The sequence below is a fragment of the Nocardia sp. NPDC056100 genome, assembly GCF_042266325.1.
Lineage (GTDB): Bacteria > Actinomycetota > Actinomycetes > Mycobacteriales > Mycobacteriaceae > Nocardia.
Window position 1 is genome coordinate 454,134 of sequence record NZ_JBHJVY010000004.1, and the last position, 226,489, is coordinate 680,622.

A 226,489-nucleotide genomic window follows, 5' to 3' on the forward strand; every position below is an offset into this window, starting at 1 on the left:
CCATCGCCGAGGCACTCGCCGACGATCCCAGTCGCAGCGCCTGGCATCTCGCCGCCGCCAGCACCGGGCCCGACGAAAACGTCGCCGCCGCACTGGAATCCGCCGCCGAACGCGCCCGCGAACGCACCGGGCACGCCTCGGCCGCCGTCGCCCTCGAACGCGCCGCCAACCTCACCCCCGACCCGGCCACCCGGGCCCGGCGACTGGTGCTGGCCGTGGAAACCGCCGCCGACGCCGGGCATACCGAACGCGCCCGGCAACTCGCCGACGACGCCGAACAACTGCCGCTCGACGCCGTCGAACGCGCCCGCGTCGGAAGTACCAGGGCGCTACTGGAATTCGAGCACGGCTCACTGCACCGGGCGCATCAGCTGATGATCGCCGCCGCCGTCGAAGTCGCCGACATCGAACCCGAACGGGCCGCCTGGCTACTGGTCGAAGCTGGTCGAATCGCCTGGACCGCAGGCGATATCGACGGCGTGTACGCCGGACACAAACGACTCACCGCGCTGCCGGAGGAAGTGAGCGCACCGCTGCAAGCCGCCCTGCGCGGCGGGCTCGCCATCCTGGAAGGTGAACTGGCGGAGGGCATTTCCCTGATCCGCGCCAATGTCGCGTTCAGTCGCAGTGTGCCGCTCGAAATGACCTCGCTGCGACTGGCTTTCGCATTGCAGGCCGCCCTCATCGGCGATATGCAGGTCGCGCGCGAACAATTGACCGAACTCGCCGACCTGGCCCGCGCGCGCGGCATGATCGGCTGGTTCCCGGCCATCGGCACCACCCTGGCCACGTCCGAACTCATTCTCGGGCGACTGCGCGAAGCCGAGCTCATGGCCACCGCCACCGCCCGCATCGCCGCCGATATCGGCCAGCCCTCCCGGGTCGCGGGCGCCGAATCGGTGCTGGCCATGATCGCCGCCATCCAGGGCGACGCCGACCGCTGCCGCGAACTCGCCGACCGCAATCTGCGCAACGCGCCCGGTGATCACAATGCCGTCGACGCCACGCACTGCGAATGGGCGCTCGCCCTGCTGGATCTGGGCCAGGGACGGTACGAACAGGCGCTCGGTCGACTGGATGCCCTGCACCGCGCACCCGCGCAGGCCCGCGGCCACTGGACCGACCTGCTGCGGGATCTGATCGAGGCCGCCGTGCGACTGCGCAGACCCGAACGCGGCGCGGCCGCCATGGCCGAAATCGAAGCCTGGGCAGCGGCATTGGACACCCCGTGGGCATCCGGGATCATGCTCAGCTGCCAGGGCATGCTGCGCGGCGACGGTGAATTACTCGCACAGGCATTGGAATTGCATCTGGCCGCCGACCGGCGCTATGACCACGCGCGCACCGCCCTGGTCTACGGCGAATGGCTGCGCCGCGAGCGACGCATGAACGAGGCCCGCATCCACCTGCGGCAGGCCCTGGAAACCTTCGACCGGCTCGGCGCGGCACCGTGGGCCGAGCACGCGCGCATCGAATTGCGCGCCGCCGGAGAGGGTTCGGTGCCCGAACCGGAGAACGATATGGCCGCCCGGCTCACCCCGCAGGAACTTCAGGTGGTCCGGCTCGCCGCGGGCGGCGCCACCAACAAGGAGATCGCCGCCCAACTGTTCCTCAGCCCCAAAACCGTTGGCCACCACCTCTACCGAGCTTTCCCCAAGCTCGGCGTCAGCAACCGGGTGGAGTTGGCCCGCCTGCCCATCGGCTAGGCGCGGCGCTCGCGGTACCAGCGGATCAACGCGTCGGTGGATGAATCGGACTGCGGTGCGGGATCTTCGGCGGAGGTGAGCAGCGGCTCCAACGCGAGGGCCTGCTGCTTGCCGAGTTCGACGCCCCACTGATCGAAGCTGTCGATACCCCAGATCGCGCCCTCCACGAACACCTGGTGCTCGTAAAGTGCGATGAGCTGACCCAGCACCGACGGCGTCAGCTTGGGCGCGAGAATCGCGGTGGACGGGCGGTTGCCCGGCATCACCTTGTGCGGCACCAGATTCGGATCGGTGCCCTCGGCGGTGATCTCCTCGGCGGTCTTGCCGAACGCCAGCACCTTGGTCTGCGCGAACAGATTGCTCATCAGGATGTCGTGCATGCTGCCGGTGCCGTCGAGGGTCGGCAGATCGTCGGTGGGACGGGCGAATCCGATGAAATCAGCCGGTACCAGCCGCGTACCCTGGTGCAGCAGTTGATAGAACGCGTGCTGGCCATTGGTTCCCGGTTCGCCCCAGAAGATCTCACCGGTCGAGGTGGTCACCGGCGTGCCGTCCGAGCGCACCGATTTACCGTTCGACTCCATGGTCAACTGCTGCAGATACGCCGGGAAACGCGCCAGATCATTCGAATACGGCAGCACCGCACGCGATTGCGCGCCGAAGAAGTTCGAGTACCAGACCCCGAGCAGGCCCAACAGCACCGGCGCGTTCTCGCTCAGCGGCGCGGTGCGGAAATGCTCGTCCACCCGGTGCATGCCATCGAGGAATTCGGCGAACCCCTCCTTACCGATGACCGTCATCACCGACAGGCCGATGGCCGAATCCACCGAATAGCGGCCGCCCACCCAATCCCAGAAGCCGAACATATTCGCGGTGTCGATACCGAAATCGGCGACCCGCTGCGCATGCGTGGACACCGCGACGAAATGCTTGGCCACCGCGTCCTCGCCGAGCGCGGCCACCAGCCAGCGCCGGGCGGCGGTGGCATTGGTGAGCGTCTCCAGCGTGGAGAAGGTCTTGGACGCCACGATGAACAGCGTCGTCGCCGGATCGAGGCCGTCCAGCTTCGAAATCAGGTCCGCCGGATCGACATTCGAGACGAATCGCGCCGAAATGCCCGCATCGGCGTAGTGCCGCAGCGCCAGATACACCATGGCCGGACCCAGATCCGAACCGCCGATACCGATGTTCACTACCGCGGTGATGCGTTCCCCGGTCGCGCCGCGCCACTCGCCCGAACGCACCGCATCGGTGAAATCGCCCATGCGGCGCAGCACTTCGTGCACCTGCTCGCCCGCGTCGACCCCGTCGACCATGACGACCTGCCCGGCCGGAACCCGCAGCGCCACATGCTCTACCGCGCGATCCTCCGAGGTATTGATGTGCTCACCCGCGAACATGGCGTCACGATGCGCCGCGACCCCCGCGGTTTCCGCCAATTCGACCAGCAGATCCAGGGTTTCGCGGGTCACGCGATGCTTGGAGTAGTCGATGTGCAGGTCCGCGACACCCACGGTCAACTCACGCCCGCGGCCCGGATCCTCCGCGAAGAACTCGCGCAGGTGACGTCCGGCCAGGGACGCATGATGGTCGTGCAGTTTCCGCCAGGCCGCCGATGCGGTGATGTCGCTGCTCACGCTCGCCGAGGTTACAACCACCCTTCGCTACGCGCAGGTAACACCGGCAACAAGTGGCCAAACCTGGCGAAGAGTACGAGCCTGACAGGGCCGCGAACCCACCGAAGCGCAGCGTAGGCAAAATCGCACAGCTTAGGGTGGATCGCATGGCTTCGGAACGCGAACTACTGGAATCCGTACCTACGAAGTTGTGGATCGGCGGACCCGTCGATGCCACCGGGGGAGGCACCTTCCCGGTGCGCAATCCGGCGACGGGGGAGACCCTGGTCGAAATCGCCGACGCCACTCCGGAAGACGCCGTCCGCGCGCTCGACGCGGCCGTCGCGGTGCAGGCCGAATGGGCCGCCACCCCGGCCCGGCAGCGCGGGGAGATCCTGCGCGCGGTGTTCGAGGCGATCACCGCGCGGTCCGAGGAATTCGCCCTCCTTATGACCCTGGAAATGGGCAAGGCGCTGCCCGAGAGCCGCAATGAGGTCCGCTACGGGGCGGAGTTCTTCCGGTGGTTCAGCGAGGAAGCTGTCCGGGTGCACGGCCGGTATCAGCCCGCGCCCGCCGGTGTCGGCCGCATTCTCGTGCACAAACAGCCGGTCGGGCCGTGTCTGGCCATCACCCCGTGGAATTTCCCGCTGGCCATGGGCACCCGCAAGATCGGCCCCGCGCTGGCCGCCGGTTGCACCATGATCGTCAAGCCCGCCAGCGAGACACCGCTGACCATGCTGCTGCTCGCTCAGCTCTGCCGTGACGCCGGCCTGCCGGACGGCGTGCTGTCGGTGATCACCACCAGTCATTCCGGTGCCGTCACGGCCCCGCTGCTGAACGATCCGCGCCTGCGCAAGCTCACCTTCACCGGATCCACCCCGGTCGGTAAGAAGCTCGTCGAGGCGTCCGCGCACGGTCTGCTGCGCACCTCCATGGAACTCGGCGGCAACGCGCCCTTCGTGGTCTTCGACGATGCCGATATCGACGCGGCGGTACAGGGCGCGGTGCTCGCGAAACTTCGCAATGGCGGCGAAGCGTGCACGGCCGCCAATCGTTTCCACGTCCAGAACTCGGTCCGGGAGGAGTTCACCCGGAAACTGGTGTCCGCCATGGCCGAATACAAGCTCGGCCCGGGTACCGATCCCGAGTCCACGCTCGGCCCGCTCATCAACGAGGACCAGCTGGACACCGTCACCGAACTGGTGGAGGACGCCGTATCCGCCGGTGCCCGAGTCGAATTGGGCGGTAAAGCGCCCGGCGGACCCGGCTGGTTCTATCCGGCCACCGTGCTCACCGATCTGCCCCCGCAGTCCCGCATCCTGCGCGAGGAGGTCTTCGGCCCGGTTGCCCCGATTGTCGGTTTCGAGACCGAGAAGGAGGGCCTGGCCGCCGCCAACAACACCGAATTCGGCCTGGTCGCATACGTTTACACGCAGAATCTGGACCGCGCGCTACGTATCGCCGAAGGCTTGGAAACCGGCATGGTCGGCGTCAATCGCGGCGTCATCTCCGATCCCGCCGCGCCCTTCGGTGGCGTCAAGGAATCCGGCTTCGGCCGCGAGGGCGGTTTCGAGGGCATCGAGGAATACCTCAACACCAAGTACATCGCCCTGCCCTGATCCGGCTCGGCTCATCCGGAAAATGAAGAACCGCCCCGGGGTAAGACACCCGGGGCGGCCTCTGGAAAGCGCTACTCGCTCGCACGAGTGTCGCGTGGTCTGTGTGGCAGCCTCTCGGCACACCGCACGTTGTATCGGCGGGAACGGTCTCCCGCGTTATCAACTTTCCTCAAAGAGGTGGATGACCGGCGAACACTCGGTGCCGATGAATCGATCTGCGGTACTGCTCGTGCCCGATTAGTCCTTTATCAGTGGCCGAGGCGGCCACGGCCCAGGCGCAGCAACAGCATGGCGAGGGTGTGACCCTCCTGGCCCAGCTCGCTGAAACGCTCCAGCACCTTCATCTCGCGCGAGTGCACGAGCTTGGTGCCGCCATTGGCCATTCGGGTGCGGCCGATAATGCGCGATACTTCGGTCCGGCGCTTGATGGCCGCCAGAATCTCGGCGTCGAGCTTGTCGATTTCCTTGCGCAGCTTGTCGATCTCCGCCTCCGAGGGCAGCGGCGCCGCCTCGGCGGGCATGGCGGAGTCCGCTCCGGTAGCAGGCTCGGATTGCCCCGTCGTCGAGATGCTCATACTTTCAACTCCTCGTGGTCCCAGAACGTCGATCGGCAGGCGGTCCCGACCCGTTACCGATCGGTTCTTCACCAAGAATCAGACCTCTTGCGCCCTACATTGTCCCCCGTACGGAGCGCTCAGGTGTATTCAGTAGCCAAAGCGCCGGTCATGGGGCCAAGTGTGCCATGCGGGGTAGGCAAACCAAAACGTCTTCGTTTGTGAATCTGCTGAGTTTTTCGTGCCGCGGCGTTCACTCCCGGTTCGCGAGACCGGCACTTATCGGACACCTTCTGCCGCCGGACTGCACACCTGTCGGTGGCCGCCGGTAGCGTGGATGGGCGATGAAGACGACGGTGGCACAGGATGAGCACAAGGCCGGGCAGACACTGCTCGAGGGGTTGAATCCGCAACAGCGCGCGGCGGTGGTGCACACCGGGAGTCCGCTGCTGATCGTGGCGGGCGCGGGGTCGGGAAAGACCGCCGTGCTCACCCGGCGCATCGCCTATCTATTGGACGCGCGCGGGGTCCGCCCCGGCGAGATCCTGGCCATCACCTTCACCAATAAGGCCGCCGCCGAAATGCGCGAGCGGGTGGCCGGACTGGTCGGGCCGCGCGCGGCGGGCATGTGGGTCTCCACCTTCCACTCCAGCTGTGTTCGCATTCTTCGCACCCAGGCCAATCTGGTGGCCGGGCTCAACTCCAACTTCTCCATCTACGACGCCGACGACTCACGCCGCCTGCTCGCCATGGTGAGCCGCGATTTCGACATCGACGCCAAGAAGTACACGCCGCGCCTGCTCGCCACCGCCATCTCCAACCTCAAGAACGAACTCATCGATCCGGCCCAGGCCGCCGCCGACGCCGAGACCGAAGAGGCCGAACTGCCGCGCCTGGTCGCCAAGGTCTACGACGAGTACCAGCGGCGGCTGCGCGCGGCCAACGCCATGGACTTCGACGACCTCATCGGCGAGACGGTCAGCATGCTGCAGCGGCATCCGCAGGTGGCCGAGTACTACCGGCGGCGCTTCCGGCACGTGCTGGTCGACGAATACCAGGACACCAACCACGCGCAGTACACGCTGGTGCGTGAGTTGGTCGGGCATCATCGGAGTTCCTGGGGTGATGACGACACCCTGGAACCGGCCTCCGATGATCGGGTACCGCCCAGCGAACTCTGCGTCGTCGGTGACGCGGATCAGTCCATCTACGCCTTCCGCGGCGCGACCATCCGCAATATCGAGGAGTTCGAGCGCGACTTCCCCGATGCGGAAACCATTCTGCTGGAACAGAATTACCGTTCCACCCAGCACATCCTGGCCGCCGCCAACGCCGTCATCGCGCGCAATGAGAACCGGCGCGAGAAGAAGCTGTGGACCGACTCCGGCGACGGTGAACTGATCGTCGGCTACGTCGCGGACAACGAGCACGACGAAGCCTCCTTCGTGGCGAAGGAGATCGACAAACTGGTCGATCAGGGCGATGCCAACTACAACGACGTCGCGGTCTTCTACCGCACCAACAACAATTCGCGCGCCCTCGAAGAGATCTTCATTCGAATGGGATTGCCGTACAAGGTCGTCGGCGGCGTGCGCTTCTACGAGCGCAAGGAGGTCCGCGATATCGTCGCGTACCTGCGCGTGCTGGAGAACCCGGATGACGCGGTGAGCCTGCGCCGGATTCTCAACACCCCGCGCCGCGGTATCGGCGATCGCGCCGAGGCGTGCGTGGCCGTGCACGCCGAACAGCGCAATATCGGCTTCGCACAGGCGCTCCGGGATGCCGCCGACGGCAAGGTGGCGCTGCTGAACACCCGTGCCGTGCGCGCCATCGCCGGATTCGTGGAACTGCTCGGCGAGATTCGCGCGGCGGGCGTACAGGAGGATCAGGACTTCCCGGATGTCGGCAATGTGGTCGAGGCGGTGCTCGATCGCACCGGCTACCGCCGCGAACTCGAGGCGTCGGACGATCCGCAGGACGGCGCGCGGCTGGACAACCTCAACGAATTGGTCAGCGTCGCCCGCGAATTCAGCTCCGAGGCGCGCAACAATGTCGAGGCCGCCCGCGCCGAGGGCCTGCTGCCCGAACAGGCCGAGGGCGAACCCGAACCCGGATCGCTCGCCGCGTTCCTGGAACGCGTGTCGCTGGTGGCGGACAGCGATCAGATTCCCGATGAGGGCACCGGCGTGGTCACCATGATGACCCTGCACACCGCCAAGGGCCTGGAATTCCCGGTCGTCTTCGTCACCGGCTGGGAGGACGGGCAGTTCCCGCATATGCGCGCCCTCGGCGATCCCACCGAACTGGCCGAGGAACGCCGCCTCGCCTACGTCGGCATCACCCGTGCCCGCCAGCGCCTCTACCTCACCCGCGCGGTGGTGCGCTCCGGCTGGGGTCAGCCCGTCTCCAACCCCGAATCCCGCTTCCTGCAGGAAATCCCGGGCCACCTGATGGACTGGCGCCGACTCGAACCCACCGTCTCGCAAACCGGCCGGAGCATGCGCCGCCGCGGCGAAGACGATGGCTTCGAACGCGATTGGACCCGCGGCGACGGCTGGTCCGAAACCCGGCCGGGCCTGCGCGGCGGTGGTGAGCGCCGTCCCTCCCCGTCCGCCTCCTCCGGCAGCGGTGCGGGCAAACGCAACAACACCGGCCTGGTCCTCGCCGTGGGCGACCGCGTCAGCGATGACAAATACGGCCTCGGCCGCGTGGTCGCCGCCGAGGGCTTCGGCACCCTCGCCACGGTCACCATCGACTTCGGCACCGCGGGCAAGATCCGCCTCATCCCGTCCTACAGCCGCACCCTCGTCAAACTCTGACCTGAAAAGCGAAGTGCCCACCCGATTGTCGATCGGGTGGGCACTTCGAAGGTATTCGCTTATCGCTCAGTCGCGCTGGATGCCGAGCGAGATGCCTCGGGAGGCGAGCCAGGGCAGCGGGTCGATCTTGTCGACGCCGTTGAGCCAGACTTCGAAGTGGCAGTGCGGGCCGGTGGAGAAGCCGCGGTTGCCGACGGTGGCGATCTGATCGCCCGCGAGGACGCGCTGGCCCGCGGAGACGGTCGCGGTGTCGATGTGGCCGTAGATGGTGACGGTGCCGTCATCGTGCAGCAGACGGACCCACATACCGAAACCCGAAGCGGGACCGGCCTCGAGGACCGTTGCGTCGGCTACGGCGTAAATGGGGGTGCCGATGGGGGCTGCCACGTCCACGCCGAGATGCTGGACACCCCAGCGGATGCCGAAACCCGAGGTGAAGTTTCCGGCGGCGAACTTGGTGAAGAGCGGGCGCAGTTTGGCGGCCTCGGCGGCGGCCAGATCCGACGCGTACTTCTGGCCCTTCTGCAGGATGTCGTTGAACTGGGTCAGATCAACGGGGGCACCGGAATTCAATACCTGCGGAGAGCCGGAGGTATCGCCGATGGTCTCGTTGGCGGACACCTCGCGCACCTGGGCGGCGGCCTGGTACTCGACGTTATCGGTATGCGTACTGGTTTCCATACCGGTCTGCCCGGCGGCGACCACCGCACCCGCGGCCACGGCCACCACGGCGGCGCGGCCCTTGAGCGAGTTCGGCGGGGTCGGAATGCGGTGCGTGCCACCGGCGCGGCGGCGTCCGCCGGCACGCGTGGGACGGTCCGCGGCCGAATCCGCGTCGTCCGCATGCTGATCCACGCGGGCGCCGTCACCGGAGAACTGGAGACTCGCGCCGGAGGCGGTGCGGAAGCTGTAGACCGGGCGGTACTCGCCCGAGGGTTCGGGATCGGCGGGCGCGTCCCAATCGGCGCGCGACTGCCCGGCCCATTCGTCGGAGCTCGGTGCGGCCCAGCCGTCGGCGGCGGGTGCGACCTGCGTCGCGGGAGAGTTCCACGCGCCCTGGTCATTCCAGTTCGCGGTGTTCTCCCACTGCGGCTGCGCTTCCCAGCGGGGTTCGGGCTGCCATTCCGTGGCGGACGCCGGCCAGCTGTCGGCCGGGGCGCTCTGCCAGTTCTCGGCCGGAGCCTCCCACTGCTGTGTGGGGGCGGCCACCCAGTTGGGCGCGGCGGGTGCCGGTGCGTCCCAGTTCTGCGAACCGGACCAATCACCGTGCGACACCTGCGAACGCGGCGCGTGGGCATCGAAGTGAGTTGCGCCGCCACCGTTTCCGGCCTCATCGCGATAGCGATGGCCGTGTTTGGCGCGACTGCGAGCTGGGAACGGACCTTCGCTCATCGGAGCTGGTCCGGAGACTGCCGCGGTGCTGACGGAGTGCCTGCGGAGCGGAGCTCTACCTGCGGAGCGCTGTGCTGCGTCAAGCCTGCCGTCCTCCTGTCGTGACCGGGTTGTGACATCGACCGCATCGACGGTAACGAAACGATTGCGGGTCAGCAAGCGATGGGAGTGGTTCGACGCGCACGTGTGACATTCATCACGTTGCGAGCCAACATTTCCTCACTGTGCTTTGGGTAACCGAGTGAGCATTGTCAACGACGACACGTAGTACCCCGTGTCACTCTCCGGGATTCGTGTGTCCCACCTGGCGCGCCGTCAACAAGCTACTCGCGAGTAGCATTGACCATGCGTTTTGCAAGCGTAGAGACAGTACCGTGACCTGCGCCACTTAGGCTGTATGCGGCTGATTTCGGCTCCATGTGACTGATTAGAGTCCGACCCGACCCGCTGGCTTTCGAGCGATCTGCACGCAGTCGCTACGGGGCCGACAACGGGCCGCCAACCCAGACGTTGTCACAACAACGCAGACGAGACGGTGAGTACATGGATCTCTTCGAATATCAGGCGAAGGAACTCTTCGTGAAGCACGGAGTGCCTTCGTCGGAGGGTCGCGTCACCGACACGGCCGAGGACGCGCGGGCGATCGCCGAAGAAATCGGCAAGCCGGTAATGATCAAGTCGCAGGTCAAGGTCGGTGGCCGCGGCAAGGCCGGTGGCGTGAAGTACGCCGCCACCCCGGACGACGCCTTCACCCACGCCCAGAACATCCTGGGCCTGGACATCAAGGGCCACATCACCAAGAAGATCCTGGTCGCCGAGGCGAAGGACATCGCCGAGGAGTACTACATCTCCTTCCTGCTGGACCGCTCCAACCGCACCTACCTGGCCATGTGCTCGGTCGAGGGCGGTATGGAGATCGAGGAAGTCGCGGTCAAGTCCCCCGAGCGTCTGGCCAAGGTTCCGGTCGACGCGGTCAAGGGTGTCGACCTGGCCTTCGCCCGTTCCATCGCCGAGCAGGGCCACCTGCCCGCCGAGGTGCTCGACGCCGCGGCCGTGACCATCCAGAAGCTGTGGGAGGTGTTCGTCAAGGAGGACGCCACCCTGGTCGAGGTCAACCCGCTGGTTCGCACCCCCAATGACGAAATCCTCGCCCTCGACGGCAAGGTCACCCTGGACGCGAACGCCGAGTTCCGCCACCCCGACCACGCGGAGTTCGCGGATATCGACGCGACCGATCCGCTGGAGCTCAAGGCCAAGGAGAACGACCTCAACTACGTCAAGCTCGACGGTGAGGTCGGCATCATCGGCAACGGCGCCGGTCTGGTCATGTCGACCCTGGACGTGGTCGCGTACGCCGGTGAGAACCACAACGGCGTGAAGCCGGCCAACTTCCTCGACATCGGTGGCGGCGCCTCGGCGGCCGTCATGGCCGCGGGCCTGGATGTCATCCTGGGTGATGCCCAGGTCAAGAGTGTGTTCGTGAACGTCTTCGGCGGCATCACCGCCTGTGACGCGGTCGCGAACGGCATTGTCGGCGCGCTGGAGACCCTGGGCGCCGAGGCCAACAAGCCGCTGGTCGTGCGCCTCGACGGCAACAAGGTCGAGGAGGGTCGCAAGATCCTCGCCGACTTCAACCACCCGCTGGTGACTCTCGCCCAGACCATGGACGAAGGCGCCGACAAGGCCGCCGAGCTGGCTGCGGCCAAGTAAGGACACGAACCAATATGTCTATCTTCCTGAACAAGGACAACAAGGTCATCGTCCAGGGCATCACCGGCGGCGAGGGCACCAAGCACACCGCGCTGATGCTGAAGGCGGGCACCAATGTGGTCGGCGGTGTGAACGCTCGCAAGGCGGGCACCACCGTGACCCACACCGACAAGGACGGCAACACCGTCGAGCTGCCGGTGTTCGCTTCGGTCGCCGAGGCCATCGAGAAGACCGGGGCCGACACCTCGATCGCGTTCGTGCCGCCGGCTTTCTCCAAGGACGCCATCATCGAGGCCATCGACGCGGAGATCCCGCTGCTCGTGGTCATCACCGAGGGCATCCCGGTGCAGGACACCGCGTACGCGTGGGCCTACAACGTGGAGAAGGGCAACAAGACCCGGATCATCGGCCCGAACTGCCCCGGCATCATCACCCCGGGTGAGTCGCTGGTCGGCATCACCCCGGCCACCATCGCGGGCAAGGGTCCGATCGGCCTGGTCTCCAAGTCGGGCACCCTGACCTACCAGATGATGTTCGAGCTGCGCGACTTCGGTTTCTCGACCGCCATCGGCATCGGCGGCGACCCGGTCATCGGCACCACCCACATCGACGCCATCGAGGCGTTCGAGAAGGATCCCGAGACCAAGCTCATCGTCATGATCGGCGAGATCGGCGGCGACGCCGAGGAGCGGGCCGCGGCCTACATCAAGGCCAACGTCACCAAGCCGGTCGTCGGCTACGTCGCGGGCTTCACCGCTCCCGAGGGCAAGACCATGGGCCACGCCGGCGCCATCGTCTCCGACGGTGCGGGCACCGCGCAGGGCAAGAAGGAGGCCCTCGAGGCCGCGGGCGTGAAGGTCGGCAAGACCCCGTCCGAGACCGCCGCTCTGGCGCGCGAAATCCTCGAAAAGGCCAGCATCACCGCCTGATACGCGAGAACACGCAGGGCCGCCTCCCACTCGTGGGAGGCGGCCCTCGTCGTTTCGGGGGGTTGATTTGGGCTGGCGGCGTGGCGAATTGGCCCTATTGCGGAATGGGCACGGCGGGTGGTAGGTGGTGCCGCTGGGGGTTTCGTGCAGTAGCGTCGGTGGGAGTTCGTGAACGACTCGATAGGAGACGACGACATGTCATACCCGACCGGGGGCTCGGGATACAACGGGCCCGCGCCGACGCCTTCCAACGCACCTGGCTATGGCTCGCAGCCCGCGGGTGCTCCCGCAGCAGGGTCGAGTACGACGGGCGTGGCGGGCAAGGGCCTTCCGTTCCTTCTCACCGTGGGCGTCGCCGCGCTCGGTGTGATCAACTTCCTGCTGGGTTTCGCGCCGTACAAGGGCAGCAAGGAACTCAGCCTCACGTACAACCTCTTCGAGTCGAATCCGTCGCTGGTCGGCATTCTGCTCTTCTCGGGTCTGCTCGCCGGACTTTCGTTGCTGCCCAAGCAGAATTGGACCGGGGTCGCGGCGGCCGCCGCGGTGACGGGTTTCCTGTCGATCCTGTTCAACTCGTTCACCGGTGACCTCGCCACCAAGTGGGGCGGCTGGGTGCTGGTGTTCCTGTCGCTGGTGCAGGCCGCGGTCGCGGTGATCGCGGTGCTGTTCGAGGTGGGCATCGTCAAGCCGCCCGCTCCGAAACCGGCCGCGCCGCAGGGCTTCGGGCAGCAGCAGCCGTTCGGTCAGAGCAGCGGCGGTTACCAGCAGCCGGGCTTCGGTCAGCAGGGTGGTTTCGGTCAGCAGCAGCCGTCCTTCGGGCAGCCGCCGCAGCAGCAGGGCCAGCCGTCCGGGTACGGCACCGGTGGTCAGTACCCGCAGCAGCCGTCCTACGGTCAGCAGCCCGCGGGATACGGCACCGGGTCGCAGCCGCAGCCGAGTTACGGTCAGCAGTCGTACGGTCAGCCGCAGCCGGGTGGATACAGCCAGCAGCAGCCGTCCTACGGCCAGCCCGCCGGTAATGAGAACGCCACCCAGCACTTCGGCGCGCAGCCGCCGCGCCCGGCCCAGCCGTTCGGTGGCGAACAGGCCGCCGATCCGGCCGCCGACGCGACTCGCGCGTTCCGTCCGGGCCAGGACGACAAGCAGTAGCGACACCCAGTTCGAAGGAACGGCCCCCGGTATTCACCGGGGGCCGTTCGCTATTCGGGCCCACTCCCGCCATCCCGGCCGGCAGCGCGCCGGGGTTGACGAGGGCTCTACCTGGCACAACGCCGGGAATTGTCCGGCGCGCCTGTCCCTTCCGGCCGGAGCGAACTGACAGGCTGGTTTTCCATGAGTGCGCCGAGAACTACCCTGGCTCGGGTGACCGATGAGGATGTGCGGAAAATGCCGCGGGGTCCGGTCTCGGTGGGCGGGGGCGGATTCGGGTCGCTCACACCGGAGCGGGCCCGGGTGTTGTTCATGGTGGCGGCGCGCGCGTCCGGCATCACACTGCTGATTATTTTCGCGCTGGTGTTCGGGACGCTGCTGGCCGCGGGGAGCGGGCTGTCGGGGGCTTCGGGGGCGATTTCGGCGAGCTGGCTTGCGGTGCATCAGGTTCCGCTGACCATCGGCCGCACCACGATCGGATTGTGGCCGCTGCTGCCGACCGGGCTGATCCTGTGGCTGGTGGCCCGCGATTGCGCGAAGGCGGCCGATCACTGTGCGGCCGAGGGGGATTGCACGCCGGTGGATCTGGCCTGGATCGCGGGCGCGGCGGTGGGCGGGCCGCTGCTGGTGACCGCGGTCTGCCTGGCGGTCGCCGATGACGCGTCCGCGGTGGTGGCATTGCAGCCGCCGCATACGCTGGTCGCGTTCGCCTGGGTGATCGCCCTGCACCTGCTGGCCGCGGTCGCCGGTGTGGGCGCGCGGCACTGGCGTGATTTCGCCGAACTGCTGCCGATTCCCCTGCCGCAGTGGCTGGTTCCGGGCGTGCGGGCCGGAATGCGCGCGGTCTGGCGGCTGCTGCTGGTGGCCGCCGCGCTCACGGTGCTGTCGTTCCTGCTGCACTGGTCGCGGATCGGCGATACCTATCACACGGCCGGAAATATCGCGGGCGCACTGGGTTTGACGCTGGTATCGCTGGCGTATCTGCCGAACGCGCTGGTGGACGCGGTGAGCGTGCTGCTCGGCGGTGAGGTGCACATCGGTGCGGGTTCGCTGAGCCTGTTCGGCATCGAGGGCGCGCCGGTTCCGGCGGTGCCGCTCATGGCGGCCGTGCCGTCGGGTCCGGTGGCGGCCTGGTGGCTGGTCTTCCTCATCGCTCCGGCCGCCGTCGGCGTGCTCGGTGGCCTGGATTGCGGCCGCACCACCGGTGATCGCCCCACCGCGCCCTGGGCGACCCTCACCTCCGCGGGTGTGGCGGCGCTGCTGCTCACGCTGCTCGGCGGTATCGCGGGCGGTGAGCTGGGCACCTTCGGCTGGATCGGCCCCAATGTGTGGATCGCGGCGATCCTGGCCTTCGTCTGGTTCGCCCTCGCCGGGTATATCGGCATGCTCGCGGCGCGCTGGTTCGCGCCCGCCCCGGCGGTCGAATACGACTACGACGATACGGAATACGACGTCCGATACGAGGACGCGGACTACGACTACGCCGACGACTACTACGCGGACGACGAGTACGAGGACGACTACTACGACGATGACGATCCGGGTCACGTGGTCGAGGTCGACGGCGAACTGCTCGACGAACCCTTCGCGCTCGACGAGGAATCGCCGCGCGAATCGGACGAGAACTCCGACATCGTCGACGCCGAAGTGGTAGAGGGAGACCTGCCGGACCACCCGGGAGTGGACGGTCGTTAGGCTCTAAGGCGGCGGAGCGCATTCCGCCTTTCCCTTTCCGCCCGATACCCCAGGGAGTAGTGCGCTGAGTTCCACGCCCGCCCAGCTGCTACCGCCGACCGCGCCCGCGACCGTCGTCGTGCTCGCCTCCGGCACCGGTTCACTGCTGCGTTCGCTGCTCGAAGCCACTCGGGAGCCGGGCTATCCGGCCCGGGTCGTGGCCGTCGGTGTGGATCGCGATTGCGCCGCCACCGACCACGCCGAGGAGTTCGACATCTCGGCCTTCGCGGTGGAGCTCGCCGATTTTCCCGATCGTGCCGCCTGGGATTTCGCGCTGACCCAGATCGTCGACGCGTTCCAGCCGGATCTGGTGGTCTCCGCGGGGTTCATGAAGATCCTGGGCCCGCAGTTCATGGCGCGCTTCGCCGGCCGGATCATCAATACCCATCCCGCGCTGCTGCCCGCTTTCCCGGGCGCGCACGGGGTGCGGGACGCGCTGGCCTACGGGGTCAAGGTCACCGGTTCGACCGTGCACCTGGTCGATTCGGGTGTGGACACCGGGCCGATTCTCGCGCAGGAGGCGGTCGCGGTGCTGCCGGATGACGATGAGGCGACCCTGCACGAGCGCATCAAGGTTGTGGAGCGACGGCTGCTGGCGGAGACCGTCGCCGCCGTCGCGATCCGAGGCATTGTCTCCGATGGACGAAAGGCAGTTATCCCAGATGAGGTTCTCCGGTGAGTGAACGTAAGCCGATTCAGCGGGCCCTGGTCAGCGTCTACGACAAGACCGGCCTGATCGAACTGGCCACCGGCCTGCACGCCGCGGGCGTGGAGCTGGTGTCGACCGGTTCGACCGCGAGCAAGATCGCCGACGCGGGCATCCCGGTCACCAAAGTCGAAGACCTGACCGGTTTTCCGGAGACCCTGGACGGTCGCGTCAAGACCCTGCACCCGCGCGTGCACGCGGGCATCCTGGCCGACACCCGCAAGGATGAGCACCTCGATCAGCTGGTCGAACTCGGTGTCGAGGCGTTCCAGCTGGTCGTGGTGAACCTGTACCCGTTCACCCAGACCGTGGCCAGTGGCGCGAGCATCGACGAATCGGTCGAGCAGATCGATATCGGCGGGCCGTCCATGGTGCGCGCCGCCGCCAAGAACCATCCGTCCGTCGCGGTGGTCGTGGACACCGGTGAGTACGACAGCGTGCTCAAGGCCGTGCAGGGCGGCGGTTTCACCTTCGCCGAGCGAACCGCGCTGGCCGCCAAGGCTTTCCAGCACACCGCCACCTACGATGTGGCTGTGGCCAGCTGGATGACCAGCGTCGCGGTTCCGGCCGCCGAGGCCGCCGACGGCGTGGAAACCGATGCGTCGCAGCGTTTCCCGGCCTGGGTAGGCGCGACCTGGACTCGTGATTCGGTGCTGCGTTACGGCGAGAACCCGCATCAGGGTGCCGCGCTGTACACCAGCGAAGCCGGTGCGCGGGGGCTGGCGCAGGCGACGCAGTTGCACGGCAAGGAGATGTCGTACAACAACTACACCGATGCCGATGCCGCCTGGCGGGCCGCGTACGACTTCGAACTGCCCGCGGTCGCGGTCATCAAGCACGCCAATCCCTGTGGCGTTGCGGTGGCTTCGGATATCGCCGAGGCGCATCGCAAGGCGCACGCCACCGATCCGGTCAGCGCGTACGGCGGCGTCATCGCGGCCAATCGCGAGGTGAGTGTGGAGATGGCCGAGCAGGTCGCGGAGATCTTCACCGAGGTCATCGTCGCGCCCGGGTACGCCAACGGCGCGGTGGAAGTGTTGCAGCGCAAGAAGAATGTGCGCGTGCTCGTCGCCACCCCCGCCCAGCGCAAGGGTGTGGAATTGCGTCCGGTCAGCGGCGGACTGCTGCTGCAGGACCGCGATATCCTCGACGCCGAGGGCGACAGCGCGGCCAACTGGACGCTCGCCGCCGGTGAGGCCGCCGATGCCGCGACCCTCGCCGATCTCGAATTCGCTTGGCGGGCTTGCCGTTCGGTGAAGTCGAACGCGATCCTGCTGGCGCACGACGGTGCGGCCGTCGGTGTGGGCATGGGTCAGGTCAACCGGGTCGACTCCTGCAAGCTGGCCGTTGACCGTGCCGGTGAGCGCGCGCAGGGTGCGGTGGCCGCGTCCGACGCGTTCTTCCCGTTCTCGGACGGTCCGCAGATCCTGGTGGAGGCGGGCGTGCGCGCCATCGTGCACCCGGGTGGGTCCATCCGCGACAAGGACACCATCGAGCTGTGCCGCGAGGCCGGTGTCACGCTGTACCTCACGGGTTCGCGTCACTTCGCGCACTGAGTGAAAGCCCAGCGGGCGTAAGGAATTTCGGAGCCGGTTGCGGATCGTGAGAGCGATTCGCAACCGGCTCCGTACTTTCGGCGGTATCGGTGTGTAACTACTTGGCGCTGACCACGTTTCGATCACCGATCGGGGACTTCAACGGAAGTTCCAGGCTGCCGAAAACGGCGATCATGGTGCACATGCGGCCCACCGCGTCGGGCCGGGTGCCCGAACGCAGCGCGATGCTCACCGTCTTATCCGTCTCGGTGACGGTGGCGTCGACGCCGTAGCATTCGGGGGAGCCGGTGGTGAAGTTGACCGCGATCCGGTCGGGGGCGACGCGGGTCCAGCTGTCGAAGGACAGCGGATGCGGGTTCACGATGCCGGGATCGGCGGTGAAGGCACGGCCTAGTTGACCCTGCGGCGCTTCGGTGGGGGCGGGATCCGCACTGGTGGTGGTGCTGCTGACTTGCGTTCGGTCGCCGGTCTTTTCGGTATCGCCGCAGGCGGCGACGGCCAGGCTGAGCAGCGCGGCGAGAGCGGTGGCGGTGAGGCGGCGGCCTCGGGTCCCGTACATGCGGACCACCCTAACGGTCCGACCGGTCGGGGCGGATATGACGCCATAGCGAACTCCTAGCGACAGTGAGCCAAATTATCCGGGGACTCGGCGCGTAATCCGCACCCGGACCGGGGCGGGAGCAGTAACCTCGGTAGGAGATGTGCGAATGCACTTACGCGCCATCGAATTATCTGTAGCTCTCCCCCTCCGGAAAGGACGCACCGTGGGCGACGCATTGAAGGTTGGCGAAGAACTTGGTCTCGGAGACTCGCTCAAGGGCGGCGCATATTCTCTGACTCTGCAGAATGACGGCAACCTCGTGTTGACCGATCCGAGCGGCAAGGTCGAATGGGCCTCCGCCACCAATGGCCAGGACGTCACGCGCGCGGCGCTGCAGGCGGACGGCAATTTCGTGCTCTACAAGGGTGACGGCAGCGCCGCCTGGTCCACCGAGACCAACGGCAAGTCCGTGGACCGTCTCGTGGTTCAGCCGGACCGCAACGTGGTCATCTACGGCGACGGCGGCCCCGTGTGGTCCACCGAGACCAACACCGACAACCCGATCGCCGCTCCGGTCGAAGAGGTCGTCACCCAGGCCGCGGCCGTCGAAGAGGTGCCCCCGCCGCCGCCGGCCGCCCAGACCTACACGGTCGAGTCCGGTGACACCCTGTGGGCGATCGCCGAGCGCTTCTACGGCGACGGCAACCGCTACCAGCAGATCGCCGACGCCAACGGCATCCCCAACCCCGACGCCATCAACGTCGGCCAGGTCCTGACCATCCCGTAAATCCCGGGATACCCAGAACTGAAAGAGGCCCCCGAGTGCAAGCACTCGGGGGCCTCGCCGTAATGAGGGGGAGAACTCCCAGAGTCACCGCCCCCGGGGCAGCGCACGCCTCGTGCACGCCTTGGTGCGTGGGACCTCCACCCCGCCCCACAATGCGCTGTGCCCCCGATGCGTAAGCATCGGGGGCACAAGGGTTTTCAACACCGGGGCGCGAGCTGCGTCAGCGGCTCGTGAAAGGCAGCAGGGCCATTTCGCGGGCGTTCTTCACGGCGATGGCGACCTGGCGCTGCTGTTGCGGGGTCAGGCCGGTTACGCGGCGGCTGCGGATCTTGCCGCGGTCAGAGATGAAGGTGCGGAGCAGGTTCACGTCCTTGTAGTCGACGTATTCGACGCCGGCTGCGATGAGTGGGTTCTTCTTGGGCTTGCGGCCCTGCTCGGCGCGGACCTTCTTCGACGGTGCTCGCTTCACTGCCATGTCAGCGGTTCCTTCTCACGAGATCTGTGGGTGCCTACCAGCTCGATTTGTGTACACCGGGTAATTCTCCGCGGTGAGCCATCTCGCGGACACGTATTCGCGAGAGGCCGAACTTTCGAAGATGACCACGCGGGCGTCCGTCCGCGGCGTCCCGATTGCGCAATCGTACCGGACTGGCATCGCGGGGCAGCCGCGCGAGGGCGGTCTGCGCGGCGGCCCGATTCTCCGCTGACGTGGTGGGTTTGCGGATGAGCTCCTTGAGTTCCGCGCGCCGTTCCGCGTAGCGCGCGACAATCCGTTTGCGCTCTTCGTTTTTCATGATTTTCGACTTCTTGGCCATATCAGCGGCCTTCCTTGAAGTCGACGTGCCTGCGTACGACGGGATCGTATTTGCGCAGGGTCATGCGGTCCGGGTTATTGCGCCGGTTCTTGCGGGTGACGTAGGTGTACCCGGTTCCGGCGGTGGATACGAGTTTGATGATCGGCCGGAGTTCGGTCGATTTCGATGCCATCTGCTGCTCCTCAGATCTTCTGGCCGCCGGCGCGCAGCCGGGCGACGACCGCTTCGATGCCGTCGCGGTCGATGGTCTTGATGCCCTTGGCGGAGACGTTCAGCGTGATGCGCCGGTCCTCGCTGGGCAGGTAGTAGGTCTTGCGCTGGATATTGGGGTTCCAGCGCCGGTTGGTCCGGGTGTGCGAGTGCGATACGGACTTGCCGAATCCGGGCTTGCGTCCGGTGACCTGGCAGATTGCCGACATGAGCACCCCTTCCTGCAGATGACAATCGTTTTCGACAACGGGTTTATTCCAATGTACGCTGAGGCATCTGTAAATGAAAATCGTTGTCGAAAGGGGTTCCGGTGGACGACCGAACACCCGTGCTGGTCATTGCGGGCCTGCCCGGCCGCGCGGCCGAGGGCGTACAGCGCGCCGCGCGGCGGCTGGGCGCCGAACCCGGCACCGTCGTGGTCCGGCACGACCTGTCCGAACTCCACGAGGGCGTGGTGCGCCGCACCGCGTATCTGAACGGCCGCGTGGACGCGACCGTGCTCGAACTCGCGCACGGCTGTGTCTCCTGCACGCTGCGCGCGGATCTGCTGCCGTATCTGTGCCTACTGGCACAACGGGATTCGGTGCGCCGCATCGTGCTCGCACTGGATCCGGCCTTCGAGGCGGAGGCGGTCTGTCAGGCCATTCGCGATGTGGTGGTGAGCGGAGTGCCGGGCCGGGTGGACGGTCCGGCCGGGCGCAGCGTGCGCATCGAGACGGTGCTCACCTGCCTCGATGCCCGCGACTGGCTGACCGATGCCACCGGTGACGACACGCTCGCCGATCGCGGTCACGCCACCGCCGAGGACGACCGCACCATGGCGCAGCTGGCCGTCGGCCAGGTCGAATTCGCCGACGCCCTATTGGGTTTCGACGGCGGCGCGGATCCGGATGAGCGCATGCGCACCGCCGCGGTGCTGGCCCGGCTGGCCCCGCGAGCGCCGATCGCCTGGCTGGACGAACCCGCCTCGCTCGGACAGCACGCGCCCTCCGAAATGCTGCGCGCCGACGCGCTTTTCGGTCTGCTGGACCGGGTCCCGTCCGATGCCCGGCGCGGTGCGGCCTTCGATCCGCATGCGAGCCTGCTGCGCGGTGAACCTCCGCTGGAGCCGGATTGCGGTGTGGCACTGCTGGAATTCGACACCGACCGCCCCTTCCATCCGGACCGCCTGCATTCGGCGATCGACGCACTGCTCGAGGGAGTGGTGAGCGCGCGCGGCCGGGTATGGCTCGCCACCCAGCCCGACGAGGTGGTGTGGCTGGAGTCCGCCGGTGGCGGCCTGCGCATCGGCGGGGCCGGAAAATGGCTGGCCGCAATGACTTCCGCGGAGCTGGACGAGCTCGCGCGGGCCGATCCGGAGCGGCACATGATGGCCTCGCTGCGCTGGGACGAGCATTTCGGCGATCGGCATTCGTCGCTGGTGATCCTGGTGCACGACGCCGATGCCGAGGAGATCCGGCACGCACTGCACTGGGCGCTGGTCGACGAGGACGAACTGCGGCAGGTGCGTTTCGCTCCCGAGCGGGTGGCGCTGTGGCACGACCCGTTCGGTGATCAGCACGAGGATCCGTGCGACACAACCGTATCCACGCCGGGCACCGGTGACGCCGGTTCCCGCACGAACGAAAGGTGAGGCGATGAAAGCGGGAATCCATCCCGATTACCATCCGGTGGTCTTCGAGGACGCCGGTACCGGAAAGCGTTTCCTGACCCGCTCGACCGCGACGTCGGCGCGCACCATCGAATGGGAGGACGGCAATTCCTATCCGCTCATGGTGGTCGACGTGACCTCGGATTCGCATCCGTTCTGGACGGGTTCACATCGAGTCCTCGATACCGCGGGTCGCGTGGAGAAGTTCGAACGCCGCTATGGCAAACGCGTGCGCGGCAATTCCATCGTGCAAGAGGAGAATTGACATGGCGGTTCCGAAGCGGCGGATGTCGCGATCGAATACCCGCAGTCGGCGTTCGCAGTGGAAAGCGACCGCGCCGGATCTGATTCCGGTCACGGTGGGCGGTGTGGAGTATCGGATTCCGCGCAGGCTGGCGCGTGCGGTGCAGCTCGGCCTGCTGGATCCGGCCGACCTCTGATCGAGGATGCGGATCGGGGCGGTGTCGCCGACGCCGGACCTTATCGGCGTGTTCCAAAAAGTCTTCTCAAAGTTGTGAATCCGTGGCCTGGCGACGGTATTCTCGGGGCCGAGGGCGGGTTCTTCTGACTACAGAAGAACCCGCTCATCGCCACTTTCGGGGGTGTTTACCCGCATTGCGCACCGGATAAATTCCGACAAATCAGCCAATTCACTTGTCCACTGCGGCAATGGGACTCGCCGATTCGGTGGATTGTCCGTTCTTGGGCGAATCGCCCCATCCGGGTAGCGGCAGATCCGGCAGTAACTGCTCGAGCCGCCCCAGTCCGTCGGCCAGTACCGTCGCGGGTCCTTCGATGAGCGAGAACGGGAACGGCCAGTGATGTCCGGAGAGCCGGGCCACCTCGGCGGCCAGCTCCGCGGTGGTGGCCTCCAGATCGCTGACCTCCGTGCGCAGTTCGTCGATCTTCGTCAGCGCGGCGGCGAGCCCGTCCACCACGGTGCGATGGTTGCCCGCGGCATCGTCGCCGAGCTGCGGCCAGCCCGCGAGACCCGGACCGCGCAGCTGGGTCTGGATGTCCCGGAGTATTTCGTCCTGTTCGGGAGTCAAGTCCTGTTCCTCCGATTCGAAATCCCATTGGCCGAAATCCGCGTAGTCGGTTTCGTTCACATCGCATTCGACGCCGTCCACCACGACCTGCCTGCCGGTCTGGAACAGCTGGGCGCGCGGCTCGCGGTTGCTTCCGGACCAGGCGATGGTCTGCCAGGCCCAGGTCGCGATGCCCGCGTCCAGCGCCCGGCTCACCGGCCAATAGCCGCCGTAGATACCGACATTCGCGCGCCCGAGCACCGAGGCCGCGCCATCGAGATAGGCGTTGATCGGCTCCTGCTGCGGCGGCGTGGCGTCGAAATCTGCGGAGAAGTAGATGGGCCGGTCCGGCCGCCCGCCGCAGCGCAGCACCCGCGCCAGCGCCGCGCGCGCGTCGGTGACGCCCGCGCCGTAGCCGTCCAGCATGCGGGCCGCCGTGGTCTCCCAGTTGGACACGATCGAAACACCGTGCGCGCGTAGATCGTCCGCTTCGGCGGGGGTGAGGATCTTGCCGGGCAGGGATGGCCCGCCCTCGGAGAGGTAGCGGACCACGAAGTCGAAACCGGCCGCCCGGATCGCGCTCGCGGCGGGGCGGCCTGCGGCGTAATCCAGCCCGAAACGCATGACACCCACTGTAATTCGCCGTGCGCGCGGACCGCGCGGCATTCCCGAAGTCGATCTGTCCGACCTGGTGAACTCCGTGAATTTGTCGCCCTGCGGTGGTTGACTGGACCCGGCTGTGTGATCGGCGTCACTACAACCGCTATTGATTACTTTGCAGTACTTCAGAAACGGAGATGACCGATGCCTGTACGCGAGGAGGCGTGGCCCCCGGGCACGCCGTGCTGGGTCGACTGCCAGGTCGACGATCCGGCCAAGGCCGGTGAGTTCTACGCGGCGCTGTTCGACTGGGACGTTCAGGGCGGCGGGGAGGACACCGGGGGATATCTGATGGCATTCCGCGACGGGCAGCCCGTCGCGGGCATCGGACCCAAACCCGAAGCGGGCGTGCCCTCGGTGTGGACCACCTATTTCGCGGTACTGGACGCCGATGCCAGTGCCGAGGCGGTCACCGCGGCGGGCGGGCGCATGCTGGTGCCGCCCTTCGATGTGATGGAGTTCGGCCGCATGTTCGTCGCCGCGGATAACGCGGGCGCACCGTTCGCGGTGTGGGAGGCGCGGGCGCACAACGGCGCGGCCGTGCACAGCGAACACGGTGCGTACACCTGGAACGATCTGCACACCGGCGACTACGACGCGGCGAAGACGTTCTACGCCAGCGTCTTCGGATTCACCTGCGCCGAATTCGACGATGCCACCATGCGTTACGCGACGCTGGTGCCGCCGGGCCGCACCGATCCGGTGGGCGGCATCAACGACGACACCGCCAACGGCGCCGCGCCCGAACAGCCCTACTGGCTCACCTGGTTCCAGTTCGACGGCCTGGACGACGGCCTGCGGCGTGCTGCGGAATTGGGCGCGACGGTGCTGATGCCCGCCCAGGACGGCCCGTTCGGCCGCATGGCGGTGCTGGCCGCCCCGCAGGGCGAGCTGTTCGCCCTGCTCGATCCGAGCCGGATGACGGGGGAACCGCCCGCGATCAAGAACTGAGCCGAACCGGCCGATAGCCGAGCCGAATCGGCAACGGCCCGAAAGACATCGGGGCCGGTACCGCGACTGCGGTACCGGCCCCGAGACGTTTTCGGTGAATCAGCGCACGGATGTCTTGACGCGCCCGGACTTCCGCGACGACACCGCCAGCGACGCGCTGTGCGTGAGGTCGGGTTCGGCCGGTGCGGGCGCCTGCCGGGCCTCGCGGCGATCGGGCGCGACCAGGATCGCGGTGATCGGAATCGCCAGGGACAGTGAGCCGATGATGAAGAACGGCACGAAGAAGTTGAACAGCTCGTCACCCTCGGGAATCGCCGCCGTGGGGTCCACGTGCACCTGGAGTCCGGTGAGCCCGGCGTAGTGCATACCGGTCACCATGACCGCGTAGGCCAGCGATCCGGCCATCAGCACCGGAACCGTGCGGGCCCACAGGCTGAACCACATCATCAGCGCGGACAGCACCCCGGCGATCACGTACACCGCGACGACCGATACCAGGCTGCGCTCGGTGGTGCCCTGCACCCGGATGGCCGAGAGCAGCAGCAGGTGCACGGTGCCGAGCCCGCCCGCCATGATCAGCGCGCCGGCCACCAGCCGCAGCCAGTTCAGGTTCTTACCGGCGACCACCAGTCCGACGAAGACGGTCAGCCCGGACAGCGCCGAGAACAGCGTGGTCATGGTGGTGTCGTAGCGCAGCGTGGTGCCCTTGACCCCGAAACCGAGCATCGAGACGAATACCGAAAGGGCAACGCCGACACCGCCGATGGAGCTGGCGGCCACGAACAGCCAGAGCAGCCGGAAGCGGGTCGTCACCGATTTGGTGGATTGCCGGATGCACGCGAGCCCGCATGACACCCCGGCAAGAGACACGATCAGCGCCAGGCCGATCACCCAGTAGCCCATCGAGAAGTAGATCACCCAGAAACCCCTGCCTGCCTTCGTATCTCCCGTGCGTGCGGCGAATGTCTAGCCGCGCCGGGCGGTTTCGCGCTGTGCGTTCATGAGTCGTTCGATGGCGTACTCGGTGACCGCCGCCAGCGACCGCCGCACCTCGCCCGGATCGCGGGCGTCGATATCGACGATCGGCACGCCCTCGCGCACGCTGAGCGCCTCGCGCAATTCGGCGACCGGGAAGCGCGGTGCGTCCGGGAAGCGGTTGACGGCGATCAGGAAGGGCAGTTTCTTGGCCTCGAAGAAGTCGACGGCGGCGAAGCTGTCCTCGATGCGGCGGGTGTCGACCAGCACCACCGCGCCGATGGCGCCCTTGATGAGGTCGTCCCACATGAACCAGAAGCGGCGCTGGCCGGGCGTACCGAACAGGTACAGCACCAGATTGCCGGGCAGGATGATGCGCCCGAAATCCATGGCCACCGTGGTGGTTTCCTTACCGGGCGTGGCGGCGAGGTCGTCGACCCCGTCGGACATGCCGGTCACCATCGCCTCGGTGCGGAGCGGAACGATTTCCGAGACCGCGCCGACGAAGGTGGTCTTGCCCGCGCCGAAGCCGCCGGCCACCACGATCTTGGTGGAGGCCACGGTCCGGTACTCCTCGCCCGGGCGAGGCGGGTACTGCTGCGCTACAGCCGGATTCGCGTACTGCTGACCCGGATACTGGGGCCCACCGCTGGGGTACTGCGGTGCGCCCCCGTTGTAGCTCCCGCCGTCAAAGGGCGCGGAGTCCATGCAGTGTCCTCTCCATCAAAGAACGGCGCTCGTCGTAGGTCGCCTGGTCGCTCAGGGTCGAATGCACGCGCAGGGTCCCGGCGACGACGAGATCACCGATCACGACCCGGATCATGCCCAGTGGCCGCTGCAGGTGCGCCGCGATCTCGGCGACCGACAGGCGTGCGGTACCCATACGCAGGATCTCGGTGCGGATGTCACCGGCGGGCCAGTCGAAATGGGCGGTGTAGGAAAGTGTTTCGACGACCGCCTCGAGCGGCAGGTCCACTGCCGGTTCGGTGCGGCCGGAGGTCAGCGCGTACGGGCGGACCCTGCTGGTCGGACGAGACCCGCCCACGCCCCCGTTTGAAGTTGTCATCGGCGGCTCATCAGGCAGTTCGGGCAGTGGCCTGCACCACCGACCCGACCCGGTCGACCAGCAGCGCCATCTCGTAGCCGATGCGGCCGATGTCGTGCTGCTTATTGGCCAGCACCGCCAGGTGCGAACCGTTGCCGACGCTCATCACGAGTAGATAGCCGCGTTGCATCTCCACGATGGACTGCATCACCTTGCCGCCGTCGAAAAGCTGTGCGGCACCGGCCGACAGGCTCGCCAGACCGGCGGTGACCGCGGCCAGCTGTTCGCCCCGATCGCTCGGCAGGTGCGGGCTGGTCGCCTGCAGCAGGCCGTCGGCGGAGACCAGGACGGCGTGCGAGACGCCCGGCACCTCCCGGGTGAAACGGGTGACCAACCAGTTCAGGTTCTCATCGGTGGTGGTGCGCTGGGAGTCGGTCATACATGCCCTCCGTCTGTGTACTGCGAGTCTGCGCGTCCCGAACGGACGCCGCTGAGGTGCCGGGTCAAGCTGGAACGGATCTCCTCCGGATTGCGCGCGCCCGCCTCGTCCTCCTGCGCCACCGCACCGGGCACCAGTTGTGCGCCGGGCCGGCGGATGGGCAGTCCACCCTGGGTGCGGGAGCTGCTGGTCGGATTGGCGGCCTCCTCGGCCGCGGCCCAGCCTGCGTCCGAACTGGAGGACCATTCCGCGGCCGCATCCTGGCCGCCGCCCGCCGGTTCCACCAGCCACTCGGACACCATGCGCTGGTAGATCGGGCTACCGGACATGGCGTTCTCGCGCTGCTGGGGTGCGGGCGCGGGCGCCGGACCGCGCTGCGGCAGCGAAGCGGGAGCGGCGCCGTTGCCGCTGCCGAATCCGCCGTCGAAGCCGGTATCGCCGGTGCCGAAACCGTTGTCGCCCGGGCCGTTACCGTCGCCGTCGGCGGGTGCTCCGCCATTGCCGTTGGCGGCGTTGCCGTTGCCGTTACCGCCATTACCGCCGTTACCGCGAGCATCGTCGCCGGTCAGGCCGTTGGCGCCGACCGGATTCGGGAAGCCGTTCGCGGGTGTGTTCGGCGCGTTGTCACCGGATGCGCCCTCGTCGTTCCCGAAGGCGCTGTAACCGTTCGCGAAGAAGCTCCCGGTATCACCGCTGTTGTCCGCGCCGTACCCGTACCCGTTGCCCGCGCTGACCGGCGGGAGCGGTTCGGGTGACCGCTGTTCCTGCGGCCGCTGTATCTCGTGCTGTCCGGTATCGCCCCAGAAGTCCACCGGCGGCGGGGTGTTCGGCCCCACGACGCTGTAGGCGGCGGTCGGCGCACCGGCGGCATCGGCGAACGCGTCCACGAAGTTATCGGTGAACGGCTGGTCGCCGGTGTAAACGGGCTGTTCACCGGTATCGGAACCCGGTGTCTTGCGTTGCGGCAGACCGGAACTGGTGACCCCGAAGCGGCCGGTGGTGACGACCTCCGGCGGATTGGGCACCGGCATCAGCCGCGGCGGGGTGACCACCGGTTGCGGTGCGGACGCGGGTGCGTGCGCCAGCGGGGGCACCGCGGCGATCGCGGCCGGAGCCACCGGCATCGCGCCGGTCGCCGGGAACTGCCCGGTGCTGTTGTCATTGCGTTCCGGCGCGGGCGAGACCAGCGTGCCCGGCAGGTGCACGCTGGCGGTGATGCCCGGCTGCTGCACCATGGCCGAGGTGCGGCGCAGGCTCACGGTGATGTTGTGCCGCTTGGCCAGTCGGCCGACGACGAACAGGCCCATGCGGCGCGCGGTCTCGACATTGACCTCACCACCGGAGGCGAGCCGGTCGTTGATGGACTGCAGGTCCTCGGCGTTCATGCCCAGGCCCCGGTCGGTGATCTCGATGAGGTAGCCCCCGTCCACGGCGCGCGCCACCGACACCGCCACCGGAGTGGACGGCGGTGAATAGCGCAGCGCGTTGTCGATCAACTCGGCCAGCAGATGCTCGATATCGACCGCGGGCTCACCGGCGACGATGCCGTCGGGCACGGTGCCGATCTCGGCGCGCTGGTAATCCTCCACCTGCGAGACCGAGGACCACAGCATGTCGGACAGCGGCACCGGCGCGAGATGGCCACGGCGCAGCGCGGTTCCGGCCAGCACCAGCAGGTTGTCGCCGTTACGGCGCATGCGGGTGGCGAGGTGATCGAGGCGGAACAGCGATTGCAGGCGTTCGGAGTCGTCCTCGTCGCGTTCCAATTCCTCGATCAGCGTGAGCTGCTGTTCCACGAGGGATTGGCTACGGCGGGACAGGGTCTCGAACATATTGCCGATCTGCAGGCGCAAACGCGCCTGTTCGGCGGCCAGGTGCAGCGCCTGGGTGTGGATATCGTCGACGGCTCGGGCGAGCTGTCCGATCTCCTCGGTGGTGTTGACATCGACCGGGGTGATCTCGGGGGTGACGCCACCGGCGCGCACCACCTCGAGTTCCTGCGGCAGGTCGATGTGCGCCACCTGCAACGCGTCTCGCCGCAGGCGGCGGACCGGCACGACCAGCGAGCGCGCCACGATCAGCGCGAGCGCGAGGCCCGCCAGCAGCATGCCGATAACGATCGAGGTATCGCGGAGCACGGTATTGCGCGCGTCGGTGGTGAGCTGGCCCAGTTTGGCGTCCAGCTTCGCGCCGATGCCCTGGCCCTCACGGGTGTACAGGTCCTGGCTGGTCTTGATGGAGTCGACCATGGCCGGGATGGCGGCCGGATCGGGCGCCCCGGAGGACAGGATGCCGATACGCATACCGGCGGCGTCCTTGAGCCCGTTGTAGTTCTCCGCCGCGTCCGGGACCAGGCCCTTGTAGACCTCGACCATGGTGATCTCGGCGCCGATCGCGGTGAGCAGCCGGACCTTCATGGCCTCATTGGTGCCGATACCCGGCGTGGCCAGCATGAGGCGTTCCTGGGTGAGCAGGCGGCTGGCGGTCATGACCGTGCCCTGCATCAGGAAGAGTTGCTGCACACGCAGATCCGAGAGCGTCTGCGAGGTGGTGAGCGCGGCCTGCACCTTGTTGGAGACGGCCTGCGACTGATCCGCCACCGACTGCGGCGAGCTGGTGTGCAGGCTGTTGCGCATATTCTTGGCGGCGCTGATCGAATCGGTCAGCCCCTGGGTGACATTGGCCTCCACCTTCGAGGAGCGGAGCAGTGTCTCCAGATCGGCGACCGCCTGATCGAACCGGCCGATGGCATTGTCCAGCACCGGGTTCGCGTCGGGGTTGCCCCAGCCCGCGATGGCCTGGACGGCGAGTTCCTGTGTGGCGGACTCGAATTTGGTTGATGGGCCCATTACGGCGGCCTGTTCCGTACCGGCGCTGAGGTTGTTGATCGTTTGCAGCTCGGAGTTGATGCGCAGGACCGCGAAGGTCGACGCGAGCAACACCGGGAGCACCAGAACGATGCCGACCTTGCGTGTGACGGGCCAGTTGGACAGGCTCAATTGCCAGGACCGGGGTGTCGCTTCCATCCCGCTTCCGTCGCCTCCGCTTTCACGAGTGACCCCCAGGTCGTATGCGGTTGTATGGCGTAGGGGTCGAACCCCGCGCGGAACCAACTAGAGGTCTTCTTTTCCGGCCTGCAACATACCGCGCGGGCTGTGTAACGGCAATTCGAGGAACTCGCCATACACGACTCCGAATACAGCCGCGCGCAACGCCTTTCGAATACCTTTACCCCGAGGCAATTAAAACGCGCTGGTCACCAGGCGATCCCGCCCGGCGTGTCGAAGTGGCCCTTCTCAGTCGCCTCTCAGTCGCTGTGGGCAGACTGGTGTTCATGCGCATTCTGGTAGTCGACGACGACCGCGCGGTCCGGGAATCGCTGCGCCGCTCGCTGACCTTCAACGGGTATACCGTCGACCTCGCCGTCGACGGTCTCGACGCACTGGAGAAGACCACCAGCCAGCGGCCGGACGCCCTGGTCCTGGACGTGATGATGCCCCGCATGGACGGGCTCGAGGTCTGCCGCCGACTGCGCAGCACCGGCGACGATCTGCCCATTCTGGTACTCACGGCACGGGATTCGGTCTCCGAGCGGGTGGCCGGACTGGACGCGGGCGCCGACGACTATCTGCCCAAACCGTTCGCGCTGGAAGAGTTGCTGGCGCGACTACGCGCACTGCTGCGGCGCACCACGGTCGATCAGGGCGAGGTCTCCGAGACCATGACCTTCGCCGATCTGTCGCTGGATCCGGTCACCCGCGAAGTACTGCGCGGAGAACGCCCTATCAGCCTGACCCGCACCGAATTCTCACTGCTGGAAATGTTGATGGCGAATCCGCGCCGGGTGCTCACCCGCAGTCGCATTCTCGAAGAGGTATGGGGTTACGACTTTCCCACCTCTGGGAACGCGCTCGAGGTGTACATCGGATATCTGCGCCGTAAAACCGAGGCCGAAGGTGAGCCGCGACTCATCCACACCGTGCGTGGCGTCGGCTACGTACTGCGCGAGACCCCGCCGTAGGGGATCGGGTCGTGGGTAGAACTGTTCCCAGGCGGCCGGTGGTCGCCGGGCTCGCGAAATCGCCGGAACCCGATATGCGTCCGCCGATGCCGCTCACGCGTTCGGTGTCACTGCGCTGGCGGGTGACGCTGCTGGCCGCCTCGGTGGTGGCGGTCGCGGTGGCCTTCACCTCCATCGCGGCCTACGCCATGGTGGCCCGTTCGCTGTACGCGGATGTGGATTCGCAGCTCAAGGCGCGCGCCTCGCTGATGATCGACAACAACTTCGATTCGCTCGGATTCCAGTCGATCGTGCTGGCCGGGCTGTACTCCAATGACGTCGGGGTGGCGCTGATCTTCCCGGATCTGTCGCCGTACGTGCCGCCGCAGACCACCAATCCGCCTGTGGGCAAACAGGAATTGGCGGTGGCGCGCGGGGAGATCGCCTTCTCGCTGCGCACCGTCGACAATCAGCGGGTGCTGGCGCGGCGCACACATTCCGGTTCCACGCTGGTGGTTTCGCAGCGCCTGCAACCGACCCGCGAGGTGCTCGATCGACTGGCCTGGCTGCTGTTCGTGGTCGGCGGCTGCGGCGTCATGCTGGCCGCGGCGGCCGGAACCGCGGTGGGGCGCACCGGTTTGCGACCCATCGCGCGTTTGACCGCGGCCACCGAACGCGTCGCCAGAACCGACGATCTCACGCCGATTCCGGTAACCGGTGATGATGAACTCGCCAGGCTCACCGAGAGTTTCAACACAATGCTGCGCGCACTCACCGAATCCCGGGAACGGCAGCGCAGATTGGTAGCCGACGCCGGACATGAGCTGAAAACGCCACTGACGTCTTTGCGCACCAATATGGAATTGCTGATCGCCTCCTCGCGTCCGGGCGCACCGCGCATTCCGGATGAGGACATGGCCGAGTTGCGCTCGGATGTGATGGCGCAGATCGAGGAATTGTCCACGCTGGTCGGCGATCTGGTCGATCTCGCCCGCGAGGACGCCCCGGAAACGGTCTACGAACAGGTCGATATCGGCGATGTGGTGGGCCGCGCGCTGGAACGGGTGCGCCGCCGCCGCAGCGGTATCGAATTCGAGGCGTCGCTGCGCCCGTGGTTCGTCTACGGCTATGAGGCCGGACTCGAACGCGCCATTCTCAATGTGCTCGACAATGCGGCCAAATGGAGTCCGGCGGGCGGTGCGGTGCGGGTGTCCATGCACGAGAACGGGCGCGGACTGCTCGAACTCACCGTGGACGACGCCGGACCGGGCATTCCGCCCAATGAACGCGATCTGGTGTTCGAGCGCTTCTACCGCACCACCGCCTCGCGGTCGATGCCCGGCTCCGGCCTGGGCCTGGCCATCGTGAAACAGGTGGTGACCAAGCACGGCGGCACCATCACGATCGACAGTTCCGACCGCGGCGGCGCGTTGATCCGTATCGTTCTACCCGGTGAGGGCACGCCCTTCGCGGGCACCTGACCGTCTCGAGCTACTTCGCACCGAAAGCTCCGGAAAAAGCCAGCGCGATCTCAGTCCGCTCTCAGTCGTCACCGCCACGCTTGGCTACGAGACTCGAGGAGAAACGAGAAACATGACCGAGGATTCGAAGCGGGAGCCCGAAGCCACTTCCGGCCCCGCAGCCGCGCAGCCCGATACCGGCGCTGCCGCGCAGTCGCCCGCCACCTCCGGCGTCCCCGCGACCCCGGCTCATGGTGCAACACCCGGCGCCGCTCCCGGCGCCCATCCCGACTTCGGTGTCGATTCGACGCCCGCGGGCGGTAGCGCGCCCGCCGCGGGGACCGATCGTCCCGCACAACCCGCGCCCGGCTATTCGAGTCCGTGGAGCCAATCCGCCGGTGCCGCAGCGACTCCCGCGTCCGGCGGCACGCCGCCGCAGGGCCCGCGCACCGAGGCGTTCGACGGCTTCGGCGGCGGTGGTCCGACCGGGCAGATCCTGGAAGGCAATGCGGCACAGCAGGGTTCGTGGCAGCACGGCCAGGGCCAGGGCAATCCGTACGGTGCTCCCGCGGGCTACGGTCCTGCGGGACAGCAGGGTTCGGCTCCCGGACAGTCCGGCGCGCATTCGTACGGCGCGACGGAACAGCTTCCGGCCGCCGGGACCGAGCAGTTGCCGGTCGGGCCGTACGGCCGGGCGTACGCGGCGTCGGGGGCCGGGTACGCCCAGGGCATGGGCGGCGCGCCGCAGCACACCGAGCCGATGTTCGGTGGCCCCGGCGGTCCGGGCCAGCCGCCGCACGGCCCGGGCTACCCGGGTGATCCGGGCGCGCCCGCGCCCAAGCGGTCCGGTCGCGCCGGACTGGTGGCGGGCGCGGTGGTGCTCGCACTGGTGAGCGGCGGTATCGGCGGTACGGTCGGCGCGCTGGCCACCCGCGACAACAACGGCGGTACCTCGCTCACCAACGCGCTGGACGCACCCAAGCCGAATGTGAGCACGGTGGCCAACGCCCCGGCCGGTTCGGTGCAGGCGGTGGCGCAGAAGGTGCTGCCGAGCGTGGTCATGATCCGGGTCGCGGGCGCCAAGGCCGAGGGCGAGGGCTCCGGCGTGGTGCTATCCACCGACGGTCTGATCCTCACCAACAATCACGTGGTCAGCGGTGCGGGCCCGAACGCCAAGATGGATGTGGCGTTCAGCGACGGCAGCACCGCCCCGGCGCAGTTGGTGGGCGCGGATCCGGTCTCGGATCTCGCGGTCGTCCGGGTGCCGAACAAACAGGGGCTCAAGCCGATCGAACTCGGCGCCTCGGGCAATCTGCAGGTCGGTGAGTCGGTGGTGGCGATCGGTTCACCGCTCGGGCTGGCGGGCACGGTGACCACGGGCATCGTCTCCTCGCTGAACCGTCCGGTGTCGACCAGCGGTGAGGCCAATTCGCAGGGCACCGTCATCGACGCCATTCAGACCGATGCGGCCATCAACCCGGGCAATTCCGGTGGTGCGCTGGTGGATATGAACGGCAAGCTGATCGGCATCAACACCGCCATCGCCACGCTCGGGGTGTCCGAGGCCGCGGGCGGGCAGAGCGGTTCCATCGGGCTCGGTTTCGCGATTCCGGTGGATCAGGCCCGCCGAGTCGCCGATGAGCTGATCAAGAACGGCAAGGCCACCTACGCCCAGATCGGCGTGAAGGTGCGCGCACAGGACGACGTCAACGGGGCGCGCGTACTGGAGGTGACCCCGGACGGCCCGGCCGCCAAGGCGGGACTGCCGAACAACGCGGTCGTCACCAAACTCGATGACCAGGTGATCGATTCGGGCAACGCCCTCATCGCCGCGGTGCGCTCGCACCGTCCGGGCGACAAGGTCAAGGTGACCTTCACCGATGACCAGGGCAACAATGCGAAAACCGTCGAGGTGACCCTCGGCGAGGCGGCGGCGGAAGGCGGTCGATGATGCGACAGGACAGTAGCGGAACTCCGATGCCGGAGATCCGGGTGACCGCGGACGGCGGCTGGGAGCTGTTGTCGGACAACGGCACTGTGTTCCCGGGCGCAGCCGCCGGGCTGTCGGGTCCAGGCGCTACGGTTAGCACCATGGAAATCGATGCCGCTGTGGCGGGCCGTGCTCTTGTCGTGGTCGTCGACGACCGAACCGCTCATGGCGGCGTGGACTCCTTCGGGCCGCTGGTCACCGAACTGCTCACCGAGGCGGGCTTCCTGGTGGACGCCTCGATCTCGGTGCAGGCCGATGAGGTCGAGATCCGCAATGCGCTCAATACCGCGGTCATCGGCGGCGTCGATCTGGTGATCTCGGTCGGCGGCACCGGTATGTCCCCGCGCGATGTCACCCCCGAGGCCACCGAGGAGGTGCTGGACCGGGTGCTCCCCGGTATCAGCGAGGCGCTGCGCGCGTCCGGTCTGGCCTCGGGATCGCTGGACGCGGGCCTGTCCCGCGGGCTGGCGGGCGTTTCGGGGTCGACCCTGGTGGTGAATCTGCCGGGTTCGCGGGCCGCGATTCGCGACGGTATGGCCACGCTCGGTCCGCTCGCGAGCCGGGTTATCGATGAATTGTCCGGTCTGTCGGAATGATTTCCGAATCCCCGGATTCCACCCCTTCGGATTCCACACAGGATTCCTCGGACGAACCCCGCCCGGCCGCGCGCCGGGCGGGGTCTCGCCGTTTATCGGCCGCGGACGCGGCCAAACTCGCGGCCATCTTCGGCGAGACATTGCCCGCCACCACCTCCGATGAGCGCACCCCCGAACCGGATTCGAATCGATCCGGCGATGACTGGTTGCGTTCCCAGGTGCCCCCGCATCACGGCTGAATTCCCGGCCGAATTCACTGAGCGCGCTCACTCTCGAGTGTGGTCACCATCGCAGCCGCGTGTCAGGTTCGCGGCATTCCCCCCGCTCGGCGGCGGATCTCACATTCATGCCTATTCATCGCTGTATTCGCATGTTCATCACACTGTTGCCAAATAGTTGCAGATGTGGCTATCGTCTCGCTCGGGTCGATATCGATACGTGTCCAAAGGGTTTGAGCAGACTGCTTGAAATTTGCTCACTGGGAGTTGGATGCGGCGGCGACCATATCGGCTCCGGTGGTCGGAGCTGAACGCGAGACAACCTGATGAGGGAACGAATGAGCGAGAACCGCACCAGCGGTATCCGTCGCGCCGTCCGCTTCGCGGGCATCGGCGCAGCCGCCTCGGTGGCGCTCGGTCTGATGTCGACCGGCGCCGCCAATGCCGATACCTTCGTACCGTTGCCGGACGGTCAGAAGGTCGCTCCCGGTGGAGCAGTCACCATCACCCGCACGGGTGAGCATGCCGTCATCTCACCGTCGCTGGCCGCCAATGGCGCGGGCCGCGTGGTCTGGGTGTCGGGCAATGCCGTCGCCGATGTGGCCGAGACGCCGGAAGGCACCGTCGGCCCGAACAACGGCGCGGCCAATCTGCCGGGCTCGAACAACTCCTCCACCCATGGCGCCTCGCACCTGGCCACCGGCTACATCGTCGGCTGCCAGGTCGATATCGCGAGCAATGCGATCTCCGCGGGCGTTTCGGGCGGGGTCAACCTCAGCGGTGGCAGCCTCGGCGCCTCGGTCGGCCTGAACCTCGGCCCCGGCGAGGTCAAGTTCGTCGAGATCGACAGCAAGGACATCCTGAAGGCCGGCCACTACTCGGTCGAGTACCAGGACGCCCAGATCCAGGTCAACGGCTGCGCGGGCTATGCCCAGGCGCGGGCGTACACCGTGGTCGAGGTCATCGGTGACCACTACTCCAAGACCACCCTCTACGGGCAGCCGTTCAGCCTCGGCTGAGCCGCCCGGACATCCAATTCATTACTCGCGTAAGCGAATTCGACCCTAGAGGGATAATGCGATGAACATCCGCAAGACTTTGGCACGGGCGGCCGGTATCGGCGCCGTCGCCACCGCCGCGCTCGGCCTGTTCTCCACCGGCGCGGCCAATGCCGACACCTTCGTTCCGCTGCCGGGTGGCGAACTCACCAAGACCCTGTCCGATGGCACTGTCGTGACCGTGCGCATGGTCGGCGAATCGGCCAACATCAGCCCGTCCATGGGCAGCACCCCGGTGCACCGCAACGCCTGGGTTTCGGGCAGCGCGCAGGTGCAGCTGTCGGGTGGCACCACCGCCGTCGGCGGCAAGATCTTCCCCGGTTACGTGGTGGGTTGCCAGGTCGACATCTCCGGTGGCGGTGCCACCGGTGGCGCGACCGGCGGCGCCGACTTCTCCGGCAATATCGACCAGGGCGGCACCGGCGTCACCAGCGGCGGCAACCTGACCCTCGGCCCCGGCCAGACCCGGTCGTTCTACGTGCTGGACCTGGAGCAGGCCGATGATTTCGGCAGCGAACAGCACAAGGTTCGCAATGCGTTCAAGGGTTCCAACGGTTCGGTCACCTGGGCCGACGAGACCATCGGCCTGACCGGTTGCGGCGGTTACGCCCAGGCCCGCTCCTTCGTGAGCGTCGAGGTCGAGACCGACAATGTGATCACCTGGGTGACCCTGTGGGGTCAGCCCTTCAGCCTCGGCTGATTCGTTCCGCCCTGCGGAAACCTAAGGGGCCCGGCGCTTTTAGCGCCGGGCCCCTTTTGCTATCCATAGCATTCTCGACATACATCGGGGGATAGATCCGGGACTTGTGCGGGTGCACTGGATTCGGTTCTCTCACACCTCACGGATCACAACGGTGATGTAAAGTGCCCTGCGTCGCTACACATTAAGAATTTGTTAGCAGTAACACAGTGGCAACAATGTGGCGACAAACTTACCCGGGGTTCCCCAAGAGCCCCATTTCAACCTCGGTGGTCGAGGTTGACCGCAAGAAACCTGATGAGGGGAAGTATGAGCGAGAACCGCACCCACGGTCTGCGTCGTGGTGCCCGCATTGCGGGTATCGGCGCTGCCGCGGCCGTGGCCATCGGCCTTTTTTCGACTGGTGCCGCTAATGCCGATACCTTCGTACCGTTGCCGGACGGTCAGAAGGCTGCGCCCAGTGGAACTGTGACGATCACCCGTACGGGTGAGCACGCCATCATTTCACCGTCGTTGTCCTCCAATGGCGCTGGCCGCGTCGTGTGGGTCACCGGCAATGCCGTCGCCGAGGTCACCGAGACCCCCGATGGCACGATCGGACCCAACAACGGACCTGCCAATGGCAACGGCTCCAACAATTCCTCCACCCATGGCGCCTCTCAGCTGAGCACCGGCTACATCGTCGGCTGCCAGGTGAACATCGCCGATAACGCCATCACCGCGGGACTTTCCGGCGGCATCAGCCTCAGCGATGCCTCGGTCGGCGGCTCCATCGGCGTCAACCTCGGCCCGGGTGAAGTCAAGTTCGTCCAGATCGATTACAAGGACATCCTGAAGCCGGGTACCTACGCGGTCGAGTACCAGGATGCCGAAATCCAGCTCCAGGGTTGCGCGGGTTACGCCCAGGCGCGGTCGTACACCACCGTCGAGGTCATCGGCGATCACTACTCCAAGACCACCCTGTACGGCCAGCCGTTCAGCATCGGCTGATAGTGGTCACCCCCGCCAAATCACTTCTCGCGCAAGCGAATTCAACCCTCGAGGGAAAACTGTAATGAACATCCGTAAGACTGTGGCGCGGGTGGCCGGTGTCGGCGCCGTCGCAACCGCCGCTCTTGGCCTGTTCTCCACCGGCGCTGCCAACGCCGATACGTTCGTCGGCCTGCCGGGCGGCGAACTCACCAAGACCCTGTCCGATGGCACCGTCGTCAACGTCAAGCTCGTCGGCGAATCCGCCAACATCAACCCGTCCATGGGCGCCACCCCGCTGCACCGCAACGCGTGGGTGTCGGCCTCGGCGCAGGTCAACATCTCCGGTGACACCACCGCGACCGGCGGCAAGATCTTCCCCGGTTACGTGGTCGGCTGCCAGGTGAACATCGCCGGTGGTGACACCAGCGCCGGAGCCACCGGTGGCGCTTCCTGGGACAGCTCGGGCAATGTCACCCCGTCGGCCGGCGCCACCGGCGGCGGCAACCTGAATCTCGGCCCCGGCCAGGCGAAGTCGTTCTACGTGCTCGACCTGGAGCAGGCCGACGACTTCGGCTCGGAGACCCACAAGGTCCGCAATGCCTTCAAGGGCAACAGCGGCTCGGTCACCTGGGCGGACGAGACCATCGGCCTGAACGGCTGCGCGGGCTACGCCCAGGCGCGTGCCTTCGTCAGCGTCGAGGTCGAGACCGACAATGTGATCACCTGGGTCACCCTGTGGGGCCAGCCGTTCTCGATCGGCTGATCTCGATCACGTAAGACGAACGGGCCCGGCGCATTTCGCGCCGGGCCCGTTCGTGTTCGCGTTTCTTTTGCGTAAATTCGCGCCCGGCTTCGGCTTTCGCGCCGACCAGGGGTTTCAGCTCTCGTGCCTGCCCCCGGCGGTGCTGTTCCGGCCCTCGGCGAGCAGATCCCGAATCTGCACCAGCACTTCATTATCCGAGAGCGGGGTCTCGGTACTGCCCCAGCGCGCCTTGGCCTTGGTGGCCGGAACCACCAGAATGAAGTACAGCAGCGCCGCGATGATGAGGAAGTCCAGCGCCGCGGTGATGATCGGCCCGATGGCGACGAAGGTCGCGGGTTTGTCCGCCACCAATTGGAACCCGAGCCCGAGTTCATTGCTGCCGCCGAATACCGCGAGCAGCGGATTGATGACCCCATTGCTGAAAGCGGTCACAACGGCCACGAACGCCGTGCCGATGACGACCGCGACGGCCAGATCGACGACATTGCCACGAAGCAGGAAATCCTTGAAACCCTTGAGCATTGCCGGAAACTCCTCTGCGTAAGCGGGGTGGAGCCTGGATGCCGGTGGGGGCTATGCCCCCACACCCCCATGAGGAGGTCGGGAGCAAGCCCCCGGACCCCCGGAAAACGGGGCGGAATTCGTAAAACGGGTATTGGCGATGCTAGTTCACTCGGCGGCCGGGTCAGTGGAACACGACGGTGAGCGCGGTGCGCAGGGATGCCGCGGCGACGGCCGTGGCGCGGCGGGAGTCCAGGGCCACCAGGACCACGCGTTCGTCTTTGCCGGGGGAGCGGTCCGCGCCCGGAGCGAGGACGACTGCGGCGTCGGTGGCGAGTAGGCGGGCGGGGCGGCCGCCGCTGCCGGGCTCCTCGGCGGCGACCACGTCGACGCGGTCACCGGCGCGCAGGATATCGGCAACGGCGTTGTCGGCCAGGCGAATCGGGACGATGCGGGCATCGGGGGAGTGGGCGGCCACGGCTGCCAGGCGGGGGCCGATGACGCGCAGTTCGGTGAGGATCTCCCCGGGTGCGACCGCGCCGGTCAGGGTCGCGCCGCGCAGTGCGCCGGGCTCGCGAATCGCACCGTCGGGGAGGGCGCTCGTCTCCCTGGGCGCGGGCCGCAGATCGCCATCGGCCAGGACGTGACCGGGCGGCAGTTCGCGGGCGGCGACCAGCACCTCGGTATGTCCGCCCGCCGGATCGCCGCGCACCGCGAGGACGGCGGCGAGCAGCAGTAGCGCGAGGGCCGAAATGCGCCGCAGCAGTACGCCATCGGCCCACGGCGGGAGCGCGGACGTGATGGATTCGAGGCGGGAACCGCGGCCGAGATCGGCATCGTGGCCGGGTGTGCGCAAGCGGATCATGCTCGGAAGCCTAGGCCCGGACGCAGATCAGCCGACCCTCGAAAAGGGTCGGCTGTGGATAACTTCGACGCTGTGGATATCGGTCGGAACGAACCGAATTCGCCCCGGTCGGAGCTACGGTCCGGGCGCGCGGATCAGGCCGCGGAGGTGCTGTTCGAGCTCGGGGCCGAGGTGGTCGCGGCCGGGGTGGAGCTACCGCCGCTCGAACCGTTGGAACCGCCGCTCGAACCGTTGGAACCGCCGCTCGAACCGTTGGAACCGCCGCTCGAACCGTTGGAGCTGCCGCTGTCCGAGGTGGACGCGGGCTTGGCGGCCTCGCTGGAGGTGGTGCCGTTGCGGCTGTCGGTGCGGTAGAAACCGCTGCCCTTGAATACGATGCCGACCGAGTTGAAAAGCTTGCGCAGCTTTCCATTGCAGCGATCGCACGTGGTGAGCGCGTCATCGGAGAAGGACTGCACGATGTCGAACTTGTTGTCGCACTCGGTGCAGGCGTACGAGTAAGTAGGCATCGGGAAACCTCTCCACGGTCTTCGTCGATCTAGCACTCTACAGATGACAGTGCCAACACTGCCAATCGGGTGTCAATTCCCGGGTTATTCGTCCAGCTCGCGTAGTCCGCCGAACGGTGTCAGCGCCCATCCCATTCGATGGTCGTGCGATTCGCGCGGCAAATGCGCGACAACCTCATCGTCCCGCACCACCGCGATCAATCGGGCATCGGCTCGGCTGGCGTTCAGACTTCGATCGTAATAACCCGCGCCGCGACCCAGCCGAGTCCCACTCCGATCCACCGCCAGCGCCGGAATCAGAATCACCTCCGCCAGCCGCAGGGCATCGGCGATGGGTGCGCCCTCGGGCTCGCGCAGCCCGAATCGCCCGCGCCGCAACCGCTCCGGACCTTCGTACTCGGCCCACTCCAGCGGACCCGGCTCACCGGTCACCGGCAGCAGCACCCGCGCGCCCGCGGCCCGCAGCGCGTCCAGCATCGCGAGCGATCCCGGTTCGCCCCCGACCGGCACATACGCGCAGATCCAGGTGACCTCGCCCGCCGTCCCGGGCCGACCGTCCGCGCCCTGTCGTTCACGCGCGCCGGGTGTTTCGATCAGCGCCGTGGCGTGCCGAGCCAGGGCCTCGGCCTCGCGTTCCCGTTGTCTGGGAGTGATCGCCTTGCGCCGCGCCAGGATCTCGCCGCGCCAGGCCGCCTTGTCCCGCACTTCGCTCACGCCCCAACGATATGCGCCCGCGCCGCGTGTCCCGATCACCGACTATGTGGCGCTCAGCACTGTTCGCGGTGGCGGGAGTGGGTATGAAGTGGTGGAAGGGGTGCGCACATGCCCGATGGGTATGGCTTCGCGCGCCCGCGGTCCCGCGTTCGGTGCGCTCGGTGCGCGCCGGACGCTTAGGCTCTCGGGGACGTCGGGGCGTTGCTTCGGCCGCGACGACGCTCCAGACGGATGGATAGGGTGAGCTCATGACAGCTAATGGCGGCGGAGCCGAGTCGTGCTTCCGCACCGCGGTGGTGCCCGCGGCGGGGCTCGGCACGAGGTTCCTGCCCGCGACCAAGACGGTGCCCAAGGAGCTGCTACCGGTGGTCGACACCCCGGGCATCGAATTGGTCGCCGCGGAGGCCGCGGATTCCGGCGCCTCCCGGCTGGTGATCGTGACCTCGCCCGGAAAAGACGGCGTGGTAGCGCATTTCGTCGAGGATCTGGTGCTGGAGAGCACCCTCGAGGAGCGCGGTAAGCATCACCTGCTGGAGAAGGTGCGCAAGGCCCCGGCGCTGTTGGACGTCACCTCGGTGGTGCAGGAGGAGCCGCTCGGCCTGGGTCATGCGGTGGCACAGGCGGAATCGGTGCTGGACGCCGATGAGAGCGCCATCGCGGTGCTGCTGCCCGATGATCTGGTGCTGCCCAGCGGTGTGCTGTGCGCGATGGCCGAAGTGCGCGCCACCTACGGCGGCTCAGTGCTGTGCGCCATCGACGTGCCGAAGGAGGAGGTCAGCGCGTACGGCGTCTTCGACGTCGAGGTGCTGCCCGGTGCGGACGCCGATGTGCTCAAGGTCAACGGCATGGTGGAGAAGCCGCCGATGGAGCAGGCGCCGTCCACTTTCGCCGCCGCGGGCCGATACCTGTTGGACCGCGCCATCTTCGACGCGCTGCGCCGGATCACCCCGGGCGCGGGCGGCGAGTTGCAGTTGACCGACGCGATCGCCCTGCTCATCTCCGAGGGACATCCCGTTCACGTTGTGGTGCACCGTGGGTCGCGACACGATCTGGGTAACCCGGGCGGCTATCTTCGTGCTGCGGTCGATTTCGCTTTGGAACGTGAGGAATACGGTCCCGCCCTGCGCGAGTGGCTGGAGCAGCGGCTCACCTCGCACGAATGAGCGATGCCGCCGACGGGGTGTGGTTAGTGCGCGAGACCAGGGAAGGGCGGCATGCGCTCGGTTGAGGATCAGCAGATCAAGGTGACCGCGGCGGCTGTGGCGCCGCGGCCCGTTCGGGTCGCTATCTCGGAGGCCCAGGGACTGCTGTGCGCCGAGGATGTGGTCACCGAGCGTCCGCTACCGGGTTTCGATCAGGCCGCCATCGACGGTTATGCCGTGCGCAGCGTGGATGTTTCCGGCGCGGGCGCCGATATTCGCGGTGAGGACGGCGAACCGGTCGAGCTGACGCTGCCGGTGGTCGGCGAGGTCGCGGCCGGTTCGCGCCAGCCCATTCGCCTGCAACCGCGCCAGACCGTGCGCGTGGATACCGGCGCTCCGCTGCCGACGCTCGCGGATGCCGTTCTGCCGCTTGATTTCACCGATGGCGGGCGTGCCCGGGTGAAGGTGTACGAGCCGGTGCGCTCGGGCGATTACGTGCGCCGCATCGGCGATGACGTGCAGCCGGGCGATCTGGCGGTGCGTGCGGGCACCATCATCGGCCCGGCCCAGGTGGGCCTGCTCGCGGCGGTGGGCCGGGACAAGGTGCTGGTGCATCCGCGCCCGCGCCTGTCGGTGCTCTCGGTGGGCGGTGAGCTGGTCGATATCGATCGCACGCCCGGACCGGGCCAGGTCTACGACGTGAACTCCTATGCCCTGGCGGCGGCCGCGCGCGATGCGGGCGCGGATGTGAACCGCGTGGGCATTGTCAGCGCCGATCCCAAACGCCTGCGGGATGTGGTGGAGGGTCAGCTGGTTCGCTCCGAGGTCGTGGTGATCGCGGGCGCGGTGGGTGGCTGGGCGTCCGAGCAGATCCGCGAGGCCCTGGAGGGCCTGGGCGAATTGGAGATCACCCGCGTCGCCATGCATCCGGGTTCGGTGCAGGGTTTCGGCCTGCTGGGCCGCGATGAGGTGCCGACCTTCCTGCTGCCGTCGAATCCCGTTGGCGCGCTGGTGGTTTTCGAGGTGATGGTGCGGCCGCTGATTCGAATCGCGCTGGGGCGCAGACATCCCATGCGCCGGGTGGTGCGGGCGCGCACGATTCTGCCGATCGCCTCCATTCCCGGCAGGCGGGGTTATCTGCGCGCGCAACTGATGCGCGATGAGCAGACCGGCGATTATCTGGTGCAGCCGCTGGGCGGGCCGAACGGCGCGTCCTCGCATCTGCTGGCCACCATGGCCGAGGCCAACAGCCTGATCGTGATCGATCCCGATGTCACCGAGGTGCGTACCGGTGACGAGGTGCGGGTCGCCTTCCTCGCGCAGCGAGGCTGAGGCCTTGGACATGAACGTCTTCCGGGCCGCCCAGCATCCGGGCTGGCCCGCACATCTGGGACCGGTGCGCGTGGCTGCCGGTCAGGTCACGTTGCGGCCCATCCGGTTACGGGACGCGTCGGCGTGGAGCCGGATTCGCACCCGCGATCGCGAGTATCTGGAGAAGTGGGAGCCGACCGGGCGGGGTTCCTGGGAGGCGCGCAATCACGCCGGGAATTGGCCGTCGCTGTGGTCGAGCCTGAAGGCCGAAGCCCGTCGCGGCGCGATGATTCCGCTGGTGATCGAGGTGGACGGCACCTTCAGCGGGCAGATGACGGTCGGCAATATCGTGCGCGGCGCATTGCGTTCGGCGTGGATCGGCTACTGGGTCTCCAAGGAGGTCAGCGGTCAGGGCGTGGCGACGGCCGCGCTGGCGCTGGGCCTGGATCACTGCTTCGGTGAGGTGGGCCTGCATCGGGTGGAGGCCACGGTGCGCCCGGAAAACCTTGCCAGCCAGGCGGTATTGCGCAATGTCGGTTTCCGCGAGGAGGGGCTGCTGCGCCGCTATCTGGATGTGGACGGTGCGTGGCGGGACCATCTGCTGGTCGCGATGACGGTCGAAGAGGTGTCGGGGACCGTGGTGGACAAGCTGATTCGCTCGGGGCGCGCCGCACAGCCGTGACGTGCGGTGTACCCGTCGTTACCCGCGTGTCGCATGCCGCCGCACCGGTTGATCTGGACATCCGTACCGAGTCCGAGTCGTGTGACTACTGTGGCAGATGTTGACGGCGCGCCTGCGGGTTATTCCTGGGACGCCGAACTAGCCTACGGACGTCGGTGGTGCGTCCTCGTATGACCGGCAGGTGCTGTGGTGCACGTCGATGGACGATGTACGAAGGGATGCGAGCCAGGCGGGGACGGAGGTGTTGGGCGCGATGCCGAATTCGATCTTGTGGATCGGACTGGTCGTGCTCTGGGTGTTCGTGCTGTTTCCCATGTTGGCCGGCCGCCACCCCCGCATTCGCCAGCACACCGACGCGGCGCTGGCCACCCGGGTGTTGCATCGCGGGGATACCGAGCGACGCATCAGAAAAGGTCCGGCATCCGGACATGACACCGACCCGGACTACGTGCCGGTTCGCAGGAAGCATCACCACGATGATCCGGAGGATCGGATGACCAGATCGGACGACAGCACTCGAGCTGAATCGGACGACGAGGATTTCGACACCGCCCGCGAACGCGATACCGAGAGCGCGGTTTCCGCGCCGGAAGCCGTGGTGGCCGACGCCGCCGATCCGGTGACCGAAGCGGCAGGTGATGAATCCGAGTCCGGGACAGCGGAATTCGACAGTGATACGCGAGCGGCCGGGGAGACCGACGATATTCCCGGCGATATGAACGATGAGCGTCCCACGCGCACAGCGCATGCGGACGATGCGGAACCGGCCGAGGATGTGCGCGCGCCCCGCGACGGTGACGGCGAACCGCGCAGGCGAGTGCGGATGGACGCCCCGCCGCGCAGCCGGGTACCCGCGCTGCGTGAACCGGAGCCGGAGTTCGACGAGGACGAATTCGACGCGGACGACCCGGATTTCGTGCCGTCCCGGCGCGGCCGCGGTGGCTACGATCCGGAGGCCGATGCCATCGCGCGTGCGGCCCGCTACACCTTCCGCCAGCGCGCGGTGCTGGGCCTGGTGCTGAGCACCCTGCTCTTCGCCGGTGCGGGACTGGCGATTTCGGCCACCCTGTGGTGGCTGGCCGCGTTCTCCGGGACGGTGCTGGTGGGCTATCTGGCCTATCTACGCAAGCAGGTGCGGCTGGAGGAGGATATTCGCCGCCGCCGTGCCGCACGCCTATCCCGTTCCCGCCGTGAGGATGCCGAAGCCGAGGCGGCGGCCGAGACCGATCGCCCGCTGCCGGATCGGGAGGAGACGCGCACGCAATTGCGACGCGCGGTGCTGGTCGAACCCGATGACGAGGATCCGCTATTCGAGCATCTGGAATTGTTCGATGCCGCTACCGCACGGGCCGTCCGGGAACGGGCCGCCGGTCGCGTTCGCCGGGCGGTCGGCGAATAGCTCCGCAGCCCACGTAGTTAGGCACTGAAACTTCAATGGGTGCCCGGCCATTGGCCGGGCACCCATTGTCTTGTGGTATCCGCTAGCGGGTTCCGGGCATTCGGGTGGTTACCGGGATCTGCTGTTCGATGAGTTCGGCGAGGGTGCGCAGTTTGGCCGCGAATTCGCGGGCCGCCACCGGATCCTCGGTGGAGCCCTTGACCACTTTGGAGGAGAGCGCGGCCAGCCGGGTTTCGGCGGCGCTGAATACATCGGGTGCGGACGGTGCGTCCTCGGCGAGATCGCCGCGCAGCCAGGACTGCAACCGCCGCACCACCTCACCCTGTTCGTAGTCGCCGGGCAGCACCGCGATCGCTTCCCGGAGTTTGCCCGCGGTGACCTTCGCATCGGCCGCGAGGGTGGTGTAGACGGTCACCGCCGCGTCCTCGCCGTGCGCGGCCATGATCGGCAGCAGTTCACGAATCTGACCCTCGTTGATGGAGGGCGCGACCGGATGCAGCCGCGCCGCCAGCGGCCACGCGCGAATCAGCTTGTGCGCGTAGGAGCGCTGCATATCCCAGCGCTTCTCCACATAGTCGTCGAAGGTGGCGTGCTCGGCTCGATAGAGGCGGCCGTCCCGCACGATCTGTAATGCGCGCCCGGCCACCCAGAACGCGACCCGCAGTGCGTCGATGGAGGATTCGCACAGATCGAGCTGTTCCAGCTCGCTCGCGTTGAGCGGTCCCTCGCCCGCCGCGGGCAGCGGCATGGTGAGCACGCTCGGCGATGCGGTGGCCGCGCCCCGCAGCGTGGAGCCCACGCTGCGCAGCGCCGGATCGATGCCGCGCATGGCGGATTCGGCCCGCTGCACCGGTTTCAGCTTGGGCTTCGGCGACTCCGGCTGCTCCGCTTCCGCTTCGGCGCTCGGGGTGACGAACATGGCCGCCGGTGATTCCGATGTCATGGCGGGAGGCAGCACCATTTCCGGCTTCACTGCTTTCTGCGTGGGTTTCGTGGTGGCGGGAGTCGGTGCGGTGCTGTGCCATTCGGCATCGCGCAGCGGGGAGACCGGGGGCGTGTGCTCGGCTTCGTCGGAGAGGGGATTGCGGGTGGTGGCGGGGTGGGTGCCGCCGATGCTGCTCTTGCGTCTCTGCGGGGGCATCAGGCCGATACCTCCAGTGCTTCGGTGGCGGTGCGGTTTTCGTGGTACGGCCGCAGCAGTTCCTCGCCGACCTGGCTGTATTCGCCGAGATCTTCGATGGGGTTCTCCGCGCCGTCGCCGACCTCACCGTCGGCGGCCTCGCGGTACCACTTCCACGCGCTCACATACGATTCGAAGACGTCGTAGCCCGCGCCTTCGAGATTGGTTCGCTGCGTGCGGTATTCGGTGGAGACGTTGACGCCGTTCTTCATGGTGACCGGAACCTTGGTCATGAGCACCCGCACCCGAATGGGTTTGGCGCTTTCGGCGGCGGCCTCCTCGGCGGCCCGGTAGGTACTGGGCACGCGCTTGACCTCCGACGGGCTCACGCTGGTCACCAGGATCAGCTCATCGCTCTCGGGTACCGCGGCCTTGAAGATATCGGCCGATTCACCGCCCGCGTCGACAATGATCACCTGGTACTTCCCGGCATTGTCGGTGATGCAGTCGTTGACGTGCCGGGACGGGAAGGCGATGAGTTCGAAGGGGACCTCGATATTCTCCTTCCGCAGTCGCCGGTACCAGGAGTATCCGGTCTGACTGAGCGGGTCGGCATCGATGACGAGTACCCGGAGTCGATGCACGGTGGCGAAATACGAGGCGAGGAAGAAAGCCGACGTGGTCTTGCCGACGCCGCCTTTCAGATTCCCCAGGGTGACCACCAACGGCTCGGGTAGTTCGGGTAGCGCAGCGGAATCTGTCATTGAATCCTCCGGATTATGAGGAGGGAGCTCGTATACGCAAGTCTCACACGTGTGCCCGCGCGGGCCCCGTATTGCCGGTCTGTTTCGCGAAAAAGCGGCTGTGTCCAATTGGACACAGCCGCTTTTGTTTACGAATCCGTTATGAATAACACGCGTGTCATTCGTTACCCGTCTTGCCGAACAGGCGTTCTATGCAATGTGGAACTGCCGCAGTACCGAGATGTTCGTGACCGGAAACCGGATAGCTGACGCTTGATGGAAGGACCGCATCATGGAAAGTATCGGTGATAGACAGAACCTGCCCCAGCTGCCGCGCCTGTCGTGGCGGAGCTTGACCACCGGCATTCTCGCCGCCGCCGGAATCGGTGCGGCACTGCTGTTCACAGCGGGTGAGGCCGAGGCGACGCCGGTGACCATCCCCGGTATCGGCCAATTCGAGGTCGCCGACGAACTCGCCGCCCGGCTCGGCATCATCGCCCCCGCACCGGAAGCGGCGGTTGTCGAGGTCCCGGTCGTGGACGAGTCGATTATCGAAAGCTATGAATTCCGTCCCGTGACGATTCTCGGCGCGGGTGTGAATTCGCGGACTCCGCGCCTCGCGGCGATTCCGGAACAGCCCGGACGACCGGTGCTCCCCGAATCCGCACCCGCGGCTCTGCCCGAATCTTCACCCGCGGTGATGCCCGAATCCGCACCCGTGGTGATGCCGGAATCCGTCCCCGCGAATATCGCGGCGGAATCGCGTCAGGTGACCGTTGCCGGTCTGGGCGAATTCTCCATTCCGAGCGCGCTGCCGTCGCTCATGGGAATTCCGGGCGTGACCGATACCGCCGCCGTCCCCGCGCCGATGCCCGCCGCGATGCCGAAGAAGTCCGCGGGCGAGCGCGCGGTGGAGGCGGCCCGGACCAAAATCGGTTCGAATTACCGCGCCGGTGGGGCCGGTCCCGATAATTTCGACTGCTCGGGTCTGGTGCAGTGGTCCTATCACGAGGCGGGTGTGGATTTGCCGCGCACGAGTTATTCGCAGCTGGCAGCCGGCACCCCGGTTTCGGTGGATGAATTGCAGCCGGGCGATCTGGTGTCCTTCTACGGCGGCGGTCACTCCGCGCTGTACGCGGGCGACGGTCAGGTCATCCACGCCGCGACGTACGGTTCCGGCGTGAAGCTCTCGCCGATGAGCGAGATGCCCGTCAGCGGCGCCCGCCGCTTCTGAGCATTCAGGGCCAGCCGACGGCATTCGCCCGGAATACGAATTCCGGATACGAGACGCCACCGGTCCCACCCCACAACTGCTGTGCCATGACCCGCAGCCGGGCCCGCAACGGGTCGACGATCTGCTCGGGAGTCATGGCCTCGGGATCATCGCACCAGAGGAAGAGCATGGAACCACGCAGCAGCCGCCGATCCGCGTCGGGCAGTCGTGAACCGTTCACGAAAAGTCCGGGGTCCCAGGCGTACAGGAGTTCGGGCGGTGCGTTCAGCGCCGCGGCCGGTCCGCCGGTGACGAAGTACGCCGGCGTGAAGGCGGCGTTCAGGATGGGATGTCCGGCCGCGGTGAGCTCGGCGGGTGTGCGCCCGCCGGGCAGCCACGGCAGTCCGCCCGCGCTGGACGACCAATACTGCATGACCACTTCGGTTTTCGGTGTGACGGTGACGGCCTGGTCGAACCCGTCGTTCCAGGCGCGCGGTGTCCTGCCGAAGGATTCGACGATATCGGCGGCCCAGTTGGCGAAGGCGACGATGACATCGCCGGGCGCGGCATCGGGTCCGATGACCCGGGTGGCGTATTCGCTCAACTGCGGATACCGGCTGTAGTCGCTGATGTACTCATCGCAGCCCAGATGCCAGTAGCGGCCGCGGAACATGGGTACGAACTCGTGCAGGATATCGCTGATCAGTTGGTAGGCGGCGGGATTGGTGAGGTCGATCTTGCCGCCGACGCCGCCCGCGATGAGGTTGTCGCGCTGGGCATCCGCCGAGCTGGTGTGCGCCGGGCGCAGCACCAGGTCCTGATGTCGGGCGAGAATGGCGTTCATATGGCTGGGCATATCGATTTCGGGCACGATCTCGATGCCGTACGAGTCGGCGTAGTCGAGTATGTCCGCGATATCGGCGGCGGTGTAATGCAGCGGCGAGGTGATTTCCGGATGGATGCGGCTGTCCAGCCGGAAGCCCTGGGAATCCGAGAGATGCAGCTGCACCATATTCATGCGCAGGTGGGCGGCGTCCCGAATTCGGGCTTTCACCCAGTCGGCCGGGAAGAATTCGCGGCCGGTATCGAGCATGAGCCCACGCTCGGCGTAGTCCGGCCAATCCTGTGCGCTACCACCGGGAATGGTGCCGGACTGCCGCAACCACTGCAATGCGGTCTGGGTGCCGTGCGCGATGCCGGGCAGGTCGCGGGCGCTGATGGTGAGCCGGTCGGTCGACGAAATACGGTACGACTCAGCGGGTTCCGGTGCGTCATCGGTCTGGACCAGCACGATGTCACCGGCGCGTGCGCCCGTGCCGGTGACCGATACCGGTTTGCCGATGCCGGTGAGATCCTCGGCCAGTCGTCGGGCGGGTCCGCGCGATGCCGCGTCGGCGACGATGCGGGCGTCCGATCCGAGCGTGAATCCCGTTCCGCCGGAGATCCATTGCTTGATACTCGGAATTGTCGGCGGAAGCTGTTGTGCGACAACAGGTTCCGCATTCGCGCCGGGTGCGGCGGCCATAACGCAGGCCGTCGCGGTCAGCCAGCGGGCGATATTCCGGGTGAATCGCGAACGGACCACCATCGAATTTCCTTTCGGCGCGTCGAGACCGGCATAAATTACCAGTCGCCTGTCACAATGCTGCGGACAACCACTTCATCCGGCACGGAGTAAGAGGTGCGAAATGAGTAAAAGGCAATCGATAACGCTCGCCCGGGCGGCGGCGGTGGCGCTGGCGACTTTCACGGTCGCGGCGCTCTCGACTTTCACCGCGGGTCCGGCGAATGCCGCCCCGGTTTGCGCGGGAGCGGGTCAGCCGACCGTCGTGGTCGCGAATCCGGGTGGCGCACTGGAGGGTTTGACGATCGATCCGGCCGGGCGCGCCTTCACCACCGATCTGCTCACCGGCCGGGTTTTCCGGATCGACTTCCCGGGCGCGGCCGCGGTGCCGATCGCCACGGTGCCCAGCGGCGGCGGTGGCGCGCTGGCCTGGACGCCCGATGGCAAACTGCTGGTCGGCTACGGCGCGGACGCCCGGGTGATCGCGGGTGACAGTCTGCGGCACGCCGGTATCGTCACGGTCGATCCGGATACCGGCGCGATGGCCCCGTACGCGGCGGGTTTGAGCGCGGCCGACGGTATGGCCGTCTCACATGACGGAATCGTCTACGCCACCAATGATTTCGCGAATCTCATCGGCCGGGTGTACCCGAACGGCGCGGTGCAGGCCGATTGGGGCAATCTGCCCAGCTCCAATGGCGCGGTGCTCAGCAGTGACGATCGCTTCCTCTATGTCTCGCGGACTTTCGTCAATCCCGGGGTGAGCCGCATCCCCACCGATGCCCCGTGGGCGCCGCAGTCGGTGCTGGATCTGGGTGGCGGTGACGCGCTGGACGCCCCCGACGGTCTGACGCTGGATTCGCTGAATCGTCCGGTGGTACCGCTGAATCCGTCGGGGCAGGTGGTCCGCATCGATGCCAACAACCAGTTTTGCGTGCTCGGCTTCGGCAACAACCTGACCAGCGTGGTGAGTTACGGCCGTGGCGGGCAGGGCTTCTCGGCGGGCCGGTTGTTCGGCGCGACCTTCACCGGTGTGGTGTACGAGATTCCGGGCGGATTCGATCCGAACGCCCGCACCGCCGCACCCTGACCGGGGCACGAGCAACGTCGATCTGTTCGGGGCGGGGCGAACGCTACGTTGCGTTCGCACGCCCTGCGATCGCGATATGCACTCGAAAGTTGTATTACGCCAGGTTAATTCACTTTGCAGTCGAGCAATAATGCTGCAGCCTAATGCGATTGGGTTGGTGTTGTGTTGCAATAGATTTGGTGAGGGAGGTGGTGCCCATGCCCGGAGGGCGGCTCACGCCGGAGGATCGCCGGCGCATTGCCACGGGTTTGACGCAGGGACTGGGGTACGCGGAGATAGCCCGCCAGCTGGGCCGTCCCACGTCGACGGTGAGCCGGGAGGTGACCCGCAACGGCGGACCGGGCGATTACCGCGCCGATCTCGCGCACGCCGCGACGGTGGTGCGCTCGCGGCGCCGGGTGGCGCGACCCCGGCGGATCGAAAAACCGCCGGGCGCAGACGAATACGGACGGCTACCGGCGGTGGTCGGCGATTTCAGCGCACAGTTCGCGGAGCTGTTCGCGCGCACCGGGGTGCCGAAGATGGCGGCGGCGGTGCTGGCCCGGCTCTATGCCGCCGACACGGGCAGCATCACCGCCGGTGAACTGGTGCGATATCTGCGGGTGAGTCCGGCGACCGTCTCGGCGGCCGTCGGCTATCTGGAGGGTCAGCAGCTGATCCGCCGGGAGCGCGATGCGGGCACCCGCCGGGATCGCTATTTCCTCGACGAATCCGCCTGGTACCGAGCCACTCTCGCGAGCGCCCGGACGAATGAGTCGCTGGCGGCCAAGGCGCGTGACGGCGCGGCGGCGCTGGGTATGAATTCCCCTGCGGGGCAACGGCTGCTGGGGATGAGCGAGTACCTGGAGAAGGTCGGCCTGGATATGGTCCGTTCCGCCGAACGATGGCGCACGCAGCTGGGGGCCTGACCGAATCCCGGGGCCGACGTGCCTCGACCATAGACATACATACGGTATGTATGTAAAAGTGGTGGGGTACCCACGGGCATTGGAGCAACGATGGCAACAAGCACATCACTCGGCCGTACCCACGAAATCGACGTCCCCGGCGGCCGCATCAGGTACCACGACACCGGCGAGGGCCCGCCGGTCGTCTTCATTCACGGATTGCTGGTCAACGCCGATCTCTGGCGCAAGGTGGTGCCGCGGATCGCGGCGGCGGGCTACCGCTGCCTGGCCCCGGACCTGCCGCTCGGCTCGCACGAAATCCCGGTTCCCGCAGCGGATCTCACCCCCACCGGGGTCGCCGATCTGATCGCCGCGTTCCTGGAGCGGATGGATCTGCGCGATGTCACCCTGATCGCCAACGACACCGGCGGCGCGATCACCCAGATCCTGCTGGCCCGCGATCGCTCCCGCATCGGGCGGGTGGTGCTGGCCTCGGTCGACAACTATGAGCGCTTCCTGCCGCCGCCGCTGACGGTATTGCCTTGGCTGGCAAGGATTCCGGGCTCGGTCCGCCCGCTCACCGAGGCCATGCGCTGGCGCGCCCTGCATGCGCTGCCCATCGGCTTCGGCTGGGTCGCCAAACGACCGGTGCCGCCGGAGATCGCGGATTCGTATCTGCTGCCCAGTCGGCGCTCCGCCGCCATCCGCAAGGATCTGCGGCGGCTGCTGCTGACCTTGAACAAGCGCTACACCCTCGAAGCGGCGCGGAGTTTCGGCGAAATCGAGATCCCGGTGCTCGTGGTCTGGGCCGCCGAGGACAAGTTCTTCCCGGTCGCCGGGGCCGAGCGTCTGGTCCGGGATTTCCCGAACGCCACCCTGCGCCTGATCGAAGATTCGTACACCTTCCTGCCGGAAGATCAACCCGAGTTGCTCGGCAGCACGATCCTGGAGTTCACTCGGCTGCATGCCACGCCGTAGCCAGGAGGACCGCTCGCGCACCACCCGGGCCGCGCTCGAGGACGCCGGACGCCGGCTGTTCACCGAGCGCGGCTTCGCCGGTACCTCCGCCGAGGATCTGGTGGCCGCCGCCGGTGTCACCCGGGGCGCGCTGCACCACCACTACGGCGATAAGCGCGGATTGTTCCTGGCGGTGCTGGAACAGGTGGAGGTGGAGGCCTCCGCCGAGATCGGAACCGCCATCGCCGCACACGATTCCGCCGATATGCTGGGCGGGATGGCCATCGGCCTGGCCACCTTCCTGGAGATCTGCCGCCGCCCCGCCATGCTGCGGATCGTGCTGCAGGACGGCCCAACGGTGCTGGGCTGGCAGGCTTTTCGCGAATTCGAGGCGCAGCACGGGCTGGGCCTGATCGTAGATATGCTCGAGCGCGGCCGGCAGGCGGGCCTGATCGTCGATGCCCCCGTCCCGATGCTGGCCCAGCTCCTGATGAGCGCCCTGACCGAGGCTTCGCTCATGGTCGCCAATGCCGAGGATCCGGATCTGGCCCGCGCGCAGGCCCAGCAGTCCCTCATGCTGCTGCTCGCGGGCGTTCTCCGTACCTGATTCGCCGCGAAACCGCTACGGCGGCGGCGCCCCCGCGGTTCCGGGGAGGGGATGCATGGCAATTGCCGGGAACCGCCGGTGAATTCGATCCACATAGCGGCGCACCGAGGAGAGTTCGGCATCCAGGGATCGGCGGACATCGAGGGTGGCGCTGGACTGTAGTCGCCGGGCCAGGGTCGCGGCGTGCTTTTCCAGTTCGGCCAGAAAGACCCGGGCCTGCGCTAACTCGGGATCCTCGGCACTGTCGTAACTATCGAACATCGGCTACTCGGATCATGCGGTTCGGGTGCGTCTTTGCGCGGCGCGACCCTCTGGGCTGCATAACGCGGAAGTATTCCACGCGGTTACCGGCCGCGCTGGCCGAATGGTTTGCGATCCTGCGACATTCGCGAATCGATTCGGACATGTCTGCGCGGGAAGTCGAATTCGGCTTCGCCAACTAACGTCACTCCCATGGCCATCAGCTATCTGGAATCGATTGTCGTCGGCGCGCTGCAGGGGGTGAGTGAACTCTTCCCGGTGTCGAGTCTCGGCCACAGCATTCTGCTCCCGGCCTGGGTGGGCGGACAGTGGGCGGACGACCTCAGCATGTCCGCGAAGAACTCGCCGTACCTGGCGCTGCTGGTGGCCATGCACGTGGCGACGGCCATCGCGCTGGTGGTGTTCTTCCGGCGGGATTGGATCCGTATCTTCGGCGGGCTGTGGGAGGTCGCGCGTACGCGGGAGATCCGTTCGCCCGAGGCGCGATTGGGGGTGCTGCTGATCATCGCCACGATTCCGGTCGGGGTGGCCGGGCTGCTGCTGGAGAAGGCGGTGCGGAACTATCTGGGCACGCCGATTCCGACGTCGGCGTTCCTGATGCTCAACGGGCTGGTGCTGCTGTCCGCCGAATTGCTGCGCAAGCGCGAGACCCAGCGGGATCTGGCGCTGGTCAGTCCCACCGCGCGAACCGTGGATCTGTCCGCCGAGGACACCCTGGTGCTGCCGACCACCGATCCGGCGTACGCCTCCGATATCCGGCTGGCGCGGTTGGGCGTGAAGTCCGCGCTCATCATCGGCTCGGCGCAGATCGCGGCGCTGTTCCCCGGAATCAGCCGGTCCGGCAGCACGATCGTGGCCGGCGTATTCAAGGGGATGCGGCACGAGGACGCCGCGCGCTTCGCGTTCATGCTGGCCACGCCGGTGATCCTGGCGGCGGGCGTACTCAAGACGCCGGAGTTGTTCACCCCGGAGAACCACGCCATTCTCGGTCCGGCACTGGCGGGCAGTGTGGTGGCGGGTCTGCTCTCCTATGTCTCGGTGAAATTCCTGACGGGTTACTTCGAAACGAAAACACTCACACCGTTTGCCATCTATTGCCTGATAGCGGGTGCTGCTAGCCTCGCGTACTTCACCTTGGCGGGGTGAGAATCTGTACATGGCACTCGTACAGCCCTTCACTCGCTTCGTCGCCCTCGGCGACAGTCAGACCGAAGGCGTCGGCGATCCCGATGACAATGGCGGATTCCGCGGTTGGGCGGACCGGTTCGCCGGGAAACTCGCCGCCGCGAATCCGGGTCTGCTGTATGCCAATCTGGCCATTCGCGGCCGCCGCACCGCGCGCATTCGCGCCGAACAGCTCGGGGCGGCACTGGCGTTGCGGCCGGATCTGGTCGCGCTCATCGCGGGCATGAACGATCTCATCCGGCCGCGTTTCGATCAGGCGGGCACGCTCGCCGATATCGAGGCCATGCTGGCGGCGCTCACCGAATCCGGCGCCCGGGTCATCTCGTTCACCTTCCCCGATATCGGCAGTGTCGCGCCGTTCGTGCGCCCGCTGTCCGGGCGGGTGCGCACCATGAATGCCGAATTGCGCGCGCTGGCAGCGAAATACGATGTCACGCTGGTCGATTTCGAACCGGTCGGCACCACCGTCGATCCGCGCGCCTGGGCGAACGACCGCCTGCACCTGAGCCCGCTCGGGCACGAGATCGTGGCGCAGGCCGTCGCCGACACCATGGCGATCCCGGGTGCGGACTCGTCCTGGCGCGATCCGCTCCCGCCCTCGGTGCCGCAGCCGCCGGTGGATCGGGTGGTCGACGAATTGCGCTGGGTCGCCGAGCATTTCGTGCCCTGGGTGGGCCGCCGGGTGCGCGGCCGCTCCTCCGGCGACTTCGTACTGCCCAAACGCCCGCAGCTGACCGCCGTCGCGCCCGAATGGCACGGCGGCTGGAGCACGCCGCTGCCCTCCTGAGGCGTCAGTTCACCTGACGGCCGTCGACATCCCAATACCGCTTGCGCAGTTCGCGTTTGAGGATCTTGCCCGCGCCCGAGACCGGTAGCGCGTCCACCACCTCGATGCTGCGTGGGGCCTTGTATCCGGCGATCAGGGTTTTGGCGTGCTCGCGGATCTGCTCGGCGGTGACCTGCTGTCCGGGCTGGCACACGATGACCGCGTGCACCCGCTCACCCCACTCCTGGTCCGGCACACCGATCACCGCGCAGGCGGCCACCGCCGGATGCGCCGCCAGCGCGTTCTCCACCTCGGCGGAGTACACGTTCTCACCGCCGGTGACGATCATGTCCTTGAGCCGGTCCACCACGTAGACGTAGCCGTCCTCGTCCATATATCCGCCGTCGCCGGTGTGCATCCAGCCGTCCCGGACGGCGGCGGCGGTGTCCTCGGGGCGATTCCAGTAGCCGAGCATGACATGCCCACCGCCGACCACGATTTCGCCGACCGTACCGCGCGGAACCTCGACGCCGTCGGCGTCCAGAATGCGGACCTCGCTGTGCGGCATGGCGCGGCCCGCCGATCGCAGCCGCCCGTCCAGATGATCCTGCGGGCTGAGCAGGGTGGCGATCGGCGACAGCTCGGTCATGCCGTACGCCTGCACGAAACCCGCTGCGCTGAAAGCCTTCATGGCCCGCTCCAGCACGGCGGCGGAGATGGGCGAGGCCCCGTACATGACGTGCCGGACGCTGGACAGATCGTGTTCGACGGTGGCCGGATGATCGACCAGCAGCTGAATCATGACCGGTACCAACAGCGATGCCGTCACCCCGTGCCGTTCGATCGCATGCAGCGTGGCCACCGGATCGAACGCCGGGATCATCACGTGCGTACCGCCGAGCATGACCGTGGCGTACCAGCCCGCGAGATCGGCCAGATGGAACATCGGCGCGGCGTGCAGGAAGCGCACGCCGGGGGAGAAGAGGTAACCGCTGGCCACCCCGCCCAAGGCCGAGGCGGTCAGATTGGCGTGACTGAGCATCACGCCCTTGGGGAATCCGGTGGTGCCGCCGGTGTAGAAAACTCCAGCCAGGTCCGCGCCGCCGCGCCGGGCATCGGCGATGGGCTCGGCACCGGCGATCAGCTCTTCGTAGCCGAGCGCGCCCTCGGGGGTGGGACCGTCACCGCAGTGGATGACGGTCGTCAATCCGGGATGCTGCTCCCGCAGCGCGGGCAGCATGGGTGCGAAGGCGTCGTCCACCAGCAGCACCTCGGTACCGGAATCGACCAGTGAATAGGCGATCTCGACCGGGCTCCAGCGGATATTGACCGGGTTCAGCACCGCGTTCGCCCACGGCACCGCCAGCAGATATTCGTGGTAGCGGTCCGAATTCAGGCCGAGCATCGCCACCCGATCGCCGTCGCCGACGCCCAGTGCGCGCAGCGCGCCCGCCAGCCGGGACACCCGATCCAGCACCTCGCGGAAGGTCCGGGTGCGGTCCCCGCAGATGGTCATGACGGCGTCGGGGGTCTGTTGGGCGGCGCGGTGCAGTCCCTGGGTCAGGTACATGGGCGGATCCTTCGTCGAACGTCGGTGTCGGACGTCACAAGTATTTGCGGGCGGGTGTGATCCGGGCCATGGAGTCAGCCCCGGACTATGACCCTCGCGCTTTGTTGGTTTTTCCAAATCCCGGCCGTAGCCTCGATGGTGAAATGACCGATTCCCGCGAGGCAGCGAAGCCGACCGCCCGGCGGCGGTTGATCACGCGCGTGCGGGAGCGCACCCCGGAATTGAGCGAGCGCATCGTGGCCCGGGCGCGCGCGGAGATGCCGGGTTATCTGGCGCTGCCGGGTGCGCAGATCGCCCGGGTGACGGTGGAGATGGTGGACCGGCTGCTGGCCGCGCTCGGCGATGGTCGCGATCTCACCGAGGATGATCGGCGCGCCCTCCGCGAATTCGGCGAAATCCGGGCCCGCCAAGGTGTTTCGCTCTCCGATGTGCAGAACGGATGGCGCATCGCCATTCGTGAGATGGTCGCGGATCTGACCTCCGCCGCACACTCGGCCCGCATCGCCGACCGCACGCAATTGGCCCTGGTGCACGATCTGCTCGATATCGTCGATCAGGCGACGGCCGCGTTCAGCGGCGGGCATCGCGATGTCGAGATCGAATTGGCCCGGCACGATCAGCAGCTGCGCGCCGAATTCGCCCGGGCGCTACTGCTGGGCGGGCTCGGACCGGGCGATATCCACGTGCAGGCGCAGCGCTACGGACTCGATCCGGCGGGGGAGTACCGCGCCTTCCGCGCTCGCGGCGATGATCCCCGCGCCACCGCCGACCTGCGCGGCCTGCTGCGTCCCGAGGTGACCGCGGTGCGCGTGTTCTCCACCGCGATGGACGGCGATATCGCCGGATTCCTCTGCGGCAGCGGCACTCTCGACACCACCGGCACCATCGGCCTGGGCCCGGTCACCGGTCTCGCCGAACTGCCGCGCTCCTTCCGGCTGGCCAGCCGCATGCTGGCCACCGCGCACCGCTACGGCCTCACCGGCTCCGCGGATCTGGACCGCCTCGGCCTGCTCCCGGCCATCGTCGCCGACACCGATCTGGGTGATGAGCTGGCCCGCCGCTATCTCGATCCGCTGGGCAGCGGTGACCAGGCCCGCGTCGTCATCGAAACCGTCGACCGCTATCTGCATTCGGGTATGCGCATCGAGGCCACCGCGGAGCGACTCATAGTGCACCAGAACACCGTTCGCTATCGCCTGGCCCGCTTCGAGGAACTCACCGGCACCGATCTGCGCGCACCGTACAGCGCCATGCGGGTGTGGTGGGCCATCCAGCATCGCAAGGCGAATCCGGCGGGCTGACCTGAGTCGGTCCGAAAACGGCAGCGCCGCAGACCTTGTGGGTCTGCGGCGCTGTCATGGAACTAGTTTCAGATGTCGAACCGGTCCAGGTTCATGACCTTGTCCCACGCCTTCACGAAGTCCGCGGCGAACTTCTGCTTGGCGTCGTCCGTCGCGTAAACCTCTGCGACGGCACGCAATTGCGAGTTGGAGCCGAACACCAGGTCGACCCGGCTGGCGGTCCACTTGGTCGCGCCGGTGGCGCGGTCCTTGCCCTCGAAGGTCTCCGCGTCCGCCGAGGTGGGCTCCCACTTGGTGCCCATATCGAGCAGGTTCACGAAGTAGTCGTTGCTCAGCGTGCCCGGCTTATCGGTGAATACGCCCAGCTGGGACTGGTTGTAGTTGACGCCGAGGGCGCGCAGGCCGCCGATCAGCACGGTCAGCTCGGGGGTGCTGAGGGTGAGCAGGTTGGCCTTGTCGATGAGCAGGAACTCCGCCGGGAGGCGGCTGCCCTTGGCCAGGTAGTTGCGGAAGCCGTCGGCGTTCGGCTCCAGCGCCGAGAACGACTCCACATCGGTCTGCTCCTGGGTGGCATCGGTGCGGCCCGGGGTGAACGGCACCTCGAGCTCGAAGCCACCGGCCTTGGCGGCCTGCTCGACCGCGGCCACACCGCCGAGCACCACCAGGTCGGCGAACGAAACCTGCACGCCGCCACCGGCATTGAAGGATTCCTGGACGCCTTCCAGCGCACGGATGACCTGCGCCAGCTCGTCCGGGTTGTTGACCTCCCAGCCGCTCTGCGGAGCCAGGCGGATACGGCCGCCGTTCGCGCCGCCGCGCTTGTCACTGCCGCGGAACGACGAGGCCGCCGCCCACGCGGTCGACACCAGCTGCTGCACGGTGAGTCCGGAGGCCAGGATCTGCGCCTTCAGGTCGGCGATCTCGGCGGCGCCGATGACCTGCGCCGGAGCCTCCGGAATCGGGTCCTGCCAGAGCAGCGTCTCGGCCGGCACCTCGGGTCCGAGGTAGCGGACCTTGGGACCCATATCGCGGTGGGTCAGCTTGTACCAGGCCTTGGCGAACGCCTCGGCCAGCTCTTCCGGATGCTCCAGCCAGCGGCGGGTGATCTGCTCGTAGATCGGATCGACCCGCATGGACAGGTCGGTGGTGAGCATGCCCGGGGCGCGGGTCTTGGACGAATCGAAGGCGTCCGGCACCAGGCCCTTGCCGGTGCCCTCCTTCGGGGTCCACTGGTTCGCGCCGGCCGGGGACTTGGTCAGCTCCCACTCGTACTGGTACAGGATGGTCAGGAAGCTGTTGTCCCACTTGGTCGGCGTCCAGGTCCAGGTGACCTCGAGTCCGGAGGTGATGGCATCCTTGCCGACGCCGGTGCCGAAGCTGGACTTCCAGCCCAGGCCCTGCTCCTCGAGCGGGGCGGCCTCGGGCTCGGGGCCGACATGATCGGCCGGGCCCGCGCCGTGCGTCTTGCCGAAGGTGTGACCGCCGACGATCAGCGCCGCGGTCTCCTCATCGTTCATCGCCATGCGGCGGAAGGTCTCGCGGATATCGGCCGCGGCCAGCAGCGGATCCGGATTGCCGTTGGGGCCTTCCGGATTCACGTAGATCAGGCCCATCTGCACTGCGGCCAATGGGTTTTCGAGATCGCGCTGACCGGTGTAGCGCTCCTCGCCGCCCAGCCACTCGTTCTCCGGGCCCCAGTACACATCCTCTTCCGGCTCCCACTGGTCGACGCGACCGCCGCCGAAACCGAAGGTGCGGAAGCCCATATCCTCGAGCGCCACATTGCCCGCGTAGACGATGAGGTCGGCCCAGGACAGCTTGCGGCCGTACTTGACCTTGACCGGCCACAGCAGGCGGCGGGCCTTGTCCAGGCTGGCATTGTCCGGCCAGGAGTTCAGCGGGGCGAAGCGCTGCATACCCGCACCGGCTCCACCGCGGCCGTCATTGATGCGGTAGGTGCCCGCGGCGTGCCAGGCCATCCGGATGAAGAACGGGCCGTAATGCCCGAAGTCGGCCGGCCACCAGTCCTGCGAGGTGTGCATGACATCGACGATGTCGGCCTTGACCGCGGCCAGATCGAGGGTCTTGAACTCCGCCGCGTAATCGAAATCCTCGCCCATGGGGTTGGCCACGGCCGGGTTCTTCTGCAGGATCTTCAGATTCAGCTGGTTGGGCCACCAGTCGCGATTGCTGCCGCCCTCGACGGGGGGCTTCAAACGGGTGTGCGCGACCGGGCAACCGGTGGCGGGTTCGGTCTGGGCCTCACCGATGGGCGGATGTTCCTGTGCCACGGGGCAATTCCTTCCGGGAGTGGGATCGGGCTGTGATCACTTGTGAGCGGGCTGGGCTGAGCAATCGGGGCACAGGCCCCAGTAGATGACCTCGGCCTCGTCCAGGACGAAACCGTTGTGGTTCGAAGGTTCGAGGCAGGGCGCCTCGCCGACGGCGCATTCGACATCGGCGATGACACCGCAGTTGCGGCACACCACGTGGTGATGGTTGTCCCCGACGCGCGTCTCGTAGCGCGCCACCGAGCCCATGGGCTGGATGCGGCGCAGCAGACCGGCATCGGTCAGTGCCCGCAGCACGTCGTAGACGGCCTGGTGCGAAACGGTGCCGAGGGTCTCGCGCACGCGGCGCAGAATCGAATCGGTATCGGAATGGGGATGGGCGTGCACAGCGGAGAGCACCGCGACACGCGGCGCCGTCACCCGAAGGTCGGCCCCGCGGAGCATGCGCCCGAAATCAGCTGCTGTGGACACGTTCGTAAGTATGACTCATTCCAGTCTTGGTGTGGGGTGAATTCTGCAAATAGGTCGCTGACCGGGCGAACGCCCGATCGCGGTTGCGGTGGTGAGGAGGGTCTCCACCCATTTCGCGGGGCCTGGGCTACCGTGGAAGGCGGTCGCACACCCGCGGCCCACTGGACGATCGGGACCGTACCCAGGCAGCGACAAGACGGTATTCACCGAAAGGGATACCTCTGTCATGGCCTGGTTGATCCTCGTCATCTCCGGATTCCTGGAAGCCGTCTGGGCGACCGCGCTCGGCAAATCCGAAGGCTTCGCCAAACTCGTTCCCACCGCCGTATTCGGCATCGCACTGGTCATGTCCATGGGCGGCCTCGCCTACGCCATGCGCACCCTGCCGGTGGGCACCTCGTACGCGGTATGGGTCGGCATCGGCGCGGTGCTGACCGTCGTCTACGCCATGCTCACCGGCGATGAGACCGCCTCGCCGCTGAAAATCGCCCTGCTGTTCCTGATCGTGGGCGGCGTGGTCGGCCTCAAGCTCGCGCACTGACGGTTCGCGCTAATGCGGTTCGGCGGCGGCCCGGCTGACCAATTCACCGAAGATCACCCGGTCGCCGCCTTCGCTCTTGGCCCGGTACATGGCGTCGTCGGCGCACTGGATGAGTTCCTCGGGGGCGGGCCGGGGACAGATATGGCAGGCGGCCGGGTCGTAGACGGCGACGCCGATGCTGATCGTCACCGGGATGATGTGATCGGCCGCGACGGCCTGCCGGAACGATTCGGCCACCAGTCGCGCCTGCTCATCGGACAGTCGCCCGACGACCGTGAATTCTTCACCGCCGGAGCGCGCGACCACCAGATCGGCCGTCGCGCAGGATTGCAGCAGTTGCGCGGTGCGGATCAGCACCTCATCGCCCATGGAATGCCCGAAGCGATCGTTGACGCTCTTGAACTGGTCGAGATCGGCGACCATCACGCAGATCTCCGCGCCGTACGTGCTGTTGAAGACCCGGGTCAGATGGAATTCCAGCCCGCGCCGATTGAACACCTTGGTCAGCGGATCGGCGGTGGAATCGGATTGCACCAGCCAGAACATGAATTGCAGGGTGGGCAGCGATAACACCACAGCCGCCATCATGATCAGCACGACCGCGATGGCCAGGTACGGATCGCCATCGCTGCGCACCATTCGCCAGGCCAGTACCAGTACCGTCAGTAGTGACCAAATGGTATGCACCGCAAGTGCTTTCGGGCCATGGAAGAACGCCAGATAGCATCCGGTGACCACCAGCAGCATGGCGTTCAGCGATCCGAACACCCGATTCGAATCCAGCAGTGACGAGGTGGTGATGGCGATATCGCCCAGTGCGAACAACGCCAGCGATTCAACGGTCCCCGGCCACGATCCGAACCACCAGCGCACCGCCCACAGCACCCCGATCGCGATGATCACCGCGGCGGCCACCAACCCCGGCGTACCGGTGGGCCCGACGGGTGACAGTGCGGTGGCCACCCCGATGACCGACATGGTGATACCGCCCGCGCCCACGATCCAGCGCAACCACGCCTGTATCGAATGCGCCTCCAACACGCGTACGGGCCAGTGGTGATTGACGGGATCCCGCCACCACGATTTCAACAGATCAGCGCTGCTACCCATGGGCTCCGTTCGGCCTCGGCAATCGAACCGGCACACCCCGCAACTTCCCGACCAGTGTAGGTGCGAACTCCCGGTTACGGCGAGGTGCGGCCGCCGCACCCCGCCGATTCCGCGCCGTCACGGTGGAGTTTGATATCGATCACGCCGATCTCGGCCCGAGCGGCCGCGCGGATCAGGCGGCGGATTCGCCGCGACGCGCGCCGGTCTCGCCGGAGCGCCGGGCGGCGGCCATGGCCAGGGGCACGGCCCAGCCCGCCGCCATTTGATCCATGGCGATCCAGCGCTCGTCGACTCTGTTCTGCACCAGCGCGATCGAGATGCCGGATTTCGGATCGGCCCAGCCGAAGGAGCCCCCGGCGCCGATATGGCCGAAACCGTTCAGCGTGCCGACGCTGGGCAGGCCGTGGTAGCCGAGCCGCCAGGTGAGCGGGAGCAGCAGGCCGCGGTCGATCTTGAAGGTCTGCACCCGGTTCAGGGCCGCGACGGTCTGCGGGGACAGGAATTGTTTGCCGTCGGCCGTGCGGCCCCGGCAGGCCAGCGCGCCGTACATGGTCGCCAGAGCCGATGCGGTGCACACGGCGTTTCCGGCGGGGAGTTCCGCGCCGAGGATGGTCGGTGCGTCGCCGTCCAGCATCTCCGCGATGCCCGGTGTGTAGAGAATGCGCAACGGGTCGGTGAGCGGTCCGGGCTGCGCGGTGAGCCGGTCGGCGATCGGCTGGATACGCCGCAGTGCGCCGATGAAACTCCGTGATCCGGTGAGATCCGCTGCGCGCGTGCGGGATCCGGGCGGCGGCGCGCCCAGGTGGATACCGTCGACGCCGAGCGGTCCGGCGATCTCGGTGCGATAGAGCGTCGCCATCCCCTGTCCGGTCACCGCGCGCGCCAATCCCGCGAGCAGCCAGCCGATGGTCAGCGCGTGATAAATCGGCTTGTCCACCAACCGATCCGGCGCGGCCGCCGCCAGTCGCTCCTCCATCAGCAGATGATCGAGCACCTCCGCGCCCTGCCCCGCGAGCCCGCGTAGCGACGACAGCCCCGCACGATGGCTGAGCAAGTGCCGCACGGTAATTCGCTGCTTCCCATTGGCCCCGAATTCACCCCAGTACTCCGCCACCGGAGCGTCGTAATCGATCAGCCCGCGATCGGCCAGGCGATGAATCACCGTCGCGGTAATACCCTTCGACGCGGAGAAGATCATCGCCCCGGTATCCGCGTCCCACGCTGTCCCAGACGAATCCGATTCCCCCGCCCAGACATTCACCAGCGGCTCCCCACGCCGATGCACGGCCAGCGCCCCACCACTACCGGCCCCCGCATGGGTGCGAGCGAAAGCCCTTACCACCCAATCGAATTGTGCATCTGCCCAACCGGAGACGCCTGACGGCAGTGCGTATTCCCGAACCGTGCTCATCGATTCACGGTAACGCCGGACGCAGCGGCGAACAATAGTTGTCTGAGACAGATTTATCCGAGCGGCTCGAGTCGGCGGCATATAGCCAAAAGCAAATGCTTGTTGTGTGTTGCGCCGGGGGAGCCGCGGATCCGGTGCGGGGGTCGCTTCCGATACCGAGCGGCTCCGGTGGCGGTGCGGCCTATACCGTAGGGGGCATGTGTGGAGTGAGTGAAGAGGGTGGATCGCGGGATGTCTCAGCCGTTAGGTTATGACGCCGGCGAACATGCCGTCGATCTCGGCATACATGTGCGCACATTGCCCTCGATCGAGCCGATTGTCATGTGGGTCCCCGATATTCGATCGGTGATCGTGCAGGCCGAGCTGTCCCCGGTTCGACATAACGAGGCGGTCGCGCACGGTGTCGCCCATGCCATCCTGGAGAACAGCTGGACCGTCCGGCGCACCAGAATGGGGCGGCTGCCGCGGATCACTGTGGAGCTCGCAGTCCACGATCTCGTTGCCCGCCGCCTGATTCCGATCGACAAATTGCAGGAAGCGCTGTCCCGGTTCGACTCGATCGAATCGTGTGCGGGCTGGCTCGGGGTCGGTGTTCCGATGCTGACGCATCGCCTGCTGAATCTGAAGCTGTTGGAGCGCAGGCTCATTCAACCCGGACGGCTGGATCGGCTGTCCTGGGCGGGTGCGGAGACGATACTGAGCGATATCACCTGTGTGTGGGTGGAAGCGCCACCCGCATCATTCCTGCCGCGACGGGTGCGACGTCGTGCGTGAGTGAAGGGGTGGCACAACCGAACTGCGCGTTGATCGGTGTCGAGATCGATCAGCGGGTATAGCGGGCCTTGAGTCCGGCGACGTAGCCCGCCACCAGATGCAGGTCGTTCTCGGACAATCCGGAAAGGTCGACGATGCCGCCCCTGGGTGGGGTGGTCGGCGCCGGTTTGTCAGGGGCGTCCAATCCAGCTTTGACCAGTACCACCTCTGGATCGAGTCCGACCGCCGCAGCCATTGATTGCAACGTATCGGCCGTGGTGCTGGCCTGGACCTTATGGTCCTTCTTGTACTGGACCCCATTCTCGATCTGAGTCCACAGGCTTGTGCTGATGTTGGCGAGTTGGGCTGCCTTCTCGCGCGACAGGATCCGTTGTTCGCGGGCCTCTCGCAGCGCTTCACTCACCTCCGGCGGGACCGGTGCGCTCCGTCGTCTGCTCATGGGCATTGATCCAATGCTGGGTAGTTGGTTGTAATTTAACCCCTTCTGCACGCACTATAACACGATTGCGCCCACGACCCGAGGGCCGCGCGACCCCCTCGCGGGCCCCCTCGGCGCTGTCCTCGCCCGGCCCCTTCACGGGCATCGGTGCAGGGACTTGCCTGGACCCTACGCCGCACCCTTCCGTATACCTAAGCCGGACAACGAATCCGGAGCCTCTGGCGAGGCTCCGGATGAGAACGCAGCTGTATGCAAGATTGCGCCACCTAATTCTCGTTTGCGCACGCATGCGCACTACTTTCTGTTCTCTCTAGTTGCAACTACTTGCAACGAAATGTAGCGTCTGGAACGTTCTCGGGAGCGCGCAGCTCTCCGAGTTTGCCTGCGGGACAGCCATTTCCCTGTTCCGCCGGTCCCATCCAGAGAAAGTCATCCCATGGTTGTGTTTGTCGACGAGGTGCCCCCTCCGGTAACCCGCGCTCGGGAACGTGCGAATCGGGAGTTTGCCGAAGAGCTGCGCGCGAATCCTGGTCGCTGGGCTCGGTATCCGTGGCCCACCCGCTATCCGCATTCCACCAAGCACCGGATTCGGCACGGCCGCGCCGCGGCATTCGGATCCGGTTTCGAAGCGGAGGTGCGCGGCGGAGTTGTGCTGGTGCGATTCAATCCCGATCCCGCCCGGGATCGCGGCAATGCCGCGTGAATACGCGGCGACCCGCTAGAGCAGTGGGCGAAAGCGCGAAGGGCGGCGCTGGGATCGATAGCGCGTGAGCAGATCGTCGACCAGCCGGAGATCGTGACTCGACAACTGCGACAGGTCGATACATTTGTATCCGGGCATTGCCGCGGCCACGGTGCCGGGGTGGTCGTAGTAGGGAGCGTCGTGCTCGGAGGCCCATTCGGCCCGAGCTGCTTCCAGCGCTTCGTCGAACTCCTCTGGCACGCGGTTTCCTGTCTCTCGCCTTGGGCCAACCGGTCCGGGGTCGGCAATCAACGCGCTGCGGCGCGGAGATTGTTGCATGAATGCGGTATCACTCGCCACCGCTGCGACACCATTGCGACAGGCGCGAATCCTCGGTCATACGAACATCATTCACGATGCAATAACCGGCACGGGCGGCGCATGCCCGCTGCCGGCGGCCGATCGGGCTGAGCTGGACGAACGCGTCCGGACATGAGTGTTTTGTCCCTTTTGTCGGTGTTTGCCGGTAGGCGTCGCCGGGGACTGTGGAACTAATTGCCCAACTGGTGGCCGAATATTCACATACCTGTTGGTCATCTGATCGAGTTGACCGCTGGGTGCGGGATAGGCTGCTGACATCGGCAAATAGATTGCACGCCGGTGTGGTTACGACAATTCGTGCCTATTTGCCGCGAGAACGGCCCCTCCCGCTTCGTCTCCCGCCACCCCTGCGGTTGTAGGCGGCGCGGTAGCAGGGGCGGGACCCCGCCCCCGGACTTCTAGTGATCCGGGGGCGGGGTCTTCTCCTATTCGGGCCGAGATCGCTACAGTGATGCCGTTCGATCTCGGATGAGGAGCAGCGCCACAATGGGTTTACGGTATGGCCGCTCCACAGCACACTCCGAAATTCTTGCCCCACTGGCAATTACCGGCGTTCTCGCGATCGGGGCCGCGCTGCTGCCCGCCGCTCCCGTACAGGCCGGTCCGGTGCATCCCTGGGCCGCTCCGCCGGTGAACAGCTGCGGTGAAACCGGATTCGATCCGCTGGCCCGGCAGGCCGATCCGGCGCCCGCGCAATCGCAGCAGAATCCGACCATCAAGATCCCGGTGCCGTACCCGCAAGTGGTGCCCGTTCAGGTGCCCGGTCCCAAACCCGATAACACCCGGATCGATTCGGTTGCGCTACCGCAGGATCCGTGCGCCAACCCATGCCCGGAGGTCCGCTCCGAGACGCCCACGCCGGTACCGCCCGTCGGCTCCGGCAGCGGTCCGGCGCTGCCGCAGATCGAGATAAATCCCGAAGCCGAGCCGATTCCGATCCCGGTGCCCGGCGGTGACGGTCCCGATCCGCAGCCCGCGCCCATCCCCGATCCGCAACCCGCCGCATCTGCGCCCGCGGTCACCGCTATCGCTGCGCCGCAGGTGGATTCGGTCGAGCTGGTCAATCAGGTGACGGGTCACGGCTCGCTCAACCGCACCGATATGCGCTGGTCCGTCGACGGCACCGATCTCGGCCTGATGTGGGAGAACAAGCCCGGACAGGTCGCGGTGGTATTCGGCGACACCTTCGGCAAAGGCTGGAAACCGGTGGGCGCGGGGACCGATCAGCAGGAATGGCGCAGCAATGTGATCGCGTACAGCACCGAACGCGATCTGAGCAAGGGTCTGGTGCTCGACGACTTCGTGCAGGATCGGCGCTGCCACGCCGCCGAAATCCTGGACAGCCGCAAGGTCAAGAACTTCGAGCACACCACCATTCCCACTTCGGGATTCGCGATCGGCGATCGGCAGTACCTGACGTATATGTCGATCAACCACTGGAGCCGAATTCCCGGCATGTGGTGGACCAATCTGGGCGGTATCGCCTGGTCCGACGACAACGGCCGTACCTGGACCAAATCCCAATGGGCGCGCTGGGACAACCTTTTCGGCATCGGACGTTTCCAGGTCGCGACCATGGTGCCGCACGGCGATTACGTCTATATGTTCGGCACGCCCAACGGGCGGCTCGGTGTCATCGGGCTGGCACGGGTGCCCGCGGATCAGGTGCTGAACAAGTCCGCCTACCAGTACTGGGTGGACGGTGTGTGGACTCCCGCCGAGGGCGCGAACGAATTACTGGCCACGCCTTTGGTTTCCGGCACGGCCAGCGAATTGTCGATTCGCTACGACCGGGAATCCGGACAGTGGCAGATGGTGTATCTCGATGTGGTGCGCGGGCAATTCGTGCTGCGCACCGCCGCGGAACCGCAGGGCGCGTGGTCGGAGCCGGTATCGCTGCTCAGCACCGAGGACTATCCGACCGCTTACGGCGGGTTCATTCATCCGTGGTCGACGGGGAAGGATCTGTACTTCACCATGTCGGCCTGGAACAGCTACAACGTGTACCTGATGCACGCGACATTGAAGTGACGCAATGTAATCGGTGATCGGTTCGGCGCGTGCTCAGGCGGCGCGCTGTTCGGCGCGCTTGCAGCTGCTGCACCGGCCGTTGGATTCGTGCACCACATAACCTTCGCGTTTGCGCCGCCGCGTGGTCATCGGCCGGTGGCAGGTGAGGCAGCGGTCCGGGCGCACCCGCACCTTGACCTCCTGTCCCAGGGCCAGTTGCAGGCGGCGGGTGGTCGCCTTGTCCCCGCGGCAGACCACCCCGGCCATCACCACACCGTCTGCGACGGAGGGGTTTTCCTCGTCGATGAGGGTGCCGGCGCTGAGCGCGGCCTGTGCGCAGGCGCGGAATCGTTCGCGGGGGCATTGGGCGAGGCATACGCGCTGAGCCGCAGCCGTGCTCGGCTGGCGATCCCAGTCGAAGGCATAGGCGGGTTCGACGAATCCGGGTAGGCCCAGGCATGGGGGTTCGAGCGTTGACGGTGATGCGGCGGATGAGGTTGACACGCTCCGAAGATTACAAGCGCGGCCCTAAATTGCATACAACGAATTGGGCTGCAAATGTGTCCAATCTGGGGTAATAGCGCGTATGCATTGCTTGCAACGGATTGCATCGAATGTTAGTTTGCGGCAATGTCTCTCAGCATTCGACTGCGCTGCCGGGCCGCCTCGTGAACCGCTATCGACTCGATCCGGGACAGCGGGGCGAGGTGATGCGCGCACTCGCCGCCGTACCCGGACTACTGGCCGAATTGGATACCACCCTGTCGCGCGGTGACGCGGTCGGCGCACCGAAGGTCACCGGCGCGGCGAGCGGCGGTGCGCGCCGGCCCGCGTTGCCATTCCACGGGGGCGCCTCCGACGCCCATGCCGAAATCGCCCGCGTGCTGCGCTATTACGCCGTGCGCGTCGCGATCCTGGTCCGGCGGCCCGCGCCGCGCGCACCGGGGGAGCAGGCCGTCTTCCTGCGCGGGCAACTCCCGCGGGTTCCCGATGACGCACCGGTGCTCGCGGGTATCCATCCGGCGCTGCCCGATGCCGTGGCCGCGGCGCGTGCCACCATCGACCGGCCTGCGGAGCGGCTGTGTATCGGCTTGTGCGACTGCGGTTCCCGGCTCTACGCGGTCGACGAGCAGACCGTGGCGCGCTGCCCGGGTTGCGGTCGTGAGTACGCGGTCGCGGAACGTCGCGGGGCGCTGCTGTCGCAGGCGCGCGATATGGTCGGCACCGCAAGCGAACTCGCTCGAATTCTGCCCTGGTTCTCGGGGAAACCGGTGACCGCGAACGCTATTCGGCAGTGGGCCGCGCGCGGCAAGCTGATCGGATACAGCGTGGCCGGGGAGACCGTCTATCGCATCGGCGATGTGCTGCGCGTGCACGAGAACGGGCGCGGCTGAACGGGCCGGTCCGAGAATGTTGGTCCGTTGCGGCGGCCCGTCACAATACCGACCCTACGCTGAGCGCAGCGAAAACGATTGTGCCACAACAGGGAAGGGGGTGATTCGGGTGCTCACCATTTTTCAGGACATCATCAAGCTGATCGGCGATCTCCTGCCGCTGGTTCTGCCGCTGCTGGGACTGTGACGCAGTCCGCGGCCTCGCACGACCACTCGACAACACCGGAGACATCCATGACGCAAAACGACGACGGCGTCGACAACACCACTCCCACAGGCCAATTGGTCTGCGAGGTCCGCGTCCTATCCGTACACGAGGAGGCGGAATGACCACCCTGCAACGCGGCGAATTCCCGGATTTCGAACAGTTCCTCACCGATCTGCTCACCCCCATCGCCACCACGGTTATCACCCTCCCGCAGACCGCCGCGCTGATCCAGTCCGCGCTCCCGCTCATCTGGGTTCGCAAAACCGGTGGCGCACTTGATATCAACGCCATCACCTACAAGGCGCAGGTGCAGACCATCGTCTTCGGCACCGATCGAACCCAGGCACAGAACCTGGCGATCAAGGTGCGTGACGCGGTGCTGTGCGCCCCCGCCGCCACCACCTCCGACGGTGTGCTCATCGACTACGTGGAGGAAATCACCTCCGCGGAACCGAAGTTCCACGCCCCCATTCTCCGCCGCAGCCGCGGGCTCACCGAAGTCCCCGACCTCGACCCGCTCAACCAGATGGTCGATCTGGCCTTCAGCATCGAAGCGCGGCGCCAGTAGGAACGAGGTCTCCTCGTGACAGACGAATACTCCGATCCCGATGCGGATCAACCCGCTGAGCGCCCTGGTGAATCGCTGTACAACGGCCTGTTCGCGCTCGACGGCGGGAACGGTTCGACATTCGTGAACGGCATGTCCCGTGCGCTCGGCCAGAGTGCGGGCCAGATCGCCAGCCAGGGGATCGAAAAGTTCATCGCGAGCATCAGTCCCGAGGCGGCGCTGGCCGTCGAGGCCACCAAGAAAGCCTCCGAGTCGTTCCAGAATGTGAGTTCGACCGTCGGCAAGATCATGCGGATCAAGGGTCGCATCCCGAATCTGGATCCACACGTCTACGGCAATGACGGCCCGCTCTCGACCACCCGCACCGGCACCCTGTTCAACTTCCTGAACCCGCTGAAGTCCTATATCGGCGGCAAGGTCTTCTCCGCCGTCGCACAGCAGGTACAGAGCACCCTGTCCGGCAACGGCAAAGCCGCCGGTGACGGCAAGGACGATGTCGGCGACGAGCAGCCGACCAGCGAGACCAAACCGCCGGATATCAGCCAGCTGGCCTGGAACGCCCTGCAGAACGCCGGGCGCGATATCACCACGTTCACCACGCCCAAGCTCACCATCCCGACCACCGCGCTCGGTGACAACGTGCAGGTGAATCGCGCCTTCAGCATCGTCATGGATATGGCTCCGCAGGAGACGCTGCTGCGGGACTACCGCAACGACGTGATCACGGCCTTCCCCTACCGGTGAATTCCCTTACCGCACAGCGCTTCCGGTGATCCGCCGGGGGCCGTTTCACGGTGCCCACTTCCGGGCGCCTGCTTCGCAATTCCGCCCGGCGCGCCGGGCCTTCGAAATGGAGACACATTGCCTACCACCACCCTGACGGCGTTGAAGGCTGCCCAGCGGTCGCTGCTGCTCAAGCCGCTCGATGCCGCCGTGTTCCTCGCGCCCTACGGCACCCAGGCCCCGCTCGGCGGTTTCACCGACGCCGCCGGCAATCTGCAGGCGCTGCCCGCCGCCTTCCAGTCGATCGGCCTGATCGACAAGAAGACCGGTGTCGCGTTCCAGCGCGGTATCACCGCCGCCCCGATCGAGTCCTACGGTGAACTGCAGGCGGTGCGCAACGACATCACCAGCGATATCACCACTTTGGAGTTCGAGCCGCAGCAGAACGCCACCGCGCTGAACCTGCAGCTGACCACGAGCGCCACCCTGTCGGCCATGACGCCGAGCACCACCAACGGCGAGGTCTGGTTCGCCCAGCCGTCGGCCGAGAACATCACCTACTACTCGGCGATCGTGATCGGCAAGGACGGCAACGACTCGCTGCCGACCTACGTGATCAAGATTCTCCCGAAGGTCGCGGTCTCGAAATTCGGTGGCGAGCAGTGGGTTCCGACCGGCGTCATGTCGAACAAGCTGACCATGGTCGCGTTCAAGGATGACGCCGCCGGCTTCGCGGTCGCGCACGCCTACGCCGGCGCCGGCTGGCAGAAGCTGGTTGCCTCGACCGGCATGCCGTACGTGGTGAGCCAGCTGAACATCGCGCCCGCCGGACCGCAGTCGCTGGTCAAGGGCAGCAACGGTTCGCTGCAGCTGATCGTGACCGACCAGTTCGGTGGTGTCATCCCGTCCAGCATGCTGAGCTACACCGCGCAGTCGGGTCTGATCGGTGCGGTCACCATCAGCTCGACCGGTGTGGTGACGCCGACCAATACGTTGGGTTCCGGCACCATCCAGGTCGCGTTCGTGCCGCCGGTGACCACGCCCGCGTGGCCCACCGCGACGGCGGCTCCCAAGCTGACCGGCACCATCTCCGTCGCGTAGCGACGGCCCGAACGTGGATGCGTGCCGTGCTTCTCCGGTCGCGGCACGCATCCACACTTTTCTGTCCTTCATCCGGAGAAGAAAGCGGGTCACCATGTCCGCCATTCCTGCCCATTTCCCCGTCACCATGACCGATGGCGAGCGCGAGTACCTCGTGCCCAACGCCACCGCCTATATGCACGCGGTCTTCTCGCTCGGCCACCGTCCGGTCGAGGCTGCCGAAGCGGCCGCCGCTCCGGCGAAGTCGCGCAAGCGCGCCTGACACCCCTCGTTCCCACACAACCGGAGAGTAAAGAAAGTGACTACCGAAAAGCCTTCCCCCGCAGTCGATAACGAAGGTGTCGGCCGGTTCTATGAGCTCCAGCAGGAGCTCTCCCCGCGTCGCCGCGCCCCGTATCGGCTCACCGCGGATATCGCCATCCCGCCCGTCACCCGCGGCCAACTGAAGGCCCTGCGCGGCACCCGCGATGACGACGAGCAGATGGCGATCGTCCTCGGTGAGCACGCGGACGCCGTGGAGGAACTGTTCGCCGACAGCCCGACCGACGACTGGTACGCCTTCCAGCGCGACCTCTACGCCCACCTGTTCGGCCAGGGCTCCACGGAGCTGCCGGGGGGATCCGAGGGCTCGTAGAGTTCTGGGAACGTTTCGGTGCCGCGCTCGACTACGACCTGCTCGAGCGCGGCATCGACGTCCGGGATTGCTTCGGGCCCAACGATATCCGCACCCGCGACTGGCGCACCATCATGTCCTTCAAGGACCGGCTGCCCACCGGCAGCCACTACCGCAGCGCCGTCCTGATGGATTACGAACTCGCCGAAGAGCGCCTCAATGAAGAGGAACAACTCGGCGACGACCACGACGAGGACACCCCCTCCGGGCCGCGCCCCGAGGGCTACACCCTCGACACCTACATGCTGATGGCCATCATCGACGCCCTCAACGGCGTCCAAGCCACCATCATCGCCGCCGCGGGCTCCGACCCGCCCACCGTCCGCCCCCTCCCACGCCCGATCTCCGCGGTCGAAATCGCCAGGGAGGAACGCCGGGCCAACTCCATGCAGGCCCTCATCGACCTCTTCACCGCCCCACCGGTCCCGGACACCCCGGGCGAACTGGTCGAGGAAGTCGAGGCCGATGCCGACGAGGACTGGTCCTGGTAACCCATCGATCGAAAGCATCACCATGCCCGACTTCCTTCCCGCCCCGATGCACGTCCCGATCAGGCCCTTGCCCGGCGCCGGCGGACTCTTCGGCACGAATCGTCAAGTACAGCAAGACAAACGAGTCGACGTCATCCTCAGCCAGAAGTCCCGCTCCCGCGGCGTGCCTCGAGACGAGCATCGCACCGCACTGATGCACGCACGACTGGCCAAACGCTGATATCGGACTCCTGAGAACGGAGGTACCCAATGGGTATGTGGGACAAGCTCAAACATGCGAAAGACAGCGTGGTGAATGCTGTCGAGCATCCGAGCACGGTCTACCGGCCGGTCATCAACGCCGCGGTGCATCCGAGCACCGTCGTGCCGATCGTGAAAGAGGGCGCGAGCAAGGTCGCCGACGCGGTGCTGCCGAGTGCTGTTGCGCCGGTGGTCAAGAACGGTGCGAATCGTGTCGTCAACGCCGTCGAGACCCACGGCGGTCAGGTTCTGAACGCGGTGGAGCATCCGAGCACCGTTGTGCCCGTGATCAAGAACGGTGCCAACCGCGTGGGCAACGCGATCGAGCATGCGGCGGAGGTGGTGAATCCGCTGTCCAGCCCGTTGCTGGCCGATGCTCCGAATTCCCTGGGCGACCGGGTACTGCCCTGGATGGGCAAACAATGGAACAACACCGATCACCTGTGGTCCCCCGGCACGGTGCTGCGAAAAGGTATCGGCGGCACCAACTTCATCGGCGGAATAGCGATCGACGCGATCAAGGATCTGCAGGACAAGCACAATCACGAAGGCCGAATCGATGACTGGGGAGACTACTTCACCAAACTCGGCGGGCAGGCGACCGGGCGCATCGCGGGAACCCTGGGTGGTGCCATGCTCGGGCGCGCTGTCGGCACGTGGGGTGGTGAGCTCGTCGGCGGTGCCGCGGGGGAAGTGGTCGAACCGGCGGGAGGCGGTATTCCGGGCGCGTTGATCGGCGGTGTCATCGGTATGGGAGTCGGTGGCATCGCCGGCGGCTTCTTCGGTGGCAAGTACGGCTCGGAGTACGGCGGTGACTGGGCGCTCGACGCCAAGGATGGCATCGAGAAGTGGGCTGATCACCAGCAGCCCCGCACACCTCCCGATGATCCACGGCCGGTATCGCCCAATGCTCCCCGGACGGCGGTTCCGCCGACGCGCCAGCCGAGTGTGCCCACGATTCCGTCGAATCCGGTGCCGCTGCCCGAGCCCCAGGCTCCGCCGCTGCCGCGCGCCGCCGGTGGCTCGATCAGTGCCGGTGATGTCAAGGGTCCGGGTTCGTCTATCGGCGACAAGATCCCCGCGTACCTCTCCGATGGTGAGTTCGTCGTCAAGGCGGCCTCGGCTTCGGTGAATCGTCCACTGCTGAAGGCGATCAACGACGATCCGCTGTACATGAAGAAGTACATGCAGCAGATGGAGACGATGGTCGCCTCGGCGCTGACGAAGGTGCGAGCCACCCCGAACGGTCCACATGGTCGTGGTCAGCAGGTGGATCGCTCTATGACGGTTCGGGTTTCGACCTATGACGTGCACGAGGCGTTCGCCAAGGCCAAGCTCTGGGAGCAGCGGCACACCCTGCTGGACTGACCGGCGAGCTGTTGGGCATTTCGCGGAGCTGCTCCGATCAGCTGGATAAGATTGCAGCGCCAGCGAGTCATGTTGCCGCCGTGCCGATTTCGGTCTTCCGAGGCGCATTCCGACTCCGCGTGATTTCGCGTATCGGTCGGCTGGTTCCACTGCAGTCGAATTTCCTACAGAAACAGAGGTGAACCTGTGGCGCCCAATGCTGCCATGATTACGTTGACGGGAGTCGATGGTTCGACGTGGACTCTCGCCGGATCGGGACGGGGCCGGGAGGGGGTCGAGCTCGGTACCGCGCCGAGCGGGTTGTACGACGCGCCGGTGACGACCATCTGGAACCAGTCGGCCTTTCAGACCGGATCCTCGTTCGGTGGTTACCGAACCAATAAGCGCGACTTGGTATTCGGGGTGAATATCTTCGAGTCGGCGGGACGCAGCTGGGAGGCTGTGGACAGCGCCTGGCGCAAGGCTTGGGCTTACGACCGGGACTGCACGCTGACCGTGACCACCGATTTCGGTTCGCGTTCGCTGGCGCTGCGGATGTCGGAGCAGCCGGATTTCAAGCCGGTGAAGGATCCGCATCTCAAGCAGCTGGCGAAGGTCGTGATGACCTGCACCGCGGGCAATCCGTGGTGGGTGGAGAGCGATGCGACGGCGACCTGGGTGTCGCCCGCCGACACCACCGGGACCAATCCGGCGCGATCGGGCACCGTCACGGTGTCCAACCCGACAGATCAGCCGATGTGGCTGCGCTGGGTGGTTTCCGCGCCGGGTCTGTGGACGCTGCCCGACTTCTCCTGGGCCGCCGATAATTTCGCCGCGCGCACCATCACGCTGCCGCAGACGGCCGCCGGTCAGGACCTCACCATCGACACCGATCCGATGGAGGAGATGATCGTCGCGCGTGACAACACTCCAGTGTGGGCGCAGATGAACGGCGTCAGCTTCATGTATCCGGTGCCGCCGTACACCCCGGCGACCGCGCTGCCCGTCACCGTCGACGGCGCGCCCGCGGGTGCCTCGGTCCTGGTTGTGCAGGCGCGCAACTGGTCTCGGCCGTGGGGGCTGCAGTGACCTACGTGACCGATCTGCCCGCGATCTATTCCACCGCGCAGGCCGCCAAGGTGCAGCGCAAGATTCAGCGCTACGCCCGCCCGCTGGTCCGGCTGTGGGACGGCAACTGGGTGCTGCGCGGTGTGAGCGGTGCGGAGGTCAGCGCCGACTTCCGCTGGACGCTCAACGACACCGGCGTCGGTGTGCTGGTGCTGCCCTACGACTACTACCTGGCCCGCTGGGCCATGGATATCTACAACGACGACCCGCGCTCCGGCCGCACCACCCAGAACATTCACATCACCGTCGACAAGGACGGCGCACGCTGGGATGGGCGGCTGGAGAAGGCGGTCCTCAAGACCGACGAACAGGGCACCACCACGGTCGAATTGAGCTTCCTGCACTCCTACGAGGAGCTCAAGCACATCATCTGCTGGTCCAACCCGTTCTTGCCCGAGGCAGTGCAGTTCCCGCGCGAATTCATGCTCGCCGGACCCGGCATCTGGGTGCTCAAGACCGCCCTGATGATGAATCTGCTTCGCCTGCACGGTAGTTCGTGGGCGGTCCCGTCGGATCCGATGGATTCGGCGCAGTGGGGCAACCTTAATATGTCCCAGTGGCTGATCGCGGTGAAGCCCACCCCGTACAACACCGACAACTCGGTGTGGACGATCTTCGGCTCCCGCTTCAAGAACTGGCACGAATGTGCTTCGGGCACACTGCAAACCGGCGAGCTCATGGTGCAGACCCGGCGCTGGCTCAAGGGTGATCCGCTGCCCTGGCCGGGTGCCAACCTGCGCCACGGCTGCCTGGTCGTCGACATCATCGACAAATCCGGCTTCACCACCAATACATCCCGCGGCGGTGATGTCTGGGGCGGCCTGGCGCACCTGTGGGATTCCTTCGAGAAGAACGCCGACGGCGTCTTCTACGATCAGATCGATCACCCCCTGCCGGACCCGAATATCCCTGCGGCATACAAGACTCCGGGCTATCTGGGCACCTTGCCCTCGAATCCGTGGGTCGTCTATCGGCAGAACGATCACTGCGGCATCCAGACGTCGTCGTTCATCGTGCAGCCGTCCAGCGCGGTTCAGGTCGTCACGGGTGGTCACTCGGCCCCCGGCGTCAACGAGGCCATTTCCTCGGCGATCCAGTTCGTCGGCTTCCTCATGGGCGGCATCCTCGGTGAGGTCCCGTTCGCGGGTCCGATCCTGTCGGCCTTGACCGAAGGCGCCACCGAGGTCGTCAACGTCATCGCCATGGCCCTGTTCACCGACACCCTGCTGGCCTGGCAACGCCACTACGCCGCCGATCGAGTAGCGGCCTCTGGCTGGTCCCACTACTTCGAACACTTCGAAACCAGTGCCGACCGCGCCTACACCCTCGGCGCCCTGCTCTCCCTCGGTGAGGGCATGTGGAAAACCCGCACCCACCACACCCACAAACTCACCGTCGCCAACGGCGAGCCCTACTTGATCGGCGACGCCGGCCAGGGCCACTTCTTCCTGGGCGACCGAGTCGGCTCCACCATCAAGGGCATGCCCGTGGGCAAGATCTACATCGACCAGGTAACCGAACTGGAACTCGCCTGGTCCCGAAATGCCAGCCCCCAGTGGCAAATCACCCTCGGCACCGACAAAGACCACGACATGCCCTTCGCCCAATCCATGCGAATCGTCGCCGACATCGTCGACGAAATCATGTCCCTCGCGGTGCAGATGTAACTCCCACACCCCTCGACGCCGAAGGCGCTCCCAGCGAAAGCGGGGGCGCCTTCGCGCATTCCCCGCGCCTTCAGCGCATCGCGGTCGAAATACTATGGGGAGTACGCGATATCGGCCGCGAACCTGCACGCCCACCGGCGCTCGAACATTGAAGGCGGATGAGATGACCACCGAGTTCGGTCCGGGTCTGCCCGCCATGGGCATCGCAGTCGAGGGCTTCCGGCTGTCGCTCGAGCTGAACAACACGCGGCCGGAGGATGCCCGGGCGCGTGAGGCCGCGTTCGCGCGCGGCATGGCCGGTGTGGTGCGGACCGAGGGCGGGATCGCCGAGAGCTCCGAGTTCCCCGAGCTCGTCGAGTTTCGGGAGCGGGTCGTTGCGTTGGTCGCGGCCAATACCCGGGGGCTGTTCCCGTATGTGTTCGACTCGCTGCACGCGGCGATCAATTCCATCGACGATGGCTGGTACGACGCGTGTTTTCGGCGGTCGGCGTTGCAGCTGTTCCGGGACCGCTATCCGGGCGCGGGGGAGTTGTTCGACGCTGATCGCGACATCCGTGAGTCGCTCGTGGAGATGGACGAGTGGCTGCGTGATCGGGCACCGGACGTCGATTTGTTGACCGACGGCGATATTCCGGGCGGAATGCCGGATAGCCATTGGTGGTGGAGATTGCCCGTCGATTCCGGGCGGTAGTCCGAAGCTATCGGAACTCCATTGGGCCACAAGACTATTCGATAGTCCTGTTGGGCACGATCGGCCGGGTGTCATGCCTGCCGGGATAAACTTCCGTTGTAGTCGGGTCCTGAATCGACCCACGTCGGATGTCGGCGCGAATCGCGCGAATCCCGTTGCACTGAGCCTAATTCCGTGGCCGCCCACTTCACCTTTGGAGATCCTTCATGTCTATTCCGCTGCAAGAGCATTGTGATCAGGACACCCCGGAGGAGGCGTTCGTCTGGGCGCTGATCGGGCTGCCCGGGCCGCGCAATTCGCCGCTCATGGTGCATCCGAGCACGCTGGGGGAGTGGTCGAAACATTTGTGGGACTTGGGGATTCGGCACTCTGTCGATGATCAGACCAAGGAATTCCATCCGCCGGCGCGCGGGCATCACCATTGGCTCAATGGGCTCGGGCAGTGGTTGCCGCAGGGGACGGAGCCGGTGCGCGTGCCCGATCTGCCGGATGTCACGGCGATGACGGCGGAGGAGCGGGCGCATGTGGTGCGGCAGTTGCGTGATCACGGTGATCTGGCACATCTGGTGGACCGGCCCGCGGCCGACTGATCGATCCCTTCTTTCCTGAAAACGGAGTGTTCCATGGCTATTCCCCTGCACGAGAACCTTGATCCGACCAAGCCCGAAGAGGCATTTCTCTGGGCGCTCGTCGGTCTGCCCGGACAGCAGCGGGCGCCGCTGATGGTGCACCCCGATGTGCTGCGCAAATGGTCGAAGCACCTGTGGGAGTTGGGTTTCCGGCACTATCCGGACCTGCAGGTCAACGAATACCATCCGCCCGCCCGCGGCCACGGCCAGTGGCTCAATGGTTCCGGCGACTGGCTGCCGAAGGGCACGCCGCGGGCCGCGCATTCGACCGCGCCGAATATGACCGAGCTGACGCATCACGAACGCGCCCGGATCATCGAGCAGTTGCGCGCCAACGGCGATCTCGATCATCTGGCCGAACTGCTCGAACTGCCCGCCGCCACGGCTTCGGAAGGGCACGCGGACAACACAATCGAGGCCGAAGATGACCTCACCTGATAAGCACGTACCCTCCGGCGCGTACGGCGGTTCCGCCGCGTCGGGGAACAATATCGCCAACCTTCAGGCCGTGACCTGGGCCGGTGCGCGCGATGCGGTCGTCGCCAATGTGATGGGCTCGTTCTCCGATGTCAGCATGGCGAACGCGGGCCTGATGGGCAACGCGCACAACGCTTTGTCCGCGGCGGACTCCGCCGCACAGGCCGCCGGCAACGCACAGCAGACGGCCGTGAGCGTGCAGACCACGACGGCCTCCAACGCCTCCGTCGTCGCGAGTATGACCGCCTCCCAGGAAGGTCTGAACTACGGCGGCACCGTCTTCACCGACATCTTCGATCGGCAGTCGCTGCAACCTGGCTACAACACCTTCACGACCGGACAGGTCGCGAATCTGGTGATCATCAACAAGCAGTGTGCACTGTCGAGCACGGGAAACCTGGGCTCCGGCAATGTGATCGCGCTCTCGGTGACCACCACTCAGACCGATGATCAAGCGGTGTCGGTGGTGATGGGCAGCGGCGGCGGTCAGGGCAGTCCCGAGACCTTCCTCATCGCTCGCGCGGCGGCGGATCTACGCACCTTCGCCTGTGCGAAGGTCGCCGCGGGGCGGGTCACGCTGGGTTATGGCATCCGCAAGGACATGGTCACCACCATTACCGAGACCAGATCGGCTGTGGCGCGGGTGAATACGGGCGATACGGTGCTGTTGGAGGCGATCGGATCCGTCTACACCCTGTTCGTGAACGGCCTGGAGATCGTGCAGTGGACCGATGCCGAGCAGATGACGCCGATGAGCGCCGCGAACCGGTCCTTCGGATTCGGAATCTCCTATAGCGCGGGCTGGTTCGGCAGGAACTCCTCGTTCAACGCCGCCGGTGTGACTGCTGTCGATATGAAGGCGCCGCCGACCGTCGGTACCGGCTGGTCATTGCAGATGGCCGCGCAGGCCAGCGTCGCGGCTCCGGCGGTGAATGTCCCGACCGTATTTCCCGGGGGCACCTTCAGCGGGCCGATGACTTCCAACAATGTCACCGTGCTCGATCAGGGCGCTGGCCGGGTGCAGATTCAGCGGGCCGGTTGGTACGGCGTCACGGTGAAGTTCCAGCTGGATCGGTCCGTCAGTTCTTTCCGGACCTATGTCTGCACCGCGCCCGGCCTCGGCACGGCACTCACCGCGGCGCGCAAGGGCCCACTCACATCCCAGGCCGCGGCCACGAATACGAGCGCGACCTTCGTGCTCTATCTCGCGGCGGGCGCGGTCGTCGCACCCGGCTACTTCGTGCCGACGAATGCCAATATCACCGGTCCCGCAACGTATTTCGACGGCACCCTGCTCAGCTACTGAACCTAAGGACATTCGATGACTTCCCCCGACCGGAAGGTCCCGTCCGGCGCGTATGTCGGGTCGTCGGCGCCGAACAATGTCGCGAATCTGCAATCGGTGACCTGGGCCGGAGTTCAGCAGGCGACCGTCGCCAATCTGTTCGCCTCGTACCAGGGCGTGAACACCGCGAGCCAGAACATGAACGGCGACAACGACACGTCGGCGGCCGCGGCCACTGCCGCCGCGATGGGCTCGAGCACCGCGCAGTCGACCGGATCGGCCGCGCAGAACACCGCCGCGGCCAATACCGCCTCGATCGCCTCGCTGCTACCGCCGCCCGCTCCGTCGACCACGCCAGGCAGCATGTTCAACGACAGCTTCGCCAGGACCACGCTCGGCCCGAACTACACCGCGGTGAAGTCCGGGCCGGTCGCGGACCTGATCATCTCCGGCAATCAGGTACGTCTGGATCCCAACGGAAACACCGGTACCGGATCCACAATCGCTTTGAACACCAGCGCTTTACAGACCGATGATCAGTCGGTATCGCTGGTGATGGGCGCGGCGAACAATGCCGCCAACGTCGCCACCGGCATCATCCTGCGCGCCGATCCGCAACTCACCACCTTCGCCTACGCGTGGATCTACTCGACCGTCATCTACATCGGTTCCGGTACCCGCAGCGGCGGCACGAACACCTATAGCGACTGGACTTCCCTCGCGACGACCGTGAATACGGGCGACACCGTCACCTTCACCGCGGTCGGCAGCAACTACCAGGTGCTGGTGAACAACTCTCCCGTACTCGGCTTTTCGGATGCCGCAGGCTCCGTACCGACCGGATCCTCCCGTCGTGCGGTGGGTTTCGGTTGCTCGTACAGCTCGGGCAAGTTCTCGTTCTCGGTGGCCGGGCTGACGGCCGCCGACCAGCAGGCGGCCGCCCCCACCGGCATCGGCTGGAGTCTGGTCCGGGGCAGCACCACCGGTGTCGCCCGCGGCGCCGGTTCGATGACGCGCCTGACGGGTGTGTTCGACACCGTGCGGCAGGCCGCCAACGTATCGATCGTGAATCTGGGTGCCGGACAGGTGCAGGTGAACCGTGCGGGCTGGTATCTGATCAGCATCGCGTACAACTTCGCGAGCCTGGACTACGCCATGCGCACCGAACTCTGGGGCGCGCCGAGCCTCGGCGGCAGCTGGGGGCTGCTCCGGGCCGGGGCCGTCGGTGACGGCGGCAGCAGTGATCAGGACGGCAATCCGGTCGGCAACGCCTATGCCACCAGTGGCTCATTCGTCGTCTACCTGTCGAAGGGCGCGGTCGTCGCGCCGGGTCTGTCCACCCAAACTTCCAATTCGCTGGTCGGCCCGTACACCTGTTTCGACGGCGCGCTGCTGAACTGGCTGTAGCACAGAGGATTTCGCATGACATCGCCCGACAAATCCGTCCCCGCAGGCGCTTACACCGGCACCGCGGGCGGCAATATCTCCGCACTGCAATCGGTGACCTTCGAATCGGCGCACGCGTCGGTGGTCGCGGGCATCACGAGTGCGTTCACCGGCGCGGCCAGTGGCGGCGGCAGTATGAACGCGGCGACCCTGCGCGCCTTGAACGCGGCCACCGGCGCGCAATCCAGTGCGGGCAACGCGAGTTCGACCGCCGACGCCGCCCAGGGGTCCACGGCCGCCAATTCGACCGTGATCAGTGGGTTGCTGGCCGGGCAGCGCGCCCAGGACGGCGGCGGCAGCGTTTTCAGCGACATTTTCGACCGCGCCGACCTGGGCCCCGACTACGCCACGTTCAAAGTGGGCCCGGTCGCGGACCTGGTGATCACCTACGGTGAAGTCGGCCTGGCGCAGAACGGGGATGAGGGCACCGGCTTCGTCGTCGCCGTAAACGCCGCTCGCACAACGAAAACCGATGATCAAGCGGTCTCCGCGGTGATGGGCACCGACCGCAGCTCCGATCTCGTCGGCGCGATTCTCATTGCCCGGGCGACCGCGGATCTGTCCTCGTTCGTCTGGGCGGTGGCCAGTCGCACCCAGGTCTCGGTCGGCTACGGAACCCGGGTGAACGGCAGCTTCAACTTCACCACCTGGGCGACCGCCTCCGCGCCCGTGCACACCGGTGACACGCTGACCCTCGACTGTGTCGGCAGCACCTACGCGGTGCTCGTGAACGGCGCGCCCGTAGCCTCGGCGACCGACCCCGGCAAGGCGAGCCCGGTCGGCCCCGCGAACCGCCACTTCGGTTTCGGCAGCCAGTACTACTGGACCGGCCTGCGCTGGTCCTTCTCCTTCAATATCGCCGGTTTGAGTATCGCCGACCTGGCCGCCCCCAATGTCTCGGGCACCGGCTGGAGTCTGATGTGCCTATCCACCTCCATCGGCGCGCCGAGCGGTGAAGTCCGCTTTCCCGCAAACACTTTCGACACCCTCCGGGTTCCGGCGAGCAACGTGACGATAGTCGACCAGGGCCGCGGCCAAGTCCAAGTGACCAAGGCCGGCTGGTACGCCATCTCCATCGCTTACAACCTCACCGCCGCCGTCATCAACGGCCCCGGCTGCGATCTCTGGTGGGCCCCAACGATTGCCGGCCCCTGGGCCGTCCTGCGCTACGGCCACAACGCCACCAACAACGTCTACAACACCGCCGGAGCCGAAACCTTCACCGTCTACCTCCCCGCCGGAGCCCTGGTCTGCCCCGGCTATTCCCTGAACGCGAACGCCACCATCACCGGCCCCAACACCTACTTCGACGGCGCATTCATCAGCTACTGACCCCCAATATCCCGAAAGCCGAAGGCACCCAGCCCAGCTGGGTGCCTTCGGCTTTCTTGTACTCGAAGATCAAAGAAACGCGAGTAGTGACATGTCTCCGCAGTCCACCGATCCGCTCAACCCGAACTCCACGATCAGCTTCAACGCGGGTGGAGAGAAGGTCATCTCAACGCCGCAACCAGATGGCTCGACACTGGTGGTCACCATGGGTGGCGGTAGTGATGGCAACGAAAAGCCTTACACCAAAACGGAAATCATTCCACCTCCCAAAAGCGGTGTGCCCGCCCCCGCCCCGGTACTCGACTACACCAACAAGCCGATTCAAACAGGGCAATGGAAGAACGATGACGGGACAACCACCAACAGTCTCCTGACCCGAAGTGGCACCGCGCTGGAGACCACCGGTGGTGGCAGCGACGCAAACGACAAGCCATGGAAGGTCACTCAGGAAATCAACCCGCTTACGCATAGTTTGATCACCTCCGTTGATACGGGCGGAAAGCTGATAACCGACGACGGATTCGGCACCATCACTCTCACGGAGAACATCGGCAATGGCATTCATCGGGTGACGACCCAACACGGCGGCTTGGATGGCGCGGAGAAGCCATGGCAGGACGTGTTGGTGACCGATGGCAAGGGCAACGCCACGCTGAGCCACACGGTCGGTGGCATCACCGACAGCACGATGACCAACAAGGCTGGCAACCTCGTTCAGAAGACCCATATCGATTGGGACGGAACGGTATCCACTACTGCCTATGTCGGCAACCAACCTCTCAACACCGTCACCACAACCAAGAATGCCATCGGTGAGCCGACTGTCATTACCACTGACCCCAGTGGCTACGTCATCGACAGCTACGTCATTCCGCCGGAAATCCCTGCCACCGGTCTGCTCGACGGCTTCAAACATAGCGGGCAGGTCGCAGTCGATCTCGCAAACAATCTCATCTGGCAGCCGATCAAACAGAACTTCCTCCCGCACCCATTCGGGGCCCCGGACGATACGACGCGATCTGCTACAGACTGGAATTTCCCCTACGTACCACCTGTCAAGGACCTTCGGCCTTGGCCATCCGCATTGGATCTCGGTCTTGCGGTACTGGATGCGTCCGTGTTCGCGAGTCTCCCCGGATTGCTGGTCAGGGGTGCGGCGTCACTGGCAGAGCGTGTGGGGGCAACCCTGGCCGCCCGAGCCGCATCACGCAATGCGCTCGCCGCAGGCGCAACCACCGAAGAAGCCGCGGCGGCGAGTAGCAATGCGATACGCGACTACATCGTCTCCCATGAAGCTGGCGACACTGCCTACGGTCGGGCCCTCGCGGACGGCCAAGACAAACAGATCGCGGAAGCCCTTCGACAGCAGGCGATCAACGACTCTCTCGTTCAGCAGCAGGCGTTCCGCGACGGTCTTAACCCGCTCGATATCCCTCCGACTGGTGAACGACCCACCGCATCAGGGCCTGGTAGTCGGGGCGATGGACTCAATCGGCCAGAACCGGGAATGAATGGCCTCACCAATCGCAATTTGCCAGGCAGGGAATCGGACCCGAATATGTCGGATCCGCGGCCATCGCCGAACAACGCAGGCGCACAACCGAATACATCTGGGCTCAACTCCACGCCGCTCGATCTGCTTCTTGATGGAATTCGAAAGGATCTGGGTGTTACCTGGGAGGACGGCCAGTATCAGTTCGACCAATTCATAGCGAACTCGAGGGCGGACCTGGATGTCGTACTCGACGAAATCCTGGAACAGGAACCGGCCCTCGCCGATGTTGTCGGTGGTGTCAAGAGCGCCGAAATCAGGCTGGGACTCGGTGGCGACGCAAGAGGTGCCGGGGGCGCGGCTGGGCGCGGAGATATCGAGACTCCTTCCGGGGGTGGAGGGCGTGGGCACGGTGGCGGCACAGGAACCGGTCCGACTGGCCGCGGACCCGGCGGTAGGGGCCCCACCGGCCCGCCCGATCCGCCTATTGGTGGTGACGGCGGCGCACCGCTGGGTGATTACCCCGAACCGTCAATGCGCTATCTGGTGCTGCGGATTGACCGGATGAGGAGAGCCCCCATGAGCTACGAAGATATTATTGACGAGATCCGGGCAAGCAAGGTATCTGAAAAGAAGATCAGTGACGATCAAATCGCCGCCGTCATTGAAATGACCGACAACACGCCTAAGGGGCTCTTGAAGACCGGTCAGACGATGGGGGTCGATGGCAAGATTCGCGTGAATGGAGGGGCAAAACCAGCTCCGGCCGAAGAGCTCCCGCTTGGTCGTCAGCCAACCACAACGGACTCGTTGGATAAGCCATCTGCAGCGCAGAACAATCAGACGAAGCTGGATACCAAGCCAACTGGCGACCAGCGAACGGGAATGGTTGATCTGACTGGTGACAAGAGTCCGTGGAAAACCTCTTCGCTTTCCGGTAAGGGGAATGTGAGTGCTATTGGTGGTGATATCGGTGAAGGTTTGACCAGGGCAAAATTAATTGACGATGGATTTAATATCATCGCTGAAGGTAGCGAAGCATCAATTGAAGTCCCGGGTCATCCGGGCAAGTATTTCGAGCCCGATTTTATTGTAGAGAAAGATGGGAAGATATTCTTTGTAGAATCGAAATGGAAAGGTGGCGGGTACACTCCGAATCAGATTCCTGGGTACGGCGCATACAAGGAAGGCAATCTGCGTCTTAATATTGGTGACGATGGAAGTGATATCCTCCGGCAAAGACTCGAAAGACTCGGGATCTCGGAGGATGTTGAGGTATCCGGGGTGACAACTTACGTTTGGAATGACGGATGGGGTCCAACGGACAAGGTTGTATGGAGAGCTGCTAACGACAGGCCGCCCGGCAGCCTCACGACGAATGGTGATAAGAAGTGGAGGGAAGAGCTTGCGGCATGGGCTGAAACCAATGCCGAGGCTGCACGACGTGCACGTGCAGCCAATGACGCTGTCGGTGCCTTGTATTTTCAAATACGTAGCGACGCGCTTGACTCTGTGGGTCTCTTGCCTCCCTCTGATCTGGCGGTGGGCAAGGCGCTCGTAAGCGCGATGGATGATTTCACAAAGTACTCGGGAGAGATTTTGGGTGTCTCTCCCGAGGTGTTGGGCGGTGCCCCTAAGGTGATGGGACTGCCCAAGGTGTTCGGATTCGTTTCGATGGCAGGGATGACGACTGAGGTTCCAGATCTGCTCGCTCCGCTCAATGCGGCGCTTGCCGGCATGTCGGCATCGGACAGGAATGGCTCGAGCGTGAAGGACGTCAACCAATCATTGACTCTTCATGTCTCGATACCGGGGGCAGGCGAGAACTCGAGTCGATCCGCAGATCAGTTGAGCCTCATGGCTTTTCTGGGCCGCCGATGAGCGCGCGGTCTGGCCACAGCTGTCAAGATGGAGCCACCAAGGGTGGAGAGGAAACCGAAATGACTGCCGCTTCGGCGAACCGGCTGATGGAACTGATCGTCGCGCGGCTGACTGGCGTGCTTGCATCCGACGGGTTCATCGGCTGCCCGCCGTGGACCGGGCGCAGCGAGGCACAGCCGGGTACGCAATATCCGGAGTGGAGAGATGCGTGGTTCGAGTCTGTGAACGGGAGTGAACCCAACGTGACTGCGGTGATCGAAGCGAAACTGCTCCGGGACGGAGGGAGCGTAGGCCTCGTAGGCGTTGCTTGGTTGATGTCGAACGCAGTCGCCAACGTTGTTGCCGAATTGCCGTCGGAGGCTCTGGCCAGTTCGGGCAACAGGGTACCTGCTCGGCTGGAAAGTATTGAGTTCGGCTTTTTCCAGAACCCTCAGAACGTTGGTCTGGCACGGATTTGGATATCAGAGGAAGCAAATGTTGATTATTGCGTCGATCTGTTTATGGAGTATATGCATGGATCGGTACGGGATTGGCTCGACTCTCGATCCAATGTGAGTGATCTGCTGGTTTTGGCGCCGACTGCGACGGAGACTGCTATCGATCGATCCAATCCGGATCCAGTGCGACTACGTGGCACTGTTATTCTAACCTTACTGGCGCAACGAACTGAAGAAGCTGCGGCATTGATGCAGCTGTACCGGGAGCGCAAAAGTTACCATAATTGGGATTCTGCCGACCGTGTCGAGGCTTTTCATAATGCATTAGTTGCACTCTTCCCTGGATATGGCGCGGGTCAATGACGGTGCGTGAGAGAGGTCATATAGATCAGCTTGCTGTGGGGTCGGATGGCCGTCTTCTATTGGCGATGACCGAGGATCGTAATTACGGTGACGGTGTGGAGCTGGTAGACGATTTTCGGAGGAAGTTGAATTCTTATCTTGGTGCTGTTCGATCGGGCGCTGTACGCCGAATGGCGAAAGAGGCCGGTATCCGGACTGTCGATAGGATCGAAATTGTGCTCTTCAGTGCGACCGAACCGCCGTCGGCTGTGTTCGAGATGATGAACGTGGCCAACTCGAGTCTTGAGCGAGAGAGTATCTCCGTTCGGTGGGAGTCCTTGCGGTCCAACGATATTGGAACAGAGGCCTATGAACGTGCGATTGTCAGTGAAGCGGCTGCCCTGCTCGCGCCGGGCTGGAAAGTCCTTGTGATCTGGGTGTCCTTGGCGGGCAATGATGGTGATGGTGGCATCCAGGTGGAACGCGCCGATGGTGTGGTTGAGAACGTGGAGTTGTCGAACACGTTGCGTGGTCTGCTGATCGAACACAAGAGGGCAACGTATGACGTGATCGCTGGAGCGTGGCTGAGCGGGCGGATCGAAAGTGCTGCCTCGGGGCCGCATCGAGCAGGCTTCTCCCGGAACGTCCTTCCTGATTGGGTTCCGATGCCAAGCGCGACCGACATTCGTCAAGAGCTCGTGGATTATCCAAGGGCTACTGACAGAATTCCTGCCTGGATGCGCGAACAAATCGGTTGACCCCTGCTGGTGCGGGGGTTGGGCCGACAGCCGGTCTGTTGGTCGGTTGGCCGAGTGCGAGACATCGCTGTTGTTACGCTTGCAAGCGTCAGCGAAAACTGTTGTCGCAACTGTCGTTTCGTAGTACAGGGTTGCTTCTGATGCGCTGATTTCTCATTCGCGGTGAAAGCCGCTTCAGCGCAATCCTTTCGGAGGCGGCGTGACGATCTTCGGTGTCGACATATCCAATAACAACGGGCCGGATGTTGATTTGGCTCGGGTGGCTCGGGAGGGCTTTCGGTTCGTTTTTGCGAAAGTATCCGAGGGGGATGGGTTTGTTGATTACACGTGGCCCGGGTATCGGGAGGCGGCGCATGAGAATGGGCTGCTGGTGGCGGGGTATCACTATTTGCGGGGGGACTGTGATGTTCGGGCGCAGGCCGAGGTGTTCGTGGAGCATCTCGGGGATGCTGCCGCGATGGTGGACTTCGAGGCGAATTCCGGTGGGATCGAGACCTTTTGGGGTTTCGTCGACGCTGTGAACGCGCTCGGCCGCACCATCAATCTCTCCTATATTCCGCGGTGGTACTGGCAGCGGATCGGGTGTCCGGATCTGTCGCAGGTGCCGGGGCTTATTCAGTCCAGTTACGTGTCGGGGGCCGGTGCCGCGGCGGAGCTGTATCCCGGGGATGCCGGTGGATCGTGGAATGCGTTCGGGGGCAAGGCCGTCGACCTGCTGCAGTTCACCGATCAGGCGCGGGTCGCGGGGAAACTTGTCGACGCCAACGCCTTCAAAGGCACATTCGAGCAGCTCAGAACACTGCTGGGCTTGACGCTTTCGACCAATCAGGGAGTTTTCATGGCGCTGACCGATGCGCAGCAGGAGGAGCTGCTGCAGAAGGTGCGGGAGATCTGGGAGCAGTTGCGCGGGCCCGACGGCGGCGGATGGCCGCAACTCGGGAAGAACGCGCAGGGGCAGAATCTCACACTCGTCGACGCGGTCACCGAATTGCGGGACTCGCTCGACGGGAAGGCCGATCAGGCCAAACCTGCTGCGTAGCAGCGGGTCTCATTCAACTGTGTTGGTTGTTTCGATCGGAATTCCACACACGCATTGTTACGTTATTTTCTAGGAGTCGCCCAATGGAATTCACCGATCCGCACCTGATTCTCACCGCGGCGTTATTCCTCGGCGGGACCGGCATATCGGCACTGTTCGCCTGGGTGCGGACGCGCAAATTCCAGCCCACCGAGAAAATGCGCTACGAGGTGGCGGCGGCCAAGGATGTCAACGACATGGCCATGACAACGCTGTCGCGGGTCTCCGGCGAACTGCGGGATGTCACCCTCCGGCTCGATGCGGTGGAGGCGGCGCAGGAAGCGTCCATCCGCGAATTGAACCGTGTCACAGGGCTTTTCCGGGAAGCGCTCGGTGTACTGCGCGGCGTGATAGAGGCCGCGCGGGCGGGGCGGATTCCGGATCTGCACATGTCCCGCGAACTGATGGACGAAGTAGAACACAACGCCGGCTGACCCCTGGCCGGTCGGGCCGGAAACACCCAATACCGAAGGAACCTCATGACAGCACCGATCGACCCGGGATTCCTCGGGTATCAGCCGACCATCGAACCGCTGAAGCTGACCACCGGCGCCAGCTTCGTGCAGACCATCCAGCCGTCCGGCGGGGTGAATTTCCCCGCGGGCACCACGGTTTCGATCAACCTGACCTCCCCGAGCGGCGCATCCCTCGGGTCCTGGCCCGCGACGGTGACCTCGACCCAGGCCACCTGGAACGTCGTCAGCGCTACCTGCGACGCCATCCCGGCCAACTCGCGCTACATCATGCTCGTCACCTATCCGACCCCGCAGCCGACCACCTACGCCTGGTACGAGGGCGCGGTCATCCGCACGTAGCACGCCGCCGAAATCCGTTCACCCACACCATAAAAGGAGCGATCCATGCCTCTCATCGTCACCACCACCCAGGCCGCCCTGGCCAAGGCCTACACCCTGATCAACGGCGCCACCGGCCTGTTCCTGTCCATTCACAACGCCGACCCGGGCCCGACCGGCACCCCGGCCACCGAGGCCACCGGCGGCGGCTACACCCGTCAGCCCGTCACCTGGGCCCCGGTCACCACCGGCACCGCCTCGGGTAATCAGGTCTCCATGACCGTGCCGGCCGGCACCTGGACCTACGCCGCGCTGTGGACCGCCGCCACCGGTGGCACCATGGTCGACCGCGTGCAGATCGCCTCCACCCAGGTCCCCGGCCCGAGCACACTGCTGGTCACCCCGAGCTTCACCATCAGCTGAGCCCGCCGGCGGCAGGTCGGCGCCGGGTATCCGTCGAAGATTCGAGATACCCGGCGCCACAGGCTATTACGAGCCACTGCCACCCGCCGGATCGGTCCCGTATGAACCACCTTCGGAGGCACAGTTGAGCTCTGCATCCGCGGCGATCGTGGCACCGCTGCCCGCGCCGCCCACCAATGTCGTCGCGGTGCCGAGCCCGCCGACTATCACCAGGACCGTGCCCGCGGCGCCGCTCGTCGTCATCGACGGAGCCAAGGTCCTGGTCATCCCGCCGTTCATTCGCGCGAGCTTCACCGGCGCGGGCGTGCTCGCGGCCGGTTACGCGCTATCGAGCGCACTGCCGGTGCAAGCCGGTACGACAGGCACCCTGACCGCCGCGGTCGCCGTCCAGCAGCCGATGCAAATCGGTTTCGGCGCAACGGGTTCGATGGGTTACCTGCTCGCCTTCGGTGCGGGCGTCACCCGCATCCTGCCCGCGCAATTCGGCGCGACCGCCAATTCCACCGCCACCGACGCGGCTTTCGGCTGCAAGGCCGTACTCACCCTGACGGTGAACGGCGCAAGCGCTCCCGCCCTGGCGACCTTCGGCGCGACCGGTGTGCTCACCACGCAGTCGGGCCCGCCGCCCACCTTCAACGCGGCGGGCAGCGGTATGGGCACCCTGGCGGCCGTCACCGGCGTCAACGCCTCGTTCACCGGCGGCGGCACCGCCGCTGCCAGCCTGTTCGCCCCTTCGGGAATGACCAAGAACGGCAACCAGAACGGGCCGAACAATGGCAATTGGACCCAGCTCACCGGCTGGACCGCCGACACCGCGCACTACCCGGGTTCGACGGTGATCACCGATGCCCTTCCGGCCCAGGGCGTCAAGTCGAACGCGCTGGTAGCGGTGAGTATCGCGTGGGCCCCGGCCGGGCAGTTCGTCGCCAATACCCTGGCTGTGCGAATCAAGCAGAACGGCACCGTGATCGCGTTCTCCTCGAGCTCGACCACGAGTCCGGCGCAAGCCAGTGCGACGGTGCCGATCGCGCTCGGCGACAAGTTCACGGTGGAGGTCCAGGACAACTCGGGTTACCCACCGAACTGGAGAGCCACGATCACCGGCGGCGCCACCAGCGCGCTGCAAATCACCTAGCACCCGAGCGAGGACTCCATGATCTACACAGTGACGCTGCCCGCCCAGGCCGCAGCGGGCGCGGACGCGGTGGTCGTGGCGGGCGTGTACTCACAGGCCTTCTACAGCGGCGACACCGTCACCGACCTGCAACTCATCGTCCCCGCCGGGTATCCGACGACCACGGGCGGCGGGACCAACAACGCCACCGTCAGCGTGCGCCAGTTGCGACTGGGCGTGCCCGTCGCGACCCTCGGCACGCTCACCCTGGACGCGGGCATCACGCTCTCCGCCGAAACGGCGGTGACGATTCCGGTTGGCGCACAACAGATTCTGCAGCCCGGCGATATCCTCGACGTGCAGTTGCATCAGAACGGCGCGGGGCAGGCGATTCCGGCCGGACTGATGGTCTCGACCTTCGTCAGCTGATTTCGCCGAATACGTTGCCGCACTGCCCGAATGGCTCCCGACCGATCCCGGTCGGGAGCCATTCTCACGTTCTGGGCCCGAATGCGCTGAGGAAGGTGTCGACCGCGTCGTCCGCCACGGACTTCAGCTCCGCCACCGATACCTTCCGGGTGCCCAGCCGGGAGCGCGCTTCCAGGGGCGCGGTGAGCAGGGCGAGGAGTTGCTCGGCCGCGCGCTCCGGGGCGCAGGGGCGCAAACGGCCGGCCAGGGAGAGCCTGGCCAGCCGGTCGGCCAGCGTTTCGGCGAGTTGCCGCGAGGTGCGGTCCTGGACCAGATCCGCGAGGTCGGGGTAGGTCGCCAGCTGTGCGTAGGTCAGGGCGCGCAATGAACGCGCCCGATCGCTGTTGCAGACACGCAACAGTCGATAGGCGGAATCGCGCAGGGCCGCTTCCAGTTCCGCGTTCGGATCGCGCAATTTCGATATGGCCGAAAGGCATTCGGCACCCACCAGATCCGCCGCTGCTTCCACGGCATGCCGGTAGAGCGTCTCCTTATCGCCGAGGTGGTTGTACACGGTGGGTTTGGCCACCCCGGCCGCATCGGCGATCTCCTGTACGCACGCCTGCGCGTAGCCGCGGTTCGCGAAGACCTCGAAGGCCGCCGCGAGGATGGCCTGCCGCTTGTCTATGCGCCCTCGGCTCGCTGCCTCTCCCGTCACGACTCACATGCTAGCGGGTCAACAATTTTGAACTTGCGGGTTCAATGTGTGGGTTCTACCGTCTAGTGCACAAGATTGAACCGACGAGTTCAAAGAGTGAGGTAGATGTGATCGTTCACCAGCTCAGATTCCGTTTCCGTGATGAAACCGGCGAAACGCAGAAGGCTCGGGTACTGGAACTGATGCGTGCCACTGCCGCGGTCGAGTCCGTCGCCTTCTCGACGGTCGGACGGCACCTCGGGACCCCGTCCGACGGTTATACGCACGCACTGTGCGTGGCCTGGTCCGATCTCGACGCGCTGGAGCGGTACATGCACGATCCGGTGCATCTGGCGGGTGATCCGGAGATCATTCCGCATCTGGCCGCGCTGGCGATCGGACCCGAGACCACGGATGATCCGGACCCCGAACTCGGGGCCAAGATCATGGCGGCCAATCAGCGCAAACTCGAGCTGTACCCGGAGTGGGCGGCGCTCATGGGCTCCATCCCCGAGGTGCGCGTCAATATCGCGGTCTGAATCAGCTACGCGCGGTGGGTGATTCGCTCGGCAGTCGGGCGGTGAGGCGTTCGCGGACATCCGGCCAGTCCTCGGCGATGATCGAGAACATGGCCGTATCGCGGACGCTGCCGTCGCCGCGGCGGAACTGACGGCGAAGTGTCCCTTCGTAACTCGCGCCGAGGCGGGCTATCGCCTGTTGCGAGCGGTGGTTGCGGACATCGGTTTTGAGTTGGACCCGCCCGGTGTGGAGGGTGCCGAAGGCGTAGTCGAGGAGCAGTAGTTTGGCGGCCGGGTTGACCGCGGTGCCCCACACCGACGGTGTGTACACGGTGAATCCGATTTCCAGCCAGGCATCGTGCTGATGCGCGTCCAGATAGGACGTCACACCCAGGGCCGCTCCGGCGGGCAGATCGCCGATCGGCCGCTCGGCGCGCACGGTCCACACCTGCCAGCTCGGTACCGAATCACGCTGGCGCAGTGTGTCTTCGAACTCGGCGGCGTCGGCGGGACGGCCCGGGACATGCGCCCATACCGCATCGTGATCCAGTGCGGCGAACAGTTCCGCGGCATCGGTGGCCGGGTTCACCGGCGTCAATCGCACGACATCTCCCACCAGTTCGGTGCCTTCCGGCACCGGCCAGATCATGTCCGGCCAAGGAGCATCGTCCGGGCGGGGATCGGGAAGCGGCTGAAAGCGATTCACCTCGCGAATGATGCCGCATCGAAGAGCCGAGTCAGGCTGTCCGGCGACAAGATCACAACACCGGCGCGTCGGCCTCGCGGTGAATAAAGATCCGGGTGAATCAATTGGGGTGTGGATTAACGCAACTGCGTTAACTTGGGGGCATGGCGGCAAAAGACCAGATCCTCGCCGCGGCGGAACGGCTCTTCGCCGAATTCGGCATCGAGTCGGTATCGCTGCGGCAGATCGCCGTCGCCGCAGGACAGCGCAATACCTCGGCCGTCGCGTACCACTACGGCAGTAAGGACGCGCTGGTCGAAGCCGTGTACGTGTGGCGCATGACCACCGTGAACGCGCAACGGCTGGCGCGCCTGGCCGCGCTCGGGGAGACGGGAACGGTCACCGAACTGGTGCGGGCGCTGGTCGAACCGCTGGCCGCCACCCTGCACGATCCCGAGCGCGCGGGTGAACCCAGCTGGTATCTGCGCTTCATCGCCGAAACCCTGTGGCGGCCACAGTTCGATCCGGTCATCAACACCATGCGGCGACCCGAGGCCGAGAGCGTGCGGCTCGTGGTCGCGGCGCTCGCGGGCAAATTCGACGGCCTGGCGCGCGAGATCTTCGACGAGCGCATGCGATTGGTCGCCATGCTCGTGGTCACCGCGCTGGCGGATCGGGAACGGCGGTTGCAGGAGCCCGAGCCGCCCGAACATCTCAGCGATCTCGGACTCGACGTGCTGGTCGACGCCGCCACCGCCATCCTCACAGCCCCGTGGCCACCCCGAAACTGAAGTCACCCAACGGAATAAGGATCCACCATGACTGCCGCCTACGCCACCCTCGGCGAGATGTTGACCGGCCGCTCCCTGGCCGCCGGGCCGCGCACGCTGCATCGACTGCCCGGCGGTGCGGAGAGCGCGCCGTACGAGTTGTTCACGCTTACCCCGCAGACCAATCTGATCGGCGCGGAGATCTCCGGCATCGACCTGCGCGAGCCCGTCACCCCGGAACTGTTCGCCGAACTCGATCGCGCGCTGCTGGAATGGAAGGTGCTGTTCTTCCGCGACCAAAACCTCACCGGCACACAGCATCGCGATTTCGCGCGACTGTGGGGTGAGCTGGAGATCCACCCCTTCCTGCCGCAGGGCGAGGTGCCCGAGATCGTCCGCTTCGCCAAGGATGCGGAGAACCCGGGCGTCGAGAACGCCTGGCATACCGATGTCACCTGGCGCGAGCGGCCCGCGCTCGGATCCGTGCTGCGCGCGCTGGAGGTGCCCGCGGCCGGTGGTGACACCATGTTCGCGGATATGGCCGCGGCCTATGACAATCTGTCCGATGAGCTCAAGGCGCGGATCGACGGGCTGGACGCGATCCACGACTTCACACTGCCGTTCGGGCAGTTCCTCTCGGCCGACGAACTCGCCCGCCGCCAAGCCGAATTCCCGCCCGTCGCACACCCGGTGGTGCGCACGCACCCGCAGACCGGGCGCAAGACGCTGTTCGTGAACGCGGTGTTCACCACCCATATCGTCGGACTGGACGCGGCCGAGGGGGAGGAACTGCTGCGACAGTTGTTCCAGCAGGCCCGGATTCCCGAGTACCAGGTCCGATTCCATTGGGCCGCAGGGTCTATCGCGTTCTGGGACAACAGGGCCACGCAGCATTACGCGGTCAACGACTACTTCCCGAATCGGCGGGTAATGGAGCGCGCCGCCATTCTGGGCGACCGGCCCTACCGCTAGTCGTCCGGTCGTGTGGGCTGGAGTGCGGACCCGAGACCCGGGTGTGCACTCCACGAAAACTGGGTGCAGCTAAGCTAATTCATCGTTATCTTGTGAACGGATGCGGCATCTGCTCATATTCGCCGCTCTAAAGATCTGAATCGTGAGTTATCCTTCTCGCGGGACCTTGTATCAAGCGATTTGGTTAACTTATAGAAAACCTAAATCTCGCGGGAACCCGTGCGACAGGTGCCTGATTTTCGCGGCATACCGACCGTCATGCGTCATCCTGGGGACACCATGACCACCTACCGAATCGACGCAGGCACCCTGATCCCCGGCAGCGGTCCGGCCATCCCCGGCGGAGTCGTCATCACCTCCGGGTCAACCATCGGCTACGCCGGACCCGCTGCCGACGCGCCGCCCACCCCGGGGGCGACGACGATCACCGCGCGCACGGTCATGCCCGGTATGTGGGACTGCCACGGGCACTTTCTCGGTATCACCGCAATGGATCTCGCGAAGCTACCCATGGAACCGCTCGCGGTCCGCACCGCCCGCGCCACCGCCGATCTGCGCGCCGCACTCGACGCGGGATTCACCTCCGTGCGCGAGGTCGGCGGCGTCGGAATCCATCTCGCGCCGATCATCGCGGAGGGCACGCTGCCCGGTCCCGCCATCTACGCGGCGGGAGCCATCCTCTCCACCACCGGCGGGCACGGCGATCTGCACGCGCTACCGCTGGACTGGGTCTCGCATTTCGGCCATCATGGCGGCGAACTGCGGCTGTGCGACGGCACCGCCGAATGCATGCGCGCGGTACGAGAACAGTTGCGGCGCAACGCGAAACTCATCAAGGTGTGCGCCTCGGGCGGTGCGTTCTCCGAAGTCGATCACCCGATGCACCAGCAGTTCACCACCGCCGAATTACGCACCATCGTCGAAGTCGCCGGACTGGCCGAACGCGCGGTGGCGGCACATTGCCACGGCAAACCCGCGATCATGGCGGCGCTGGAGGCGGGCGTGCTCACCATCGAGCACGGCACCTACCTCGACGACGAAGCCTGCGCGGCGATGAAGGAAGCCGGCGCCATCCTCGTGCCCACCCTGACCATCCTCTCCGAACTCCTCGCCACCCCCGACTCGGTGCCGCCCTACGCCCTCGCGAAACTCCGCGCCAGCCGCGACCGGCACGCCGAGGCGATCGCCCTGGCGCACCAGCACGGCGTCACCATCGCCTGCGGCACCGATATCGCGCTCTCCGGCATCGACACCCCGAATGGCTGGGGCCGCAACGGTATCGAACTCGAACTGATGGTCCGCACCGGCCTCACCCCCGCCCAAGCCATCGAGGCCGCCACCGCGACAGCCCCGCTCACCCTCGGCCCGCAGGCGCCACTCTCCGGGCAACTGCGGGCCGGGTACGACGCCGACATCCTCACCCTGGATATCGATCCGCTCACCGATATCGGCGCACTCGCCGACCCGCGGCATATCACTCGGGTGTGGAAGTCCGGTGAGCTCGTGAAAGACATTGCTCGAGAATGATTTTCGTACGCTGCTGTGAGAGAACGCCGTTCGAGATCATTTTCTGAGCCGATCTCGCTCTACTCGCGGCGGCGGTCCGAACGAGTCTCCGCGCCACCACGATTCGACGCCGGTCACGACCCCTGGCTATGTTTCGATCGATCTTTGTTCGATTTTCGGGGGGACGATGTGACCACATCGGATAAGCGTGTCACCAGTCCGGTCAATCCGGTCGAAGGAAAGGTGCGCACTCGGGGCGGCCGGTTCGAATTCCTGGACGCGCTTCGAGGCGTGGCAGCGTTGGCGGTGGTGATCGAGCACTGCTCGGTGCAGGTATCACCGGCCTATGAACGATTCTCGATCACCTACTTCGGCGCCGGCGTCTTCGGTGTCTTCGTCTTCTTCATCACCAGCGGGTTCATCATTCCCGCGTCATTGGAGCGCGGGCGGTCGCTGGGCGCGTTCTGGGTGGGCCGGTTCTTCCGGCTGTACCCGCTGTTCTGGATCTGCCTGATCGTGGCGCTGATCCTGCATGCCGTGCGCGCCTACGGCGGGCCGCCGGGGTTTCTGGCCGACCCCGCGGCGAACATTCTCACGAACTTCTCCATGGCGCATTTCTTCCTGGTCGGAGGGTATTCGCAGATGCTGGTCGTCGCGTGGACTCTCTCCTACGAGCTGGTCTTCTACATGATCGTGTCGCTGCTGTTCGTCGCCGGACTGAACCGTCGCTCGGTGCCGCTCGCCGTTCTCGCGATCGGTTCCATCCCGCTGGCCGAATTGTTCCTGCCGAGTTCGATGATCGGTGGCTCCGACGCGACCCTCACCACGCGCCTCACGGTCGCCATCGTCACGGTGCTGGTTGCCGTATGCGTCGCGCAGCGGGCCGCCACCAAGGGCTCGGCCGTCGCCGCGGTTGTACTCGCGTCGATCGCAATCCCGTTGCTGCTCAACCAACCTGGCCCGTCGGGATACTCCGCCACCATCTTCGCGACGATGTTCGTCGGCACCGTGCTCTACCGGATGACAGCGGACGAGATCAGCGCCGCACTCGGCTGGGCGGTGTTCGTGCTCGCCGGAGGCGTGATCGTCGGGCTCGAGCTCCTGCGGCATCCCGTCCCCTGGAATAACAAGGCATGCACATTGGGAGCTGCCTACCTGCTGTTCGCCGTCGCGCTACTGCTGCGCCGCCGCTCCTTCCCGCGGCCATTGCTATTCCTGGGGCGGATCAGCTACTCGCTCTATCTGGTGCACGCTCTCGCGATCAACTTCCTACCCAAATGGCCGGTATCGGTCATCGGCATACCCGCGGCGCTACTCACCTGGATCACCTGGGTCCTCGGCTCGATCGCCATTGCCGCACTGACATATCACAAGATCGAGAAACCCGCCCTGGCTCTCGGCCACCGGCTGATCGGCAAAATGGCCGAGCGCACCCGCGCGGCCGCCTGAGTCGCCGGATAGCCGGTGTCCCCGGTGCGCAGTGGACTCAGCGACCGGCCGTTTTCGTCGACCACAACGGCTGATCGCCCGCCGAATAGACCACGACGTTGCCGTCGTTCTGCACCACCAGGGTCGAGCCGCCGGGGTTCGTGCCGGTGGCCCAGAGCACTGTGCCCGCCGAGCTGTAGATCACCAGATTGCCATCCTTCTGAAAGATGGCGACCGCGGCGCCTCGGCCGTCGGTCGCGGCAGCCCACAGCGGGACACCGGATTTCAGCAGCACGAGATTTCCGTCAGCTTGGAAGATGAGCGTGAAGCGGCCGTCGCACGAGGTCAGCGACTGGCCCGGGTAGAGACCGTCGCCAAGGCGCATGGTTCCGCACCCGGCCGGCGAGGTAGGGACCACCCGCAGGATCGGCGACTCGGAAACACCGAGTAGGTGCTGTAGCTGCGCGCTCTGGAACTCCGGCTGGAGTGTGCTCGCGGTCGCCGACTGAACCTGGAAGCCGACCGGCGCCGACGGCAAACCGCCGCAGCCGAGACCGGGGGCGCCGACATGTCGCGCGTTGTCCAGGTTGCCGGAAACGGTCCAATTCGTGACGCCGTTGATCGCGTAGCCGTAGCCGATGTTCAAGCCCTGCAACGTATTACCCGTCACGGTGGCGCCGTGGTTGATTCCCGCCGTGCAACTCCAGATCGCGGGACCCATCGCGATCCCGACCTTGATGAAGTCGCTCCTGGCATCGATTACGTTGTCCCGGACGATGGTTCCGGTGTAATTGCCGCCTACCGGGGCGAAGTCCACCATATTGATGCCCCCCAACAGTTGCCGGTCCACCGCGACGATCGTGTTGTGCTGGATCGTCGATCCGGGAGCCCCGAAAATGACGATGGCGCCGTCGGTCGCGTCGGTCACGGTATTGCCCTGAACCAGGCTCGAACCGCAGGCCAGCGAGATCCCATCCGCCCAGCTTCCGTCATCGTGGCCCGATGGCCCAATCTGGTTGTCCACGATGGTCGCTCGTTGACACTGCGGCACGTTATCGGTGACGGCGCCCTCGAAAACATGCAGAGCGGACCAGCTTCGGGGCTCGCGGGCGACAATCTCACGCACCGTCTGGTCCGCACCGGCCCCACCCAACTCGATGAGCGCATCTCCCTGCAAACCGCCCAATGCCGGGCGGTTTCCATCGACCTGCACATTGCGCAGCACAATGCCGCTCTCTCCGACACCATTGACGGCGGACGTCTGGTTTTCACCACTGACAAGCAGCACGGCCCGCGTCTGATCGGTCGGATAGCCCTGCGTCGATACCTCCTGACCGGGCGCGGTGAACACAACCGGCGCCGCGAGAGCGAATACGGCATTGGGACAGAGCACCGCCTTGGCGCCGCTGCCGACCAGCGCGGCATTGATATCCGCCTCCGTACCCGACGCGATACACCCCGACACAGCCGTCGGCCCAACCGCACCGAGGCCTGCCACCGCCCCTGCGCCCACCGCCAAACTGACGAATCCCGCGGCCACCTTCCGCCGCCCCGACCACCTCTGCCATACATTCGCGAGCCCTGATCGATCGCCGGGATCCGAATCACTTGCCGCCCGCAATGTGCGAATGAACGCCATAACCGCCTCCAGAATGGGAATTGTGAAGTGGCGACCGGGATTTCGGTCGATCGGCGACATGACGAACACACCTGGGAACAGGTAGGCATCGACAATGCCCGAATGATTTCGCGGGATGCCATCCGCATCGGAACACCACGTCAGGCGGTGAACAACGCCACCCACCCGACTCCGGTCGCTGCGGCAACCCTATTCAGCCGCGCGTCACATCCGCGTCGATCCGACCAACATGCTTCCGGTGCAAGGGAATCGGTTTCTGTTGCGGAGGTGTCACCGACCTGAGCGTCGTTTTGCGCCGGAACATCCTGGAGACCGGGACGGGCCGTGCCGGTAATCCCACCGAGGGCCGACGATTGGGCTGAATCAGGGCGATGCACTTCGCATCGCGAATCACGAAGGGCTGATCCAACGATGCATACCGCCTTCATCCGTCTCAAGGTCGCCGCCGACGTCGCCGACCGCGCCGCCGCGGCCATGCCCGCCCTGGCCGCCGCCACCAAAACCGAACCCGGCTGCCACACCTACGAGTTCTACCGCGACCTCGACGACCCCACCCTGTTCCACTGCTTCGAACACTGGACCACCCGCCAAGCCCTCGACGACCACGGCACCACCCCCCACGTCACCGCATTCCTCACCGAATTCGGCCCCGCCATCGAACTCTGGGAATCGAATCACGCCACCGCGGTACCGGCCGAAACCAACTGAGCCCAAACTACTTTCGTCAGTATCGGGCCGCCGACCTCGAGCCGGCGGTCTAGCCCTCGCGGTGGTTGGCGCTGGCGCTGGTGAGGGCGGAACTGCCGGCATTGAGCAGCGGACTCAGTGGACGAGCGTGCATGTGGTCTCCTCGGCGAGCTCGGCTATGTGGAATACACCTATTTCGCTAACCTCGGGGACGCGTGGGGAGACCCGCGAATTGGGGTGGGGCAGAGTCCAAGTCGCCGTGATAGCCGAAACGACGAAAGCCCGTGATCTCCGAGGAGATCACGGGCTTTCGACCGGTTGTGGAGCTAAGGGGAATCGAACCCCTGACCTTCTCGATGCGAACGAGGATCTAGGGCGGTTTGACCGTTTTGGACGGTAGTTGAATTCGTTGGCCGTCCGCCGTGACCTGCTCCTTTGGGTATTGGTCGCGTTGTCGGTTGTTGGGTGTGTTCGATAACGCTGCGGACGAGCTGCGGACGGCTGGGACTGTTATGCGCCCCCGTTGCGTTCTTTCGGCCCCATTTGCGCACTGATCTTAGGCACTGCCTTCGAGTTTTCCTGAGTACCAACAGTTTTCACTCGTTGGTTCCTAAGGAGTCGAGGCAATGCCCCGTTCGAAGAGTTTCCTGGAATACCTGATTGAGACAGTGCCTGAAGACGCGGCGCTGGTGACCGTCGGCAAGGCATCGGCCTTCTACCGACGATTCGATGACGGCGAGCAGGTTGTGATCGTGCACTTCGGAAACGACGTGCACGTACATGTGCCGTATGCCGATGCCGTCGGTTTGCAAGCTGACCTGAATGAGGCGCTCGCCAAGTTCGCTTCGGGCGACGGCGCGGCGGTGGCGTCATGAGTGACCCCCGCAAGATCGACCGTGCCGATGCGATCCAGCTGTTGTGGCCCCTGGTCGGCCCATATACGGCCGATTCGGTCGTGTCCGCTTCGGCTGCGATTAGCGACCTGTGGCGATTCCTGGCGCACGCCACTCTAGACAGCTCCCCCACGGAGAACGCGCCTTCCGATGTCTACCTGATGGTCAACAACCTGCGGGCTTCCGCGCACAGCGCCGCGCAGGTTCTTGCACAGGTCGAGAGCTGGGCCGTCCGACTCATGGGCCACCAGGGCCTAATGCACGACGGCGATCGCAATGACCATGACCGAGCTGTCAGCGCGGCTTCCGCTGTCGCTGACTGGCTGCTGCGCGCCTGCGGTGACATAGGAACCGTCGCAAGTGATTTGGGCAAAGCCAGTGCGCCGCTCAGCCACCTCTACATCGATCTCGATGACGAGGACGGTGAGCAGGGATGAACCGCCTGACAATGCTTTTGGTCGTCATCGTCGCATCGGTCTTCGCGGTATTAAGTGCGCCGCAGTTCATCTTGAGCGTGCTGATCGGTGCAGCAGCGATCGTTTTCGGGCTGCGCTGGTTTATCCGTTCGGCTTCGCGGCGGGGGTGGCGGCGGTGAATGCTCATGATTTTGCCCGCTATCAGGCGGGGATGTCTGTGCTGTCGGGTCGTGAGTACGACGCGAGGCGTGTGGGCGATCCAGAGATGTATGGGTCGTCTCTGCGCTTGCGGCTGGTATGCGCCGCTGCCGGAGTGATTTTCGGGGCGGGTGTGGTGGCTGGGCTAATGCTCGGTCAGGGCCATTCCGTATCGACCCCGTCACCGAACGTGTGCCGCGCGGACGAGGTTTCGAGGATCGATTGCGTGCACGTGAGCGCCGTCGTACCAACCTTGGCGGGGGTGGCGCGATGAAGTGGATAACACTTCTGGGTTCCAGGGCCGTACTGGAAGCTGAGAACGAGCGGCTGCGCCGAACTCTTGCCGAGCGGGAAGCACGGGTCTTCGAACTGCTTGGTGCTCTGGGAGACGCACTCAATCGCGAGTCGCAGCCCGCGCAAATCGAACCCCACCCGCAATCGACGTCGGGACAGGACCGGTCCAACCAAATCCACGCCGCGAATCATCCGCAGCTCGCATTGCGTCGTGGGAATTCGGCGCGGTCGAACACGGAGCCCACGCTGAAGTCGTTGGAGGCGTTAGCGGCAGCGGTTCCGGTCGGGCGTGATCGGAGGCGATCACGATGAGCGTTGATGTCACTGCTGAAGTGCCGCAGCCAGATTCGGCACTGACCGCCGAGGCAGCGCGCGAGCTGACCGACCAGATCCAGCAGCATGTTTCGGATGCCTGGACGCTGATCGAGCGAGCGTATCTCTCTCGTGCGTGGGTCGCACTCGACTACGCGTCGTGGGATGAGTACTGCGCCAAGGAGTTCGACCGGGCACGGATCGGCATCCCGCGGGAGGAACGCTCGGAAGTTGTTGCCTCGCTGCGGGTGATCGGAATGAGCACCCGGGCCATCGCCGCTGCTACCGGGCTGAGCAAGGGAACCGTCCAGAACACCCTGGCTGAAGGTGGACAAAATTGTCCACCTGACTCAGTAGTCGGTTTAGACGGCAAGCAGTACCAGCCCAAACCCGCAGAGCATGAGCCGCTTCCATCGGTCGACCTGATCGACACCCCGGATCCTTCCATCGATGCGGCGGTGACCCGTCGGCGTCGACCGATCACCGAGGCATTCGATACCGCCCGTTCAGATCTGCTCAAGAAGGCCGATGCGCTGGCGCGGCTGGCTGCCGACGACCGGTTCGACCAGCACGCCGACCAACTCGCTCACCGTTTTTTGAGTGATCTTCTGAGGGCGCAGGCGGCCCTGCAATCGGTCATCGACCGTCTTCCCCATCTTTCCGAGCATCCCGAGGAGGGATGAGCGATGCATCTTGTCGACCCTGACCAGCCCGGAACTTCGGTGGTCTCACAGATCATGGACGTGGATTCCGCGATCGCACGAGGCTGGCTCGAACGTAACCCCAACAACCGCCCGATCCGCCAGTCGCGGGTGCAGCAGTACTACGACGACATGATCTCCGGCCGTTGGCAATTCAACGGAGAGGCGATCAAGTTCGGGCCCGACGGCGAACTCCTGGACGGTCAGCATCGGTTGCAGGCGATCGCCCGCACCACGGGCATGAGTTTCCCGATGCTGATCGTGCGCGGGTTGTCCGCGACCACCCAGGTCACCATGGACCAGGGCGCGCGACGCACCCCAAGTGATCAGCTGACGATTTCTGGGATCACCAGTCACAACATGACGTTGGTTGCCGCCGCGCTACGGGTCTACATGATGTGGATGGAGGGCAACCTCTTCGGCGAAGCCGCGCGGGGCACGAGCGCATCCACGACCAAAGTGGTCGAATTCGCCACTGCCTACCCGGAATTGGTGGCGATCGCCGACCAGTACACCAATGTCGCGCGCCGCCTGAAAGCCCGTCCCGCGGTTGCGTGCGCGGTCGCAATCCGGCTCGCCGAGATCGACCCGAGCGCGGCCGCGGAGTTCGTGCGCCTGTGGGATACCGGTGCCGGACTCGCGGCGGACTCGCCGATCCTGGCGTTGCGTGAGCGCCTGGATTCGATCCGTACCAGCCGTGTCCGCACCAGCGATCGTGACCAGATCGGGTTGATCGTGTTCGCCTGGAATCTGTGGCGGCGCGGCAAGCGAGTGTCGAAGTTGCAGCGCCCCAAGGGTGGGTTCGCCGTCGAGAACTTCCCGGAGCCCAAATGAGCACCGGGAGAAGGGAACCCGAGAATCTGGAGGCGCTGCGTGCCGAGCGCGATCGTCTCAGCACTGTGAACGATGTCCTGTCCGACATGGTGAATGCCGCATGCGATGCGACCGCGCGCAAGGGTTACCGCGACGACGACGCAGAGCAAGCCAAACAGGCCCACTGGAAAGAGTTCAAAGGGCCCGTTCTGGCCGAGTACTTCGCCGCCAGGGACGCCTATCACGAGGCGAAATGGGGCAGTGAATCCGCTGCCAAGACTCGCGAAGTTATCGATCAGGGATTCGCCCACGACCCTGCGATGCAGGAACTGATCGCCAAGGCTCGCGCTGATCTGGCGATCCGGCACGCGGCGGCCAAGCCTGTCGAGCGTGATCGGCGGCGATCGCTATGAGTGCCCGATTCCTGGATCCCGAAGGCACTCGCTACGGGATACCGACCTTCCCCTGGCGGATGGCACCCAAGCATCTGCGCACCGAACGCCAACTGGCGGAACAGCGTCAACGCCCCGGAGCCGAGGCACAAGCGCAGGTGCTGGGTACCAGCCGACGGTTCGGGCAGCTCCAGGCGTACCTGTACGACGAAGCGAATGCGGTGCCCAAGCAGGAGCGCAGCGAGGCTCAGCTGGAGTCGCTGCGGATCGCCCGTTGGGTGCGCTCCGCCGATGCGTGCGAGCGCCGCGGCATCGATGCCACGGACATGCGGGAGCTGATCGACAAGGCCCGCGCTGATCTGGCCGCCCGCCGCCGTGCCGCGCGCCCGTCGACCGAACGTGATCGGAGGCGATCGCGGTGAGCTGCGCATGCGGAACGGACCAGGCTGCAAGCCGGGGGATGTGCTCGACCCACTACTCCGCGCACCGACGACGCCAGATCGCCTACGGGCGTTGGAATCCCAGGGTTCCGGCGGACGCGGTACGCGCGCACGTGGAGGCGATGAGCGCGGCCGGAGTGAACGCGAATCAGCTGGCCAAACTGTCCGGCGTCAGCCAGGCTGCCCTGTCCCAGATCATGGCCGCGGGCCCGGACAAGAAGGTCGCGGCGTGGGTGGAGGCAGCCGTGCTGACGGTGCCGGTGCCAGAACGCGCGGCCGAGGTCACCACCGACACCGCGCTGGTGCCGATACTCGGAGCACGCCGGCGCTTTCAAGCTCTAGTGGCCTCGGGGTATCCAGCGGCGCAGCTTGCGCGGGAGCTGGGCACCGCGCGCGGCAACCGCACCATCCGCTCGTTGATGGGCCAGCGTGCCGACAGCGACGGCCGGGTCACACAGGAGATCGCGGCTGAGCGTGAGCGGGCGGTCAAAGCCCTGTTCGACCGGTTGCAACTGGTACCGGGCCCGTCAGCGCAGGCACGGGCGCTGGGGGAGCGTCGCGGGTGGCCGCTGCCGATCGAGTGGGACGAACACGCGATCGACGACCCCAACGCCCGCCCGATGCGGGCGCGCTGGACTCCAGCATCGGCGCGGGAAGAACGGCGCGAGCAAGTGGTCGAGCTGACCGCGCGTGGGCTGACCAACGACCAGATTGCCCAACGGCTCGGGATCAATACCCGGCTGGTGGATCGCGACCGCGCCTACGTCCGCACCCACGATGCGGGGAAGCCGGGGACCGCCGAATCGGGCACGACCGAGATCACCGCGATGGCCGCGGTGGCGGTACAGGCCCGAACCGATCTCGCGAACCGCCGCGCGGTGCGTCATTCGCGGCAGATCGCGAGGTCACGATGAGCCGCCGCAAGCCGCCGGGCACGGTCTATCTCCTGCATTTCGATCGCCCCTACCGGCACGCCCGCCACTACACCGGCTGGACGTCCGATCTGGACAACCGATTGGCCGAACACCGTGCCGGACGCGGTGCGCGGCTGTTGGAAGTGCTGCGCGACAACGGAATCAGCTGGCAGCTGGCCCGCACCTGGGAGGGCACCCGTGCTCGGGAACGCCAGCTCAAACGCGAGGGCGGGGCGTCGCGGCGTTGCCCCAAATGCGGGGTGCGGCCCCGCGAGATCCGCGACGCCGCCCAGCTGGCCGTACAAGCCCGCCGCGATCTCGCTACTCGCCGAACCCCCACGGCCCCAACAACATCTGTCGACCAGGACAGGAGGCGTAGCCGATGACCGCCGTCAACACCGACCGTTACACCGCCCTGGAACGTCGCCACCGCACCCAGATCATCGGCGGGCTCCGTGACGCGGGACTGACCTACACCCAGATCCGCGCGTTGCTCGGGATCTCGCTACGGCAGGTCGAAACCGTGCTCGGTGAAGCAGAAACATTGCGAGAGCAAGGGTTCCGCACCAAGGAGATTGCCGCCGAACTCGGCGTGCCAGCTGGGTCACTGGGCCGGGTACTGCCGCAGCGGCGACGCGGCACGGTGACTGCCCGTCAAGATCAGGTGCTGTCGGCGATCGTGCACATGCGCGGAATGCAGGTCGATGTGCTCGCCGACTACCTCAACGTGCTGGAGTCCTCCGCATACGCGCTGCTGCGAGAACTGATCGCGAAGGGTCTGCTCTGTGAGCTGAAGAAGGTCCAGCGTGGCCGGGCGTGGGCCTATGCACCGCCGAAGGTCGAATACCGGTACCTGGGGTGGCGCACCAAGGACTGGTCCCCGCCACTGATGTTCGCCGAGCACTACCGCGCCGTTGCCCAAGCCCGGATCATGCTCGTCGGCAACGACCCGCACGCGTTCATCTCCGAACGAACCCTGCGTCAGGAGGCCACCCGCGTCGCGCGCGTCGCCGCCGAGAAACGCCGCGCCACACCGGTGTTGGAGTTCTCCAGCGGGCTGGAGCCGATGGCGGGCCGCCCCCACGTCCACGACGGCCGGTTCCTCGGAGTGGTGCGCGGCACCTACGGCTGGTGGGCCCTGGAGGTCGAACTCAGCCTCAAAGACACCACCCACATGGACACCGCCCTGCAGGGCGCGATCCGCGCCGCCCGCGACGCCAGCGCCTACCGCATGGTCGGCCTGCTGTACCTGTGCCGCACCAAAGCGGTCAAAGACAACGTCGAAAACGCCTCCCAGCGGCTTCCCGCCGAGCTGAAGGCGCTGCCGCTGGATCTGCAAATCCAAGACATCGACAAGCAGTGGACGGCTTTCCACCAGCGTCGCAACACCATCCGTGAAACCGAGCGCGAGGCAAAACGTCAGCGCCGCACCATCTTCGAACACTCCTAGGAGCCATCATGAACGGCAGCGACTGCGTCCCGCTGATCACCCCCATCGACTGCGGCCCCGCCACAGCGATCCCGCCGACGACCGACCCCCCGCCCGCACCGAGCACGTTCCCGCCGCTCCCTGCCGAAGCCCCGCCCGGCACCCCGTCGGTCGTGCGAGACGTGACCGATCCTGTGGTCCACCACAGCCAGGGCATCGGATACGTCGGCGATGTCGCCGAGACCGCGCTGGTCTGCGGGGCAGTGCTGACCGCGATGCTCGTGCTGATCGTGGCTGTCGCCGCGACCAAGCCCCTGGAGCCGCACCGGCTGCGCAACTTTGCCGCTGCTGCGTGGGTGCTGCCACTGGCGTCGGCCGCCGCGGGCGGGTCCTGGTCGACGCCCCTGAGCCTGCTGTGGGAGGGGGCCGAGCAGCTAGCGGCAGGGCATCTCGGCGGACTGTCGATGATGCTGGTTCTCGGGCTCCCCGCGACCATGCTGGCCGCGTCGCTGTGGTGGGCACACTTCCTGATCAAGACCGACACGGTCGGTGTCAAATCGCTGCGGACCACCAAACGTATCCAGGACTCGCTGACCGAGCGTCGCCGCCGCGCCGCCACCCGCGCCGCACAGCGGGGAGCCCCGCTGCACCACGGACGCGACATCGTGCTCGGCACCCTGTCCGACAAGGTCAGCTACAAGGCCCCGGGGCTGTGGCGGACCTGGAACAAGCGCTACCAGCCATGGTTTGCGATCGCGCACAAGCACTCCCGTATGCAGCAGGTGCTGCTGGGCATGACCGGCAGCGGCAAAACCGAACTGATCAAACGGTATTCGATCGCCCTGTTCGACTACGAATGGCGTGCCTGGCAACGCTGGGCCGGAGTACCGGCCATGGCAGGCAAGCATCTACGGCCACTGCTGGCCATCTTGTCGTGCAAGGGCGGAGAGGACGACATCGCCTTCGGCAAGGAGATGCGCGCCGCGGTCCAGGCACAAGGCATCGACCCCGAACGCATCGCCGTGGTCGCACCCGGGATGGATCGCCTCGATATCTGGACCAACACCCCCGCCCGCGACCTGCGTGCCATCGTCGCCGCCCTGATCGACACAGGCGACGCCGCCACCGCCGAAGGTCAGCACTTCGAGGAAATGCGCACCCGCATCGCCTATCTCGTGGTCGACGCCCCGATCGGGCCCCCACGCTCCAGCACCGAGTTCCTGGAACGGCTGGACGGGGACAAACTCAAGGAGATCTGGAACCACGCCCCCGATGTCGTGCGGCAGGTTGAGGCATTGCAGGCGGAGAAGGTCCCGCAGATCGACGACGCACTGATCAAGTGCACCAACCTGATCGAACAGCTCAAAGACCACAACGGGAACGTGATCTTCGACGGCGGCCGCGACATCAACGACCTCGACTTCCTGTTCGTCACCGTCCCCGCCCTGGACAAAGACGCCGCCCGCGCCCAGATCTCGGCCGTCCTGCGGCTGCTGATGCAACGGGCCGGACGCACCGTGAAAGCCCTGCGGCGCAGCGTGATCCTGTTCCTCGACGAACTCTCCGCACTGACCACAAAGAAGGGATCGATCCCGATCGAAGACGTCGCCGAACGAGGCCGCTCCCAAGGAGTCGCAGGCGTGTTCTGCGGCCAGGCCCCCGAATCCATCGCCGCCGACCAATGGGCACTGAACCGATTCCTGAAAACCTGCGCCGGCGGAGTCCTGCTCGGCTACATGGAAAACGCTGGAGAACTCTGCAAACACTTCGGCTCGATCCCCGTCATGCTGCCCACCCGGCACCTGATCAAAGGCCAGCGCCACGGCGACGAAGGCCAGGTCTCCGTGGGCGAGAAATGGCTCGCCGACCCCGACCGAATCCGCCAGTTCGACACCGGCGACTTCGTGTTCGTCAAAGGCGGATACGCCTACTACGGCCACATTGTGCCCCTGGACCGCAACGAACTCACCGTCCTGCCGGGCACCCATGCCGACCCCGAAGCCGCTGTCAGCTCGCCCGCCGCAGGCGGTACGGGTCCAGCCCCTGCCGCCGCATAACCCCCAACTGACAGCGCGCGAAACTGATTGGAGCACAACGATTATGCGCGTCTTCCGTGACCACGATGACGACCACGAACACGATGACGACCACGGCGATGAACAGCCCGGAACGGGAATCAATCCCGACGAGATCTTCGTACAGGCCGAGTTGCTGGCCGATGAGATCGCCGACTTCCTCACCGAAACCGTCGACGAAGCTGACCAACCACGACCAGCCGGGCCGACCACACAGCCAGTCCCGGTGACCACGACGCCGCAGCAGTCCACGACTGCCGCACCGGTCGAACCCCGCCCCGCACCGACCGCGAATCCCTATACCCGCGGCCAGATCTGGCGTGCGAGCGCGGCCGGTTCCTTCGTTGTGGTCGGTCTCGCCGCGATAGCGGCATGGGGACAGCCCGCCGAAGTCGGCGCGCCCGCGATTCTCTACGGCTTGGGGTGGCTGGCCTACCTGAACTGGAACGCCGCTCGCCGTCCGTCCCCATCGCTCGCGCTCGCCGCATTCACCGAGCGCCGCGCTGTCCGTGTCCACCGCAACAACCACTGACTCACCTGGTCGATTGCCCGCCCAATCTGAACCGCCACTGACCCGCCGCCGAATGGCCGGACCCGATATGCGCCCCTGGCGCGGTTCTTGGGCCCCATTTGCGCACTGATCTAGCGCGGTGTCCCCGAGTTTTCCTTATTACCAACAGCTTTCGCTTCGCCGCGCAGCACCCTCCGATCAAACGCACCCGATAGTCCAAAACCCCTATTCCCGAAAGGAATTCATCACCTCATGTCCGAAATCGACGAGATCGCCCAAGAAACCGGCAAAACCTTCCGTGACGTCCTCAACGTCGCCGGGCAATGGCTGCGGACCCTCCGCGGTGCCGACGGCCGCGCGCCCAAACTGACCCGCAAGCAGCGCCGCGAGCTGGCGGAGACGATCGCTGCTCAGGTCGGTGCCGAGCGGGTCCACGCCGCCTACTACACCAAACGCGTCGCCGACTATCGCGACGAGCACGCGGTTGCTCGGTACCGCCGCGAGAACGACCCGTTCTACACCGACCGCGACGCCGCCGCCGACACCGAACGCCTGGACGCGATGCGGCTGCGGATCGAGGAAGGTCTGGGCTCGTCGGCTCTGGGGATCGAGCGGCGCGGGCAGGTCGTGATGGCCCTGGACCGGGCCGCCCGCCAGCCCTACAGGATGAACCCCACCTTCGACGCTGTCTTCACCCCGATGAATCAGCGTGAACAGCGCGACGCCCGCGCCGCCGCGGTCGAGTCCGAACAGTGGGTCACTGGCCGCGTGCAGGAACTGAACCGCGACGTCGCGTCGATGACCGTGCAGCAGCCCACCGCATCGACTCCGACCCCGCAACAGGATCAGCCGAATACCAGTGCGGCGCAGCCGCAATCGCACCTTCGGCAAGACGCCGCCATCGATCGCGACGTCGCCCAAGCCAACGCGGTGCAGGACATTCGGCACGTGCAGTACACGTGGCTGCGTGATCAGGCCAATGGCCGCAGCCCCGACCCCTACGGTGAGGTCGCGCGCCGCCAAGCGGCCGAGCGAGCCAAGCACGCGGGGATGACCACCGAGGAGATCCGGCGGGAATTCGCCAACGCCGAGACCAATTCCCGCTGCCAGGTGACCTTGACCGCCAGCTCTCCCGACGGAACCCAGCAGGGGATGCGTGCCTACTTTGCCACCGAAGCCGACGCCGCCGCCTGGACCCGCGACGCGGTGCGGCTCAACACCTGGGCGGCCGGGACGACACTCGCTGTGCGGGCCCGCGAGGCCGGACGCCGCAACCCGTTCTATGTCGCCGAGGGCAACCAGGTCGAGATCGATGGCAGCGTCGACGGCTGGAACCGCGAGGTGAACCCCGAACAGGCCCAACCTCCCGACCAGGAGAGAACCAACGAAAAGCCCACCCCGGCAACCAGTTCCGAGAATCTGGAACGCCGGGTGCTGATGCTCCAGCGCGGGCTGGACGCGGTCACCAGCGACCGTGACAACCACAAGAAGGAACTCGACTCGGTGCGCGCCGAGCTGGAGACGTTGAAGAACACCCAGCTCACCACCAACAAGGACATGCGCGATCTGCGATCGGAACTTGAGGTTGCCCGCGCAGAGCGCGACCGCTACCGCGGCGAACGCGACGAGGCTGTCACCAAAATCCGCAGTGAGCGCGCCGACCGGGACAGGTCTACCAACGGTGGCTATGACCGCAGGGAAGTGCCCTTAGGTGGCGAAGGCTGGGTCAAGCCGAAGCCTTCGATCCAGAGGGAGCGGTGATCATGCACAGCGAACACGAAGAAGCCATGCGCGCGGACTTCCACGACTGCATAACCCTGAGCTGGAAAGCGGTGCGACCGGACACCACCAGCACTGAGAGCGATGAAATCTATAGGGCTGTAGGCGAATACGATGACCGCTGGTCCCACGGACCGTACGGGCGCGAATGGGATTTCCTGTGCGCCGTCTACAAGGACTGGCGAGACCTGCCTCAGGACATGGGCAAATTCGCCGACGATGTGCGCGCCAACCCGGACAAGTACACCGAATTCGGAATCAGCGCGGTGCAGCGCCGCAGCATCGACCAGGCCGAGAACATCGTTCGCGAGGAACGCTCCCTGCTCCGCGCCCAATCCCGTACCGAGCAGCTGCCGATTCGACGGGAGCGGTGAACCCATGGAACCCGAACACGAGGAAGCCATGCGGGCCGACTTCGCCGCTCGCACCCGCGAGTACTGGAAACCGTTGCACCGCAATACAGCCCTCGACCAACTGGCTGAAATCGACAGTCGCGTAGCTGAATACGACCGTCGATGGCAATCGGGCCCTTACTCGGAGGAGTGGGAATTTTTGCGAGCGGCCTACGCCGATCGCAGGGACTACCCCGAAGCGATGCAGCATGCCCGCACATCGATCGAGGCGAGCCCCGATGTCTTCAACGAGTACGGGATCACCGAGCTGAGTCAGCGAAGCCTCATTCAGGCCAGAGAACTCGATGATGAGCGGATCGCGATGACCGCGAAACGCTTGTCCCAGCGCTCGAACTCGATCCAGAGAGAGCGATGAGTCATGGAATCCGAACACGAAGAAGCCATGCGCGGCGACTTCCGCGAACGCACCGCTTTGCAGCAGTCCGGCTATCGGCCTGGAGTGACCGAGGAACAGATCGATCAGATCTACGACAAGGTCGGCCAGATTGACGACCGGTGGAAGGCCGGACCGCACGGTGATCAATGGCAGTTTCTCACCGATGCCTACTCCGACTGGAACGACCGCCCCGACACCATGGCCCGATTCGTAGACAACGTCGAACACAACCTGACACAGGGTTGGGACGGCGGCCTGGACGAGGTGCAGCGCCGCAGCCTCTACCAGGCTCGCGAGCTGACCGAGCCGCAGCGGCCCCGCCGGCGCGGACCGATCCAGCGGGAGCGGTGATCACCATGGAATTCGAGCACGAAGAAGCCATGCGCGAGGCGTTCCGAGAGCAGGCATCGCTACATGCACGCGTCTATCAGACCGGAGTGACTTTAGACGAGATCGGGGAGTGCTTCAGCAAGGCCCGTGAGATCCATGGTCAGTGGAGTTCCGGCCCCCATGCCGACCAATGGGGCTACCTCATGAGCGCTTACGAGGCCGTTCGACGGGGGTCCAGCACCACGGATCGGTTCTTGGACAACATCGAGGTCTGCGGTGCCCACGGTTGTGACAGCGGCTTGGACGACGTGCAACACCGCAGCCTGCGCCAAGCCAAGGAACTGGCGCAACCGCGCCGGATCCGCGCTCGTGGTCATATCCAGCGGGAGCGCTGATCAGTATGGATCACGATCCGGCTCGGGGGCGTTCGTGGCAGCTGATCACCGCTGCCCTAACCGCCTCAATGGGTCCGGGCCGGGACCGGGCACGGTGGACATTGTTCCTGTGCCCGGTCCACGAGGCCGACGGACAGCACCACAACCCGTCACTCGGAGTCCGCTACGACCCGCAGCAAAGCAAAACCATCGTCCGGTGCTTCGCCCACTGCGACGACAAGGACGTCCTCGACAAGATCGGACTCCGAGTCCGAGACATGTGGGACCGACTACCCGAACGCAACCCCAACCAGCCACACCACCGCGGGCAACGCCGACCTCCATCCCAGGCCCAGCAAGCACAACAGGCACGGGTGTCGTTGGTGGACAAGGCCATCGACTACGCCCGACTGCCGATCCCGTCCAAACCCGATCTCGGAGAAGCGATCGGGCCCACCGAGAACGTGTGCGCCTACCTCTACCGCCGCGCCGACGGCCACGAGGAAGGTGTGGTCGTTCGCAAGAAGACCCCACACGAGCACGGCGAGAAGAAATCCTTCAACCAAGCCCGATGGACCGGAACCAGCTGGGAACCCACCGGATTCGCACCGATCCCGTACCGACTTCCCGAGGTCGTCGACGGTGTGCAGTCCGGCCGCGAGATCTACGTGGTCGAGGGTGAGAAGGACGTCCAGCGAGCCATGGACGCCGGGCAGATCGCCACTTGCAATGCCATGGGTGCGGGCAATTGGACTGAGCAGCACGCGAAATGGCTACACGGAGCCGGGCGGGTGATCGTGGTCGCCGACCGGGACCGGCCCGGCTATCTGCACGCCTCCAAAGTCGCCGAAACCCTGCACGGCCACGTCGGCGAAGTACGCGTGCTCCAAGCCGCCGTCGGCAAGGACTTGTACGACCACCTCGACGCCGGACACGGCCTCGACCAGCTGGAAATGGTGCCCTACCTCGACCGCCACTACCGGCAACCACGGCCGGGCCCGCAGCAGCGGCAGGTCACCCGCAGCCGCTGACACGAAATCCACATCTGTCCCTGATTGACCACAAAGGAGAAAACCCATGACCAGCACGAACTTCGGACAGCGCTTCACCCGTGCCGCCGCGAAGATCCCGTCGGCGTTCGGCAAGAACAGCGCCCCCGGCACCACGGTGTACGGACGGATCACCAACATGGGCGAGCAGCCCAAACTCAAGTACGGCGGCGCCCCGGGCGAGGTCGACACCGACGAGCACGGCAACACCGTCATGCAGATGTTCGTCACCCTGGAGACTCCGAACGGACCCAGGAACCTGTACCCGACCAGCCGCATGGAGCAGGCCATCGGGCGCGCGATGGATGCCGCCGGCGCAACCGATTTCGACCGGGGCGCGACGCTGTCGGTCACCTACACCGGGCCGGACCCCGACAACGACAAGGCACGCCTCTACAACGCGGTCTACACCCCGGAAGTTCGCGCGAATGGTGGTGGCCGATGACCGGCAACGACGCCGGTTCGATCGTGGGGCGCACCAATGCCGTTGCGCCCCACGGCGACAACGTCGCATCACCGGCAACCACCCAGCTCGAATGCGACACCACCGCCAATGCGCTGCCCCGCAGCAGCACGCGGCCCAAGCGAGCATCAGTGAGGAGACGACCGTGACCGCCGACAGCGACACCCGCGACACCGCGCCTCGACAGCGCCGCGACAGCCACCTCGAATGCGACATCGACGCGACAGACCGAGGCGGGAAGGTCGTCGCATGGGCCGGATTCATCTTCGGATCAGTGCTGTCGATCGTGATGAACTGGCTACACACTTGGTTGCCCGCCGCAACGAAACCACACGGCTGGTCACCGGGAGTGTGGCCCCAAATCGGCTCCGCCGTCTGGCCGGTCACGCTATTGCTGGCCGTCGAAGCGCTTTCACGCGTTCGGTGGAGAGCTGGCCTGGCATGGGCGCTGGCGCGCTACGGCGGTGTCGGCACCGTCGCCGCGGGCTCTGCGGTCATCTCCTACGGGCACGTCCACGACGTCCTGCAAAGTTGGGACTATGGCCAAATCGGCTCCGCCGTCGGCCCTCTGGTACTCGACGGATTAATGGTCGCCTGCGGTTTCGCCCTGCTGTCCGAATCCAGTTCTCCGAGAACTAATGCCCGTAGCGATGCCGCAGCCAAGACTCCGATTGTGATCGAGGTCGACGCGCACCGAGCTCCGGAGCGCCCCGCATCCTCGGACGAACCGTCGACCGATGCGCCCGGAGCGGCAATCTCACACCCCATGCCCGAAGCGTTTGCCGAGGGTGAACCGGTTCCTGAACCGCCTGCGCGACAGCCAGATGCGACGATGCGACGGGCACACGCGAAGCGCTCGATACCGAGCGACAGCCTTGCGGCGGCCCGCGACAACGACGATCCACTCACACGCGACGAGCGCATCCTCAGGCTGCACGCCGCGGGGCGTGTCACGCGCGAGATCGCCGAGGAAATCGGTGTCCACCACTCGACCGTCGCACGGGTCGTCGCACGTCACAGCAGCAGCGACACCACGAGCGACAACCAATCCGGATTACGGCTGATCCCTGCGTCCGCAAACGGTGAGGAAACGGCGTTATGACCGGTATCGAACAGATGCCGCTGAGATTGGTTCCACGGTCGTGGCCTCGATGGCTGGATACAGGCCCTATAGATACGGAATTCATGTAAGAACCGACTCGAAGACAGGATCCGGTTGGGCCTGGATCACGAATACTCCGGAGAAAGCCTCCTCTTCCACCGAGGCGTTCCTGATCCTGGCCAGCCATTCTGAAGGCCACAGGGTTGCCGCGTTCCAGCGCACTCCCGCGAGGAACACCTCACCGAGTTCGATGTCCCGCACGTCTGCGTCCTGAAAATCGTTCGCTATTCTGGTTAAATTCGCGCGCGCAGTCGCTAGATCGTTTGCGAGAGCGTCTCCGAATCCTTGGCCCTGCGCGAATAGGTCCGTAAGACCTGAAGCCTCATCAAGTATGTGGACGAGTGCGTCCGCGCGCGGGTCGTTCGCAGCAATGTCCTCTGCGGCACCAACTGCATTTGCTAGGACATCGCCAATGGCGTTCGCGCGAATTATTGAATCATGGAGGCCGAGAGCCTGATTGGTGGCGAAGGCGCGATCGAGACGACTTGCGACGCCCTCAACGATCTCAAGTTGCTCGATCAGCTTGACGACGAGAACTCTCAGGTGAAGGCGCGTCGATACATCCCAAGCTGACAGGGGAGAGGTCGCATCCGTGATCGGTGAAGTCTTCGAACTCGGTGGGTCGTCGCGGCGTTCCATGACAGGCTCTACTGGTTGGTCGTCAAGCGGATGATCAACCCCAGTGTTAGGGACGATACGATCACGCTCGGGCAGCCGCACTCCGAGAAGCCCGGCAAGTACACGGTGTGCCACAGAGTATCCGGCGATAGCCGGCGGCCGGTCATCCGCGACTCGGTAGGGTTCCACTCCCAAGACTTCTTCAAAGACACGCTGCGGCAATGAGTTAACTTTCATGTGTTGCCTCCGCCGTTTCGGCCTTCTGCGGCCCCGGCTCGTCGGTCGAGCTTTGGAGGTTAGGTACCGCAGCTCCCAGTTGCGAGGGTTCGCCCTCGGCGGCACGCCCTTTGATCGCAGCAGCGACCTGCGGAATAGTTCCAAGTTGTGCCAGGATCGAGGGAGCCGCGAAGCCGAGTGCCACTGCCACGTATGCCCCACTGATCTGTCCGCTTGCGCCGAACAGAGTCGCAGCTCCAGCGCCGAGCATCGTGCGGATTACAGCCATCCATAGGTGCACCGGCAAGTCGATGTAGGTCTTCAGTGTTGGTGGACGGTCCCGTACCCGTCCAGTCTGGGTTCGCCGGGCCGTCTGCCAGACAGTGAGCCACTTGAAGACTGCGAGGACTTCGACCAACGCCCCACCTCCAGAGCCGAGTAGCGCAAACTGCCACCAGTGCATGGTCGGCCTCTCATCAGTGCTCGCTCCCTGTCTGACTCATCATCTCGTGATACCGCAGTTGGCGCAGCCAGGCAGTGGACTTCAGTGAATGCGCTCTCTCGACCCGACACCCGAACCGCGAGGACCGAAGGCGCATCCCGTATCCGGGCGACCGCGCGATCGGAAGCTCGATGTAGTCGCCAGGTCGCTCTGGTCTCGCGGAGAGCCTGTCGGCGATCCGGTTCGGAGCAGAGATAGCCTGCGGCCTGTTGTTGTCGTGTTGCCCAGCCGCGCAGCGATTTTCGATTCGGAACGAATGCGGAATGAATGCACACTGGATGCACAATGAATGCACACAAGTTATGCGATGAAAGTGCGATACGAAATCGCTGTGAGCTGGGTGTTTGGTGGTGGCCCGCCTCCTGCTCGACCCCCACTATCTCCCGCTTCGCTGAAGATAGTGGGGGTCGAGCAGGAGACAAACCACCACCAAACAGTTGGGAGCGAAGGGAATCAGAGAAGAAAAGTGAAGGGGAAGACCACAAGAGAAGGACCACAAAGGAAGACCACAACAGGGGGACCACAAAGAGGGCTGGGTACGGACGTTGCGTTGGCAGAGCTGGGCACGTGGGCCTGAACCACAACAGGACGGGTTGCGTACAGAAGTCGCGTTGAGTACCGGCTGCCGAAGAGGGACCACAACGAGAGGATCGGTCGGGCGCGAATGATGCATAAGCGCCAACAGAATTGATGCATAGCGAACAATCAATTGACGGCTATGCGTCAGTAACAATCCGGAATGACCTGGGCAAATCTGTTGAAGCGCAACATAATTCGGTAGAATTGGTGCATAGAAATCAATTCTCGGAGGTGTGGCATGAATGCCATCTCTGGCCCCTTGGTCGCAGCGATCGAAACCGTGTGGGCGGATCTGCGTACCCGCCATTCCGATATTCCCAACGTCGTGGTGACCATGGCGTCCGGCTCGCTGGGCAGGCGTGGCGTACTGAAGCTCGGGCACTTCGGCCCCGACCGATGGAAGGTCGGCCAGCAGGTACTGCCCGAGCTGTTCGTAGGCGGGGAGGGCCTGGCAATGGGCGCGCGCGACGTCCTCGGAACGCTGCTGCACGAAGCCGCTCACGGCGCGGCCTGCACCCGTGGCATTGGCGACACCAGCCGCGCCGGTGCCTACCACAACGGAAAGTTCCGCGATATCGCCCGCGAGTTCGGGCTCACCGTCGAGCGCACACCCGAGCGCGGCTGGACCGCGACCACTGTCCCGGACTCCACCGCCACGATCTATCAGCGGCAAATCCGGCTGCTGGACACCGCGATCATCGCCTATCGCCGCTCCGAACACGAACCTGCCGACGGCGGCGAAGATGGGGCCGACGGCGAGGACGGCGACAAGTCCGGACGCGCTCCGCGCAACGGGCGTGCGCTCGTATGCACCTGCACACCGGCACGACGCGTCCGCGCGGCCCAGAAAACCATCGACGCGGGCCCGATCCTGTGCGGCGTCTGCCGCGAACCGTTCGCCATCACCCAGGACGATTGATGCTTAAGCGTCAACACGATTGACGCATACGCATCAACAACCATCGCGCAGCGAGGGGAGTGAGGAGGTATCGAATTTCCCTGGTCGCCAATGACATTCACTCAAAACAGGTAGAATACTAAATGGAAACGGTTCGGGGCTTGGACACTCCGACCGCTTCCTTCCCCACGAGAGTTGAAGGGACACAATGATGTTGGATCTGATGGATTGGTTCTGCGGTGCGGGTGGGTCGAGTCAGGGCGCGCATGCGGTGCCCGGGGTGCGGGTATCGCGCGCGGCGAACCATTGGGCGCGCGCGATCGAAACTCACGCGGCGAACTTCCCTGAAACCGATCACCATCTAGGCGATATCCGGGAAGCGCCGGTGGAGAACTGGCCTGCGGCGGATCTGTTCTGGGCGAGTCCGGAGTGTCCGCAGTGGTCCTCCGCGCGTGGCAAGGCCCGCGACTACGACCACACCATGCAGGGCGACCTGTTCGACACCCCGCGCGATGAGGAAGCTGACCGTAGCCGCGCTCTGATGGAAGAGGTGCCGATGTATCTACGCGGGGTGATCGAGCGCGGCGGAAAGGTCCGCGCCGGGATCGTCGAAAACGTCGTCGAGGTACGAGCCTGGGACCAGTGGACCCGCTGGCTCGGCGAGATCCACGCTCTGGGCTACCGAACCCGGGTGATCGCGCTGAATTCGATGCACGCACAGTCGATTAGGACCCCGGTCGCGCCGCAGAGCCGCGATCGCCTCTACGTCGCCTATTGGGACACTTCACTGGGCCGGACGCCGGAGTGGTCGAAGTGGCTGCGGCCGTTGGCATTCTGCCCAACCTGCGATGAGTGGGTATCGGCCATGCAGGTATTCAAGACACCGGGCGCGGACATGGGCCGCTACCGTCAGCAATACCACTACCGGTGCCCGCACGCGCGCTGCCGCTACACGATCCTGGAACCGCCCGCGCTGCCCGCCGCCGCCGCGATCGACTGGACCCAGCAAGGAACCCGGATCGGGGACCGGGCCCGACCGCTCGCGGACAAGACCATGGAGCGGATCCGAGTCGGGTTGCGCCGCTACGCAACCCGCATGCCGATGATGGTTCCAGCCGGGGGCACCTGGCGCGAGGATGCGACTCCGGTCACTGCCCCGGTACCCGCGCGCACCACACGCGAGAACGACGGGCTGATGATTCCGCAGCCGTTTCTGGCGCTGCTCGCGGACCGCTCCCGCACGATCGGGATGCATGAGCAGCTCGCCACGACCGTCGCCGACGGCTCGAACCACGCGCTGGTCGTGCCACCGTTGATCGTGCCGATGGAGGGCCGCTCCGGCAAGGACGCTCAGCCCGTCACCGTGCCGATACGAACTCAGACCACCCGTGCGGAGACAGCGCTGGCGTTTCTGCCGTTCGTCACCGAACTTCGCGGTGGTGGCAGCGACGCGCGATCGGTGAGCGAGGCCCTGGCCACGGTTACCGCCAGCGGTAACCACCACGGCCTGGTCACCCCGCCCGCTGGTGTCCCGCAACACATGTGGGACTCGTTGCTGATTCCGTACTACGGCACCGGAGCCGCACGACCGGTCGACGCACCCATCGGAACCCTGTCCGCGCGTGACCGGTATGCGCTGGTCGAATCGATCACCGACCGCGAGATCGATGATGTGCGGTTCCGGATGCTTGAACCACACGAGATCGGCGCGGCCATGGCCTTCACCGCCGGATATACCGTGCTGGGCAGCAAGCGGGAACGGGTGCGCCAGTACGGCAACGCGGTCACCCCGCCCGTCGCGGAGATCCTGGTCTCGGCACTCGTGGAAGCGGTCACCGGCGAGGACATCGACCGCTGGAGCGTCTGAGCCCGCGAAAGGGCGGCCGGTAACCCGTGACCCCGAAGAGTCATGGTTGGACATACCGGCCGCCCGAGTGCCCCCACGAGAGGTGGGCACCGCCACTGTAACGCCGCACGTCAATAGTCAGGAGCCCCAGCATGTTCGGCCCCGCGGCGCGCCAGCAAGGGAGTTTGTGCTCGGCGATTACGTACGCGCCATCGCTGACCCGTGACCGGTACGGGCGGTAGATCTCAACGGCGGCCATTATGGAAGGCTCGCGAACTATCCAAGGTCAGGAAAATTGGTGATTCCGAGAACAGAATATCGAGTCTAAAAATATGAAGGATGCATTTTCTAGCAACTTATAAAATGGATCCAGCAATTTGGATTGTGCCGGGGATTATCGATAACGTTTTGACGTCATCGATCAGAATATCGAATCTATTGGGATACCGTAGAAGTGGGCAATCTATCCCGCCCGGTATCGTTCAAATGGGGAAATTAATGAGCACTAGTCTATTACGTCGCGCACTCATTTCTGTCGGTGCGTCCGTGGCTGCGATAGCGGCAGCGGCGACAATTACCGTACCGGCGAATGCCAATGACCTACGTGAGATCGTTTGTAGTGGCTCTGCGTTGATGCCGAGAGGTATCGATGCAGCTCACGTGCAGTACGGCCTCACGGTCGACTGTACTGGTGGTCGACCGGAAATCGTGGCTGCCAATACCGTACTGAAAAAGATCGTTGACGGAAAAGTCAGCGTACATTCATCGAAGCCAAACGAGATTATCGATCTGGATGCCAATAACCATGCCGAGGTGTGGTACACCGCTTCGTGCTCGTTGACAAACCCGCAGCTTGGATTCTTCTACACTGAAGTCACCCTCGGTGCCATTGGCGGGGGAGGCTCGCGGGTTCGACAGATTACTCCAAGCAACTCCCTCCCGATACAGTGTTGATCGGCGACGACTGGCCGACACATTGAAAACTCGGGCAGACTTTGGCGTTGCCCTGTTATCGGGACCATCGGTTTGCGATGCTAACTCCCATGGATGAAAATAGCCGTGGGATGCATCCGGCTATCGCGGTCGTGCTCTCCGTCGTGCCGGAGAACGAGGGGAGCACTCGGGTGGCGAGTTCAGTTGTCCGGGAGGACGACGGTGCGGTAGCGGTGGTCGTTCACACCGAGCAATGGCAGTATGTCGTCGTCGTATTGCGCGAGGGTGACCGATGGCTCAAACCCGGTGTGATCATCGGCGACGTGCTTCCAGATCCAGACCGGCTGGTAACCAACTTTCCCACCATGCCGTTGGCGCAACAGTCGGGCGAGATCCTGCCCAGTGTCGACAATGAGTTTGTGTGGTACGCGATCGTCGGGACCGCGGCATTGGATGCGGTCTCGGCGCGCGTGTTGACCACGCTCGAATCCTGTTATCCGGAGATCGGTGTCGACGGTCGGGTACTGGCGTTGATCCGTGCGCAGCCTGGCGAACGCCCGCTCGTCACTGTCACGACCCGAGACGGCCGCGAAGAAAGCAACTATCAAGAGGATTAGCCTGTCGGGCTGCCACCTGCTGAGGACCACGACGGGACCTGGGCCGTCGGGATGATGTGTCGATAAACCCGGACGTCGCAGTTGTGCTCGACATCGGCTACGGCTGGTTCAGTCAGCGCCCGCCGAATACCTCATGCGAGATGAACACACCACAGCAGCGCCGGCGCGCGAATCCCAAGGAGTGCCAGCATGATTCGACCAGCCGCGCCCGCTGACGCGCCGCCGCGGCAGCTCACCGGCCACAATGGGGAGATGGCACAGTGGGTGACCCTGGAGGAATGGGCGCAGCGGCATGATCTGAGCTTGACCACTGTCCGCACTGAATGGGTCTACGAAGAGGGATTTCCGCCGCACGCCCAGTACCGCGAGCGTGCCGCGGGCACCGGCAGCGGCGGACGCCACCGCGAATACGACCCCGCGCAGCTGGACGCATGGCTGGCCCGCTGGCAATCGGAGCATCGGCCGAGCCGCCACGCGATGCCCGAGGATCCCGAGGAGTACCGCACGCTCGGCGCGATCGCTCGACTGCTCGGGCTGGACGGTAAGACCGTCACCCAGTACCGCGATCTCATCGATCACCGCGCTGAGTTCGAAGACAAAGGCGCACGCCGGCGCTACCGCACCCGCGATGTCGTCGACTTTCTCAACGATCGTCCCGGCTATGGCCGCAGCAGTGACCCCGCCCGCGACCGTCGCCGCAATGCCGCACGCTGACAGTCCGTGCCAGGTTCGCGAGCACGGTTGTCGCGCAGGCGGTTCCGAGTAGGCTCCCGAATAGCGTGATCACCGCACATGGTTCGGTTCCGCTCCCGAAGGATCGATCCGGCGGTACACAGTCGGATCGAGGGGTGAGCAAATGACCACGACACGCACACTCACAACGCTGGCCATACTCCCAGTGCTGGCCGCCGCCGGACACGGCGTTGCCACCGCCGCACCCGGACAACCTGGCCTAGCCGTACCTGGAGAAGGACAACCCGGTTTGAGTACCGCGCCACCCGCTCCGGCGCAGCCCAGCCTCGCGGACTACATTCCCGATCCGCCCGCACCACCAGCACGACCACGGCCACAGGCCCAAACCAAACCGCAGGCTGACACCCTGGTCCAGCAACCACCGACCACCCAGCGCGAGGACCAGGAATCGGAAGCGCCGCTACCCGAGAACGAGCCGCCAACAGCGCCAGCGAATCCGCATACCCTGCGCGCGGGCAACACCACGGTGCCGGTTCCGGAGTGGGTCGATACCAAAACCCGCGACAAGGCCCAGGCGTACCTCGACTACGCCGAGTGGCAGATCGCCGCCGGGTACGACACGCTGGGATTCTCACGCCAGGAATCGGATCGGCGCGCGGCGTCCACCATCACCGGCGGAGTACTCAGCGCAGTCGCGGGCGCGGAACTCATCTCGGTGCCCGCCGCGGGCATCGGCTGCGCCGTCGGTGCCGCAGTCGGCGGCATCGCTGGCGGCATCATCGGCACCGGGGCGGCTGGAGTCGGTGCACCCTTCGGCGCCGGGCTCGGAGCTGGACTCGGCTGCCTAGCGGGCGTCGCGGTCGGAGCCGTGCCAGGCATCGCCGTGGGCGCGACTGCCGGAGCCGTGCTCGGCGGTGCCACCGCCGGCGCGCTCGGCGGCGGCGTGGATGTACCGAAACCCGATGTACCGCCCCTGATCGAGGTAGCTGCTGTCCCACTGCCAGCAGAACAGAACCCGGTCGATCAACCGCTCGCCAATGCGGTCGTACAGGTCGGGGCCCAGATAGGCAGTGCGGTGGAGTCGCTGCGATCCGCGATCGCCACCATGCCGCCGCTCATTCCCGATCCAGCCCTTCTCTTTGGGCAGCCCATGTGAGGAATCGCTTCGGCGGAGTAGGTTCCTGATGCGCATCAGCGTTGGCTAAGACCACTGGGATGCAAGCTGTCTCGATACCAAGTGAGAAGAAGACCGCTGTGGCTAGCTGGGTCATCTCATGAGATAAACGGCGGCACAGCAGATTTCAGCATCGGGTCTCTCAGGTTTCGCGCGGGCTGATGGCGCGCTGTGAGCACCACTGTCGGATCTCCAGCTTGCCGCGGCGGTTGGCGGTCTCGATTACGAAGGACACCAACGCAATCCACGCGCCGTCCCGGGTGCGTACCCACGCGTGCAGCATCCCAGGCGCGTTGCCGGTCACGTCCAGCCCTCCGGCGCGCACCTTCAAAGGCAGTTTGTTGGCGCTGAGATTGGCCGGGTGGGTTGGGATAGCTGCGGCCAGGTCCACCGTGACCGGAGTCGGGGGATCGACCACGCGCCGCAGCGGCGGTTCGAAATCGGCAGGCCACTGTTCGAACATAGTTTCGAATCATATCCATGATGTGTCCACAAAGCGGCGCAGGGCCGACCGGAACGGCCCTGCGTCACCCCTCGTGCCGCTCGCGCGTGCGACGCAAGCGCGACATCGACATGGGATTCTCTCGCCATGACGAAACCTGTAGAACTCGAATCCCCGGAGCTGGCTGCCATGTACGCGGCATACATAGCCCTCGAACCGCTCACCGACGACGCCCGTGCCCGCGCTCTGTACTGGCTAAGCAGCGCATTGAACCCGCGCATTGCCTCAGCATCCGCAGCTCGCTGACCTGGAGCTGCTCACCGACCATGAGGCAACCGGCGAGCGGCCTTTCCGGATCGACCGAAGCGTGGTTGAGGGGGACTATGCTGCGCGGGAATTCAGCGCTGCTTCGCGAATCAGGTAGTCACTCCGGGCGGCTCTGTTCGGCAGGCCATCGAGGATCACCTGGACTCCATCGACTGTGGCTTGAATTTCATCCACTTCTTTTGTTGGACAGAGACTTCCGAATGCGCATAGCGGGGTGGCTACAACTCCACTCGCTCCGGCCGCCAGTGAGCCTGCGATGTGCCGGGACGAGCCGTCCCACAAGCGGAACTGACCATCCGTAGCCTCGCATATCTCTGTAGTCTCGGAGAGGGTGACTTTCGCGAGCTTCCCACCTGACGGGAGAACTCCTTCAGCTCGGGCCTGGCACGCTAGATCGGAGTCGAACACTGCGCCGCCGAACATCGGATGGCTATATATGGTCGACCGTTCCGGCAGCTGATGGAGAAGACGAAGCGCGGTCCTGCGGTCGGGCTCCCGCAGCACGGCCATCGGTGAGACGCCGCGCTTCACGGTGAGATCGATATCGTCCAATTCCCAACAGCAGGCAAGGATTCTGCCTGGTTCGACAACATCGAGCCACAGATCAACAACGGACGCACGGTCTTCTGGCCGGAGAGTATCGCCCCGGGTAGTTGACCCGGACAAGATAAAGAAGTCGACCCAGGTTTCCGCAGCACGGGCTGCATATCTCTGGGTGGCAACGAAATCGATTGATCCGGCGGCTGTGGGGAAGGTCAGGGCGGGGACAACTATGTCGAAGGGCATGAGGACTCCATGGCATGGCGAATCTTGATGGCGGACTCGGTCGGCGCGGTCTGTGACGTGTCAATTCCTAGATCAACCTGACCTGGGATAAGCCTGGGGGTCTCATCCCAGGCGACCAACCTGGCTGCGACGTCGTTGGTGTTGCGTGCGCGAATCCGCTGTTCCGCTAGATCTTTCGGACACCAGAGCTCGACTACGGTCCATCTCACGTCTGGTATCGCCGAGCGGATCACATCTATCGCTTCCGCCTGGCCCAGATGGAGAACCGGAATCATGTTGGCCATCAGCATCTTCTGGATCTCTGGCCGATCGACAGCGTAGGTTGCGTCGTATCTTGAGTTTTGCCAGATGATCTCGCCTGCGCGAGCCAGGGCGGCAATTTGGTCGTCTGTTGTGATCCGGTAGGTGTCTGTGCGACCGCCGCCGACCTTCAGTCGTTTGAAGAGTACGAAGGTGGGGTCGGCGTTGGCGAGTGCCTTAGTCACGGTGTCTTTGCCCGCTGCTGGGGGACCATAGAGCATTACGGCATCAGGCATAGCGACTACTCCGAGAGGCCGCGAAGGAACGACTTCGCTTGCGCCTGAAGAGGTTCGCTGTCCTGATTGTTGGAGATCACGGTGTGCTGCCACGGGGGGCGGAAGCTCTCATCGACGTCACGGGCGAGGTAGTCGGACCAGTGCCCGAGCTTCCAGGTGTCTCGGATCGCGCCGCGGCGCTTGACGTATGTATGCATAGAGTCGACGTCGCATTGAATCCAAATCACAGACATGTCGGCCCCGAGTGCATCCAATCGGGCGGCCGTCCGCTCGAACCAGGAACGCTGCTTGAACTCGCGCAGGTATGGGGCTGTGCAGATGACGCTGACACCGCATCCGATGTTCTCAAGCATGACCGCTTCAAGGCATTCGTATTCCGCAGGCCGGATTGATCGGTGGTAGATCTGGCTGTCGCGGTCCTGCATCGAGGAACCCATTTCGACAAGTGCGGCATCGACAACGGATCGTGTGATGGTGTCCTTGTCCAGCATTGCCCAGCCAGTTTCGCGTGCGAAGATGCGGCCGAACTCCGTCTTGCCCGACCCCGCATAGCCGCCCACGAGTACCGCTCGCGGTCGCGACGGTTTGATCTTTGCTCCTAGTGGGGCTGTGGATTCGGCTACGAATCGCCCAGAGCGCGGGCGGGTATCGATGAGACCCTTCTTGGTCAGCACTTCCATCGCGTCATTGATGGCACCGATCGATACCTCGAACTGTGCCGCAAGTTCGCGGGTTGACGGGATGCGTTGTCCTGGCTGGAGTCGGCCCGCCTCGATGTCGTTCTCAAGTTGATGAGCGACTTGACGATAACGCGGGTCAGCTGTGTTCGGATCTGACATCGGACCTGATCGCTTCCTGTTCGCTTCTTCCCCAGTGCTGAATCTATCAGCTTGCAGCGCGAGCCTCTCGTTCCAGACGTGGGATTCGCTGCCCTTAGCTGCGTATTTACCGGATAAAAGTCGTTGGAAACTGTTGGCAGCCGAGGCGATCAGTTGATATCTTTGAAAGCGTTCAGATGTGATGGAGATCTCGGAATCAAGGGATGAATTCCCTCGTGAACGGGAGATCTGGAGAGTGTTCAGGCGGGCAATCTGATCGCTTCATCATGCGATGAGTCCTTGCTCGTCTTGAGCTAGACGCAGGAACTCCCCAGCAGTGTCTAGCTGCTGGGGAGTCGAAGACCGAAGCGGCGGCAACCGCTTCGAATTTGCCTCAGCTATCTAGGAGTGCCTGAAGCATGTCCAGTGTATTCGATTCGACCCTCACGCCATGTGCCCAGACTTCGGTCGGACACCGCCCGAATCGTCAACTAGCAGCGGTTATGGCGGAGCTGGGTATCAGCAACAAGGGACTGGCTAAGAGAATGCGTGACGCGGCCGAACGGGATCGGGCGGTTCCCATCGGCTGCACCCACAGCACTATCGCCCGGTACCTGTCAGGCGAGAACCGCCCGCGGTCGCACAGTCTCGCGATCCTGTTGGACGTCCTCAGTCAGCTCGCGGATCGCCCTTTCGCTGCGGCTGATATCGGCTACCCCGATATGGCGGTGGAGATGAAAACCCGCTGCCAACAGGAATTTAGGCCGCCTCGACTGACCTTCGCGGGTGTGTGCATGTGGTGCGGGCGGCGCGGCTGCAATTCCCGCGCTTGCATTGCTCAGCATCTGCGCAGCAACTGGGTTGTGTGCTCGGATTGCGAAGGCACGCTGGTCAATTACGCAGATGAGCGGCCGTGCGGGTGCGTGTTCGGCATGATCAAGGCGGGTGAGTGATGGGCGCGTTGAACGTCGAGGAGCGCTTCTTGCAGGCCAAGGATTGCGAGAAGCTGACCGGAATTCCTGCTGCCACCTGGCGCTACTGGGCGCACATCGGTTCTGGCCCAGCCAGTTTCAAGCTGGGCGGCCGCCGCGTCTGGCGACTCACCGCAGTCATGGCATGGATCGAGCGGCAGGAAGCCGAGACTACGCGCGGGGAGGCGATTTAGCATGGTCGCCCGACGCAACCGACGCGCCGGCGTCGAGGACCGCTGGTACAAGACCGTCATCAAGTCAGCCGATGACGGGACCAAAACCGCAGAGCGCGTTCAGTCCGCGAACTATGGTTGCGCGAAGCGCTGGCGCGCTCGTTACGTCGACGACGATGGCAACGAGCACGCGAAGTCCTTCGCCCGCAAGACGGACGCGCAATCTTGGCTGGACACCGCAACCAGCGCACTGGTGACAGGCACCCACATCGCGCCGTCGGCTGGCCGCGAGACCATCGGCGCGATCGGAGCGCGATGGCTGAAAACGCAGGCACATCTGAAGGAGACCACTGCTTTCAATCGGGGCGAAACCTGGAAGCTGCACGTCCAACCGCGTTGGAACACAGTCGAGGTTCGGGACGTGCGTACTACCGAGGTCCGGGCCTGGGTCGCCGCAATGGTGGCCGCTGAGGCTGGAGTGCCGACGATTGAGAACGCGGTCGGAATTTTACGAATGATCTGCGAGTCCGCCGTGGAAGACCGTCAAATTGCACGCAATCCATGTGCGCGCGTGAAGTTGCCCAAGCGGTCGCACAGAGCCCGCGGTTACCTGACCCACGTTCAGGTCGAGCAGCTCGCGCGCGAGGTCACCGAGATGTCTACCGCCATAAGGTTTCTGGCGTACACCGGATTGCGGTGGGGCGAGATGGCTGCGTTGAAGGTATCCAGTTTCGACATGCTGCGGCGACGCGCGAACATTCTTGAGGGCGTCGCCGAGGTGAAGGGCAGAGTGGTGTGGTCCACGGCCAAGACCCATGCGCGCCGCTCGGTGCCGTTCCCGAAGTTCTTGGCTGACGACCTGGCGGCCCTCATGCGCGGCAAGGACCGTGATGCCTTGGTATTCACGTCTCCGCAGGGAGCGGTTCTGCGGGTGTCTACCTATCGCAAGCGCGTCTTCCGACCCGCTGTCACACGTCTGCGAGATCCGAAACGTCGGGCCGGAGACGTTGGCGGGGCACAGTTTCCGTATATCAGGCCGCACGACCTCCGGCACACCGCTGTGTCACTAGCGATCAGCGCGGGTGCGAATGTGAAAGCGGTGCAGACCATGGTCGGACACAAGTCCGCCGCAATGACTCTGGATACATACGCGGACCTGTTCCCCGACGACCTTGAGTCGGTCGCGGAAGCTCTAGATGCGCGTCGCGCGTCCGCGATCGCCGCCGCTGCGGACGAACTGCGGACAGGCACCGATAACCAAGATCGCTAGTGGTTCTGAAATCAAGAAAGGCCCGTGACCTTTTTGGAGGTCACGGGCCTTTTTGTTGCTTGTGGAGCTAAGGGGAATCGAACCCCTGACCTTCTCGATGCGAACGAGACGCGCTACCAACTGCGCTATAGCCCCAGCCGCTGACCGTTACCGGCCTGCGGTGGAAAACTTTAGCAGGTGGGGTGGGGAGTCGACGAATCGGCTGGTTAGGGGTGGTTTTGTAGGGTGTGGGGGTGGACATGAGTGCGCATTCGGACCTGGTGGCTGATTGGGAGGGGCGGGTTCGGGGGATGCTCGCGGGGGCGGGGCGGGCGGAGATGGCGGGGTGGGGGATGCGGGTGCTGGGGGAGGGGCAGGAGAATGTGGCCGTACTTGTGGGGGACGCCTATGTGGTGCGGCTGCCGAAGGATGCGGGCGGGGCCGAGGGGGTTGCGCGCGAAGGGCGGTTGCTGGCGGAGTTGGCGGGTTCGCTGCGGCTCGCGGTGCCCCGGTATGAGTTCACCGCGCCCAATCCGCTCGGGCCGGGGGAGTGCTGTATTTATCCGGTGGTGCCGGGGGAGGTGCTGTCCGAAGACGAGTGGCTGGCGCGCGGGATGCTCGACGATGAGACGGTCGCGCGGACCATCGCCGAATTCATCGAAGGCGTGCACGCGTTTCCGGCGGATCGGGCCCGGGAGTTCGGGGTCCGCGAGCGGGATATGCGGGCGGAATTCGCGGCCCGTCTGGAAGTGATTCGGGCGCTGGTGATTCCATTGCTGCCCGCCGGAGACGGACGAGAGTTGGCGGCGCGCTGGGAGAAGTATCTGGGCGAGGAACGGAACTTCGAGTATTCGCCGGTGCTGATGCACGGCGATGTGAGTCTCGATCATCTGCTCGTGACGGGGAACCGGATCACCGGCGTCATCGACTTCGGGGATGTGCAGATCGGCGACCCCGACTATGACCTCAGCTATCTGTGGCCGGACGCGGGCCCGGAATTCGTTCGGCGCGTGCAGCACTGGCGTGGCCGGCCGCTGGACGAACAGCTGATCGGGAAACTCGATTTCTGGGCGGTCGCCGATGCCGCCATCGATGTCCTCTACGCCATCGAACGCGGCATGCCCGAATTCCGGGACGTGAGTGTGAAACAAGTGCGTTCAATGTTGGCGCGGTTCGGGCATCACGCCGGTTCGGTATAGGACTCCAGCACCCGCATAAAAAGATCGACCCGGTATTCCCGCACCGCCGCACTGTCCGGCTCCAGCAGACACTGGGCCATGGTGCCGTCGTGCACGGCGATCAACGCCCGGCCCAGCCCCACCGAATCCGTCACCGTGCGCCCCGCGCGCGCCAGCAGCCGCAACAGCACCGGAGCCAATGCCGCGCTGATCGACTCCTCGCGCGCCACCATCAACCGGCGCAGCGGCGGATTGCGCAGCGCGTGCGCGGTGAACTCCGAGGTGATCCGAAACCACTTGTCGTCCACCGGAACCGCACTCAACACGAACTCGACCGCGGCCCGCTGATCCGGAATGACCGCATCACTCTCCAGCACCGCCGACACCTCGGCCAGCATCGCCGCAGACCGCTGCTCCCACATAGCCAGGAACAACTCCTCCAGCGATGTGAAATTCGAATAGAACGCCCCCCGCGTGAACCCGGCCCGCTCACAAATCGATTCGACCGTGCACCGCCCCAGCCCGTCCTCCGCGAACGCCTCGAACGCCGCATCCAGCAACCGCGCCCGCGTCTGCACCCGCCGCCGCTTCACCGGCTGCGCCTCCACACTCCCCGCATCCCCATCGGCCCTGCTCACGCCCGAATCGTATCCGGCCGCGAGCACTGGCCGCGATTTCCCATCAGGCCGGAGGCGGTTCCAGGCCGGCGGCGCGGGCGGCGGCGGTGAGGACGGCTTCGAGCATGGGTGGGGTGAGGCGGCCGGTGAAGGTGTTCTGCTGGCTGGGGTGGTAGCTGCCGAAGAGGTGGAGGGGGGAGCGGTTGGGGATGGATGGGGATAGTTCGTAGTGGGCGGCGTGGGTGAAGCGGGGTTTGGGTTTCGGTATGGGCCAGCCGGATTCGGCCAGGGCGGGGAGCAGGGCCTGCCAGCCCCAGCCGCCGAGGACGACGATCGAGCGAAGAGTCGGTGAGAGCAGGGTTAATTCTTCGGTGAGCCAGCGGCGGCAGTTGTCGCGCTCAGACGGGAGCGGCTTGTTGTCGGGCGGGGCGCAGTGGACGGGGGCCGTCATGCGGGAGTCGATGAGGCGCAGGCCATCTCCGGGGTGCGTGCTGGTGGGCTGGTTGGTCAGGCCCGCCGCGTACATGGCGGCTATCAGGAAGTCGCCCGCGCGGTCGCCGGTGAACATGCGACCGGTTCTGTTGCCGCCGTGCGCGGCCGGAGCCAAGCCGATGATGAGGACCCGGGCGTCGTCGGGGCCGAGGCCGGGAACCGGTTTGCCCCAGTAATTTTCGTCACGGAAGGCCGCCCGCTTGTCGTGGGCGACCTGTTCGCGCCAGGCGACCAGTCGCGGACAGGCTCTACACCCTGTGAGCTGCGCGTCCAGTTCAGCAATTGTGCGGCACACCAGGGTGACTCAACCACATCCCCCGCACGAGCGGGGCGCGTCGGCGCGGCGTGGCGGCGCGGCATACAGTGCCCCGATAGCCGAGTGTTTGCGACCGTGAAGGGAACCGGCCCCAATGAGTGATCTCGTCGAGCTCGGCAACGCCGTCGGCACCGCCCAGAAGGTCGGAAATATGGTGGGCGTGTTCGCATTCGGCGTTTCGGGTGCGCTGCTCGCGGTGCGCCGCAACTTCGACGTCGTCGGCATCGCGGTGCTCGCGGTGTGCACCGCCACCGGCGGCGGCATCATGCGCGATCTGATCATCGGCGAGATACCGCCCACCGCCTTCGTCACGCTGCGGTACGCGGCCGCGGCGCTGCTGGCCGCCGCGGTGATCTTCTTCTGGCATCCGCCGAACCGGCTGATCCGCACCCCGCTGCTGCTCGCGGACGGTATCGGGCTCGGCATCTTCTGCGTCACCGGCACCGTCACCGCCTTCCAGCACGGACTCTCGGCCACCTCCGCCGCCGCGCTCGGCGTGGTCACCGCGGTCGGCGGTGGCGTCGTGCGGGATGTGCTGGCCGGAATCACGCCCAGCGTGCTGAGTGACGGTGAGCTCTACGCGGTGCCCGCACTGCTGGGCTCGGCCGTCACCGCCGCCCTGCTGTATTACGGCGAATACACCTACTGGACGGGCGGTTTGGCGGGGGCGGGCGCGGTGGCCCTGCGCTTCCTCGCGCTCTGGCGGCACTGGCGCGCACCGCTGGCCCGCTCGCATCGCCGCCGCGAATCCAGCTAACCGAACCGGGCGCGGCGCACAGCGGGCGTAGTCGTGTTGCCCGGACGCGCCGAACATGGTTGATAGCATGGCGAAGGTTGGCCAGCGGGCTGTGCATCACACCCAGAGAGAGTTCCTACCAATGCAGTTTGAGATCGTCGAGCGGGACGAGACGTGGGTCGCAGGGCTGCCGGTTCGCAGCCCCAAACGTGCTCTCGGAGAGCTGCGCGACCATGATCTCGAGGTGGCCTGGGCCGCCGTCCTGCATCAGGAACTCGGGGGTCCGCTCGCGGCCGCGTATACCGACTTCTCGCCCGAATTGGGCACGTTCAATACCCAGATCGTCGGCTATCAGTGCGAATCCTTCGACGAGGTCACCCGCGGCCATATCGTGGCCCGGCTGCCGCGCGGGACGTACGCCAGATTCTCCGCGGTCGGCAGCTTCCCCCAGGTGATGACCGATCTCTGGACACAGATCGCGTACGCCGAGGAACACAATCAGATTCAGCGCACGCACAGCGGCGATTTCGAGTGCTATCCGCACGCGTACAAGATCGAGCTGTACCTGGCGGTAGAGGCCTCATGACCTATTCGATCGTGGTGCGCCAGGGCGGCGTCTATGGCGGTCTCGTGGTGCCGCGGGTGCGGCCCAGTTTCAAGGTTTCCAATAGTGAGCTCATCGAGTTCCTGCGCGACCGGCTGCGTGATCGCGGCGATGACAAACCGCTGGCCACGGTGTACGTGCCCGATCCGGCCGGCAACTACAACGTGCTCGTCTCGTACGAGTACTCCTCGCCCTATGACGCGCCCGTCGGCGATGTGCTGATCCGGGTGCCCAAGGGCGTCTACGCGCGCTTCGAGCCGAATGGGGATTATCACGATCCCGCGGAAGACGTGTGGGCTCAGGTCGACGACGCGACCGCTTCGGCGGAGATCACGCGGGCCTACCGCGAGGAGATCGAGATCTGGTCCGGGCCGTCGGAACTGGAACTTTTCATCTCCATCCTGATCTGATTGCTGATCGTTAGCTAAATGAGAACCAACCGGTCTTGTGGTTGTGTTTCATGACTGATAGCAATGGTTTGACCAGGGGTGATTTCTAGACGTCCATTCGGGTTTCGGGAGATTTGCCGGACGCCTGGACAATTTCTCACGGCTGGCGGATACTCCCCTAGGTGCCTGTACCGGGCCCGGTTGATACATGACCGTATCGGACGGGGGCTCGGTAGTCGCGCGGAAACCCGCGCAGCAACGGAGTAGGAACTGTATGGCTGTGGAAGTGGTCGCAGTCGTCCCGTCGGATTCGGCTGATGACGACTTACTGCGATTCCGGGATGCGTCGTCGGGGTGCACCTTCTGGGTCGGCACGCCGCAGGCACATCCGGGCCTGTGGCGCCGCAACATCATGGGTGCGCTGCGCGCTTATCGGCGGTACGGCGTGGATCCGGCGCTCGAATACGACAAAACAGTGAATGGCCACTCCAGCGCGCTGTTCGTGGCCGCGATCGATCCATTCGGGGATGTGGTCGCCGGTATGCGCGTGCAGGGCCCGTACTCCCATGTGGACGAGGTCAACGCATTGCGCGCCTGGGCCGGGCGGCCCGGTGAACCGGCCTTGCGCAAACGGGTTGCCGACCGGATACCGGAGGGTGTCGTCGAGGTGAAAGCTGTGTGGGCGGACCGGGGTTTGGACCGCTCACAGCGCCGCGCCCTGGGCGCGGCCCTGGATCGCTGCGTCGTCCACGTGACCACCCTGCTGGGCGCCCGCTACGGCTTCGTTACCGCGGGCGAGCATGCCGCGGAGGGCTACCGCAGCAGCGGCGCGCGATCGGACTGGTGGATTCCCGCGGTGCCGTTTCCCGATGATCGCTACCGCACCGTCCCGCTCTGGTGGGATATGCGGAGTTATCGATCGGTCGCCGCGGAATCGCAGTTGACCTTGATCGATGCGGAACAAATCGCTCTCGCGGACGGCGACGGCGCTGTGCCGGCCGACCTGACCGGCACCGGAGGACGCGCCAGACAATGAATTCCGACAATACCGCGGCCGCGGAATATCGACCGCTGTTTCTCGATGAATCCGATCCGGAGGATGCGCGCCGGATTTCCGAATTGCGCGCCGAAGCCGGTATCGAATTCACCGATTTACGGAATTTGCTGCGCGCCGAATTCGATGATCTGGTGGCACCGCCGGAATTATCCGAGGGGCCGGAATCGGATCGCTGGATTTATTATCCGTGGCGCAAGGCCGCTGTGGCATTGCCGGGACCGGAATTGCTGCGGATCGTCCGGCTGGACCGGAACCGCAACAAACTGACACGAACCGAACAAGAAAAGCTGACAAACCAGACAATTGGGGTGGTCGGGCAGAGCGTCGGACATGCCATCGCGCACACCCTCGCCATGGAAGGCAGCTGCGGCCGGATAAAGCTCGCCGATTTCGACACCATCGAACTGGCCAACCTCAATCGGATTCCCGGCTCGCTCTTCGATATCGGCGTCAACAAGGCCGTCGTCACCGCCCGCCGGATTGCCGAGATCGACCCCTACCTACCGGTGGAGATCTTCACCGCCGGACTCACCGACGACAACGTCGACGACTTCTTCGCGGACCTCACCCTGGTGGTGGAGGAGTGCGACTCCCTCGATATCAAACTCGCCGTGCGCGAGGCCGCCAAGCGCCATCGCATTCCGCTGCTCATGGAAACCAGCGATCGCGGCCTGCTCGATATCGAACGCTATGACCTGGAACCGGATCGGGAGCCCTTCCACGGCCTACTAGGCGGGGCCACGCGCGCCGACCTACGCGGCCTGACCACCCGTGAGAAGGCGCCCTACGTGGTCCGAATCCTGGACGCGCACGGCCTCTCCGATCGTTTCGCCGCCAGCCTGGTGGAAATCGATCAGACCCTGGACAGCTGGCCGCAGCTCGCCGGTGACGTCCAGCTCGGCGGCGCGACCGTGGCCGCCGCCGTGCGCCGCATCGGCCTCGGCGTCGACCTCGCCTCCGGTCGCACCCGCGTCGATCTGAGCACCGCGCTGGACGCCGTGGCCGAACCCGAACCGGTAGAAGAGTTCGTCTGGCCCGCCGATCCCGCGCCCGCGACCGCACCGCGCACCGATGCCGAAGCGGTACTGGCCGCTGCGCAATCGGCCCCGTCGGGCGGCAATGTGCAGCCCTGGTCGCTGCGCGCCGAGAACTCCACCATCGTCATCGAACTCGATGTGCGGCGCAGTTCCGGCATGGATATCGGCTATCGCGGCAGCGCGCTCGCCGTCGGCGCGGCGCTGTACAACGCCCGCGCGGCCGCGGCCGCGCGCGGTGTCCTCGGCGAGGCCGATCTGTACACCGACGGGCAATACAGCCGACCCGCGAGCGGACGCCTGAGCGGCCCGGGCGGTCGGCTCGGCGGTCCGGCTCGCCGCGCCGCGCCGCTGACCGCGGTATTGCAGCTGAGTGATTGGAGCGAGCCGGAATTGGCGCGCGACTATCCCGATCTGCTCGAACGCGTCACCAATCGCAATTTCGGCACCGGCGAACCCGTCGACCCGGCCATTCTGGAAGCCCTTGCGGTGACCGCGGCCAAGGCGGACGGCGGCCTGCGCTGGATCACCGGCTCTGAGGATCTCGAGACCGCCGCGACCCTGCTGGCCGCCTCCGATCAGGCCCGCTATCTGACCCCGGTGCTGCACGCGGAGATGTTCTCCGAACTGCGCCGCCCGGTCGGGAACAAGCCGCTGGATCTGCGCACCGGCCTGGATCTGCGCACGATGGAACTGGCCGCGGACGAAGGCGCCAAGCTCGATATCGGCGGACGCGCCGACATCATGGACCGCATTCGGGATTGGAACGGCGGTATCGCGCTCGGTGACTACACCCGGGACCGGGTGCTGTCCGCCTCGGTGCTCGCCGCGGTCACCTTCACCGCCCCACCCGTCGGCGACCCCGGGGAATTGGCCGCTTACGCCCGCGCCGGGGAGACCCTGCAGCGGGTCTGGATCGAGGCGCAGCGGCACGGGCTGGCGGTGCATCCGGTGTCCCCGGTGTTCCTCTATGCCCGACAGACCGAGGATCTGAACACGGTTTCCCCGGAGTTCGCCGATACACTAACGTCACTTCAAGGCCGTTTCCTGGACCTGTTGGGAGTGCCCGAGCACGAGACCGTGGCGTTGGTACTTCGCCTGAGCTATGCGGCGGAGGTCACGGCGAGGAGCCGGCGGCTTCCGATACCGGGTGCGGAAACCCGCTGATGGGATCGGAGACAAGGTGCCTCGGCAGACGCTCGACTCACTGGTGACCCAGGTTGCCTCCGAGTTGATGGGTGTCGACGCCACCACGATGGTGGCGGCGAGTGAGCGGGTGCTGTCCTGGCTCGTCGATCACTTCGACGTCGACTTCAGCTATCTGCGCCATACCGATCGGGAGCGCCGCGCCTCGGTGCTGATCGCGGAGTGGCCACGCCGGCAGGTCACCATTCAGCCGGATCCGTTGCGGGTCACCTACTTCGATCGCGCGGATTCGGTGTTCGCCAAGCTGGAGAACGCCACCGAACCGCTCATCGTGCGCCCGATTCCGGAGCACGCGGACTATCAGCACACGATTCATCTGTCCTCGGGTATTCCGACCGTGTCGATGGCGGCGGTGCCGCTGGTGTCGCGCGGGGAGTCCACCGGGGTGCTTGGTTTCGTCAAAGAGGGCGATCGCGAGTGGAGTACCCGAGAGTTGAACGTGCTCAAGGCGATTGCCGCGCTCTTCGCCCAGTTGCAGGCGCGCGTGGTGGCGGAGGAGCGGCTGCGCTATATCGCCATGCACGACGATCTGACCGGTTTGGCCAATCGGCGCGCGCTGCTCGAACATATGGAGGAGCGGCTGCGGGCGGGCAGTCCGGGGCCGGTGGCGGCGTTCTTCCTGGATCTGGATCGGCTCAAGGCGCTCAATGACTTCCTCGGGCATACCGCGGGGGACAACTTCATTCGGACGCTGGCGACGCGATTGCGCGATCACCTCGATCCCAATGATGTGATCGCCCGGCTCGGCGGCGACGAATTCGTCATCATTCCGGCCAAGCCGATGGACGCCAGTGCTGCCGATCTGGAGGCGACCCGGATTCAGCAGCTCATCGCGCGCCGGGTCACCGTGGGCGGTGAGACGGTCAGTCGCGGTGCGAGTGTCGGTGTGGCGGTGGGTATTCCGGGTGAGACCACGGTCGCGGACGTGCTGCGCCGCGCCGATCACGCACTGTTGTCGGCCAAGTCGAGCGGCGGCAATGGCGTGGCGGTGTTCACCGATGCCATGCGCGCGCAGTTCGAACTCCAGGACGATGTGGAGCTGAATCTGCGCGGTGCGGTCTCGGATGGTTCGCTGCTGCTGCACTATCAGCCGGAGGTGGATCTGCGCACCGGGCGCGTGGTCGCCCTGGAGGCGCTGGTGCGCTGGCAGCATCCCACGCGCGGTTTGCTACCCCCGGGCGCGTTCGTCGGCGTCGCGGAGGCCACCAATCTCGCGGGTGAGCTGGGCCGCTGGGTGATTCGCTCGGCGTGCGAGCAGTTCGCGCAGTGGCGGCGTCGCGGTTTGGCGTCGAGCGTGGTGATCCGGATCAATGTGTCGCCGGTGCAGTTGGTGAGCCTGGATTTCGTGGAGACCATGGAGGGGATTCTGCGGCGCTTCGGCATCGACGGGTCCTCGGTATGCCTGGAGATCACCGAGCACGTGGTGGTGCAGGATCTGGCGCGTACGCAGGTGACCTTGCGCGGGCTCAAGCGGATGGGCGTGCAGATCGCCATCGACGATTTCGGCACCGGATATTCGTCTTTGTCGCATCTCAAAGCGCTGCCGGTGGACGCGGTGAAGATCGACCGCGGTTTCGTACAGCGGCTCGGCGCCAGCGCGGATGATCTCGCTATCGTGAAATCCATTGTGGGACTTGCCGGTTCGTTCGGCCTGGGCGTGGTCGGCGAGGGCGTGGAGACGACCGTCGCGGCGCGTACCCTGGTGGCACTGGGTTGTTATCGCGCACAAGGATTCCTGATCGCGCGGCCGATGCCCGCCGAAGAGGTGGAAACTCATCTGGCAGCGGGGCGGATAGCCCTCGACCTGGACCTACCCGGTACCGGCCGGTCTGTAACCCCCTAGAAGTATGGGGCTGATTGGGGGGTTGCATTGTTCGCGATGGAGTTTGAGCGCGTAGTAGGTTCGGTGGACAAACGGGGCAATCAAAGGGATGTGGACCGGCGTGCGAACCTTCAGTAGCAGGAAGACCCTGATCACCGGAGCCGCCAGCGGAATCGGGCGGGCCACCGCGCTGGCCGCTGCCCGCAAGGGCGCGCGCCTGGTGCTCACCGATGTGAACTCCGACGGCCTCGACGCGACGGTCGACGAGATCCGCGCCGCGGGCGGGGTGGTCGACTATGCCCAGGCCATGGATGTCAGCGATTACGACGCCGTCACCACCTTCGCGGGCAAGGTGCACGATCAGGTCGGCTCGCTCGACGTGGTCATGAACGTCGCGGGCATCTCCACCTGGGGCACCGTGGAGAACCTCGAGCACAAACACTGGAAGCGTCTGGTGGATGTGAATCTGATGGGGCCCATCCACGTCATCGAGAACTTCGTGCCGCCCATGATCGCGGCCGGGCGCGGCGGCGCGCTGGTGAACGTGTCCTCGGCGGCCGGGCTGATGGCCTTCCCGTGGCATGCCGCGTACAGCGCCAGCAAGTTCGGGTTGCGCGGGGTGTCCGAGGTGTTGCGGTTCGATCTGGAACGGCATGACATCTCGGTGCACCTGGTGGTGCCGGGCGCGGTGGACACGCCGCTGGTGCAGAGTGTCGACGTGATCGGCGTGGATCGCGACGATCCGCGAATCCAGGCCTGGATCAAGCGATTCCGGCGGCACGCCAAGAAGCCGGAGCAGGTCGCCGATTCCATCCTGCGCGGGGTGGAGAAGGGCCGCTACCTCATCCACACCCAGTTCGACATCCGCTTCGGCTACTGGTGGGTCCGCAAATTCGCCTGGCCGTACGAATTCGCCATGCGCCGCGCCAACGCCCTGTTCACCACGTTCCTGCCCCGCGAACAGCGGCAATTGCCGCCCGCCAAGACTGCGGCGCAGGCCGAGGTGGACGCCGGTGTAGATGCGGTAGCGCCGGAACGAGTCCGCCCCGAGGTCTGAGCACCTCCCGTCATCCAGGCCCAAATGGATGCCGGGATGACGGGGTGGGAAGGCTAGGCGCTCAAGAGGTCTCGGCGAGGGGCAGTGAGCAGCCCTGCTCGGGTTTGGTGCAGTTCTCGGCGGCGTGCACGTCCAGGACGCGCGCGCCCGGGCCCTCGTCGCCGAGGTGGTCGTGGGCGTTGACGATCTTGCAGGTGCCCAGGGACAGGCAGCCGCAGCCGATGCAGCCGGTGAGGCTGTCGCGCAGGCGAATCAGCTGTTCTATGCGCTCGTCCAGGTCGGATCGCCACGCCGTGGACAGGGCTTCCCAGTCGCGGCGGGTGGGGTTGCGGCCGTCGGGGAGGTTGTCCAGGGCCTGGCGGATCTCGCCGAGCGGAATTCCGACACGCTGTGAGATGCGGATGAAGGCCACTCGGCGCAGGGTTTCCCGGGGGTAGCGGCGTTGGTTGCCGCTGGTTCGGCGGGCTGTGATCAAGCCCTCACGTTCGTAGAAGTGCAAGGCGGACACCGTAACTCCGGCGCGTTGTGCCAGCTGGCCCGGCGTCAGTTCCTTCGCCTGCCAGGACGCGGTCTGCATACCTGAAGGTTAGTCGAGGTTTTTACCCGGCGCGAATTGCATGCCTTCTTTGCCGCGGGGAACTACCGTCAGGATATGGGAATCAAGGCTGCGCCACCGGCGCGACCGTTCTCCGTCACCTCGGAAGTCGGCGCATTGCGCACGGTGCTGCTGCACCGGCCGGGTGACGAACTGCGCCGGTTGACCCCGCGCAACAATGATCAGCTGCTCTTCGACGCCATCCCGTGGGTGGAGCGGGCGCAGCAGGAGCATGACCTCTTCGCCGGAGTGTTGCGCGAGCGCGGGGTGGAGGTGTTGCTGCTGTCGGATCTGCTCACCGAAACCATCGGGGTGAGCGGGGCGGCGCGGATACAGGGCATCTCCGGCGCGGTGGACGCGCGCCGGCTCGGCCACGCGCTCGCCGATGAGCTGGCCGCATACCTGCGCACGGTGCCCGCGCCGGAGCTGGCGCAGATTCTCATGGCGGGTATGACCTTCGACGAACTGCCGTTCGGGCCGGATCACACCTCGCTGGTGGTGCGCATGCATCACGGGCACGATTTCGTCATCGATCCGCTGCCGAATCTGCTCTTCACCAGGGATTCCTCGTTCTGGGTCGGTTCGCGGGTGGCGATCACCTCGCTGGCGCTGCCCGCGCGGGCGCGCGAGACCTCGCTGACCGATCTCATCTACGCCTTCCATCCGCGTTTCCTCGGGGTGCGGCGGGCGTATGAATCGCATACCGCGCCCATCGAGGGCGGTGATGTGCTGCTGCTCGCCAAGGGCGTGGTGGCGGTCGGCGTGGGTGAGCGCACCACCCCGGCGGGCGCGGAAGCGTTGGCGCGCAGCCTCTTCGAGGACGATCTCGCGCATACGGTGCTGGCGGTGCCGATCGCGCAGACCCGCGCCACCATGCATTTGGACACCGTGTGCACCATGGTCGACACCGATGCCATGGTGATGTATCCGAATATGCAGGATTCGTTGTGCGCGTTCACCATTCGCAAAGAGGTGGACGGCACGGTGACCATGTCCGGTCCGGATCCGTTCCTGCCCGCGGCCGCCAAGGCCATGGGCATCGGGGAACTGCGGGTCATCGATACCGGCCTGGACGGTGTCGCGGCCGAACGGGAGCAGTGGGATGACGGCAACAACACCCTCGCGCTCGCGCCCGGTGTGGTTGTCGCCTACGAACGCAATGAGATGACCAATGCGCGGCTCGTCGACGCCGGAATCGAGGTGCTACCCATCCCCGGTTCCGAATTGGGTTCCGGCCGAGGCGGTCCGCGCTGCCTGTCCTGCCCGCTGTCGCGTGACGAGGTGTGAAAAGCCATGCTGGACATCCCGGTTGACCATCATTCGACGGTGCCGCCGTACGAACAGCTGAGGCAGGGCATCGTGGCGCGGGTGCGCTCCGGTGAACTGGCCGCCGGGACCAAGATCCCCACCGTCCGAGCCCTCGCCGCCCAACTCAAACTCGCCCCCAACACCGTCGCCCGCGCCTACCGCGAACTCGAACAGGACGGCGTCCTGGAAACCCGTGGCCGCCTCGGCTCCTTCATCGCCTCCTCGGGCGACCCCACCCGAGACGTAGCGGGCCGCGCCGCAACGGAATACGTAGCGGTCATCCGCCGCCTCGGCCTGGACGACGAAGCCGCGGTCCGATACTTACGAGCCGCGCTGGGCGAAACTCGAACCTGAGGGGTTTACCTCCAGCTGGGCAGCCAGAGGTGGTCGTGCCAGCTGCCCGGGGTGATGGGCGCGCCCGTGAGAATCGGCCACAGCCAGATGAAGTTGGCGATCACCAGCGCGAGGTAGAGGCAGACCAGCATCAGCCCGAGCCCCTGCCGTTCGCTCGGCGGTGCGAGATGCTGCCAATCCGGTTGCCCGGACAGCCGTCTGCCTATCGCGGGCGCGTGCCCGAGCACATCGCCGAGCACCAGCGCCACCGCCATCATCAGGAATGGCGCGAGCGGTACCGCGTAGAAGTAGTACATCTGTCGATCCAGCTGCAGGAACCATGGCAGCAGTCCCGCGCCGTAGGCGACCAGCACCGCCGCGTATCGCCAGTCCCGGCGGACGAAGCTGCGCCAGATCGCCCAGCCGAAGACCGGTAGCGCCAGCCACCAGATGGCGGGCGTGCCGATCAGCATGACCGCCTTCACGCACTGGTTCTGCCCGCAGTCCCCGCTGCTGCTGTCGGAGTAGTAATAGAGCATGGGCCGCAACCCCATCGGCCAGGTCCACGGCTTGGATTCCCAGGGGTGATGATTGCCCGCCGAATTGGTGAGCCCCTCGTGGAAGGTGAGCACCTCACCGCCGTAGTACCAGAGCGAGCGCAATGCGTCCGGCACCCAGGAGAAGTCGCCGCCGCGCCCGACCCGCACCCCGACCGCGTACCGGTCGTAGCTGGTCTCGGCCGCGAACCAGGCCCAGAAGCTGGCCAGGTACACGAACACCGGCACCACCCCGAGCGCCCACGCGGTCGGCCCGAGATCGCGCACCGCGGTGCCCGCCCACGGCCGCCGCACCCGGTATCCGCGTCGCGCAGCCAGATCGAAGCCGAGGCTCAATGCCGCGAACGCGACCACGAAATACGCTCCGGACCATTTGGTTCCGCAGGCGAGCCCGAGCAGGATGCCCGCGCCGAATCGCCACCACCGCACTCCGAAGCGCGGCCCGAATTCGCTGTCGTCGAGTCGGCCCTCGGCGGCCACCAATGCCATGCGCGCCCGCATCTCGTCGCGGTCCACGATGAGGCAGCCGAACGCGGCGACCACGAACAGCGCCTGGAAGATATCGAGCATCCCGAGTCGGGAGGAGACGAAGGTGAGTCCGTCGGCGATCAGCAGAATGCCCGCGAACGCGCCGATCAGCGTGGAGCGTGCCATCCGCCGGGTTATCCGAATCACCAAGAGCACCAGCAGGGTTCCCGAGACGGCGGCCATGAACCGCCACCCCCACGGCGAATAGCCGAAGATGGCTTCGCCGATCGCGATCATCTGCTTGCCGACCGGCGGGTGCACCACCAGCCCGTAGCCGGGATTGTCCTCGACGCCGCCGTTGGTGAGGGCCTGCCAGGCCTGTGGCGCGTAATGCTTCTCGTCGAAGACCGGCGTATGCCCCTCGGTCGGGTAGCCCAGTTGGATGAAGCGCGTCAGCCCGGCCACCGCCGTCAGGAACAGTGTCACCACCCAGCCGCGCGCCCAGTCGGTGGGCCCGAAATCCGGTGAGGGTCGCAGTGGCGCCGGACTGGACAGCGCCACCCCCGCCTCTACAGCTGGCGGTCGCGCGTCGGTCACCTGGGTCACGCACCCGATGTTATGCGGTGCCGCCCCGAAACTCCCGCCCCGGTCGGACCCGGGGCCCGGTCGGGGCGGAGAGTCGGGGTGCGGCCGCCCGTATGCTGGCATCGATGCCGGATCGCTGGTCCGGGCCGAGGGGGAGTGTGGCGACGAACAGGAGTGGGATGAGCGGCGAGCCGACCTCGGGCGGACGATTGGTGCTCGCGGCCACCCCGATGGGCGATGTCGGCGATGCCTCGCAGCGCCTGCGCGATGCGCTGGGCTCGGCGGATATCGTGGCCGCCGAGGACACCCGGCGGACCCGGTCGCTGGCCAAGGCCCTGGACGTGGAGATCACCGGGCGGGTGGTGAGTTTCTACGATCACGTGGAGACCGCGCGAATCCCCATGCTGCTGGAGGAAATCGAAGCAGGGCGCACCGTGCTGCTGGTCACCGATGCGGGGATGCCGTCGGTGAGTGATCCGGGCTATCGCATGGTCGCCGCGTGTGTCGAGCACAAACTCCCCATCACCTGTCTGCCCGGTCCGTCCGCCGTGACCACGGCACTGGCTCTATCCGGTCTGCCGGTGGAGCGCTTCTGCTTCGACGGTTTCGCACCGCGTAAGTCCGGGCAGCGCAAGGAGTGGTTCCGCACCCTGGCGACCGAACCGCGCGCCGTGGCGTTCTTCGAGGCCCCGCACCGGCTCGCGGACTGCCTGGCCGATGCCGTGGAGATCCTCGGTCCCGACCGTCGCGCCGCGGTCTGCCGTGAACTCACCAAGACCTATGAGGAAGTGGTGCGCGGCACCCTCGGTGAGCTGGCGGCGTGGGCGGTCGAGGGCGCGCGAGGTGAGATCACCGTGGTTCTCGAAGGCTCGCACAAGGTTTCGGCCGATCCCGCCGATCTCGTCGAGCGGGTGGAGGGATTGGCGGCCGCCGGTCTGCGCCTCAAGGACGCCTGCGCTGAGGTGGCCTCCACCAGTGGAGTCTCGCGCCGCGAACTGTACGACGCGGTGCTGGCCGCCCGCGCGGCCGAATAACCGATACCCGATCGTCTGCTCGGACATTGCGGCCCGCCTTGGTTTTCGGCGAACCGCGTTCGTCCTACTGTGTGGAAACCTTTGCCTCGGTGCTGGTTTCGCGTACGGTCGCGGCGATCTGGCGCGGCCGGAACGGCGTCCACCAGTTCGCCGGTCCCATGAGTTTGACCAGCGCCGGAACCAGCAGCATGCGCACCAGGGTGGCGTCGATGATCAACGCGATCACCATGCCGAGGCCGAGGAAGCGCATCGGCGTCAGCGGGGAGAGCGTGAACGCGCCGGTGATCAGCACGAGAAGCGCTGCGGCGGCGGTGATCACGCGCGCGGTCTGCACGGTCCCGGTGCGCACCGCCTCCTCGGTGTCCGCGCCCGCCTCATGCGCTTCGACCATGCGGGAGAGCAGGAATACCTCGTAATCGGTGGACAGGCCGAAGACCACGGCGATGATCAGCACCATCATGCTGGCCGAGACCGGGCCGACGCTCACGCCCAGCAGTCCGGCCAGATGCCCCTTGTCGAAGATCCAGGTGAGGATGCCGAAAGTGGCTGCCAGGCTGAGGAATGCCATGATGACCGCCTTGAGCGGGAGCACCAGCGAGCGGAAGGCCAGGCCCAGCATGAGCAGGGTGGCCAGCACCATGACGATGAGCATGAGCGGCAGGTTGTGCAGTACCGCGGTGACGCTGTCGGCGGTGGCGGCGCTCTGACCGCCGACCTCCAGGGTCACACCGTCGATGCGCACATCGCGCAGGTCGTGGACGATTTCCTGGGCCGCGGGGGAGCGGTCCGGCGCGGTCAGCACCGCGTGCAGGATGGCGGTGTTGTCCTTGGTGTCGAGTTGCAGCACCTGTTTGACACCGGGAACGGCCCCGAGCTCACGCAGCGCCGTGGTGACGGCCGTGGAAGTCGGTGCGCCGCCATCGGATTCGCGTACCAGCACGGTGGCCCCGCTGTTCGCGGCCGGGAAGCGCGCCGCCAATTCGTCGACGGTGGCGCGGGTCGCATTGCCCGCGGGCAATGCGGTGTGGTCGATATCGCCGAGCCGGACGCCGGTGAGCGGGGCGGCCAGCACCAGCAGCAGCGCTCCCACCGCGATGGCGACCGCACCCGGGCGGCGCATGACGGCGGTGACGACCCGGCCCCAGAAGCGCTGTGCGCGTTCCTCGGAGCGTTCGAAGGCGTCGGCGCGCCAACTCCATTTGCCGATCCGGGGACCGAGCAGGGCGAGCGCGGCGGGCAGTGCGGTGATCGACAGCAGCGCCGCCAGGCCGACCGCCGCGATCGAGCCGAAGCCCAGTGAGCGCAGCACCGCCTGCGGGAAGACGAAGGTGCCCGCGAACGCGCACATGAGCAGCACGGCGGAGAACAACACGGTGCGGCCCGCGGTATCGAGCGCACGGGTCACGGCGGCCTCGGTCGAGCCGCCCCGAGCGAGTTCCTCGCGGAACCGGCTGACCACGAAAAGCCCGTAGTCGATGGCCAATCCGAGCCCGAGCAGTGAGACCACATTCATGGCGAACACACTGACCTCGGTGAACTGCGCGATGATCCCGACCGCGCCCAGCGCGCCGATCACGGCGAGGCTGCCCACGATCACCGGCAGCGAGGCGGCGACGACACCGCCGAACACGAGCACGAGTACCAGCGCGGTGAGGGGAATCGAAATCGATTCGGCCACAATCAAATCGTGCCGGGACTGATCGCTGATGGTCTGCGCCAGCGCGCTGTAGCCGGACATCCGCGTTTCGACGCCCGGCACCGTAAGTGCTTCGGCCACTTCGGGATATACCGCGATGCGATGATTCTCATCGCCCGAGGCGAACACCACGGCCACGGCCGATCGTCCGTCGGCCGACCGCATGTATTGCGATCGCGAACTGTTCCAATAGCTTTCGACCGGCCGATCCAGCAGCGCCGGATCCACCTTCTTGATCGCATCCAGCACCCGCGGCCCGATATCGGCCAGCGTCTGCCCTTCCGGCGCGGTGTAGATCGCGACGATATCCGGATTCTGCGGCCCCAGCTGATCGTGCACCCACTGGTCGACCGCGCTGGATTCACTACCGGGATCGGAATACCCCGCGGCACTGACCTTTTGCGCCAGCCCGGTGGCGAACAGTCCGCACGCGAGCGCGAACAGCACCGCCACCGCCAGCACGGTTTTCGGCCGTGCGACCACGACCCGAGCCCACGCGGTCATCATGCGGTCGGATCCGTTGGCGCGAGTTCTTTTTCGAGGGTGTTGACGATGCGGTCGAGCAGGGCGTCCAGGCGTTCGGGAATGCCCCGGCCGCTGCGCGCGGACACGGTGAGTTCGGTGCGGCCGCCGCCTTCGGTGAGGCCCATGAGCAGCGGCATGGCGACGCTGTGCTGGGGCAGCACCCGGACGGAGGTGGGGGTGAAACCGGGGACCGCCAGTTCGTCGAAGTCGTAGCGGCCCATATGGGAGACGGTGGCCGAGGCCAGGTTCCGGCCCAGGCGCGCGCCGGTCCAGTTCAGTGAGCGTAGTAGGACGCGGCCGGGGGCCTGCGGCAGATTGGAGAGCCGCGCGGCCTGCATCTGATTGAGTTCGCGGCGTTCCTGGAGGCCGATCTTCTTGTCCGCGTTGAGCTGTTTCCAATCGACGCCCGGCCGGGCATCGAGGAACAGCGGCAGTGCCAGGTTCGCGGTGGAGCGCAGTTCGGGATCGTGGCGGCGCAGATCCACCGGGATCATGATGCGTGAGAGCGGTCCGCCCTCATCGGCCAGAATCGCGGCGACGCGCACCATCGCGCCCGGTCCGGTGGCATTGATGGTGCGGTGGCGCAGCAGGTGTCGCGGCTGTCCCGGATCCTGCCGTCCGGTGCCCAGCGCGGAGCGGAAGCGCGGCAGCATGAGTGCTGGACGCCCGGGTGCGCCGACCTTGCGCTCCAGTTCGTCATCGGCGATGGGATCCGCCGCGCCGACCGGTTCCTGACCGCGCAGCACCCGCAGCACATCGGTGGCCCACATGACCATGCCCATACCGTCCATGACGCCGTGGAACACCCGGAATACCAGCGTGGTCGGCGCGGCGGTGAGCAGCAGGATCTCCACCGTGGACTCCGGCGTCGGCCCGATCGGGCTGGTGAGCACCGGATCCGCTTCCAGCGCGGGGTATTGCAGCGCGTGGTCCACCACGCGTACGGCGGGCGCGACCCCGCTGTCCACCCAGAACTTGCCCTCCCGGACCAGTCGTGCGCCCGGATTCGCCTCGGCGGCAATGGCTACTGCGCGTCGCAGCTGTTCGGCGTCGATACTGCCGACGCCTTCGATGGCCAGCTGCATGAGGAACGGCGGCGCCAGCTCCCGCATCGGGAAGTACATGAACTCGGTGGGGGAGATGGGCCGCCGGAAGGTGCTCATTACCTGCCTCTTTCGCGCGCTGACTGCGTTATCGCAGGTTTTCGGTGAGTTTCACGACGCCGCCCTGGGCGTCCAGCCAGGCCAGGAAATCGGCCAGTCCGGTATCCCGGTCCACAACCGGCTGGTAGCCGAAATCCGTTGTGGCGGCGGAGGTGTCATAGGTGGCGGTGCGTGTCATGAGCGCCACCGCGTACCGCGACAGCGGCGGCGACCAGCGGGTCGCGATGAACGGCACCTTCCAGACGGCGTCCAGAATGGTGACGGCCGCGTTCAGCACTCGCTGGTTCGGCTGCCTGCTCGGCGCGGCATAGCCGAGTCCGACGGCGACCTCGCCGAGGAAGCCCCAGACGTTCGTCTGCTCCGCGTCGGCGACGAAATACGCTTTGCCGCCGACTTTTTCGGACGCGGCCGCCCGCACCGAAGCCTCGGCGATATTCTCGACGTGGCACAGCGAGGCATAGACGGCTTTGCCGTAGGACAGATCCGGCAGCGATCCCGCGGCGGCCCGGCTGAGCAGTCGCACGATGGGCCCGGAGCGGTCGCCCGCACCCCAGATGGCCCGGGGCCGCAGCGCACAGGTGGTGAAACCCGCGCCGTTCGCCGCGAGCACCGCGCGCTCGGCGGCGGCCTTGGTCTCGGAGTACAGGTTCAGGAAGCGGTTCGGATACGGCACCGATTCATCGATGTTCACCTGATCCCCGCCATCGCGATCCATGAGCGCGCTGGGACTGGAGATGAACACGAACCGCTGTGCGCCGTTGCGGCGCGCGCCATCGAGCAAATGCTGTGTGGCGGTGAGGTTCTCGGCGACGAACTGGGCACGGGTGCCGCGTTCGTCGACGCGGGCGGCGCTGTGGAAGACCACATCGACGCCCTTGGTGGCGCGTTCCAGGGAGAGGTGATCGGTGAGATCCCCGTGCACCACCTCGACCTGATCGATGACATCGGCGAGATCACGCAGATTGCTGGTGGGGCGCACCAGAATCGCGACGTCATAGCCGCCCTCGCGCACCAGACGGCGCGTGATGGCGCCGCCCAGGAATCCGGAAGCGCCGGTGACCAGCGCCTTCTTCCTGCTCTCGGACATCAGGCGGCCTCCTGCGTCTTCCACCAGGTGGCCCCGAAGATCTGGGTCAGCACGGCGGTTTCGACGGGTGAGCGGTCGGAGGATTCGGCCGCCTTCAACGCCGCCGGGATCTGCGCGGCGTGCACCACGATGCTCAGGAACGCGTCGATCCACCAGATCGCCCGCAGCACCCGGTTCGTGGGTGCGTGGCCGACCAGTGCGGCGATCAGCCCGGCGGCCAGGTACAGCCAGCCGAGAATCGGAATCGACCGCAGGGCAGTGGTTTTCAGAGACATGTCACGCTCCCTCTCCGAGCTGCGCCGTCGCCCAGATGGCCAGCTGTTCGCGCCCGATCTTGGCATTGTGGCGGATGTCCACGGGGAACCCGGGATGGAACAGGAACCGGGACACCGTCTCGGTCACCGCGAATTCCACCGCGCGGCTGCGCAATTCCGCCGCCAGCAGCACCGTGTCGGTGCCGGGTTCGGCCTCGACGCACAGCACCGGACGCTGCGCCCCGCGTTCGCCGACCCCGACCAGCGCGGTGCGGATGACGCCGGGCAGCGTATTGAAGACCTGCTCCACCTGCACCGAGAACATCGGCCCGGCGGTGGTGTGCACGCGCTGACTCTTGCGCCCGCAGAACCAGATTCGGCCCTCCTGGTCGATCCAGGCGAGATCGCCGGTGCGATGCCAGACGGTATCGCCGTCGGCGATCTTGCCCGCCAGATTGGCGGACTGCGGCCAGTAGTACCGGGTGCTCACATTCGGTCCCGCGACCACGAGTTCGCCGATGCCGCGGGTGGCGACCAGTTCGGCCTCGCGTGCCTCGGCGTCGGCCCAGGTGGGCAGCGGTTCATCGGTGATGGCCACCAGCCGGGCGCGCACGCCCTCGGCGGGCCGCCCGATGCAGGTGCCCTCACCGCTGTGCGCCCGCTCCACCAAGCCGCCCAGCAGTTCCCGGGATTCGATGGTCGACATGGGCAGCGCCTCGGTGGAGCCGTATCCGGCGTGCACCTCGGAATCCTCGGACAGCACCTGCCGCAGTCCGGCGATGCACCAGTCCGGGACCGGTGCGCCACCGGAGTAAATGCTGTGCAGCGTGGGGATTTTCGTCCCGGTGCGCTCCAGATACCGCAGCAGCGGGATCAATACGGCGGGGGAGGCGAACATGGTCCGCACGCCGAACCGATTCACCGCATCGGCCACGAACGCCGGATCGGTGGACCCGACCTGACTCGGCACCAGCGGCGGCAGTACGCATCGCGCGCCCAGCAGCATGTCCAGAATGCCCACCAGCGGCAGGGTGATCAGCGAGGTATCCGGGGCCACCCGGCCGCGCGCCGCGTGCACCTGCTCGATCATGGACGACAGATTTCCGTGCGTCATCTCCACGGCCTTGGCGGGGCCGGTGCTACCCGTGGTGTACGCGATGAGCAGCAGCTCGTCGGCGGGTGCGGGCACCCGATCCGCCAGTAGCGCCGAAGGCGCCACGGCGGCAACGGATCCCCCGGCGGCCTGTTCCCAGCGCGCCCGTGCGCCCACGGTGGTGTCCCGCAGCGTGCGCAACCGCGCACCCACCACCGGCCGCAGCCGATCAGCGGTAGCGGCCGCCCGCGCGACGGCAACCCCGGGCTTGGACTCCGAATTCTCCAGCGAGACAAGCAATTCGCGCACCCGTGCATTGATCGGCCCGGCTACGCGCGGGGTTCGGCCCGCGCCACCGGATCCATCGCGCGCGGCGGCCGCGGCTGCCGCGGCCGGAGTCGGAGTGCCGGTGGGATCGGTATCCACACTCGACGCTTCAGCGCTATCGCCATGGGCGGCAACGGCTTCCGTGCTCGCGGGTGCGCCCCAACTCTGTAGCGTCTGCCCGCCCCAGAGCCAGCGCGGGCCGACGGTGATCTTCACCCGCACATCGCGGAAGTACTTGCGGAACAGCACGCGGGCGGCGTGCGCCTGCGGAATGCCGATGAAGGCCTCGGCATCGGCGGCGCGCAGGCAGTTGAGCATTTTGCGCAGGCCCATACCCGGGTCGATGACCACCGGTACCGCGCCGATCTTCAAGAGCCCCAGCATGATCGCGTAGAGCTCCGGGCTGGGCAGCACCAGCACGATGGTGCGGGTGCCGCGGCCGACCCCGGCCGCGGCCAGATGCGCGGCGATGGTGTCGGACCAGGCGTCGAGTTCGCGATAGGTGAGCTGCCGGTACTCCGGGAGGCCGGTGGCGGTCTGCCCCTGCGGGAAGATCACCGCCTCCCGGTCCGGCTGGTCGGCCACGACCGCGCGGAAGCGGTCGATGGCCTGCCAGTAGGTCGCGATGGTCACGCCGCGGCTCCGACGGCGGCCGGGAGCCGGTAGAGCACCGCCGCGGCGGACGGTCCGGCGCCGGCGGCGACGAACAGCACATGGCTGAAGGCGTCCAGGGAACGGTTCGCCACGGCCGCGTCGTACGCCAGCGGCAGCGCCGCGGTGTGCGGGTCACCCTGGGACAGATCGGGGGTGAAGACCGCGTTCGGCGCGATGCCGAGTTCGGCGGCCAGCAGTTCCGGGAATCCGGCGGTCGGGGTGGAGGCGATGAGCGCGGTGCTCGCCTGCTCCGGATCCGACTCGGACAGCGCGAGCCGGGCGGCGTCGGCGGCCAGCGCCAGCAGGCGCGCCTCGGCGTCGGGCTCGCGGACGACGGTCATGAGCTCACGACCGTTGGTGCCCATGGTCGCCACATCCACGTACGACTCGATACCGGGGGTGCCGCCGCCGGAGACGGTGTGCACGCGGCCGAAGCCCTCTTCGTCGTCGCTGCGCGCCAGCAGCAGCGCCGCACCCGCTGTGGCATAGGGGAATTCGTCATCCGCCGCGCCCCGCTTCAGCGAGGGGTGGGTGTCGCCCGACACGATGAGCACGTGCTCGGCGCTGCCGGTCTCCAGGATGGACTGCGCCACCTGCACCGCGTTGAGCACGCCGACACCGGCGTTCATGAGATCGAAGGAGAAGGACCGCGGATCGTCCTTGGTGTAGTCCAGCCCGATCCCGGCTTCCTTCTGAATCAGCGCCGACACAGCGGGTTCCACGGTGTTGGTATCGCGGAAGATGCCCGCGTTGATGAGCACGCCGACCTGATCGGGGCGAACCTCGGCCCGCTCCATGCTCTGCCGCGCTGCCGCGCCGCTGTGCTCGACAATGCTGAAAGTGCTTTCGGCCCGGCTGATTCCGGTGGATTTGATGCGCACGCCCATGATCAGACCTTCAGGGATGAAATCGTGGTGGACAGGAAGCCCCCGACGACGCCGGAGGCGGCCGGGACCATCAGGATCTTGGATCCCGCGGCGATGTTCTGCTGGCTGAGCTGATCGTGCAGCACGATGAAATGTGAAGTGGTGGAAGTGTTTCCGTACTTCTCGATGACGTTCAGATCCGGCGGCATCGGCGCGCCGAACTCGCGCTCGGCGATGGCGTTCATGAACGGGATCGCGGCGGCGCCGAACTGGTGGTGGATCATGTAGTCGAAGCCCTCGTCCGCGAAGGTCTTCCCCTGGCCCGCCATGAAGTTGCCCTGGGTGTCGGTCCACAGCAGGAAGCGGGATTCGTTGTGCATCTTGCGGTTATCGGTGTACAGCGACACACCCTGTGACTTCTCACTGGGCATGCCCAGGCACAGGTGCGAGAACTCCGACGCGGTGGCGAGTTCGATGTAGTGGATCTTGTCGTTGTCGTCGACGGCCTCGTCGAGAACAATGGCCGCACCCGAATCGCCGACCGTCAGCGATGCGAATTGCAGATCGTATTTCTCGGTGATCTCGTTGACCGCTGTTTCGGCAATGGGCGTAATGGCTTCGCCGCTGACCACCATGCCGCGCTTCACCGCACCCGAACGAATCATTCGATCGAGAATGTAGGTGCCGGTCATCATTCCGGCGCAGGCATTGGAAAGGTCGAAAGAAATGGTGTCCGGGCGCGCGCCGAGTTCACGGGCGAGGGAACCGGCGAATGACGGCTCCATGTACATCCGGGTGCCCTTACTCCGCGTGATCGAGGTGGAGATGATCACGTCGAGATCCGAGGCCGCATACTGTGACCTGGAAAGACAGTCCTGCGCGGCATTCATCGCGAGAATGTAGGAGTCTTCGGCGTTTTCGGGGGTAGTATCGCGGAAGCGTCGTTCCTTGACGCCCGTGATTTTTTCGAGATCGAAACCCGGCGCCGTCTTCAATCGGGCGACGAGATCCTCGGTGGTTACACGATTTGATGGCAGATAAGCGCCTATCGACTCGAATCGAGAATGCGACACGGGGACTCCTGAAAGTACGAAGAAATGCAATCTGAATCGGTGACGGGCAAGACGCTACCCGACGGTAACTATCGCGGCGACCGGACACAGTGGCACAAAACTGTCTGAGACATTGTGGTTGGCAACAGTTTTCGCCGGTGAGAGCATCGTCCTATGAATAGCCGCGAATGCGCGCTGTGAGGGACTTCACGCGCTACGCTGCGCGCTTGTGATGTAACTCGGAGTTACATATACTTCCAAGTGAAACTGTCTGGGCGACAGTGGATTTCGTATGCGGAGTACGGCATGGTTGTGCCCATGCACATACGGAAAGCCCTGGTAGGTGGCCTGGCGGCCGCGCAACTCGGCGCGGGATTCGCGCTCGGCATGCCCGGAATGGCAACTGCCGCACCGGAATCCACGGTCTGCGGCATGTGGACGGCCGCGACCGTCGCCTCCGGCTTCGGCAGCCTGGAGAACCTCGCCTTCGATGGCGGCGGCGGTCTGCTGCTCTCGGAGATCTCCCTCACCGGTAGCGGCGGCGGCCTGTATCGGCTCACCCCCGACGGCACGCATACGCTCGCCGCGGCGGTGGAATCGCCCGGTGGCATCGTCGTAAATGCGGGCAAAGCGTATGTGAACTCCGGTAATACATTCGCCAGCGGCGTCACCAACAGCCCGGACGGCAAGATTGTCTCGGTCGATCTGGCCACCGGGACCGTGACCACCGTCGCCACCGGCCTGCATATGCCCAATGGCCTGGCCCAATTGCCGGACGGCGGTTTCGCCGTGAGTCGCGATCTGGGCCCGGATGCGGTAATTACCCGGGTCGCCGCCGACGGTTCCGGAGCGCACGCGCTGGCACCCGGACTGAATTCCACAAATGGCCTGGCCTACGACCCGGTGCGGCGCGAATTATTCGTGTCCACCACGTTCGATGCCGTCACCGCAATCGCCGCCATCGATATCGATCGTCCCGACGCCGCGCCGCGGCGAATTACCCTGCCCGGTTTCGGTCCGCTCAATTCCGCGGATGATTTGACCGTCGGCCCGGACGGCGCGGTGTATGTCGCGCTGAATGCGGCCGGTCAGGTGGTGCGGGTGGATCCGGATGCCGGAACCTTCTGCACGATCGCGACCGGCCTGCCGTTCGTCTCCTCGGTGCGTTTCGGTTCGGGCCCCGGCTGGGACCCGAACTCGTTGTACGCCACCGGTTTTCTCGGCACCGTCACCCGGTTGACGCGTTAGTTCTTGGGCTCCACGTACTTCGGGAACACCACTTCCGGATCCGGCAGGGTGGTGCCCGGCTGGATCGGGGTGGCGATATCGGCGAAGTCGCGCCCGGTCTGGCCCAGCAGATCCAGGATCTTGGCGGCCGAACCCGGGATCACCGGCTGCGTCAGCAGCGTGACGATGCGGACGACCTCCATGGTCACGTAGAGGATGGTGCCCTCGCGCGCGATGTCCTCGGGCGTACCGGCTTTGGCCAGCGTCCACGGCGCCTGCGCGGAGAAGTACCGATTCGCTTCGCGCAGTGCGTTCCACAGGTGCTCGAGCCCCAAATGGATTTGCTGCTGGTCGAATTCGGCGCGCACCTGCCCGAGCAGTTCACCCGCGAGCGCCAGCATGGCGTTGTCCTCATCGGTGAATTCGCCGGGGGCCGGGACCACACCGCCGAAGTCGCGAGCCACCATCTTCAGGCAGCGCTGGGCCAGATTGCCGTACTCGTTGGCCAGATCCGTATTGATCCGGCTGACGATGCTGTCGTGGCTGTACGCCCCGTCCTGCCCGTAGGAGATCTCCCGCAGCAGGAAGAACCGCACGGCATCGAGCCCGTAGGTGTCCACCAGATCGGTCGGCGACACCACATTGCCGGTCGACTTGGACATCTTCTCGCCCTTGTGGAAGACGAACCCGTGCGCGAAAACCCGCTTGGGCAGCTCGATTCCGGCGGACATCAGGAAGGCGGGCCAGTACACCGCGTGGAAGCGCGTGATGTCCTTGCCGATGATGTGCACATCGGCGGGCCAGAACTTCCCGAAGGCGGCGGAATCCGTATTCGGGAAGCCCACACCGGTGAGGTAGTTGGTGAGCGCGTCCACCCACACGTACATGACGTGCGCCGGATCGCCCGGTACCGGCACACCCCAGTCGAAGGTGGTGCGCGAGATGGACAGATCCTTCAGCCCGGCCTTGACGTACGAGACGATCTCGTTGCGCCGGGTCGCGGGACCGATGAATTCCGGCTTGGTCTCGTACAGCTCGAGCAGCTTGTCCTGGTAGTTGGACAGCCGGAAGAAGTAGTTCGACTCCTCGGTCCACTCCACGGGGGTCTTGGTGTCGGTGGAGACGCGGGTGCCGTCCTCGAGCAGGGTGGTCTCGTCCTCGTTGTAGAACGCCTCGTCGCGCACCGAGTACCAGCCCGCGTAGGTGTCGAGGTAGACGTCACCGCGCTCGGCCATCCGCTCCCAGATGGCGATGGAGGCGGCCTGATGGTCCGCGTCGGTGGTCCGGATGAACCGATCGAACGAGACATCGAGTGCCTTGTCCATGGTCTCGAACACGTCCGAATTGCGCGCCGCGTACTCCGCCTCGGATTCCCCGGCGGCCTTGGCGGCCTGCTGCACTTTCTGACCGTGTTCATCGGTTCCGGTCATGAAGAACACGTCGAATCCGTCGAGCCGCTTGAAGCGGGCCAGCGCATCGGTGGAGATGTACTCGTAGGCGTGCCCGATGTGCGGGGCGCCATTCGGGTACGCGATGGCCGTGGTGACATAGAAGGCGGGGCGTTCGGATGCGCTCATGGTGTGTCTACTCTAATCTGCGTGCCCGTAGTCGCTCGCGTGAATATCCCCGTGGCAGGTGTCGCCCATGCGTAACAGCCGACCCGCTCCCGAACCGCCGGAGCCGCTGTTCCCGCTCATCGACGCGCATACCCATCTGGACGCGTGCGGTGCCACCGACGCCGAATCGGTTGCGGCCATTGTGGATCGGGCGCAGAAGGTGGGCGTGCGCGAGGTCGTGACGGTCGCCGACGATCTCGACGCGGCGCGTTTCGCGGTCCAGGCCGCGAACTGGGATCACCGGGTATTCGCGGCGGTGGCGTTGCATCCGACCCGCGCCAATGCCCTCGACGATGCCGCCAAAGCCGAGCTCGAGCGCCTGGCCGCGGATCCGCGCGTGGTCGCGGTCGGTGAGACGGGTCTGGATTACTACTGGCCCGGCAAGCTGGAGGGCTGCGCCGATATCGAGGATCAGGTGGAGGGTTTCCGCTGGCATATCGATCTCGCCAAGCGCCTGGGCAAACCGCTCATGATCCACAATCGCGAGGCCGATCACGATCTGCTGACCGTGCTGCTGGATGAGGGCGCGCCGGAAACCGTTATCTTCCACTGCTTTTCGTCCGATGCGAATATGGCGCAGGCGTGTGTCGACGAAGGCTATGTGCTGAGTTTCTCCGGAACGGTGAGCTTCAAGAATGCTCATGAATTGCGGGAGGCCGCGAAAATCGTTCCGGAAGATCAGATTCTGGTCGAAACGGACGCACCGTTCCTGACTCCGCATCCGTTCCGCGGTGCGCCGAACGAGTCGTACATGCTGCCGTACACCTTGGGCGCGCTGGCCGAGATTCGGGAACAGGATCCGGTCACACTGGCCAAGGTCACCACCGCGAATGCGCGCCGGGTCTACGGAATCTGAGAATCCGACCGCCCCGCTTTGCGGATGTGGTCCCGCTCACTATGATCCAGTGCGATCGTGATTCACCTGCGACTCGATATCGGTTCGTGATTTCGGTATCCGCCGGTCCGGGTGAAACGGTTGTCAATCCCTGACCGCCTCGTTATCGTACTGTGACCATGCCGGGATTTCCGATGAAAGCCATGACGAAGATCAACTCGTCGCGGTCGCCGATGCTGTACGGCGCCATCGCGGCGATGCTTGTCACGCTCATCGTCGGCGCGGGCCTGGCCATTGTGAACAAGAAGACCATCACGGTCGTGGTGGACGGGCAGGCCACCGTGCACGACACCATGTACCTGAATGTGCGCGGCATTCTCAAGGACGCCGGCTACGGCATCGACGCGCGTGATGACGTATCCCCTTCGCCCGGTTCGCGAATCGGCGACGGCGCGACCATCCGGCTCAATCGCGCGCGCGAGGTCTCGCTCATCGTCGACGGCACCCGATCCAAGGCGTGGACCACCGCGCTCACCGTGGCCGAGGCCATCGTGAAGCTGAATCTGCCCGGCGACGTGTTCAGTTCGCCCTCGCGGCCCACCCCGCTGCCGCTTGAGGGCGCGCAATTGCTCATCACCAATCCACGCACCGTGGAACTCGCCGATAACGGGAGCGCGCCGTCGCTGGTGCGATTGGCCGCGCCGACCGTCGGGCAGCTGCTGGAGGTGCAGGGTCGTCCGCTGGTCAATCAGGATTCGGTCGAACCGTCCCCGACCACACCGCTCACCGACGGTATGAAGATCGTGGTCACCCGCAAGGTGATCGAAAAGCGCACCGAGCGGGTGCCTTTGGATCCGCCGGAGAACATCATCCAGGATCCGACGCTCAATATGAGCCGCACCATCGTCGAGAATCCGGGCGTACCGGGCACCCAGGACGTCACCTTCGCCGTCTCCATCGTGAACGGCCGCGAGGCGGGCAAGGATCCGGTGCAATCCACCGTGGTCGTCCCCGCCGCACCCAAAACCATTCGCAAGGGCGCGAAACCCGGCACCGAGGTGCCCGAGGTCAAGGACGGCCCCATCTGGGACGCCCTCGCCAAATGCGAATCCACCGGCAACTGGGCCATCAACACCGGCAACGGCTACTACGGCGGCATCCAGTTCGACCAGAGCACCTGGGAACGCCAGGGCGGCACCCGCTACGCCCCGCGCGCCGACCTCGCCACCCGCGAAGAACAGATCGCCATCGCGGAGGTAACCCGCGCCCGCCAGGGCTGGGGCGCCTGGCCCGCCTGCACCAGCCGCCTCGGCATCAGTTAGCGCGCCAGATATGGGTAAGCGCCCGAAACGAATTCGGGCGCGACCTTCGGGGGTTCGGGGGCTTGCCCCCGAAATCCCTTCTGGGCGTGGGGTGTAACCCCACTACATCAGTGCGCCGCCGTCGACGCGCAGCTCGGTGCCGGTCATATAGCGACCGTCATCCGATGCCACCATGGCGACCGCGCCCGCGACATCCTCGGGCTTGCCCAGCGCGCCGCCCTCGATCCATCCGGGCAGCCGCGCCAGCAGCGACCAATCCGAATCGGCGGGCAGGTCCAGTCCCGCGGTGAGGCTGGTGCCGATACCGCCGGGCACGATATTCACCGCGCGCAGACCCTTTTTCACGTATTCGAGCGCGATGGCGTGGGTGAAGGCGTTCACGCCCGCCTTGGACGCGGCGTACGCGGCCATATACGGCACCGAGCCGAACGCGGAGGTGGAGGAGAAGTTGACCACCACGCCGCCGTGCGGTGATTCGAGCAGCGTCGGCAGCGCGGCCTGGGTCATCAGGAAGGTGCCGGTGAGGTTGACCGTGAGTACCTGATTCCAGGTCTCCAGGGGCAGTTCGTGGGTGTGCCCGGCGCGCATGATGCCCGCACCGTTCACCAATACGTCCAGCCCGCCGAGGAATTCGACGGCCTGCCCGAGTACCGCGCGCACGGATTCGGGATCGGCGACATTCAGATTCAGGGTGTGCAGCCGGTCCCGTGATTCGGCAGGGGTGGCGTCGATGGTGGCCTGCAGGCCGCTGTCATTGATATCGGCGGCGACCAGCTGGGCGCCTTCGGAGAGCAGGCGCAGGGCGATGCCCTGGCCGATTCCGGAGCCTGCTCCGGTGACGAGTACTCGACGTCCGTCGTATCTGCGCAACATGGCGCGAAATTAGAACAAGTTTCACTACGCGTCAATGGTTGGCCGAAATCGCCGATCACAGAGTTTTCTCATACTGGACGGTTGATCTAATAGCTAAGCTCAGTGCCGCTGTCGAATTGTTCCAGGGTCGGGCCCGATGGAGGATTAATGCGGTTGTTCGGTTGGCGCGCGCGGATTTTCACCGCCGCCATGGCCTCGGCGGGTTCGCTGCTCATGATCCCGGGAGCCCCCGCGCACGCCGCGACGGCGGGCACCGTGATCGATACGACCGCACATCCCGACGGCTGGCGCGGTATGTCCAACGGCTCCAGCGTGGACTACTGGACCACCCGCTCCAACGGCGAACCCGTGCAGGCCAGCGGCGCGCTCATCATTCCACCCGGCCCGGCCCCCGCCAACGGCTGGCCGATCATGGCCTACGACCACGGCACCTCCGGCCTCGGATCCGGCTGCGGCGGGCAGAGCGATGTGAGCCGCTTCAGCCGCCCCAAGGAGGACGCGATCCTCCAGTACTTCGTGAACAAGGGCTTCGCGGTGGTCGCCCCCGACTTCCTCGGACTCGGCAAATTCGATACCGGCCCGCACCCCTATCTGGAGACCCGCACCGAGGCCACCGCCACCATCGATCTGGTGCGCGCCGCCCGCGAAGCGCATCCGGAACTGTCGAAAACCTGGGCGCTGACCGGATTCTCGCAGGGCGGGCACGCGGCGCTGGGCGCGGCCAACCTGCAGGCGAGCTATGCCCCCGAGCTGGATTTCCGCGGCACCATCGCCTCGGACCCGGCCTCGGATGTGGAGAAGTTCGTACCCCTGGCCGGTCCCTACGTGCCGGAGATTCCGGGCCAGAACGGTAATGCCATCGACGGATTCGTCGTCAGCATGCTCGCCGGATTGCGCGCCACCCATCCCGAACTCGATCTGAACAGCTATCTGACCCCGCGCGGTCAGGACGTGCTGGATCGTGCCGGCAGCCTGTGCTTCAACGACATCATGAAGGTCGTGGACGGCACCTCGGTCGGTGATCTGCTCGCCCGCCCGCTCGGCGACGATCGCTTCCGCGCCGCCATCAACGAGTACATGACCCTGCCGACCGCCGGTTACAACGCGCCGACCCTGTTGCTGATCAACGTGACCGACATGGTGGTGCCCTCACCGCTGCACGCCGCGCTGATCGCACAGCTCGCTGCGAACGGTCAGGACTTCGGCGTGGTCACCGGCACCGGCGGTCATACCGAACTCAATCCGGCCATGTGGTCGGCCATCGACGCCTTCACCGCGCGCGTACTCGCCACACCCACCAGATCCTGACCGCCGGATCCGGGCCACCGCGCAGCCCGGGACCCGCGGTCCGCCGGACGCCCGCCCGCCTCCCCTCGGCAGGCGGGCGTTCTCTATTCCGCCCGAATTTGTCCAGCAACTGTCAAGCAAATAGTTTGTCCGGTGAACACCTCGGAAGGGCAATCCCGCTTCCGAGGCGCAACCGGTGGAGGATTTGTGAGATTTACCAGCACTTTCGCTCGAAGACTTACGATGACGGCCGTGGCGTCCAGCACGCTGCTGATGCTGCCGGTGACCCCGGCGCAGGCGGACGCACCCGGGTCACTGATCTCGGCAACCCGTCAGCCCGATAGCTATCACGGCATCGCGAACGGCTCCCTGGTGGAGTACTGGACCACCCGATCCAATGGTGAGCAGGTCCGGGCCAGCGGTGCCATGTTCATTCCGGCGGGTCCGGCTCCCGCGGGCGGCTGGCCGATCATGGCCTACAACCACGGCACCACCGGACTGGGCGCGAACTGCGGCGGCCAGTCCGATCCGGCGACCGCGCCGCTGCCGGTGCCGCTGGCCGCCGATGAGACGCTCATGCGGTACTTCGTTTCGAAGGGGTTCGCCGTCGTCGCCCCCGACCATCTCGGCCTGGGCGTCTTCGATACCGGCCCGCACCCGTATCTGGAACTGCGCACCGAGGCGACCGCCACCATCGATATGGTGCGCGCCGCCCGCGCCGCGAATCCGGGACTGTCGCGCACCTGGGCGGTGACCGGTATGTCGCAGGGCGGTCATGCCTCGCTGGGCACCGCCAACCTGCAGGCGTCGGCCGCACCGGATCTCGATTTCCGCGGCACCATCGCCATCGATCCGGCCTCGGATGTGGAGAAGGCGCTGCCCATCGCCGGGCCTTGGGTGCCGCAGCTGCCCGGTGAAATCGGCAGTGGCGTAGGCGCTTTCAGTACCAGCATCCTTGCGGGCATGCGTGCCGCCCGTCCCGACGCGCAGGTCGACAGCTATCTGACCGAGCGCGGCCGCCGTCTGCTCGATGACATCGGGACCGAATGCCTGCCCGCCATCTCCGAGCGTATGTCGCAGGTGTCGATGGGCGAGCTGCTCGCGCGCCCGCTGTCCGAGGGCCCGTTCCCGGCGGTGCTGCGGGACTATATGACCGTTCCGGTCCGGGGCTATGACGCGCCGATCCTGCTGCTGCTCAACGCCACCGACACCACCGTCCCGTCCCCGCTGCACGGTGCGCTCGCCGCGCAGTTCGCGGCCAATGGCGTGGACTTCGACACGGTCGTCGGCACCGGATCGCACTGCCAGTTGAATCCGGCGATGTGGGCCGCCATCGAGGACTTCAGCGACCGCGTGCTGGCCACTCCCGTCCAGTCCTGACCGCCGCCCGCCCGATGCGGCCTGGAGGGGATCGCATCGGGCGGGCGCGTGTCGGCCGCGGGCCGAGGCCGGAGCGGCGCACGCGGGTTGATAGGTTTCGCAGGGTGTCCGAACCCGAAATCGCCGCTCGTGGAAAAGCCGCCCTGCTAGGTCCCGCCGAGGTGCGGGCGATGGCCGAGCGATTCGGTGTGCGCCCGACCAAGCAGCTCGGACAGAACTTCGTGCACGATGCCAACACCATGCGGCGCATCGTGTCGGCGGCCGGGGTCACCGGCGATGACGTGGCCCTGGAGGTCGGTCCCGGGCTCGGCTCGCTCACCCTGGCCCTGCTCGATGTCGCGGATCGGGTGATCGCCGTCGAGATCGATCCGGTGCTGGCCGGGCACCTCCCCGGCACCGTCGCGGACCGCGCCCCGGAACTCGCGGACCGGCTCACGGTTGTGGAGAAGGACGCCCTGCGGGTGCAGGCCGCCGATCTGCCCGCCGCACCCACGGCGCTGGTCGCGAACCTGCCCTACAACGTGGCGGTCCCGGTGCTGCTGCATCTGCTGGCCGAATTCCCCAGCATCCGAACCACTCTCATCATGGTGCAGCTCGAGGTCGCCGACCGCCTCGCCGCCACCCCCGGCGGCCGCATCTACGGCGTGCCCAGCGTGAAGGCGGGCTTCTTCGGCACCGTCCGCCGCTCCGGCACGGTTGGCCGCCAAATCTTCTGGCCGGTACCGCAGGTCGAATCCGGTCTGGTGCGCATCGACCGCTACGCCGAGGCGCCCTGGCCGATGGATGAGGATCACCGTAAGAAGGTCTTCGAGGTCATCGACGCCGCCTTCGCGCAGCGCCGCAAGACCCTGCGCGCCGCGCTCGCCGGTTGGGCGGGCTCCCCGGTCGAGGCCGAAAGGCGTTTGGTGGCAGCGGGAATCGCCCCCACCGCGCGCGGTGAGACCCTCGACACCGCGGCGTTCGTCCGCCTGGCCGCGCAGGCGTGAACTAGTCCGGCAGGCTGAGCATGGCGCGCAGATTGGCGGTGGTCACCGTCGCCCGCGCCTGCGGGTTTTCGGCCATGTAGGTGATGAGCGAGAGCAGCGCGTTCGGTTCCACATGCCATAGCGTCGGCATCAATTGATATGTGCCCGTGCCGATTTCGCGGTGGGTGACCGGATCTTCCAGGCGGAACGCCACCGTGGCCGTCCCGCTCTTGGGCTGGGTGCGGCTCTGGATATCGGTGAGTTGTTCCCACGGCGCGTCCAGCTTGCCGCCCATGCGGATTCGATCCCTGCCGAGGGTCAGCGCCGGGCGCTCCAGCAATCCCATCGGTCCGATGACGAGGAAGAACGCCAGCAGCACCCCGCCGAGAATGGCCACCGGCAGGACGTGAATCTCGAAGCCCCACAGCGTGATTCCGCCCAATGCCACCAGCAGGATGGGCAGCAGGAGGAGATTGGACTCCCCGCGCAGCGGGCGGTGCAGCACGAGCGCCCCGGGCTCTTCGGTGACGGTCGGCGGCGGCTCACCCAGCACCAGGGACGCGGGAAAGAACAGGGACAGCGCGAGGAACAGCAGCGCCACTCCGACCGGCCGGTGACCGGCGAATCCGCCGAGGGCGAAGGACACCGCCGCCGCGAACAGGCCGAAGGAGATCAGCCCGGCGAACATGAGGCCGAGCCCGCCGCTCACGGTATTTCGTTCCCGCCGCGGCCACCGGTCGAGCCACCGATAGCCGGGCGGGAGGGATGATTCCCCCGAAGCGGTGTGAAATTCCGGCACTCTACGAACTGTATGGAGTTACACCTGGATTCGCAGGGCATCGAGCAGTCCGTCTTCGATTCCGTCGCCGTCGGCGCGCGCGGTCACGGTGAGCTGCACCAGATATTCGTAATTGCCAACGGGGACAATCACATAGCGGGTGTGCACCCACAGGACGAGGGCGTCCACGGAATAGGTGCCGCTCACCGCCGCCGACGGAAAGCCTTGGTAGTCGGCGATTTCCGCGCCGAGTTCACGCCAGTCCGGCAGCTGGCGGGCATCGGCGAACGCCGACTCCAGCAGTTCGGCCGGATTCGAGGGCTTGGACAGCCGGCCTACCAGCAGCACGACATTGTCCGCCCAGCCGTTCTCCGGCGGGCGGGTGAAGACGCCGTACGCGCCCGGGAACATGGCGGCGTCCACGGCCTGCCAGCTGTCGGCGAGCGGCAACTCGACCCGCGGTGTCCCGGCCTCGCCCGGCTGCACCGGCGCGATCTCGATCTCCGCTGCGGCCAGGTACTCGGCAATAGTCGTCACGAACTCTGCTCCTCGGCATCGCGGGCGAGGCGGTCCCCACCGCGTTCGCCAGCCATTGAACACGAACCGCTCCCGCACCCGACCGCGCGCCCCGCATACGGCCGGGGCCGTCCGGATCGGATGATCCGAACGGCCCCGGTGACAGCCGATATTCGCTCAGCCGCGGAAGCGGCGCAGGCGCAGGCTGTTGCTGACCACGAAGACGCTGGACAGCGCCATGGCGGCACCGGCGAGCATGGGGTTCAGCAGACCCGCGGCGGCCAGCGGGATGGCAGCCACGTTGTAGCCGAAGGCCCAGAACAGATTGCCCTTGATGGTGCGCAGGGTGGCCCGGGACAGTTTGATCGCGGTCGGGACCGCGAGCAGATCGTCACGCACCAGGGTCAGGTCGGCCGCCTGGATGGCGACGTCGGTGCCGGTGCCCATGGCCAGGCCGAGGTCGGCCTGCGCGAGCGCGGCCGCGTCATTGACGCCGTCGCCGACCATGGCGACCACCTTGCCCTGCTCCTGCAACCGTTTCACCACGGCCAGCTTGTCGCTGGGCAGCACCTCGGCGATGACCTCGTCGATGCCGACCTGATCGGCGACGGTGCGGGCGGTGGCGGCATTGTCACCGGTGAGCAGCACCGGGGTGAGGCCGAGCGCCCGCATCTCCGAAATCGCCTGCGCACTGGTCGGTTTCACGGCATCGGAGATGACCAGTACGCCACGAGCGATACCGTCCCAGGCCACCGCGATGGCCGTCTTCCCGGCCTGCTCGGCCCGAGTCTTGGCATCCGCCAGCACTTCCGGCAGCGTGATGGACCAGTCTTCGAGCAGTTCGTTGCGGCCGATGACGACCGCCCGCTCGCCGACCAGACCCTGGACGCCCTTACCGCCGTGACTGACGAACTGTTCGACGGTCTCGGTATCGAGCCCGCACTCGGCCGCGCCCTTCACCACGGCCTTGGCGACCGGATGTTCGGAGCCGTGCTCGACCGCCGCGGCGACCGCCAGCAGTTCGTCCACGTCCACGTTCGACGCCGGAATCGCTTCCGCCAGCGTCATTTTGCCGGTGGTCACGGTGCCGGTCTTGTCCAGCACCACGGTGTCGATGCGCCGGGTCGACTCCAGCACCTGCGGACCCTTGATCAGGATGCCCAGTTGCGCGCCGCGACCGGTGCCCACCAATAGCGCCGTGGGAGTGGCCAATCCGAGTGCACACGGGCAGGCGATGATCAGCACCGCGACGGCCGCGCCGAAGGCGGTCGAGACGGCCGCGCCGGTGCCGAGCCAGAAGCCAAGGGCCGCGACGGCGATCCCGATGACGATCGGCACGAACACCCCGGCCACCCGATCGGCGAGCCGCTGCACGGGAGCCTTACCGTTCTGCGCCTCCTCGACCAGCGAGGCCATCTGCGCCAGTTGGGTATCCGCGCCGACCCGGGTGGCGCGCACGGTCAGCAGACCGCCCGCGTTCACCGTCGCGCCGACCACGGCATCGCCCGGACCGACCTCCACCGGCACCGATTCACCGGTGAGCATGCTCATATCGAGGGCCGAATTGCCTTTGACCACGGTGCCGTCGGTGGCGATCTTCTCGCCCGGTCGCACCAGGAATTCCTCGCCGACCCGCAAATCGCCCACGGGGATACGGGTTTCGGCGCCGCCGCGTACGACCGCGACATCCTTCGCGCCCAACTCCAGCAGCGCGCGCAGCGCGGATCCGGCCTTCTCCTTGGATCGGGTCTCGAAATACCGGCCCGCCAGAATCGCGGTGATCAGCGTCGCCGCCACCTCGAAGTACAGCGCCGAGGACGAGTCGCCGCGGGTGATGGCAAGGCTGAAGGGGTGTTTCATGCCCGCCATGCCCGCATCACCGAAGAACAGCGCGTACACCGACCAGCCGAAGGCGGCCAGGGTGCCCAGTGAGATGAGCGTATCCATGGTGGCCGCACCGTGTTTGGCGTTCACCCACGCGGCGCGATGGAATTGCGCGCCGCCCCACACCACGATGGGTGCGGTCAGCGTCAGCGAAAGCCATTGCCAGTTGGTGAATTGCAGTGCCGGGATCATGGCCATGGCGACCACGGGGATGGCCAGTGCCAGCGTCACCAGCAGCCGATGGCGCAGCAGCTGAGTCGCACCGGGGGCCGAATCACCCTCGCTATCAGCGGGTTTCACCGGTTCGGTGCTGTGCACGGCGGCGGTGTAGCCGGTGTCGACGACCTTCGCGATCAGATCATCGGCGGTCACCGACTCCGGGAAGCTGACCTTCGCCTTCTCGGTGGCGTAGTTCACCGTGGCGGTGACGCCGTCGATCCGGTTGAGCTTCTTCTCGATGCGGGACGCGCAGGAGGCGCAGGTCATACCGCCGATTTCCAGCTCGATGGACCGCTCCTGGGCTGGGGCGCTCATCAGTGACCTCCTCCGTGCTGCGAATGCGCGTCCGAAGCGGATGCGGCGGTTGTGGTTTCGTTGGTGAATTCGGCGGTGTGCACCGTTCCGCCGTGCTGGAAGTCCAGGTACAGGCGGTACGTGCCATCGCTCGGCGCTTGCGCGTGGAAGGCGACTTCCGGTCCGGGAGCGGTCTTTCCGACCTCGTCCTCGGGGTGCACGTGCAGGTAGGCGAGATCGCTCGCCCGCAGTGCGACCAGGTGCGCGTACGCGCCCAGGTAGGGCTGCAAATCGGTGACCGGTTTACCGTCGCGGGTGACGGTGAACTTCACTTCGCTTCCGGCGGTGGACAGATCGCCGTTCAGGGTGACCTGGTAACCGTCCACCTGCGCGGTCTTGGACGCGGGAGGCAGCGGTTTGGCGACCGCGTCCCCGGCGACGTTCACGGTCCGGCTGAGCGTCAGCTCGCCCGGGCCGCCCGCGGGGGAGAAGTCGGTGAAGACCCGATAGGTGCCGGGTTCGGCCCACTTCCAGTCGATGGACCAGGTGCCGTCGGCGGCGAGTTCGGGATGTACGTGCCGGAATTGGCTCGCATCCGAACGGACCACGATCAGGTGCAGGTTCTTCTCGTGCAGACTGTTGTATTTCGTGACGGACCCCTGCGGTCCGGTGATCCGGAAGCGTAGTGCCCCTTGCTGATTCGCGGCGGTCGGGGCGGTGACATCGGTGAGGGCGTACCCCTGCTCACTGCCGGCGAGTCCCGGGGCGGCCGCGGTGGAATGCGCGGAGGTCGTGCCGGAGGCCGACTCGGCCGGATCGCCCACCAGGGCGCCGATGCCGAGTGCGGCCCCGAACAGTACGACCAGTCCGCCACCGAACGCGGCGAACTTCAGTCGATCGTTCATTCAGCTCGCCACCTCGTACCCGGCTTCGTCGACGGCGGCCGTGACATCGGCGTCGGCGATCGGAGCGGTGGACTCGACCTTGACCAGCCCGGTGGCGAGATCGACATCGACGCTGGTGACACCGTCGATCTTGCCGATCTCCTTCCGGACCGATCCGACGCAGTGGCCGCAGGTCATGCCGGTGACGGTGTAGGTGCTGGTGGCCATTTCGACTCCTCGACTCGCGCTATACGGTGCGGGGGTATCCCCGACACTTCGAAAACATACCCCCCATGGGTACCTGGCGCAAGCGGTTCGGTGTGGAAATTCAGCTCTTCGCGGCCTCGGATTCCGGCCACACCCGTAGTGCCAGCTCAGCGACCTGTGCCAATTCCGCGCGGCTCGCGCCATCGCGGGCGGACTGTGACATGCCCTGCATGACCGCGCCGATATAGCGGGCCAGCGCGTCCGCATCGGTGTCCGCGGGCAGCAGTCCGGCGGCGATATCGACGCGGATCCTATCGGCGAAGGCGTGCACATTGGCGGTGCGCATGCCCTCCAGCATGGTCGCGACCTCGGTATTGGTGGTGTTGATTCCGGCGCTGATCACCATGCAGCCGTTCGGGAGTCCGGGCACGGTGTACTCCAGTGCCGCCTCGCGCAGGGTGCGGGCCACCGCGTCCCAGGCGGTCGGTTCCTCGGCGAGCGCGCGGGCCGCGAAACCCGCGTAGTGGTTCGTGTACACGCCGACGGACTCATTGAACAGCTGCTGTTTATCGCCGAAGGCGGCGTACAGGCTTGGCGCGCCGATGCCGAGCTCACCGGTGAGGTCGCTGATCGAGGTGGCCTCGTACCCCTGTCGCCAGAACAGTCGTAAAGCCTTGTCCAGGGCGGCATCTCGGTCGAATTTCCGGGGTCGGCCCCGGGTGGGTGTGGCCATGCCTCCCATTTTATAGCGTTCGCTAGATAATGTGCTACGGTCCCTTTCTGTAACGATCGCTAGATAAAGGGAGCACCGCTCATGAGCGCACTCGCAGGCAAGACAGCACTGGTCACCGGCAGCGGCCGCGGCATCGGACGCGCCATCGCGCTGCGTCTGGCGCACGACGGCGCACGGGTCGCGGTGCACTACAACCGCGATACCGCCGCCGCCAAGGAGACCGTCGCCGCCATCGAGGCCGCGGGCGGTTCGGCCTTCGCCATTCAGGCCCGGCTCGGCGTACCCGGTGATGCCGAAGCCCTGTGGACCGCCTTCGACGCACACGCCGACGGGCTCGACATCCTGGTCAACAACGCCGGGACCGACGGCATCCGCGAACCCATCGGCGGCACCGATGAGGAATCGTTCGACCGCGTATTCGCGATCAACACCAAATCCCCGTTCTTCGTGACGAAACTCGGGATCGAACGCCTGCGTGACAACGGCCGCATCGTCAGCGTCTCGACCGGTCTCACCCGCGGCGCGTATCAACCGCAGCTGCTCGCCTACACCATGACCAAGGCCGCCATCGACGCGCTGACCAGCATCCTCGCCAAAGAGCTTGGGCCGCGCGGCATTACGGTCAACGCGGTGGCTCCCGGAGCCATCGACACCGATATGAACGCCAGTTGGCTGCGTACCCCCGAGGGGCAGGCCGATACCGCCGCCCGCTCCCCGCTGAACCGGGTCGGCCAGCCCGGCGACGTCGCCGATATCGTAGGTTTTCTCGCCTCCGACGCCTCCCGTTGGGTTACCGGTCAGTGGATCGACGCCACGGGTGGCGCACTCCTGTAGGTAACTGCAACTAGGCTGTGCGCGTGCTGTCTGTTGTGCCCAGCCCCGTCGTCGTGCGCGCGCCCTCGAAGGTGAACCTGCACCTCGGGGTGGGTGATCTTCGCGAGGACGGATACCACGACCTCACCACCGTTTTCCAGGCGCTCTCGCTGAGCGACGATCTGGAGATCGCCCCCGCGGCCGCCCTCACCGTGCAGGTCACCGGTGAGGGCGCCGATGAGGTGCCCACCGATCGCGGAAATCTGGTGTGGCAGGCCGCGGTCCGGCTCGCACATCTGGGCGGGCGCGCACCGCTGGTGGAATTCGCCATCGCCAAGGGCATTCCGGTGGCGGGCGGTATGGCGGGCGGCAGCGCCGATGCCGCCGCCGCCCTGCTCGGGCTGAACGAACTGTGGGAACTCGGCCTCACCCGCGTCGAATTGTCCGATATCGCAGCCGAACTCGGCAGTGACGTCCCCTTCGCCCTGCACGGCCAGACCGCCCTGGGCCGCGGACGCGGCGAGGAACTGCTCCCGGTGCTGTGCCGCAACACCTTCCACTGGGTGCTCGCCCTCGCCAAGGGCGGCCTGTCCACCCCGGCGGTCTTTCACGAACTCGACCGCCTCCGCGATATCGGCGACCCGCCGCGCCTGGGCAGCCCCGAAGCCCTGCTGCAAGCCCTGGCCTCCGGCGATCCGCATCAGCTCGCACCGCTGCTCGGCAACGATCTGCAAATCGCCGCCCTGTCCCTGAAGCCGGAACTCCGCCGCACCCTGCGCGCGGGCGTCACCGCTGGTGCGCTCGCGGGCATCGTCTCCGGCTCCGGCCCCACCTGTGCCTTCCTCTGCGAATCCGAGGAAGCCGCGATAGCGGTCGCCGCCGAACTCTCCGGCGCGGGCGTCTCCCGTAGCGTCCGCACCGCCCACGGCCCGGTTCCGGGCGCGCGCATCGTCTCCGGAGCCGTCGACTCCAAGCGCTGACCCACGCGCGGCTCCGGCCCCGATTCGCACCCTCGGTAGGCTGGACGAGGGGCAAATACCGTTTGCGCCCGTCGACGCGACAGAAGGATTCATGGCCAACCTGATCAACCTGGAACAGGTCAACAAGAGTTTCGGTGTTGCACCACTGCTCGAGAACATCTCCCTCGGTGTGCAGGAGGGGGAGCGGATCGGGGTCGTGGGTCTCAATGGTGGCGGTAAGACGACACTGTTGGAGGTGCTGACCGGGCTCGAAGAGCCGGACAGCGGCCGGGTCAGTCGGGTCGGCGGTTTGCGCATGGCCGTGGTCACACAGCGCGGGGTGCTGCCCGATGGCGCGACCGTCGGTGAGGTGGTGCTGGCGGGGCTCGCCGAGGATCAGATGACCGACGGTGTGGCCGAACACGAATGGGCCTCCAACCACCGTATTCGCAATGTGGTCGAGGGCATCGGCATCGCCGACCTCGGCATGGATTCGCTGGTGGCCAACCTCTCCGGTGGTGAGCGCCGGCGTACCGCGCTGGCCGCCGCGCTGGTGCGCGATCTGGACCTGCTGGTGCTGGACGAGCCCACCAACCACCTCGATGTCGAGGGCGTGCAGTGGCTGGCCGAACATCTGCTGTCCCGCCGCAGTGCGCTGGTGGTCGTGACCCACGATCGCTGGTTCCTGGATACCGTCGCCACCCGCACCTGGGAGGTACAGGGCGGCAAGGTGGAAACCTACGAGGGCGGTTACAACGACTGGATCTTCGCGCGCGCCGAGCGTTCCCGGCAGGCCGATGCCAGCGAGCAGCGCCGCCAGAACCTGGCGCGCAAGGAGCTGGCCTGGTTGCGGCGCGGTGCGCCCGCGCGTACCTCCAAGCCGCGCTATCGGATCGAGGCCGCGGAGGCGTTGATCGCCAATGTGCCCGCGCCCCGCGACAAGGTGGAATTGGCCTCGTTCGCGCGTAAACGCCTGGGCCGCGTGGTGATCGAGCTCGAGGACGCCACCCTGGCCACCCCCGACGGCCGCGAATTGGTCGGGGATCTGACCTGGCGGCTGGCCCCGGGTGAGCGCGTCGGCCTGGTCGGGGTGAACGGTTCGGGCAAGACCACGCTCTTGCGCGCGCTCGCCGGCGATACGGAATTGCAGGCCGGTAAGCGCATCGAGGGCAAGACCATCAAGATCGGCTGGCTGCGCCAGGAACTCGACGATCTGCCCCTGGATATGCGTGTGCTGGAAGCGGTTCAGGATGTCGCCATGCGAACCATGCTGGGCGATAAGGAGATCAGCGCCGGACAACTGGCCGAACGCCTCGGTTTCACCCCCGCCAAACAGCGCACCCCCGTCGGTGATCTGTCCGGTGGTGAACGCCGTCGCCTGCAGCTGACCCGAATCCTGATGAGCGAACCCAACGTACTGCTGTTGGACGAGCCCACCAACGACCTGGATATCGACACCCTCCAGCAGTTGGAAGACCTGCTCGACAATTGGGCGGGCACCATGGTCGTCATCTCGCACGACCGGTACCTGGTCGAGCGCATCTGCGACACCACCTGGGCGCTGTTCGGCGACGGCAAGCTCACCAACCTGCCCGGCGGCATCACCGAATACCTGAAGAAGCGGTCCGCCATGGTGGCCGCGAAATCCGGTGCGGCGGCGGCGAATACGAGCACCGGCGCGACCACCACCACCGATGCGGCCGCGCACCGCGCCGCCCGCAAGGAACTGTCCAAGCTGGAGCGCTCCATCCAGAAGCTCGATGAGCGGGAGTCGAAACTGCATGCCGCCCTGGCGGATGCGGCCACCACCCCGGACAAGCTCATCGCCCTGGGCACCGAACTGAAGCAGGTGCAGACGGAGAAGGAAGCGGCCGAGGAGCGCTGGCTGGAACTCGCCGACATCTGATCCGGCAGCCCCGAACAATCGAAAGCCCGTGTCCGACAGGGACACGGGCTTTTCGTTCGGCCGATATCAGCCGTGTTGTTCGAGGGGCGCGGCCTGATCCAGTGCCGGGACCGGCAGGCAGGTGCGGACGAATCCGGCGCCGAACGAGGTGAGTTCGATGGTGCGGTACAGGACCTTGGTGCCGAAGCCCGCGCGCTTGAGCAGCCGCCGCACCTCCGGCTGCGCTTCCAACAGCTGATAGCGGTTCGGATTGCCGAGCGGCTCGCGCGTCACATCGACCAGGCCGAGCCGATCCAGGTTGACGAGATACTCCTCGACCCGGTTCGGGTAGCGCAGTCCGGCGTCCTCGCCGAGCAGATTGAATTCGCCGCCACCGGAATTGCGCCCGGTGCGCACCGCGAGCAGCGGCTGCGGGCCGTCCAGGTAGAGGTACCGGATGACGCGCGCCTCATCGGGCGCGAGCTCGCCCAGAATCCGCGCGTACGCCGGATGCCGTTGCGCGTCATCGTCATCGTGGAATTCGGCTGAGCGGCGGAGCAATTCGGCTCCGCGCGCGCGGAGCACGGTGGGGGAGCAGGGTTCGGCGGAGGCCACCTCGACCGCTTCCGGTGCGGGCACGCCGAGGGCTTGGCGCACCGAATGCCGCACCTGCGCACCGGCATCGGAGAGTATGTCGCGCGGCGCCTGCCCGGCCATACTGCCGCGCAGCACCACCGAGGTGACACCGAGCGCGGTGCTCAAGCCCCACACCCCGGCCTCGACGGCGGCCGAAACCGCCACGCGCACCACGCCTCCGGCGGCGCGTACCGGCCCGGCCGAGGCGGTGGCCGTCACCGGAACCGGCAGCGGCGCGGTGGGCCGCACCACCAGCGTGGTGGAGGTATCGGCGGGATCCCCTTCGCCCGAGTCGGTTTCGGTCATATCCATGAGGTAGCAACTCCTGTTCCGAAGATCAGGAGGTGAGCGTAACCGGCCAGCAGCCCCAGCACACCGCCATGGACAAACAAGAGCCATTCATCTTGTTTGATGGCCGAACGGAGCATGTCCACGAACTCCGGCGGCGGCAGCGCCGACATTTGTTTGGCGATGTACTCCTGCACCTGCTTGCCCTGCTGCACGTTGAACGCCGGGTCCGCGAAGGCGATCGGGGCGATCTTCATGGACTCGGCGGTGAAACTGTCCTGCAGCGAGTCGTATTCGCGATTGCCCAGGAAGAACTTCACCGCCCCGCGCGCCGGGCCGAGCGCCTGATCGGCGGCGGGTTTGAGGGTGTCCGCCAGCATCTGCATGGTGCGGTCCGAGCGCGGCCCGTTGAGCAGTTCGTCGCCGATATTGGCGACGGTCATGATCTGGCTGGCCACCATATCGGCGTAGCCCTCGGTGATCTCGGGCTGCCGCTTGACCAGCAGCCCCTGCCGCCACGGGCACCACCACTTCGGGTAGGCGGGGGCGAAGATCATATTGATGCCGACCCAGTTGACCACCCAGCCGATCACGATGCCGCCGAGCGGCAGCACCGCCAGCGCCGACCATCCGGTCCAGTGCAGGATGCCGACCAGCAGCAGACCCATGGGCGCGCCGAAGTAGAAGCCGAAGTTCTGCATGAATCGCAGTTCTTTGGCCCCGAGCACCTGGAACAGGCTGTTGAGCAACTGCGGTCGCGCCTGGAAGTAGCGAATGACCATCTGCTTGACGTCGAGCAGTTGATCGATGTTGTTGCCGAGTTCATCGGTGAGTTCGCGCAGAATTGTCGGGAGCTGTTCGGCTACCCGGTTGTGCACCATCTCGCGGACGCCATTGGGCAGGTTATACCAGAGTTGTGGATGTTCACGCCGCAGAATGTCTTCCACGATGTCACGAATCTGGAGTTCTGCTATTTCAGTCAGGTGTTCCGCGAGCTTGTCGGGTTCGAGTTCGCGATAGAAGTCCGCGACGTTTCCGAGTTTCGCCAGCCCTTTGTCGACGGCAATGCTCGCCATCTTGTCCGCGCGCGACGGAACGATCCCCTGCCAGCCCATCCGCCCGTCGTACTGCAGCAGCGGCAGCACCTGAATCCGCTTGGGCAGGAAGGGAAACAGCGCCGCCAGCCCCGGCATGCGGAATCCGTGGAAGCTCACCGGTTTGAACAGCATGAGCACGCCGGTCCAGTTGGTGATGTATCCGATGACGCCGGTGAACAATGGAATCGTGATCAATTCCAGCAAAATTGTCGGGTGTACTCCGAAGACACTCTCTAGCAACGTCACCCTCCTGCCGACCCACACCGGTACCCGCCGCCGGCATCAACCCCATCGGCGTCTCGGACCTTACTGTGGATTCAGGAAGTGAGTCCAGTGACGCAGTGTCTGGGTCGGAGATCTCGGTCACAGTGTTCCACCCCGGTGTTCCACTGTTTCGACTTCACCGCGAGAATGGCGGGGACTGCGGGTGGGTCTAGCGGCATAATCTGTGGACGATCTAGTTCACCTGGCAATATTCGGAGATGGACGTGACAGACGACAGGACCTCGCAGTCGCAGGGGGGTGCAGGCGAGGTGGTCCGTCCGGGTCCCCGTGCCGTGGAACGCAGCTCGGACGTCGAGCAGCGCCAGATCAGCAATGAGGCCCGGATGATCCGCGGGGTCTTCCGCGCGGCCGGACTCGCCGTCGGCACCGCGGCGCGCGGTAGCCAGTGGGCGGTCGGCACCGGCTTCGATATCACCAAACAATTGACGCAGGCGGCCCTGGACGGCGAATCCTCGGCGGATATCGCCGAGCGCACCGGTGCGGCACTGCGTTCCATCGCGCGCAGCGCGCTGGGCGTCACCGAGGGTTCGGTGCGCGAAATCGTCAGTTACGTACCGACTCCCGTGAACGGGCCGAATCAGCACGCCATCGGTGCGGGCGCGCTGTTGCGCTCGGCCACCAGCGAGGAACTGCGCCGCCGCGGTGACGCGCTGCTCGCGCGGTCGGCCGATGTCTACTTCACCGAGGACGTGCATCCGGCCTACGACCGGATCCTCGATCAGCTCGCGCCCGATGAGGCGCGCATCCTGCGCTTCATGGCCTTGAACGGCCCGCAGCCGACCGTGGATGTGCGCACCAACCGGCCGCTCGGCATCGGTTCGGAGCTGGTGCAGGGCGATCTGACCTCGGTGCCCGAACAGGCGGGCGTCCGCTATCCCGATCGCGCCCGGCACTACCTGATCAACCTGAACCGGCTGGGCCTGACCACCACCTCCGATGATCCGGTGGTGCTCTCGCGCTACATGGTGCTCGAAGTGCAGCCGGTGGTGGAGTCCGCGCTGAAGAAGGCGGGCCGCGTGCCCAAGATCGTCCGAAAGAGCCTGCGGCTGACCGAGTTCGGCGAGGACTTCTGCACCACCTGCTTCAGCATCGCGCACTGACTCGACTCGAACCCCGGTGCGAACCGGGGTGCGAGAGTGCCGCGTTGATAGCGATACGGTACTAATGTGCGCTAAATTTCGAGTATCCCGCACCTCTGATGGGATTGTGGGTGTTATGGATTCCGATGCGGTCGCCGCGATCAGCCGGTTGAAGTTCCGGTATCTGCGTGCCCTCGACACCAAGTCGTGGGAGGAGTTCGCCGACACCATGATCCCGGAGGCGACCGCCACCTACAGCGAGTACCTACAGTTCGAATCCCGGGACGCGTTCCTGGCGTTCATGCGCAATACGCTCGGCCCGCACGTCATCACCGAACACCGCTGCGACCACCCGGAAATCGATGTCACCGGCGATAAGGCGGTCGGCACCTGGTACCTCGCCGATACGGTCCTGATCCCGGGCCACAATATGCTGCTGCGCGGCGCGGCCTTCTACTCCGACCAGTACGTGAAATGCGATGACGGCAACTGGCGCATCGCGCACACCGGTTACGAGCGCACCTACGAAGTGGTCATGTCCCTCTCGGACCTGCCGAGCCTGCGCCTGACCTCCAGCCGCTGGGGTCTGATCGCCCGCGATCCGGCCGATACCCCGCGCACCGATCCGGCCCCGCCCGACGCGACGGGGACCATGGGCTGACTCCCGTCATTCCGGCCGACGAGCGAATGCTCAGTCGGCGGTCGCGACCAGCGGTTCGAGCGTCAGATTCGGGTGTTCCTTCTGGACGTAGGCCAGCTTCCACTTGTCACCGAAGAGCGCGAGCATCACACCGTCGGTGCGGGTGAACACTTCCACGCCGCGCTGGCGGCCGAGTTCGACCGCCGATTCGGCATCGGTGCGGCGGGCCAGCTGATACGGCAGCGAGTCGAGATTGGTCTCGACGTTGTACTCGCCGAGCATGCGCGCGGTCACGACCTCGAACTGCATCGGGCCGACGGCGGCCAGCACGGGGGAGGCGTCACCGCGAATATCGTTGCGCAGCACCTGAACCACGCCCTCGGAGTCGAGCTGGTCGATGGCCTTGCGGAACTGCTTGTACTTGCCCGCGCTCTGCGCGCGCAGGGTGGCGAAGTGCTCCGGCGCGAACGACGGGATCGGCGGGAACTGCACCTTCTTGTCCGCGAACAGCGTGTGCCCCGGAGCCAGCGCGGTCGCGTTGACCAGACCCACCACATCACCCGGGTACGCGGTGTCGACGGTGGTGCGCTCGCGGCCGAAAATGGTGAGCGCGTACTTGGTGGCGAACGGGCGGCCGGTCTGCGCGTGCGTCACCACCATGCCGCGCTCGAATTCGCCGGACACGATGCGCATGAAGGCGAGGCGGTCGCGGTGCGCGGTATCCATACCGGCCTGCACCTTGAAGATGACAGCGCTGAACGGATCGCCGGTCTCGCGCGGCCGATCATTGATGTCGATGCGGGCGCGCGGCGCGGGCGCGAGTTCGATGAGCGTCTCGAGCAGTTGGCGCACACCGAAATTCAGCATGGCGGAGCCGTAGATGACCGGTGAGGTGTGCCCGGCCAGGAACAGTTCCTGATCGTGGTCCTGTCCGGCGGCGGACAGCAGTTCGCTCTCCTCGACGGCGGTGATCCAGGCCTCGCCCTCGCGTTCGGCGGCCTGTTCGGGTGTCAGATGCTCCTCGGGCGCGATGGTCGCGCCGCCCGCGGTGCGGGTGAAGTGGATGTATTCGGCGGGTGCGCCTTCCGCGCCGCGGCGCAGCAGGCCGCGGAAATCACCGGCGATGCCGACGGGCAGGAACAGCGGGGTGGGGGTGAGTCCGATGCGATCGATGATCTCGTCGAGCAGTTCCAGCGGCGCCTGGCCCGGCCGGTCCCACTTGTTGATGACGGTGATGACGGGGATGCCGCGATCGCGCGCCACCTGAAAGAGCTTGAGCGTCTGCGGTTCCAGGCCCTTGGCCGCGTCGATGAGCATGACCGCCGCGTCGACCGCGGTGAGCACGCGGTAGGTGTCCTCGGAGAAGTCGGAGTGACCGGGCGTATCGACGAGGTTGATCACGCAGTCGCCGTATTCGAACTGCAGCGCCGTGGAGCTGACGGAGATACCGCGCGCCTTCTCCATTTCCATCCAGTCGGAGACGGTGGACTTGCGCCCCGCCTTGCCGTGGATGGCGCCGGCCTCGGAGATGACCTTCGCGTGCAGCGCCAGCGCTTCGGTGAGCGTCGACTTACCGGCGTCCGGATGGGAGATCACCGCGAAGGTGCGCCGCCGGGCCACCTCGTCGGCCAACCGCCCGGAACTGGGTGCGGTGGTCGCGCTGGCAGTCGGGGAACTCACGGGGGACTCCTTCGCAGACGAGGCAACCGAACCAGGGTACGCGACGAGGCCCGTCAGCCGAGATGGCGGGTGATGGCGTTGGCGACCAGGCGGGCCGGATCCGCGCCGGGCGCGATGGCTTCGATGCTGCGGTTGGCGACCACGGTGGCGATGCCGTGCAGGCTGGTCCACAGGCTCAGTGCGATCTCGGCGGCGTCGAGGGGGGTTGCGCCGGGTTCGGCCGCTGGGATGTTCGAGGCGACGAGTTCGCGCCAGCGGCGGAAGAGCGGGAGCGTGACGTTCACGCGCAGGTTCTCGCCCGCGCCCTCCAGCAGGTCGTGGCGGAACATGAGGGTGAACATCTCGGGGCGGCGCGCGGCGAATTCCATGTAGGCGAGTGCGGTGCGTTCGAGTCGATCGCGGGGCGCGGAGGCCGGAGCGGCGGGGGATAGCGGCGTATCCGCCTGTATCGCTTCGAGTCTCGCGCCGAGGTCGGCATAACCGCGCGCGGCGATGGCGGCCAGCAGCGCGTTGTGGGTGGGGAACCAGCGGCGCGGTGCACCGTGCGACACCCCCGCTTCGCGGGCGATGGCGCGCAGGCCGAGCTGTCCCGCACCGACCTCCTCGAGCATCTCGACCCCGGCGCTCACCAGCCGTTCCCGCAGCGGCTCAACCACACTCATGCCGCACATCCTCCCAAGTTCTGTGTGCGATTCATCGTAGACACTGTCTACTCGCATGGTGTAGACCTGATTACGACCGCGTAGACGATGTCTACGCATCTGGCTTCCGGGGAGGTTCTCGTGTGGTACTGGCTGTTGAAACATGTGTTCGTCGGACCCCTGCTCAGGCTGATGGGCAGGCCGGAAGTCGAAGGGCTGCACCATGTTCCGGCTGACGGCCCGGTGATCATCGCCGCCAACCATCTGGCCGTGGTGGATTCGCTCTACCTGTGCCTGGTGCTGAACCGCCCGGTCACCTTCATCGCGAAGCAGGAGTACTTCACCACCGGCGGCTTCCGCGGCCGGGTGAACCGCTGGGTCATGAAGGCCACCGGACAGGTCCCCGTCGATCGCACCGGCGGGCAGGCCGGGGGCGATTCCCTCGCCGCGGCCGTGCGAATTCTGGAAGCGGGCGGCATCTGGGGCATCCACCCGGAGGGCACTCGCTCACCCGACGGCCGCATCTATCGCGGCCGCACCGGCGTCATCCGGGTCGCCATGCAGACCGGCGCGCCCGTGGTCCCCGTGGTGCTGTCCGGCACCGATCGGGTCAATCCGCGCAATCGCCGCTTCCTGCGCCCGGCCAAGGTGCGCATCTCCATCGGCCGCCCGCGCTACTTCGTCCCCGCCGATCGCAATGGCGTGCGGCAGGCCACCGATGAACTGATGGCGGATCTGGTGCGCCGTTCGGGTCGCCCCTATGTCGATTGCTACGCAGCCACATTCAAGGATCGGGCCGAGGCCGCGTAGTCGAAGGGCGACACCTTACCTCGCGGAGGTGGGGGTGGTGCGGAGCATCTATCACCGCGTGTTAAAGTCTTCAGGTTGTCTCGGCGAGGGTGCGACACCCCAAAAATGTCCACCGTGATCGACGGGCTCGGCTTCCGGCCGTCCCTGTTGGTCTTCGCCCGACGAATAGACCAACATCGCGCCAGGGCGGCAATATCCCCTGGCCAGCACGCTGACATCAGCCCGGACGAGCCCGTAGGAGTAGACAGTCATGTCCGACGCCAACCTTCTCGAAGCCACTGTACGCACCGAGTTCGGCAAGGGTGCCGCGCGTCGTACCCGCCGCGACGGCAATGTGCCCGCCGTGCTGTACGGCCACAACACCGAGCCGCAGCACCTCGCCGTGAACGCGCGTGAATTCGCCGCCATCCTGCGTGAGCACGGCACCAACGCCGTGCTGAACCTGGACATCGCGGGCAAGAAGCACCTGGCGCTGACCAAGTCCGTGGTCGTGCACCCGATCCGTCGTTACATCGAGCACGCCGACCTGCTGGTCATCCGTCGCGGTGAGCGCGTCGTCGCCGATGTGCACGTGAACCTGGTCGGCGAGGCCGCCTCCGGCACCCTGGTCACCTCCGATGTCACCGTGCTCTCCATCGAGGCCGACGTCATGAGCCTGCCCGACGCCATCGACGTCTCCATCGAGGGCGTCGAGGCCGGCACCCAGATCAACGCGGGCGATATCACCCTGCCCGAGGGCGTCACCCTGGCCGGCGACGCCGACGCGCTGATCGTCAACATCATCGCCGCCCCGGCCTCCGCGCAGGAGACCGAAGAGGCCGCCGAGGCTGCCGCCGCCGGCGACTCCGCCGCCGAGTAATACTGCCCCACAAGGGTTCTCGTGACCGAGGCGACGGCCGGGCCCGCGCTCGTGGTCGGACTGGGTAATCCCGGTTCCGAATACGAGCGCACCCGGCACAATGTCGGATTCATGGTCGCCGATGTGCTCGCGGAGCGCGTCGGCGGCCGTTTCACCGTGCACAAGAAGTCCGGCGCGGACCTGCTCGAGGCGCGCCTGGACGGGCGCAAGGTGCTGATCGCCAAACCGCGCAGCTATATGAACCTGTCCGGTCGCCCGGTCGCGGCGCTGGCGAAATTCTTCTCGGTGCCCGCCACCGAGGTGATCGCCATCCACGATGAACTCGATCTGCCGTTCGGCGTGATCCGGTTGAAGCAGGGCGGCGGCGAGGGCGGGCACAATGGCCTGCGCTCCATGTCGCAGGCGCTGACCACCAAGGATTACCTGCGGGTCCGGTTCGGTATCGGGCGTCCGCCCGGCCGCCAGGATCCCGCCGACTATGTGCTCAAGCCGTTCTCGGCTCCCGAGCGCAAGGAGGTGCCGGTGATCGTGGAGCAGGCCGCCGACGCGGTGGAGCTACTGCTGCGCGTGGGCCTGGAGCCCGCGCAGAACCAGTTGCACTGAGCTGTAAAGACTTTCGCACCCCCGTCCGGATTCCGGACGGGGGTGTTCGCTTTTGTCAGCCGAGTTGGGCGGTGGTGGCCGAACGGCGCAGCTTGCCGGAGGAGGTCTTCGGGAGCGCGCCCGGGCCGAGGATGGTGACGCTGCGCGGGCGCACGCCCACCTCGGAGAAGACCGCGTGCACGATATCGTGTTCGATGCGTTTGACCTCGCCGGGATTCTGAAAGTCGTTGCTCTCCACCACGACCGCGAAACTCTCGCGCTTCTGGCCCGCGTCCAGGCGTACCGCCACCGCATTGCCGGGGCGAACTCCCTTGATGCGCAGGGCCGCCCGTTCGATATCGGTGGGGAAGATATTGCGCCCGCCCATGATGATGACGTCCTTGATGCGGCCGCACACCACTACCAGGCCGTTCTCGGTGATGTAGCCGATATCGCCGGTGTCCAGCCAGCCGTCGGCGTCCTGGGCGGGGCGGAAGCCCTCGGTGGTGACGTAGCCGGAAGTGACGGCGGGACCGCGCAATTCGATCACGCCGACGCTGCGCGTCGGCAGCGGCTGCCGGTCGGCGTCGACGACCCGGCCCTCCAGGTTGTCGACCAGATAGCCGAGCGTGGGCAGGCGGCGCACCGCGCCGTGATGGTGTTCGGGATCGCGCACCGGCACCGCCTTGCCGATCGCCTCCAGCAGATCGGCGTCGACGACATCGAGCACCTGCCCGAGGCCGGGATCCGGAATCGATACCGCGAGGGTGGTTTCGGCCATTCCGTAGACCGGGGTGAGCGCCATCGGGTTGAGCCCGAAGCGTTTTCCCGCTGCGGCGAGGGTGTCCATGGTGTCGGCGTCCACGGGTTCCGCGCCATTCCACATATATCGGACACTGCTCAGATCGAACGCGCCGTCCTCGGCGTTGCGAAGTCTGCGTGCCAGCAGGGAATACGCGAAATTCGGTGCGGCGGTGACCGTTCCGCGATACTTCGAGATCAGTTCGGCCCACAGGATTGGCCGCACCAGGAAGTCCAGCGGTGTCACGCACACCACCTCGGCGCCGAACTGCATTGGCACGCTGAGGAATCCGACCATGCCCATATCGTGGAACAGCGGCAGCCAGCTGATCATCACATCGTCGTCGAGCTGGAATTTCACCCGATCGAACATGGCGTAGGCGTTCACGAAGAAGTTGCCGTGCGTGATCCGCACCGCCTTCGGCGAGCCGGTGGAGCCGGATGTCAACTGCTGTAAGGCGATATCGTTCTCACCCGTCGGCAGCGGATCGATCGGCTCGCCCGCGCGCATCTCGTCGATGGTCACCACCGTGATGCCGCGCTCGGCCAGCAGCGGAGCCGCGGCCTCGAACGGTGCGCCCAGGATCACCGCGCGGGCCTCGATCATGCCGAGCACGGTTTCGGTGTCCTGTGCCCACACCATCAGATCGGTGCGCGGAGTCGGCTGATGCAGCATGGTGATCGAGGCCCCGCGCATCCAAACCGCCTGGCAGGCAGGGGCGATATCGACGGGCATGCCCGCGAGCACGCCCACGGCGTCACCGTGCCCGATGCCCGCGGCGGCGAGCCCGCCGGCCATTTGTCTTGCGATGCGGTGGATCTCGCCCCACGACTGCCGCAGCGGGGCCTCCGGTTCCCCGGTCACCAGTCCATGTGTGGAGGTGTCCGCGGTGGCATACATTTCCTCGGTGAAGCGGCTCACGATCGACTCCTCAAACGCTGGCCGGACTCACCTCAACTATCCCGCCGGAACCCCTGTCCTGTTAACAGTTTCGGAATAGTTGCCAGCGCGCACAAGCTTCGCAACAAGATCGACGACTCACTCCAGCGCGGCGACCGCCGCCACGAAGCGGTCGAGGTCCTCGAAACTCACGAAGGCGTGCGGGGAGGCGCGCACCACCGAATCGAGATCGCGGGCGGTCATATCGAGCAGGGTGGAGGAACGGTGGCTCACGGTCACCGTGATGCGCTCGGGAGCCAGCCGATCGCGCACCTGCACCGGTGCGAGCCCGTCCACGGTGAACGACACGATGCCCGCGTGCCGGAGCCCCTGATCGCGCACGGTCACCCGGGGGAGCTCGCGCAGGGCCGCCCGCAGGAGTTCCGCGCGCTCGGCGATGGCCGCGTAGATCTCGGCCGGGCCCTGGTCGAGCAGGTATCGGACCGCCGCGCCCAATCCCAGCCGGGCCGCGATATCGCACTCCCAGAATTCGAAGCGGCTCGCGTCGGCGGCGAGGGTGTACTTGTCCGGACCGGTCCATTCGGCGCTGTGCAGATCCAGCCGGGTGGGTTCCATGGTGGTGGCGAGTTCGGGGCGCACGTACAGGAACCCGGTCCCGCGCGGGCCGCGCAGCCATTTGCGCCCGGTGGCGGACAGCGCGTCCACATCGAGTTCGGCCACATCCAGGGGTAGCTGGCCCGCCGATTGGCAGGCGTCCAGCAGGACCAGCGCACCGGCGCGGCGGGCGATGCGCGCGGCCTCGGCGACCGGATTCGCCAGGCCGCCATTGGTCGGAACATGAACCAGCGAAACCAGTTTCACCCGTTCGTCCACCATGGTTTCCAGCGCCGCGAGATCGATCTGCCCATTGCCGTCGCTCGGGATGGTCTCCACCGCGGCCCCGCTCTGCCGTGCGCGTTGCAGGGCGGCGATGGCATTGCTGGCGTAGTCCGCGCCGGAGATGAGAATGCGGTCGCCGGGCCGCAGCGGGACCGAGTAGAAGAAGTCGCTCCAGGACCGGCTGGCGCTGTCGCTGAGCGCGATGGCCGCGGCGGGGGCATTGATGAGCTGCCCGATCGCGGTCTTGACGCCGTGCAGATCGTCCAGGCGTTCGGTGGCGGCGCGATAGCCACCGATCTCCGCCTCGCGGCGCAGATGTGCGATCTGGGTGTCCACGACCACCTGCGGCGGCAGTGATGAGCCCGCGCTGTCGAGAAAAATCTGGCCTTCGCAACCGGGTGTATCGGCGCGCAACCGGGCAATGTTCACCATGAATCGACCATATCGGTTGGTGTGTTCCTCATTTCGTAAGTTTTGTTGTCGGTGTTCATCGCTACTCTGGATTGATCGCCCGGCATGCCGGGCAGGGTTGGTTTGATCGAGTGGAGGTCGACATGGCTGTTTCTGCGTCCCTCTCCGATTTGCCGCGAGTTGCCGGGCACGCGGCGCAGGACGCCGACGTGCAGACGGGACGGGTTGCGCAGGCGCCCGGGAGCGCGTTCTCCACCCGTGCCGCAGCCGAGGCGTATGTCGGAAAGGTCTGTTTCAAGCAGGGGCCACCCGCGCTCATCGGCGCCGAATTGGAATGGCTCACCGCTCAGGGGGAGCCCTCGGCGTCGGCCCCGCGCCCGCGATTGACTGCGATCGCAGACGCACTGGGGCCCTATGCGCCGCAGTCCATTTCGCCAGATTCCCCGGCCCATCCGCTGCCGGGAGGCAGCCGGGTCACCATCGAACCCGGTGGTCAGATCGAACTCTCCAGTGCCCCGTTCGGCACCGCCGCCGAACTGTGTGAGCGCCTGCGCACCGATACGGTCCGCCTACGAGAACTCCTCGCCTCCCATGGCATCCACACCTTCTCCGCCTCCGCCGATCCGGCTCGCGATCCGCAACGCCTGCTCCAGCTCCCGCGCTATCGCGCCATGGAGCGCACCTTCGCCGGTATCGGCCCCTTCGGCGCACTCATGATGTGCAATACCGCCGCCACCCAGGTGAGCGTCGACGCGGGTGCGGACCCCGCCGATATCACCGCCCGCGTGACGGCCCTCTACGCCATCGGCCCGGCCCTGCTGGCCGCCTTCGCCTGCTCCCCGACCCTGAGCGGAGCCCCGCCCGGCGCCTGGGCCTCCCAGCGCATGCGCACCTGGCTCCGCCTCGACCACCTCCGCACCCGCCCACCCGTGCACCACTGGACCGATCCGGTCGCGGGCTACGCCCGCTGGGCCCTGGACGTCCCCCTGCTCTGCATTCGGCCCACGAACCCGGACGATGCCGCCAACCCCGTGAACGCGGGCGGCGGCGACCCCGTTGCCGCCGATTGGTCCGCCCCGCCGGGGGCGACCTTCGCGGATTGGCTGTGCGGCGCTCTCGACGAGGAGATCGGCCGCCGCCCCGACCAGACCGACCTCGACTACCACCTGACCACCGTCTTCCCCCAGGTCCGCGCCTCCGGCCATCTGGAGGTCCGCTATCTGGACGCCCAACCCGGCGACACCTGGACCGTCCCGGTGCACGCCATCGACGCCCTGGTCTCCAGTCCCACCGTGGTCGCGGAGGCCACGGCACTGGCGGCCTCGACAGCTGACCTGTGGTCCGAGGCCGCGCGCTACGGCCTCGCCGACCTCGAAATCCGCGCTACGGCAGTCGCTCTCCTCGAATTGGCCACCGCACACGCCGCGACACCCGCCGCCGCGGCGGAATTGGCCGCCGCCGCGGAGCGATGTCGCCTGGGACACGCGCCCACAGCGGATCCCACCGGAACCGGCGCATGACCGCGCCCTGTCACAGACCACACACCGGCACCGCGAATCGCGGTTCCGGCCGGGCTCTCCGGCGGGCCCGCCCGAATGCGCTGCGGGCGCTATCCATTCTCGAATCGAATTCGGAGTTTTGTCATGACTATTCAGCTACCGGGGACTGATCGGGGCGAGACGGAGCGGCTGCGGGAGCGGATCGCGCAGGTGCTGGAGCGGGCTCGGGGGCGGACCGCCGGATTGACCGATTGCCTGGATGAGGCGGAGCTGGTGGCGCAGCATTCGCGGATCATGAGTCCGCTGGTATGGGATCTCGCGCATATCGGCAATCAGGAAGAGCTGTGGCTGGTCCGGGATGTCGGCGGGCGGGAAGCCGTGCGGTCCGATATCGACGAGCTGTACGACGCGTTCAAACACGCTCGGGCGAATCGGCCGTCGCTGCCGCTGCTGAATCCGGGGCAGGCCCGCGAATATGTGGGGCAGGTGCGCGGCAAGGTGTGGGATGTGCTGGAGCGCAACCCATTACGCGGGGAGGCGCTGGTCGACAACGGCTTCGCGTTCGGGATGATCGCCCAGCACGAGCAGCAGCATGACGAGACCATGCTCGCGACACATCAACTGCGGCAGGGCGAAGCGGTGCTGAGCGCACCCGCCGCGCCGACCGTGGCGACACCGCCGCGCGGTGAAGTCGTCATTGCCGCGGGCGAATTCACCATGGGCACCGATACCGATCCGTGGGCGCTGGACAATGAACGGCCCGCGCATCCCGTGCACGTGCCGGGTTTCGCCATCGATATCGCGCCGATCACCAATGAGCAGTACCTGGAATTCATGGCCGACGGTGGCTACGACCGCCCGGAGCTGTGGTCCGAAGCCGGTTGGGCGCATCGCGTCGAGGCCGGTTTGGTGTCACCGCAGTTCTGGGAGCGGGACGGCGGCGGCCGTTGGTGGCGCAGGGTTTTCGGCGTCATGCAGCCGCTGCGCCCGCATCAGCCGGTGCTGCACGTCTGCTATTTCGAGGCCGAGGCGTACGCCGCCTGGGCGGGCAAACGCCTTCCGACGGAAGCGGAATGGGAGAAGGCCGCGCGCTTCGATCCGGCCACCGGCCGCTCCCGCCGCTATCCGTGGGGCGATGCCGATCCCACCCCGGAGACCGCGAATCTCGGTCAGCGCCACCTGGAACCGGCGGACGCGGGCGCGTATCCCGCGGGCGTCTCCCCGCAGGGCGTGCATCAGCTGATCGGTGACGTCTGGGAGTGGACCTCGTCCGGCTTCACCCCCTACCCGGGCTTCCGTCCCTTCCCCTACGCCGAGTACTCCGACGTCTTCTTCGGCGGTGACTACCGCGTGCTGCGCGGCGGTTCCTTCGGCGCGGACGAGGTGGCCGTGCGCGGCACCTTCCGCAACTGGGATCACCCCATTCGCCGCCAGATCTTCTCCGGTTTCCGCCTGGCCCGCGACCTCACCCCGGAGGACGCCTGATGTGCCGCCACCTCGCCTATCTCGGCCCACCCGCCGCGGTAGGCGAACTCCTCACCCGAGGCCCCAACTCGCTGCGCACCCAATCCTGGGCGCCCCGCGATATGCGCGGCGGCGGCACCATCAACGCCGACGGTTTCGGCGTCGCCTGGTGGACCCCCGCGCCCCCAACCCATTCCGAGGGCGTCATCTGGCACGGCGGCACCCGCCAGGACCTCGCGGCCCCGCCGCAGGCCGCGACGGGCGCGCCGACGGCGACCCGCTATCGCAATGCCGCGCCCATCTGGACCGATCCGGCGGTGGATGAGGTGCTGCCGCAATTGCGTTCACCGGCGATGCTGGCCGCGGTCCGTTCGGCGACGGTGGGGCTGCCGGTGGAGCAGGCGGCGTGTGCCCCATTCACCCACGGCCGCTGGGCTTTCAGCCATAACGGGGCGATTCCGGACTGGCGGGCGGCGCTGACCGCCGTTGCCGCGCAATTCGATTCGCCCTCACTGCTGGAGGCCGAGTCGCTCACGGATTCGGCGGTGCTGTGGGTGATCCTGCGCGGTCTGCTGGACGGTGGGCGGCTGGGGCCGGAGGCGGCATTGCGGGCGGTGACCCAGGCCGTGGTGGAGCGGTCGCCGAACGCTCGGCTGAATCTGCTGCTGGGGGACGGTGATTCGGTGTGGGCGACGACATGGCGGCACGCGCTGACGGTGCTGCCGGGGGATGAGTTCACGGTGGTCGCCTCGGAGGCGTACGACGAGGATCCGCGCTGGCGAGCCATCGCGGATGGGCAACTCGTGGTGGCGCGGCCGGGGTGGCTGTCGGTGGAAGACCTGAATATCGAGATCGGAAGGGCTGATTCATGAGTGCGGCTGCGCTGGACATCCATTTGACCGACGAGGATCTGACCGCCGCCCTGCGGGCGGACGTGCGCGCGGGACTGACCGCCGACCCGAAGTGGTTGCCGCCCAAGTGGTTCTATGACGCGCGGGGCAGTGAGCTGTTCGAGCTGATCACCGAACTGCCGGAGTACTACCCGACCCGCACCGAGCGGGCCCTGCTGGAGCGCGTGGTAGGCGAGATCGCGAAGCTGGCGCAGGCCGAGGTGCTGGTGGAGCTGGGTGCGGGATCGGCGGCCAAGACCCGGCTGCTGCTGGAGGCGCTCACCGCCGAGGGTCCGCTGAAAACATATGTGCCGCAGGATGTGTCGGTGTCCGCGCTGAGCGCCGCCGCCGATCAGGTGTCGGCGGAGTTCCCCGGACTGAGCGTGCACGGCGTGGTCAGCGATTTCACCGCCACGCTGGACAATCTGCCGCGCGGCGGCCGCCGCATGATCGCCTTCCTGGGTGGCACCATCGGCAATCTGGTGCCGAGCGAGCGCGCGGCCTTCCTCGCGGGCGTGCACGATGTGCTGGAGCCCGGTGAGCAACTGCTGCTCGGCGCGGGTCTGGTCATCGATCCGGCCATCCTGGTGCCCGCCTACGATGACGCGGCAGGTGTGACCGCCGAATTCAATCGCAATGTGCTGCATGTGCTCAACGGCCGCCTGCACGCGAACTTCGATCCGGACCACTTCGCGCACGTCGCGCTGTGGGACGCCGACAACGAGTGGATCGAAATGCGTTTGGAGGCAACCGAAGCCGCCATCGTCCGGATCGAAGATCTGGATCTGACGGTCGAATTCGCCAAGGGCGAGCAGCTCCGCACCGAGATCTCGGCCAAATTCCGCCGCGAGGGCCTCGAAAGTGAGCTGGCCGCAGCCGGTTTCGCCACCGAGCGCATCTGGACGGATCCGGATGACCGCTTCGCCCTGGTGCTCGCCGAACGGCGCTAGCCCCCGGACCGCGAGTTGAGGGAGGCGGCGAGGGTTCGGGCCTCGCCGCCATTCACTGTCAACCGGTTACGGCCGCAAGCCATTCCATCGCGGGTCGCATGGTTTCCCACGACTTGCGGATCTCCTTGGCCGCGCGCGGCGTATCGAGCCAGGCGGGCGCGCCGAAATCCTTGCTGATGACCAGCGATTTATGCCGCAGCAACTCGATCCGCGGATGGTCGGCCGCATACCCCTTGGGCTTGGTGCGGAGTTTGTCGCCGCCGATCGTGTACCCCGCCTTGGTCAATGCGGCGAGCAGGTTCTCCAGCTCGGCTCCGCGCACCTCGTTGTCGATGGTGCCGCGCAGCTGTGCGAGCTGACTCGGGGACGGCGCGTACACCCCGGCGGCGACGAACAGCCCGGCCGCGCCGATCTGCACGTACCACCCGCCGCCGGAGGTGGCGTGCACCGTCGCGCCCTGATGATCCTTGTACGGCGACTTGTCCTTGGAGAATCGAACGTCCCGGTACGGCCGGAAGAATTTGGCCGTGCCGAAATCCGGTTCCAGCTCGGCGAGCAAGGCCTGCATGGGATCCCGCACCGCGGTCTCCCACACCTTCTTGTTCGCCGTCCAGAACGCTTTGGAATTGTCGGCCTCGAGATCCTCGTAGAAGTCGAGGCCGGTGAGCGGAAATCCGGTGAACGCGGTCATATGTCAGCGGGTCAGACTCGAACCGTAGATGGCGATTCCGATGATCACGCCGAGCACCAGGGTCACACCGGACGCGACGGCCGCCCACTTGCCCAGCGGTTCACCCTTGTTATTGCCGATGACGCCGAGCACGATGCCCGCGATGCCGAAGATCGGCGGGCAGAACAGCAAAGCGATTCCGGCGCAGATGAATCCGATGATGGAGAAGATCTGCGTCCCGCGCGGCTGCGGCACACCGTAGGGCTGCGCGCCGTAGGGCTGCTGCGGGAACGGCTGATACCCGGACTGTCCCGGCTGCCCGTACGGCTGCTGCGGATACGACGGATACCCGCCCTGCGGCGCGCCCTGGGGCTGGCCGCCCATCGGCGGATAGTTGTACACCCCGCCCGCCGGATATCCACCCGGCTGCTGCGGCTGCTGCCCGGCCGCGCCGGGGTTGTACTGCGTGGTCTGCTGGTCCTGCCACTGTCCGGGTTGCGGGTACCCCGGCTGCGATGATGCGGCGGGATCGCTCTGCCACTGTCCGGCCGCGGGCTGTCCGGAAGCCGGTTCCCCCCACTGTCCCGCCGTGCCCGCGTCCTGCGGCTGACCCGCGGCCGGGGTTTCCGGCGCGTTCGCGTCGGAGTCCTTCTTGAACATGTCGCCCGGGTTGGATTGGGGTTCGTTCGGCGGCGTGCTCATCTCGCACCCTCCTCGCTGGTGGTGTGAATGCTTTCCATGGGTATCACGCTGCGGAGCTGTTCGTTAATCGTCCGGTTCGTCGACGATTTCCATGGCGGCGAGTTCGGCGGGCCGATCGTCCTCGGACTTGTTCTCATCGCGCTGACGGCGGCGGGTCCACTCCTGATCGAGTTCGGCCTCGATACCGAGCCGGCCGTTGTCATCGTTCTCGCGGTTGCGGATGACGAGTTCGTCCGGTGGGTCGGCGATATAGCGCTCGTATTCGCGAACCTCGTCGGCCTGATCGTCATCGCCCATGTCGTAGTCCAGGTCTTCGACGTCCTCTTTGTCGAGTACCTCGTCGATGAGCTGATCCTCGTCGTCATTGCGCCGGTCGTCCATACGGAACCACACCTTTCCGCGCGTCAGCGCACCTCGAGCAACCGCGTGAATATCGGTCCAACGCTACCGCCGGGAGCGGGAGGGGTCACCTATGAAACCCCGTAAATGCCGAACGCGCCCCTTCCCGATGGGAGGGGGCGCGTCGCGGAAGAACTATCGGACTACGCGTTGCCGTTGAAAAGCCCTGTTACGGAACCGTTTTCGAAGACCTCGCGAATGGTCTGCGCCAGCAGCGGTGCGATGGACAGCACAGTCAGCGTGGGGAACTTCTTGTCCTCGTCGATGGGCAGCGTATTGGTGACCACGACCTCCTTGGCCCCGCAGTTCGCGAGCCGTTCGGCGGCCGGATGGCTCAGGATGCCGTGCGTGGCGGCGATGACGACGTCACCCGCGCCGGCCTCCTTGAGCACCTTGACCGCGCCGGCGATGGTGCCACCGGTGTCGATCATGTCGTCGATCAGGATGCAGGTGCGGCCCTCGACCTCACCGACCACGCGGTTGGCCACAACCTGATTGGCCACCAGCGGATCACGGGTCTTGTGGATGAACGCCAGCGGCGCGTCGGACAGCGAGTTGGCCCACTTCTCGGCGACCTTCACGCGGCCCGCGTCCGGGGAGACCACGGCGATATTGTCGAGCGCGTAGTTGTTCCGAATGTGCTCGGCCAGCTGCACCTGCGCATGCATGTGATCGACCGGGCCGTCGAAGAAGCCCTGGATCTGATCGGTGTGCAGATCGACGGTGATGATGCGATCCACGCCCGCGGTCTTGAGCAGATCCGCGATGAGGCGAGCCGAGATGGGCTCGCGACCGCGGTGCTTCTTGTCCTGACGGGCGTACGGGTAGAACGGCAGCACCGAGGTGATGCGCTTGGCCGAACCGCGCTTGAGCGCGTCGATCATGATGAGGTGCTCCATGACCCACTGGTTCAGCGGGGCCGGGAAGCTCTGCAGTACGAACGCGTCGGAGCCGCGCACCGATTCCTCGAACCGGACGAAGGTCTCGCCGTTCGCGAAGTCACGCGCGGTCTGCGGCGTGACATGGACGTTGAGTTCCTTGGCCACTGCCTCGGCGAGCTCTGGATGAGCGCGTCCCGAGAACAGCATCAGGTTCTTGTGGTTTTCGGTAGAGAACGCGGTCACGGACGTTCGCCATCCTTTTGCTCGTCGGATATATCGTTGGCCGCGATGGCCAGTTCGGCCGCCTTGGCGGCCTCGGTGCCGGGGCGATTGCGCTGCACCCAACCCTCGATATTGCGTTGCGCTCCACCCGACACCGCCAGTGCGCCCGGAGGAACACTTCTGCGCAGTACAGTACCTGCTGCCGAATACGCGCCGTCACCCACGGTGATGGGTGCGACGAACATCGTGTCACTCCCCGTCCGCACGTGTGACCCAACCACGGTGTGGTGTTTGCGAACCCCGTCGTAGTTGACGAAGACGCTGGAAGCGCCGATGTTGCTGTGCTCGCCGATGGTGGCGTCGCCGACATAGGTCAGGTGCGGCACCTTGGAGTGCGCGCCGATGGTGGCGTTCTTGGTTTCGACGAAGGCGCCGAGCTTGCCCTCTTCGCCGATCGAGCTGCCGGGCCGCAGATAGGTGAACGGGCCGACGGTCGCGCCCGGCCCGATGGTGGCCTTCTCGCCGTGTGCGCGTACCACTTTCGCGCCATTGCCGACCTGGACGTCCGTCAGCGTGGAGTCCGGTCCGATCTCGGCGTCCTCCCCGATCACGGTGTCGCCCAGCAGTTGTACGCCCGGGCGGATGACCGCGTCCCGGCCGATGGTCACGCTGCCGTCGATCCAGGTGGTGGCCGGATCGATGATGGTGACCCCGGCGCGCATATGCCGTTCCACGATGTACCGGTTCAGCGTGCGCGCGGCATCGGCCAGCTGCACCCGGTCATTGACCCCGGTTACCTTGGCGGAGTCCAGAAGTCGCGCACCGTGCACCGGATGTCCGGCCTCGCGAGCGAGTTTCAGCACATCGGTGAGGTACAGCTCGTAGCGCGCGTTGGCGGTGTCGATCCGGGTGATCATCACCCGCAGTACGGCGGCGTCGAAAACGTATACGCCGGAATTGACCTCGCCGATGGCGGCCTGCGCCGGGGTGGCGTCGGCGTGTTCGACGATCTCCAGCAGTCGCCCGTCCGCATCGCGGACGATGCGGCCGTAGCCGTTCGGATCATCGGGCGCGAAGGTCAGCACCGTGACCGCCGAACCCTCGGTGTAACTGCGATGCTCGTCGAGCAGCGCGTGCAGGGTGTGCCCGTCCAGCAGTGGCACATCCGCGTAGGTCACCAGCACGTCACCGGTGAAATCGTCGGGCAGTGCGGTGAGTGCGCACTGCACGGCGTGTCCGGTACCGCGCTGTTCTTCCTGTACCGCCAGGATGATCTGGCGGCCGAGCTCCGCCCCCACTTTGCCCACCGCGTCGCCGACCTGTTCGCGGTCATGGCCGATCACGGTGATGAGGTACGTCGGGTCGATCTCGTTCGCCGCATGCAGCGCGTGCGCGAGCATGCTGCGGCCGGCCATCGGGTGCAACACCTTGGGGGTCTTGGACCGCATTCGGGTTCCGGCTCCGGCGGCGAGAACGACGACGGCGGTCTGCTGTGGCATGGATCTCCCTCGGCTGCGCGTCATCGTGCTGAGTTCTTTGGTGCGCTGGGCCACAGTTGTGCTGCGTCAGCGATGTGCGGGGCCAACCATAGTGACCCCGTTCGCGAGCTCCGCCGCCAGGACTCGAACCTGAACTAACTGAACCAAAATCAGTGGTGCTGCCATTACACTACGGCGGATTGCAACCCGGCGGACCGTACGGTACGCCGCTCTGCTTGCTATGGCATGCGCGTGTAGATACTCGCACATGGATCCGTCTCCCCGAAACTTTTAACGATCACTCGTGGTCAGAGTTTCGCGCCGCGGTGGCGAGGGTGTTCCAGCCGACAGGTCTCGGTGGGGCGCTCTGAGACAGTTCGCTCGGTGTCTGAGAGAGTTACTAGTACGTTCGTACGGCATACAGGGAGGCGGGGCGATGACTACGGGTGATGGCAGCCGGGTGTCGCGTCCGCGTATGACGGGAACCCAACGGCGACAGCAACTCATCGAGATCGGGCGGACCCTGTTCGCCGAGCGCGGCTACGACGCCACCTCGGTGGAGGAGATCGCGCAGCGCGCGCAGGTCTCGAAACCCGTGGTGTACGAACACTTCGGCGGCAAGGAGGGTTTGTATGCCGTCGTGGTGGATCGGGAGATGTCCGCGCTGCTGGAGATGATCACCGCATCGCTGTCGCAGAACCGGTCGCGGGTGCGGCTGGAACAGGTGGCGCTGGCGTTGCTCACCTATATGGAGGAACGGACCGATGGGTTTCGCATCCTCATGCGCGATCAACCGGCGTCGGCGGCCGAGGGCACCTACTCCAGTCTGCTGAACGAAGCGGTGAATCAGGTGGCGCACATACTCGCCGGGGATTTCGAACGCCGCGGCTTCGATACGAGTTTGGCGACGCTGTACGCACAAGCGCTGGTGGGCATGGTCGCAACGGCGGCGACCTGGTGGCTGGACGAGCGGTCGCCGTCCAAGGAAGTGGTTGCGGCGCATCTGGTGAACCTGTGCTGGAACGGTCTCACCCATCTCGAGGCCGAGCCCAAGCTGGCGTCGGAATGGCCCAGCGGCAAAGGCGTACGAGACCTATAGGTCTGAAAATGGTGTGGCACAGCGGCGGAACTGGACAGTTAACCAGCGAATTGCGAAGGAGGACGGGTCGAATGCTCGAATCGACTGGCATACGGCAGCCGGGTGGTACGGTTCACCCATCCTTCGAGTGCTGTTCGAACTGTGATGTCGGTCAACTTCAGGATGTCGGTCTACTTCAGGATGGCTGGTTTGATGACAGGCGGATCTGATGGCTAGGCAAGCGCGTGCGGAGATCACTCGCGATTCCGTGCTCGCGGGCGCGGCCGATGTCTTTCTGCGACTGGGTTACGCGAACGCGTCCCTGTCCGAGATCATCGCACAATCGAATGTGACCAAGGGCGCCTTGTACTTTCACTTCGGCTCCAAGGAGGAGCTGGCGCGCGCCGTGGTCGATCAGGGCAATGAGCGACTGATCAGCGCCTGTCAGGGCTTCTTCGATCCGCGCGTGCCCGCGCTGGAGGCGTGCATCGGAATCACCTACGTGGTGGCCGATCTGACCATGAACGATCCGATGGTCGGCGCGATGCTCAAGCTGACCCACCAGATCGGCGACTACCGCGGCGCGACGGGTGAGAACATCGCCAAGACCTGGGGTGAGACGCATCGGCTGCTCGCCGAACGCGCTATCGCACAGGGTGATCTGGAGCCCGACCTGGATCCGGAGACCATCGGCCTGCTGCTGCAGGAGGTGACGACCGGCGTGCACATGGTCGCGGTCAGCACCGAGACCATCGATCAGATGGCGACCCGCATGGAACGGGCCTGGTACTTCCTGCTCCCGTCCATCGTTCCGGACGAAAAGGTCGCGTACTTCAGGGAATTCGCGGCCCGCCGCCTCCGCCGCTACGTGCAGTAGTTACCGGGGCATATCCGGATTCTCGCGTTTGAGCCGTCGCCAGCCGCCCGCGCGGTTGTTGGCGATGATCTGCTTGAACATGGTGAGAAGGGCTGCGGCGTTGAGGGTTTCGCCCTCGTGCACGGCGATCATGCGCGCGGTCTTGTTGTCGTGCCCGCCGGTGATGATGCCGTGCGGGTCGGCCACGATGCCGCCGTCGTAGAGGAAGATGTCCAGCGCCTTCTTGGTGCCGAGCAGGGCGCAGATATTGCCGTCGAGCACGAAGTACGGCTGCACCGTCCGCTTGATCGTCTCCTGGACCGCAGGGTCCGCCGCGTGCGCGATATCGCGCACCTGCCGGCAGATCCGCTGCTGCCATTCGGGTAGTCCGTCGATATAGGCATCCACCCGTGGATCGACCACATAGGACATATAGACATCAAAGCACGAATCACCCCCGGTGCTCCCGGGTTCGCCCGCAGGCCAGTGAGGCGGAGCCACCGCTGTCGGTCCGGGTGATTAGACTCGTTGAGCTGTCCTACCCGCTCTCTGCGCGCCCAGGAGTCTGCCTCATGTCGAGCCAACGTCCACCTCTCGCGGGACTGGCTGCGGTGGCCGGTGCCGATACCTCCTTGCAGCAGGTGAAAGAGCTGATCGGACGGGCCTCGGCAATGCTCGTCGCGCCCTCGGCGGCGCGGCCCTTCGTGGCCGCGACCATCGCCGGGGAGCGACCGCTGGTGGTGGTGACCGCCACCGGGCGCGAGGCCGATGATCTGACGGCCGAGCTCACCGAAATCGTCGGCGCGGGGGTCGCGATATTCCCATCCTGGGAGACGCTGCCGCATGAGCGGCTGTCCCCGGGCGCGGACACCGTCGGCAAGCGGCTGCAGGTGCTGCGGCGGCTGGTGCATCCCGAGGACACCATCTACGGCGAACCGCTGCGCGTGGTGGTCACAACGGTGCGCTCGCTCATGCAGCCGATGGCGCGCGGGCTCGGTGATCTCGAACCCATCGTGCTGCGGGTCGGCGCGGAGTTCGATTTCGACGAATTGCTCGCCCGGCTGGTGGAATTCGCGTACGAACGCGTCGATATGGTCGGCAAGCGCGGTGAGTTCGCGGTGCGCGGCGGCATCCTCGATCTCTTCCCGCCGACGGCGGATCATCCGGTGCGCGTGGAGTTCTGGGGCGATGAGATCAGTGAGCTGCGCGCCTTCTCGGTCGCCGATCAGCGCTCCATCCACGATGTGCCGATCGAACTGGCGATAGCCCAGCCCTGCCGGGAGCTACTGCTCACCCCCGAACTTCGCGAGCGCGCCGCCGAGGTGGCCGCGGAGAATCCGGCCGACGCGGCCCTGGTGGAGATGCTGGAGAAGATCTCCCAGGGCATTCCGGTGGAGGGTATGGAGGCGCTGCTGCCGGTGCTGCAACCGGGGGAGCTGCAACTGCTCACCGAGGTGCTGCCCGCGGATACCCATGTGCTGCTGTGTGATCCGGAGAAGGTGCGCACCCGCGCCGCCGATCTGGTGCGCACCGGGCAGGAATTCCTGGAGGCGTCCTGGACCGCGGCCTCGTTCGGCGGTGCGGCCCCGCTGGGCGCGCACGGTCTGGATCTGGCGGCCTCGGCCTATCGCGGCTTGGACGTGGTGCACGCCGACGCCGATAAGCGCGGCCTGCCGTGGTGGACGCTGAGCCCGCTGATCGCCGACCATCCGGACGAGATCGTGCTGCCGGTGCAGTCCGCGCCCTCGGCGCGCGGTTCGGACGAATTGGTCGCCACCATCTTCGCCTCGCTGCGCGCGCACGTCTCCACCGGCGGTCGCGCGGTCATCGTGGTCGCGGGACACGGTACGGCGCAACGCATTCTGGAGCGGCTCGGCGAGGCCGAGGTGCCCGCCGCCGCCCTCGCGGCCGGGGCCGAACCGGTGCGCGGGCTGGTCGGGGTGCTCTGCGGTTCACTGCACGACGGCGTCATCTTCGAGGACGCGAAGCTGGTGGTGGTCGCCGAATCCGATCTCACCGGCAATCGGGTGACCGCGCCCGGCGAGGGGAAGAAGCTCGCGGCCAAGCGCCGCAATCAGGTCGATCCGCTGGCGCTGCGGGCCGGGGATATGGTCGTGCACGATCAGCACGGCATCGGCCGGTTCGTGGAGATGATCGAGCGCACGGTCGGCGGCGCGCGGCGTGAGTACCTGGTCATCGAATACGCGCCGAGCAAGCGCGGCCAGCCGGGGGACCGGCTCTTCGTGCCGATGGATTCGCTGGATCAGCTGTCCCGCTATGTCGGCGGTGAACTCCCCAGCCTGTCCAAGATGGGCGGTTCGGATTGGCAGAACACCAAACGCAAGGCGCGCAAGGCCGTTCGCGAGATCGCCACCGAACTCGTTCAGCTCTACGCCGCCCGCCAGGCCGCGCCGGGGCACGCCTTCGGCCCGGATACGCCGTGGCAGGTGGAGATGGAGGACGCGTTCGCCTTCACCGAGACCGTCGATCAGCTCACCGCCATCGCCGAGGTGAAGGCCGATATGGAGAAGGCGGTCCCGATGGACCGCGTCATCTGCGGTGACGTCGGCTACGGCAAGACCGAGATCGCGGTGCGCGCGGCGTTCAAGGCGGTGCAGGACGGTAAGCAGGTCGCCGTGCTGGTGCCGACCACCCTGCTGGCGCAACAGCATCTGCAGACCTTCCACGAACGGCTGGCCGGATTCCCGGTGACCGTGAAGGGCCTGTCCCGCTTCACCGATGCCGCCGAATCGCGTGAGATCACCGAGGGCATGGCCTCCGGCGACGTCGATATCGTGGTCGGCACGCACCGGCTGCTGCAGACCGGTATTCGCTGGAAAGACCTGGGCCTCACCATTATCGACGAGGAACAGCGTTTCGGCGTCGAGCACAAGGAGCACATCAAGGCGCTGCGCACGCATGTGGACATGCTCACCATGTCCGCGACGCCGATTCCGCGCACCTTGGAAATGAGCCTGGCCGGTATTCGCGAGATGTCGACCATTCTCACCCCGCCCGAGGAGCGGCATCCGGTGCTCACCTATGTGGGCGCGTACAACGATAAGCAGGTGGCCGCCGCCATTCGCCGTGAGCTGCTGCGTGACGGCCAGGTTTTCTATGTCCACAATCGGGTGTCCTCGATCGAGAAGGCCGCCAAGCGGATTCGCGATCTGGTGCCCGAGGCGCGGGTGGCGATCGCGCACGGGCAGATGAACGAGGACACCCTCGAGAAGACCGTGCAGGGTTTCTGGGAGCGCGAATACGATGTGCTGGTCTCGACCACCATTATCGAAACCGGTCTGGATATCTCCAATGCCAATACGCTGATCGTGGAACGCGCTGACGCACTGGGGCTTTCGCAGCTGCACCAGTTGCGCGGGCGAGTGGGCCGCAGTCGGGAGCGCGGGTACGCGTACTTCCTGTACCCGCCGGAGAAGCCGTTGACCGAGACGGCGTACGACCGCCTGGCCACCATTTCGCAGAATTCGGATCTGGGCGCGGGTATGGCGGTCGCCATGAAGGACTTGGAGATTCGCGGTGCGGGCAATGTGCTCGGCGCGGAACAGTCCGGACATGTGGCGGGCGTCGGCTTCGACCTGTACGTGCGCCTGGTGGGGGAGGCGGTGGAGGCGTATCGCGCCGCCGCCGACGGCCGCCCGATCACCGTCGACGAGGAGATCCGTGAGGTGCGGATCGACCTACCCGTGGACGCCCACATTCCGCCGGATTACATCGCCTCGGACCGCCTGCGGCTCGAGGGTTACCGCAAACTGGCCGCCGCCCAGGACGATTCGGGTCTGGCCGCGGTGGTGGAGGAGCTCGTCGACCGGTACGGCCCGCTCCCGGTGGAGGTCGGCCGACTGGTCTCGGTGGCCAAACTGCGGCTGCTGGCGCGGGAGTACAAGATCGCCGAGATCGGCGTCACCGGCACCACCCTGAAGGTCGCGCCGTTGCAGCTGCCGGACTCGAAACAGTTGCGGCTCAAGCGCCTTTACCCGAATGCGACCTACCGTCCGGCCACCGGCATCGTGCAGTTGCCGCTGCCTCGGGTGGAGGACAGCGTCGGCGCGGCCCGCGTCCGCGATGTGCAGGTGCTCCAGTTCGTCGCCGACCTGCTGCTCGCGCTGGACGGTAAAGCCCCCGGCGCGGTGGATGTGCGCATCTCGCCGGAGGCGGCCACCGCCCGATGACCTCCGCGCGTGACGATGAGGCGGCTGCGGCTGTGGCGCAGGGACTTTCGGCGCACGCGGTGTCCGCGGCGGAGTTGACCGCCGATACCGCGCGCATGACCGAGGCGCTCGGCGAGGCCGTGGACGTGATGGATCGGCTGTGGAATTTCGGCGGCTGGGAGGTCACCCAGACCCATGATTCGCTGCGGCCGTACCTGCTGGAGGAGACCTATGAACTCCTCGACGCGATTCAGGACGCCGATGCCGAGACCATCAAGGAGGAGCTGGGCGATCTGCTGTTGCAGGTGCTGTTCCACTCCCGAATCGCCGAGGCCGCAGGGGAATTCACGGTCGCCGAGGTGGCGGCCGCGCTGGTCGCCAAGCTGACCCATCGCAGTCCGCATCTGCTCGACAACGGCATCGATCCGGCCGCCGATATCGAGTCCAAGATCGCCGCGCAGGAGGCGGCGTGGGAGGAGCGCAAGACCGCGGAGAAGTCGCGGCGCTCCTGTCTGGACGGAATCGCCATGGCCCAACCGGCTTTGGCGCTGGCGGAGAAGGTGCGCTCGCGCAGCGGTAAGGCCGGACTGCCGGAGGACCTGATTCCGCTGGAGTTGCGGATGGTCCGGCTCGGCGGTCCGGACAGCGCCGAGGAACGGCTGCGCAAGGCCACGCTCGCCTTCGCCGCCGCCATTCGCGCGGCCGAGGATGCGGCGGAAGCCGCTCGCGGCGAACGACTTTCCCTCACACCCGAGCAGTGGCGCGCCTACTGGCCGGTGTGATGCCGGACGCGGGTCGGCTGTGACCTGATCGCCGCATTCACGCCGGGCGGGTCGTTGCGCCCGACCGCTATGCTTCTGCTGTTTTCGGGTGTGGAGGAGGGCCGATGCAGGGGCGAATGGTCGCGGTGTGCCTGGCGCTGCTGTTCGTGGTGACGGGGTGCGGCAAGGTGGTCAGCGGTGTCGCCGCTCCCGATCCGGCAGTGGTGAAAATGGCCCGCCTGAGCGCCGATCGCATTCCCGATGTGCTGCTCTCCACCGATGACGCCGGCAAGATCGTCGCCTCCACCGCCCTGGTGCAGAAGTTCGAGAACACCGTCCCCACCACCCCGAACCTCACCTATCAGCCCGCCGAATGCGGGCCCATGGAGTACACCGCCGATCTGGATGTCTACGCGGACAAGTGGACCGGCTTCCGCCTGCGCTCGCTGCGCGAGGCCGATGACAGTCCGCAGCACACCATCTACGAAACCGTCTCCACCTACAAGAATTTCCTGGTGGCCGAGGCCCTGGTGAACCAGTACAAAGCCGTCCTGTCCGGTTGCAACGGCAAACAATTGACCGCCACCCCCAAAACCGGCAACGGCGCCCCCAGCGTCATGCGCATCACCGCCATCCCGCACAACACCGACCCGTCCGCCGTCTCCGCCGACTGGACCCTCACCTTCACCGGCAGCACCCGGGTCTGCTCCGACACCATCCGCACCCAGGGCAACGCCGTCATAGAAGTCTCCAGCTGCGCCTACGCCGACGCCCGCACCTCGGCCCCCATCGCCGACCGCATAGCCGCGAAAATCCGCCAGCTCAACTGATTCCCACCGCTCGCCGCACGAAGGTGAGCGTGCGGGTCTGGATATGCCGGAAATCGCCCCCGGCGTCGAGTTGATCGATGGCGCGGCCGATCGCCCCGTCGACCAGTTCCGCGGTCAGCGCGGGATCGGCATCCCCGAGTTCGCTCAGCGCCTCCCGCAGGGGTGCGGCGAGTGCCCGATGCGCGACCGCGATCCGCTCCCGGGCCGCCTCGTCCGGCGCTGTCCCGCCCCCCGCCATCGCGATTCGATGCGCCCCGGAACCGGCCAGCGCCAATGAGGTTCGCACGTAGGCGTCGATCCGCCCTTCGGCGGCGCGGGCCTCTTCGACGGCCGCGCGCACCACCGCCGTCCAATCCTCGAACGCGTTCGCCACGATTCGTTCGAGGATCTCCTCCCCGGACCGGAAGTACTTGTACACACTGCTGCGCGCCAATCCGGCCGCGGCTCCGACGGCCGCGGGCGTGACGGCTCCGCGTCCGCCGCTGAGCAGCAGCTCCCGGGCCGCGGCCAGCAGTGCGTCCTCCTGATTGGCGCGATGTTCGGCGACCGTTGCCGCGTCGATCTTCGGCACAACCGCTCCTCCCGTAGTTTGGCGACACTGCGTCGCCAAAGTATCACAGTTGGCGACACAGCGTCGCCAACTATTGGCCGGGGTAGTGAAAAGCGCTACCCCGCCGAGTGATTCGGCGGGGTAGCGCTGTGTCGGTGCGACGCTCGGTTAGACGTTGACGCCGTAGTCGCGGGCGATACCGCCGAGGCCGGAGGCGTAGCCCTGGCCGATGGCGCGGAACTTCCATTCCGGGCCGTTGCGGTAGAGCTCGCCGAAGACCATGGCGGTCTCGGTGGAGGCGTCCTCGGTGAGGTCGAAGCGGGCCAGCTCGGAGCTGGTGGCCGCGTCGACAACGCGAATGTAGGCGTTGCGGACCTGTCCGAAGGACTGGCGGCGAGCGTCGGCGTCGTGGATCGATACCGGGAAGAAGATATTGGTGATCGTCGGGGGCATTGCTGCCAGATCGACATTGATCACCTCGTCGTCACCGTCGCCGGCGCCGGTGAGGTTGTCACCGGTGTGCTCGATGGTGCCTTCCGGCGAGCGCAGATTGTTGTAGAACACGAAATGCGCATCCGACAGCACCCGCTGGTTCGGTCCGCAGGCCATCGCGCTGGCATCCAGGTCGTAGTCCGCGCCGGTGGTCGTGCGAACGTCCCAACCCAGGCAGACGGCGACCTTGGTGAGGTTCGGGGCCTGTTTGGAGAGCGAAACGTTTCCACCCTTGGCCAAGCTGACAGACATGATCTCCTTCCCCGCGGCGCATTCACACCGCATCCCTTCCCGATTATGGTCGATCCGGGGACCCACTGTGCGCGTTCATTTTCGCGCTGGGGTTTCGGTTGGGACACTATGTCTGGAATGTCCGAATTAACCGACGAGTGATACCGTTCAGTTGCCTTCGGACGCCATGGATTTCAGCGTGGCCACGCGTTTCTCCAAGTAGCGCAATTCCGTTGGATCGATCACATTGCGCTGGATTCCGGCCGCCACCGCGAACGCCGACTGCCGATGATCATCGATCACCGACACCTCGATCGCGACCGCCGTGTAATCGTCCGCGCCCGGCATCGGATCCGCCACGATCTCGGCGCGACCGCGGGCGCACAGCGCCACATTGCCGCCGCCCAGGATCAGCAGCGCCACCTCGGGGCGTTCGCGTAGCCGCGCCAGCGATCCGCGATCGGACTTGAGGCTCAGCAGAATCCGGCTGTCGCCCGCGCGCACCGGCCAGGAGACCGGAATGGCGTGCGGGGCGGGATCGGTGGTCACCAGCACCCCGATGGTGTCCAATGGCCACTCGGGTAGGATGGGCAGTTCCGGGTGTTCCGTTTCCGGGCCTTCCGTCGAGGACTCTTGTCGCGCCCGCGCTCCGGCTACCATCTTCGTCACCTCACGATCGGGTAAAGCACAGTGGGCTGGACTGTGCTGAGACAAGTGTATGCCGTTGCCGCCGTTGCCCGCTGGCCTCCGCGAGCGCGGCTCGGAACGCCCGGGACGTCCCACTTGTCCGTTACGTGTGTGAAAACACCATCGGACCTGCGTGGCAATAGATTGACTAGCGGCGATAACGAATGCATCATTCGTTACAGTCCCCCGACCAAACGGGGTCATGCGAGTAACCGGCCGATGACCGCCCGGTGAAGCCGTCCGCCACTCGGCGTAGACGAACGCAGCAGCATCGAAAGTATGGCGCGCAACGGTTTTCGCGCTCCCGGCGACGGCTGGGCGGCTGCTGCGGTGCAGGTGAGGCGTGTGAGGTGAGAACACGAAGAGAGCGGAGACCGGTGATGGATATGGGTTCGGGGCAGCAGCCGGACATGGGGACATGGACGCCAGGCGCGAGCGTGGCGAATCTGGGTACGTCGAGCGCGGTGCTCGACGATCTGCGCCATCTGCGCGCGGAGATGATAGCGGCGGAGGTGCCGTACCTGCTGGTGCGCGACTCCGACCATCGGCTGGTGCTGGCGGTCGACGCCGCGCACAGAGCCGCGCTCAGACGGGTGCTGGGCGCCGCCATGGTGGCCGGGTTCATCTGCAATGAGAAGCAGCACAATGTGTTCCGGCTGGGCCGGGATCTGGACACCGCGCACCACGTGGATATCGAGCTGTGGGAGTACCACGGCGACACCGTGGAATGCCCGCGCCCGAACGCGCTGACCCGCAATGTGTTCGACCTCGCCGATGTGGAGCAGAGCACCGTCCTGCTCTACGACACCAGCTGGCCCACCCTGACCGGCATGTTCGCCCCGCATCCGGGCGATGTCGGCTTCGATATCGATATCGTCTTCTCCTGGGTGGACGGCACCGATCCCGAATTCCGCGCTCGCCGTGCGGGAATGCTGGCGCAGGTGGTGGTCGGCGAGGGTGATGCCGCCGACGCCCGCATCCGGCAGATCGACGAGCTGCGGTACGCGCTGCGCTCGGTGCATAAGAACGCGCCGTGGATCCGCCGCATCTTCATCGCCACCGATTCCAAGGTGCCGGAGTGGCTGGGCGACGATCCCAAGGTGACGGTCGTGCGCGCCATCGACCATTTCCCAGATGTCAGCGGGCTGCCGGTCTTCAATTCCCATGCGGTGGAATGCCAATTGCAGCATATCGAGGGGTTGTCGGAGCATTTCCTGTACTCCAATGACGATATGTTCTTCGCGCGCCCGGTGCGCCCGTCCATGTTCTTCACCCCGGGCGGGATCAGCCGCTATATCGAGGCCGGCACGCGAATCGGCCCGGGCGCCAACAATGAACGCCGCAGCGGTTTCGAGAATGCCGCCCGCATGAATCGGCAGTTATTGCAGGGCCGCTTCGGGCATATGATCACCAGGCATCTGGAGCACACCCCGGTGCCCTTGCGCCGCAGCGTGCTGCACGAGATGGAGCAGGCGTTCCCGGAGGATTTCGCCCGCACCCGCACCAGCCGGTTCCGAGCCGCCACCGATATCTCGGTGACCAATTCGCTGTACCACTACTACGCCCTGCTGACCGGCCGCGCGGTACCGCAGGAGGCGGCCAAGATGCGCTACGTGGACACCACCATGTACACCGGCCTGGCCCTGTTGGAGGGGCTGGCCAGGCGGCGCAATGTGGACTTCTTCTGCCTCAACGACGGCAGTTTCCCGGAGGTCCCGGAAGCCGAACGGGTGCGCGCGGTCTCGGAATTCCTGGAGACCTATTTCCCGGAGCCCGCGCCCTGGGAGAAGCCCGATTCGATCACGGGATCGCTCGCCGCGTTCGAATCGGGCGCCGCCTGAACCGAATTCGGTTCAGCCGGCCTCGGTGGCCTTGTCCCGCCGGCGCAGTACGTGCGGGATGCCCGCGGCCGGTGGAATCACGATCCCGGCGTCGGCGAGCCGCTGGGCCGCCTGCTCCGGGGTCTGTGGTTCGCCGACGGTGCTGCCCGCGCCGATCGGCACCACCGAGTTCACCACGGTGTCCGGGTAGATGTGCACGTAGTTGAACGCCTGCGCGCCGTCACGCCCGCGAATACCGCCCTGCCGCACCGCCAGATCCTGGCTGTAGCAGGTGGCCGAGGCGACCGACACCGGAATTCCGGCGAAGGTCGCACTGGTCGAGAAGTGCAGGTGCCCGGCCAGAATCGCGCGCACATCGGTGCCGTCCAGCACATCGGCGAGGCGGCGCTGATCGCGCAGCTCCACCGAGACGGCCGGATCCAGTACGCAGGGGATGGGCGGATGGTGCATGGCCAGAATGGTCCCGAACGGCGCGGGCTCGGCCAATACCGTACGCAGCCAGGCCAATTGGCCGTCGGTGATCTCACCGTAGTGGTGTCCGGGCACGGTGGTGTCGAGGGCGATCACGCGTAGCCCGTCGAACATGTGCACCGCGTCCAGCGGTGCGCCCGAACCCTTTTCGTCGAGCATGTGCACGCGCAGCGCGGCTCGATCGTCATGGTTTCCGGCCACCCACACCAGTGGTGCGCCGATGCGGTCGGCCCAGGGCTGCACCAGTGCGCGCAATTTGCGGTACGCGCCCGGTTCGCCCTGATCGGTGAGATCGCCGGTGAAGACGATCGCGGTGGGTTTGATATGGCTCGCCTCGGCCTCGCCGAGCAGTTGGCCGAGTCGGGCCTCCGCGTCGACGTCCCCGTAGAGATCGGCGTCTGCGGCGATCAGGTGGGTGTCGCTGAAATGGAACAGCACATGGTCTGCCCTCGGATATTCAGCGACTCTCGCGATGTACACGGACATCCTCCCCGGATGGTGTGTGCCCTCGGCTTGCCGATTCCGTCAGCCAGAATAGCGAAGCCTTTTACACCAGATTGCCCACGCCCAGTGACGGCATGCTTGCGGGAAGGTGAGGTTTGCGTGACGGCTCAATGCCCGAGGCTACCGGCCAGCACTCGGGGATGTTCCTGTTCACGCGCGTGCAGCAGCGTGAAGTAGCGCCGCAGCATCAGGGCAGCTGTGGTGGCGAGCCCGGCGGTCAGGCCCCACCACACACCCGCGGCCCCCAGATTCAAGGGGAATGCCAGTAGCAATGCGGTGGGTAATCCCACAATCCAATACCCCACCAGCGACAGCCGGAAACCCGCCTTGGTGTCCTTGAGCCCGCGCAGCAGTCCGACGCCGATGTTCTGCGCCGAATCGAAGAATTGCAGCACGATCGCTATGAGCAGCAGGGTGTGCGCGAGCGCGACGGTGGCGGCATCGGTGTCGTCCAGGAAGGGCAGCAGTACCCAATCCGGTGCGGCCACATAGACGATGCCGGTGAGCGCGGTGATGATCGCCGCGTAGCGCAGCGCGAGCCAGGCCACCGACCGCGCGTGCGAGTATCGCTCGCGCGCGACGGCCTTGCTCACCAGGATCGACGCGCCGTGCGAGAGCCCGATCGCCACCTGGAACACGATGTACACGATCTGATAGACGACATTGTGCGCCGCCAGCGCCGCGGCTCCCAGACTGCCCATGACCAGCGCCAGCACCGAGAACATGCCCGCCTCGGACCCGTAGGTGAGCGCGATCGGCGTACCCAGTTTCAGTTCGTCGCGCACCGTGGCCCAGTGCACCGGCCACATGCGAACGGGCAGTGTCGCACCGAGTTTCGCGTCCCGGCGCACCATGGCCCAGAACACCCCGAAGGTGATCAGGAAGACCAGCGAGGTCGCCACGCCGATTCCGGTCAGCCCGAGTTCGGGCAGGAACAGCCAGCCGTGCATGAACGCCAGCGCCAGCGCCACGTTCAGCGCCACCGAACCGAGCGTCACCAGCAGCAGCGCCTGCGGTCGCTGCATACCGACCGAGTACTGGCGCAGCACCTGGAACCACAGGCAGGGCAGCAGTCCCGGCGCGAGCGCGACCATCATGGGCCGCGCCTCGGCGAGCACCGCCGCGTCCTGTCCGAGCCATTGCAGCGCCCAGCCGAGCCCGATCAGCAGTGCGCCGCCGAGCAATCCGGCCAGGGTGGCGATCAGGAAACTGGACCGCACCACCTCCCGCACCTCGCGTTCGACGGCGTGACTGCCCTTCTCTCCTCGGCTCACCACCGTCGCCACCTGATTGCCGGTACCGGTGATCAACCCGACGCACATGGTGCGGATCTGGTTGAACAGCACCAGCGCCAGGCCACCGGCGGCCACCTGCCGCACCCCGAGCGTGCCCATCAGCGCGATATTGGTGGTGGAGACCGCCACCTGGGCGAGTTGCGTCAGCGCGATCGGCGTGGCCAGCGCGGTGAGCTGACGTCCGTCCGATTGCCGAGGGCCGAAATTCATTTGCCCGCAGCCCCGTTCGCGGATGCGGCGGCCACCTCGGCGGCGCCGTGCGGCAGCAGGATCGCATGGGTGTCCTCGGTGTGCCGAGTCGCGGCGCGCGACTGCTGATCGCGCGCTGGCGCGTAGCTGTCCAGCATTTTCGCGACCTTACCTTCGGTCTCGGAATCCAGCAGATCCCGGTCGCTCATCCAGTCGTCGTCGAAGACGGTGTCCAGATACTTCTCGCCGCCGTCGCAGACGATGCTGACCACGACCGACCCGGCCGGGAACTCGTCCATCCGCTCCAGGGCCGCGAAGACCGATCCGCCCGCCGACCCGCCGATCATCAGGCCCAGTTTGCGCGCGACCACCCGGGCGGTCGCGAACGCCTCCACATCGGAAACCTTCACGCCTTCCTTCAACAGGCCCAGATCCTCGGCGACGATCTTGCCCGGATCCGCGCCCTCCGGGGTGCCGGTGCCGGACTGCCAGTACGGCCCGGCCGGACCGCCGAAGGCGATGGACCCCACCGGTTCCACCCCGTACAGCAGCGGTTCGTGCCCGAGATCGCGCAGCCGCCGCGCGGTGCCGAACATGGAACCGCCGGTGCCGACCGCCGAGATCAGCGCGTCCACCCGGCCGAGATCGGCCAGCAGTTCCTCGGCGAGTTCGTAGTAGCCGACCGGATTGGCGTCATTGTTGTGCTGTTCGGTGAAGTACACATTCGGGACTTCGCCCGCCGCCACCGCGGCGGCGTGCTCCTCCAGCGCCAGTCGCTCGGCGAGTTCCTCACGCGCCGAGGTGGAGAGATTGTCGTCATCGCCGTCGGAGACGAATACCAGTTCCGCGCCCATCGCCTTCATCGTTCGCAGTTTGTCGCGGCAGGCGTGGTGATCGACCACCGCGGTGAAGCGATACCCGCGTTCGGCCGCGATAACGGCCAGGCCCAAACCGGTATTGCCGGAGGTGGATTCGACGATATGCCCGCCGGGGCGCAGCAGCCCGCGCGCTTCGGCGTCGTCGACCATGGCGCGGGCCATCCGAATCTTCGCGGCCCCCGTGGGATTCATGTTCTCGAGTTTGAGGAACAGCCGGGTGCCGGTATCGGTGACGGCCAATTCGAAGAGCGGCGTATGCCCGATGAGGTCTGTCACGCGCGTGGTGACAACAGGCATGAAGGTATCTCCTTGCGATCGGTGTGAATGCGGATAAATGCTGTTCGACGCTATCGATCGAAACGCCATCCGAACTGTGCGTTCCCGTCGGAGGCGGACAATTCGACCTTCGGCGGAATCGGCAGATCGTGGAAGGCCGATTCATTGCTGTCCATTTGATAACCCGCGGTATTGGGGTAGATCAGCAGGTCGCCGATTTCGGCCGGGCGAGGCAGCGGAATCCGCCGCCGGCTGAGCATATCGTCTTCGAGACAGCTGGCGCCGCCTACGCAGGCGGGCGTCATTTCCCCGGTGTGTCGCGGCCAGAGCGCCGGATCGGGGAGGTATTCGGTATTGAACCATTGTTCGGACAGGCTCAGGCTGGTGCCGTTCACCGTGAGTATCTGATAGTCCCGGCCATGTGCGGTACGGGTTTTCCGGCCCTGCACGGTGAAAACGGTGCTGCCCGCGCGATCCAGCAGCGCCCGGCCGGGTTCGATGGCCAGGGTGATTCCCGCGGTGCGCAGCCGGTCGCCCAGATCGTCGTGCCGCAGGATCGCCGCGAGCATGTCCGGACCGGGTTCGGGGCAGTGGTACGGGTAGTACGAATCGGGCGCGGGCGCTCGATCACCGTGGAACCAGGCGGGATTGACGCCGTCGATGAATGCGCGCCAGGCGGCCTCGGGGACGTAGTCCACCCCGAATCCGCCGCCGATGGAGAGGGTGTCGGCCCGATGGCCCAGGCCGCGCGCCTCGAGGCAGCGCGGGATCAGCGCGGCGGCGAGGTCGGCACGCGCGATCGACCGGTAGCCCGAGAGATGAAAGCTGAAGCCTTCCAGGGAAATCGAATTCGGATCGACGCGTTTCACGGCCAGGTCGAGTTCCTCGCCGGTCAGGCCGAATCGGCTGTGCGATCCGGGCGGCAGTACGCGCAAAAGGATTCGCGCGGTGAGTTCGTGCCCGGCGGCGGTGATGGCGGCGACAATCGCGTGCAGATGGTCGAGTTCGTCCGGTCCGTCGACCGCGATGAGCGCGCCCTCGCGGACCGCGAGGGCCAGCAGCGCATCGGATTTCGCGGGTCCGGTGACCACCAGATCGGTCCCGGCGATACCGTCGCCGAGCGAGGCTCGGAATTCGCCGACGCTGGCCACGTCCACCCCGGCTCCGGCGGTGCGGCAGGCCCGCACGACGCTCGCGCCTTTATTGGCCTTCTTGCCGTAGTAGATCCGCCCGTTCACCCCGTATCGGACGAAGGTGTCCTGAAACGCCTTGATGTTCTGCACAATTCGCGCCGGGAACAGCACATGGAACGCGCCGTCGATCGTGCTCGCGATGCGGCCGAGCAATTCGGTGTCCGCGAGCAGCAGTTCTTCCCATTCGGCCCGGTGCGCGGGCATCGGGGTGGCGGTTATCTCGGTGAGCTCGGCGGGATCGGTGATATCCATCTGCCGGGCTGTCCCCTTTCTACTGTTTCGGCGCGGTTCAATCCCATAGCGCCACTTCCGTACCGCGACCCTCGGCGATGGCGCGGGTCGCGAGTGCGTGCGCGACCGCGATATCGGTGAGCACCAGGCCGCTGTTGTAGACGAATATTCGTTCCTCATCGGAGGTCCGGCCGACGCTGCGGTGATTGAGCACCTGGGGTAGCTCAGCGTCGACCCGGCGTAGTCGCCCGTCCGGTCCGGCCATATCGGTGCCGGTGAGCGCCATCTGCTCGGCGCTGGTGGCGATCACCCGATCGGCCTCGGTGAGGGTGGACGGGGCCAGGCCGTAGCCGACCAGCACCACGGTCGCGCCGGGGGCCAGATCCTTGGCCTCGATGGCCACCTGGGTGCCCGGCCCGGCGGTGGCCAGGATGACATCGGCGGTGCGGGCGGCGGCGTGCGGATCGCTCACCAGCTCCAGTTCGGCCTGCGGATTATGGTGCAGCAGTTGCTGATACACCGATTCGATGCCCTCGGGATGGGTGCCGTACAGCATCAGCCGGTTCAGCTGCGGATTCGCGGCCAGCAGATGCGGCAGTGCGTTGCGGCCCTGGGTGCCGGTGCCGATGAGCAGCACCGAACGCGCACCCGGCCGGGCGGTCTCGCGCACCAGCAGCGCCGAGACCGCGGGCGTGCGCAGCGCCCCGACCCGTGCGCAGTCCATCATCGCCAGCGGCATACCGGTGGCATCGTCGTACAGCGTGATGGTGGTGTAGTACCGCTTGGTGGAGCGGTCGTGATGCGGATCGAATTTGTACGAGGTCTTCATGGCCACCACCCGGCGGCGGCCGTCGCGGCCGAGCATGGCGTAGGCCACCGACCAGCCGTCCGGATGGGCGACGCTGAGCTTGCGTGGATTATCCGAATCTCCCGCCGCGAAGGCGAGATACGCGTCCTCCACGGCGCGCACCACCTCCGCGGGACTGATCGGGACATCGGCTAGATCGCTGCGACTGAGTACACGCAGCGGGGTCGGTCGGCTGTTCACGTGCGGTTACCTCGGATCATGCGGAATGGCGCCACCACCCGCTGGCCGTATCCGGTCTCGGCGGCTTCGGACGCATCACGGCGGCGCTGGGGCAGCCTGATGTTCACTCGCTTGAGCCAGCGGTCGGTGCCGTCGTAGCGGGGGGTGAACGGCACCCGTCCGTGCACCACCACGTCATTGTCCACCAGTAACAGTTCCCCCGGGGTCAAAGCGGCGGTGATGCAGACCCTTTCGAGTTCGGTCGCCAGATGATCGTAGGCGGAGCGGAATTCGTCATCGGCGTCCGCGAGCGGGGTGTACGCCGGGTCGTAGCGCAGCGTCAGCCGACCGTCATCGGTGCCGAGCGTGGCGATGGCCGGGGTCTCCTGCTCCGGGAAATCGGTGCCGTAGGACACATCCGGCAGAATCGGCAGTTCCCGGTGCGAGAGTCGATCCCTTTGTGCCGCAGACAGTTCCACCCGCCGCACCGAGGACACCGTGGTGCCGACCCGATCCGGATTGCGCAGGCAGCCCAGCATGAGCAGATTGGCGCGGCGCGGATGGAAAGCGTCCTCGGTATGCGGGCTCAGCAGTGTGGTGCTGCTGGCCCCGGACTGCTCCTGTTCGTGTCCGGGCGTGGGCAGGATGTTGTTGACCAGTCGCCCGCCCTGCTGGCCCTGCCAGCCGAAAGGCTCACCCGCGCAGCGCGCCAGCAGCAACATGGTGAGGTCCAGCGCGAAGGAGGAATGGGCGCGCTCGGGCTCCCCGGCCCATGCGGCGGCCTGTCGCCAGTCGATCGGGGTCTGTCCGAGTTCATCGTCGCTGAGCGGTAACCGGCTGATGATCGTGACGCCCGCGGAGGTGGCGGGGGCGCGCATGGCGCGGTGCACTTCCTCGGGTAATTCGGAAAAGCGGGTGTCGATGTGGTGCAGCAGGCCCGGGTTGCCGAGCGTGGTGGCAATCGCCGGGTTCATCCCGACTGTGACGGCGATCTCATCCGCCAGGGCACGCACGGCGTGTCCGGCGGCCTCCGGCAGTTCGCGTCGTTCGAGTTCCGATGGGTGAAGCGTCTTACGTTCGGAGAGAACGCTTTTCGCCAAGGGGGTTACCTTCCTGGCCTCAGAGGTGACAAGCGGATTTCGGTACCCGAGCGAAGGTATCGGGCAGCGCCAAATTTGGCAAGGCTTACCTAAGAGCGTGTCGAGAAGATAGCTGAGAAGTATCAAAGCACGAGTGCGAACGGTAACCGAAGCGCATCGATCGGGACGACTCCCGCCGGTGGGCGTTCACGTTCGTGGTTGAACGAGCGAACTATCTGGATGATGAGAAGGGTGCGTTTCGAGAAAGCCGCCGCCGGCGCCATATCGTCCCGCGTCGGCCTGTTGGGCTCGGCGCTCGCTCTCGTACTGCTGACGGGTTGCGGTACAACGAATCTCACCCCGGTGCCGGATTCCATGCCGCCCGGCATCGGGACGCCGCTGCCGGTGATCGATCTGGATGCCCCGGGCCGCAGCGCGATTCAATTGCGCGGGTGGGCGGAGCAGCAGTCCGATGCCCTCGGCATCTCCGAGGTGGCGCTGGAGGCGTACGGCTACGCCGCCGCGGTCATGGCCAGATCCCGGCCGGACTGCGGTATCGGCTGGACCACCATCGCCGGAATCGCGAGTGTGGAGAGTCGGCACGGCACCTATCACGGCGCGAAAGTGGCCCAGGACGGCAAGGTTTCGCCACCCATCCGCGGCGTGGCGCTCGACGGCGGACCGGATGTCGCGCACATTCCGGATACCGACGGCGGCAAGATGGATGGTGATCCGGTCTACGACCGCGCCATGGGCCCGTTCCAATTCATCCCGGAAACCTGGCAGCACTGGGGCGTCGACGCCAATGGCGACGGCATCGCGGATCCGGACAATATCGACGACGCCGCCCTCACCGCCGCGCGCTATCTCTGCGCCAGCGGCGGCAACCTCGGCGAAGCGCCCGGCTGGCAGCAGGCCCTGATGACCTACAACCAATCCACCGCCTATATGAACAAGGTCCGCTACCGCGCCGCCGCCTACAGCGTGGGCCGTTCCGCCTGATAGTTCTCGTGGTTTCGGCGTGCATTAGGCTCGGCTCAGCACGGGACTGCCGTGCGACCTGCCGAGTCAGCAGCCGAAGGAGTGTCGTTTCGTGGCCATCATCGAACAGGTCGGAGCTCGCGAGATCCTGGATTCGCGTGGCAACCCCACCGTCGAGGTCGAGATCGCTCTCGACGACGGCACCCTCACTCGCGCGGCCGTGCCGTCCGGCGCGTCCACCGGCGAGCATGAGGCCGTCGAGCTGCGCGATGGCGGCGACCGCTACAACGGCAAGGGTGTGCAGAAGGCCGTCGAGGCCGTCCTCGACGAGATCGCGCCCGCCGTGATCGGCCTGGACGCCGTCGAACAGCGCACCGTCGATCAGACCCTGCTGGATCTGGACGGCACCCCGGACAAGTCGCGTCTGGGCGCCAATGCGCTGCTGGGTGTTTCGCTCGCCGTGGCGCGCGCCGCCGCCGAATCCTCGGGCCTGGAGCTGTTCCGCTACATCGGCGGACCGAACGCCCATGTGCTGCCCGTTCCCATGATGAACATCCTCAATGGTGGCGCGCACGCCGATACCGGCGTCGACGTCCAGGAGTTCATGATCGCCCCCATCGGCGCGCCCACCTTCAAGGAGGCGCTGCGCTGGGGCACCGAGGTCTACCACTCGCTCAAGTCGGTGCTCAAGGCCCAGGGCCTGTCCACCGGTCTCGGCGATGAGGGCGGTTTCGCGCCGGACGTCGCGGGCACCCGCGCCGCGCTGGACCTGATCGCCATCGCCATCGACAAGGCGGGCTACAAGCTCGGCACCGATGTCGCGCTCGCGCTCGATGTCGCGGCCACCGAGTTCTACACCGCCGGTTCGGGTTACAAGTTCGAGGGCTCGGTGCGCACCGCCGCCGAGATGAACGACTTCTACGCCGAGCTGATCACCCAGTTCCCGATCGTCTCGATCGAGGATCCGCTGTCCGAGGACGATTGGGACGGCTGGGTCGCGCTCACCGACGCCATCGGCGACAAGGTGCAGCTGGTCGGCGACGACCTGTTCGTCACCAACCCGGAGCGTCTGGAAGAGGGCATCGCCAAGGGCGCGGCCAACGCGCTGCTGGTGAAGGTCAACCAGATCGGCACCCTGACCGAGACCCTGGACGCCGTGGATCTGGCGCACCGCAACGGGTACAAGACGATGATGAGCCACCGGTCCGGCGAGACCGAGGACACCACCATCGCCGATCTCGCGGTGGCCGTGGGCTCCGGTCAGATCAAGACCGGCGCGCCCGCGCGCTCGGAGCGGGTCGCCAAGTACAACCAGCTGCTGCGCATCGAGGACGCCCTCGGTGACTCGGCGCGCTACGCCGGTGACGTCGCCTTCCCGCGTTTCGCGTTCGAAGGCTGAATAATCGAGCGGTGACTCGGCACCTGCCGGGCGTACGGGGTTGCGGGACCTGGTTCGGACAACCCCCGGAAGTTGGGCAAATCCGCTGAGTTTCGAGGTGTGAGATGACGGAGCGACGGGCGCGCGGTACCAGTCCGGCAGGACGCGGTGACCGCCGCCCGTCGCGTTCGGCCAAGCCCCGATCCGGTGCGGCCAAACCGCGCTCCGGCGCGGCGGCCAAGCGCACCGCATCGGGTTCGGCGAGCGGCAGCGGTGTGAGCAAGCGCCGTTCGGCCGCGAAATCGGCCACCGCGCGACGGGCCTCGCGGGCCAAATCCGAACGGCACGAACATAAGATCCTCGGCCTGTCCACGGGCCGCGCGATTCTGCTCGCCGCGGTGCTGTGCGGGCTGGCGCTCACCCTCGCGGTGCCGCTGCGCACCTATTTCACCCAGCGCGCCGAGGCCGCTTCGCTCGCCGCGCAGCGCGAGCAACTACAGGACGATGTCGCCAAACTGCGGGATCGCCGTGCGCAGCAACAGGATCCGGCCTATATCCGGGCCGAGGCCCGGGATCGGCTGCGCCTGGTGCTGCCCGGTGAGACGCCGTACATCGTCCAGGTGCCCGGGATAGAACAGCCCGCGGTACCCGTCCCGCCCGCCAAGACGCGCGAGCCGGACCCCTGGTACACGGAATTGTGGCGCAGTATTTCGCAGCCGCAGCCCAGTGCCGCCCCAGCCGCGAATCCGGCGCCGCCCGCGCCGAATCCGCCCGCCCCCATTCAGGAAGGACAACCGAGGTGACCGCATCCGAGAGCCACCGCACACCCAGCGAGCGGGATCTCGAGATCGTCGCCAAGCAACTGGGGCGTGAGCCGCGCGGCGTACTGGAGATCGCCTATCACACCCCGGACGGTCTGCCCGCCGTGGTGAAGACGCAGCCGAAACTGCCCGACGGCACACCGTTTCCGACGCTGTACTACCTGACCGATCCGCGGCTGACCGCCGAGGCCAGCCGGTTGGAGACCACCGGCATCATGCGCGAGATGACCGAACGGCTCACGCACGACGCCGAATTGGCGGCCGGATATCGCGCCGCGTACGACAGCTACCTCGCCGAGCGCAATGCCATCGAGGATCTGGGCACCGATTTCGCCGGTGGCGGTATGCCGGATCGGGTGAAATGCCTGCATGTATTGATCGCGCATTCGCTGGCCAAGGGGCCGGGCGTGAACCCGCTGGGTGACGAGGCCGTCGCGCTCGCCGCTGCGCATGGCTTGCGCGGCACCGCGATTCCGGCAGACTGGCCCAAGTACGAAAATCCTGCGGCAGAGGGCGAATAGATGAGCGACCGGATCGCCGCGATCGACTGCGGTACCAACTCCATCCGCCTACTGATCGCGGATGTGATCCGGGATGGCGCATCGCCCAAACTCACCGATGTGCACCGTGAGATGCGCATCGTCCGCCTCGGCCAGGGCGTGGACGCGACCGGTTCGCTGAATCCGGAGGCCATCGAGCGCACCCGGGTGGCGCTGCACGATTACGTGGATCTCATGGTCGAGCACGGGGTGACCCGGGTCCGCATGACCGCGACCTCAGCCACCCGCGATGCGAGCAATCGCGAGGATTTCTTCGCCATGACCGCCGCCGAACTCGGCCGCGTGGTCGAGGGCGCGCAGGCCGAGGTCATCACCGGTGATGAGGAAGCCCGCCTGTCCTTCGCCGGTGCGGTCGGTGAATTGTCCAGCGAGGCCGGACCTTTCGTGGTCGTCGATCTCGGTGGCGGTTCCACCGAGGTGGTGCTGGGTGATGCCGACGGCGTGCAGTCCGCCTACTCCGCCGATATCGGCTGCGTGCGCATTACCGAGCGCTGCCTGCACGGCAATCCGCCCACCCGCGAGGAGGTGGCGGCCGCGCGCTTCTTCGCCTCCGAGCGTTTGGCGCAGGCGTTCGGCGTGGTGCCGGTGGAGCGCGCGCACACCTGGGTCGGTGTCGCCGGAACCATGACCACGCTCGCCGCGGTCGCCCTGGACCTGCCCGAATACGATTCGGAGCGGGTGCATCTCACCCGCCTCTCGCTGGGCGAGCTGCGCAAGGTGTGCGATCGGCTGATCGGCATGAACCACGATGAGCGGGCCGCGCTCGGCCCGATGCATCCGGGCCGGGTCGATGTGATCGGCGGCGGCGCGGTGATCGCCGAGGTGCTGGCCGATGAGCTGGCGCGGCGCGCGGGCATCGGCGAGCTGATCATCAGCGAGCACGACATTCTGGACGGTATCGCGCTGTCGATCGCCTGATTCGGGGCGTCCTCGGCGTGCCGGGGACGCTTTTACCGATTCGGACACGCGCCGGCAAACCGAACTTCCTGCTGCTTCACGGCTGTTACCAGGGCTTTCGCCATATGGTTGTGACTCAGGTTAACAACTGAGGTTGCTGTCAGATTGCCCAATATGGGAGGGTCTGAGCTATGTCTGGAGTAGCGCATCACGCGAAACCGGTCTCCGAACGCACCCTGTTCGGACATCCCATCGGTCTCGCGAATCTGTTCGGCGTCGAGCTGTGGGAACGATTCTCGTTCTACGGCATGGTCACGATCCTGGGCTACTACCTCTACTACTCCACGACCGATGGCGGCCTGGCGCTGGAGAAGTCCACGGCGACCGGCATTGTCGGCGCGTACGGCGGGCTCGTCTATCTCTCCACGGTGCTCGGCGGCTGGATCGCGGACCGGGTGCTGGGGATGGAGCGCACGGTCTTCTACGGCGGCGTGGTCGTCATGGCCGGACATATCGCCCTGGCCGTACTGCCCGGATTGACCGGTGTCGGTGTCGGTCTGGTGCTGGTGGCACTGGGTTCGGGTGCGCTCAAGGCCAATGCGTCCTCACTGCTGGGCACGCTCTACGACAAGAACGATGCGCGGGCGGACGGCGGTTTCACGCTGTTCTACCTCGGCATCAACCTGGGCGCTTTCGCGGGACCGCTGATCACCGGCGTACTCCAGGACCACGTCGGCTTCCACTACGGCTTCGGTGCGGCCGCCATCGGTATGGCGCTGGGCCTGACCCAATACGTGGTGTTCCGCCGCAATCTCGGCACGCACGGTCGCGAGGTGCCGAATCCGCTGCCGCGCACCGAGATTCCGCGCACCCTGCTGGTGGTGGCGGTGCTCGCGGTGATCGTCGCGGTGGCCGCGCTGACCGGTGTGCTGACGCTGTCGAATCTGCCGGATATGACCACCGGCGTGATCGTGCTGGCCTCGATCGTGTACTTCGCGATCATGTTGACCAGCTCGAAAGTCGATGCGGTGGAACGCACCCGAGTGCGCGCCTTCATTCCACTGTTCATCGCGAACGCGGTGTTCTGGTCGCTGTTCCAGCAGATCTTCACCGTGCTCGCGGTCTACTCCGATGAGCGCATCAATTGGAATGTGTTCGGCTGGACCGCGCCGTCCAACTGGATCGGCTCCATGGAGCCGGTGTGGATCATCGCGCTGTCCCCGCTGTTCGCGATCCTGTGGACCCGGCTGGGCAATCGCGCCCCGAGCACCCCGCGCAAGTTCGCGCTCGGCGTGCTCGGCATGGGTGCGGCGTTCATGCTGTTCGCGCTGTACTCCGGCACCGAGGGCAAGACGGTGCCGATCCTGTTCGTGTTCGCGGTGCTGGCCGGTTTCGCCATCTCCGAACTGCTGCTCTCGCCGATCGGCCTGGCGGTCACCACCAAACTGGCCCCCAATGCCTTCCGCGCGCAGATGATGGCGCTGTACTTCTTCTCGGTCGGTATCGGCACCTCGATGTCGGGCGTGCTCTCCAAGTTCTACGATCCCTCGCACGAACTCGCGTACTTCGGCATCACCGGCCTGGTGACGATCGCGGTCGGCGCGGTGGTCTGGGCGATCGCACCGTGGGTGAGCCGCCATATGGAGGGCGTGCACTAATCCGGGTCGGCCCTCACTGCTGGGCGAGCCGGATATTGCGCATGGTCACCAGCGCTGTGGCGCACAGGGTTTCGTGCTCATCCCCGGTGAACAGATCCGCCGCCGCAATGGTGATGAGCGCACCGGGTTTGATCACCCGCCCGCGCGCCAGCACCGTCGGCCCCTTCGCCGGGGCGAGGATCTTCACCGTGAAGTCGATGGTCATATTCACCCAGCCCGGTGGCAGCAGCGTCCCCGCCGCTGATCCCGCGGCGAAATCGGCCAGTGCGCCCAGCACCCCGGCCTGGAAGTAGCCGTCGTGCTGGGTGAGCTCCCTCCGATGCGGCTGCACGAGTTCGACCGCGCCGGTGTCGACGCGAGTGAATCCGAAGCCCAGATGCTGTGCCGCGGGCATGCTCAGCACCACGGCCGGAACGAGGTCGGCGAAGTCCGGATTCACGGCTTGCCAGGTGGTCATGGTCAACTCCCTGCGGTCGGCAGCGGCTCGAAAGCGCCCTGCCGGTACTGATTTCGAGTCGCGGCGCGCATGAGCTTGCCGCTGCTGGTCTTGGGCAGCAGGCCCGGTGTGGTCAGCACCAACTCCCCGATACTCAGGTCGTGTTCGCGCAACACCGCTGCCCGAATGGCCCCACTGACATCGGCGGCATCGGCATCGGCGAGCTGATCGCGCCTGATCTCCTGAATGATCACCAACTTCTCGCCGTCGGCGAAGGCCGCGCACCCGCCGCTGCGCAGAGCATGATGGGCCGCGGTGACAGTGTGCTCGATATCCTGCGGATAGTGATTGCGCCCCCGAATGATGAGCAGATCCTTGGCCCGCCCGGTCACATACAGCTCACCGTCCACGATCACCCCGAGATCGCCGGTGCGCAGGTAGCGTCGCCCGGACAGATCGGTGCAGACCGCCTGGAAGGTATGCGCGGTCTCCTCGATCCGTCCCCAATACCCCTGTGCGACATGGTCTCCCGAGACCCATATCTCGCCGATGTGATCCGGTGGGCAGAGCCGGTGCGTGTGGGGGTCCACGATGCGCACATCTTCGCCGGGCAGGGTGCGACCCGAGCCGACCAGAGTGCGGACGGCCGACCGCGCAGCCGGTGCGTGACTGGACGATGTCGCTGCCCGAGCGTCGCCGGACGATATCGCTGTCCGGCCGCGGTCGAGGGGCGCTCCCGCCGGGGCGTGGCGGCCCTGCTCGAGTGCGGCGGTATCGACCTCGATGGTGCGTGGTCCGCGACCCTTCACGCTGCCGCTGACCAGTAGCGTCGCCTCGGCCAGTCCGTAGCAGGGATAGCTCGACCGCGCCTGGAAGCCGTGCGGCGCGAAGGCTTCCGCGAAGTTCCGCAGCGTCTCCGGGCGCAGCGGTTCCGCGCCGTTGAACGCCACCTGCCAACTGCTCAAATCGAGGTCCGCGATATCCCCGGCACCGGCACGTGCCACGCAGGCGTCGAACGCGAAATTCGGCCCGCCGCTGGTGTGCGCCCGGTACCGGGTGATAGCCGACAGCCACAGTAGGGGCCGCCGAATGAACGCCGAAGGTGACATGAGCACCCCGGTAGCCCCGATATACAAGGGCTGCAACACATTCCCGATCAGACCTTGATCGTGGAAGAGCGGCGTCCAGCCGACCATGGTGGAGTCTCGATCATGCCCGAACGCGTCCTTGATCATCTCGAGATTGGCCGCCAGATTCCCATGCGACACCATGACACCCTTGGGCGTGGAGGTGGAGCCGGACGTATATTGCAGGAAGGCAAGCGAATTCGCCTCGACCACGGCGACCGCACCCCGCTGCGCGGCAGGAAGCCGATCCACGGCGAGCCACTCCGGTGACTGCCTCCTACCTGCCCGTAAAACCCGCTCCGGCAGTGCGCGGTCCGACTCGAGCGGCACGACTCTCGACTCGGGTCGCGATACGTCGGGCTCACGCTGCGGGTCGGCCGATGCCGAAGTCGCGCCGAGTGATTCCAGTTGCGGGCGAAGCGCGTCAACCATGGCGTGCATGGTGAGTACCACCGTGGGCCGGCAGTCCCGGATGATCGAGCGGGTGGACTCGCGGAGCTCGGTGCGGCGCGGCGGCGGTACCGGCACCGCGAGGACCCGGGCGTAGAGACAGCCGAAGTAGGCGACGATGAACTCCAGCCGCTGCGGGAAGATCAACAGCGCGCGATCCCCAGGGGCGCAATGGGTTCGGAGTTGCGCCGCCACCGCCAGCGCTCGCAGGTGCAGCTGACGGTAGGTAAGCGCATCGATCTCCACACCGTGCTCGTCCAGCAGGATGTAGGCGATCCGCTCCGGCTCCTCGGCCGCGCGCCATTCGAGCAATTCCGGCAGTAATGTGCGCGGGGTTTCGATCGCCGCCGCGCGTCCTTCCGGCTTGCCGGTCATCGGTTCCTTCGCGCGGTGGTCGTCGGTGCTGTTCATCCCTTGCCCCTCAGGGTGATCGGGAGGCGGGTGAGGCCGCGCAGGATGAAACTGTGTTGTTGCCAGTCGAAATCGGTGGTGGTGAGGCGGATTTCGGTGGTGTGGCGGTGTAGGACGTCGAGGGCGATTTCGGCTTGGAGGGCGGCGAGGGGTGCGCCGAGGCAGCCGTGCATGCCGTGGCCGAAGGCGAGGTGGTCGGCCGGGGCGCGGGTGATGTCGAAGTTGTCGGGGCGGTCGAAGACGTCGGGGTCGCGGTTCGCGGCGGCGAGGCAGAGCAGGACCTGGTCACGAGCGCGAATCAGTCTGTCTTCCAGTTCGATATCGCGGGTCGCGAGGCGCTTGGTGAGTTGTAGGGGCGGGTCGTAGCGCAGCGTTTCCGCGACTGCCGCACGCGTCAGTTCCGGGTGAGCGCGGAGTAGTTCGGACTGTTCCGGGTGGCGGAGTAGGGCCAGAAGTGCGTTGCCTATCAGGGATTTCGTGGTTTCCAGGCCCGCTACGAAGCACATGATGGTCAGCAGCATGACCTCGTCATCGGTGAGCGCGTTGCCGCCGAGCGTGTAGGAGGTGAGCAGCGCGCTGATCAGGTCCTGGCCGGGTGCGGCGCGGCGCTGGTCGATGATCGGTCGCAGTGCGCCGGTGAAGGCGGTGACCACGGTGTGCACGCGGGCCAGATCGTGGGCCGTCATCAGCCCGGGTTCGAGCAGGAATCGAATGTCGTGGGTCCACGGGCCGATTCGCGCGCGCAGATCCTCCGGCAGCGCCATCCATTCGCAGAGCACGGCGACCGGCAGCGGGGCCGCGAAGTCGGCGATGATGTCCACTCGGCTCTTGCGGCGGGCCTGCTCCAGCAGGCTGGTGGCCGCCGCGGTGATGAGCGGCCGCAGACCGGCTATCTGCTGGGTGGTGAAGGCGCGGTTCACGAGCGCGCGCAGCCGGGCGTGTTCCGGGTTGTCGGTGAAGACCAGCGAGGTGCGCCCGAGCCGGTCGATGAGCGTCATATCGGACTGCCCGAGCCGTTCGGCCTGTGCGCTCACCTGCCTGGGGATCAGCGCGGCACTGAAGGTCCGGTCGTGCAGCACACCGCGCACATCGGCGTACCTGGTGAGCACCCACATGCCCAATGTCCGGTGTACCGGCCGGGTTTCGCGCAGTTGCCGATAGTGCGGATAGGGATCCCGCCGGAATTCCGCGTCGAAGGGATTGAACGCGACGCGCGCCGTATGCGCGGTCACGCCGCCCGATCCTCGCGGTCGAAGTAGCGGCTGGTGCAGGGTTGCAGCACCAGCCGGAACAGGCCGATCTTGCCCATGCGGAAGCCCATGGCCGAGAGCTTGAGATAGCGCTGATAGCGCTCCACCGTGTCCGCGCCGACCAGGGCGGTGGCCTCGGCGCGATGGGCGCGCAGCCGCCGCGCCCACTGTTCGCAGGTCCAGGCGTAATCGAGGCGGCCGCCGCTGATCGAGCGGACCTCGAAGATGCCCTCGGCCGCCGTGATGATCTCGGCGAGGGTCGGTAGTTCGGAATCCGGGAAGATCTCCCGCTGCATGAACGAATTCGCCTGCTGCCGTGACATATTCCCGTACACGATGGTCTGCAATGACAGCGTGCCGTGCCCGGTCAGCCAGCCCCGGCAGCGGTCGAGGAATTCGCGGTACACCCGGATCTTCTCGGCGGAGGTATCGGACTGCTGCGCGAAGTGTTCGAACGCGCCGATGGAGATGATGCCGTCGAATCGGGTGTCAGGGGTGTAGTGCAGCCAATTCTCGGTGCGCACTTCGACCCCGGAATATGCTGCCGCACGGATGAATTCGGCCTGTGCCGGGCTGAGGGTGAGCCCGACCGACCGTTCCACCCGATGGGTCTCGGATAGCTCGCGCAGGATCGAGCCCCACCCGCAGCCGATATCCAGTACGGCACCGGCGCATTCGGCCCGGATGGCGTCCAGGTGAAAGCGCAGCTTGTTGTGCTGCGCGATTTCCAGTGTGTCGCCTGGGGTTTCGCGCAGTGCGCAGGAGTACGTGAGGCTCGGATCCAGCCACAGCCGATAGAAGTCGGTGCCGATATCGTAGTGGTGCCGAATTCCGGCCGCCGCCACCGCCGTTCGATCCGCGGTGAACAGGTTCGCCCCGTCGGCCGGTGCGGTCATGGCAGCGCCGCGCTCTCACCGTGCTCGTGCACATAGTCCGCGACGGCGTTCAGACTCGGATGCCGGTACAGATCCTCCGGTGACAGATCCACCCCGTACCGCTCCTCGACCTCCATCAGCAGTGCGACCGCGACGGCCGAATCGATGCCGAGCCGATCGAAATCCGCCGTGGGATCGATATGCGGTGCGGGCACCTCGAGCAGCTCCGCGAGGTACGCGCGGCACCAGTCGACGATGGCTTCTTTGCTTGTATCCACGGGAACCTCATCAGGGTGCGAGTTGAATGCGTTTGGCGGCCATCCGGCTTTCCGACGGCATCCGCAGATCCCAGGCCAGTCCGGCGCCGGCGAGCAGCCGGATCAGCCAGTAGCCGGGATCGAGCCGGTACCACTGCAATCCGAAGGATGGCGATTCGGGAAAGGCGTGGTGATTGTTATGCCACGATTCCCCGAAGGTGATGAGCGCGAAAATGCCGCCATTGTGGCTGTTCTCGCGGGAGTCGTAGGGCCGGGTGCCGAACATGTGCAGGAAGGAATTGATGGCCCAGACAATGTGCTCCAGCACGAATATGCGGACGAATCCGCCCCAGAGCAGCCCGCTGACCGCACCGGTCCAGCTCAACGTGACGAGTCCGCCGATGAGTGCGGGAATGGCGAGACCGAGCACGATCCACCAGTAGTACAGTCGCGAAATACGCACCAGCGACCGATCTTTCAGCAGATCGGGTGCGTAATGCACGACATTCGGATATTCGTGCCGGTGCATCCACAGGAAATGTGAATGCGCGAGCCCGCGCAGCGCCCCGCGCCAGCCGTCCCCGGACAGGTTGGGGGAGTGCGGATCTCCCTCCTGATCACTGCATTCGTGATGCCGCCGATGCAGCGCGACCCAGGAGATGACCGGCCCCTGCCCCGCCATGGACCCGGCGATGGCGAGCAGTGCCGCCACCCAGCCGGTGGCCTTGAAGGTCCGATGGGTGAAGAGCCGGTGATATCCCGCGGTGATGCCGAGCCCGGTGATCAGCCACAGCCCGAACAGCAGCCCGAATTCGAGTGCGCCGAACGGCCGCACCCACAGGAATCCGATGGCGACGGCGGTGCCGATAATCGGGAGGATATCGAACAGCAGGAAATGCCTGCGTTGCAGGCGATGAATGTAGGGATTGCTGACGGTCTTCGCAATCATGGCGCTCGACCACCTCTGGTACGCCGAAATCGTGTGCAGCGAAAGCGTATCCAGCGCCGGTGAATTATCCGCCGTGAGACGGCCTATCGCAGTGCACCGAATCGGCTATTGCCGAGCGCTCCGTCCCGCCGGTTCACTGCGAAGGTGACCGAGCAGACTCTGCCTCGCACCGAGGCCAACGATCCGCTGTTGCTGACCGCACGAGAGATTTCCGAATTGGTCGCCCCCGCGCCGTGGCGGCGCTTCGCCGTGATGGGCGATTCGGTGGCGGAGGGGCTGGGGGACGCCTCGCCCGGCTACACCACCGCACCCTGGGCCGATCGGGTCGCCGGGGCGTTGCGCGCCGCGCATCCGGAGCTGGAGTACCTCAATACCGGCCGGGCGACGGCCACCATCGCGCAGGTGCGCGAAGGTCAGCTGCAGCGGGTGCTGGATTTCGCGCCCGATCTGGTGCACATCAATTGCGGCGGCAATGATCTGTTCGCGCCCGAACAGGATCTCGACGCGGTGGAGGACGCGCTGGATCGGCTCTTCGCCGATGTCCGCGCGAGCGGCGCGCGGCTGTCCACCTTCACCCTGGCCGATGCCTATCCGGATCGCCTGCGGGAGTTCAGGTCTCGCTTCGCGGCCTTCGCCGGAATCGTGCGCCGGGTGTCCGCCCGGCATGACGCCATCATGGCCGAGCTGTGGGAGCATCCGGCCCGGCTCCGCCAGGATTGGCTGAGCGCGGACCGGATTCACCTCACCATGGCCGGGCATGCGGTGGTGGCCACCGAGATGATCAGGGTGCTGGGTCGATCCGCTGCCGAGTGACGGCATCGAACAGGTGCACGCGTTCGGCCGGAACGCTCACCCGCAGTGGCTGTCCCGGCGCGCACGCGGTCGTCGCCGGGACGACCACCACCCAGCGCTGATCGCCGTGTACGCAGGTGACCTGTTTGGTGTCGCCGAGATGTTCGACCACATCGACCTGGCCGGTCACCTCGACCTCGCCGGAATCGCCGAGCATGCCGTGCCCGGGCCGCCAGCCCAGGAATACCCGGCCGGGCAGGCTCCGCGCGTCCAGGCGTCCGACGATGCCCTCCCCGGCGATGACCGAACCCGCTGCGGCCGAATGGATGTCGACCTCGTGGAAGTTCATCGGCGGGGTGCCGACGAAGGCGGCCACGAACATATTCGCGGGCCTGGTGTACACCTCGTCCGGTGCGCCGGCCTGGGAGATGCGCCCGCCGTCGAGCACGATGAGCCGGGTTGCCATGGACAGCGCCTCGAGCTGATCGTGGGTGACGTAGACGAAGGTGGTGCCGAGCTGCCGGTGCAGGCGCACCAGTTCGGCCCGGGTCTCACCGCGCAGCTTGGCGTCGAGGCTGGAGAGCGGTTCATCCATGAGAAAAGCCCTGGGCCGCTTGACGATCGCGCGCGCCAGCGCGACCCGCTGCTGCTGTCCGCCCGAGAGCTGCGACGGCATGCGCTGTTCGAGCCCGCTCAGGCCGAGCATCTCGACGACCTCCGCGGTGCGGGTACGGATATCGGCGGGGGTGGGGCCGTTCTTATCGTGCCGGGCCTGCAACCGCAGGCCGAAGGTGATGTTCTTCTCGACGGTCATATGCGGATACAGCGCGAAATCCTGGAACACCATGGCCAGCTTGCGATCTCGTGCGGGCACGGTGGTCACCTCGCGCCCGCCG

226 protein-coding genes and 3 tRNA genes (2 of these 229 only partly in view) are annotated in these 226,489 nt (G+C 66.2%); 142 read left to right on the forward strand and 87 right to left on the reverse strand.

The genetic code is table 11. The features are described from left to right. Window positions 1–1,706, forward strand: partial view of a LuxR C-terminal-related transcriptional regulator gene (locus ACFC0O_RS32400; protein ID WP_375964647.1) — the 3' portion only. Its footprint begins 991 nt before the window's first position; the window shows 1,706 of its 2,697 coding nt (coding positions 992–2,697); the start codon falls outside the window, past its left edge; its stop codon occupies window positions 1,704–1,706. On the opposite strand, the gene pgi is transcribed toward ACFC0O_RS32400, so the two are convergent. Then, the gene (gene pgi, locus ACFC0O_RS32405; RefSeq protein WP_375964650.1) at window positions 1,703–3,343 is read right to left on the reverse strand and encodes a glucose-6-phosphate isomerase; all 1,641 of its coding nucleotides are present in this window, start codon (window positions 3,341–3,343) and stop codon (window positions 1,703–1,705) included. The genes ACFC0O_RS32400 and pgi overlap by 4 nt on opposite strands. 146 nt (window positions 3,344–3,489) lie before the next feature. Between pgi and ACFC0O_RS32410 the strand changes: the two genes are divergently transcribed. Continuing rightward, window positions 3,490–4,941 carry an NAD-dependent succinate-semialdehyde dehydrogenase gene (locus tag ACFC0O_RS32410; RefSeq protein ID WP_375964653.1) on the forward strand — a complete coding sequence of 484 codons (1,452 nt, stop codon included), beginning with the start codon at window positions 3,490–3,492 and terminating at the stop codon, window positions 4,939–4,941. A gap of 248 nt (window positions 4,942–5,189) precedes the next feature. On the opposite strand, the gene ACFC0O_RS32415 is transcribed toward ACFC0O_RS32410, so the two are convergent. Then, window positions 5,190–5,516 (reverse strand): chorismate mutase, encoded by a 327-nt coding sequence (locus ACFC0O_RS32415; protein WP_364642437.1) that lies wholly within the window; start codon window positions 5,514–5,516, stop codon window positions 5,190–5,192. Window positions 5,517–5,839: 323 nt separating this feature from the next. On the opposite strand from ACFC0O_RS32415, the gene pcrA reads away from it, so the two are divergent. After that, window positions 5,840–8,314 carry a DNA helicase PcrA gene (gene pcrA / locus ACFC0O_RS32420; protein WP_375964657.1) on the forward strand — a complete coding sequence of 825 codons (2,475 nt, stop codon included), beginning with the start codon at window positions 5,840–5,842 and terminating at the stop codon, window positions 8,312–8,314. Window positions 8,315–8,380: 66 nt separating this feature from the next. Here the strand turns inward: pcrA and ACFC0O_RS32425 are convergent, their stop codons facing one another. After that, window positions 8,381–9,169: a M23 family metallopeptidase gene (locus tag ACFC0O_RS32425; RefSeq protein WP_375966380.1), complete on the reverse strand. Its 789-nt coding sequence runs from the start codon at window positions 9,167–9,169 to the stop codon at window positions 8,381–8,383. 1,080 nt (window positions 9,170–10,249) lie between these two features. On the opposite strand from ACFC0O_RS32425, the gene sucC reads away from it, so the two are divergent. The 6 genes from sucC (at window position 10,250) to purH (ending at window position 17,490) form a co-directional block, all read left to right on the forward strand. Next, window positions 10,250–11,416 (forward strand): ADP-forming succinate--CoA ligase subunit beta, encoded by a 1,167-nt coding sequence (sucC, locus tag ACFC0O_RS32430; protein WP_364642428.1) that lies wholly within the window; start codon window positions 10,250–10,252, stop codon window positions 11,414–11,416. A 14-nt stretch (window positions 11,417–11,430) separates the two neighbouring features. After that, window positions 11,431–12,345: a succinate--CoA ligase subunit alpha gene (sucD, locus tag ACFC0O_RS32435; RefSeq protein WP_364642425.1), complete on the forward strand. Its 915-nt coding sequence runs from the start codon at window positions 11,431–11,433 to the stop codon at window positions 12,343–12,345. A 195-nt stretch (window positions 12,346–12,540) separates the two neighbouring features. Then, the gene (locus tag ACFC0O_RS32440; RefSeq protein ID WP_375964662.1) at window positions 12,541–13,494 is read left to right on the forward strand and encodes a DUF5336 domain-containing protein; all 954 of its coding nucleotides are present in this window, start codon (window positions 12,541–12,543) and stop codon (window positions 13,492–13,494) included. Window positions 13,495–13,707: 213 nt separating this feature from the next. Next, the gene (locus tag ACFC0O_RS32445; protein WP_375964665.1) at window positions 13,708–15,189 is read left to right on the forward strand and encodes a DUF6350 family protein; all 1,482 of its coding nucleotides are present in this window, start codon (window positions 13,708–13,710) and stop codon (window positions 15,187–15,189) included. 64 nt (window positions 15,190–15,253) lie between these two features. After that, window positions 15,254–15,907, forward strand: coding sequence for a phosphoribosylglycinamide formyltransferase (purN, locus tag ACFC0O_RS32450; protein WP_364642977.1), 654 nt, complete (start codon window positions 15,254–15,256; stop codon window positions 15,905–15,907). Further along, entirely contained in the window at window positions 15,904–17,490 is a 1,587-nt protein-coding gene (gene purH, locus ACFC0O_RS32455; RefSeq protein WP_375964668.1) for a bifunctional phosphoribosylaminoimidazolecarboxamide formyltransferase/IMP cyclohydrolase, read from the forward strand. Before purN ends, purH begins: the two co-directional genes overlap by 4 nt. 97 nt (window positions 17,491–17,587) lie before the next feature. On the opposite strand, the gene ACFC0O_RS32460 is transcribed toward purH, so the two are convergent. Beyond that, window positions 17,588–18,049: a hypothetical protein gene (locus ACFC0O_RS32460; RefSeq protein ID WP_375964671.1), complete on the reverse strand. Its 462-nt coding sequence runs from the start codon at window positions 18,047–18,049 to the stop codon at window positions 17,588–17,590. Window positions 18,050–18,254: 205 nt separating this feature from the next. Here ACFC0O_RS32460 and ACFC0O_RS32465 point away from each other — a divergent pair, with 205 nt between their 5' ends. After that, on the forward strand, window positions 18,255–18,818 hold the full coding sequence (locus tag ACFC0O_RS32465) for a LysM peptidoglycan-binding domain-containing protein (protein WP_375964674.1): 564 nt from the start codon (window positions 18,255–18,257) through the stop codon (window positions 18,816–18,818). A gap of 220 nt (window positions 18,819–19,038) precedes the next feature. Here ACFC0O_RS32465 and rpsR read toward each other — a convergent pair whose 3' ends face one another. The 4 genes from rpsR to rpmB are packed head-to-tail and all read right to left on the reverse strand — an operon-like array spanning window position 19,039 to window position 20,052. Then, a complete protein-coding gene (gene rpsR, locus ACFC0O_RS32470; protein WP_354985278.1) occupies window positions 19,039–19,293 on the reverse strand; it encodes a 30S ribosomal protein S18 in 255 nt (84 codons plus the stop codon). A gap of 34 nt (window positions 19,294–19,327) precedes the next feature. Then, a complete protein-coding gene (gene rpsN / locus ACFC0O_RS32475; protein ID WP_375964677.1) occupies window positions 19,328–19,633 on the reverse strand; it encodes a 30S ribosomal protein S14 in 306 nt (101 codons plus the stop codon). Window position 19,634: 1 nt separating this feature from the next. Further along, a complete protein-coding gene (gene rpmG, locus ACFC0O_RS32480; protein WP_364642403.1) occupies window positions 19,635–19,805 on the reverse strand; it encodes a 50S ribosomal protein L33 in 171 nt (56 codons plus the stop codon). A 10-nt stretch (window positions 19,806–19,815) separates the two neighbouring features. Next, the gene (gene rpmB / locus ACFC0O_RS32485) at window positions 19,816–20,052 is read right to left on the reverse strand and encodes a 50S ribosomal protein L28 (protein WP_364642400.1); all 237 of its coding nucleotides are present in this window, start codon (window positions 20,050–20,052) and stop codon (window positions 19,816–19,818) included. A gap of 101 nt (window positions 20,053–20,153) precedes the next feature. Here rpmB and mrf point away from each other — a divergent pair, with 101 nt between their 5' ends. The 3 genes from mrf to rpmF are packed head-to-tail and all read left to right on the forward strand — an operon-like array spanning window position 20,154 to window position 21,934. After that, entirely contained in the window at window positions 20,154–21,476 is a 1,323-nt protein-coding gene (gene mrf / locus ACFC0O_RS32490; protein ID WP_375964681.1) for a ribosome hibernation factor-recruiting GTPase MRF, read from the forward strand. 4 nt (window positions 21,477–21,480) lie between these two features. After that, window positions 21,481–21,759: a type B 50S ribosomal protein L31 gene (locus ACFC0O_RS32495; RefSeq protein WP_364642393.1), complete on the forward strand. Its 279-nt coding sequence runs from the start codon at window positions 21,481–21,483 to the stop codon at window positions 21,757–21,759. Window position 21,760: 1 nt separating this feature from the next. Next, entirely contained in the window at window positions 21,761–21,934 is a 174-nt protein-coding gene (gene rpmF / locus ACFC0O_RS32500; protein WP_364642390.1) for a 50S ribosomal protein L32, read from the forward strand. Between the two features lie 210 nt (window positions 21,935–22,144). Here rpmF and ACFC0O_RS32505 read toward each other — a convergent pair whose 3' ends face one another. Continuing rightward, window positions 22,145–23,146, reverse strand: coding sequence for a DUF1906 domain-containing protein (locus tag ACFC0O_RS32505; RefSeq protein ID WP_364642387.1), 1,002 nt, complete (start codon window positions 23,144–23,146; stop codon window positions 22,145–22,147). Between the two features lie 180 nt (window positions 23,147–23,326). Between ACFC0O_RS32505 and ACFC0O_RS32510 the strand changes: the two genes are divergently transcribed. Further along, window positions 23,327–24,133, forward strand: coding sequence for a VOC family protein (locus ACFC0O_RS32510; protein WP_375964686.1), 807 nt, complete (start codon window positions 23,327–23,329; stop codon window positions 24,131–24,133). 99 nt (window positions 24,134–24,232) lie between these two features. Here ACFC0O_RS32510 and ACFC0O_RS32515 read toward each other — a convergent pair whose 3' ends face one another. From ACFC0O_RS32515 to ACFC0O_RS32535, 5 genes are read right to left on the reverse strand one after another with little or no spacing between them, the layout of a single operon-like run. Beyond that, window positions 24,233–25,051, reverse strand: coding sequence for a hypothetical protein (locus tag ACFC0O_RS32515; RefSeq protein WP_364642381.1), 819 nt, complete (start codon window positions 25,049–25,051; stop codon window positions 24,233–24,235). A gap of 48 nt (window positions 25,052–25,099) precedes the next feature. Continuing rightward, the gene (locus ACFC0O_RS32520) at window positions 25,100–25,816 is read right to left on the reverse strand and encodes an ATP/GTP-binding protein (protein WP_364642378.1); all 717 of its coding nucleotides are present in this window, start codon (window positions 25,814–25,816) and stop codon (window positions 25,100–25,102) included. Beyond that, window positions 25,797–26,174 carry a DUF742 domain-containing protein gene (locus ACFC0O_RS32525; protein ID WP_364642375.1) on the reverse strand — a complete coding sequence of 126 codons (378 nt, stop codon included), beginning with the start codon at window positions 26,172–26,174 and terminating at the stop codon, window positions 25,797–25,799. The genes ACFC0O_RS32520 and ACFC0O_RS32525 overlap by 20 nt, the downstream gene beginning before the upstream one ends. A gap of 10 nt (window positions 26,175–26,184) precedes the next feature. After that, window positions 26,185–26,592: a roadblock/LC7 domain-containing protein gene (locus ACFC0O_RS32530; protein WP_364642372.1), complete on the reverse strand. Its 408-nt coding sequence runs from the start codon at window positions 26,590–26,592 to the stop codon at window positions 26,185–26,187. Beyond that, on the reverse strand, window positions 26,589–29,618 hold the full coding sequence (locus tag ACFC0O_RS32535; RefSeq protein WP_375964691.1) for an ATP-binding protein: 3,030 nt from the start codon (window positions 29,616–29,618) through the stop codon (window positions 26,589–26,591). Before ACFC0O_RS32535 ends, ACFC0O_RS32530 begins: the two co-directional genes overlap by 4 nt. Before the next feature lie 302 nt (window positions 29,619–29,920). Here ACFC0O_RS32535 and ACFC0O_RS32540 point away from each other — a divergent pair, with 302 nt between their 5' ends. The 9 genes from ACFC0O_RS32540 (at window position 29,921) to ACFC0O_RS32580 (ending at window position 38,349) form a co-directional block, all read left to right on the forward strand. Next, entirely contained in the window at window positions 29,921–30,613 is a 693-nt protein-coding gene (locus tag ACFC0O_RS32540) for a response regulator transcription factor (protein WP_364642975.1), read from the forward strand. Between the two features lie 74 nt (window positions 30,614–30,687). Further along, the gene (locus ACFC0O_RS32545; RefSeq protein ID WP_364642973.1) at window positions 30,688–32,073 is read left to right on the forward strand and encodes a HAMP domain-containing sensor histidine kinase; all 1,386 of its coding nucleotides are present in this window, start codon (window positions 30,688–30,690) and stop codon (window positions 32,071–32,073) included. Window positions 32,074–32,782: 709 nt separating this feature from the next. Continuing rightward, window positions 32,783–34,003: a S1C family serine protease gene (locus ACFC0O_RS32550; protein ID WP_375966383.1), complete on the forward strand. Its 1,221-nt coding sequence runs from the start codon at window positions 32,783–32,785 to the stop codon at window positions 34,001–34,003. A 140-nt stretch (window positions 34,004–34,143) separates the two neighbouring features. Next, window positions 34,144–34,638 (forward strand): MogA/MoaB family molybdenum cofactor biosynthesis protein, encoded by a 495-nt coding sequence (locus ACFC0O_RS32555; RefSeq protein WP_364642969.1) that lies wholly within the window; start codon window positions 34,144–34,146, stop codon window positions 34,636–34,638. Then, on the forward strand, window positions 34,635–34,877 hold the full coding sequence (locus ACFC0O_RS32560) for a hypothetical protein (RefSeq protein ID WP_375964694.1): 243 nt from the start codon (window positions 34,635–34,637) through the stop codon (window positions 34,875–34,877). Before ACFC0O_RS32555 ends, ACFC0O_RS32560 begins: the two co-directional genes overlap by 4 nt. A 317-nt stretch (window positions 34,878–35,194) precedes the next feature. Beyond that, a complete protein-coding gene (locus ACFC0O_RS32565; protein ID WP_364642362.1) occupies window positions 35,195–35,875 on the forward strand; it encodes an MspA family porin in 681 nt (226 codons plus the stop codon). A gap of 61 nt (window positions 35,876–35,936) precedes the next feature. Further along, entirely contained in the window at window positions 35,937–36,614 is a 678-nt protein-coding gene (locus tag ACFC0O_RS32570) for an MspA family porin (protein WP_375964697.1), read from the forward strand. A gap of 309 nt (window positions 36,615–36,923) precedes the next feature. Continuing rightward, window positions 36,924–37,604, forward strand: coding sequence for an MspA family porin (locus ACFC0O_RS32575; protein ID WP_364642355.1), 681 nt, complete (start codon window positions 36,924–36,926; stop codon window positions 37,602–37,604). Between the two features lie 64 nt (window positions 37,605–37,668). Further along, window positions 37,669–38,349 (forward strand): MspA family porin, encoded by a 681-nt coding sequence (locus ACFC0O_RS32580; protein ID WP_375964701.1) that lies wholly within the window; start codon window positions 37,669–37,671, stop codon window positions 38,347–38,349. Between the two features lie 114 nt (window positions 38,350–38,463). On the opposite strand, the gene mscL is transcribed toward ACFC0O_RS32580, so the two are convergent. From mscL to ACFC0O_RS32600, 4 genes are all read right to left on the reverse strand, one after another. Further along, window positions 38,464–38,871 (reverse strand): large conductance mechanosensitive channel protein MscL, encoded by a 408-nt coding sequence (gene mscL / locus ACFC0O_RS32585; RefSeq protein ID WP_375964704.1) that lies wholly within the window; start codon window positions 38,869–38,871, stop codon window positions 38,464–38,466. A 163-nt stretch (window positions 38,872–39,034) separates the two neighbouring features. Then, window positions 39,035–39,715, reverse strand: coding sequence for an SAF domain-containing protein (locus ACFC0O_RS32590; protein WP_375964707.1), 681 nt, complete (start codon window positions 39,713–39,715; stop codon window positions 39,035–39,037). 134 nt (window positions 39,716–39,849) lie between these two features. Continuing rightward, the gene (locus tag ACFC0O_RS32595; RefSeq protein ID WP_375964709.1) at window positions 39,850–40,224 is read right to left on the reverse strand and encodes an FmdB family zinc ribbon protein; all 375 of its coding nucleotides are present in this window, start codon (window positions 40,222–40,224) and stop codon (window positions 39,850–39,852) included. Between the two features lie 84 nt (window positions 40,225–40,308). After that, window positions 40,309–40,929 (reverse strand): 5-formyltetrahydrofolate cyclo-ligase, encoded by a 621-nt coding sequence (locus ACFC0O_RS32600; RefSeq protein WP_375966385.1) that lies wholly within the window; start codon window positions 40,927–40,929, stop codon window positions 40,309–40,311. A gap of 257 nt (window positions 40,930–41,186) precedes the next feature. Between ACFC0O_RS32600 and ACFC0O_RS32605 the strand changes: the two genes are divergently transcribed. The 4 genes from ACFC0O_RS32605 (at window position 41,187) to glpR (ending at window position 45,472) form a co-directional block, all read left to right on the forward strand. Beyond that, the gene (locus ACFC0O_RS32605) at window positions 41,187–42,101 is read left to right on the forward strand and encodes a UTP--glucose-1-phosphate uridylyltransferase (protein WP_364642337.1); all 915 of its coding nucleotides are present in this window, start codon (window positions 41,187–41,189) and stop codon (window positions 42,099–42,101) included. A gap of 51 nt (window positions 42,102–42,152) precedes the next feature. After that, window positions 42,153–43,412 (forward strand): gephyrin-like molybdotransferase Glp, encoded by a 1,260-nt coding sequence (glp, locus tag ACFC0O_RS32610; RefSeq protein WP_364642334.1) that lies wholly within the window; start codon window positions 42,153–42,155, stop codon window positions 43,410–43,412. Between the two features lie 10 nt (window positions 43,413–43,422). Further along, window positions 43,423–44,073 carry a GNAT family protein gene (locus ACFC0O_RS32615; protein ID WP_364642331.1) on the forward strand — a complete coding sequence of 217 codons (651 nt, stop codon included), beginning with the start codon at window positions 43,423–43,425 and terminating at the stop codon, window positions 44,071–44,073. 253 nt (window positions 44,074–44,326) lie between these two features. Further along, window positions 44,327–45,472, forward strand: a complete 1,146-nt coding sequence (gene glpR, locus ACFC0O_RS32620; protein WP_375964713.1) for a gephyrin-like molybdotransferase receptor GlpR — start codon at window positions 44,327–44,329, stop codon at window positions 45,470–45,472. 82 nt (window positions 45,473–45,554) lie between these two features. Here glpR and ACFC0O_RS32625 read toward each other — a convergent pair whose 3' ends face one another. Both ACFC0O_RS32625 and ACFC0O_RS32630 read right to left on the reverse strand, forming a co-directional pair. After that, window positions 45,555–46,613 (reverse strand): hypothetical protein, encoded by a 1,059-nt coding sequence (locus ACFC0O_RS32625; protein ID WP_375964715.1) that lies wholly within the window; start codon window positions 46,611–46,613, stop codon window positions 45,555–45,557. Further along, window positions 46,613–47,356 (reverse strand): ParA family protein, encoded by a 744-nt coding sequence (locus ACFC0O_RS32630; RefSeq protein ID WP_375964718.1) that lies wholly within the window; start codon window positions 47,354–47,356, stop codon window positions 46,613–46,615. The genes ACFC0O_RS32625 and ACFC0O_RS32630 overlap by 1 nt, the downstream gene beginning before the upstream one ends. Before the next feature lie 271 nt (window positions 47,357–47,627). Here ACFC0O_RS32630 and ACFC0O_RS32635 point away from each other — a divergent pair, with 271 nt between their 5' ends. Continuing rightward, a complete protein-coding gene (locus ACFC0O_RS32635) occupies window positions 47,628–48,569 on the forward strand; it encodes a C40 family peptidase (protein ID WP_375964721.1) in 942 nt (313 codons plus the stop codon). 4 nt (window positions 48,570–48,573) lie between these two features. Here ACFC0O_RS32635 and ACFC0O_RS32640 read toward each other — a convergent pair whose 3' ends face one another. Then, window positions 48,574–50,136 (reverse strand): beta-N-acetylhexosaminidase, encoded by a 1,563-nt coding sequence (locus ACFC0O_RS32640; protein WP_375964724.1) that lies wholly within the window; start codon window positions 50,134–50,136, stop codon window positions 48,574–48,576. 100 nt (window positions 50,137–50,236) lie between these two features. Here ACFC0O_RS32640 and ACFC0O_RS32645 point away from each other — a divergent pair, with 100 nt between their 5' ends. From ACFC0O_RS32645 to ACFC0O_RS32660, 4 genes are all read left to right on the forward strand, one after another. Further along, complete coding sequence (locus tag ACFC0O_RS32645; RefSeq protein ID WP_375964727.1) at window positions 50,237–51,202, forward strand: SMP-30/gluconolactonase/LRE family protein; 966 nt, start codon at window positions 50,237–50,239, stop codon at window positions 51,200–51,202. A gap of 197 nt (window positions 51,203–51,399) precedes the next feature. After that, window positions 51,400–52,110: a helix-turn-helix domain-containing protein gene (locus ACFC0O_RS32650; RefSeq protein ID WP_375964729.1), complete on the forward strand. Its 711-nt coding sequence runs from the start codon at window positions 51,400–51,402 to the stop codon at window positions 52,108–52,110. A gap of 90 nt (window positions 52,111–52,200) precedes the next feature. Beyond that, a complete protein-coding gene (locus tag ACFC0O_RS32655) occupies window positions 52,201–53,067 on the forward strand; it encodes an alpha/beta fold hydrolase (RefSeq protein ID WP_375964732.1) in 867 nt (288 codons plus the stop codon). Further along, window positions 53,054–53,653: a TetR/AcrR family transcriptional regulator gene (locus ACFC0O_RS32660; RefSeq protein WP_375964735.1), complete on the forward strand. Its 600-nt coding sequence runs from the start codon at window positions 53,054–53,056 to the stop codon at window positions 53,651–53,653. Before ACFC0O_RS32655 ends, ACFC0O_RS32660 begins: the two co-directional genes overlap by 14 nt. Window positions 53,654–53,668: 15 nt before the next feature. On the opposite strand, the gene ACFC0O_RS32665 is transcribed toward ACFC0O_RS32660, so the two are convergent. After that, entirely contained in the window at window positions 53,669–53,914 is a 246-nt protein-coding gene (locus ACFC0O_RS32665; protein ID WP_375964738.1) for a hypothetical protein, read from the reverse strand. A 192-nt stretch (window positions 53,915–54,106) separates the two neighbouring features. Here ACFC0O_RS32665 and ACFC0O_RS32670 point away from each other — a divergent pair, with 192 nt between their 5' ends. Continuing rightward, entirely contained in the window at window positions 54,107–55,060 is a 954-nt protein-coding gene (locus tag ACFC0O_RS32670; protein ID WP_375964740.1) for an undecaprenyl-diphosphate phosphatase, read from the forward strand. Between the two features lie 10 nt (window positions 55,061–55,070). After that, the gene (locus ACFC0O_RS32675) at window positions 55,071–55,886 is read left to right on the forward strand and encodes an SGNH/GDSL hydrolase family protein (protein ID WP_364642297.1); all 816 of its coding nucleotides are present in this window, start codon (window positions 55,071–55,073) and stop codon (window positions 55,884–55,886) included. A gap of 4 nt (window positions 55,887–55,890) precedes the next feature. Here ACFC0O_RS32675 and ACFC0O_RS32680 read toward each other — a convergent pair whose 3' ends face one another. Continuing rightward, window positions 55,891–57,435 carry a long-chain-fatty-acid--CoA ligase gene (locus ACFC0O_RS32680; protein WP_375964742.1) on the reverse strand — a complete coding sequence of 515 codons (1,545 nt, stop codon included), beginning with the start codon at window positions 57,433–57,435 and terminating at the stop codon, window positions 55,891–55,893. Window positions 57,436–57,578: 143 nt separating this feature from the next. Between ACFC0O_RS32680 and ACFC0O_RS32685 the strand changes: the two genes are divergently transcribed. Next, window positions 57,579–58,736, forward strand: coding sequence for a PucR family transcriptional regulator (locus tag ACFC0O_RS32685; RefSeq protein ID WP_375964745.1), 1,158 nt, complete (start codon window positions 57,579–57,581; stop codon window positions 58,734–58,736). 68 nt (window positions 58,737–58,804) lie between these two features. Here ACFC0O_RS32685 and katG read toward each other — a convergent pair whose 3' ends face one another. Both katG and ACFC0O_RS32695 read right to left on the reverse strand, forming a co-directional pair. Then, window positions 58,805–61,027, reverse strand: a complete 2,223-nt coding sequence (gene katG, locus ACFC0O_RS32690; protein ID WP_375964748.1) for a catalase/peroxidase HPI — start codon at window positions 61,025–61,027, stop codon at window positions 58,805–58,807. Window positions 61,028–61,063: 36 nt separating this feature from the next. Further along, window positions 61,064–61,471, reverse strand: coding sequence for a Fur family transcriptional regulator (locus tag ACFC0O_RS32695; protein ID WP_375966387.1), 408 nt, complete (start codon window positions 61,469–61,471; stop codon window positions 61,064–61,066). A gap of 253 nt (window positions 61,472–61,724) precedes the next feature. Here ACFC0O_RS32695 and ACFC0O_RS32700 point away from each other — a divergent pair, with 253 nt between their 5' ends. After that, window positions 61,725–62,039 carry a DMT family transporter gene (locus ACFC0O_RS32700; protein WP_375964750.1) on the forward strand — a complete coding sequence of 105 codons (315 nt, stop codon included), beginning with the start codon at window positions 61,725–61,727 and terminating at the stop codon, window positions 62,037–62,039. A 9-nt stretch (window positions 62,040–62,048) separates the two neighbouring features. Here ACFC0O_RS32700 and ACFC0O_RS32705 read toward each other — a convergent pair whose 3' ends face one another. Both ACFC0O_RS32705 and ACFC0O_RS32710 read right to left on the reverse strand, forming a co-directional pair. Continuing rightward, window positions 62,049–63,149: a GGDEF domain-containing protein gene (locus tag ACFC0O_RS32705; RefSeq protein WP_375964753.1), complete on the reverse strand. Its 1,101-nt coding sequence runs from the start codon at window positions 63,147–63,149 to the stop codon at window positions 62,049–62,051. 172 nt (window positions 63,150–63,321) lie between these two features. Next, window positions 63,322–64,560: a serine hydrolase domain-containing protein gene (locus ACFC0O_RS32710; RefSeq protein ID WP_375964755.1), complete on the reverse strand. Its 1,239-nt coding sequence runs from the start codon at window positions 64,558–64,560 to the stop codon at window positions 63,322–63,324. Between the two features lie 231 nt (window positions 64,561–64,791). On the opposite strand from ACFC0O_RS32710, the gene ACFC0O_RS32715 reads away from it, so the two are divergent. Further along, on the forward strand, window positions 64,792–65,334 hold the full coding sequence (locus ACFC0O_RS32715) for a hypothetical protein (protein ID WP_364642267.1): 543 nt from the start codon (window positions 64,792–64,794) through the stop codon (window positions 65,332–65,334). A 49-nt stretch (window positions 65,335–65,383) separates the two neighbouring features. Here ACFC0O_RS32715 and ACFC0O_RS32720 read toward each other — a convergent pair whose 3' ends face one another. Continuing rightward, complete coding sequence (locus tag ACFC0O_RS32720; RefSeq protein ID WP_364642264.1) at window positions 65,384–65,773, reverse strand: helix-turn-helix transcriptional regulator; 390 nt, start codon at window positions 65,771–65,773, stop codon at window positions 65,384–65,386. 436 nt (window positions 65,774–66,209) lie between these two features. Here ACFC0O_RS32720 and ACFC0O_RS32725 point away from each other — a divergent pair, with 436 nt between their 5' ends. Then, the gene (locus ACFC0O_RS32725; RefSeq protein ID WP_375964759.1) at window positions 66,210–66,476 is read left to right on the forward strand and encodes a hypothetical protein; all 267 of its coding nucleotides are present in this window, start codon (window positions 66,210–66,212) and stop codon (window positions 66,474–66,476) included. Between the two features lie 15 nt (window positions 66,477–66,491). Here the strand turns inward: ACFC0O_RS32725 and ACFC0O_RS32730 are convergent, their stop codons facing one another. After that, the gene (locus ACFC0O_RS32730) at window positions 66,492–66,716 is read right to left on the reverse strand and encodes a hypothetical protein (protein WP_375964761.1); all 225 of its coding nucleotides are present in this window, start codon (window positions 66,714–66,716) and stop codon (window positions 66,492–66,494) included. Between the two features lie 606 nt (window positions 66,717–67,322). On the opposite strand from ACFC0O_RS32730, the gene ACFC0O_RS32735 reads away from it, so the two are divergent. After that, window positions 67,323–68,867, forward strand: coding sequence for a DUF4185 domain-containing protein (locus ACFC0O_RS32735; RefSeq protein WP_375964763.1), 1,545 nt, complete (start codon window positions 67,323–67,325; stop codon window positions 68,865–68,867). A gap of 33 nt (window positions 68,868–68,900) precedes the next feature. Here ACFC0O_RS32735 and ACFC0O_RS32740 read toward each other — a convergent pair whose 3' ends face one another. Then, entirely contained in the window at window positions 68,901–69,350 is a 450-nt protein-coding gene (locus ACFC0O_RS32740; protein ID WP_375964766.1) for a hypothetical protein, read from the reverse strand. Between the two features lie 164 nt (window positions 69,351–69,514). Between ACFC0O_RS32740 and ACFC0O_RS32745 the strand changes: the two genes are divergently transcribed. The 25 genes from ACFC0O_RS32745 (at window position 69,515) to ACFC0O_RS32865 (ending at window position 92,994) form a co-directional block, all read left to right on the forward strand. Beyond that, complete coding sequence (locus ACFC0O_RS32745; protein WP_375964769.1) at window positions 69,515–70,240, forward strand: hypothetical protein; 726 nt, start codon at window positions 69,515–69,517, stop codon at window positions 70,238–70,240. A gap of 326 nt (window positions 70,241–70,566) precedes the next feature. After that, window positions 70,567–71,016: a hypothetical protein gene (locus tag ACFC0O_RS32750; RefSeq protein ID WP_364642247.1), complete on the forward strand. Its 450-nt coding sequence runs from the start codon at window positions 70,567–70,569 to the stop codon at window positions 71,014–71,016. A 15-nt stretch (window positions 71,017–71,031) separates the two neighbouring features. Then, a complete protein-coding gene (locus ACFC0O_RS32755; RefSeq protein WP_375964772.1) occupies window positions 71,032–71,760 on the forward strand; it encodes a hypothetical protein in 729 nt (242 codons plus the stop codon). Window positions 71,761–71,877: 117 nt separating this feature from the next. Then, window positions 71,878–72,840, forward strand: a complete 963-nt coding sequence (locus ACFC0O_RS32760) for a hypothetical protein (RefSeq protein WP_375964774.1) — start codon at window positions 71,878–71,880, stop codon at window positions 72,838–72,840. Window positions 72,841–72,934: 94 nt separating this feature from the next. Further along, the gene (locus ACFC0O_RS32765) at window positions 72,935–73,102 is read left to right on the forward strand and encodes a hypothetical protein (protein WP_364642238.1); all 168 of its coding nucleotides are present in this window, start codon (window positions 72,935–72,937) and stop codon (window positions 73,100–73,102) included. 36 nt (window positions 73,103–73,138) lie between these two features. After that, the gene (locus ACFC0O_RS32770; protein WP_364642236.1) at window positions 73,139–73,474 is read left to right on the forward strand and encodes a hypothetical protein; all 336 of its coding nucleotides are present in this window, start codon (window positions 73,139–73,141) and stop codon (window positions 73,472–73,474) included. Window positions 73,475–73,587: 113 nt separating this feature from the next. After that, window positions 73,588–74,004, forward strand: coding sequence for a hypothetical protein (locus ACFC0O_RS32775; protein WP_375964777.1), 417 nt, complete (start codon window positions 73,588–73,590; stop codon window positions 74,002–74,004). 249 nt (window positions 74,005–74,253) lie between these two features. Further along, window positions 74,254–75,612, forward strand: coding sequence for a hypothetical protein (locus ACFC0O_RS32780; protein ID WP_375964779.1), 1,359 nt, complete (start codon window positions 74,254–74,256; stop codon window positions 75,610–75,612). 186 nt (window positions 75,613–75,798) lie between these two features. Next, window positions 75,799–76,680 carry a phage tail protein gene (locus ACFC0O_RS32785; protein ID WP_364642229.1) on the forward strand — a complete coding sequence of 294 codons (882 nt, stop codon included), beginning with the start codon at window positions 75,799–75,801 and terminating at the stop codon, window positions 76,678–76,680. Beyond that, the gene (locus ACFC0O_RS32790) at window positions 76,677–78,386 is read left to right on the forward strand and encodes a phage tail protein (protein WP_375964782.1); all 1,710 of its coding nucleotides are present in this window, start codon (window positions 76,677–76,679) and stop codon (window positions 78,384–78,386) included. The genes ACFC0O_RS32785 and ACFC0O_RS32790 overlap by 4 nt, the downstream gene beginning before the upstream one ends. 163 nt (window positions 78,387–78,549) lie before the next feature. Beyond that, window positions 78,550–79,077 carry a hypothetical protein gene (locus ACFC0O_RS32795; protein ID WP_375964785.1) on the forward strand — a complete coding sequence of 176 codons (528 nt, stop codon included), beginning with the start codon at window positions 78,550–78,552 and terminating at the stop codon, window positions 79,075–79,077. 206 nt (window positions 79,078–79,283) lie between these two features. After that, entirely contained in the window at window positions 79,284–79,667 is a 384-nt protein-coding gene (locus tag ACFC0O_RS32800; RefSeq protein ID WP_375964787.1) for a DUF2744 domain-containing protein, read from the forward strand. Between the two features lie 33 nt (window positions 79,668–79,700). Then, on the forward strand, window positions 79,701–80,144 hold the full coding sequence (locus ACFC0O_RS32805) for a DUF2744 domain-containing protein (protein WP_375964789.1): 444 nt from the start codon (window positions 79,701–79,703) through the stop codon (window positions 80,142–80,144). Continuing rightward, window positions 80,131–81,489, forward strand: coding sequence for a hypothetical protein (locus ACFC0O_RS32810; protein WP_375964792.1), 1,359 nt, complete (start codon window positions 80,131–80,133; stop codon window positions 81,487–81,489). The genes ACFC0O_RS32805 and ACFC0O_RS32810 overlap by 14 nt, the downstream gene beginning before the upstream one ends. 15 nt (window positions 81,490–81,504) lie before the next feature. Continuing rightward, window positions 81,505–82,875 carry a hypothetical protein gene (locus tag ACFC0O_RS32815; RefSeq protein WP_375964795.1) on the forward strand — a complete coding sequence of 457 codons (1,371 nt, stop codon included), beginning with the start codon at window positions 81,505–81,507 and terminating at the stop codon, window positions 82,873–82,875. 15 nt (window positions 82,876–82,890) lie between these two features. Beyond that, complete coding sequence (locus ACFC0O_RS32820; protein WP_375964797.1) at window positions 82,891–84,246, forward strand: hypothetical protein; 1,356 nt, start codon at window positions 82,891–82,893, stop codon at window positions 84,244–84,246. 91 nt (window positions 84,247–84,337) lie between these two features. Further along, window positions 84,338–87,619 carry a hypothetical protein gene (locus ACFC0O_RS32825; RefSeq protein WP_375964800.1) on the forward strand — a complete coding sequence of 1,094 codons (3,282 nt, stop codon included), beginning with the start codon at window positions 84,338–84,340 and terminating at the stop codon, window positions 87,617–87,619. Between the two features lie 59 nt (window positions 87,620–87,678). Further along, entirely contained in the window at window positions 87,679–88,419 is a 741-nt protein-coding gene (locus tag ACFC0O_RS32830; RefSeq protein ID WP_375964803.1) for a hypothetical protein, read from the forward strand. A gap of 65 nt (window positions 88,420–88,484) precedes the next feature. Beyond that, window positions 88,485–89,156 (forward strand): hypothetical protein, encoded by a 672-nt coding sequence (locus ACFC0O_RS32835; RefSeq protein WP_375964805.1) that lies wholly within the window; start codon window positions 88,485–88,487, stop codon window positions 89,154–89,156. A 199-nt stretch (window positions 89,157–89,355) separates the two neighbouring features. Next, window positions 89,356–90,195 carry a glycoside hydrolase family 25 protein gene (locus ACFC0O_RS32840; RefSeq protein ID WP_375964808.1) on the forward strand — a complete coding sequence of 280 codons (840 nt, stop codon included), beginning with the start codon at window positions 89,356–89,358 and terminating at the stop codon, window positions 90,193–90,195. 83 nt (window positions 90,196–90,278) lie between these two features. After that, entirely contained in the window at window positions 90,279–90,668 is a 390-nt protein-coding gene (locus tag ACFC0O_RS32845; RefSeq protein ID WP_375964811.1) for a hypothetical protein, read from the forward strand. A gap of 45 nt (window positions 90,669–90,713) precedes the next feature. Continuing rightward, complete coding sequence (locus tag ACFC0O_RS32850) at window positions 90,714–91,049, forward strand: hypothetical protein (protein WP_375964813.1); 336 nt, start codon at window positions 90,714–90,716, stop codon at window positions 91,047–91,049. 45 nt (window positions 91,050–91,094) lie between these two features. Beyond that, window positions 91,095–91,451, forward strand: a complete 357-nt coding sequence (locus tag ACFC0O_RS32855) for a hypothetical protein (RefSeq protein WP_364642194.1) — start codon at window positions 91,095–91,097, stop codon at window positions 91,449–91,451. Window positions 91,452–91,575: 124 nt separating this feature from the next. Continuing rightward, window positions 91,576–92,586 carry a hypothetical protein gene (locus tag ACFC0O_RS32860; protein WP_375964816.1) on the forward strand — a complete coding sequence of 337 codons (1,011 nt, stop codon included), beginning with the start codon at window positions 91,576–91,578 and terminating at the stop codon, window positions 92,584–92,586. Window positions 92,587–92,604: 18 nt separating this feature from the next. Beyond that, complete coding sequence (locus tag ACFC0O_RS32865) at window positions 92,605–92,994, forward strand: hypothetical protein (RefSeq protein WP_375964819.1); 390 nt, start codon at window positions 92,605–92,607, stop codon at window positions 92,992–92,994. Window positions 92,995–93,058: 64 nt separating this feature from the next. On the opposite strand, the gene ACFC0O_RS32870 is transcribed toward ACFC0O_RS32865, so the two are convergent. After that, window positions 93,059–93,691 (reverse strand): TetR/AcrR family transcriptional regulator, encoded by a 633-nt coding sequence (locus ACFC0O_RS32870; protein WP_375964821.1) that lies wholly within the window; start codon window positions 93,689–93,691, stop codon window positions 93,059–93,061. A gap of 107 nt (window positions 93,692–93,798) precedes the next feature. On the opposite strand from ACFC0O_RS32870, the gene ACFC0O_RS32875 reads away from it, so the two are divergent. Then, window positions 93,799–94,209: a Dabb family protein gene (locus ACFC0O_RS32875; protein ID WP_375964823.1), complete on the forward strand. Its 411-nt coding sequence runs from the start codon at window positions 93,799–93,801 to the stop codon at window positions 94,207–94,209. A 1-nt stretch (window position 94,210) separates the two neighbouring features. Here ACFC0O_RS32875 and ACFC0O_RS32880 read toward each other — a convergent pair whose 3' ends face one another. Beyond that, window positions 94,211–94,894, reverse strand: coding sequence for a GNAT family N-acetyltransferase (locus ACFC0O_RS32880; RefSeq protein ID WP_375964826.1), 684 nt, complete (start codon window positions 94,892–94,894; stop codon window positions 94,211–94,213). A gap of 143 nt (window positions 94,895–95,037) precedes the next feature. Here ACFC0O_RS32880 and ACFC0O_RS32885 point away from each other — a divergent pair, with 143 nt between their 5' ends. From ACFC0O_RS32885 to ACFC0O_RS32900, 4 genes are all read left to right on the forward strand, one after another. After that, window positions 95,038–95,664, forward strand: a complete 627-nt coding sequence (locus tag ACFC0O_RS32885; protein WP_375964828.1) for a TetR/AcrR family transcriptional regulator — start codon at window positions 95,038–95,040, stop codon at window positions 95,662–95,664. Window positions 95,665–95,691: 27 nt separating this feature from the next. Next, window positions 95,692–96,615, forward strand: a complete 924-nt coding sequence (locus ACFC0O_RS32890; RefSeq protein WP_375964831.1) for a TauD/TfdA dioxygenase family protein — start codon at window positions 95,692–95,694, stop codon at window positions 96,613–96,615. A 279-nt stretch (window positions 96,616–96,894) separates the two neighbouring features. Next, the gene (locus ACFC0O_RS32895) at window positions 96,895–98,142 is read left to right on the forward strand and encodes an amidohydrolase family protein (protein WP_375964833.1); all 1,248 of its coding nucleotides are present in this window, start codon (window positions 96,895–96,897) and stop codon (window positions 98,140–98,142) included. A 168-nt stretch (window positions 98,143–98,310) separates the two neighbouring features. Then, window positions 98,311–99,570 carry an acyltransferase family protein gene (locus tag ACFC0O_RS32900; protein ID WP_375964836.1) on the forward strand — a complete coding sequence of 420 codons (1,260 nt, stop codon included), beginning with the start codon at window positions 98,311–98,313 and terminating at the stop codon, window positions 99,568–99,570. A gap of 37 nt (window positions 99,571–99,607) precedes the next feature. On the opposite strand, the gene ACFC0O_RS32905 is transcribed toward ACFC0O_RS32900, so the two are convergent. Beyond that, the gene (locus tag ACFC0O_RS32905) at window positions 99,608–101,353 is read right to left on the reverse strand and encodes a hypothetical protein (protein ID WP_375964838.1); all 1,746 of its coding nucleotides are present in this window, start codon (window positions 101,351–101,353) and stop codon (window positions 99,608–99,610) included. Between the two features lie 246 nt (window positions 101,354–101,599). Here ACFC0O_RS32905 and ACFC0O_RS32910 point away from each other — a divergent pair, with 246 nt between their 5' ends. Further along, window positions 101,600–101,896, forward strand: coding sequence for a putative quinol monooxygenase (locus tag ACFC0O_RS32910; RefSeq protein WP_375964840.1), 297 nt, complete (start codon window positions 101,600–101,602; stop codon window positions 101,894–101,896). Between the two features lie 300 nt (window positions 101,897–102,196). On the opposite strand, the gene ACFC0O_RS32915 is transcribed toward ACFC0O_RS32910, so the two are convergent. After that, window positions 102,197–102,309 (reverse strand) — tRNA-Ala (locus ACFC0O_RS32915). 192 nt (window positions 102,310–102,501) lie between these two features. Between ACFC0O_RS32915 and ACFC0O_RS32920 the strand changes: the two genes are divergently transcribed. The 21 genes from ACFC0O_RS32920 to ACFC0O_RS33020 all read left to right on the forward strand — a co-directional run bounded on the left by ACFC0O_RS32920 (window position 102,502) and on the right by ACFC0O_RS33020 (window position 117,149). Then, window positions 102,502–102,750, forward strand: a complete 249-nt coding sequence (locus ACFC0O_RS32920) for a hypothetical protein (RefSeq protein WP_375964843.1) — start codon at window positions 102,502–102,504, stop codon at window positions 102,748–102,750. Then, window positions 102,747–103,205: a hypothetical protein gene (locus tag ACFC0O_RS32925; RefSeq protein ID WP_375964845.1), complete on the forward strand. Its 459-nt coding sequence runs from the start codon at window positions 102,747–102,749 to the stop codon at window positions 103,203–103,205. Before ACFC0O_RS32920 ends, ACFC0O_RS32925 begins: the two co-directional genes overlap by 4 nt. Then, entirely contained in the window at window positions 103,202–103,363 is a 162-nt protein-coding gene (locus ACFC0O_RS32930; RefSeq protein WP_375964847.1) for a hypothetical protein, read from the forward strand. Before ACFC0O_RS32925 ends, ACFC0O_RS32930 begins: the two co-directional genes overlap by 4 nt. A 621-nt stretch (window positions 103,364–103,984) precedes the next feature. Continuing rightward, entirely contained in the window at window positions 103,985–104,671 is a 687-nt protein-coding gene (locus tag ACFC0O_RS32935; RefSeq protein ID WP_375964850.1) for a hypothetical protein, read from the forward strand. A gap of 3 nt (window positions 104,672–104,674) precedes the next feature. Then, complete coding sequence (locus ACFC0O_RS32940) at window positions 104,675–105,523, forward strand: hypothetical protein (protein WP_375964853.1); 849 nt, start codon at window positions 104,675–104,677, stop codon at window positions 105,521–105,523. After that, on the forward strand, window positions 105,520–105,915 hold the full coding sequence (locus ACFC0O_RS32945; protein ID WP_375964856.1) for a hypothetical protein: 396 nt from the start codon (window positions 105,520–105,522) through the stop codon (window positions 105,913–105,915). The genes ACFC0O_RS32940 and ACFC0O_RS32945 overlap by 4 nt, the downstream gene beginning before the upstream one ends. Further along, window positions 105,912–106,316 (forward strand): hypothetical protein, encoded by a 405-nt coding sequence (locus ACFC0O_RS32950; RefSeq protein WP_375964858.1) that lies wholly within the window; start codon window positions 105,912–105,914, stop codon window positions 106,314–106,316. Before ACFC0O_RS32945 ends, ACFC0O_RS32950 begins: the two co-directional genes overlap by 4 nt. Window positions 106,317–106,456: 140 nt before the next feature. Then, on the forward strand, window positions 106,457–107,248 hold the full coding sequence (locus ACFC0O_RS32955; protein WP_375964861.1) for a helix-turn-helix domain-containing protein: 792 nt from the start codon (window positions 106,457–106,459) through the stop codon (window positions 107,246–107,248). Further along, window positions 107,245–107,634, forward strand: coding sequence for a hypothetical protein (locus ACFC0O_RS32960; RefSeq protein ID WP_375964864.1), 390 nt, complete (start codon window positions 107,245–107,247; stop codon window positions 107,632–107,634). The genes ACFC0O_RS32955 and ACFC0O_RS32960 overlap by 4 nt, the downstream gene beginning before the upstream one ends. Beyond that, window positions 107,631–108,698 (forward strand): hypothetical protein, encoded by a 1,068-nt coding sequence (locus tag ACFC0O_RS32965; RefSeq protein WP_375964866.1) that lies wholly within the window; start codon window positions 107,631–107,633, stop codon window positions 108,696–108,698. Before ACFC0O_RS32960 ends, ACFC0O_RS32965 begins: the two co-directional genes overlap by 4 nt. 8 nt (window positions 108,699–108,706) lie before the next feature. After that, window positions 108,707–110,734 (forward strand): hypothetical protein, encoded by a 2,028-nt coding sequence (locus ACFC0O_RS32970; RefSeq protein WP_375964869.1) that lies wholly within the window; start codon window positions 108,707–108,709, stop codon window positions 110,732–110,734. Window positions 110,735–110,777: 43 nt separating this feature from the next. After that, entirely contained in the window at window positions 110,778–111,284 is a 507-nt protein-coding gene (locus ACFC0O_RS32975; RefSeq protein WP_375964872.1) for a hypothetical protein, read from the forward strand. Between the two features lie 231 nt (window positions 111,285–111,515). Further along, window positions 111,516–113,024 (forward strand): hypothetical protein, encoded by a 1,509-nt coding sequence (locus tag ACFC0O_RS32980; protein WP_375964875.1) that lies wholly within the window; start codon window positions 111,516–111,518, stop codon window positions 113,022–113,024. A 2-nt stretch (window positions 113,025–113,026) separates the two neighbouring features. Then, window positions 113,027–113,416: a hypothetical protein gene (locus ACFC0O_RS32985; RefSeq protein WP_375964877.1), complete on the forward strand. Its 390-nt coding sequence runs from the start codon at window positions 113,027–113,029 to the stop codon at window positions 113,414–113,416. 4 nt (window positions 113,417–113,420) lie between these two features. Next, window positions 113,421–113,810, forward strand: coding sequence for a hypothetical protein (locus tag ACFC0O_RS32990; RefSeq protein WP_375964879.1), 390 nt, complete (start codon window positions 113,421–113,423; stop codon window positions 113,808–113,810). A 3-nt stretch (window positions 113,811–113,813) separates the two neighbouring features. Continuing rightward, window positions 113,814–114,182 (forward strand): hypothetical protein, encoded by a 369-nt coding sequence (locus ACFC0O_RS32995; RefSeq protein WP_375964882.1) that lies wholly within the window; start codon window positions 113,814–113,816, stop codon window positions 114,180–114,182. Window positions 114,183–114,187: 5 nt separating this feature from the next. Continuing rightward, on the forward strand, window positions 114,188–114,556 hold the full coding sequence (locus ACFC0O_RS33000; RefSeq protein WP_375964884.1) for a hypothetical protein: 369 nt from the start codon (window positions 114,188–114,190) through the stop codon (window positions 114,554–114,556). Window positions 114,557–114,918: 362 nt separating this feature from the next. Beyond that, window positions 114,919–115,566: a hypothetical protein gene (locus ACFC0O_RS33005; RefSeq protein WP_375964886.1), complete on the forward strand. Its 648-nt coding sequence runs from the start codon at window positions 114,919–114,921 to the stop codon at window positions 115,564–115,566. A 46-nt stretch (window positions 115,567–115,612) separates the two neighbouring features. Then, window positions 115,613–116,029, forward strand: coding sequence for a hypothetical protein (locus tag ACFC0O_RS33010; protein ID WP_375964889.1), 417 nt, complete (start codon window positions 115,613–115,615; stop codon window positions 116,027–116,029). Beyond that, the gene (locus ACFC0O_RS33015; RefSeq protein ID WP_375964892.1) at window positions 116,026–116,196 is read left to right on the forward strand and encodes a hypothetical protein; all 171 of its coding nucleotides are present in this window, start codon (window positions 116,026–116,028) and stop codon (window positions 116,194–116,196) included. Before ACFC0O_RS33010 ends, ACFC0O_RS33015 begins: the two co-directional genes overlap by 4 nt. Beyond that, complete coding sequence (locus ACFC0O_RS33020; protein WP_375964895.1) at window positions 116,193–117,149, forward strand: helix-turn-helix domain-containing protein; 957 nt, start codon at window positions 116,193–116,195, stop codon at window positions 117,147–117,149. Before ACFC0O_RS33015 ends, ACFC0O_RS33020 begins: the two co-directional genes overlap by 4 nt. An 81-nt stretch (window positions 117,150–117,230) precedes the next feature. Here ACFC0O_RS33020 and ACFC0O_RS33025 read toward each other — a convergent pair whose 3' ends face one another. Continuing rightward, on the reverse strand, window positions 117,231–118,064 hold the full coding sequence (locus ACFC0O_RS33025) for a hypothetical protein (protein WP_375964898.1): 834 nt from the start codon (window positions 118,062–118,064) through the stop codon (window positions 117,231–117,233). Window positions 118,065–119,362: 1,298 nt separating this feature from the next. Here ACFC0O_RS33025 and ACFC0O_RS33030 point away from each other — a divergent pair. From ACFC0O_RS33030 to ACFC0O_RS33055, 6 genes are all read left to right on the forward strand, one after another. Continuing rightward, on the forward strand, window positions 119,363–120,043 hold the full coding sequence (locus ACFC0O_RS33030; protein ID WP_375964901.1) for a hypothetical protein: 681 nt from the start codon (window positions 119,363–119,365) through the stop codon (window positions 120,041–120,043). Window positions 120,044–120,233: 190 nt separating this feature from the next. Further along, window positions 120,234–121,889, forward strand: a complete 1,656-nt coding sequence (locus tag ACFC0O_RS33035; RefSeq protein WP_375964904.1) for a DNA cytosine methyltransferase — start codon at window positions 120,234–120,236, stop codon at window positions 121,887–121,889. A 318-nt stretch (window positions 121,890–122,207) separates the two neighbouring features. Beyond that, complete coding sequence (locus ACFC0O_RS33040; RefSeq protein WP_375964907.1) at window positions 122,208–122,822, forward strand: hypothetical protein; 615 nt, start codon at window positions 122,208–122,210, stop codon at window positions 122,820–122,822. Between the two features lie 89 nt (window positions 122,823–122,911). Then, window positions 122,912–123,418: a hypothetical protein gene (locus tag ACFC0O_RS33045; protein ID WP_375964910.1), complete on the forward strand. Its 507-nt coding sequence runs from the start codon at window positions 122,912–122,914 to the stop codon at window positions 123,416–123,418. Window positions 123,419–123,607: 189 nt separating this feature from the next. Then, entirely contained in the window at window positions 123,608–124,132 is a 525-nt protein-coding gene (locus ACFC0O_RS33050; RefSeq protein ID WP_375964912.1) for a hypothetical protein, read from the forward strand. A gap of 142 nt (window positions 124,133–124,274) precedes the next feature. Continuing rightward, a complete protein-coding gene (locus tag ACFC0O_RS33055) occupies window positions 124,275–125,267 on the forward strand; it encodes a hypothetical protein (RefSeq protein ID WP_375964915.1) in 993 nt (330 codons plus the stop codon). Window positions 125,268–125,427: 160 nt separating this feature from the next. On the opposite strand, the gene ACFC0O_RS33060 is transcribed toward ACFC0O_RS33055, so the two are convergent. From ACFC0O_RS33060 to ACFC0O_RS33070, 3 genes are all read right to left on the reverse strand, one after another. After that, on the reverse strand, window positions 125,428–125,748 hold the full coding sequence (locus ACFC0O_RS33060; protein ID WP_375964918.1) for a hypothetical protein: 321 nt from the start codon (window positions 125,746–125,748) through the stop codon (window positions 125,428–125,430). A 1,076-nt stretch (window positions 125,749–126,824) separates the two neighbouring features. Then, a complete protein-coding gene (locus tag ACFC0O_RS33065) occupies window positions 126,825–127,376 on the reverse strand; it encodes a kinase (protein ID WP_375964921.1) in 552 nt (183 codons plus the stop codon). Between the two features lie 5 nt (window positions 127,377–127,381). Continuing rightward, window positions 127,382–128,215 carry a GntR family transcriptional regulator gene (locus ACFC0O_RS33070; protein ID WP_375964924.1) on the reverse strand — a complete coding sequence of 278 codons (834 nt, stop codon included), beginning with the start codon at window positions 128,213–128,215 and terminating at the stop codon, window positions 127,382–127,384. Window positions 128,216–128,697: 482 nt separating this feature from the next. On the opposite strand from ACFC0O_RS33070, the gene ACFC0O_RS33075 reads away from it, so the two are divergent. Genes ACFC0O_RS33075 through ACFC0O_RS33085 form a run of 3 tightly spaced genes read left to right on the forward strand, consistent with a single transcriptional unit; the run spans window position 128,698 to window position 130,608 of the window. Then, complete coding sequence (locus ACFC0O_RS33075) at window positions 128,698–129,147, forward strand: helix-turn-helix domain-containing protein (protein WP_375964926.1); 450 nt, start codon at window positions 128,698–128,700, stop codon at window positions 129,145–129,147. Continuing rightward, entirely contained in the window at window positions 129,147–129,359 is a 213-nt protein-coding gene (locus tag ACFC0O_RS33080) for a helix-turn-helix transcriptional regulator (RefSeq protein ID WP_375964929.1), read from the forward strand. Before ACFC0O_RS33075 ends, ACFC0O_RS33080 begins: the two co-directional genes overlap by 1 nt. A gap of 1 nt (window position 129,360) precedes the next feature. Next, the gene (locus tag ACFC0O_RS33085) at window positions 129,361–130,608 is read left to right on the forward strand and encodes a tyrosine-type recombinase/integrase (protein ID WP_375964932.1); all 1,248 of its coding nucleotides are present in this window, start codon (window positions 129,361–129,363) and stop codon (window positions 130,606–130,608) included. 62 nt (window positions 130,609–130,670) lie between these two features. Here ACFC0O_RS33085 and ACFC0O_RS33090 read toward each other — a convergent pair. Further along, window positions 130,671–130,743: transfer RNA gene (locus ACFC0O_RS33090), tRNA-Ala, on the reverse strand. Window positions 130,744–130,847: 104 nt separating this feature from the next. Between ACFC0O_RS33090 and ACFC0O_RS33095 the strand changes: the two genes are divergently transcribed. Further along, window positions 130,848–131,786, forward strand: coding sequence for a phosphotransferase (locus ACFC0O_RS33095; protein WP_375964935.1), 939 nt, complete (start codon window positions 130,848–130,850; stop codon window positions 131,784–131,786). Here the strand turns inward: ACFC0O_RS33095 and ACFC0O_RS33100 are convergent. Further along, window positions 131,768–132,403, reverse strand: coding sequence for a TetR/AcrR family transcriptional regulator (locus ACFC0O_RS33100; protein WP_364642164.1), 636 nt, complete (start codon window positions 132,401–132,403; stop codon window positions 131,768–131,770). The genes ACFC0O_RS33095 and ACFC0O_RS33100 overlap by 19 nt on opposite strands. 43 nt (window positions 132,404–132,446) lie before the next feature. Further along, complete coding sequence (locus ACFC0O_RS33105) at window positions 132,447–133,169, reverse strand: uracil-DNA glycosylase (RefSeq protein WP_364642161.1); 723 nt, start codon at window positions 133,167–133,169, stop codon at window positions 132,447–132,449. Between the two features lie 115 nt (window positions 133,170–133,284). Between ACFC0O_RS33105 and ACFC0O_RS33110 the strand changes: the two genes are divergently transcribed. The 7 genes from ACFC0O_RS33110 (at window position 133,285) to ACFC0O_RS33140 (ending at window position 141,095) form a co-directional block, all read left to right on the forward strand. Next, window positions 133,285–133,947: a trimeric intracellular cation channel family protein gene (locus ACFC0O_RS33110; protein WP_375964939.1), complete on the forward strand. Its 663-nt coding sequence runs from the start codon at window positions 133,285–133,287 to the stop codon at window positions 133,945–133,947. A gap of 121 nt (window positions 133,948–134,068) precedes the next feature. Continuing rightward, the gene (locus ACFC0O_RS33115) at window positions 134,069–134,512 is read left to right on the forward strand and encodes a GyrI-like domain-containing protein (RefSeq protein ID WP_364642155.1); all 444 of its coding nucleotides are present in this window, start codon (window positions 134,069–134,071) and stop codon (window positions 134,510–134,512) included. Then, window positions 134,509–134,940 (forward strand): effector binding domain-containing protein, encoded by a 432-nt coding sequence (locus ACFC0O_RS33120; RefSeq protein WP_375964942.1) that lies wholly within the window; start codon window positions 134,509–134,511, stop codon window positions 134,938–134,940. The genes ACFC0O_RS33115 and ACFC0O_RS33120 overlap by 4 nt, the downstream gene beginning before the upstream one ends. Window positions 134,941–135,193: 253 nt before the next feature. Next, window positions 135,194–135,955, forward strand: coding sequence for a hypothetical protein (locus tag ACFC0O_RS33125; protein WP_375964945.1), 762 nt, complete (start codon window positions 135,194–135,196; stop codon window positions 135,953–135,955). Continuing rightward, window positions 135,952–138,177 carry an Rv1355c family protein gene (locus tag ACFC0O_RS33130; protein WP_375964947.1) on the forward strand — a complete coding sequence of 742 codons (2,226 nt, stop codon included), beginning with the start codon at window positions 135,952–135,954 and terminating at the stop codon, window positions 138,175–138,177. Before ACFC0O_RS33125 ends, ACFC0O_RS33130 begins: the two co-directional genes overlap by 4 nt. Window positions 138,178–138,193: 16 nt before the next feature. Then, entirely contained in the window at window positions 138,194–140,059 is a 1,866-nt protein-coding gene (locus ACFC0O_RS33135) for a sensor domain-containing phosphodiesterase (RefSeq protein ID WP_364642144.1), read from the forward strand. 88 nt (window positions 140,060–140,147) lie between these two features. Then, entirely contained in the window at window positions 140,148–141,095 is a 948-nt protein-coding gene (locus ACFC0O_RS33140; protein ID WP_375964950.1) for an SDR family oxidoreductase, read from the forward strand. A gap of 61 nt (window positions 141,096–141,156) precedes the next feature. Here ACFC0O_RS33140 and soxR read toward each other — a convergent pair whose 3' ends face one another. Next, window positions 141,157–141,672 carry a redox-sensitive transcriptional activator SoxR gene (gene soxR / locus ACFC0O_RS33145; RefSeq protein ID WP_364642138.1) on the reverse strand — a complete coding sequence of 172 codons (516 nt, stop codon included), beginning with the start codon at window positions 141,670–141,672 and terminating at the stop codon, window positions 141,157–141,159. A 75-nt stretch (window positions 141,673–141,747) separates the two neighbouring features. On the opposite strand from soxR, the gene arcA reads away from it, so the two are divergent. Continuing rightward, window positions 141,748–142,977 (forward strand): arginine deiminase, encoded by a 1,230-nt coding sequence (gene arcA, locus ACFC0O_RS33150; protein WP_364642135.1) that lies wholly within the window; start codon window positions 141,748–141,750, stop codon window positions 142,975–142,977. A 6-nt stretch (window positions 142,978–142,983) separates the two neighbouring features. Then, window positions 142,984–143,352, forward strand: coding sequence for a GntR family transcriptional regulator (locus tag ACFC0O_RS33155; protein WP_364642132.1), 369 nt, complete (start codon window positions 142,984–142,986; stop codon window positions 143,350–143,352). A 5-nt stretch (window positions 143,353–143,357) separates the two neighbouring features. On the opposite strand, the gene ACFC0O_RS33160 is transcribed toward ACFC0O_RS33155, so the two are convergent. Beyond that, the gene (locus ACFC0O_RS33160; RefSeq protein WP_364642128.1) at window positions 143,358–144,962 is read right to left on the reverse strand and encodes a phospholipid carrier-dependent glycosyltransferase; all 1,605 of its coding nucleotides are present in this window, start codon (window positions 144,960–144,962) and stop codon (window positions 143,358–143,360) included. Window positions 144,963–145,120: 158 nt separating this feature from the next. Between ACFC0O_RS33160 and rsmI the strand changes: the two genes are divergently transcribed. Next, on the forward strand, window positions 145,121–145,975 hold the full coding sequence (gene rsmI, locus ACFC0O_RS33165; protein WP_375964954.1) for a 16S rRNA (cytidine(1402)-2'-O)-methyltransferase: 855 nt from the start codon (window positions 145,121–145,123) through the stop codon (window positions 145,973–145,975). Between the two features lie 64 nt (window positions 145,976–146,039). Here the strand turns inward: rsmI and ACFC0O_RS33170 are convergent, their stop codons facing one another. Genes ACFC0O_RS33170 through ACFC0O_RS33200 form a run of 7 tightly spaced genes read right to left on the reverse strand, consistent with a single transcriptional unit; the run spans window position 146,040 to window position 154,713 of the window. Further along, on the reverse strand, window positions 146,040–148,175 hold the full coding sequence (locus tag ACFC0O_RS33170) for an MMPL family transporter (RefSeq protein WP_375966390.1): 2,136 nt from the start codon (window positions 148,173–148,175) through the stop codon (window positions 146,040–146,042). Beyond that, entirely contained in the window at window positions 148,175–149,359 is a 1,185-nt protein-coding gene (locus tag ACFC0O_RS33175; RefSeq protein WP_375964957.1) for a peptide synthetase, read from the reverse strand. Before ACFC0O_RS33175 ends, ACFC0O_RS33170 begins: the two co-directional genes overlap by 1 nt. A gap of 28 nt (window positions 149,360–149,387) precedes the next feature. Beyond that, window positions 149,388–150,446, reverse strand: coding sequence for an NAD-dependent epimerase/dehydratase family protein (locus ACFC0O_RS33180; RefSeq protein ID WP_375964959.1), 1,059 nt, complete (start codon window positions 150,444–150,446; stop codon window positions 149,388–149,390). Next, a complete protein-coding gene (locus ACFC0O_RS33185; protein ID WP_375964962.1) occupies window positions 150,446–150,721 on the reverse strand; it encodes a hypothetical protein in 276 nt (91 codons plus the stop codon). Before ACFC0O_RS33185 ends, ACFC0O_RS33180 begins: the two co-directional genes overlap by 1 nt. Before the next feature lies 1 nt (window position 150,722). Next, window positions 150,723–152,753, reverse strand: coding sequence for an AMP-binding protein (locus ACFC0O_RS33190; protein ID WP_375964965.1), 2,031 nt, complete (start codon window positions 152,751–152,753; stop codon window positions 150,723–150,725). Then, a complete protein-coding gene (locus tag ACFC0O_RS33195) occupies window positions 152,750–153,661 on the reverse strand; it encodes a hypothetical protein (RefSeq protein ID WP_375964968.1) in 912 nt (303 codons plus the stop codon). Before ACFC0O_RS33195 ends, ACFC0O_RS33190 begins: the two co-directional genes overlap by 4 nt. Before the next feature lie 2 nt (window positions 153,662–153,663). Next, complete coding sequence (locus ACFC0O_RS33200) at window positions 153,664–154,713, reverse strand: 3-oxoacyl-[acyl-carrier-protein] synthase III C-terminal domain-containing protein (protein WP_364642104.1); 1,050 nt, start codon at window positions 154,711–154,713, stop codon at window positions 153,664–153,666. A 297-nt stretch (window positions 154,714–155,010) separates the two neighbouring features. Between ACFC0O_RS33200 and ACFC0O_RS33205 the strand changes: the two genes are divergently transcribed. Next, complete coding sequence (locus tag ACFC0O_RS33205; protein WP_375964971.1) at window positions 155,011–155,940, forward strand: SMP-30/gluconolactonase/LRE family protein; 930 nt, start codon at window positions 155,011–155,013, stop codon at window positions 155,938–155,940. Here ACFC0O_RS33205 and metG read toward each other — a convergent pair. After that, window positions 155,937–157,496: a methionine--tRNA ligase gene (gene metG, locus ACFC0O_RS33210; RefSeq protein WP_375964974.1), complete on the reverse strand. Its 1,560-nt coding sequence runs from the start codon at window positions 157,494–157,496 to the stop codon at window positions 155,937–155,939. The two genes, ACFC0O_RS33205 and metG, sit on opposite strands and share 4 nt — an antisense overlap. Before the next feature lie 67 nt (window positions 157,497–157,563). Between metG and ACFC0O_RS33215 the strand changes: the two genes are divergently transcribed. Together ACFC0O_RS33215 and ACFC0O_RS33220 are read left to right on the forward strand one after the other, a co-directional pair. Then, window positions 157,564–158,391, forward strand: a complete 828-nt coding sequence (locus tag ACFC0O_RS33215; protein ID WP_375964976.1) for a TatD family hydrolase — start codon at window positions 157,564–157,566, stop codon at window positions 158,389–158,391. A gap of 173 nt (window positions 158,392–158,564) precedes the next feature. Next, window positions 158,565–159,692, forward strand: coding sequence for a transglycosylase family protein (locus tag ACFC0O_RS33220; protein WP_375964978.1), 1,128 nt, complete (start codon window positions 158,565–158,567; stop codon window positions 159,690–159,692). 102 nt (window positions 159,693–159,794) lie between these two features. On the opposite strand, the gene ACFC0O_RS33225 is transcribed toward ACFC0O_RS33220, so the two are convergent. Beyond that, on the reverse strand, window positions 159,795–160,562 hold the full coding sequence (locus tag ACFC0O_RS33225) for an SDR family NAD(P)-dependent oxidoreductase (RefSeq protein WP_375966393.1): 768 nt from the start codon (window positions 160,560–160,562) through the stop codon (window positions 159,795–159,797). 150 nt (window positions 160,563–160,712) lie between these two features. On the opposite strand from ACFC0O_RS33225, the gene ACFC0O_RS33230 reads away from it, so the two are divergent. The 3 genes from ACFC0O_RS33230 (at window position 160,713) to rsmA (ending at window position 164,218) form a co-directional block, all read left to right on the forward strand. Continuing rightward, complete coding sequence (locus tag ACFC0O_RS33230; RefSeq protein WP_375964980.1) at window positions 160,713–161,873, forward strand: lipase family protein; 1,161 nt, start codon at window positions 160,713–160,715, stop codon at window positions 161,871–161,873. 222 nt (window positions 161,874–162,095) lie between these two features. Next, complete coding sequence (locus ACFC0O_RS33235) at window positions 162,096–163,232, forward strand: alpha/beta fold hydrolase (protein WP_375964983.1); 1,137 nt, start codon at window positions 162,096–162,098, stop codon at window positions 163,230–163,232. Between the two features lie 104 nt (window positions 163,233–163,336). Further along, window positions 163,337–164,218, forward strand: coding sequence for a 16S rRNA (adenine(1518)-N(6)/adenine(1519)-N(6))-dimethyltransferase RsmA (gene rsmA / locus ACFC0O_RS33240; protein WP_375964986.1), 882 nt, complete (start codon window positions 163,337–163,339; stop codon window positions 164,216–164,218). A 1-nt stretch (window position 164,219) separates the two neighbouring features. On the opposite strand, the gene ACFC0O_RS33245 is transcribed toward rsmA, so the two are convergent. The 6 genes from ACFC0O_RS33245 to ACFC0O_RS33270 form a co-directional block, all read right to left on the reverse strand. Beyond that, window positions 164,220–164,996, reverse strand: coding sequence for a hypothetical protein (locus ACFC0O_RS33245; RefSeq protein ID WP_375964989.1), 777 nt, complete (start codon window positions 164,994–164,996; stop codon window positions 164,220–164,222). Between the two features lie 18 nt (window positions 164,997–165,014). After that, window positions 165,015–165,512 (reverse strand): LpqN/LpqT family lipoprotein, encoded by a 498-nt coding sequence (locus ACFC0O_RS33250; protein ID WP_364642081.1) that lies wholly within the window; start codon window positions 165,510–165,512, stop codon window positions 165,015–165,017. Window positions 165,513–165,668: 156 nt separating this feature from the next. Continuing rightward, window positions 165,669–167,909 carry a heavy metal translocating P-type ATPase gene (locus ACFC0O_RS33255; protein ID WP_375964993.1) on the reverse strand — a complete coding sequence of 747 codons (2,241 nt, stop codon included), beginning with the start codon at window positions 167,907–167,909 and terminating at the stop codon, window positions 165,669–165,671. Then, complete coding sequence (locus ACFC0O_RS33260; protein WP_375964995.1) at window positions 167,909–168,793, reverse strand: hypothetical protein; 885 nt, start codon at window positions 168,791–168,793, stop codon at window positions 167,909–167,911. The genes ACFC0O_RS33255 and ACFC0O_RS33260 overlap by 1 nt, the downstream gene beginning before the upstream one ends. Next, the gene (locus ACFC0O_RS33265; RefSeq protein WP_364642071.1) at window positions 168,794–169,000 is read right to left on the reverse strand and encodes a copper ion binding protein; all 207 of its coding nucleotides are present in this window, start codon (window positions 168,998–169,000) and stop codon (window positions 168,794–168,796) included. Window positions 169,001–169,100: 100 nt separating this feature from the next. Continuing rightward, window positions 169,101–169,712 carry a TetR/AcrR family transcriptional regulator gene (locus ACFC0O_RS33270; protein WP_375964997.1) on the reverse strand — a complete coding sequence of 204 codons (612 nt, stop codon included), beginning with the start codon at window positions 169,710–169,712 and terminating at the stop codon, window positions 169,101–169,103. An 81-nt stretch (window positions 169,713–169,793) separates the two neighbouring features. On the opposite strand from ACFC0O_RS33270, the gene ACFC0O_RS33275 reads away from it, so the two are divergent. The 3 genes from ACFC0O_RS33275 to ACFC0O_RS33285 all read left to right on the forward strand — a co-directional run bounded on the left by ACFC0O_RS33275 (window position 169,794) and on the right by ACFC0O_RS33285 (window position 173,390). Further along, complete coding sequence (locus tag ACFC0O_RS33275; protein ID WP_375965000.1) at window positions 169,794–170,546, forward strand: SDR family oxidoreductase; 753 nt, start codon at window positions 169,794–169,796, stop codon at window positions 170,544–170,546. 23 nt (window positions 170,547–170,569) lie between these two features. Continuing rightward, complete coding sequence (locus ACFC0O_RS33280) at window positions 170,570–171,505, forward strand: 4-(cytidine 5'-diphospho)-2-C-methyl-D-erythritol kinase (protein WP_375965003.1); 936 nt, start codon at window positions 170,570–170,572, stop codon at window positions 171,503–171,505. A 91-nt stretch (window positions 171,506–171,596) separates the two neighbouring features. Then, on the forward strand, window positions 171,597–173,390 hold the full coding sequence (locus ACFC0O_RS33285) for an ABC-F family ATP-binding cassette domain-containing protein (RefSeq protein WP_375965006.1): 1,794 nt from the start codon (window positions 171,597–171,599) through the stop codon (window positions 173,388–173,390). Between the two features lie 66 nt (window positions 173,391–173,456). On the opposite strand, the gene ACFC0O_RS33290 is transcribed toward ACFC0O_RS33285, so the two are convergent. Both ACFC0O_RS33290 and ACFC0O_RS33295 read right to left on the reverse strand, forming a co-directional pair. Next, on the reverse strand, window positions 173,457–174,317 hold the full coding sequence (locus tag ACFC0O_RS33290) for an Abi-alpha family protein (RefSeq protein ID WP_375965009.1): 861 nt from the start codon (window positions 174,315–174,317) through the stop codon (window positions 173,457–173,459). Next, on the reverse strand, window positions 174,308–175,585 hold the full coding sequence (locus ACFC0O_RS33295) for a hypothetical protein (protein WP_375965011.1): 1,278 nt from the start codon (window positions 175,583–175,585) through the stop codon (window positions 174,308–174,310). Before ACFC0O_RS33295 ends, ACFC0O_RS33290 begins: the two co-directional genes overlap by 10 nt. 362 nt (window positions 175,586–175,947) lie before the next feature. On the opposite strand from ACFC0O_RS33295, the gene ACFC0O_RS33300 reads away from it, so the two are divergent. Together ACFC0O_RS33300 and ACFC0O_RS33305 are read left to right on the forward strand one after the other, a co-directional pair. Continuing rightward, window positions 175,948–176,775: a DUF4393 domain-containing protein gene (locus tag ACFC0O_RS33300; protein WP_375965013.1), complete on the forward strand. Its 828-nt coding sequence runs from the start codon at window positions 175,948–175,950 to the stop codon at window positions 176,773–176,775. Window positions 176,776–176,890: 115 nt separating this feature from the next. Beyond that, window positions 176,891–177,415 (forward strand): nuclear transport factor 2 family protein, encoded by a 525-nt coding sequence (locus ACFC0O_RS33305; RefSeq protein WP_364642045.1) that lies wholly within the window; start codon window positions 176,891–176,893, stop codon window positions 177,413–177,415. A 30-nt stretch (window positions 177,416–177,445) separates the two neighbouring features. Here ACFC0O_RS33305 and ACFC0O_RS33310 read toward each other — a convergent pair whose 3' ends face one another. Together ACFC0O_RS33310 and ACFC0O_RS33315 are read right to left on the reverse strand one after the other, a co-directional pair. Continuing rightward, window positions 177,446–179,074, reverse strand: coding sequence for a peptide chain release factor 3 (locus tag ACFC0O_RS33310; RefSeq protein WP_375965015.1), 1,629 nt, complete (start codon window positions 179,072–179,074; stop codon window positions 177,446–177,448). A gap of 53 nt (window positions 179,075–179,127) precedes the next feature. Continuing rightward, entirely contained in the window at window positions 179,128–179,736 is a 609-nt protein-coding gene (locus tag ACFC0O_RS33315; protein ID WP_375965018.1) for a TetR/AcrR family transcriptional regulator, read from the reverse strand. Between the two features lie 120 nt (window positions 179,737–179,856). On the opposite strand from ACFC0O_RS33315, the gene ACFC0O_RS33320 reads away from it, so the two are divergent. The 3 genes from ACFC0O_RS33320 to pth all read left to right on the forward strand — a co-directional run bounded on the left by ACFC0O_RS33320 (window position 179,857) and on the right by pth (window position 181,987). Then, a complete protein-coding gene (locus ACFC0O_RS33320) occupies window positions 179,857–180,525 on the forward strand; it encodes a lysophospholipid acyltransferase family protein (protein ID WP_375965021.1) in 669 nt (222 codons plus the stop codon). A gap of 250 nt (window positions 180,526–180,775) precedes the next feature. Then, window positions 180,776–181,384: a 50S ribosomal protein L25/general stress protein Ctc gene (locus tag ACFC0O_RS33325; RefSeq protein ID WP_364642036.1), complete on the forward strand. Its 609-nt coding sequence runs from the start codon at window positions 180,776–180,778 to the stop codon at window positions 181,382–181,384. Between the two features lie 21 nt (window positions 181,385–181,405). Then, complete coding sequence (gene pth / locus ACFC0O_RS33330) at window positions 181,406–181,987, forward strand: aminoacyl-tRNA hydrolase (protein WP_375965024.1); 582 nt, start codon at window positions 181,406–181,408, stop codon at window positions 181,985–181,987. A 55-nt stretch (window positions 181,988–182,042) separates the two neighbouring features. Here the strand turns inward: pth and ACFC0O_RS33335 are convergent, their stop codons facing one another. Further along, the gene (locus ACFC0O_RS33335; RefSeq protein WP_375965026.1) at window positions 182,043–183,689 is read right to left on the reverse strand and encodes a fatty acyl-AMP ligase; all 1,647 of its coding nucleotides are present in this window, start codon (window positions 183,687–183,689) and stop codon (window positions 182,043–182,045) included. Between the two features lie 117 nt (window positions 183,690–183,806). After that, window positions 183,807–184,979, reverse strand: a complete 1,173-nt coding sequence (locus ACFC0O_RS33340; protein ID WP_375965029.1) for an aminotransferase class V-fold PLP-dependent enzyme — start codon at window positions 184,977–184,979, stop codon at window positions 183,807–183,809. A gap of 188 nt (window positions 184,980–185,167) precedes the next feature. On the opposite strand from ACFC0O_RS33340, the gene egtA reads away from it, so the two are divergent. The 4 genes from egtA (at window position 185,168) to egtD (ending at window position 189,761) form a co-directional block, all read left to right on the forward strand. Continuing rightward, window positions 185,168–186,478, forward strand: a complete 1,311-nt coding sequence (gene egtA, locus ACFC0O_RS33345; protein ID WP_375966395.1) for an ergothioneine biosynthesis glutamate--cysteine ligase EgtA — start codon at window positions 185,168–185,170, stop codon at window positions 186,476–186,478. A gap of 123 nt (window positions 186,479–186,601) precedes the next feature. Then, entirely contained in the window at window positions 186,602–187,942 is a 1,341-nt protein-coding gene (gene egtB / locus ACFC0O_RS33350) for an ergothioneine biosynthesis protein EgtB (RefSeq protein ID WP_375965032.1), read from the forward strand. Then, on the forward strand, window positions 187,942–188,793 hold the full coding sequence (locus ACFC0O_RS33355) for an ergothioneine biosynthesis protein EgtC (RefSeq protein WP_375965035.1): 852 nt from the start codon (window positions 187,942–187,944) through the stop codon (window positions 188,791–188,793). The genes egtB and ACFC0O_RS33355 overlap by 1 nt, the downstream gene beginning before the upstream one ends. Beyond that, complete coding sequence (egtD, locus tag ACFC0O_RS33360; protein WP_375965038.1) at window positions 188,790–189,761, forward strand: L-histidine N(alpha)-methyltransferase; 972 nt, start codon at window positions 188,790–188,792, stop codon at window positions 189,759–189,761. Before ACFC0O_RS33355 ends, egtD begins: the two co-directional genes overlap by 4 nt. A gap of 58 nt (window positions 189,762–189,819) precedes the next feature. Here egtD and ACFC0O_RS33365 read toward each other — a convergent pair whose 3' ends face one another. The 6 genes from ACFC0O_RS33365 to ACFC0O_RS33390 form a co-directional block, all read right to left on the reverse strand. After that, window positions 189,820–190,452, reverse strand: coding sequence for a DUF2461 domain-containing protein (locus ACFC0O_RS33365; RefSeq protein WP_375965041.1), 633 nt, complete (start codon window positions 190,450–190,452; stop codon window positions 189,820–189,822). 3 nt (window positions 190,453–190,455) lie between these two features. Next, the gene (locus ACFC0O_RS33370; protein WP_375965044.1) at window positions 190,456–191,133 is read right to left on the reverse strand and encodes a hypothetical protein; all 678 of its coding nucleotides are present in this window, start codon (window positions 191,131–191,133) and stop codon (window positions 190,456–190,458) included. A gap of 63 nt (window positions 191,134–191,196) precedes the next feature. Then, complete coding sequence (locus ACFC0O_RS33375; protein WP_364642007.1) at window positions 191,197–191,514, reverse strand: hypothetical protein; 318 nt, start codon at window positions 191,512–191,514, stop codon at window positions 191,197–191,199. Window positions 191,515–191,675: 161 nt separating this feature from the next. Further along, a complete protein-coding gene (locus tag ACFC0O_RS33380; protein ID WP_067570015.1) occupies window positions 191,676–192,656 on the reverse strand; it encodes a ribose-phosphate diphosphokinase in 981 nt (326 codons plus the stop codon). Next, window positions 192,653–194,134 carry a bifunctional UDP-N-acetylglucosamine diphosphorylase/glucosamine-1-phosphate N-acetyltransferase GlmU gene (gene glmU, locus ACFC0O_RS33385; RefSeq protein ID WP_364642004.1) on the reverse strand — a complete coding sequence of 494 codons (1,482 nt, stop codon included), beginning with the start codon at window positions 194,132–194,134 and terminating at the stop codon, window positions 192,653–192,655. Before glmU ends, ACFC0O_RS33380 begins: the two co-directional genes overlap by 4 nt. Before the next feature lie 108 nt (window positions 194,135–194,242). Further along, window positions 194,243–194,313: transfer RNA gene (locus tag ACFC0O_RS33390), tRNA-Gln, on the reverse strand. A 275-nt stretch (window positions 194,314–194,588) separates the two neighbouring features. Here ACFC0O_RS33390 and ACFC0O_RS33395 point away from each other — a divergent pair. Together ACFC0O_RS33395 and ACFC0O_RS33400 are read left to right on the forward strand one after the other, a co-directional pair. Further along, a complete protein-coding gene (locus tag ACFC0O_RS33395; protein ID WP_153803761.1) occupies window positions 194,589–195,212 on the forward strand; it encodes a TetR/AcrR family transcriptional regulator in 624 nt (207 codons plus the stop codon). A 208-nt stretch (window positions 195,213–195,420) separates the two neighbouring features. Beyond that, a complete protein-coding gene (locus tag ACFC0O_RS33400) occupies window positions 195,421–196,068 on the forward strand; it encodes a TetR/AcrR family transcriptional regulator (RefSeq protein WP_330184966.1) in 648 nt (215 codons plus the stop codon). Here ACFC0O_RS33400 and ACFC0O_RS33405 read toward each other — a convergent pair whose 3' ends face one another. Next, complete coding sequence (locus tag ACFC0O_RS33405) at window positions 196,069–196,479, reverse strand: DUF1801 domain-containing protein (RefSeq protein ID WP_375965048.1); 411 nt, start codon at window positions 196,477–196,479, stop codon at window positions 196,069–196,071. Between the two features lie 140 nt (window positions 196,480–196,619). Here ACFC0O_RS33405 and mfd point away from each other — a divergent pair, with 140 nt between their 5' ends. The 3 genes from mfd (at window position 196,620) to ACFC0O_RS33420 (ending at window position 201,807) form a co-directional block, all read left to right on the forward strand. Next, window positions 196,620–200,237 (forward strand): transcription-repair coupling factor, encoded by a 3,618-nt coding sequence (gene mfd, locus ACFC0O_RS33410; protein ID WP_375965051.1) that lies wholly within the window; start codon window positions 196,620–196,622, stop codon window positions 200,235–200,237. Between the two features lie 95 nt (window positions 200,238–200,332). Beyond that, window positions 200,333–200,998, forward strand: coding sequence for a MazG family protein (locus tag ACFC0O_RS33415; RefSeq protein WP_375966398.1), 666 nt, complete (start codon window positions 200,333–200,335; stop codon window positions 200,996–200,998). A gap of 104 nt (window positions 200,999–201,102) precedes the next feature. Beyond that, window positions 201,103–201,807 (forward strand): sensor domain-containing protein, encoded by a 705-nt coding sequence (locus tag ACFC0O_RS33420; RefSeq protein ID WP_375965053.1) that lies wholly within the window; start codon window positions 201,103–201,105, stop codon window positions 201,805–201,807. Here the strand turns inward: ACFC0O_RS33420 and ACFC0O_RS33425 are convergent. From ACFC0O_RS33425 to ACFC0O_RS33435, 3 genes are all read right to left on the reverse strand, one after another. After that, entirely contained in the window at window positions 201,800–202,378 is a 579-nt protein-coding gene (locus ACFC0O_RS33425; protein ID WP_375965056.1) for a TetR family transcriptional regulator, read from the reverse strand. The genes ACFC0O_RS33420 and ACFC0O_RS33425 overlap by 8 nt on opposite strands. Before the next feature lie 147 nt (window positions 202,379–202,525). Further along, a complete protein-coding gene (locus ACFC0O_RS33430) occupies window positions 202,526–203,101 on the reverse strand; it encodes a TerD family protein (protein ID WP_375965058.1) in 576 nt (191 codons plus the stop codon). Window positions 203,102–203,248: 147 nt separating this feature from the next. Beyond that, a complete protein-coding gene (locus tag ACFC0O_RS33435; RefSeq protein WP_364641989.1) occupies window positions 203,249–203,740 on the reverse strand; it encodes a hypothetical protein in 492 nt (163 codons plus the stop codon). A gap of 407 nt (window positions 203,741–204,147) precedes the next feature. Between ACFC0O_RS33435 and ACFC0O_RS33440 the strand changes: the two genes are divergently transcribed. Continuing rightward, window positions 204,148–205,608 carry a stealth family protein gene (locus tag ACFC0O_RS33440; protein WP_375965061.1) on the forward strand — a complete coding sequence of 487 codons (1,461 nt, stop codon included), beginning with the start codon at window positions 204,148–204,150 and terminating at the stop codon, window positions 205,606–205,608. Between the two features lie 12 nt (window positions 205,609–205,620). Here the strand turns inward: ACFC0O_RS33440 and ACFC0O_RS33445 are convergent, their stop codons facing one another. From ACFC0O_RS33445 to ACFC0O_RS33470, 6 genes are all read right to left on the reverse strand, one after another. Beyond that, window positions 205,621–206,559: a phosphodiesterase gene (locus ACFC0O_RS33445; protein WP_375965064.1), complete on the reverse strand. Its 939-nt coding sequence runs from the start codon at window positions 206,557–206,559 to the stop codon at window positions 205,621–205,623. A gap of 131 nt (window positions 206,560–206,690) precedes the next feature. Further along, entirely contained in the window at window positions 206,691–208,088 is a 1,398-nt protein-coding gene (locus tag ACFC0O_RS33450) for an MATE family efflux transporter (RefSeq protein WP_375965067.1), read from the reverse strand. Continuing rightward, window positions 208,085–209,242, reverse strand: a complete 1,158-nt coding sequence (locus tag ACFC0O_RS33455; protein ID WP_375965069.1) for a PLP-dependent cysteine synthase family protein — start codon at window positions 209,240–209,242, stop codon at window positions 208,085–208,087. The genes ACFC0O_RS33450 and ACFC0O_RS33455 overlap by 4 nt, the downstream gene beginning before the upstream one ends. Window positions 209,243–209,292: 50 nt before the next feature. Beyond that, entirely contained in the window at window positions 209,293–210,666 is a 1,374-nt protein-coding gene (locus ACFC0O_RS33460; RefSeq protein WP_375965071.1) for a Y4yA family PLP-dependent enzyme, read from the reverse strand. Between the two features lie 37 nt (window positions 210,667–210,703). Beyond that, entirely contained in the window at window positions 210,704–211,693 is a 990-nt protein-coding gene (locus tag ACFC0O_RS33465) for an ornithine cyclodeaminase family protein (protein WP_375965073.1), read from the reverse strand. Further along, window positions 211,690–212,772 (reverse strand): TauD/TfdA family dioxygenase, encoded by a 1,083-nt coding sequence (locus ACFC0O_RS33470; protein ID WP_375965075.1) that lies wholly within the window; start codon window positions 212,770–212,772, stop codon window positions 211,690–211,692. The genes ACFC0O_RS33465 and ACFC0O_RS33470 overlap by 4 nt, the downstream gene beginning before the upstream one ends. Window positions 212,773–212,994: 222 nt before the next feature. On the opposite strand from ACFC0O_RS33470, the gene ACFC0O_RS33475 reads away from it, so the two are divergent. From ACFC0O_RS33475 to ACFC0O_RS33500, 6 genes are all read left to right on the forward strand, one after another. Beyond that, a complete protein-coding gene (locus ACFC0O_RS33475; protein WP_375965078.1) occupies window positions 212,995–213,753 on the forward strand; it encodes a lytic transglycosylase domain-containing protein in 759 nt (252 codons plus the stop codon). A gap of 91 nt (window positions 213,754–213,844) precedes the next feature. Continuing rightward, on the forward strand, window positions 213,845–215,131 hold the full coding sequence (gene eno / locus ACFC0O_RS33480; protein ID WP_364641965.1) for a phosphopyruvate hydratase: 1,287 nt from the start codon (window positions 213,845–213,847) through the stop codon (window positions 215,129–215,131). A 104-nt stretch (window positions 215,132–215,235) separates the two neighbouring features. Next, a complete protein-coding gene (locus ACFC0O_RS33485; RefSeq protein WP_375965080.1) occupies window positions 215,236–215,913 on the forward strand; it encodes a septum formation initiator family protein in 678 nt (225 codons plus the stop codon). Further along, window positions 215,910–216,452: a DUF501 domain-containing protein gene (locus tag ACFC0O_RS33490; RefSeq protein ID WP_375965082.1), complete on the forward strand. Its 543-nt coding sequence runs from the start codon at window positions 215,910–215,912 to the stop codon at window positions 216,450–216,452. Before ACFC0O_RS33485 ends, ACFC0O_RS33490 begins: the two co-directional genes overlap by 4 nt. Continuing rightward, on the forward strand, window positions 216,453–217,409 hold the full coding sequence (locus ACFC0O_RS33495; protein WP_375965084.1) for an exopolyphosphatase: 957 nt from the start codon (window positions 216,453–216,455) through the stop codon (window positions 217,407–217,409). Window positions 217,410–217,579: 170 nt separating this feature from the next. Continuing rightward, complete coding sequence (locus tag ACFC0O_RS33500; protein WP_375965087.1) at window positions 217,580–219,046, forward strand: peptide MFS transporter; 1,467 nt, start codon at window positions 217,580–217,582, stop codon at window positions 219,044–219,046. 13 nt (window positions 219,047–219,059) lie between these two features. Here the strand turns inward: ACFC0O_RS33500 and ACFC0O_RS33505 are convergent, their stop codons facing one another. The 6 genes from ACFC0O_RS33505 to ACFC0O_RS33530 are packed head-to-tail and all read right to left on the reverse strand — an operon-like array spanning window position 219,060 to window position 224,801. Then, on the reverse strand, window positions 219,060–219,503 hold the full coding sequence (locus ACFC0O_RS33505) for a PaaI family thioesterase (RefSeq protein ID WP_375965090.1): 444 nt from the start codon (window positions 219,501–219,503) through the stop codon (window positions 219,060–219,062). A gap of 2 nt (window positions 219,504–219,505) precedes the next feature. Then, window positions 219,506–221,470, reverse strand: coding sequence for a fatty acyl-AMP ligase (locus ACFC0O_RS33510; protein ID WP_375965092.1), 1,965 nt, complete (start codon window positions 221,468–221,470; stop codon window positions 219,506–219,508). Next, a complete protein-coding gene (locus ACFC0O_RS33515; protein WP_375965094.1) occupies window positions 221,467–222,702 on the reverse strand; it encodes a cytochrome P450 in 1,236 nt (411 codons plus the stop codon). Before ACFC0O_RS33515 ends, ACFC0O_RS33510 begins: the two co-directional genes overlap by 4 nt. Beyond that, window positions 222,699–223,616 carry a class I SAM-dependent methyltransferase gene (locus ACFC0O_RS33520; protein ID WP_375965096.1) on the reverse strand — a complete coding sequence of 306 codons (918 nt, stop codon included), beginning with the start codon at window positions 223,614–223,616 and terminating at the stop codon, window positions 222,699–222,701. The genes ACFC0O_RS33515 and ACFC0O_RS33520 overlap by 4 nt, the downstream gene beginning before the upstream one ends. Beyond that, window positions 223,613–223,873, reverse strand: coding sequence for an acyl carrier protein (locus tag ACFC0O_RS33525; RefSeq protein WP_375965098.1), 261 nt, complete (start codon window positions 223,871–223,873; stop codon window positions 223,613–223,615). Before ACFC0O_RS33525 ends, ACFC0O_RS33520 begins: the two co-directional genes overlap by 4 nt. 10 nt (window positions 223,874–223,883) lie before the next feature. Next, entirely contained in the window at window positions 223,884–224,801 is a 918-nt protein-coding gene (locus ACFC0O_RS33530; RefSeq protein WP_375965101.1) for an acyl-CoA desaturase, read from the reverse strand. 144 nt (window positions 224,802–224,945) lie between these two features. Between ACFC0O_RS33530 and ACFC0O_RS33535 the strand changes: the two genes are divergently transcribed. Next, window positions 224,946–225,614, forward strand: a complete 669-nt coding sequence (locus tag ACFC0O_RS33535; RefSeq protein WP_375965104.1) for an SGNH/GDSL hydrolase family protein — start codon at window positions 224,946–224,948, stop codon at window positions 225,612–225,614. On the opposite strand, the gene ACFC0O_RS33540 is transcribed toward ACFC0O_RS33535, so the two are convergent. Beyond that, window positions 225,583–226,489, reverse strand: the 3' portion of a protein-coding gene (locus ACFC0O_RS33540; protein WP_375965106.1) for an ABC transporter ATP-binding protein. It continues 248 nt past the right edge of the window; only the last 907 of its 1,155 coding nucleotides appear in the window; its start codon lies off the right edge, out of view; the stop codon is at window positions 225,583–225,585. The two genes, ACFC0O_RS33535 and ACFC0O_RS33540, sit on opposite strands and share 32 nt — an antisense overlap.

Bases quoted from the DNA above. Each gene is read 5' to 3' on its own strand.
- ACFC0O_RS32410 (WP_375964653.1), top strand. From the start codon at position 3,490: ATGGCTTCGGAACGCGAACTACTGGAATCCGTACCTACGAAGTTGTGG.
- ACFC0O_RS32415 (WP_364642437.1), bottom strand. From the start codon at position 5,516: ATGAGCATCTCGACGACGGGGCAATCCGAGCCTGCTACCGGAGCGGAC.
- pcrA (WP_375964657.1), top strand. From the start codon at position 5,840: ATGAAGACGACGGTGGCACAGGATGAGCACAAGGCCGGGCAGACACTG.
- sucC (WP_364642428.1), top strand. From the start codon at position 10,250: ATGGATCTCTTCGAATATCAGGCGAAGGAACTCTTCGTGAAGCACGGA.
- sucD (WP_364642425.1), top strand. From the start codon at position 11,431: ATGTCTATCTTCCTGAACAAGGACAACAAGGTCATCGTCCAGGGCATC.
- ACFC0O_RS32440 (WP_375964662.1), top strand. From the start codon at position 12,541: ATGTCATACCCGACCGGGGGCTCGGGATACAACGGGCCCGCGCCGACG.
- ACFC0O_RS32460 (WP_375964671.1), bottom strand. From the start codon at position 18,049: ATGTACGGGACCCGAGGCCGCCGCCTCACCGCCACCGCTCTCGCCGCG.
- rpsR (WP_354985278.1), bottom strand. From the start codon at position 19,293: ATGGCAGTGAAGCGAGCACCGTCGAAGAAGGTCCGCGCCGAGCAGGGC.
- rpsN (WP_375964677.1), bottom strand. From the start codon at position 19,633: ATGGCCAAGAAGTCGAAAATCATGAAAAACGAAGAGCGCAAACGGATT.
- rpmG (WP_364642403.1), bottom strand. From the start codon at position 19,805: ATGGCATCGAAATCGACCGAACTCCGGCCGATCATCAAACTCGTATCC.
- rpmB (WP_364642400.1), bottom strand. From the start codon at position 20,052: ATGTCGGCAATCTGCCAGGTCACCGGACGCAAGCCCGGATTCGGCAAG.
- ACFC0O_RS32495 (WP_364642393.1), top strand. From the start codon at position 21,481: ATGAAAGCGGGAATCCATCCCGATTACCATCCGGTGGTCTTCGAGGAC.
- rpmF (WP_364642390.1), top strand. From the start codon at position 21,761: ATGGCGGTTCCGAAGCGGCGGATGTCGCGATCGAATACCCGCAGTCGG.
- ACFC0O_RS32505 (WP_364642387.1), bottom strand. From the start codon at position 23,146: ATGCGTTTCGGGCTGGATTACGCCGCAGGCCGCCCCGCCGCGAGCGCG.
- ACFC0O_RS32510 (WP_375964686.1), top strand. From the start codon at position 23,327: ATGCCTGTACGCGAGGAGGCGTGGCCCCCGGGCACGCCGTGCTGGGTC.
- ACFC0O_RS32520 (WP_364642378.1), bottom strand. From the start codon at position 25,816: ATGGACTCCGCGCCCTTTGACGGCGGGAGCTACAACGGGGGCGCACCG.
- ACFC0O_RS32525 (WP_364642375.1), bottom strand. From the start codon at position 26,174: ATGACAACTTCAAACGGGGGCGTGGGCGGGTCTCGTCCGACCAGCAGG.
- ACFC0O_RS32530 (WP_364642372.1), bottom strand. From the start codon at position 26,592: ATGACCGACTCCCAGCGCACCACCACCGATGAGAACCTGAACTGGTTG.
- ACFC0O_RS32535 (WP_375964691.1), bottom strand. From the start codon at position 29,618: ATGGAAGCGACACCCCGGTCCTGGCAATTGAGCCTGTCCAACTGGCCC.
- ACFC0O_RS32545 (WP_364642973.1), top strand. From the start codon at position 30,688: ATGCGTCCGCCGATGCCGCTCACGCGTTCGGTGTCACTGCGCTGGCGG.
- ACFC0O_RS32550 (WP_375966383.1), top strand. From the start codon at position 32,783: ATGGGCGGCGCGCCGCAGCACACCGAGCCGATGTTCGGTGGCCCCGGC.
- ACFC0O_RS32555 (WP_364642969.1), top strand. From the start codon at position 34,144: ATGGAAATCGATGCCGCTGTGGCGGGCCGTGCTCTTGTCGTGGTCGTC.
- ACFC0O_RS32560 (WP_375964694.1), top strand. From the start codon at position 34,635: ATGATTTCCGAATCCCCGGATTCCACCCCTTCGGATTCCACACAGGAT.
- ACFC0O_RS32565 (WP_364642362.1), top strand. From the start codon at position 35,195: ATGAGCGAGAACCGCACCAGCGGTATCCGTCGCGCCGTCCGCTTCGCG.
- ACFC0O_RS32570 (WP_375964697.1), top strand. From the start codon at position 35,937: ATGAACATCCGCAAGACTTTGGCACGGGCGGCCGGTATCGGCGCCGTC.
- ACFC0O_RS32575 (WP_364642355.1), top strand. From the start codon at position 36,924: ATGAGCGAGAACCGCACCCACGGTCTGCGTCGTGGTGCCCGCATTGCG.
- ACFC0O_RS32580 (WP_375964701.1), top strand. From the start codon at position 37,669: ATGAACATCCGTAAGACTGTGGCGCGGGTGGCCGGTGTCGGCGCCGTC.
- mscL (WP_375964704.1), bottom strand. From the start codon at position 38,871: ATGCTCAAGGGTTTCAAGGATTTCCTGCTTCGTGGCAATGTCGTCGAT.
- ACFC0O_RS32590 (WP_375964707.1), bottom strand. From the start codon at position 39,715: ATGATCCGCTTGCGCACACCCGGCCACGATGCCGATCTCGGCCGCGGT.
- ACFC0O_RS32595 (WP_375964709.1), bottom strand. From the start codon at position 40,224: ATGCCTACTTACTCGTACGCCTGCACCGAGTGCGACAACAAGTTCGAC.
- ACFC0O_RS32605 (WP_364642337.1), top strand. From the start codon at position 41,187: ATGACAGCTAATGGCGGCGGAGCCGAGTCGTGCTTCCGCACCGCGGTG.
- glp (WP_364642334.1), top strand. From the start codon at position 42,153: ATGCGCTCGGTTGAGGATCAGCAGATCAAGGTGACCGCGGCGGCTGTG.
- ACFC0O_RS32615 (WP_364642331.1), top strand. From the start codon at position 43,423: ATGAACGTCTTCCGGGCCGCCCAGCATCCGGGCTGGCCCGCACATCTG.
- glpR (WP_375964713.1), top strand. From the start codon at position 44,327: ATGCCGAATTCGATCTTGTGGATCGGACTGGTCGTGCTCTGGGTGTTC.
- ACFC0O_RS32625 (WP_375964715.1), bottom strand. From the start codon at position 46,613: ATGCCCCCGCAGAGACGCAAGAGCAGCATCGGCGGCACCCACCCCGCC.
- ACFC0O_RS32630 (WP_375964718.1), bottom strand. From the start codon at position 47,356: ATGACAGATTCCGCTGCGCTACCCGAACTACCCGAGCCGTTGGTGGTC.
- ACFC0O_RS32635 (WP_375964721.1), top strand. From the start codon at position 47,628: ATGGAAAGTATCGGTGATAGACAGAACCTGCCCCAGCTGCCGCGCCTG.
- ACFC0O_RS32640 (WP_375964724.1), bottom strand. From the start codon at position 50,136: ATGGTGGTCCGTTCGCGATTCACCCGGAATATCGCCCGCTGGCTGACC.
- ACFC0O_RS32645 (WP_375964727.1), top strand. From the start codon at position 50,237: ATGAGTAAAAGGCAATCGATAACGCTCGCCCGGGCGGCGGCGGTGGCG.
- ACFC0O_RS32650 (WP_375964729.1), top strand. From the start codon at position 51,400: ATGCCCGGAGGGCGGCTCACGCCGGAGGATCGCCGGCGCATTGCCACG.
- ACFC0O_RS32655 (WP_375964732.1), top strand. From the start codon at position 52,201: ATGGCAACAAGCACATCACTCGGCCGTACCCACGAAATCGACGTCCCC.
- ACFC0O_RS32660 (WP_375964735.1), top strand. From the start codon at position 53,054: ATGCCACGCCGTAGCCAGGAGGACCGCTCGCGCACCACCCGGGCCGCG.
- ACFC0O_RS32665 (WP_375964738.1), bottom strand. From the start codon at position 53,914: ATGTTCGATAGTTACGACAGTGCCGAGGATCCCGAGTTAGCGCAGGCC.
- ACFC0O_RS32670 (WP_375964740.1), top strand. From the start codon at position 54,107: ATGGCCATCAGCTATCTGGAATCGATTGTCGTCGGCGCGCTGCAGGGG.
- ACFC0O_RS32675 (WP_364642297.1), top strand. From the start codon at position 55,071: ATGGCACTCGTACAGCCCTTCACTCGCTTCGTCGCCCTCGGCGACAGT.
- ACFC0O_RS32680 (WP_375964742.1), bottom strand. From the start codon at position 57,435: ATGTACCTGACCCAGGGACTGCACCGCGCCGCCCAACAGACCCCCGAC.
- ACFC0O_RS32685 (WP_375964745.1), top strand. From the start codon at position 57,579: ATGACCGATTCCCGCGAGGCAGCGAAGCCGACCGCCCGGCGGCGGTTG.
- ACFC0O_RS32695 (WP_375966387.1), bottom strand. From the start codon at position 61,471: ATGCTCCGCGGGGCCGACCTTCGGGTGACGGCGCCGCGTGTCGCGGTG.
- ACFC0O_RS32700 (WP_375964750.1), top strand. From the start codon at position 61,725: ATGGCCTGGTTGATCCTCGTCATCTCCGGATTCCTGGAAGCCGTCTGG.
- ACFC0O_RS32705 (WP_375964753.1), bottom strand. From the start codon at position 63,149: ATGGGTAGCAGCGCTGATCTGTTGAAATCGTGGTGGCGGGATCCCGTC.
- ACFC0O_RS32710 (WP_375964755.1), bottom strand. From the start codon at position 64,560: ATGAGCACGGTTCGGGAATACGCACTGCCGTCAGGCGTCTCCGGTTGG.
- ACFC0O_RS32715 (WP_364642267.1), top strand. From the start codon at position 64,792: ATGTCTCAGCCGTTAGGTTATGACGCCGGCGAACATGCCGTCGATCTC.
- ACFC0O_RS32720 (WP_364642264.1), bottom strand. From the start codon at position 65,773: ATGAGCAGACGACGGAGCGCACCGGTCCCGCCGGAGGTGAGTGAAGCG.
- ACFC0O_RS32725 (WP_375964759.1), top strand. From the start codon at position 66,210: ATGGTTGTGTTTGTCGACGAGGTGCCCCCTCCGGTAACCCGCGCTCGG.
- ACFC0O_RS32735 (WP_375964763.1), top strand. From the start codon at position 67,323: ATGGGTTTACGGTATGGCCGCTCCACAGCACACTCCGAAATTCTTGCC.
- ACFC0O_RS32750 (WP_364642247.1), top strand. From the start codon at position 70,567: ATGACCACCCTGCAACGCGGCGAATTCCCGGATTTCGAACAGTTCCTC.
- ACFC0O_RS32765 (WP_364642238.1), top strand. From the start codon at position 72,935: ATGTCCGCCATTCCTGCCCATTTCCCCGTCACCATGACCGATGGCGAG.
- ACFC0O_RS32775 (WP_375964777.1), top strand. From the start codon at position 73,588: ATGTCCTTCAAGGACCGGCTGCCCACCGGCAGCCACTACCGCAGCGCC.
- ACFC0O_RS32780 (WP_375964779.1), top strand. From the start codon at position 74,254: ATGGGTATGTGGGACAAGCTCAAACATGCGAAAGACAGCGTGGTGAAT.
- ACFC0O_RS32795 (WP_375964785.1), top strand. From the start codon at position 78,550: ATGACCACCGAGTTCGGTCCGGGTCTGCCCGCCATGGGCATCGCAGTC.
- ACFC0O_RS32800 (WP_375964787.1), top strand. From the start codon at position 79,284: ATGTCTATTCCGCTGCAAGAGCATTGTGATCAGGACACCCCGGAGGAG.
- ACFC0O_RS32805 (WP_375964789.1), top strand. From the start codon at position 79,701: ATGGCTATTCCCCTGCACGAGAACCTTGATCCGACCAAGCCCGAAGAG.
- ACFC0O_RS32810 (WP_375964792.1), top strand. From the start codon at position 80,131: ATGACCTCACCTGATAAGCACGTACCCTCCGGCGCGTACGGCGGTTCC.
- ACFC0O_RS32815 (WP_375964795.1), top strand. From the start codon at position 81,505: ATGACTTCCCCCGACCGGAAGGTCCCGTCCGGCGCGTATGTCGGGTCG.
- ACFC0O_RS32820 (WP_375964797.1), top strand. From the start codon at position 82,891: ATGACATCGCCCGACAAATCCGTCCCCGCAGGCGCTTACACCGGCACC.
- ACFC0O_RS32825 (WP_375964800.1), top strand. From the start codon at position 84,338: ATGTCTCCGCAGTCCACCGATCCGCTCAACCCGAACTCCACGATCAGC.
- ACFC0O_RS32830 (WP_375964803.1), top strand. From the start codon at position 87,679: ATGACTGCCGCTTCGGCGAACCGGCTGATGGAACTGATCGTCGCGCGG.
- ACFC0O_RS32835 (WP_375964805.1), top strand. From the start codon at position 88,485: ATGACCGAGGATCGTAATTACGGTGACGGTGTGGAGCTGGTAGACGAT.
- ACFC0O_RS32845 (WP_375964811.1), top strand. From the start codon at position 90,279: ATGGAATTCACCGATCCGCACCTGATTCTCACCGCGGCGTTATTCCTC.
- ACFC0O_RS32850 (WP_375964813.1), top strand. From the start codon at position 90,714: ATGACAGCACCGATCGACCCGGGATTCCTCGGGTATCAGCCGACCATC.
- ACFC0O_RS32855 (WP_364642194.1), top strand. From the start codon at position 91,095: ATGCCTCTCATCGTCACCACCACCCAGGCCGCCCTGGCCAAGGCCTAC.
- ACFC0O_RS32865 (WP_375964819.1), top strand. From the start codon at position 92,605: ATGATCTACACAGTGACGCTGCCCGCCCAGGCCGCAGCGGGCGCGGAC.
- ACFC0O_RS32885 (WP_375964828.1), top strand. From the start codon at position 95,038: ATGGCGGCAAAAGACCAGATCCTCGCCGCGGCGGAACGGCTCTTCGCC.
- ACFC0O_RS32890 (WP_375964831.1), top strand. From the start codon at position 95,692: ATGACTGCCGCCTACGCCACCCTCGGCGAGATGTTGACCGGCCGCTCC.
- ACFC0O_RS32895 (WP_375964833.1), top strand. From the start codon at position 96,895: ATGACCACCTACCGAATCGACGCAGGCACCCTGATCCCCGGCAGCGGT.
- ACFC0O_RS32910 (WP_375964840.1), top strand. From the start codon at position 101,600: ATGCATACCGCCTTCATCCGTCTCAAGGTCGCCGCCGACGTCGCCGAC.
- ACFC0O_RS32920 (WP_375964843.1), top strand. From the start codon at position 102,502: ATGCCCCGTTCGAAGAGTTTCCTGGAATACCTGATTGAGACAGTGCCT.
- ACFC0O_RS32925 (WP_375964845.1), top strand. From the start codon at position 102,747: ATGAGTGACCCCCGCAAGATCGACCGTGCCGATGCGATCCAGCTGTTG.
- ACFC0O_RS32930 (WP_375964847.1), top strand. From the start codon at position 103,202: ATGAACCGCCTGACAATGCTTTTGGTCGTCATCGTCGCATCGGTCTTC.
- ACFC0O_RS32935 (WP_375964850.1), top strand. From the start codon at position 103,985: ATGAGCGTTGATGTCACTGCTGAAGTGCCGCAGCCAGATTCGGCACTG.
- ACFC0O_RS32940 (WP_375964853.1), top strand. From the start codon at position 104,675: ATGCATCTTGTCGACCCTGACCAGCCCGGAACTTCGGTGGTCTCACAG.
- ACFC0O_RS32945 (WP_375964856.1), top strand. From the start codon at position 105,520: ATGAGCACCGGGAGAAGGGAACCCGAGAATCTGGAGGCGCTGCGTGCC.
- ACFC0O_RS32950 (WP_375964858.1), top strand. From the start codon at position 105,912: ATGAGTGCCCGATTCCTGGATCCCGAAGGCACTCGCTACGGGATACCG.
- ACFC0O_RS32955 (WP_375964861.1), top strand. From the start codon at position 106,457: ATGAGCGCGGCCGGAGTGAACGCGAATCAGCTGGCCAAACTGTCCGGC.
- ACFC0O_RS32960 (WP_375964864.1), top strand. From the start codon at position 107,245: ATGAGCCGCCGCAAGCCGCCGGGCACGGTCTATCTCCTGCATTTCGAT.
- ACFC0O_RS32965 (WP_375964866.1), top strand. From the start codon at position 107,631: ATGACCGCCGTCAACACCGACCGTTACACCGCCCTGGAACGTCGCCAC.
- ACFC0O_RS32970 (WP_375964869.1), top strand. From the start codon at position 108,707: ATGAACGGCAGCGACTGCGTCCCGCTGATCACCCCCATCGACTGCGGC.
- ACFC0O_RS32975 (WP_375964872.1), top strand. From the start codon at position 110,778: ATGCGCGTCTTCCGTGACCACGATGACGACCACGAACACGATGACGAC.
- ACFC0O_RS32980 (WP_375964875.1), top strand. From the start codon at position 111,516: ATGTCCGAAATCGACGAGATCGCCCAAGAAACCGGCAAAACCTTCCGT.
- ACFC0O_RS32985 (WP_375964877.1), top strand. From the start codon at position 113,027: ATGCACAGCGAACACGAAGAAGCCATGCGCGCGGACTTCCACGACTGC.
- ACFC0O_RS32990 (WP_375964879.1), top strand. From the start codon at position 113,421: ATGGAACCCGAACACGAGGAAGCCATGCGGGCCGACTTCGCCGCTCGC.
- ACFC0O_RS32995 (WP_375964882.1), top strand. From the start codon at position 113,814: ATGGAATCCGAACACGAAGAAGCCATGCGCGGCGACTTCCGCGAACGC.
- ACFC0O_RS33000 (WP_375964884.1), top strand. From the start codon at position 114,188: ATGGAATTCGAGCACGAAGAAGCCATGCGCGAGGCGTTCCGAGAGCAG.
- ACFC0O_RS33010 (WP_375964889.1), top strand. From the start codon at position 115,613: ATGACCAGCACGAACTTCGGACAGCGCTTCACCCGTGCCGCCGCGAAG.
- ACFC0O_RS33015 (WP_375964892.1), top strand. From the start codon at position 116,026: ATGACCGGCAACGACGCCGGTTCGATCGTGGGGCGCACCAATGCCGTT.
- ACFC0O_RS33025 (WP_375964898.1), bottom strand. From the start codon at position 118,064: ATGAAAGTTAACTCATTGCCGCAGCGTGTCTTTGAAGAAGTCTTGGGA.
- ACFC0O_RS33030 (WP_375964901.1), top strand. From the start codon at position 119,363: ATGAATGCCATCTCTGGCCCCTTGGTCGCAGCGATCGAAACCGTGTGG.
- ACFC0O_RS33035 (WP_375964904.1), top strand. From the start codon at position 120,234: ATGTTGGATCTGATGGATTGGTTCTGCGGTGCGGGTGGGTCGAGTCAG.
- ACFC0O_RS33040 (WP_375964907.1), top strand. From the start codon at position 122,208: ATGCATTTTCTAGCAACTTATAAAATGGATCCAGCAATTTGGATTGTG.
- ACFC0O_RS33045 (WP_375964910.1), top strand. From the start codon at position 122,912: ATGGATGAAAATAGCCGTGGGATGCATCCGGCTATCGCGGTCGTGCTC.
- ACFC0O_RS33050 (WP_375964912.1), top strand. From the start codon at position 123,608: ATGATTCGACCAGCCGCGCCCGCTGACGCGCCGCCGCGGCAGCTCACC.
- ACFC0O_RS33055 (WP_375964915.1), top strand. From the start codon at position 124,275: ATGACCACGACACGCACACTCACAACGCTGGCCATACTCCCAGTGCTG.
- ACFC0O_RS33060 (WP_375964918.1), bottom strand. From the start codon at position 125,748: ATGTTCGAACAGTGGCCTGCCGATTTCGAACCGCCGCTGCGGCGCGTG.
- ACFC0O_RS33065 (WP_375964921.1), bottom strand. From the start codon at position 127,376: ATGCCTGATGCCGTAATGCTCTATGGTCCCCCAGCAGCGGGCAAAGAC.
- ACFC0O_RS33070 (WP_375964924.1), bottom strand. From the start codon at position 128,215: ATGTCAGATCCGAACACAGCTGACCCGCGTTATCGTCAAGTCGCTCAT.
- ACFC0O_RS33075 (WP_375964926.1), top strand. From the start codon at position 128,698: ATGGCGGAGCTGGGTATCAGCAACAAGGGACTGGCTAAGAGAATGCGT.
- ACFC0O_RS33080 (WP_375964929.1), top strand. From the start codon at position 129,147: ATGGGCGCGTTGAACGTCGAGGAGCGCTTCTTGCAGGCCAAGGATTGC.
- ACFC0O_RS33085 (WP_375964932.1), top strand. From the start codon at position 129,361: ATGGTCGCCCGACGCAACCGACGCGCCGGCGTCGAGGACCGCTGGTAC.
- ACFC0O_RS33095 (WP_375964935.1), top strand. From the start codon at position 130,848: ATGAGTGCGCATTCGGACCTGGTGGCTGATTGGGAGGGGCGGGTTCGG.
- ACFC0O_RS33110 (WP_375964939.1), top strand. From the start codon at position 133,285: ATGAGTGATCTCGTCGAGCTCGGCAACGCCGTCGGCACCGCCCAGAAG.
- ACFC0O_RS33115 (WP_364642155.1), top strand. From the start codon at position 134,069: ATGCAGTTTGAGATCGTCGAGCGGGACGAGACGTGGGTCGCAGGGCTG.
- ACFC0O_RS33120 (WP_375964942.1), top strand. From the start codon at position 134,509: ATGACCTATTCGATCGTGGTGCGCCAGGGCGGCGTCTATGGCGGTCTC.
- ACFC0O_RS33125 (WP_375964945.1), top strand. From the start codon at position 135,194: ATGGCTGTGGAAGTGGTCGCAGTCGTCCCGTCGGATTCGGCTGATGAC.
- ACFC0O_RS33130 (WP_375964947.1), top strand. From the start codon at position 135,952: ATGAATTCCGACAATACCGCGGCCGCGGAATATCGACCGCTGTTTCTC.
- ACFC0O_RS33140 (WP_375964950.1), top strand. From the start codon at position 140,148: ATGTGGACCGGCGTGCGAACCTTCAGTAGCAGGAAGACCCTGATCACC.
- soxR (WP_364642138.1), bottom strand. From the start codon at position 141,672: ATGCAGACCGCGTCCTGGCAGGCGAAGGAACTGACGCCGGGCCAGCTG.
- arcA (WP_364642135.1), top strand. From the start codon at position 141,748: ATGGGAATCAAGGCTGCGCCACCGGCGCGACCGTTCTCCGTCACCTCG.
- ACFC0O_RS33155 (WP_364642132.1), top strand. From the start codon at position 142,984: ATGCTGGACATCCCGGTTGACCATCATTCGACGGTGCCGCCGTACGAA.
- rsmI (WP_375964954.1), top strand. From the start codon at position 145,121: ATGAGCGGCGAGCCGACCTCGGGCGGACGATTGGTGCTCGCGGCCACC.
- ACFC0O_RS33170 (WP_375966390.1), bottom strand. From the start codon at position 148,175: ATGACCGCGTGGGCTCGGGTCGTGGTCGCACGGCCGAAAACCGTGCTG.
- ACFC0O_RS33175 (WP_375964957.1), bottom strand. From the start codon at position 149,359: ATGAGCACCTTCCGGCGGCCCATCTCCCCCACCGAGTTCATGTACTTC.
- ACFC0O_RS33180 (WP_375964959.1), bottom strand. From the start codon at position 150,446: ATGTCCGAGAGCAGGAAGAAGGCGCTGGTCACCGGCGCTTCCGGATTC.
- ACFC0O_RS33185 (WP_375964962.1), bottom strand. From the start codon at position 150,721: ATGTCTCTGAAAACCACTGCCCTGCGGTCGATTCCGATTCTCGGCTGG.
- ACFC0O_RS33195 (WP_375964968.1), bottom strand. From the start codon at position 153,661: ATGGGCGTGCGCATCAAATCCACCGGAATCAGCCGGGCCGAAAGCACT.
- ACFC0O_RS33205 (WP_375964971.1), top strand. From the start codon at position 155,011: ATGCACATACGGAAAGCCCTGGTAGGTGGCCTGGCGGCCGCGCAACTC.
- metG (WP_375964974.1), bottom strand. From the start codon at position 157,496: ATGAGCGCATCCGAACGCCCCGCCTTCTATGTCACCACGGCCATCGCG.
- ACFC0O_RS33215 (WP_375964976.1), top strand. From the start codon at position 157,564: ATGCGTAACAGCCGACCCGCTCCCGAACCGCCGGAGCCGCTGTTCCCG.
- ACFC0O_RS33220 (WP_375964978.1), top strand. From the start codon at position 158,565: ATGAAAGCCATGACGAAGATCAACTCGTCGCGGTCGCCGATGCTGTAC.
- ACFC0O_RS33230 (WP_375964980.1), top strand. From the start codon at position 160,713: ATGCGGTTGTTCGGTTGGCGCGCGCGGATTTTCACCGCCGCCATGGCC.
- ACFC0O_RS33235 (WP_375964983.1), top strand. From the start codon at position 162,096: ATGACGGCCGTGGCGTCCAGCACGCTGCTGATGCTGCCGGTGACCCCG.
- ACFC0O_RS33255 (WP_375964993.1), bottom strand. From the start codon at position 167,909: ATGAGCGCCCCAGCCCAGGAGCGGTCCATCGAGCTGGAAATCGGCGGT.
- ACFC0O_RS33260 (WP_375964995.1), bottom strand. From the start codon at position 168,793: ATGAACGATCGACTGAAGTTCGCCGCGTTCGGTGGCGGACTGGTCGTA.
- ACFC0O_RS33265 (WP_364642071.1), bottom strand. From the start codon at position 169,000: ATGGCCACCAGCACCTACACCGTCACCGGCATGACCTGCGGCCACTGC.
- ACFC0O_RS33270 (WP_375964997.1), bottom strand. From the start codon at position 169,712: ATGGCCACACCCACCCGGGGCCGACCCCGGAAATTCGACCGAGATGCC.
- ACFC0O_RS33275 (WP_375965000.1), top strand. From the start codon at position 169,794: ATGAGCGCACTCGCAGGCAAGACAGCACTGGTCACCGGCAGCGGCCGC.
- ACFC0O_RS33285 (WP_375965006.1), top strand. From the start codon at position 171,597: ATGGCCAACCTGATCAACCTGGAACAGGTCAACAAGAGTTTCGGTGTT.
- ACFC0O_RS33290 (WP_375965009.1), bottom strand. From the start codon at position 174,317: ATGGATATGACCGAAACCGACTCGGGCGAAGGGGATCCCGCCGATACC.
- ACFC0O_RS33305 (WP_364642045.1), top strand. From the start codon at position 176,891: ATGGATTCCGATGCGGTCGCCGCGATCAGCCGGTTGAAGTTCCGGTAT.
- ACFC0O_RS33315 (WP_375965018.1), bottom strand. From the start codon at position 179,736: ATGAGTGTGGTTGAGCCGCTGCGGGAACGGCTGGTGAGCGCCGGGGTC.
- ACFC0O_RS33325 (WP_364642036.1), top strand. From the start codon at position 180,776: ATGTCCGACGCCAACCTTCTCGAAGCCACTGTACGCACCGAGTTCGGC.
- ACFC0O_RS33340 (WP_375965029.1), bottom strand. From the start codon at position 184,979: ATGGTGAACATTGCCCGGTTGCGCGCCGATACACCCGGTTGCGAAGGC.
- egtB (WP_375965032.1), top strand. From the start codon at position 186,602: ATGACTATTCAGCTACCGGGGACTGATCGGGGCGAGACGGAGCGGCTG.
- ACFC0O_RS33355 (WP_375965035.1), top strand. From the start codon at position 187,942: ATGTGCCGCCACCTCGCCTATCTCGGCCCACCCGCCGCGGTAGGCGAA.
- egtD (WP_375965038.1), top strand. From the start codon at position 188,790: ATGAGTGCGGCTGCGCTGGACATCCATTTGACCGACGAGGATCTGACC.
- ACFC0O_RS33365 (WP_375965041.1), bottom strand. From the start codon at position 190,452: ATGACCGCGTTCACCGGATTTCCGCTCACCGGCCTCGACTTCTACGAG.
- ACFC0O_RS33370 (WP_375965044.1), bottom strand. From the start codon at position 191,133: ATGAGCACGCCGCCGAACGAACCCCAATCCAACCCGGGCGACATGTTC.
- ACFC0O_RS33375 (WP_364642007.1), bottom strand. From the start codon at position 191,514: ATGGACGACCGGCGCAATGACGACGAGGATCAGCTCATCGACGAGGTA.
- glmU (WP_364642004.1), bottom strand. From the start codon at position 194,134: ATGCCACAGCAGACCGCCGTCGTCGTTCTCGCCGCCGGAGCCGGAACC.
- ACFC0O_RS33395 (WP_153803761.1), top strand. From the start codon at position 194,589: ATGACGGGAACCCAACGGCGACAGCAACTCATCGAGATCGGGCGGACC.
- ACFC0O_RS33400 (WP_330184966.1), top strand. From the start codon at position 195,421: ATGGCTAGGCAAGCGCGTGCGGAGATCACTCGCGATTCCGTGCTCGCG.
- ACFC0O_RS33405 (WP_375965048.1), bottom strand. From the start codon at position 196,479: ATGTCCTATGTGGTCGATCCACGGGTGGATGCCTATATCGACGGACTA.
- mfd (WP_375965051.1), top strand. From the start codon at position 196,620: ATGTCGAGCCAACGTCCACCTCTCGCGGGACTGGCTGCGGTGGCCGGT.
- ACFC0O_RS33415 (WP_375966398.1), top strand. From the start codon at position 200,333: ATGACCGAGGCGCTCGGCGAGGCCGTGGACGTGATGGATCGGCTGTGG.
- ACFC0O_RS33420 (WP_375965053.1), top strand. From the start codon at position 201,103: ATGCAGGGGCGAATGGTCGCGGTGTGCCTGGCGCTGCTGTTCGTGGTG.
- ACFC0O_RS33430 (WP_375965058.1), bottom strand. From the start codon at position 203,101: ATGTCTGTCAGCTTGGCCAAGGGTGGAAACGTTTCGCTCTCCAAACAG.
- ACFC0O_RS33435 (WP_364641989.1), bottom strand. From the start codon at position 203,740: ATGGTAGCCGGAGCGCGGGCGCGACAAGAGTCCTCGACGGAAGGCCCG.
- ACFC0O_RS33440 (WP_375965061.1), top strand. From the start codon at position 204,148: ATGGATATGGGTTCGGGGCAGCAGCCGGACATGGGGACATGGACGCCA.
- ACFC0O_RS33450 (WP_375965067.1), bottom strand. From the start codon at position 208,088: ATGAATTTCGGCCCTCGGCAATCGGACGGACGTCAGCTCACCGCGCTG.
- ACFC0O_RS33455 (WP_375965069.1), bottom strand. From the start codon at position 209,242: ATGCCTGTTGTCACCACGCGCGTGACAGACCTCATCGGGCATACGCCG.
- ACFC0O_RS33460 (WP_375965071.1), bottom strand. From the start codon at position 210,666: ATGGATATCACCGATCCCGCCGAGCTCACCGAGATAACCGCCACCCCG.
- ACFC0O_RS33475 (WP_375965078.1), top strand. From the start codon at position 212,995: ATGAGAAGGGTGCGTTTCGAGAAAGCCGCCGCCGGCGCCATATCGTCC.
- ACFC0O_RS33485 (WP_375965080.1), top strand. From the start codon at position 215,236: ATGACGGAGCGACGGGCGCGCGGTACCAGTCCGGCAGGACGCGGTGAC.
- ACFC0O_RS33495 (WP_375965084.1), top strand. From the start codon at position 216,453: ATGAGCGACCGGATCGCCGCGATCGACTGCGGTACCAACTCCATCCGC.
- ACFC0O_RS33500 (WP_375965087.1), top strand. From the start codon at position 217,580: ATGTCTGGAGTAGCGCATCACGCGAAACCGGTCTCCGAACGCACCCTG.
- ACFC0O_RS33505 (WP_375965090.1), bottom strand. From the start codon at position 219,503: ATGACCACCTGGCAAGCCGTGAATCCGGACTTCGCCGACCTCGTTCCG.
- ACFC0O_RS33510 (WP_375965092.1), bottom strand. From the start codon at position 221,470: ATGAACAGCACCGACGACCACCGCGCGAAGGAACCGATGACCGGCAAG.
- ACFC0O_RS33520 (WP_375965096.1), bottom strand. From the start codon at position 223,616: ATGACCGCACCGGCCGACGGGGCGAACCTGTTCACCGCGGATCGAACG.
- ACFC0O_RS33530 (WP_375965101.1), bottom strand. From the start codon at position 224,801: ATGATTGCGAAGACCGTCAGCAATCCCTACATTCATCGCCTGCAACGC.